A 227,985-nucleotide genomic window follows, 5' to 3' on the forward strand; every position below is an offset into this window, starting at 1 on the left:
CGCCGGATCGTGGGCTGGAAAGCATCGTCATCGATGCAGACCGACTTCGTGCTCGATGCGCTCGAACAGGCGCTGTATGCCAGGAAGCCGGTCGGCCCGGATCGTTTGATCCACCACAGCGACCGGGGCGTGCAGTACGTCTCGATCCGCTACACCGAGCGGCTCGCCGAGGCCGGCCTGGAGCCCTCGGCTACACCGAGCGGCTCGCCGAGGCCGGCCTGGAGCCCTCGGTGGGCAGTGTGGGGGACTCCTACGACAACGCACTGGCCGAGACCATCAACGGCCTGTACAAGGCCGAGGTGATCCACCGCAAGTCGTCCTGGCGCACGCGCGAGGAGGTCGAGTGGGCCACGCTCACCTGGGTCGATTGGTTCAACAATCGCCGCTTGCTTGAGCCGATCGGCAGCATCCCACCGGCCGAGGCCGAAGCCAACTATTATTCCAAACACAAGCAACCCAACGAGTCCGCCATGTCGGCGTGACTCAAACCAAGGAGTCTCCGGGAAAGCCGGGGCGGTTCACCTCATGCAGTGCTACACCCTGCGCACCGATGCCCTCGACTGGTCCTTGTTCGCCCACCGTTGCGGGACCTTACGCGGCATGGATGCCGCACAAGAGCCTACAAGGACATACTTACGGGGTGTCCTGCGATGGTGGACGGGCAAGGGCCTTGCGGCCAGGCAGCAGATCGACCGCTCCACGATCGATCTATCGACACCAGTCACTTCGAGACACAGGACAGCTGCGCTGCAATGACGCATTCAAGTCGCAGCGTTGTCGGACGATCAAGCCAGGCCAGGCCAACCTCAGCACCCAGGCATCAACCCGCTTCGCGCACCCGCGCGGTCAGGCCCTTGAGAAAGGCACGCAGCAGCTGATCGCCGCAGGGGCGGAAATTCTTGTGACCGGGCTGGCGGAACAGTGCGGAGAGTTCCGGCTTGGAAAGCGGAAAGCCGGCACCGGCGAAGATGGCGTGCATGTCGACATCCTTCAGCTCGAAGGCCACGCGCAGCTTCTTCAGCACCAGGTTGTTGCCGACGCGCGCCTCCAGTGGCCGTGGCGGCTGGCTCTCGTCGCGGCCACGGAAGCGCAGCACCAGCCCGTCCAGGAAGCGCGCCAGCATCGCATCGGTGCAGGGTTCGAAACCGGGCTCGTCTTCCTTCTTCAGCCAGGCCTGTACCTGCGGCTTGTCGAGCGCGAACTGCGGGTCGGCCAGGTGGGTGATCTGCACCACCTTGTCGTCGCTGAGATCGAGCATGTAGCGAATGCTGCGCAGTACATCGTTGTGGATCATGACCATTCCGGTGCCCCGGCCCGCGGCCGGAAAGCGGCCATTCTACGGGGCTTGCATGAAACCGGCCTGACATGGGGCCAGCGCATCCTGCGCGCCGGAGGCGCGGCGGGTGGCGTGAGCGTTGGGGCAATGCGGCCCCGGCTGCCGGGGCGCCGCAGCGCGCTCAGCTGCCGCGATAGGTGGAATAGCCGTACGGGGAAAGCAGCAGTGGCACGTGGTAGTGGCCATCGTCAGCGATGCCGAACGCGATCGGCACCACGTCCAGGAAGGGTGGATCGGCCAGCGCGGCGCCGTTGGCGCGCCAGTAGCCGGCCACCGCGAATTCCAGCCGGTAGTGGCCCGGTGCCAGGGTCAGGGCGGCCAGCGCCGGGCAGCGCCCGTCCGCATCGGTGACCGCTTCCAGGCGCAGCGCCTGGCCGGCGAACAGGCGCAGCGACACGCCGGCTGCGGGACGTCCTCGCGCGGTGTCCAGCACGTGGGTGGATAGCGTGCTCATGCCACCGCCTGGGACGGCTGTGGCCATTGGCCGACGAATTCGGGTTGGTCGTAGGCCAGGTAGCCATCGACGATGGCCTGGCGGTCGTCCAGGAACAACTGGTCGGCCACCGCGCGTGCCAGCCGTGGCAGCGCGACCTTGAGCCCGGACAGGGCCGCGGCCGAGGGGCCGTGATTGATCAGCGCCGAGTAGTTGAAGGCGAACAGCCCGTGCAGCAGGGCGGCATCTTCCGGCGCGCGCGGCAGCAGCTCGAAACCCGGCCCGAGGTAGGGGTGCGCGTCCAGCACCGCATTGGCCTGGCCTGGCGGCGGCTGGTAGCGGTCGGCCCAGCAGGCGATGCGCCCGGACAGCGCGGCCAGTTCCGGGCGCAGCTGCGGGTCGGTGACCAGCCCGGTGGCGATGGCGAGGAAATCGAAGCGGTGTTCGCCCTGCGGCGTGCGCACCACCACCGCGCCATCGCGTTCGGCCACCTCCTGCCACGGTGCACCCGCATGCAGTGCGAAGCCGGCATGCGCGCAGGCGCGCTGGAAGGTGTCGTTGGTGGGAGGTTGGTTGTGCGCGAAGAAGCTGGCCATCATGCGGTACTTGTCCGCATCCGGCAGGGCGAGAAAGCGCGGGATGATGCCGGCCTGTTCCATATGCCGGAACGGGTTGATGCGCGGCAGTTCGCTCCGCCGGACGAACACCTCCGCGCAGGCCACGCCCTGTTCCAGCGCGAAGCAGGCATTGTCGAACGCCGAGGCGCCGCCGCCCAGGATCCCCACGCGCCGGCCGGCCAGCGCGGCGTAGTCGATGGGGCCGGAGGTATGCGCGTAGCGGTGCGCGGGCAGGGCGCGGGCGATCCACTCGGGGACTACCCACTGGCCGCCACCCTGGATGCCGGTGGCCAGGATCAGCTTGCGCGTCAGCAGCGGCGCGCCCATCGCCAGATGCAGGCGGTGGATGCCCGGCGCCACGTTGGGCTCCACCCGCACCAACCGGGTCGCATTGCGCACCGGCAGCCGCAACACCGCGCGGTACCAGCGCAGATAGTCCATCCAGGCGCCGCGCGGGATCTTGTCCAGCGCGTCCCAGCCGGCGCTGCCGTGCTGCGCCTCCCACCACGCGCGGAAGGTGAGCGACGCGATGCCCAGATCGATCGAGGTGATCTGCTTGGGCGTGCGCAGCGTCTGCATGCGCGCATAGGTCACCCACGGGCCTTCCTGCCCGGCCGGGTTTTCGTCGATGACCAGCAGGTTGTGCACGCGCTCGCGTTGCAGCGCGAACGCCGCGCCCAGGCCGCTCTGCCCGGCGCCGACGATGATGGCGTCATAGACATGCCCGGCCGGATGCACGCGCGGGGCCACCCAGGTCTCGCCGCCGTGGGCCAGGCGTTGCAGGTCGCGGGCGATCTCGCGTTCGAGGTGGGCCAGGCTCATGGCAATGCCTCCAGACGAAGCTGCACGATGCTGCCGATCTCGGCGAGGGCGGTGGCGATTTCCTCGCGGCGCGTCGCCTCCAGGCGGCGTTCCAGCGCGGCGAGGATGCCGGCCTTGTCGTGCAACCGCACGCAGATCACGAACGGAAAGCCGAAGCGATGACGATACGCCTGATTGAGCGCGTGGAAGCGCCTGAACTCGGCTTCGCTCAGCCGATCCAGGCCTGCCGAGGCCTGCTCTGCAGCCGAGGTGGCGGTGAGCGTGCGATCGATCGCCGCCTTGCCGGCCAGTTCCGGATGCGCACGGATCAGCGCGACCTGATCTTCCGGCGAGGCCTCGTAGACGACCTGCATCAAGCCGACATGCACATCGTCGAACGGCCGCCGCCGCACCGCGCGCTCGACCACCCAAGGCGAATGCTCGAACAGGTCGCGGTAGCGCGCCACGAAGGCGGCATCGTCCAGAACGCGGTCGTCGACCACGCTCATGCGTGCGTGCCCTGCAGCGAGACGTGCGCGGCCACCACCTTCCAGCCATCGGCAAAACGCACCCAGCTCTGACTTTGCCGCCCGCGCGCACTGCTGCCCTCGCGAACGAATTCTGCATGCGTGGTGGCGAAATCCTGGCCGAAGCCATGCACCTGCACCTGCGTCAGCCGGCGCTGCGGCGAGCCACCGCGGCCGATGCGAAACGCGCGGATCGCGTCGATGCCGTACAGCACCTCGCCCACGCCGTAGCGCACGGTGCTGGGCGCTGCATGAAACAGCGCATCCATCGCGGCGATGTCATCGCGCATCAAGGCGTCCTCGTAGGCGTGGAAGGCCGCGCTCACCTGCGCGATGACCTCGGGCAGATCGATCTGCGCTGCATCGATGCTCATGCCGGATGCACCTGCAGCCAATGGCGGGCGATATCGATCCGGCGCGCCACCCAGGCGTCGCCGCTGGCCAGCACGTGATCGACGAAACGGGCCAATGCCGCCGCGCGCGCCGGTTTGCCGGCGATGCGCCCGTGCAGGCCGATGGAGAGCATGCGCCCGCCCTCGCTACGCAACTGCTCGAAGCCATCGCGCAGGTAACGGAAGAACGGCTCGCCATCGGCGAAGCCGTTGTAGGCGACGAATTTCATGTCGTTGGCATCCAGCGTATAAGGCACGACCAATTGCGCACGGCCGTGGCGGGTGTCGTAATACGGCAGGTCGTCGGCATAGCTGTCGGCGTCGTAGACGAAGCCACCTTCCTCGGCGATCAGTCGCGCGGTGTTCGGGCTGGTGCGGCCCTGGTACCAGCCCAGCGGCCGGCTGCCGGTGACGCGGGTGTGCACGGCGATGGCCTCGGCGATGTGCGCGCGCTCGATGTGTTCGGACACCTGTTGATAGTCGATCCAGCGCAGCCCATGGCTGGCGATTTCCCAGTCGGCCGCCTGCATCGCCGCCACCGCGTCCGGGTTGCAGGCCAATGCGCTGGCCACCCCGAACACCGTCACCGGCAGCGCGCGTGCGGTGAAAAGCCGATGCAGCCGCCAGAAGCCGGCGCGGCTGCCGTATTCGTACAGGCTTTCCATCGCCATGGCGCGCGCGCCGGGCTGTGCCTGGGCGCCGACCATCTCCGACAGGAAGGCCTCGGAGCCGGCATCGCCGTTGAGCACGCAGTTCTCCGCGCCTTCTTCGTAATTGACCACGAACTGCACCGCGATGCGTGCGCCTCCGGGCCAGTGCGCCGGGGGCGGCGTGGCGCCGTAGCCGACCAGGTCGCGCGCGGCACTCATGCCGCCGGCTCCGCGTGCCAGGCGGCCAGTGCCGCTTCCACCGCCAGGCCTGGCGTGCAGGCGTAGCCTTCTGCCCGCAGCACCGCCTCCAGTGCGGCCAGGGTGATCAGCACCTTGTGCTTCATCGCGTTGTAGCCCATGGCGCCGATGCGCCAGATCCTGCCTTGCAACGGCCCGAACGCGGTGCCGATCTCGATCTCGAAGTCTTCGCGCATGCGTCGCCGCACCGCATCGTTGTCGATGCCCGGCGGAATCACCACACCGGTGACGTTGGTCATGCGGTGCGCGTCGCTGCCGAACACCTCCAGCCCCATCGCGCGCACGCCCGCACTCACCGCGCGGCCGGCAGCGGCGTGGCGGGCGAAGCGCGCATGCAGGCCTTCCTGCAATGCAACGCGTGCGCATTCGCGCGCGCCGTACAGCATGGTGGTGGCTTCGGTGTGGTGATTGAGGCGCTTGTCCGACCAGTAATCCATGATCATGGCCAGGTCGAAATAGTTGGACGCGATGCGCGGGCCACGGCCATCGGCGATGTCGGCGCGCACGATGCCGCGCTCGACATGCCGCCGCGCGAAGATCGCCTCGGCCGCCTGTTCGGACACGGTGATCGGCGCCGAGCCGGACGGCCCGCCCAGGCATTTCTGCAGGCCGCCGGTGACCACGTCCACGTCCCAGCGGTCGCTGGCGATCTCCATCCCGCCGATGGTCGCGGTGGCATCGACATAACTCAGCGCACCGGCTGCGCGACACAGCGCGCCCAGGCCATCGAGTGGCTGCGCCATGGTGGTGGAAGTATCGCCGTGCACGGTGGCCACCAACGCGGGCGCAACGCGTTCGATCGCCTCGCCGATCGCCTCCAGCGGCACCACCTCGCCCCACGGTGCTTCCACGCGGTGCACCTGCGCGCCCAGGCGTTGCAGGATCTCGGTAAGCAGCAGCCCGAAGCGGCCGAAGTCGATCACCAGCACGCGATCGCCCGGCTTCACCAGCGACACCAGCGCCGCCTCGATGCCGGCGCGTGCGGTGCCGTCGACCAGGAACGTCCAGCGGTTGTCGGTGCCGAACAGCGGCCGGTATAGCGCCATCACCTCGTTCATGTAGCCGGTCATTTCCGGATCGAACTGCCCCAGCAGGTCGGCCGCCATCGCGCGCAACACGCGCGGATGCGCGTTGACCGGGCCCGGTCCCATCAGCAGCCGCTGTGGCGGATCGAGTTCGGCGAAGGTGTGCAGGTGGCGCAGGTCAGGCGACAAGGAAATCTCCCAGCTGTTCGATGAAGTGGCGCATGACCGCCAGTGCGACCTCGGCATCGGCCGGGTCGACGTGTTCGTCCGGATGGTGGCTGATGCCGCCGGCGCAGCGCACGAACAGCATCGCGGTGGGACACAGCGCGGCCATCGTCATCGCATCGTGGCCGGCGCCGGAGACCAGGCGCCGCGGGCGGATGCCATGCGCCGCCACGGCCTGTTCCAGCCGGTCGATCAGTGCCGGTGCGCAGGGGCTGGCGGCGAGGGTCTGCAGCGGCTCGATGGCGACGGCGACGCCGCGTGCGGCGCCGATGCCGGCCAGCGCATGTGCGATGTCGCGCACTGCGGCATCGCGGGTGGCGTCATCGCCGGCGCGGACATCCAGCGTGCAGTCCACGCGGCCGGGCACCACGTTGATCGCACCGGGAGCAACCTGCAGTCTGCCGACGGTGGCCACCAGATCGTTGCTGCCATCGCGCGCGATGCGTTCGATCGCCAGCAGTGCGTCGGCCGCGGCGCTCAAGGCATCGCGACGCAGTGCCATCGTGGTGGTACCGGCATGCCCGGCGCGGCCTTCAAACCGCAGCGCAAAACGCCGCTGTGCGGCGATCGCAGTGACAATACCCACCGGCAGGTCTTCGGCTTCGAGCACAGGGCCTTGTTCGATATGCGTTTCCAGATACGCCAGCACGCTGCCAGGTGCGCGCGCGGCGTGGTGGATCTGCGCGATGTCCAGATCCCATTGTGCCAACGCGCTGGCGACATCGATGCCGGCCGCGTCGCTCAGCGCCAGCGCGCCCGGATCGAGCGTGCCGGCCACCGCGCGGCTGCAGAACATGGAGGCCGGGAAGCGCGAGCCTTCCTCGTCGCCGAACGCAACGACCTCGATGGCGAAGGGCAGCCGGCGCGCCTGCGCCTGCAGCGCAGCGACGCACTCGATCCCGAGCAGGATGCCGAGCGGGCCGTCGTAGCGCCCGGCGTCGCGTACGCTGTCCAGATGGCTGCCGACCAGCAGCGCCGGTGCGTCTGGCCGCACCGCCTCGTAGCGGCCGATCAGATTGGCTGCGGCATCCAGCCGGACCTGCATGCCGGCCTGGCGCATCCACTCGCCCACCTGCGCGACTGCGGCGCGGTAGGCGGGGCTGAGCCAGGCGCGGAACAGCCCGGTCGGCGTGTCGCTGTACGGGGCGACGCCGAGTTGATCGCAACGCGCCACGGCACGCGCGCCGCCGGTACAGGCGTGGTCGGCGGCAGGCAATGAGAACGGCGCGGCAGCAAGCATCGACGGGACCGGTGAGGCCATCGAGACGCCGGAGACGGCCCAATGGCAGGCGAACGGGGAACGGTTCGACTATAGGGAGCCGGTCCTGTCGCCATCAAAGAGTTTTTTCGCGCGCTCGCGCTGCAAAAAATGCAACACGGGATTGGTGGTTTCTGGATCGGGGTTCGCGGCGGATTGCCGGCCAGCGGTGTGCCTGCGTGATCCGGCGATGGCACCAGGCGGACGTGCTGCGGTCCGGCGAATATCAAGTGCCGTCACGTCCGATCAGCGACAGCCCGACACGCGTCAGGGCTGCTCAAGCACCTGCCGCAAGGCCTGGACACACTCGTCGACGAAGCGACGCACCTTGGACGAGCCGCGGCGTCCTTGCACGTGCACCACATGCACCGGTTCGGGCGCGATCTCGAACGCGTCCAGCACGCAGGCGAGCCGACCGCTGCGCAGGTGATCGCGCACCTGGTAGGACGGCACCTGGATCAGCCCCCAGCCCTGCAGTGCGGCGTGGATGGCGGCGCCGGAAGCGTTCACGCTGAGCCGAGCGGCCACGTCCACCAGCTGCTCGCGCCCGTCCACCCGGAACGGCCAGCGTGGTGCGCGTTCGGCCGATGAGATCGCCACGGCCGTATGGTGGATCAGGGCATCCGGATGCGAGGGCATGCCATGCGTGCGCAGATAGCCGGGCGTGGCGCAGACCATCCGGCGGACGGTGCCGACCGGGATGGCGGTCAGCGACGAATCGGGCAGCGCGCCGATGCGCACGGCGACATCGATGCCTTCGTCCAGCAGCGCCATCACCCGATCGAGCAGGATGGCGCGCACCTGCACCTGCGGATAGCGCTCCAGGAAGCGGGTGACCACCGGCATCACATGCAGGGTGCCGAACATCTGCGGTGCGGTCACCGTCAGCAAGCCGCTGGGTAGCGCGTGCAGGCCGGCGGCACGGTTCTCGGCATCCTCCAGCTCGGCCAACAGACGCCGGCAATCGCTGGCGTACTGCTGGCCGGCATCGGTCAGTCGCATGGTGCGGGTGCTGCGCACCACCAGCAGCACGCCGAGGCGGTGCTCCATCTGCGCGATGGTGCGCGTGACCGTCGCGGTGGAAATGCCGAGGTGACGCGCCACGCCGGCAAAGCTGGGGTGGTCGGCAATCGCCGCAAATAGCGTCATTTCCTGGATGCGATCCACCGCTGCCTCGCCTTCGCCAACCATCCTCGACAAGGCGCAAAGCCTAGCAGCCCGCCGTGACCGGACTGCAGACGCGAGCGCACCGCATATCGGTCAGCGAACGCGACCACCGGGCGCAGCATTGCGTGCCGCGCAATGCTGCATTGAGCCGCACGGTGGTTCCCGCGTCCGGATGCCACGTCTAGCATGGCCGGCAATCCACCGGATCCGCCTGGATCGGCATCGACATGCACACCGCGACACAGACGAGCTACACGCCGTTCGGCGCGCCGCCGATACACGACCGCCGCAGTTTCCTGCGCGTGTGCTGGATCGCCACCGCCTCTGCGTTGGGCGCGTGCGTGCTGCCTGCCGCCGATGCCTCCGACGCCCATTCCCCACGCTTCGAAGGAGCCCGCATGTCACACGACCCCGCGTACCAGATCAGTTATCGCACCCAACAGGTTGGCGATGTCCAGGTGTTCTATCGCGAAGCCGGCCGCAAGGACGCGCCGGTGCTGTTGCTGTTGCATGGCTTTCCCAGTGCCAGCCACATGTTCCGCGACCTGATGCCGTTGCTGGCACGCCGATACCGGCTGATCGCCCCGGATCTGCCCGGCTTCGGCAATACCCAGGCACCGCCGCGCGGGCAGTTCGCCTACACCTTCGACAACCTGTACAAGGTGATCGAAGGCTTCACCGAGGCGCTGGGCCTGAGCCGCTACGCGCTCTATGTGTTCGATTACGGCGCGCCGGTGGGCCTGCGCCTTGCGGCCGCAAACCCGCACAAGGTCACCGCCATCATCAGCCAGAACGGCAATGCCTATCTGGAGGGATTCAGCGACCAATGGGATGCCTGGCAGGCGTACTGGCGTGAACCGAGCGCCGCCAATCGCGAGGCCTGTCGCGCGTCGTTATCGCCGCAGACCATCCGCGACTGGCAGTACGGCACCGGTGCCGACCCGAGCAGGCTCTCGCCCGATGGCTATACCCTGGATATCGCCTACATGGCGCGCCCGGATGCCGAGGAAATTCAGCTGGACCTGATTCTCGACTACCGCAGCAACCCGCAGGCCTATCCCGCATTCCAGGCCTACTTTCGCGCGCACCAGCCGCCCTTGCTGGCGGTCTGGGGCAGGCACGATCCGGCGTTCGTTCCGGCCGGCGCGCAGGCGTATCGCAAGGATCTGCCGCATGCCGAGGTGCATCTGCTCGATACCGGACACTTCGCGCTGGAAACGCACGCAACCGAGATCGCGCAGATCATCGGCGAGTTCCTGCCGCGCGCGCTGAAGGGTGCGGGCTGAGGCCTCGGCATCAGGGCGATGTTCGGGAGCGGCGACGCACCTGCGCTCCTGTGGCGACTGCCCGGCGGCCATGCGACGCTGCGCCCGGCCAGCCATCGCGGCCGGACGTATGCATGCGTCATGCAAACAGGCTGCGCACCACATCGGCATTGGTCTGACCGTCGGGATTGCCGACGGTGCTGTCGGAAGCAAGATTCCAGCAACTCAGGTGCGCCACGGCGTTGACCAGCGGGTGCGAGAGATGCAGCTGGGTGACGGTGCCGTACAGCGGGAAATCGTCCACGCTCTGCAGATCCAGTTCGATCTGCGTTGCGTCAGGCAATTGTTTCCACCATGCATGCACCGAGTCGTTGTAGACCCACAGGACCTCGACCGACGGCTGCGCAGGCACGTTGAACCATGCGTTCTGCAACACTGCCAGGGTCTGCCTTACCAGCAGGGAGCCGCCTGCCCTCTTGGCAGCCAGCAGGCCCTGCTGCAGTGACGTGAATGCCGTCGTTTCGAACACCTGGTTATGGCGGAACATGCGATTGGCACCTTCGTCCGGCTGCGTGTCGGAGTAGACCGGATAGCTTCGGGTTTTCTCGCAGAACGGTTGCAGCCCGAACAGCGGCGGCAGCGCATCGGCCACCACGATCTCGCCCGATTCCGGATCCACGTTCACGCCTTGATCGGAATTGACGAACACCAGCAGACGCGCAAAGCCACGCGCGAGCAGCGGCGTGATTCCCAGATTCTCCAGGTTGCCACCGTCGGCGAAGCGGTACGTCTGCGTGTCGCGCGGCTGGCGGTCGTTCACCGGCCAGTACGGATAGCGTGGCACCAGTCCGTTGACCTCGGGGAATCGTTCTTCGAAGTCTTCGGCCGGTGCCATGCTGCTGCAGCCGGCGATATCGTTGAGGCTGAAGGCACGCGTTGGCACGCTGGCGATAACCCGGTCGGGACCATCGTCGCTCAGGTACTCGCTGCCCATCGCAAACGATTCGATCAACCCGCCGCCGACCGCTCCCAGCTGCCCTGGCCGGTTCACGAAGCTGGCGCGTACGCCGAGGACATTGCTGGCCTCGAACGGCACCAGTTCGGCGGTCGGGCTATCGTTGAGGAAGAGCGAGGTATTGAAGATCGGCAACGGGCGCCCGGGACGCACGGTGTAGGCCTTGCTGATGGGCAAGTTCGCGCCTTGCGCGGATGCGCTGTCCGCCGCAGGCGAGACGGTGCCGGTGAAGCAATGCGGATCGACCCCCGTGGCGTCCGGATTCCACAGGCCGAAATCCTGCAGCACCAGCTTGCCGATCACCGCTTGCCACATGTCCGAGGGCGCGTAGCGCTGGGTCGAGCGATACTCGGCAAGTTCGTCGAGGATCGGCAAGGTGCCCAAGCGGTATGGCACCTGGCCCAGATTGTTCGGCGCCATCTGCGCCAGTACGTCCAGGGTGAGTTGCGCCGGATCCAGCATCACCGGGCCGAGCAATTCGTCGTCGCTGATCGATTCCGGCAGGTAACTGAACACCACGTTGGCCCATGTGCCACCGGAGACCGAGGAGATCGCGCTGACCTTGTCGAGCAATCCCAGATGGCGTAATCCGCGCAGCTGCCCCATTGCGCACGACAGCGCGCGGCTGCCACCGCCGGACAGACAGATGCCGACGCCTTTGGACGATACGGCGGTGGGCGGAGTGTTCAGTACTTCGATTGCCACGCTGAGTGTCGCCACTGTGTCCTTCCCGTGCGAGATGCCGTATCACGGCGCAGCGATGAGCGTAGCGTTCCCGATACGATCGCCATGCGATGCCGTGCACAGATCGCGGCACGCTGCGCGCGATCGGCAGGGGGCATGCTGTGGCGGGAGCGTCATCGGGTGATCGTGCGCATTGTTGCGTCCGCTGGTGTCCATCAGGGCAGCATTGCGCAGGTAGGTGACAGCAGGTCGGATGACAGACGGACGCACTCGCTGTCTGCGTGTGGCTATGCAACCAGGTTCAGGCTTCACCACCCTGCTGCCGCGCCATCCGAGCGCGGGTCGCTCGCGGCGCTGATGGTGCCATCGGCGCCGCGCACCAAGGCACCGGCGTGGCCCATCACCGAGGTGAACGCCGGCAGCAGTTCCACCACATGTCCAGCCGCGCGCAGTGCCTGCACCAGTGCCGGATCGAAGCGGTCTTCCAGCTTCAGTGATGTGCTGTCCTGCCCCCAGGTGCGGCCCAGCAGCCAGCGCGGTGCGGTGACGGCCTGTTGCAGCGGCATGCCGTAGCGGGCGTAGCGCGAGAAGATCGCGGCCTGGGTCTGCGGCTGGCCTTCGCCGCCCATGGTGCCGTAGGCCATGACGCGGCCGTCGTCGAACACGGCCATTGCGGGATTGAGGGTGTGGAAGGGTTTGCGACCGGGTGCCAGCGCATTCCAGCCGTCGTCGGCGAGCCGGAAGCTGCAGCCGCGGTTCTGCCAGGTAATGCCGGTGCGTGGCAGCACCAGGCCGGAGCCGAATTCGAAATAGGTGGACTGGATGCAGCTGACCGCGCGCCCGGCGGCGTCGATGGCGCCGAACCAGACGGTGTCGCCGGCCTGCGAAGGATGCGGCCAGGACATGGCGCGGGCCATGTCGATGCGTGCGGCCAAGCCATCCAGCGCCTGCGCATCGTCCAGCAACGCCTGGGCATCCAGCGTCATCCACGCCGGGTCGCCGACATGCGCGTCGCGGATCAGGAAGGCCTGTTTGGTGGCTTCGACCAGGCCATGCAGATGCGCAAAACTGTCGGCATCGTCCGCATGCAGCCGCTCGAACAGCGCAAGGATCAGCAGCGATGCCAGGCCCTGGGTCGGCGGCGCATGGTTGTAGACACGCGCGCCGTGCAGGGCCACCGACAAGGGGACGCTGGCCTCGGCACGATGTTGTGCCAGGTCGTGCGCCCGCAGCGGGCTGCCCAGCGCGTGCAGGTCGGCGGCGATGTCGGCGGCGAGTGCGCCACGATAGAAGCTGTCCAGTCCATCCTCGGCGAGGCGGTGCAAGGTGGTGGCCAATTGCCGCTGCGTCAACAGCTCGCCTTCGCGCAGCGGCGCGCCATGCGGTTCGAAGATCTCGGCATAGGCACCTGGCTGTGCGCGCAGTTCGGCTCCCTTGTCTGCCGCGATCTGCGCACCGCCCAGCGTGACCGGCACGCCGGCGTGTGCATGCACGATGGCATCGCGCAACACGCGTGGCAGCGGCAGGCTGCCGCCGGCGTGCTGCAGGGCCAGCGCCCATCCGGAGACCGTGCCGGCCACGGTGTTGGCCGCGCCGGGGCCGCGCCAGGGGATGCTGGTGTGGCCGCGGTAGAACGCGCGCGTGGCGGCCTGCGCGGCGCGGCCGCAGGCGTCGATGGCATGCACGCGGCCGTCGGGTTCATGGATCAGCCAGAAGCCGTCGCCGCCGATGCCGGTCATGTGCGGATACACCACCGCCAGGCAGGCGGCGGTGGCAACGGCGGCTTCCACCGCAGTGCCGCCATCGCACAGGACATCGCGGCCGGCCTGCGCGGCCAGATGGTGGGGGGCCACGACCATGCCACGGCGGGCACGCAAGGTCTGCAGCATCAGGGCATCTCCGCTGGCGGGCTGAAGGCGAGCACACCATCGCGTTCGAGCCGCGCGGCCAGTGCGAACAGGCGATCTTCGCGGCCGGGCGCGGCAATCAACTGCACGCCCAGGGGCAGCCGGCCCGGACGCGGCAGCGGTGCGGCCAGCACCGGGCAGCCGGCCAGGCCGAGCGGCTGGGTGAAGATGCCCAGGTTGGCGCGGGCGGAGACCGGCAGGCCATCGATCTGGATGGTGTCCTGATCGATACGCGGCGCCACGCACGGCGTGGTGGGCGCGATCAGCACGTCCACCTCGTCCCATAGCGCCTGCATTGCGCTGGCGAACCAGCACGCGAACGCCTGTGCATCGGCCACCGCGCTCGCCGGCAGTTGCAGCCCCGCCAGCAGGCGATCGCGCGTGGCCGGGTCGAACTGCTCGGCATGGCTGCTCAACGCGGCGCGATGACGATAGCCGCCTTCGGCCGCGGTCAGCACGAAGGCGGCCGCGCGCGCGCGTTCGGCCTCGGGCAGCTCGACCACCACACTGCTATTGCATGCCTGCATCAGCGCACCCAGGCCGGCCTCCAGCTCGGGGTCGAGATTGCGCTGGAACCAGCCGCCGAGCCGGGCGATGCGCAGGCTGGCCACGTTGCAGGTGGCAAGCGGCTGCCCGCACACGACCTCGTGCACGCGGCGCAGATCGGCCACCGAGGTGGCGAATGGACCGACCACATCCAGCGCCTCGACGAATGGGAACACGCCCTGCAGCGGCACCGTGCCATGGGTCGGGCGCAGGCCGTACACGCCGCATAGCGCAGCAGGAACGCGGATCGAGCCGTTGGTGTCCGAGCCGAGCGCGAACGGCACCAGCCCCGCCGCCACCGCCGCCGCCGAACCGCCGGACGAGCCGCCGGCCAGATGCTGATGGTCGTGCGGGTTGGCGGTGGTGCCGTAGTGGGCGTTGACGGTGGCGAAACCGTAGGCGAATTCGTCCATGTTGGCGGTGCCGATCAGCACCGCACCGGCATCGCTCAGGCGCTGCACCACCGCCGCATCGCGGTTGGCCGGTGCGGCCTGCGCACGCAGCATCGCGCCGGCCGTGGTGACCTGGCCGGCAACATCGAACAGGTCCTTGACCACGAACGGCACGCCTGCCAGTGCGCCGCCATCGCTGCCACCGCTCAGCGCCGCCTGCACCCGCGCGGCATCGGCGGCGGCGCGTGCCGGCAGCAGGCGGGTGATTGCACACAGGCGGTCGTTGGCCTGGTGGATGCGCGTCAGGGTCTGGGTGGCCAGGCGCGCGGCTTGCGCGGGCTGGCTGCGCGTGGTGGCAACGATGGCCGCGATCTGGCCCCGCGGGCCGGCCGTGTCATGGGTGGCGGCGCGTGGCGGGGTGAAGCTGGCCAACACGTGCGCATGGCCGCGCAGGATATCGGTATTGCGATCGATGCCGGCTTGCCACTGCGCTGGGAGTTGCATGGGTCACCTTGGGGTTGGGAATTGGGAATCGGTAAATCGGGTTTCTTGGTTGATTGCAGTCAATGAGTTTGTTGGTGGTGCGTGGGAACGCGGTGCAATTGACTGCAATACAGCGCATGAGCTGAGTAATCTGGTTACTGCAGTCGAGAACTGGATGAGGCTCGCGCTGCGGATGGAAGGATTCGATGGAAGTGCGGAAATGCGGGTTGCAGCTGCATTGTTGGGGTGCCTTTGCGATCAAAGCATGCGGGGGCGGCATGAGGCGTCATTTCGTCTCAGTCCCGGAAGCTGCCCCTCTCCTGCGGGAGAGGGTTTTGGGTGAGGGTGCCCGGCCGGTCGACGATTCGTCAGGCGCGCGCTGGATCGCGATCTACCTACGCAACGCGTGACACGTCGTGATCAACTCCTCCATCTGTTCCGCGTGCCGCTTCGTCCCGTGGCAGCGGAGGTAACGGTCTGCCCACGGCCGGCGGCTGCGGTGCGGTGAGGCGCTCCACCAGCAACTGCTCGAACGCGTCCACATCCACCGCATGCACCACCGTCTGCGCCTGTTCGCCCAGCCCGGGCTGGTAGCCCGGCGCCCACGACAGGATGTCGCCATAGCCTGCGTCGAAGGCGGTGTTGGTGTCGATGTACAGCGTCTCGGTGCGTGTGGCCAATTCCGGGCGCAGCCACAGTGCCGTGGCCAGCTCATCCCACATCGGGAAGCCCGGCTCGCGCCGGCGCAGCGCATGCCCGATCGCCGTGTCGGCGGCACTCATGCGCGCGAGCAGGTGCGGGGTGAGTTCGGTGGCGGTGGAAGGGTCTACCGGCACCATGGTGATCTTGCGCCACGGGGCATGCATGACGATGCGGGCGGCTTCCGGATCCCAGCGGATATTGAATTCGCGGCGGGGCGAATTGACGAATTCACGCGCGAATTGCTGTGCGCTCACGCTGTTGCGTTGCTGCCGCGGATTGAGGCTGCCGCCCATGTAGACCAGTTCGCGTGCCAGCGTGGCGAAGGCCGGGTCCAGCGATTGTGCCAGCGCCAGATTGGTCAGCGGGCCGGTGGCAATGATGCTCACCTCGCCCGGATACTGGCGCACCATGCGCAGCATGAACAACGCGGCCGGCTCGTCGCGGGGGCGCACCACGCTGGGGTTGCCGAACGGCAGGTCGGGGACCACGTCGTGTGCGTGATAGCGCGGTGCGCTCTGCACGGTGTCGCCATCCACCCAGTGCCGGGTCCACGCACCCTTCCAGACCAGTTTGCCGTACAGCGCTTCCCAACGTTCGGTGGCGGCCTCGCTGTTGAGCAGCGGGTGCACCGGGCCGGGCAGCACCGGAATATGCGGGTGTCCGGTGAGTTCCAGCAGGCGGCAGGTGTGCGCCAGCGCCTCGTCGCGCCAGATGTTGCCGCTGACCGCGCTGATGCCGAGCACCTCCACTTCGGGCGATTGCAACAGCAGCACATGCGCGGGGGTGAAACCATCGATATCGTCTTCGAGGATGACGCGGCGTCTGGGTGTGGCGGAAGAAGGTGCGGTCATTGCGCTTGGGTCGTGGAGGTGGATGTCTTGCAGTGGAGATGCAGCGGATGTTGCGTGGGCAGGCGCGTCCCTGCGTGTGACGAAACGTTACCGGTGCAGCCTGTTCGCGCTCAGGCGCGCTCATGCGTCGCAGGCGCTAACTGCGCTGCGCCAGCAACGCGCGTTCGTACTGCGCCAGGTCGATTTCCAGCTGCCATTGCAGCCGCGCCTTCGCGCTGGCCTGACGAAAGCCGCGGCAGCCGGCATCGTCGGTTTCGTGTTGGAGCGCATCGCGGCAGGCCGGCACGGCGGCGCCGTCGGCAGCCCACAGATCGGCGCCCGGCAGGAAGCTGTAACGCAAGCCGTTGCGCGCCAGCCGCTTGAGTGTCGGGTAATCGATGCCCTGCTCCTGCACGGCGCGTTGGTATTCGTGGGTGATGTCGGCGCGCGACACGCCGGCATCGTCGGTGGACAGCACCACCGGTACGCCGGCGCGCAGGTACATCGCCAGCGGGTGCTGCGCGCCCTTGATGCCAAGAATCACATCGTTGCTGGTCAGGTTGATCTCCACCGCGATCTGCTGCCGGCGCATGCGCTGCAACAGTTCGCCCGCATCGTCTTCGTAAGGCAGGTCCACGCCGTGGCCGATGCGGCGTGCGCCGGCATCCACGGCCTGGCGGATGTGCGAGCGCAACTGCGCCGGCGGCACCAGGCCCAGCGTCAGCTCGCCCGCATGCAGGGACAGCGGCACGTTCGGGTAGCGCGTGGCGAAGAAGCCGAACATGGCCATATGCCGCGTGTAGTCGGCCAACGCCACCGGGTTGTCTTCCGGCGCGACGATGTTCACCGCGACCGCACGGCTGCCACCGGCGGCCACCAGCGCGTGGGCAAGCGCCATCTGCCCGAACACCATCGGTTGTGGCAGCACGCGCAACACATACGGCACGTAGCGGTATTCCACCCCGCAGCCCGGATGCGCATCGGTGCGGTCGCAGCGCAGCACGCGGCGCACCTGCGCGTCGGTATCGGCAAGCGCGGCCTGTGCAGCCTGCACCAGCGGCGGCAGTGCGTCCTGCAGTGCAGCCAGGTTGGCGCTGTCGTCGCCGCCGTACCAGGGCAGTGCCTGCATGCGCTGCGCGGCCTGCTCCATCTGCGGCGGGTTGGCGATGATCTCCACGTATGCCACACGGTCGCGCGCGGCCTGCTCGAGCACGGCCGCCACGGTGTCGGCCACGCGGGTGCGCACCACCGCCTCGAACTTGCCGAAGCTGCCGAAGAACTGACCATGCCCGGTGGGGTGTGCGGCGCTCGGCACGAAGCTGCGCATCGACATCGCATCCACCACCCGCCCATACAGCGCCGCATCGCGTGCGGCCAGGTCGCGGGCCGGCACCTGGTCCTTGCCGCATGGCGGCGCGCGCAGGCTCAGGTCGTCCAGCTGCACGCAGGCTTCGTCCTCGCTGGCCCAGCGCAGGTAGTCCTCGGCATACACCGAGCCGGACAGATGGTTGTGCAGGTCGCCGCCCTTGGGCATGCCCTGCAACCAGGCACGCAGTTGCGCCGGTTGCGCAGCGGCCTCGCGAAACAGTTGTGTGATCTGCTGCTCGCGTTGCTGCGCCGAGGCGGGCTGCGTACGTGCATGGCCAACGACGGGCAGCAGCGCGCACACACTCAGGATCAGGCAGCGATGGAGGATCGACATGCGGGACGAACTCGGGAAGGACCACGGGGTGCCCGGTCGCCGCACGCGGGTGAGCGTGCGGCAACGGGGCTGATGGGATGCGCCGCATGCAGCCAAGCTGGCGCCGCGGGCTGCTGCCACTTCAACGCGATGGCCTGCGCAATGCAAGCGGCAAGACCTGCGCTGACCGTCGCAGACTGCGCCGGCGGCCCTGCGCCGGCCCCGCCACGGGAGCGGTGCTACCCGGCCGGCGTGCGTGCGCATGACCGACGGCGCAGCGCGAACGCTGTCTCGCAGGTGGCGAACATGCGCGGCAAGATCGCCGGCCGTCGCGCGCAGGCAGGCGCGCATCGGCTCATTCCAGCGCATGACGCAGCACGAACAGGCCGGCGATCGCCCAGGTTGCCGGGTGCACGCCGCGCCAGCGACCGCTGCCCAGCCTGAGCGCGGCATAGGCGATGAAGCCGAACGCCAGGCCGGTGGCGATGGAATAGGTGAGCGGCATCGCCAGCATGCACAGGGCCGCCGGCAGCGCGTCGCCGACATCGTCCCACCGGATCTGCGTGCATTCGCGCAGCATCATCGACGCCAGATAGATCAGTGCCGGTGCGGTGGCATAGGCAGGCACCATTGCCGCCAGCGGCGAGAACAGCAAGGCCAGCAGGAACAACGCGGCGACCACCAGCGCGGTGAGGCCGGTCCGCCCACCCGCCTGCACGCCGGCGGCACTTTCCACATAGGCGGTGGTGCTGGAGGTGCCGAGCAGCGAACCGGCCAGGATGGCTGTGCTGTCGGCCAGCAGGGCGCGGTCGAACTGCCGATGTTGCGCGGCGGTGCGCAGCAGGCCGGCGCGCTGCGCCACGCCCATCAGGGTGCCGGTGGCATCGAACATTTCCACCAGCACGAAGATGAGCACCACATGCAGGACCGCGGTCAGCGCGCCGCGCTCGCCGTGTGCCTGCAGTGCGCTGCCGACATCCAGTTGCAGCAGGGTGGGCGCCAGGCTGGGCGGCGGCGAGAGTATCCCCTGGTACTGCACCAGCCCCAGCGCCAGGGCGGCGGCGGTGATCGCCAGGATGCCCAGCAGCATCGCCCCGCGCACGCGGCGCGCGTCCAGCACGCCGATCAGCAGCAGCCCGGCCAGCGCCAGCAGTGGTTCGGGCCGGTGCAGATCGCCCAGGGTCAGCAAGGTCTGCGGATGGGCGACCACCAGCCCGGCCTTCTGCAGGCCGATCAACGCCAGGAACAAGCCGATACCGGCCGCGATCGCGCTGCGCAACGCGGGCGGGATGCCGTCCACCAACCAGCGACGTGCGCCGGTGAGGGTCAACAGCAGGAACACGCAGCCGGATACGAAGACCAGCCCGAGCGCCTGTTGCCAGCGATAGCCCAGCGTGCCGACCACGCTGAAGGCGAAGAACGCATTCAAGCCCATGCCCGGCGCCATGCCGATGGGGTAGTTGGCCAGCACGCCCATCAGCAGCGAGCCCAGCGCAGCGGCCAGGCAGGTCGCCACGAACACCGCGCCGTGGTCCATGCCGGTGGTGGCCAGGATGTCGGGATTGACGAAGACGATATAGGCCATCGTCAGGAAGGTGGTGGCGCCGGCCAGCACTTCGGTGCGGACGCTGCTGCCATTGGCGGCCAGTGCGAATTGGGGCCAGCGCATCAGCGTGCGCGCCCGCGAGGGGATCGGGTGAACACAGTGCAGGCAGGCATCGGCGCAGTCTCTTCAACGCAGAATCAAGTGCGCACAGCGCACGCGACGCTCATCTTGCACGGCACGCCCCGATTTTCCACCACCGCGTGCTGCCGCCGCGCGTGATCGCGGCCTGGCGGCACCCGGTCTCCAGCCCGGCCGTGCCGAGATCATGGTGGCGCATGGCCACCCTGCACGCCGCTTGCCCACTCACAGGTCCAGCACCAGGCGCGGCGAGCGGCTGCGCGAGCAGCACAGGGTGATCTGCGCATTGGCGGCGTGTTCGGCGGCGCTGAGTACGCTGTCACGGTGATCGGGCAGGCCGGCGATCACGCCGGTCAGGCAGGCTCCGCACATGCCCTGCTCGCAGGACAGCGGAACGTCGATGCCGGCATCCAGCAAGGCGCCGGCGATGCTGCACCCGGCCGGCACCTGCACCACACGGCCGCTGGCGGCCAGCTCCACCTCGAAGGCACGGTCGGCAGCGTCGGGCAGTTCCGGCGCGGTGGCGGCGAAGTGCTCGCGGTGCACCTGCGATTCCGCCCAGCCCTGCGCCCTGGCGACGGCGGTGAAGTGGTCCATGAACGCAGCCGGCCCGCACAGGTAGAGCTGGTCGCGCGCGCGCGCCTGGACGAGTGCGTCGGGCAGGTGCACGCGCGGGCTCTGGCCGCCTTCGCTCAAGTGCATGTGCACCTGGCCGTGCGAAAAGCCCTGTTGCAACCGCTGCCCGAACGCCACGTCGGCATGCCGGCGCGCGTAGTAGTGCAGGACGAAGGATTCACCACGCGCTTCCAGCGCCTCGGCCATCGACAGCAAGGGGGTGATGCCGATCCCGGCGGCCAGCAGCACATGCCGTTCGCCAGCACGCAGCGGGAACAGATTGCGCGGGCTGGAGATGCGCAGGCGATCGCCGGGCGACAGCTGCTCGCACAGATGCCGCGAGCCGCCGCGCGAGGCATCGGCCAGCTTGACGCACAGCAGGTAGTGGTCGCGCGCATGCGGGGCGCTGGCGATCGAATACTGGCGGATCAATCCGTCCGGCAGATGCAGGTCCACGTGCGCGCCGGCCTCGAACGCAGGCAGCTCGGCATCGATCGGCTCCAGGCGGATCGCACGCTGGCGGTGGCCTTGCTCGGCCACGGCGGCAACGCGCACTTCATGCAGGCCCATGGCGCGCTCCTTGGAGGTCAACGCAGGAAGAAGTCGCTGTAGCCCTGGCTGCGCAGGCCACGGCGGTAGGCGATCGAACTGCGGTCGGCGGGGATATGCACCTCCAGCAGCGGGTCCAGCGGCAGGTATTCGGGCCGCTGTGCTTCGACCATGGCGCGGTCTTCCTCGAACACGCGCAGGTTGAAGGCATGCACGTCCTCCACCGGCAGATGGGTGTCGAAATTGCGTGCGATCGGCACCAGCAGGCGCGTCTTGTGCTTGGACACGGGGCTTGCGGCATTCATGATCACCAACCGCTTGCCCGGCACCGGGAAATGGATGGTGAGCGTGGCGGTGAACGGCAGATGCACTTCGAAGTGCCGCAGCCACTGGAACTCCGGGTCCACGTCCGGCAGCGGCATGTCTACCGAATAGTTGGCCACGCTGCTGAGGTAATCGGCGTCGAAACCGGTGGGTGTCTCGGTGGTGGTATAGGCCGGCACCTCGCGCTTGTCGGGCTGGGCGAATGTCGCGGTGTGCACGAAGGCGAAATGCGCCACGTCGATGAAGCCTTCCAATTGCCGTGCGGCGCTGCCGGCGATGTCGAAGGCCGGGCACACGATCTGCTGGAAACCTTCTTCGTCCCAGCCGGGCATCGGCGGAATCTGCACCTCGGCCTCACTCACCCCGGCCGGCTTGGCCAGGCACACCCAGATCAGGCCGTAGCGCTCGGCCACCGCATAGGTGTGCAGGCGCATCCTGGCCGGAATGTTCTGATCTGGACTGGCCGGGATGTGATTGCAGCGCCCGCCCGAACCGAAGCGCAGCCCGTGGTAGGCGCACACCACGCCGCCGCCATCGGCCGTGCCCATGCTCAGCGGCACACCGCGGTGCGGGCAGACATCGCGCGCGGCCACCAGCTCATCGCCCAGTCGGTACAGCACCAGCGGCTCGTCCAGCAGGGTGGCCTTGAATGGCGCCTGCCCGACTTCGCTGCTCAGCGCCACGGCGTGCCAGTGCTGGGCCAGGCGCTGCCAATCGGCGGCTTCGAAGGTGCAGTGCAGGGGGAGGGCGGGGACAGCGACATCCATGGGGCGGTCTCTGGCGTGAGGCGGGAGCGCCCCCGGTCGCGGGGGCCTGGATTGACTCTAGGAAGCCGGGGGTGTGTGATCAAACATCGTTTTTCCGTCCAGCCATTGCAAAAAACGCAACGCCAACCGAGTCCTGCCCCATGCTGACCTTCTCCCGCTTCACCCGATACTTCATCGAAGTGGCTCGCTGCGGCAGCATCCGCAAGGCTTCCGAGGTGCTGCACGTGTCGGCCTCGGCGATCGACCGCCAGATCCTCAAGGCCGAAGAGGAGCTGGGGGCGCAGTTGTTCGAACGCCTGCCCGGCCGGCTGCGGCTCACTGCCGCCGGCGAGCTGCTGCTGGTGGACGTGCGCGGCTGGGAGAAGGCCTATGCGCGTACGCTGGAACGCTTCGACGAGCTCAAGGGGCTGCGCCGCGGGCATGTGGAGATCGCCATGATCGACGCGCTCAGCGAAGGCGTGGTGCCGGCGGCGGTGGCATCGCTGGTGCAGGAGTACCCGGGCATCACCTTCAACCTCTCCACCGCGCGCAACCAGCGGGTGATGGAGATGGTGACCTCGGCCGACGTGGATATCGGCCTGTTGCTCGACCCGGTGAGCAGCGTGGACCTGGAGGTGCGCGCGTTCGCCGATATTCCGCTGGGGATCGCAATGCCGATCGGCCACCCGCTGAGCGGCCGCTCCGAGTTGCAGCTGAGCGAAACCCTGGAACACCGGCTGTTGCTGCCGGCTGCGCCGTTGATCGTCGGCGAGCACGCCAAGGTGCTGTACCAGCGCCAGCACATCGACGTGAAGCGGCTCACCCATTGCAACGACGTGCGCACCCTGCGCGGATTGGTGCGTGCCGGCGCCGGGGTCGGTTTGATGTCGTGGCTGGATGCGGCCCCCGATGTGGCCGACGGAAGGCTGGCGTTCGTGCCGTTTCGCCAGCACCTGACCAAGCCGATGACGCTGGCCCTGTGCGTGGCCCCGCAACGCCAGCTCTCGCGCTCGGCGCAGCTGGCGATCCAGGCGCTGGCGGCGAAGATCGATGCGATGACGGTGCCGGTGGTGGGATAGCCCCTCATCCGGCGCTGCGCGCCACGTTCTCCCGCCAGCGGGAGAAGGAAGCGCCAACACTTGCTGCCTTCTGCTTCTGCTTCTGCCTTCTCCCGCTCGCGGGAGAAGGTGCCCGTAGGGCGGATGAGGGCAACGCCCACCCGGTACAATCGCATCTGCTCTTCAGACGACACCCGCACCATGCAGTTGATCGACATCGGCGCCAACCTGACCCACGACTCCTTCGACCGCGATCGCGATGCGGTGTTGCAACGCGCACGCGAGGCGGGAGTGGCGCAGTTGGTGATCACCGGCGCCAGCCGCGAGCATTCCCCGCTGGCCCTGCAGCTGGCCCAGCAGCACCCCGGATTCCTGTACGCCACCGCCGGCGTGCACCCGCATCACGCCGTGGAATTCACCGCCGAATGCGCAGCGGAAATGCGCGCGTTGCATGCCCATCCGCAGGTCGTGGCCGTCGGCGAATGCGGCCTGGATTACTTTCGCGACTTCGCGCCGCGCCCGGCGCAACACAAGGCGTTCGAAGGCCAGTTGCAACTGGCCGCCGACAGCGGCAAGCCGCTGTTCCTGCACCAGCGCGACGCGCATGCGGATTTCCTGGCGATCCTGCGCAGCTTCGACGGCACGCTGGGTGCGGCAGTGGTGCACTGCTTTACCGGTACGCGCGAGGAATTGTTCGATTATCTGGACCGCGATTTCTATATCGGCATCACCGGCTGGCTATGCGACGAACGCCGCGGCGCGCATCTGCGCGAGCTGGTGCGCAACATCCCCGCCAACCGGTTGATGATCGAAACCGACGCGCCCTACCTGCTGCCGCGGACGCTCAAGCCCATGCCCAAGGACCGCCGCAACGAGCCGATGTTTCTATCGCACATCGTGCAGGAGCTGGCGCGCGACCGCGGCGAAGACGTGGCGGTGACCGCCGGCAACAGCACGGCGGCAGCGCGCAGCTTCTTCGGCCTGCCGGTGCCCGCCGCAGCGGATTGAACGAACGGCTGCATGCGGCGCCCGGCATCGCTGGGCGAGCGGCGTGCCGAAAGCGGCCAGCGCCAGGCGATGCGCCAATGGCCTGTGCGATCGCCCCGGCCAGGCATGGGCCGTGTGCTAGGCCGCGAGCAGTTCCCACCCCTGTGCATCGCGCAGATGCAGTCCTGGCTGGGGCGCATCCACGCTCACGCGAACGCCATCGGCCCACGGCAACTGGCGTTGTTGTGGAAACCATCGTCGACGCTGGTCCACCACGATCAACAGACCGTGATCGTCGCCCAGTGCGACAAAGCCCTCGACCGCCGGTGCGAAGGGGCGCAGTCCGAAATGATGGACCACGCTCTCGGTCACGGTCTGCACATGGTGGCTGGGCAGGCCGATCTCGCTCAGGCACAGCAACTCGCTGCCATGAAACGCGCCCTGGCCCGTGGCCGCATCCTGCAGCGCATCGCGCGCGATCAGTTCCAGCACCGCCCCATCGGGGCCGGCGAAATACACCGACTGCGATTGCCAGGCGCCATCCAGTGCGAAACGCTGCCGTCCCTGCGCGTCGCCCAGCACGCTGGCGCGTGCGCCGATCCATTGTGCAGCGGCGTCGAACCGCGACGGTGCCACGTTGAAAGCCAGGTGCACGCTGCCCACCGGCTGCTGTGCCTGGACGCATTCCAGCGTCGTCCAGCCGATGCGCAGCGTGGTGCCGTGGACCGGCAATTGCAGCACGTCGCGGTAGAAACGCAGGCTGAGGTCGGGATCGAGACAGGGCAGGACGAGCTGACGCAGGCGCATGGCGATGGATCGGAAGTGGGGGAGCCCGCATTGAACAACCTCAAGCAAGGTTGAGGTCAAGCGCGCATCGTCGTTGCGCCGCGCCGACGACGCATGCGGCGTCGATGGTGCAGGCGCGCACTGGCGGACATGCGACTGCACGCGCCGGGCCTGCCGGCGCCGATCCCAGGCGGGCCAGGTGCCCGCGGCCGCGGCAGGCTGCGGGCGGCACGGCTGGCCGGCCGCCCACAGCGGCATTGCCGGGACGCGGAGCGGACGCTCAGATCTGCTGCGCCAGCGCCCACAGATGCCGCACCAACGGTGCGTTCTCCAGCGCATCGGGTGCGGCCGCCAGGGCCAGACGCGCCAGCGGCATGCGGCCGGTAATGTCGAGGTAGCGCACGCCGGGGCGCTGCAGTTGCGCGGTGGAGGCGGGAACCACCGACACGCCCAGTTCGGCGGCCACCAGGTTGATGATGGATGACATCTGCGGCGCTTCCTGGGTGATGCGCAAGGTCACGCCCGACTCGCGGCAGGCGGCCAGGATTTCGTCGTACAGGCTGGAGCCGAAACTGCGCGGAAACAGGATGAAGGGCTCGCCGGCCAGCGCTGCCAACGGTGCACTGGTGCGCGCAGCCAGCGGGTGCGCGGCAGGCACGGCGATCTTCATGGGCTCGTCGGCAAAGCGCAGCAGCTGCAGATCCGGTGGCGTGCTCAATCCGTAGCGCACGAACGCCGCATCCAGGCGTCCGTCGGTCAGCCCCACGAGCAGGCTGGCGGTATTGGTTTCTTCCAGCAATAGCTCGACTTGCGGCCATTGCCGGCGAAAATCGCGGATCAACCGCGGCACCACCGGACTGAAGGCGGCCGAAGCGGTGAGCCCCATGCGCAGCCGGCCGGACTCTCCGCGCGCCACACGCCTGGCAGTCTCGGCAGCCCGCTCCACGTCGACCAGCACGCGGCGCACCTCGCCCAGGAAAGCCTCGCCGGCGGCGGTCAGCTCGGCGCCGCTGTGGGTGCGGCGGAACAAGGCGGTGCCCAGCTCGCGTTCCAGCGTCTGGATCTGCTGGCTGAGCGGCGGCTGGCCGATGCCGACCCGCGTGGCCGCGCGGGTGAAGTTGCCTTCTTCGGCGACCGCAAGGAAGTAACGCAGGTGACGCAGCTCCATGGCATCTGTTTTACATATGGCAACCGCCAGTATCATATATTGGACAGGGGGTGCCGCCGGGCGAATACTCGCCGCTCCCGATGTCGTTGCTGCTGCCGTGCCGTCTTCCGATCGTTTTTCCCGCAGCTTGCCGATGGCCGACCCGGGCGCTGTTACCGCCGCCCCGGCCATCGGCCGGATCCGGCTGGCGCTGTTCCTGGCCGGCTTCGCCACCTTCTCGCTGCTCTACAGCGTGCAACCGGTGTTGCCGGAATTCGCCCGGACGTTCGGCGTGGATGCGGCCGTGGCCTCGCTGCCGCTATCGCTGGCGACCGCCGGGTTGGCGATCGCGATCTTCTGTGCCGGAGCGGTGTCGGAAAACCTGGGCCGGCGCGGGCTGATGTTCGCCTCCATCGCGCTGGCCGCCGTACTCAACCTGATCGCCGCATTCCTGCCGCACTGGGGCGCACTGGTGGTCGTCCGCACCCTGTCAGGGATCGCGCTGGGCGGCGTGCCGGCCGTGGCGATGGTGTACCTGGGCGAGGAACTGCCTCCGCACAAGCTGGGCGCGGCCACCGGCCTGTACGTGGCCGGCAATGCGTTCGGCGGCATGAGCGGGCGCATCCTGATGAGCGTATTGACCGATCACAGCGACTGGCGCACCGCCCTGGCCCTGCTGAGCGTACTCGACCTGCTGTGTGCGCTTGCCTTCGTCTGGTTGCTGCCGCCCTCACGCCATTTCGTGCGCCGGCATGGCATCAACCTGCAGTTCCATCTGCGCGCCTGGGCCGGGCAGCTGCGCGATCGCAACCTGCCGTGGCTGTTCGTATTGCCGTTCCTGCTGATGGGCGTGTTCGTCAGCGTCTACAACTACGCTGGCTTTCGCCTGGGCGGGCCGGAGTTCGCGCTCAGCCAGAGCCAGATCGGCATGATCTTCAGCGCTTACGTGTTCGGCATCGTCAGCTCCTCGGTGGCCGGTGGGGCTTCGGATCGCTTCGGCCGCGGGCCGGTGGTCAGTGCCGGTATCGTCTGCTGCGTGCTGGGTGTGGTACTGACGCTGACACATGCGCTGGCGCTGGTGGTGGGCGGCATCGTGTTGCTGACCATCGGATTCTTCATCGCGCATTCGGCCGCCAGCGCCTGGGTGAGCCGGCTTGGTGGCGCGCATCGTAGCCACGCCGCCTCGTTGTACCTGCTGGCGTATTACGCCGGCTCCAGCGTGATCGGTGCGATGGGCGGTTGGTTCTGGCAACACTGCGGCTGGGCCGGCCTGGTAGGGATGAGCCTGAGCCTGCTCGGCATGGCGTTGGCTGCCGCGCACGTCCTGCGCAAACGCGCCGACGACACCCGTCCCTACGGCCGGTTCGCGCCGCATCCGCCGCGCGGGGAGTGAGCCGGCGCGCCGCAGGTGGCAGCGGGTGCCCGTGGCCTCGTGCGGCAGGCAGTGCTGCGTGGCCAGAGCCATCTCGACGGTGCACGTGGCTGCGAAGGCAGCCACGCCGACCGTGACGGAGCCATTGTCGCGTCCGGTGCAGCTGCAGCGGCAGTTCGCCGTTGCAGCTGCATGGCCATGCACGCGGCAGACACCGCGGTTGGCTTGGAATCGAGCGATGTCACCCCAGATCATGCGCTTGCGTTCGTGTCGCGCGCCCGGTGCCGGCTGCATCCGCTGCGGCGGTACTCGCGTATCCGTGTCTGTCGCCTGGTGGTCGGCTGCGGCGTGCAGACCGTGGCGCCAGCGTCGTCTCGCAACGAGCAGGCTGCGGTGGCATGGCGCGTGTTTTCCACGTTATCGGAGTCGCACCATGAGCGTTGTTCCCGCACCAGACGGCGATGCGTTACAGGAATTCATCCAGACCCACCAACGCCTGTTCGTGCTGACCGGTGCCGGCTGCAGCACCGATTCGGGCATTCCCGACTATCGCGATCTGCAAGGGGGCTGGAAGCGCCCGCAACCGGTGACATTCCAGGCCTTCATGGGCGAGCTCGCCACGCGTCAACGCTACTGGGCGCGTAGCCTGGTCGGCTGGCCGCGGTTCGGGCTGGCGCGACCCAACGCGACCCATCACGCGCTGGCCGCGCTGGAAGTGCGCGGCCAGCTGGAACTGCTGCTGACCCAGAACGTGGATCGCCTGCATCAGGCCGCCGGCAGCCAGGCGGTGATCGATCTGCACGGGCGGCTGGATGTGGTGCGTTGCATGGGCTGCGAACGCCGCATGCCGCGCACCGAATTCCAGTGGCTGCTCGAACAGTCCAATCCCGGCTGGGTGGAGCTGGATGCCGCACAGGCGCCCGACGGCGATGCGGATCTGGACGACGTCGCCTTCGAGACGTTTGCGGTGCCGCCGTGCCCGGCGTGCGGTGGCATCCTCAAGCCGGATGTGGTGTTCTTCGGCGAGAACGTGCCGCGCGAGCGGGTGGAGCGCGCATTCGCGCACCTGCAGGCCGCCGACGCGGTGCTGGTGGTGGGCTCCTCGTTGATGGTGTACTCGGGCTTTCGCTTCGTACAGGCGGCCGCGCGGTCGGGCCTGCCGATCGCCGCACTGAATTTCGGTCGCACCCGCGCCGACGAACTGCTCACATTGAAGGTGGAACAGTCGTGCGCGCAGGCGTTGGCCTTCCTGCACGCGCCGGCGGACCCGCTGCGCGCTGCGGCCTCCCATTACGACAGCGCGCGCTCCGCATGACGCAGTGATCCACTGCCGCGGTTGTGCGGCGGCGCGGCACGCAGTGCAATGGGCAACCCCCTGTTGCGCCTGGATGTTGCCTTGAGCCAGTTGTTCACTCCCATCGCGTTCGGTCCGCTCGCGCTCGCCAACCGCATCGTCATCGCACCGATGTGCCAGTACTCGGCACAGGACGGCTGCGCCACCGATTGGCATCGCATCCATCTGGGCACGCTGTCGCAATCGGGCGCCGGCCTGCTGATCCTGGAGGCGGCCGCGGTGCTACCGGAAGGGCGCATCAGCTACGCCGATCTCGGTCTTTACGACGATGCCAGCGAGCGTGCGCTGGCTGACGTGCTGCACTCGGTGCGTCGCTGGTCGCCGATGCCGATCGGCATCCAGCTGGCGCATGCCGGGCGCAAGGCATCCACCGATCTGCCCTGGAACGGGGGCGAGGCGATCGCGCCCACCGATCCGCACGGTTGGCAGACCATGTCCGCTTCGGCGCTGGCGTTCCGCGACGGGCAGCCGTTGCCGCAGGCGCTGGACGAGGCCGGTATCGATGCGGTGGTGGCGGCGTTCGTGGCCTCGGCCACCCGTGCCGAACGCCTGGGCCTGCAGCTGATCGAGCTGCATGCTGCGCATGGCTATCTGATGCATCAGTTTCTCTCGCCGTTGAGTAACCAGCGCACCGATGCCTATGGCGGGTCGCTGGACAATCGCATGCGGCTGACGCTGCGCATCTTCGATGCCGTGCGTGCGGCGGTGTCCGATACGGTGGCGGTGGGCGTGCGCCTGTCGGCCACCGATTGGGTGGAAGGCGGCTGGGATCAGGAGCAGAGCATCGCGCTGTCCAAGGCACTGGATGCGCGTGGCGCGCACTACATCCATGTTTCCAGCGGCGGGTTGGATCCGCGCCAGCAGATCCCGCTGCAGGAGGGTTACCAGATTCCGTTTGCGCAGGCGATCCGTGCGCAGGTCGCCACGCCGGTGATCGGTGTGGGCCTGATCACCGAGCCGGCACATGCCGAGGCGATCCTGCAGGAGGGCCAGGCCGACGCCATCGCGCTGGCGCGCGGCATCCTGTACGACCCGCGCTGGCCGTGGCATGCCGCCGCCGCGTTGGGCGCCACCGTCACCCCGGCACTGCAATACCTGCGCTGCGAGCCGCGCCACGCACGCGGCGTGTTCGCCAGCTGACGCACGCACGCCATACCGGAGAGGACACGCATGCCGATAGGATTTCTCGGACTGGGCACGATGGGCCTGCCGATGGCGCATAACCTGCTGCGCGGCGGCTTCGAGCTGAGCGTCTGGAACCGTTCGCCCGAACGCGCGCAGCCGCTGCGCGAGGCCGGTGCCACGGTGGTGATGCAGGCACGGGATGTGGCACACGGTCCGTTGCTGTTTTCCATGCTCGCCGACGACGACGCGGTGCGTCAGATCGTGCTGGAAGGCGGCGTGCTGGATGCGCTGCCGGCCGGCAGCGTGCACGTCAACATGGCCACCATCTCGGTGGCGCTGGCGCGCGAGCTGACCGCATTGCATGCCGAACGCGGTATCGCCTACGTGGCGGCACCGGTGCTGGGTCGCGTCGATGTCGCGCAGGCGGGCAATCTCAATATCCTGGCCGCCGGCGACGCTGCAGCGCTGGCGCGGGTGCGACCGATGTTCGACGTGCTCGGGCAGCGGACCTGGCCGATCGGCAATGCACCCGAGCAGGCCAATGCAGTGAAACTGGCGGCCAATGTCTGTCTGGCCAGCGCCATCGGCGCCATGGCCGAGGCCAGCGCGCTGGCCCGTGGTCACGGCGTGGAGACCACCCAGTTCCTCGACATGCTCACCAGCACCTTGTTCGCCGCGCCGGCATATCAGGGCTATGCCAGGCTGATCGCGCAGCGCCAGTACCTCCCGGCCGGCTTCACCGCCACGCTGGGCCGCAAGGATGTGGATCTGGCGATCCAGGCCGCCGCGCAGAAACAGGTGCCGATGCCGCTGGGCGAACTGTTGCGCGCCGAACTGGATGCAGCGATCGCGCATGGCGACGGCAGCGCCGATTGGGCGGTCCTGGCCGAAGTGGCGGCGCGTCGCGCGGGCCAGGCATAGTGTCGGCAGCAGCGACGGCCTGACGTGCTTGCGATACGACGCCTCGCTTCGCGGTCCCTGCAACCGGTGATCGACACCGGGTACCAGCCGTACGCGCCGCGGTCGATGGCGGACGATGGTGCCTCGCCATGAGGCGGCTGCGCTGGACGAGCGAACGCCGCCGCGTCATGCGTCGTCCTTGCCCGGCAAGAACCGGTTTTTCTCCGTGGGGGTTGCTTGAGGCAATCTGCGCAAGCGGCTAAGGTGCCTGCTCGATTCGGCCTGGTTGCGGTGTGCGCGATGCGCAACGCGCTCCAGCCATCACAGCGCCTTCAGGGAGAATGCGATGCAACACCCGCACAACCGGCCCGGTTTTTCCGCGCGACGATCGCGCGCGCCGGCCCACGCCGGTAGCGCATCATGAGCCTGCCGCCGCCTGTGGTCGATCAGGGCCAGGTCGGCCCGGAGCATCCCGAGCATCCGGACCATTTCCTGTTCGCGCAGATCCGCGAGGCGGTGAGCGTGCTCGATGCGGAATTGAACAAGCCTGCCGACGACGCCAGTGAACGCATGGCTGCGCGCCTGCTGCCGCTGGCCAAGCAACATGGCTTCGATCAGGTCGATCATGTGGTGCTCAGCCGGCATGTGGGCGAGGTCGGCGAGAACGTATTCCTGGTGCGCGGAGAGCTGTCCGACCCGGCGCATCTGCGTGCGCACATCACGACCCAGGAAGCGATGGAAACGTCGGTGGAGGCATCGCTCCTGCAGTTGAACGAAATCAACCGCCGCCTGATGCTGCGTCTGCCGCCGCGCTAGGCGCATCGCGCGCGCGTGTCGCGGTCGATCGTGCCGTCGCCAGGCATGGGGCGTTGGCGACGCGAGCATCCGGGGCGCTCCGATGTGCAAGACGCGTGGCCGATCCGATCGTCTGCGGAACCGCACTGGCTGCACGCCGACAGTTACGCACGCAAGCACTGCGCTGGCAGGCGTGCGCATTGGCTATGATCGCTCCATGCGCTCCGACTACATCCTTACGCTGTCCTGCCCCGACCGCACCGGCATCGTCTATCGCGTCACCGGCCTGCTGTTCGATCTGGCCTGCAATATCCTCGATGCCCAGCAGTTCGGCGACGAGGAGAGCGGGCGGTTCTTCCTGCGTGTGCATTTCGACAAGCCCCCGGGGACCGAGATCGCCAGCCTCGAGCAACGCTTCTCGATCCTGGCGCACGAATTCCAGATGGCGTGGCAATTGCACGACGCCCGGCGCCGCGCGCGGTTGCTGGTGCTGGTGAGCAAGCAGGGGCATTGCCTCAACGATCTGCTGTTCCGCATGCATAGCCGGCAGTTGCCGGTGGATATCGCCGCAGTGGTGTCCAACCACGCCGATTTCGCACCGCTGGCCGCGTCCTACGGGGTCGACTTCCATCATCTGCCGGTCAGCGCCGACACGCGCGAGGCGCAGGAAAGCCAGCTGCTGGCCCTGGTCGAAGACCTGCAGATCGATCTGGTGGTCCTGGCGCGCTACATGCAGATTCTCTCCCCGGCGCTATGCCGCGCGCTGGCCGGGCGGGCGATCAACATTCACCACAGCTTCCTGCCCAGTTTCAAGGGTGCGCAGCCGTATCACCAGGCCCACGCACGCGGGGTCAAGATCATCGGCGCCACCGCCCATTACGTCACCGAAGATCTGGACGAAGGCCCGATCATCGAACAGGACATCGCCCGCGTCGACCACGCCATGACCCCACGCGACCTGGTGCGCGTGGGCAGCGACACCGAATCGCTGGTGCTGGCCCGCGCGGTGCGTCGCCACGTCGAGCATCGCATCGTGCTCAACGGACATCGCACCGTGGTGTTTCGCTGAAGCGGCCTGGCCGCGCGGTGTCCCAGGCGTAGATCGTCGCCTCGCATGGACGCTGGCCAGCGCATGCGCACCGGCCAGCGTCGTGTCGCACATCAGGGCGCATCACTTCGCCGCGTTGGCGTTCATCACCGCGTTGCGGTTTGCATCCAGGTACTGTGCCGGGTCGCGCATGCCGGTGGTATGGCACTGGCCGGTGGTATGACCGCGATTGATGCCACCGGGCAGCTGCGCATTGGATTGCTCCACGGTGCCGTCCTCGGGATCGTTCAACACCAGGTCCGAGGCCGCGTTGCAGTAATCGTTGGTGTACCAGTTGGTCTTGGCGAACGAGGTGGTGTAGTAGTTGACCTTGGCGCGCGCGTCGGCCGGAATGCCGGCCAGCCATGCCTTGGCACCGTCGTAGGTAAGGTCGGTATTGCTGCCGCAGCCTACACCGAACCACGAGCCCACGGTGGCGAGAATGCCGGACAGGTTGGTGCCCTGGTAGGGCGTACCGACCGACTGCATCACGCGCCCGCCGCTGGCGTTATCCAGGCCGCTCCAGTAGTAGGTATACAGATGCAGCGCGGCCATGCCGCCCTGGCTATGCGCCACCGTGGCGAACGAGGACCATTGATTGGCGAACTGCGCCAGCCGTTGTGCGAACTGGTCGTTGCTGCGGTTCTGTTTGGCATCCAGGAACGACGCGGCATTGGTGAATTGCGCCTGGGGCCAGACCCCGTTCGAACAATATCCGTGCACCAGCACCAGCTTGGAGCCAGTAGCCTGCGGTTGCACCCGTGCCGATGTCAGCGTGGCGGGACGCGGGCCCATGCGCATGCTTTCGTCGATGGCGCCGGTGGTGCGCGCGATGCTGGCACGGCGCAGCGCCGGTACCTGCAAGGGCAGCGTGCCGGCCTGCACCAGCGGGATGTAGTGATCTGGATCTTCGATGCGCAGGCCGCGCAGCGTGAAGGGCGCACGTGCGCCGGCACGCGCGATCCAGCGTTCGTCCAGGCTCAGTGGCAGCTGCCCCTGCTGTGGGGTCAGCATGCCGCCGATCCACGCCACCGGCACGTCCTTGCCTTTGGCGTCGGTGCCCCAGACCTGGCCGAACACGCGATAGTGCGACGGCGCGTTGCCCCGTGCGGCCACTGGCAGCGCCACCGTGAGCCGCGTGCCATCGGCGGCGCGCGCGCTGAGCGCATTGCCGAGCAGGCGCAAGCTGGTGTCCAGCACCGGCAGCACGTGCTCGCTGGTCCGCACGAACGCTTGCCCGGCCTGATCACGCCCATGCACGATCACCTGCGCGATCCAGGTGCCTGCCTGCGTCGGCTGAAAGTTGCCGCCGTAGATGCCGTCGCCGGCGGCGCCGTCGGCGTGCGCGCCGTCGTCTGCCATCGGCAGCATGCGCACCGCACCCTGCGGATCGATCACGCGCAGGCTGGCGGTATCGATCTGCCCAGCCTGCGCCGCCAGCAAGGTGGCGCCGCGCGCATCGTTACCGCTGAGCATGGCATTGAGCGTGAGCGAACGGCCGACCAGTTGCTGGCGATCGCGCGGATACGAGGCGAGCTGGGTGCGCGGGTCGCCTTCCATCAACACATAACCGCGCTGCGCGGTCGGCGATGCCGACTGCAGGGTCAGCGACCAGTTGCCGTTCTGCGCTGCCTCCACCGCATAGCGCATGCCGCCGATGCCGCTGTCCGCGCTGCCCAACAACGTGCGCTGCGCCTGCAGCTGCGGTGCGGCAGCGGCGCGTGCACCGGCAGTGCGCGGCGCGGCGACAGCCGCATCCCAGGCCTGATCGCCGGTCAGCACCATGAAACGCAGGTGGCCATTCTCCACCGGCAGGCTGCCTTGCCAACGCGCGGCCTGACCTGCCGGCGTCAATTCCACCGGCAGCAGGGCGCTCTTGGACAGAATCGCCGCTTCGGCCGGATCGGGCGCGCGCATCTGCGCGAACTCCTCCGGCGGCCCGGCCAGTTGCTTGGGTTGCAATTCGGCCGCAGCGAGCGGCGCAGAAAGCAGCGAGAGGGAACACAGGAACGACAACAGCGACGGCTTCGGCATGGCGAGATCTCTCCGTGAGCGTTGCAGAAGCAATGCCGTCGCGCATGGCAACGACATCGGATGCAGCGCCCCCTTCGCTGCTATTCGATTTTGGTTATACCGCGCTCTTGTGACAGGTCTGCTGTGCGCTGCAACACCTCATCCGCAGCAGACGATCATCGAAAAATGCAGAGTGTGATCAGGGTCGCGGACAAGTCCGTTCTCAGTACGTCGGGATGCGTGGCCGCATCGCTTCCTGTGTCGGAGCCTCAGGCTCGCAGCCGATGGGTAGTACGGAGAGACAGGTGGCAGCGCTTTGTCGGTGGTCGCCAGAGAGTGGGCGGCGTGCGCCCGATGGGAGCACTGGTCATCGCTGGCCGAGTTTGGCCGTGGCACCGGCCGGCGCGCGGGCCAGTTCGATGAAGGCGCGCAGGTAATCGATCGCGATCTCCGCTTCGCGTGCGCCCAGGTAGATGTGTTTGGAAATACCGCGCGCACCCAGCCGAACAGGCACCACTTCCATCCTCGAGGCGTATTCCTCCACCAACCAGCGTGGCATGGCCGCCACGCCGCGGCCACTGGCCACCATCTGCATCATGATGTCGGTGGTTTCGATCGCCTTGTGGCGACGCGGCGTGACGCCGGCCGGCAACAGGAATTGGCTGTAGATGTCCAGGCGCTCGAGGTCCACGGGGTAGCTGATGAGTACCTCGTGGGTCAGCTGCTGCGGTTTGACGTGGGCCGCCGACGCCAGCGCATGGCCCTTGGCCACGACCAGCACCTGCTCGTAGTCGAACACCGGCTCGAACTTGAGCCCTGGCTTGAACAGCGGGTCGGGCGTGACCAGCAGATCGATCTCGTAGCCGAACAGCGCACCGATGCCGCCGAACTGGAATTTCTGTTTCACGTCCACGTCCACATCCGGCCACATGGCCAGATACGGCGCCACCAGTTTGAGCAGCCACTGGTAGCAGGGATGGCATTCCATGCCGATGCGCAGCGCGCCGCGCTCGCCCTGCGCAAACTGTCCCAGGCGCTCTTCGGCCAGATCCAGCTGCGGCAGCACCCGGTTCGCCACCGCCAGCAGATACTGGCCTGCCTGGGTCAGACGCAGGCTACGCCCCTCGCGCAACCAGATGTCGGTGCCCAGCTGCTGCTCCAGCTTTTTCATGCTGTGGCTCAGTGCCGATTGGGTCAGATTCAGCACGCCTGCGGCAGCGGTCAACGAGCCTTGCTGCTCGACCTGCTGAACGATGCTGAGATGGATGCGTTCTAGCATTCAGATGATCCGAATTCATGGATTGTTGAAATAACACCATTTTACTTCATTGAATGCGATCCCTAGCATCAGGTCACGTCGTTCGGTCATTGCCGTGGCAATGGCCGAATCCGCAGGCAACCGACCGATCCGGCCGGGCTGCTTGCGCTCTACGCGACGTCCCCCACTGCTCAGGTCACCCTGCATGACTGTCAACGTGCCACACCCACTCCGCATCGTCGCGGTCTCTGGCGGGATGCAACGCCCTTCCAGGACCGTTGCCCTGGCAGAGCACCTGCTGGATCTGATTGCCGATCGGGTGCCGTGCGAGCGGCACCTGGTCGAACTCGGGGCGTTGGCGCCGCAGTTCGCTGGCGCCCTGCGGCGCTCACAACTGCCCGTGATGCTGGAGCTCGAGCTTGCCCGGGTGGAGCAGGCCGACGTGCTGGTTGTGGCGACACCGGTCTACCGCGGTTCCTTCACCGGCTTGTTCAAACACTTCTTCGACTTCATCCATCAGGACGCCCTGATCGACACGCCCGTGCTGTTGGCCGCAACCGGCGGCAGCGAACGCCATGCATTGGTGATCGACCACCAGCTCCGCCCGCTCTTCAGCTTCTTCCAGGCACGCACGTTGCCGCTGGGCGTCTACGCAACCGACCGTGATTTCGTGGACTACCGCGTGCGGAACGAGGCGCTGGCCGAGCGGGCCAGGCTGGCGGTGCAGCGGGCATTGCCGCTGATCGAACTGACGCGGCATGCAGGGCCCATCACCGCGCAGGACGTGGCCGCGGCCTGAGCGCCAGCGCCGATCCTAAGGTCCGGCATTCCGCCCGCAGCATCCGCAACGCAGAGAGTGCGGGCGCTTTCTCCTAGAAATCAAGGCGTCACATCGCAATGACTCAAGCACTGAACTTCACCATCAAGCGCCTGTGGTTCGATGAGAACTACCACCCCTCGGCCACGACGCGTAACACGACGAACTTCGCCAATCTGGCCAGGGGGCAGCGTCGTCAGGAGAATCTGCGTAACACGCTGGCGATGATCAACAACCGCTTCAACGATTTGGCCCATTGGGACAATCCCACGCGCGACCGCTATGCGCTCGAGCTGGAGATCATCTCCGCCGAGATGAACATCGGTCAGAGCCAACCGGACGATGCCTTTCCGTTGATCGAGATATTGAAACCCAGCATCGTCGACCGGGACACCGGTGCGCGCATCGATGGCATCGCAGGGAACAACTTTTCGTCCTATGTGCGCGATTACGACTTCAGCGTGCTGCTGCCGGCGCACAACCAGGATGCCTCCGGGGTCAATATCCCGAACAATTTCGGCAACCTGCACGGCAAGCTGTTCAAGCACTTCGTGCGCTCGGACGCGTACACCGCACACTTCGAGAAGCTGCCGGTCATCTGTATCAGCGTCTCCACCAGCAGGACCTACCGACGCACCGGCAATCGGCACCCCATCCTGGGTATCGAATACAGGCAGGATGCGTTCTCGTTGACGGATCAGTACTTCGAAAAAATGGGCCTGCAGGTGCGCTATTTCATGCCACCCAACAGTGTTGCCCCGCTGGCGTTCTACTTTTTCGGCGACCTGCTCGGCGACTACACCAGCCTGGAGCTGATCGGCACCATCAGCACGATGGAAACCTTCCAGAAGATTTACCGGCCGGAGATCTACAACGCCAATTCCGCTGCGGGTGCGATCTATCAGCCGAGCCTGAAACATCAGGATTATTCCTCCACCCAGATCGTCTACGACCGGGAAGAGCGCAGCCAGCTGGCCGTCACACAAGGCAGATACACCGAAGAGCATTTCATCCGGCCCTACGGGCACCTTCTCGAGCAATGGGCGTCCAGCCACGCTCCCTGATCAACCAGAACGCAAGGCATCATCCGTCATGACAAAGCTGCTCCCCACCTCGACCGCAGGTAGCCTGCCCAAGCCGTCCTGGCTCGCACAACCCGAAACGCTGTGGTCGCCCTGGAAACTGCAGGGCGACGCACTGATCGAAGGTAAGCAGGACGCGTTGCGGCTGTCGCTGCAGGAACAGCAGCACGCCGGCATCGATATCGTCAGCGACGGCGAGCAGACCCGCCAGCATTTCGTCACCACCTTCATCGAACACCTCAGCGGCGTCGATTTCGAGAAGCGCGAGACGGTCAGGATTCGCGACCGCTACGACGCCAGCGTGCCGACCGTGGTTGGCGCGGTGAGCCGCCCGAGGCCCGTGTTTGTGGACGATGCCAGATTTCTGCGTCAGCAAACCGGTCAGCCCATCAAGTGGGCGCTACCGGGCCCGATGACGATGATCGACACCCTCTTTGATGCGCACTACAAAAGCCGCGAAAAGCTGGCATGGGAATTTGCCAAGCTCCTGAACCAGGAAGCCAGGGAGCTCGAAGCGGCCGGCGTGGATATCATCCAGTTCGACGAACCCGCCTTCAATGTCTTCTTCGACGAGGTCAACGACTGGGGTGTTGCCACGCTCGAACGCGCGGTCGAAGGACTCAGGTGCGAGACAGCCGTTCACATCTGTTATGGCTACGGAATCAAGGCCAATACCGACTGGAAGCAGACCTTGGGATCGGAGTGGCGCCAGTACGAAGCGTCGTTTCCCAAGCTGCAGGCATCATCGCTGGATATCATTTCGCTGGAATGCCACAACTCGCACGTGCCGATCGATCTGATCGAACTGGTACGCGGCAAGAAGGTGATGGTCGGTGCCATCGATGTGGCAAGCACCACGATCGAAACCCCGCAGGAAGTCGCCGACACGCTGCGCAAAGCGCTGCGGTTCGTCGATGCCGACAAGCTCTATCCTTCCACCAACTGCGGCATGGCACCGCTCGCCCGGCACGTCGCACGCGGCAAGCTCAGCGCGCTCAGTGCGGGCGCGGCGATCGTGCGCGCAGAGCTGTCGGCCTAGGTCGTTGTGGCGTTATAAAGAAAGCCCCCGCAAGCGGGGGCTGCGCTGTTCTCCATCACCTTGCGCTGATCAGTAATTGACCTGCAGCTGCACCCGCAATAGGTCGCCTTCCACCACCGGATACGGCGCGGTGCTGACGTCGGTGCGCTTCATCTTCGAATAGGCGAACACCAGTTCCAGCGCATCCATTGGCTGCCACTCCACGCCGGCCTCCACTTCGTCCAGCCGCATGCGCGGGGCATTGGTGTCGAACTTGGAGCCGCCGCGGTAGGTCTGCCACTTGAGGTAGGGCAGCAGGGTGCCGTAGTTGAAGTCGTACTTGTACATGGTCTGCACGTAACCGCCGCTCAGCGACCGGGTGCGGATACGGCGCTGCGCCACATCCAGCTCCGGCCCGCGGCCCACCGTCCACTCGGCCTGCACCCCGAACGGTTGCGGGTAGTAGATGATGTGGGCGGCCACGCGTTGGTCGGTGTAGCCATCGGGTTCGGTGATGGCCGGGGTGAAGCTGCGGCCGCCGATGTTGACCGCCGCCGCGCTCGGCACGAAACGGCCGGCGTAGGCGTCGGCGCCCACTTCCAGGTACTGCCCGTTGGCGAGCTTGAACGGGTAGGTGGCATGCACCACCGCATGCATGCTGTCGTTGCGCTCGGCGCGGTTGGCGCCCTGGCCGTTGTAGACGCCCGCGCCGAGCACGCCGTAGTCGCCAGAGCCCTTGAGGCCGGACTTGACCAGGTCCTGGAAGCGGCCCTTGGCCACGGTGGGGCTGTAGTAGAACACCGCGCCGAGATCGCGTTCGTCGCGCAGGCCGGAGTTGAGCGCATCGGCGCGGTCCAGGGTGAGCCGGTTCTGGCTGGACTGCAGGTTCTCCCAGCCGTAGGGCATCTTCGACTGGCCCACGCGAACGCGGTACTCGCGCTTCTTGTCGAAGAAGATATCGGCGTAGGCATCGCGCAACTGGGCGAAGTTGGACGTGGTGGAACCGCCAGGCGTGCTGGCGAAATCCGGCTGGAAGTACAGCGACACGTGGTCGTTGATATCGCCGCTCAGCACCAGGCGCGCGCGGCGGATGCCCATGCTCTGGTCGTTGCCGAGGAAGCGGTCGCCGGGTGCACGCAGGTCCTGTGCATCGCCGCCGATGCCGTGGTTGTATCGGATCTGGGTGTAGCCGCGCAGGCTCAGCTTGTCGTACCACTTCTTGCCGGCATCGCCGGCCTTGGCCGGTGCCGGTGCCGGTGCCGGCGTGGCTTGGGCGATGGCGGTGTCGGCGGGCGCGCTGGCCCCCGGCGCCGCCGGCAATGGCTGGGCCGGTGCCGCCGGCATGGCCGATGCCGGCAATTTGCCGTTTTCGTCCACCTGCACGAAGGTGCCCAGCTTGTCGCGGCCCGGTGCCGGTTCGGCAAAGATCTGCTTGGTCTTGCGATCCACGTACAGCTCCAGCTCGGCAGCCAGGGTGCTGGTGCTGGCCGTGGCACTCAGGGCGCACAGGAGGGTGGCAAGGTTGCGCTTTTTCATCAACTCGGCTCGTACAAAGAAAATCGGGTCGGTGGAGGACGTCGGACCGGTGCGCCCGATGGGCAGCAGACACGGCAACCAACCCTCCGCCAGGATGCCCGGTCGTCCCTGACGGCGCGGCAGTGGCGGTAGTTATATTTAGGTTTGATGTCAGTTTGGTGACATAGACGGCGCGTCCCCTGAAACGCTTGTGTCAGTAGCGTGTCCGGGCAATGTCAGTTCTGCGACCGGCGGGAGGCAGGCCCGGCTGCGCATCCCGCAGCGTCGATATGGCGCCCGCCGCAGCGGCTGGCGGGCGATGCCTGCGCTGGTTGCGCGGCCCTGGCGGTCGCACCGCGGGTCAGCGGCCGGGCGCCTCGCAGCGGGCCGCGGCGCGTCTGGACGTGATGCTCCAGCGAAGGCAGGCCGCGAGTCCACGCGGCGTGGGCGTTGGCCAACCGCCGCAGGCAGGCCAACGCGATCACCGGCCACGGGCCATCGTGCGCCGTGGCCATGTTGCGTTGGGGCAGGCGGCCGGTGTGGTCGGTCGCACCGGCCGCCTGGGCCGCTCAGCGCGCTGCCAGGGCAGCAGCCACCGTGTCGCGCAGTGGCGTGGTGGGGCGCCCGATCAGGCGGCTCAGGGTGCGGCTGTCATCGAACAGGCTGCCGCCACGCGAGGACGCGGAGCACTGGGCCAATACCTGCGCGAACCCGGCAGGCAGCCCCGCCTGCACCAGCGCTGCGGCGTAGTCGGCCTCGGGCAGATCGTGATACGCGACCGGGGTGCCCGCCTGCCGTGATACCTCGGCGGCATACTCGGCCATGGTGAACGCCGTATCACCGGCCAGTTCGTAGATCTGTCCGGCCTGCGGCGCGTCCGAAGCCAGCACCGCTGCCGCCGCCGCAGCGTAGTCGGTGCGGGCGGCGGTGCTGAGGCGGCCCTGCCCGGCGCTGCCGATCACCGCTCCGTGCGCCACCTCGGCAGCGATCGCGCCGGTATAGTTTTCGGTGTACCAGCCATTGCGCAGCAGCGCATGCGGCACGCCGCTCTCGCGCAGCAGGGCTTCGGTGGCGACATGCTCTTCGGCCAGCGACAGGGTGCTGGTGTCGGCGTGCAGGATGCTGGTGTAGGCGAGCAGTTCGACTCCGGCGCGCTTGGCAGCGTCGATCACGTTGCGATGCTGCGGCACGCGTGCGCCCACTGCATTGGACGACACCAGCAGGATCCGCTCGACGCCAGCAAAGGCCTGGTCCAGGCTCGCAGGATCGGCATAGTCCGCGCGACGCACCGTGATGTCGCGTTTTGCGAACTCAGCCAGTGACGCCGTATCGCGGGCCGTTGCTACGATGCGATTGGCAGGCACACGTGCGAGCAACGCTTCGACGACCAGGGCACCCAGCTGCCCGCCGGCGCCGGTGACGAGAATCAGGGGAGGGACCGATGTCATATGAGGCTCCAGTAGGTATCGAAAAGAGGTTTGGTCTAATATAAAGACCGAATGGCTCGCCAGCATCGTGTCAGCGCCGCCGGTCCTCCGCAAGGAGGCAGTTTTCCTCCCCCTGGTTACCGTGGAGATCCCTGTGAATGCGATTGCCCTGTACCCGCCGCCACCGTCCCTGGAAGGCCCCTTCGATGCGACCAAGTGCCCCGTGCGCGACGTACTCGATCAGATCGGCGACAAGTGGACCCTGTTGATCCTGATGACGCTGATTCCCGGACCGTTCCGTTTCAGCGCCATCCAACGCGCCGTGCCCGACATCTCCAAGCGCATGTTGACCCAGACGCTGCGCAATCTGGAGCGCAACGGCATGATCACCCGCAAGGTCTACGCCACCAAGCCGCCGAGCGTGGAGTACGCATTGTCCAAGCTCGGCGTTGCCTTGCTCGGCCCGGTCTCGCAACTGCTCAACTGGGCCGGCGAACACCATGCCGACATCCGCTCCGCACGCGAACGGTTCGACCGCGCCCAGCAACCGGTGACCGCGCTGGATGCCGAAGACGCCCTGGCCTGACGGCTGAGCCTGGCCGGCGCGCGTAGCGCCGCGGCCAGGCACCGCGCTTCAACCGGGCGTGCCGAGCGCCTGCCCGGTTCAAATCTCACGCCCACCAAGCCGGACCCGCGTCAGCTTCACAGCACGGTGCCATGCTCCGGCCGATGTGTTGGGTTGGCACAGACTCGCAACCCGATGTGCGACGACGGCTCGCCACCCAGCGGTCGCGTTATCGCAGATTCGGATGACGCCAGTGAATCCAGCACCAACCCAGCCCCGAAGCGAACAAGGAACAGGCCAGCGCGCCCTGAACCCAGCGTTCGCCGACGCCATGCGCGCCCAACGCCCCTACTGCGAATCCAAGCAGCGATAGAGCGGCGACCTTGCGCTGCTCGATCAGCCACCTGGCCTGTCTGGCACGCTTGAGGCGTCGCGCTTCCTGTGCAGCAGGATCCTGCTGCATGACCGCGCGGGCAACCGCGTCCGCATTGAAATCATCCATCGTCTAACGATCTCTCGAAGAAGTATGGCACCACACGCATTCGGTGGTTGGATCAGCGTTGCCCCGCAGGCGCAGGTCTGTACCGCATCACGCATCGAAGCATAGATCTTTAACCCGCGTGTTCGCATTGCACTCATGCGATGGAAAGCTCGTACGCCTCTCGCAACAACAGCTGCACGGCTTTCAGGTCCTCCCTGGTGCGCAACTTCGTGACCACGGTGACCTGCCTGCCTTCGGCTACGGTCTTGATGATGAGCGGATGCGTGACGATGCGATCGAGATGGATCGCCAGTCGCAAGGCGTCGGACATGACCACGACATCGGCAAACACGCGCCGGCTGCGCAACAGGATGTACCGCTGCCGGGAGACGAACTCGATCGGGCCGAGCGAGTTGGCAATGGATTCCAATGCCTTGTAAAGGTCGACGAGCGTGGTCGGCCTGTTGCGCAAGGCATTGTCCGGCTCGTCCGTGACACAGGCGTGGCGCTGGTTCTTGCGCGTGAACTGTCGTTGGCAGGTTTGGCATACCCACGCGGTGGTCACGGCACGCGTACTCCGGTTTGGGCCGCGCCGAGGCCTGGCGCGGCGTCCGTCATCAGGCCTGGGGGGTGCGTCCCATCAAGCGGCCGACACCGCCGCCAACGACTGCGCAGATCGCACCGACCAGCACAGCGAAGACGGCGGTGGCCATCCAGAGCAAGGCAGTGAGTTCGCCGTCGGAGAGCCGGCCTGGCCCGACGGCCCATGCAACCGCCCATCCAGCCGTCCCGTCGACCAGACCCATCGCCGCGCCGAGCAACGGCGCAGTTCTGAATGCGAACATCCGCGCTGCTGCGCTGCCGAATGCCGCATACAGGACGACCGAGCCGATCGCCGCGTAGGAATAGGAAAAGCCAAGCGCCCGCGAGGCGACGGCGGCAACCGCGTCGAACGCCACCACGGATACGGATGCAAGCAGGAACAATCGCGCAACTCTCATGTCCGGTCCCCGTCAGGCACGAGACGGAACCGCGTTCATGCCCGCAAGCCTTGCGGGTGGGCAGAGCAGGAACGCATGTCAGTTTCCCGCCTTGGCACGATGATAGGCCACCAGCGCATTGGCATGCCCATGCCCGAGCTTGTGTTCGCTCTTGAGGATGGCGACCTGTTCCATATGCTTGCGATCCGGAAGCTGGTCGAGGATATCGAACCAATGTGCCACCGGCTTTCCATAGGTCTTCTCGATCGATGGAAAATAGGAGGCGGGACCTGTGACCTTTGCATCGTTTGCCATGAAAACTCCGTGCTGGAGGTGGATCCTTGGCCGAATCGGGCAATGCGACGATCTGCACGTGCCTGTTGATGCCATGCATGATCGCACAGGCAAAAGCGCGATGGATCTGGTCGCCCCTGCGGTCTGCCTCAGCCTCCCCCATGCCGGCGGCTAGAAAGTGGTGACGAGTGATCACGCCAATATCGATCGATCACGCTTGAGCTTGGCGGCTTATCCGGCTGGGCACGGCATTGCCGGGGATGCAGGGCAGCGCTGTCATCTGGCTGCAGACTTGCGTGACTTTATAGGCAGGACCGTACGCTGAGGTAAAGCCACCAAGTTCGCTTGCAGTATGGATAACGTCGGCCAGTAAAGCCCCGGCCGACACACTGTGGTGTCGGCGTGCCAGGTGCAACGACCTACAGGCCTTTCTTGTTTTTCACCATGAGCGCCCGCAGTGCAGGCGTACATATTGAGCACAGGGCTCACGCGTTCACATTGAGTCGAGGAATCTTCGAAAACTCCTCCGCGATGAAGTCCATGAACACTATCGCCCTTCTTGCCACCAGGCGGTTGGCTGCATACAGGATATGCATGGGCACCGCGGGTGCGGAAAAATCGTTCAAGACGATCTGCAGATGGCCGGCGTTGAGCCCCTGTTCGAATAACCATTCTGGCCCCTGGCCGACGCCCAGGCCTGCGCTCACCGACTCGCGCGCAGCTTCCGGCGAATTGACCCGAATCCTGCCGGAAACCGGAACGTCCACCTCCTTGAAGCGCCAGGTCGCACCCGATGCCAGCAGCGTATACAACACGCAATCGTGATGGCGTAGATCCTCGGGAACAATGGGAACCCCGCGTTCGGCCAGATAAGCACGGCTCGCCACGCAAACACGCTTGAACGATCCGATGCGTCGCGCGCGGAGCGAGCTGTTTTCCAGATGACCGATGCGGATGGCAAGTTCCGCGCCTTCGTCGAGCAGATTGACGAAACGGTCGTTGATCTGCAGATCCAACTCCACGCCTGGGAACCGCCGCAAAAACTCCGGCACCAGTGGCATCACATACTGATGCGACAACGCCGTGGGGCAGGCCACCCGCAACAACCCAGAGGGCTGCACGTCGTCGCGTAGCGACATTTCAGATTCGCCCACCGCATCCAGGATGCGACGCACTTCGGCGTAATAGCGCTCGCCCTCCGGCGTCAGCACCAGCTTGCGGGTGGAGCGGTTGAGCAGCCGGGTCTGCAGGTGCTCTTCCAGCGCCGCCACGTGGCGACTGACGTTGGGCTGGCCCAGCCCCAGATCGCGCCCCGCGGCAGAAAAGCTGCCTGTCTCCACAGCACGGGCAAAGCAGTTCATCAGCAGAAAACGATCCACATCGCCCCCGATCCATGCGCAATAAGCATGAAAGTTATGTACTTGCGGGATCTTATCGCAGATCAGGCATGAGGCAATGATGCGCCTACCGAAGGCCCGCCACTGTGGTCGGCCCCTCACCCAGGAACATTTCATGTCCCGTCTAGCAGGCAAACGCACCCTCATTACCGGCGGCACCAGCGGCATCGGGCTGGAAACCGCCAAGCAGTTTCTCGCCGAAGGCGCCCGCGTCATCGTCACCGGCGTGAATCCGGACTCCATCGCAAAGGCCAAGGACATCCTTGGGTCCGAAGTGCCAGTACTGCGTGCCGATTCGGCCAGCGTGGCCGCCCAGCGCGAACTGGCACAGGCGGTCGCCGCGCACTACGGCCAGCTCGACGTGGCCTTCCTCAACGCCGGCGTCTCGGTCTGGCTTCCGATCGAGGACTGGTCCGAGCAGGCCTTCGACGCCTCCTTCGCCGTCAACGTCAAAGGACCGTACTTCCTGTTGCAGTCGTTGTTACCGGTGTTGGCCAACCCGGCGTCGGTGGTGCTCAATACCTCGGTCAACGCCCATGCCGGCGTAGCCCGTTCGTCGGTATACGGTGCCACCAAGGCAGCCTTGTTGAACATGGCCAAGACCTTGTCGAGCGAGTTGCTCGGTCGCGGCATCCGCATCAACGCGGTCAGCCCGGGCCCGGTCGAAACCCCGCTGTACGACAAGCTCGGCATTCCCGACGCGTACCGCGCGCAGGTCAACCAGGATATCGCCGCGACCATTCCGATGGGCCGTTTCGGCACCCCGGAAGAAGTGGCCAAGGCCGTGCTGTACCTGGCCTCGGACGAGTCCCGCTGGACGGTGGGCTCGGAACTGGTGGTCGACGGCGGCCGCCTGCTCAACGGCTGACCATGGCCGCCGTGCTTGCGGCACCGGCAGTGCAGGCGCGCAGCGCCGCCACTGCCGGCAATGCCAGCGTTGACCCTCTGCCTGCGCAACCGGCCGGTGCGCAGGCGCAGGCCGGGCGAGGCGCACCGCGCGCCGGCACGCACGCAAGATCCGGCTTCCGTCCTGTTGCATGCACAGCAACCTGCGCTCGCTGCGTAGCCCTGCGCGTCCTTCTGCCATCGATGACGTGTGGATCCATCGCCATACACACGGCCGCCCCGCATCACCCCCTCACATTGCGATCGAGATGACCCATGTCTACCTACCTGACCCTGATCAGCCACCCGCTGTGCCCGTTCGTACAACGCGCAGCAATTGTCCTGCGGGAAAAAGCCGTCCCATTCGATAGGATCCAAGTCGATCTCGCAGCCAAGCCCCACTGGTTCCTGGCCCTTTCTCCAACTGGGAAAGTGCCCTTACTCGTGGTCGCCGAGCCAGACGGCACGGAGACGACGATCTTCGAAAGCATGGTGATCTGTGAGTACTTAGAGGAAACGCAACCAGGCGTGCCGATGTACTCGACCAATGCGCTAGTGCGTGCACGTCAACGCGGCTGGACCGAATTTGCCGGCCAGACCCTGTCCGACACCTGGCAATTCCTCCACGCCACCGATCGACAGATGGCCAATGCACGGCAGACAGCGGTCAGGGCGAATTTCGAACGTCTCGAGTCAGAGCTCGGGGTCGGACCCTACTTCGATGGCAACACCTTCGGCATGGTGGACGCCGTGTTCGCGCCAGTGTTTCGATACTTCGATGTCCTCTCCCCAACCTTGTCACCGCCGATTTTCGACGGCCTTCCTCGCGTTTCTGTCTGGCGGGGGGCCCTGTCTGCTCGTCCCAGCGTCATCGAGGCCGTAGGTGACAACTACGCGGCACTGCTGGAGATCCATCTTCGCAAGCAGCTTTCCATACACATGATATGACCCGCGACATAGAGTGCTTCAACAGACTGATACGCGCAGGGTTCCGTAGACACTCAAGACCCTCGTTGCGCGTAGCGCCGTTCGAACTCTACAGGCGATAAGTCGCCAGTTGAACCATGACGGCGTTGTGGGTTGTAGAACATTTCGATGTAGTCAAACACCTCGGCGCGTGCGGCGTCCTTGGTCGGGTAGATGCGCCGCCTGATCCGCTCGCGTTTGAGCAGACCGAAGAAGCTCTCCACGGGCGCGTTGTCGTGGCAGTTGCCAGGCCGACTCATGCTGCACACCAAGCCATGGGACGCCAGGAAACTGTGCCAGTCATCGCTGGTGTAGACCGACTTTTGGTCCGAGTGAACCAGGCAACCAGCGCTGGGTTTGCGCCGCCACACCGCCGACAGCAGCGCTTGGACGACCAACTCGGTATCGGCTCGATCGCGCATCGCCCAGCCGACGACCTGCCTGGAAAACAGATCGATCACCACAGCCAGGTACATCCAGCCTTCCTGCGTACGGATGAAGGTGAAGTCGCTCGCCCAGGCCGTGTCCGGCTCGGTCACGTCGAACTGCCGATCCAGCAGGTTGGCTGCTGCCTTGCACGGCGTTCCGCCATGGAAGTGCGGTTTGCGACCATAACCCACCTGGGCACGCAGCCCATCGGCGCGCATCAATCGATGCACCCGATGGCGACTGCAACGCTCACCCAGATCGCGTAGATCCTTGGCGATCTTGCGATGCCCATACACACTGCCGCTAGCCAACCAGTGGTGCTTGATCAGCCCCAGCAGGCGTTCGTCTTCCTTGGCGCGCTCACTGTCGGGCGACTTCAGCCACGCGTAGTATCCAGCCCGGTTCACCCGCAACACCCGGCACATCGCGCACACCCTGAATTCTTCGCGGTGGGCTTGCATGAAGGCGTACTTTGCCTTTACCCCTTGGCAAAGTACGCGGCGGCCTTTTTTAGGATGTCGCGCTCCTCCGTCACCCGGCGCAACTCGCTCTTCAGCCGCCGAACCTCGGCGCTCTGGTCCACCTCGGCACGCTGCACCACGCCGGGCTTGCCGAACTTGCGCAGCCACGCGTACAGGCTGTGCGTGGTGATCCCCAGCCGCTGTGCAACCTCTGCCACCTTGAACCCACGATCGGTCACTTGCCGGACCGCTTCGATCTTGAACTCATCCGTATACCGCTTGCTGCTCATGGACACCTCCTAATCAGCCATTTTCTATGACCTTGAGATGTCTAGGAAACACTGGGCGTATCAAACGCAGCTCGGATCGCCTGCCATGTAGTAGTTGCCGTTGTAGAAATTTGGCATTGCAGTGCTCGCGCATCCTGAAATGACCAATGCCGAAAGTGCAATAAGGACGTGCTTCATAAATTCCCCTGTACTGCTTCAGATTCCCTGTCAGGTTGCGAAGGTCTTCCCTTGCCGCCTAACGCCTGAATTAAGCCGCGCCGCGAAGCGGCGTCGGCTTGAATGAATAGTTAGAGGGTGCCTAGTAACCCAAGGCCTGCCGCATCTTTGCTCGACTCTCGGCGATCTCGCCGGAGAGCTTGGCATGTGATGGCTCATCAATCGGAAGCGCAAGTGGAACCTTGAAGGTGAGACGGTTAGTAGCTGCACTGGAGTTGGAGGTTGACCCCCAGCCCCCAGCGAGAGGATGGTTGCGACGTTGAGCTTGGCTTGAGCGCTTGTCCCGGCGTTCTCAGCCACAGTCACCGCAACATCAAAGTCCACCAAGAAGACGTGGTGTAGGTCATCAACGGATGCAAAATAGGAGTTCCCGCTGGTTGAGGGATTCTGGGTGGCAGGGTTGACGATGCCGCCCAAAGTGCGCACATCGGTTTGGGCATCTCTGACACCAGCGGCAATCTGCACGAGGGTTTCTCTCACAAATTCCTTTAGATCCATATAGCCCTCTAACTACTATTAGGCCGCTTATCGGGTGTGGCAATCTCTAGAGCACCAGAAGCAGCCATCGACTTTGCTGTAGTAGCTTCTGGCCACTGCTACAGCATCTTTGCAGTTAGAGAAAACACCGAGATAAGTCTTGTTTGACGGGAGAAACGCACAAGTGTCTTTGTGCACCTCGTGCTCACCCGTTAGCTGAGGATTGTTGTTCACGTAGTAAGAACTCATTTCGACCTCCCCGTGGATTGAGTTGTACTGCGGCCTAACGCCTGAATTAAGCCGCGCCGCGAAGCGGCGTCGGCTTGAATGAATTGTTAGACCTATGAAATCGAATCAACTGATTCACCGGTCACCATCCATTTACCATCAGAACGCCGAAGAGAGAACGTTGATACTCCGGAACCAAGCATGAAGTTTGAATCGTAGAAAACGCTAACTTTGGCATGCCAAGGGGATGTTCTGCGCCAGTAGTGAATGTCTATCAATTGAGCTTTGCGGCCGTCTGGCGTTTTAAACAGCATGCCCTCTGACTTCTCGCATGAGCTCGCTACAAAAACCTGAGGATGGCGGAATCTGATACCCGACATAAGTTCGTCTTGTAGGTCTACACCATCAGACGCTAAGCAGAAACACGGCTGGTCTTTCGCAATATGGTCAACGACTACCAAGACTGCGTCAGGAGGGAGCTCACCTCTGCATGAGGTGAGAGCTGTTGCTAGGAGAGCTACGCAAACTATCCTCATAGGTCTAACGCCTGAATTAAGCCGCGCCGCGAAGCGGCGTCGGCTTGAATGAATTGTTAGACGATCATAGCGAGTAGCTGACTTTTGTGTCAGCAATGATGACTTTACCGTTGACCTGCAAGTGCTTGATAAGTGTTTCCAGCTGCGGCTCCGTGATGGAACTCTTTGCGTTCTTGACAGTTGCACGGATGGTGCTTTTGAGTGTCTCAACTTTCCTCGGTCGAGACGCGCCGCGCTTTTTAAGATCTGCGAGAACAACTGCATAGTTGTCGATCTTTGGTGGAACGGGAGCAGCTTTAGCCGGAGCAACAGGCGAAGGCTGTGCTTTGCCATTTCCATTTGGACAGACGAACTTACCGTTCTGATTCAGAACAACGCGAATTTTCTCTTTAAGCGACATGCTGCCAAAGAGCGCGTTGACTGCTTTGCAGCAGGCAACGCAGTTGTCATCGCTGTTGCTCCCGGCGCGGGAGGAAGGAACAAGATGCTCGACACTAGCGTCTGCTTTTGGAAGGGGCATGTTGCAAAAGAAGCAAATGCCTCCCTGGGCAAACATTAATCTGTCAAGCGGCTTGGTGGTCATCTGATCGTCTAACTACTATTGGACCGCCGAAATGCGGTGTTGCGGCCAGTATCTTCGATCACAAGCGTTTTGTGAATGGGGAAACCCCTAGCCGCAATCACGGGATCGCACGATAATAAGCGGCCGCGACCATGTGGATGCTTTTAGCATTATCCAGCAAGGACGCAGGCGTATGAAATACACCCCCAAGCACGAGGGCGTAACAGCGCGTCCACCGGTCCGGTTGCTCGATCAGGTGCGCGACCGCCTGCGGGTACGGCATTACAGCCTACGCACCGAGCAGGCCTACCTGAGCTGGATCCGGCGTTTCATCCTGGCCAGCGACAAGCGCCATCCAGCGCAGATGGGGCAGGCGGAAGTCGAGGCGTTTCTCACCCGGCTGGCGACCGAGGGGCAGGTATCGGCGGGCACGCAGAACCAGGCCCTGGCGGCGCTGTTGTTCCTCTACCGCGAGGTCCTGCGCATCGAGCTGCCGTGGATGGAAACCTGGTACGTGCCAAGCGGCCCAGGCGCATCCCGGTGGTGCTCGCGCGCGAGGAAGTTGCACGCCTGCTGGCGGTGATGGAGGGTAGGTGTTGGCTGATGGCCAGCCTGCTGTATGGCAGCGGGATGCGGTTGCTGGAGTGCCTGCGGCTGCGCATCAAAGACGTGGACGCGGCGCGCGGCGAAATCGTGGTGCACGATGGCAAAGGCGGCAAGGATCGCCGGGTGCCGCTACCGCTCAGCCTTCGAGATACGCTCCTCCGTCAACGCGAACGGGCGCTGGTGATGCACGCTGCCGATCTGGCGGCCGGGACCGGGCGGGTGTTCCTGCCGCATGCCCTGGCACGCAAGTATCCCAACGCGGATGCCGAGCCGGGGTGGCAATACCTGTTTCCGTCTGCGCGCCAGTCGCGGGATGCGCGCAGTGGCCGGGTCGGCCGCCATCACGTGTCCGAGGAAGTCCTGCAGCGTGCGGTGCAGGTGGCGCGGCGCCGTGCAGGCATCACCAAGCCGGCCACCTGCCACACCTTGCGGCATTCGTTCGCCACACATCTGCTGGAGGCCGGCCACGATATCCGCACCGTGCAGGAACTGTTGGGCCACAAGGATGTGGCCACCACTCAGATCTATACGCATGTACTGGGCCGCGGTGCGTCTGCGGTGCGTAGCCCGCTGGATGGGCTCGGCCTCACCGACAGCGACGGGTGAGGCGGCCATGCCGGCAGTGGTGCGTGCGGTCTTGGGTCGCAGGTGCTGCTCCATTGCCGATGCGTTGCATGCAGACAGCGATATCAGCCGAGGCCAGTGCAATCGACACAATCCCTCAGCCGTCCAGCAACGCCTTGTCCCGCACCGCGCCCTTGTCTGCGCTCGTCGCCAGCAACGCGTAAGCCTTCAACGCGGTGGTGACCTTGCGCGGGCGCACCTCGACTGGCTTCCAGCCCGTCGCATCCTGTGCGGTGCGGCGTGCGGCCAGTTCTTCATCGGTGATCAGCAGATCGATCGAGCGGTTGGGGATATCGATCAGGATCCTGTCGCCGTCGCGCACCAGTCCGATCGCGCCGCCCGCTGCCGCTTCCGGCGATGCATGGCCGATCGACAGTCCCGAGGTGCCGCCGGAGAAGCGGCCGTCGGTGAGCAGGGCGCATTGCTTGCCCAAGCCCTTGGATTTCAGGTAGCTGGTGGGGTAGAGCATTTCCTGCATGCCGGGGCCGCCCTTGGGGCCTTCGTAGCGGATCACCACCACGTCGCCGGCCTTCACCTCATCGGCGAGAATGCCCTTCACCGCCGCGTCCTGGCTTTCGTAGACGCGTGCAGTGCCTTCGAAGACGTGGATGGATTCGTCCACGCCGGCGGTCTTCACCACGCAGCCGTCGCGGGCGATGTTTCCGTACAGCACGGCCAGGCCGCCTTCCTGCGAGAACGCATGCGCCACATCGCGAATGCAGCCCGCGCTGCGGTCGGTGTCCAGGCTGTCCCAGCGCGTGTCCTGACTGAAGGCGATCTGGGTGGGAATTCCGGCCGGGCCGGCCTTGTAGAACGTGTGTACCTTTTCATCGTCGCTCTGGGTGACATCCCATTGCGCGATGGCATCGGCCAGCGTGCGTGTGTGCACGGTGGCGGCAGTGGTGTGCAACAGGCCGCCACGTGCCAGTTCGCCGAGGATGGCCATGATGCCGCCGGCGCGATGCACGTCCTCGATATGGTACTTCTGCGTATTGGGCGCCACCTTGCACAGCTGCGGCACGCGCTTGGACAGGCGGTCGATGTCGCGCATGCCGAACGGCACCTCGGCTTCCTGCGCGGCGGCGAGCAGATGCAGGATGGTGTTGGTCGAGCCTCCCATCGCGATGTCCAGCGTCATCGCGTTCTCGAACGCCTCGAAGGTGGCGATGCCACGCGGCAGGGCGGTAGGGTCTTCGCCGCCATACCAGCGGTGGCAGAGTTCCACCGCCACCCGGCCGGCGCGCAGGAACAGCTGCTCGCGATCGGCGTGCGTGGCCACCACCGTCCCGTTGCCCGGCAGCGACAGGCCCAGCGCTTCGGTCAGGCAGTTCATCGAGTTGGCGGTGAACATGCCCGAGCAGGAGCCGCAGGTGGGGCAGGCGCTGCGCTCGAATTCGGCGACCTTCTCGTCGGAGGCACTGGCGTCGGCGGCGATCACCATGGCGTCGATCAGATCGAGCTTGTGCTCGGCCAGCCTGGTCTTGCCGGCTTCCATCGGGCCGCCGGAGACGAACACGGTAGGAATATTGAGCCGCAGCGCGGCCATCAACATGCCAGGAGTGATCTTGTCGCAATTGGAAATGCACACCAGCGCATCGGCGCAGTGCGCGTTGACCATGTACTCGACCGAGTCGGCGATGATCTCGCGGCTGGGCAGCGAATACAGCATGCCGTCGTGGCCCATCGCGATGCCGTCGTCCACGGCGATGGTGTCGAATTCCTTGGCCACTCCGCCGACACGCTCGATCTCGCGCGCGACCAGTTGCCCGAGATCCTTCAGGTGCACATGCCCGGGCACGAACTGGGTGAACGAATTGGCGATGGCGACGATGGGCTTGTGGAAATCGCCGTCCTTCATGCCGGTGGCACGCCAGAGCGCGCGCGCGCCAGCCATGTTGCGGCCGTGGGTGGACGTTTTGGAGCGGTATTCGGGCATGGCGGATTCAACGGCGAAAGCGAGCGGCGGCTGGCAATTAGACCGTGTCGTGACTGTTGCTGCTGCAACCGTCGCCGCGCGGTCCGGCGATGGATCACGGTAGCACGCAGCCGCGGACGGTCGATGGCGCCGCAGCAGGGGATCCCGCCGGCGGCAGGTCGCCGGGTTCGGCCACTCGCGGGGCGAGATGGCGCCCACCGCCGGTCGTACATCGGCTGCGGTGCGGTGCGCGGCGCCGTTACACTAGGCCGATGTCTTCCGAACTCTCCTGCCGGCCGGGCTGTGCGGCCTGCTGCATCGCGCCGTCGATCAGTTCGCCGATTCCCGGCATGCCCAACGGCAAGCCGGCAGGGATGCCGTGCGTACAGTTGGACGATCGGCTGGGGTGCCGGTTGTTCGGGCTGCCGGAACGTCCGTCGGTGTGCGGCGGCCTGCGGCCCTGTGCCGACATGTGCGGCAGCTCGCGCGCGCAGGCGCTGGCGATGTTGACCGCGCTGGAACTGGCCACCTGCCCCTGACGCAAACGATGCCGGGGGACGACGCGCCGATCAGCCGGCGACAGGCATGCCCAGGTACTGATCCTTGAGCCGCACGTAGTGTTGCGCCGAGTAATGCAGGCTTTCGATTTCCTTGTCGCTGAGTGTGCGTGCCAGGCGCGCCGGATTGCCCAGCCACAACTCCGCCTCGCCGACCACCTTGCCCGGGCCAACCACCGCTCCGGCACCGACGAAGCCATAACGCCTGACGGTGGCGCCGTCCAGCACGCAGGCGCCCATGCCGATCAGGCACAGATCCTCGATGGTGCAGGCATGCAGGATGGTCCCGTGGCCAACGGTGACGTCGGCGCCGATCACCGTCGGGTAGCCGGCCTTGTTGAACGGACTGTGGTGGCTGACATGGATGATGGTGCCGTCCTGCACGTTGGTGCGGTCACCGATCTGCACGTGATTGACGTCGCCACGGATCACCGTGCCCGGCCACACCGAGACATCGTCGCCCAGAGTGACCTTGCCGATGATGGTGCAGGCCGGGTCGATATAGACGCGCGCGCCCAGCTGCGGGGTGTGGTCCAGGAACGAGCGAATCGCGGTCACGGCAATCTCCAACGGGTCGGCGTGCCGCGTCGGTGCAGGCACGCGCGCATGATACCTGCGCGGTCGGCAGGCACGTCCGGACGACGATCGCCGCACCGCCGGGCGGACGTCGCTCAGCGAATGCAGCAGCGACCGACGGTACCGCCGGGCCGCCCTGAACGCCTGCGACAGCGCGGCCAGGGGACGACAGCAGGTCCCGTTGGCGTCGTGCCTGGATCGGCCGTCGTCGGCGACGTATCGATCCGCATCCTGCGAGCGGTCGAGTCGGTGCGACGGGGCCGCGCGCGGACCCACGGTCGTGGCGAACCAAGCTGCGGCAGTGGCCGTCTGCGGCGCAGCCTGAACATCGGCGCGGCCGCACGTCGATGGGCGAAGCAGCGCCAGGTAGCACGGCGCTGGCGATGCTGCCGCGCAAGTGTTCCGCCTGGAATCGATAGGCGCGATGGACGCCTGGGGGGCTCTCCGAAAGACGTTCTCTCGGAGCGAAGTCGGGCGATGGTGCGTCCGATAAACGCACGGCACTGGTCGGATCCAGCTTGAAGCGCCATCGCATTCGGCCTAGCGTGCCTGCCGTCGTTCGTGCGCATACCTGCGCTTGTCGCAGCACGTTCGCGCCGAGACGAGAGGGCGCAGACGCATCCGCAGGCGCACCTTTCACAACACGTCATACGCACAGGAACGTTCGATGTCGCATAGCACTTCCGCACCCGGGCACTTCGCACTGGAACAGATGACGCCATTCCAGTGGCGGGCGGTCGCGGTGTGTGTGGTGCTGACCATGCTCGACGGCTTCGATGTGATGGCGATGGCCTTCACCGCACCGCATGTCTCGGCGGAATGGCAGCTGTCGGGCAAGCTGCTGGGAGCACTGTTCAGTGCCGGCCTGGTCGGCATGGCGGCGGGCTCGCTGCTGCTGGCGCCGGTGGCCGATCGAATCGGGCGTCGCGCGCTGACGCTGGGCTGCCTGGCGATCCTGACCGTGGGCATGGGCGCTTCCGCGCTGGCGACCGGCGCCTGGCAGCTGGCGGCCCTGCGCGCCTTCACCGGGATCGGCATCGGCGGCATGCTGGCCAGCGTCGCGGTCACCGCCGCCGAGTATTCCAGTGCGCGCTGGCGGACCACCGCCACCGTGTTGCAGACCACCGGCTACCCGGTCGGCGCAACGCTGGGCGGGCTGATCGCGGGGCTGCTGCTGCAGCATTGGTCGTGGCAATCGGTGTTCGTGCTCGGCGCGGCCGGGTCGCTGCTGTGCGTGCCGCTGGTGCTGGCCTGGTTGCCCGAATCGCTGGAGTTCCTGATCGTGCGCCGGCAGCCGGATGCTCTTGCACGCTTCAATGCCGTGCTGGGGCGCATGGGCATGTCGCCGCAGCGGGAATTGCCGCTGCCGCCCCCGCAGCCCTCCGGGCAGGCGCACGGCTATACGGCGCTGTTCACGTCAGGGCTGTGGCGGCGATCGCTGTTGATCGCGGCGGCCTTCTTCCTGCTGATGTTCACGTTCTACTTCGTGATGAGCTGGACACCGAAACTGCTGGTGACCGCAGGGCTGTCGGCGGCGCAGGGCGTCACCGGTGGCGTGCTGCTGAATCTGGGCGGTATCGCCGGCGGCAGCTTGCTCAGCTGGCTGGCGTTGCGCGCGCGCCTGTCGCGGCTGACGGTCGGGGCGCTGCTGCTGTCGGTGCTGGCGCTGCTTGTCTTCGGCGCGTACAGCACGGTGTTGAGCTGGGCGTTCGCCGCCGCACTGCTCACTGGCGCGGGCATGACCGCGGCGATGGGCGGCTTGTATGCGGTCGCCCCGGTCGTCTTCGGTGCGGCGGTGCGCTCCACCGGCCTGGGCTGGGCGATCGGGGTGGGGCGCTTGGGCGCGATCCTCTCGCCGCTGTGTGCCGGAGTCCTGCTGGACATCGGGTGGTCGCCCGCCACGCTGTACCTGGCCTGCGCGTCGCCGTTGCTGCTGGCGGCAGCGGCGGTGCTGGCGATGCGGTTGCCGGAGCGCTGAACGGCTCAGTCCGCAGGCAGCGCCACGCGTTCGCAGGCGTGGCCGCTGCTCAAAGAAATCACGGCGCTTGCCGATAACCCGGAAGACCGCCATGCCTGTGGCGGGCTCTTCCTTGGACATCGTGCAGACCCGCGCCGGCATGCTCAGAACCATCGACTCCGACCAACTCCGGCCCGGCATGTATGTCTACAAGCTGCTGGGTGCGTGGGTGCACCATCCGTTCTGGAAAACGTCCTTCCTGGTCGATTCCGAGGACGTGGAAAAGATTCATGGCAGCCGGATCGAGCAACTGGTGATCGACACCGCGCGTGGCCTGGATGTGGACACCGGGTCCGCCGTGGCCGACGGCCTGGCGAGCGATATGCCGGCGGCCGCACCGCAGCCGCTGCCGGCGGAGTCCGCGTCCACCCGCACCGCGCGCACCAACAGCGTGACGGCGCAGGTCGGCATCGAGGCCGAAGTGGTGCGCGCGCGGCGCATTTTCGAGGACGGACGCGACACCGTGGAGGCGATGTTTCGCGACGTGCGGCTTGGGCGCACCGTGGACACCGAGGCGGCAATGCCATTGGTGGAGGCCATCAACGATTCGGTGTTGCGCCATCCGCAGGCCTTGATCAGCGTGGCCCGGCTCAAGACCGCCGACGACTACACCTATCTGCATTCGATGGCAGTGGCCGGGCTGATGAGCGGCCTGGCCCGCCAGCTCGGCCTGCCGGATGCGCAGGTGGTGGAGGCGGCCATGGGCGGCCTGTTGCACGACATGGGCAAGGCGGTGACGCCGCTGGACATCCTCAACAAGCCAGGCCGGCTCACCAACGAAGAAATGGAGGTCATGCGGCAGCACCCGTTGGATGGCCACCGCCTGCTGGTGGCCGGCGGCGTGCAGAACGCGGTGGTACTGGAGATCGCGCTGCATCACCACGAGAAGATGGACGGCAGCGGGTATCCGAATCGCCTGGTCGGCGAAGAGATCTCGCTGATGTCGCGAATGGGCGCGGTATGCGATGTCTACGATGCCATCAGCTCCGATCGTCCCTACAAGCGCGGCTGGGATCCGGCCGAATCGCTCAAGCAGATGGCGTCCTGGAAAGGGCACTTCGATCCGGCCATCTTCCAGGCCTTCGTGCGGCGGCTCGGCATCTATCCGGTCGGCTCGCTGGTGCGTCTGGAATCGCAGAAGTTGGCCGTGGTGATCGAGCAGACGCCCGATGCGTTGCTCAAACCGAAAGTGCGCGCGTTCTATTCCGCCAAGTTGCGCAGTCACGTGCTGCTGCAGGACATCGACCTGTCGCGCGCTGATTGCCAGGACCGTATCGCGCAGATGGAAAGCCCCGCCGACTGGGGCTTCCGTGACCTCGAGAAACTCTGGTTGCCCTGAGCCTTCGGCCTGCGGGCTTATCCGATTGGCGTCGCTTCTTGCCGGCGCCGCCCGACTCCCGCGACCCAGAGCATCGAGACCCCGGACCGGCCTGGCCGCGCTGCGTGCGATGCGCCGCTGTGGCCGCTGCGCCGCGCCTGGTCGGTGCAGGGCGCCCGGGATGGTCGCCGGCGCGTCACCCATCCGCTCGGCGTACACGGGGCCCGTCCGGTTCAACGAGTGGCGAGCGCGACCATGCTGCGCTGCAGCTTGGCAATGTAGTTATGATAAATAACTATTCCGCGACGTAATCAGTTGCCGACCGGACCCGATGTCCAAGCCGTTTCTGGATCACTGCCGCCTCCCGCCTGCCATCTCCCAGGTGCAGCGACCGGGCGCGCGTGCTGGCGACGCTGATGCGCGCGCAGCCGGGAACGCAAGCAGCCAGCGCCTGGCAGCGGCAGGCTCATCCACCTCGAAAGACCGGTGCGCGTCTACAATCGGCTGCACGCCGGGGATCGGCGTTGCGAACGGTACGCGTCGCGCGCACCTGCCCGCCCGCTGCCCTTGTCGCGAGAACCGCCATGCCCGCTACCGTCTCCGCCGCACCATTGCCCGATGCCATCACCGAGGTGGATCAGGCGCGCCTGCTGCGGCTGCTGGGTTACCGCATCACCCGCACCGAACTGCTGGTACGGCGGATGTTCCAGGAGTGCGTGGCGGCCTTCGACCTGAAACCGGTGGATTTCTCGCTGTTGATGCTGGTCGATGGCAATCCCGGCATCAATCAACGCCAGATCGGCGATGTGCTGCACGTCTCGCCGCCGAACCTGGCGATCGTGGTCGCGCGCCTGGTCAAACGCCGGCTGCTGCGGCAGGTCCGCGGCCGTCAGGATCGGCGCATGCAGCACCTGTCACTGACTGCGGCCGGTGTCGCCCTGCTGACCGATGCCGAGGCGCAAGTGCTGCGCATGGAGCGGCAGCTCAGCGCCATGCTCGGCTCCAGCGAGGCGCCATTGCTGCGCGCACTCGACCGCCTGGACCGCCTGGAGCGTTCGCACCCGGCATAAGCCGCGCCCATCGCAGCTACGCCCGCCATTGCCTCAGGGTACCCATGTCCGCGCCGCACGCAGCGCGGGCATGCGCGTGCCTGAGCGAGGTTGCACGTTCGCGCGCGGTCGCCGTGGTCGGCGGCCGGCCTGATCGCCGCCGCTGCAGCGGCGGCGGCGATGTCATCAACTGCACTACATCCCTGTGGTCCCGCGTCGGCGCAGCCGGCTTCCTTGGAGAATGGTAATGAGTTTGCAGAACAAGACGATCGTGGTGACCGGTGTGGCATCGGGGATCGGTGCCGAAGTCGCGCGACTGGCGCGGTTCCACGGCGCCACCGTGATCGGTGTCGATCGCACGCCGGTGCAGATGACGCTGCACGGCTTCCACCAGGCCGACCTCGGCGATCCGGCCTCCATCGATGCCCTGGTGCAGGCCTTGCCCGAACGTATCGATGCCTTGGCCAACGTGGCCGGCGTGCCGGGAACCGCGCCGCTGGAAGTGGTGGCACGCGTCAACTATCTGGGCCTGCGCCACCTTAGCCATGCGCTGCTGCCGCGCATCGCAGCCGGCGGCTCCATCATCAACGTGGCCTCGATTCTCGGTGCCGAATGGCCGCAGCGGCTGGAGCTGCACAAGCAACTGGCCGCAGCCGACAGTTTCGAGGCGGGTAACGCATGGCTGGCCGCGCATCCGGTCGCACACGACACCTGCTACCAGTACTTCAAGGAAGCGCTGATCGTCTGGACCTTGTTGCAATCGCGGCCGTGGTTCGCCGAGCGCGGCGTGCGCGTCAACAATGTCTCGCCGGGTCCGGTGTTCACGCCGATCCTTGGCGATTTCGCCGCCATGCTCGGCGAGGAACGCGTCAAGGCAGATGCCAAGCGCATGACGCGCCCGGCGTACGCCGACGAAGTGGCCGAAGCGATCGTGTTCCTGGCGTCCGATGCGGCGCGCTGGATCAATGGCATCACGCTGCCGGTCGATGGCGGCCTGGCATCCACCACCCTGTAACTCCCCTCACCGTTTCAGCAGGAGGCTAGACCATGAATGCTCTTCCCAGCGCAGCGGCATCGGCGAACGACACTCCGGCGTGGCATGGCCGCATCTTCAATGGCGAATGGGTACCCGGCAGCGCTGGCGTGCTGTCCATCCACGAACCCGCCACCGGCGCGTTGTTGCATGAGGTCGGCAAGGCCGATCTGAGCGATGTCGCCGCCGCGGTGGCGCAGGCCAAGCAGGCGCAGCGCGCCTGGGCCGCCAGCGCCCCGCGCGAGCGTGCGGCGATCTTCCATCGGGCCGCGCAACTGTTGCAGGCGCGACGTGCGGAGGCGACCTTGCTGATCGCACGCGAGACCGGCGGCATCCTGCCCAAGGCCGAGCGTGAGGTGGACGAGTCGGTGGTATTCCTCCAGCAGGCCGCCGGCATGCCATTGCAGGCCACCGGCCAGATGCTGCCCACCGTCGCCGGCCAGCTCAGCCTTGCGCGGCACCTGCCGCTGGGTGTGATCGCGGTGATCTCGCCGTTCAATTTCCCGCTGATCCTGTCGCTGCGCTCGGTCGCACCCGCGTTGGCCATGGGCAATGCGGTGGTGCTCAAACCGGACCCGCGCACGCCTTATACCGGCGGAGTGCTCATCGCGCAGGTGCTGGAAGAAGCCGGCCTGCCTGCGGGGCTGCTGCACGTGCTGCACGGCGATGCGCAGATCGGACAGGCGCTGGTGGAATCGCCCGATGTCCCGATGATCGCCTTCACCGGCTCCACCGGTGCCGGCCGCCGCATCGGCGAGCTGGCCGGCCGTCATCTGAAGAAGGTGGCGCTGGAACTGGGTGGCAACAACGCGGTGATCGTGCTGGAAGACGCCGATCTGGATCGGGCAGCGTCGGCGATCGCGTTCGGCTCGTACATGCACCAGGGGCAGATCTGCATGGCGACCGGTCGGGTCCTGGTACATCGCGCCGTGGCCGATGCGCTGACCCAGCGGCTGGCGGACAAGGCGCGCCACCTGCCGGTCGGCGATCCGGTCAGTGGCACCGTGGCGCTGGGTCCCATCATCGACCAACGCCAGCTGCAGCATGTGATCGACATCGTGAGCGACAGTGTCGCCGCCGGCGCGGTGGTCGAAGCCGGCGCCACCAACGAGGGGCTGTTCTACGCACCTACCGTGCTGTCGAACGTGCGCCCAGGCATGCGGGTGTTCGATGAAGAGATCTTCGGGCCGGTGATCAATATCTGCGTCTTCGACACCGACGACGAGGCGGTCGAGCTGGCCAACCGTGGTGAGTACGGGCTGGCCGCCGGCATCATGTCGGCTTCGGTCTCGCGTGCCATGGCGCTTGGCGAACGCCTGCATACCGGGCTGCTGCACATCAACGACCAGACCGTGGCCGATGAAGTGGTCAATCCGTTCGGGGGGACCGGTGCGTCCGGCAACGGCACCAGCGTCTGTGGTCCTGCCGACTGGGAGCAATACACGCACTGGCAGTGGCTGACGATCAAGAGCGAAGTGCCGCAATACCCGTTCTGAGCGCAGCGCCGGGATCGGCCCGCCCGGTCCCGGCGTGTCGGGGCAGTCCTGTGACCACGGGCGCGTCATGCCGGCGCCTGCGTCTGACCAGGGATAGCGCCTATCAGTTGCCGGCGCGAAAGCGTGTCGGCGAGCAGCCGGCGTGCCGCGCGAAGTAACGGCTGAAATACGCGGCGTCGAAAAATCCAAGCGTGGCGGCGATCTGCTGCACGCTCATGCTGGTGTAGCGCAGGCTGCGGCGCGCTTCCAACATCACCCGGCGTTGCAGCAGCTCCAATGCGCCGGCGCCGGTCAGTCGTTTGCACAGCGCATTGAGATGGCCCGGCGTCACGCCCAGCTGGTCGGCGTATCTGGACATGGGCCAATGCGCACGGTAGTGCTGGTCGATCAGCGCCTGATAGCCGCGCAGATGGCGCAGTGCCGGGTTACCCTGCTGGCCTGCCGCATGGGCTGCGTGCGCCTGTTCGAGCACGTTGCGGGCAGTCCAGATCAACAGCTGCGCTGCGGCGGCCTGCAGCGCAGCCTCATAGCCGATGCGTCGCTGTGCATGATCGCTGGCGATACCGGCGAACACGGCATCGAGCAATACTCGTGAGTGCTGCACGGGCAGCACCGCTGGCACCGTCATGGCACGGTCCAGCAACGGCGTGGCGGCAAGCGCCTGGCGCACCAACGGCACGCACAGTGTGATGACATGCCCGCGTACCTGCGGGCCGAATGCGAAACCGTGCACGCATAGCGGAGGCAGCCACACCAGTGTGGCGCCACGTAGCCGTTGGCTGTGCGCGTCCAGCTGCAAGGTTGCCGGGCCGCGTTGCAGGTACAGCAACTGTGCGAGCGCGGCGTGGCGATGCGGGACGATGCGCCAGTCGTGCAGCCGGCTGCGCGCGGCGATCGACTCCCAATGCAACAGTTCCAGCGTCTCGGAGCGGTGCTCGCCGTACAGCCCGTAGGCTGGAACGGTGGCGGTAACGTGCGGCGCGCGGGTCGGCATCGTCGAAAAGTCCAAGATCTGCCTGCAATCATCCCTTCAAACCGGGCGCTTGGCTACCGACACTGCAGACCTGGTCAGCCAAGCAGGAGTCGCGCATGCGGACGCAGGTTGCAATCATCGGTGCCGGGCCGTCCGGCCTGTTGCTGGGCGAGCTGTTGCTGCGCAGCGGGATCGACACGGTGCTCGTCGAACGCCAGACGCCCGAACACGTGCTGGGGCGCATCCGGGCCGGCGTGCTGGAGCAGGGCAGTGTGGATCTGTTGCAGCGCGCCGGCGTCGGCGAACGCGTGCAGCGCGAAGGGTTGTTGCATCACGGTTTCGAGCTATCGATCGATGGTGGGCGCGAACGCATCGACCTGCTGCGCGGTTGCGGACGCGGGGTGACCGTCTATGGGCAGACCGAGGTCACCGCCGATCTGATGCACGCACGCACGCGCAGTGCCGCGCCGACCTACTACGGCGCAGGCCAGGTGAGCCTGCATGCGCTGGACAGCGCCTCGCCGGTGGTGGAGTTCGAGCATGAGGGCAGCCGAAGGCGGATCGACTGCGACTACGTGGTTGGTTGCGACGGTTTCCACGGCATCAGCCGTGCCAGCATTCCGCCGGACCGCTTGCGTGTGTTCGAACGCGTCTATCCGTTCGGCTGGCTGGGAGTGCTCGCCGACACGCCACCGGTGCACGACGAATTGATCTATGCACGTCATCACCGTGGATTCGCACTGTGTTCGATGCGCTCGTCCACCCGCACGCGCTACTACGTGCAGGTGCCGGCCACCGCGCACGTGGAGGCGTGGAGCGACCAGGCCTTCTGGGACGAGTTGCGGGCGCGGCTGCCGACGGCACTGGCCGCACAACTGGTCACCGGTCCGTCGATCGAAAAGAGCATCGCCCCGCTGCGCAGTTTCGTCGTCGAGCCGATGCAGTATGGGCGGTTGTTCCTGGCCGGCGATGCGGCGCATATCGTGCCACCGACCGGCGCCAAGGGCCTGAACCTGGCGTTGGCCGATGTCGGCCTGCTTGCGCAGCTGTTCGCGCGCTGGAAGGCATCGGGCGATGCCAATGCGCTGCAGCGGTACTCGGCACTGGCCTTGCAGCGGATATGGAAGGCCGAGCGCTTCTCGTGGTGGATGACCACCTTGCTGCACCGCTTCGATGGCGAAGATGCCTTTACCGCGCGCGTCCGTCAGGCCGAGCTGGACTATCTGCTCGGCAGCGAGGCCGGACGCGCGACCATCGCAGAAAACTATGCAGGACTGCCGCTGACCGACCTCTCGCAGGCCTGAGGTCTGGCGCACTAAGGTAAGCATTCGCTTACCTGGAATTCCAGAAGTGGCCAGGTGCGCTTGGGCGTGGCTAGCGTTCCACCGGCTGCGCTCGCTAGGGTGAGGCTGACGCACCACCGTGGCTTTGCTCGACGAGGCGTCATTCCCCACCAACGCAGCTTGCGCGACTTCCCCCGAGCGCAATGCGTATCTCACTCAGGAGCGTCCCATGAAAAAGATCGTTTCCCGTGCCCTGTTGCTGCTCATGCTGAGCGTTCCGCTGGCAGCGTTCGCGCAGACCGCAGTCACCGCAAATCCCAATCACGAAAAGATGCTGTACGGCTCCACCTGGCAGGAAACCGTCAACAAGCGGCTGGTCTACGACTTCTGGCGCATCGTGTTCGAAGCCGGTCAGGTGCAGGAAGCGCCCAAGTACATGGACAAGAACTACATCCAGCACAATCCGAACGTCGCCAATGGGCGCGATGCCTTCATCGCGTTCCTCACTGCATTCGTGCCACCGAGCCCGGTGCAGCGTCGCGTGCAGCTTCCGCTGGTCGCCATCACCGCCGACCGCGATCTGGTCACGCTGGTGTCGGTGCGGACGCTTCCGGATCCGCGTCATCCGGGCCAGACATACACCACCACCTGGTTCGACATGTTCCGCATCGAGAAGGGGCTGATCAAAGAGCATTGGGATCCGGACACCATCGCCGGCCGTGCCAGCAGCGGCGGGTAATGACGCTGGGATCGGCCGCGCTGCCCGCTCAGCGCGGGCAGCACGGCGTTCGCATCGCGTCGCCGGGCTTGGTGTGATTGCGCCTCTGCCAGTTGGAAACGGTCGGCAACTTCCATGTCGCCGTAGATGGGGTTGCCGCCAGGGGCGCATGTGGTCACGGGGCGTCAGGCGTGTCGTTCGGCCCGCGTGTTGGATCTGGCCGATCGACGCGCCGCAACTGCAGCGACGACGGTTTCGGTCATGTCCTCTCTTCAATTAGATTGGAAATTTTCCGGTTACCAAGTGCGGATTTGAGGGGCTAGCGGGCGTTCGAACGTCCCAGCTAGGCTCGCGGCGGCGCGCTGCTGCGGGCTGCAATGCGTCATCCCCCGAAACGACGCCGCGCTGCGCTGCCAAAGGCCGGAAGCGCGCTGCTCGTCACCCCCCAGGAGTAAGCCATGAAACAACTGTTCCGTCGTGTCGCACTGTTGTGCCTGCTGATGGCACCCGTGGCCGCGTTCGCGCAGACCGCGGTGACCGAAAACACCAATCACGCGAAGATGCTCAGCGGTTCGAATTGGGTCGAGATCCAGAATAAACGCATCGTCTACGACTTCTGGCGCAAGGTGTTTGAAGCGGGCCATGTCGAGTTGACGCCGCTGTACATGCACAGGGACTACATCCAGCACAATCCCACCATTCCCAATGGACGCGACGCCTTTATCAGCTTCCTGCGTGGGTTCAGGCCTAACCCGACGCCGATCAAGTCACGGGTGGATGGACCGCTGGTTGCGATCACGGCAGATGGCGACCTGGTGACCCTGGTCTGGGTAATGACGCTGCCGAATCCGAACAAGCCCGGCGAGACCTATACGACGACCTGGTTCGACATGTTCAGAGTGGTGGACGGTCGGATCAAGGAGCACTGGGATCCGGCAACGATCAACCCCGTGCCTGCCGGTTAAGAGCCTTGGTCCATCGCGCGGCCGCCATGCCGCGACGATGGGCCTTCCTCTCAGCCGATCCGGAACCCCATCGTCGCTTCCACCGCCTGCTGCCAACCGGCATACAGTTGCTCGCGCTTGTCCTCGGCCATGGCAGGCTCGAAGCGGCGATCCACCGCCCACTGCGCGGCGATCTCCTCGCGGCTGGTCCAGAAGCCGGTCGCCAGACCGGCCAGGTACGCCGCGCCCAGTGCCGTGGTTTCGGCCACTTCCGGCCGCAGCACCGGCACGTCGAGGATGTCGCTCTGAAACTGCGCCATGAAGTCGTTGGCGATCGCGCCGCCGTCGGCGCGCAGCTCCTTCAGTTCGATGCCCGAATCGCTCTGCATCGCGGTCAGCACATCGCGGGTCTGATACGCCATCGACTCCACTGCCGCACGCACGAAGTGCTCCTTGCTGGTGCCGCGGGTCAGCCCGAACACTGCACCGCGAATATCGCTGCGCCAGTACGGCGCGCCCAGGCCGACGAAGGCCGGCACCAGATACACGCCATCGTTGTCGCCGGCACGTTCGGCGTATGCCTGCGAGTCGCTGGCCTTGCCGAGCATGCGCAGGCCGTCGCGCAGCCACTGCACCACCGAACCGGCGACGAAGATCGCGCCCTCCAGTGCGTATTCCACCTTGCCATCGATGCCCCAGGCGATGGTGGTCAGCAGGCCGGCCTTGGACGCCACGGCCTTGTCGCCAGTGTTCATCAGCATGAAACAGCCGGTGCCATAGGTATTCTTGGCCATGCCCGGCTCGAAGCAGGCCTGGCCGAACAGCGCTGCCTGCTGGTCGCCGGCGATGCCGGCGATGGGCACCTGCTCGCCATAGAAGTACTGAGTCTGGGTCGTGCCATAGACCTCGCTGGAAGAGCGCACCTGCGGCAACATCTGCGCCGGCACATCCAGCATCTCCAGCAGCTGCGCATCCCACTCCAGGGTGTGGATGTTGAACATCATGGTGCGCGATGCATTGGTGTAGTCGGTCACATGCACCTTGCCGCCGGTGAGGTTCCAGATCAGCCAACTGTCGATGGTGCCGAACGCCAGCTCGCCGTTGCGCGCACGCTCACGCGCACCCTCCACATGGTCCAGGATCCATTTGACCTTGGTGCCGGAGAAATACGCATCGATCAGCAAACCGGTCTTGTCGCGCACCATCTGCTCGTGCCCGGCCTCCTTGAGCTGGGTGCAGATGTCCTTGGTCTGCCGCGACTGCCACACGATGGCGTTGTAGATCGGCTGGCCGGTGGCCTTGTCCCACACCACCGCGGTCTCGCGCTGGTTGGTGATGCCGATGCCGGCGATCGCGCGCGCATCGATCTGTGCGTTATTGAGCAGCTCGGTGATGGTGGTGTAGACGCTGGTCATGATCTCGCGCGGGTTGTGTTCCACCCAGCCCGGTTGCGGGAAGATCTGCGCGAACTCGCGCTGCGCCACGCCGGCCACCTTGCCGTGACGGTCGAACAGCATTGCGCGTGAGCTGGTGGTGCCTTGATCGATCGCAAGGACGTACTGCTTTTCCATCGTAGATTCCTCGAACGACGCCGGCGCGGGCGCGCGGCGGGAGTGGTCGGTGCAACCGGGGGCATTGCACGAATGGCGCGTCATCGGCGGTGATTCGTGCAGGCGTCATGCGTGCCGCAAGGCACTGCGATCAGCGTGGATCCAGCGGCTGGGTTCCGCCCTGCAGGTGCCGCACGCGTGCCGGCAGGAACGGCAGGATCAGCCATTGATAGGCCAGCGCACCGATCGGACCGCCGATCAGCGGCCCCACGATCGGCACCCACCAGTAATTGTCCTTGGCTGGCAACGCGGCTTCGCCCCACCCTGCGAGGTAGGCAAACAGGCGCGGCCCGAAGTCGCGCGCCGGATTCATCGCCCAGGCTTCCAGGTAGCCCATCGACGCACCCAGCGTGGCCACCAGCAGGCCGATCATCAACGCGCCGGAATTGGCGCTGGGCGCCGCTTCGTTGAAGCGTTCGGTGATGGCGAAGATGCCGAAGATCAGGAAGGCGGTGATGATGATCTGGTCCACCAGCGCGTGCATCGGCGTGACCGCCAGGCCGGGAGCGGTGAAGAACACGCCGGCCGCACCGCCGGCCTCGCGGGTCAGATGCTGTACCTGGTTGTAGTGATCGATCACCGGCCCGTAGAGCTGGTAGACGATGGCCGCGCCGAGGAACGCACCGATCACCTGGGCGAGCCAGTACGGCAGCACCTTCTTCCAGGGAAAGTCCCGGAACAGCGCCAGCGCCAATGTCACTGCCGGATTGGCATGCGTGCCCGAGACCGAGCCGGTCACGTAGATGGCCAGGGTGACCGCCAGGCCCCAGGCGATGCACACGCCCCAATACGCATTCTGGTAGGCACTGGGATCGTAGAGGATGTACATCGCGGCCACCGAATCGCCGAGCGCGATGATGATGAACATCGCGACCGCTTCGGAGATCAGCTCGCCCACGAATTGGCGGCTCATGCGGGCAGTCTCGCGCAGGCCGCAGCTGGGCGAGCGGGATCGGGCAGGGCGCAGGCTGCTGCGCCGGTGGAGTAGGTGCTGCTCATCGGGGATGCCCTCCAGGTGACTCGGAATGTTGCCGGCTGTGCGCCAGGATACGTTGCCGGACGACCCGTCCTCGCCGGCACTGCGGTGGATTCAGGCAGGAACGCGGTCTGTGTGCCGGTCCGCCTCTGTCTGCAGATAGTCGTCGAGTCGCTGGCGTCCGGCCGTGTCGATACGCAGGCCGAGTTTGCTGCGACGCCACAGGATATCCTCGGCGCTGTGCGCCCACTCGTGCCGGCACAGGTAGTCCACCTCGGCCTGATACAGGTCCGCGCCGAAGTGCGTCCCCAGACCGGCCATGTCCGTCGCATCGCCCAGCAATTGCTCGCTGCAGGTGCCGTAGTTGCGCACCAGGCGCTGTGCGGTGGCGGCGGGCAACCAGGGGCGCGCGTTGTGCACGCGCTCGAGCAGGCTGGCGATGTCGCGCTGTTCGCCGCCGGGCAGCGCATCGCCGCGCGCCGTCCAGGCCGGCTTGCGTGCTCCCAACGCCTGGGTCAACCGGTCCACTGCCTCTTCGGCGAGCTTGCGGTAGGTGGTGAGCTTGCCGCCGAACACATTGAGTAGCGGTGCCCCGTCGCTTACCAGCTCCAGCTGGTAATCGCGGGTGACCTCGGCGGCGTTGTCTTCGGCATCGTCCAGCAACGGGCGTACGCCGCTGTAGTTCCACACCACGTCCTGCGGGCCGATCTGTTGCTGGAAGTACAGGTTGGCCGCATCGCACAGGTACTGCACCTCGGCCGTGTCGATCTTCGGCGCGGCGGGGTCGGCCTCGAAGTCCACGTCGGTGGTGCCGATCAAGGTGAAGTCGTGTTCGTAGGGAATGGCGAACACGATGCGGCGATCCGGCTGCTGGAAGATGTAGGCATGATCGTGGTCGAACAACTTGGGCACCACGATGTGGCTGCCCTTGACCAGGCGCAGCGCATGCTGATGCGGCACTGCCGCGACCTTGTCCAGGAACGATACCGCCCACGGCCCTGCCGCGTTGGCCAGCGCGCGCGCCTGCACCGTGCGGCGGCGGCCATGCCGATCTTCCAGCTCCGCATACCAGAACCCGGCATCACGCCAGGCCCCCACGCAGCGGGTGCGGGTATGGATCTGCGCGCCGCGCCTGGCCGCATCCATCGCGTTGAGCACCACCAGCCGCGCATCCTGCACCCAGGCATCGGAGTAGACGAAGCCGGTCCGCAGCGATTCCTGCAACGGCGCGCCCACCGGATGGGTGCGCAGCGACAGCCTGCGCGAACGCGGCAGGCTGCGCTTGCTGCCACCCAGATGGTCGTATAGGAACAGCCCGGCGCGGATCATCCAGGCCGGGCGCAGATGCGGCTGATGCGGCAACAGGAAACGCAGCGGCCAGATGATGTGCGGCGCCAGCCGCAGCAGCACCTCACGCTCGGCCAACGCCTTGCCCACCAGGGCGAATTCGTACTGCTCCAGATAGCGCAGGCCGCCGTGGATGAGTTTGGTGCTGGCGCTGCTGGTGTGCGCGGCCAGATCGTCCTGCTCGCACAGGCACACCGACAGGCCGCGACCGGCCGCATCGCGGGCGATGCCGACCCCGTTGATGCCACCGCCTACCACCAGAAGATCGTACGTCTCGCCCATCGGTGTCTCCGTCCGGATGCGCCTGCGGCGAACCCAAGTTGTCATGTTCGAACATATTCGAACATTCCGCCTTGCCGGAACGTGAAGACAGCTAGATTGCGTGAAACCTCAGTGGTCCTGGAGGATTGCCGCCTGAGCCGGGACAGGCATACCGAGTTGGCAGCCCCTGCTGCAGTCTAAAAAGAACAGAATCGAACATCGCGCGGGATCAGCGGGTATCGGTGCCGGTCACATGCACGCGGGTGCCCGCCTCGGCCAGGACAGGAGCCAGCTCCTGCGGCAGCGGCCGGTCGGTGAACCAGTCGTGCACCTGCGCCAGCGCGCCCAGCCGCACCATGGCATTGCGCCCGAGCTTGCTGTGGTCGGCGGCCAGCACCACCTGGCGGGAATGCTCGATGATGGCCTGGGCCACGCGGACTTCCTGGTAATCGAAGTCCAGCAGGGTGCCGTCCCGATCGATGCCGGAAATGCCGATCACCCCGAAGTCCACCTTGAACTGCCGGATCAGCTCCACCGTGGCTTCCCCGGTCACGCCCTGGTCGCGACCGCGCACCACGCCGCCGGCCACGATCACCTCGAAGCTGGGGTTGGCGCTCAGCATCACCGCGACATTGAGATTGTTGGTGATCACGCGCAGGCCGCGGTGCTGCAGCAGTGCGCGCGCCACTTCCTCGTTGGTGGTACCGAGGTTGATGAATAGCGAGGCATCGTCGGGAATGAACCGGGCAACCTGCGCGGCGATGTGGCGCTTTTCTTGCGCCTGCAGCGCCTTGCGGGCGGTGTAGGCCAGATTCTCCACGCTCGATGGCATGCTGACGCCGCCGTGGTAGCGGCGCAGCACCCCGGCATCGCACAGCAGCGTCAGATCGCGGCGGATGGTCTGCGGCGTCACCTCGAAGCGCGTCGCCAGCCCTTCCACATCCGCGAACCCCTGCTGCCGGACCAGTGCCACCAATTGCTCCTGGCGCGGGTTCAGTGCCGGCGCCGGGACAGTCCTGTAGTGAGTCGACTCCATGCGCAGATGATCGCGCATGCGTGTGAGGATGCAAACACGTCGTGGGGCGCATCGGCGCAGCGTTCCGGTCGGGCAACTGCGCCGATCGGCCCGCCGCCGGGGACGGCATCACGCGGTCGGGCCTGCGCAGGCCTGCGGCCCGGCGCCGCGTGGCTCAGCCCAGCTCGCCGCGATAGCCGGTGTCGATGGTGATGCTGCCGCCCACCGCACGCGACACGCAGGCGCATAGCTTGCGGTTTTCGCGGCGTTGCGCGTCGCTGAAGAAGACGTCGCGGTGATCGATGTCCGCTGCGCTGTCGAGTATCTCCACCGCGCACAATCCGCATTCGCCACGCCGACACTCGGCGATCAGTTCCACGCCGGCATCGGTCAGCGCATCGAGCATCGACTCGTTCTCCGCCACCGGTACCTCCAGGCCGAGCGCGGGCAACTTGACCACGAACGCCTGTGCGGGCACGCGCCCGCTGTTGCCGAAGGTTTCGAAATGCAGCCGCGCGCGCGGCCGCCCGGCCGCGTGCCAATGCTGGCGGACCGCTTCGAGCATGCCTAGCGGGCCGCAGACGTAGACCTCGGCATTGGGCGACAGGCGCGCCAGCGCGCCGGCCAGATCGGGCGCGCCGTCGTTGTCGTCGCAGTGCAGTGTCAGGCGTTCGCCGAGCAAGCCGTCCAGCTCGTCCACGTAGGCCATCGCGTGGCGCGATCGGCCCACGTACAGCAGCCGGAACGCCGGATGGCGCGCTGCCAGCCGCTGCGCCATGCCGACGATCGGGGTGATCCCGATACCGCCGGCGATCAACAGGATTTCTTCCCCGCGTTCGTCCAGCGCGAAGTTGTTGCTGGGTGGCGACATCTCCACCACATCGCCCGGCTGCAGCGTCCACATATGCCGCGAGCCGCCGCGGCTGTCGGGCATCTGCCGCACCGCGATGCGGTAGTGGCCGTCCGCGCGCGGCTCGCCCACCAGCGAGTACGAACGCACATCGGCACGCCCATGCAGCTGCACGCGGAAGTCCAGATGGCTGCCGACCTCGAAACTGCGTGCGGCCGGTCCCGGATCGAACACGATCTCGCGGACGCCTTCGCAGGCGTCGGCAATGCGGACCACGCGCGCGCGGTGCCATTGGGTGTCTTTACGCATGATGAGCTCCAGGCGGAAGGGCGTGCCGGGCACTGCCGACATCGGGAATGGGGGCAGGACCGATCAACGCGCCGCCACGCAGCTGGCCGATCGCCGCAGGGGTCTGCAGCACATGACGTAGATTGCGATGCGCCAGGCGCGCGTGTTCGCGCATCAGCGCTTCGGCGCGACCGCCCTGGCGCTGCTGGATGGCCGCGATCACTTCGCGATGCTGATCCTGTGCCAGGGGCAGCAGCAGGCGTGCATCGGCATCGCTGGTCTGCGCCATCACCAGACCGCTGGGAGAGGCGAACGGCAGCTGCACGCTGCGGTTCACCGCGCGGTCGAGTACGTCGCTGTCGGCCATCGCCAGCAACAGCGCATGGAACTGCGCATTGATCTGCACGTAGGCAGCGAGATCGATCGCATCGGGCGACGGGCCGACGATGCGGTCGAGCTGGGCCAGCAGGCGCTGCGCCTGCGCCAGCTCCGCAGCGCCGATGCCGCGCTCGGCCGCCATGCGCGCGGCCAGTCCTTCGAGCGTGCCGCGCAGTTCGATGGCGTCATGCACATCGCGGTCGCTGAAGGCCTGCACGGCATAACCGCCGCCCGGCAGTGCGCTGACCAGGCCTTCGTCGCACAGACGTTGCAGGGCCGCGCGTACCGGAGTGCGCGACACGCCAAGGCGCTGCACCACCGACAGTTCGGACAGGCGGGTACCGGCGGCCAGGCTGCCGTCCAGGATCGATTCGCGCAGCGACAACAGCGTGCGCGTGGTTTGTGCGGCGCTGTGACGGAACGGGGTGGTCGGTGACATGCCGGGGCTTCTGCGCTGCGCGCTCAGCCCACCATGCGCAGCGACAGATCGCCGGCGCGCTGCTCCTGCGCGATCAGGCGATCGATCACCCGCCGCGCCCACATGCCGCCGGCATCCACATTGAGGTTGTAGAAGGTGTGGTCCGGGTGCGCATCGATGGCCCGTTGCTGCGCTTCCAGCACCGCTTCGTCTTCGCCGAACACGCCGGTGACGCCTGCGCGCGTGAGCGTGGTCAGCGATTGATCGTGCAGCGCGTAGTTGCGCATGAACGCCCAGAAGTAATGACAGGTGGTGTCCGTCTCGGGGGTGATGGTGTTGAGGACGTAGCCATTGACGCCCTGGCTGCGATCGCCTTCCGGCGCGCCGGTGCCGGCGATCGCCACGCCCACGTCGATGGCGATGGTGCCGGGCGCTTCGAAACGGATGATCTGCCAGCGATCCACCTTGCCGCGGTAGTCCAGATGGCGCGCGATCTGGCTGGCCCAGAACGGTGGCGCGTCGATGTTGCGCATCCAGCGCGACACCACCACCGAGCGCTCGCCATGCGCCACGTCGAATGGCGCCTCGGCGATTTCGTCCTGGCCGATGCTGGAGCCATGCACGAAGGTCTCGTGGGTCAGGTCCATCAGATTGTCCAGCACCAGCCGGTAGTCGCACTTGGCGTAGATGGTGCGGCCATCGCCGGCCCAGGCCGGATCGTGCGCCCAATGCAGATCCGGGATCAGCGCGGGATCGGCCTTGACCGGGTCGCCCGGCCAGATCCAGACATAGCGGTGCTTCTCGGCCACCGGAAAATTGCGCACGCACGCCGACGGGTTGATGGTCTCCTGCGAGGGCATGTGCACGCAGCGGCCTTGCGTGTTGTAGACCAGGCCGTGATATCCGCACACCACGTCGTCGCCGCGCAGCTTGCCCATCGACAGCGGTACCAGGCGGTGCCAACAGGCATCTTCGAGCGCCACGACCGCACCGGCGGTGGTGCGGTAGAGCACCACATCCAGGTTGCACACCTTGCGCGGCGCCAGTGCGTGCTTGATCTCGTGGTCCCAGGCGACGGCGTACCACGCGTTGAGGGGAAACAGCGGCTTGGACTGGGACATGACCGTGACTCCTGGGGTTTTTGTATACAACCTGGGGTACGAATCGGCGCCGGTGCGCCGGCTGGCAACCAGTTGACGCGCATGCCAGCGCTGGCGTCTGCTTGCAGGCGAAGTTATGTATACACCGGACACAATGTCGTGGCACCACTGTATCCGCGAAATTGTGCGTTTATCGAATACAAAAGCCGATAATCGGATTGACCGGGCCATCTGGCTGGCTCTACCGTGACGGCTCGTTCGCAACCCAGGCGTGCTGCCATGGCCGAAGTCGTTTCCCTGAGAGAGGCGGTGTCCCACCTGATCGTCGATGGCGACTGCGTGGCGATGGAGGGCTTTACCCATCTGATCCCGCATGCCGCCGGGCACGAGGTGATCCGCCAGCAAAAGCGTGACCTGCGTCTGGTGCGCATGACGCCAGACCTGATCTACGACCAGTTGATCGGCGCCGGCTGCGTGGCGGCGCTGCGGTTCTCGTGGGGCGGCAACCCCGGCGTGGGCTCGCTGCACCGGCTGCGCGACGCGGTCGAACATGGATGGCCGCGGCCATTGCAGATCCGCGAACACAGCCATGCCGACATGGCCAACGCCTACGTCGCCGGCGCCTCGGGCCTGCCGTTCGCGGTGTTGCGCGGCTATGTCGGTTCGGACCTGCCGCATGTCAACGACAGCATCCGCTTCCTGCAGTGTCCTTATACCGGCGAGACCCTGGCCACGACGCCGGCAGTCACTCCCGACGTCACCGTGATCCACGCCCAACAGGCCGACCGCCGCGGCAATGTGCTGCTGTGGGGCATCCTGGGCGTGCAGAAGGAAGCCGCGCTGGCTGCGCGCAAGGTGATCGTGACGGTGGAAGACATCGTGGACACGCTCGACGCGCCCCCCAACGCCTGCATCCTGCCGCGCTGGGTGGTCGATGCGGTATGCCATGTGCCAGGCGGCGCGGCGCCTTCGTATGCGCACGGTTACTACGCACGCGACAACCGCTTCTACCTGGGCTGGGATGCGATCGCCCGCGACCGTGCACGCTTCCAGGCCTGGATCCAGGCGCACGTCCTCGACACCGAGGACTTCAGCGCGTTCCAGCGCGTGTACGCGCAATCGCAGCAGCAGGTGGCCGCATGAGCGAATACAGCACCAACGAAATGATGACCGTGGCCGCCGCGCGCAGGTTGCCCGACGGCGCGGTCTGTTTCGTCGGCATCGGCCTGCCGTCCACGGCGGCCAACCTGGCGCGGCTGACGCATGCACCGGACGTCACCCTGATCTACGAATCCGGCCCCATCGGTGCACGCCCTGATGTGCTGCCGTTGTCGATCGGCGATGGCGAACTGGCCGAGACGGCCGACACCGTGGTCTCCACGCCGGAGATCTTCCGCTATTGGCTGCAGGGCGGGCGCGTGGATGTCGGCTTCCTGGGTGCGGCGCAGATCGACCGCCACGCCAACCTCAACACCACGGTAATCGGCGATTACGCTGCGCCGAAGACACGCTTGCCCGGTGCCGGCGGCGCGCCTGAGATCGCGGCTAGCGCCAAACAGGTGTTCATCATCATGCGTCAGTCCAGGCGCAGTTTCGTACCGGTGCTGGACTTCATCACCACCGTGGGGCATCTGGACGGCGGCGATGCGCGCAAGCGTGCCGGCCTGCCCGGTGCCGGCCCCACCGTGGTGGTCACCGACCTGTGCGTGATGGAGCCGGATCCGGTGAGCCGCGAACTCACCGTCACTTCGCTGCATCCCGGCATCAGCCGCGAACAGGTCAGCGCGGCGACCGGCTGGCCGATCCGGTTTGCCGCCGACCTGGCCCAGACGACGCCGCCCAGTACGGCCGAACTGCAGGCGCTGCGTGCCTTGCAAGCGCGTACCGATGCCGCGCATGGAACCCAGGCGGCCGGAGCGGAGGCATGAGCGAGGTCTATCTGATCGATGGCATCCGTACCCCGATCGGCCGGTACGGCGGCGCCCTGTCCGGCGTGCGTGCCGACGACCTGGGCGCGGTGCCGCTTGCCGCGTTGCTGGCGCGTCATCCAGCACTGGACCCTGCCGCGATCGATGATGTCTACATGGGCTGCGCCAACCAGGCCGGCGAGGACAATCGCAATGTCGCGCGAATGAGTCTGCTGCTGGCGGGCCTGCCTACGTCGGTGCCGGGCAGCACCCTCAACCGCCTGTGCGGTTCCGGGCTGGATGCCGTCGGCACGGTGGCGCGCGGCATTCGCGCCGGCGAACTGGAACTGGCGGTCGCCGGCGGCGTGGAATCGATGTCGCGGGCGCCCTGGGTGATGGGCAAGGCCGACAGCGCCTTTGCCCGTACCCAGCAACTGGAAGACACCACGATGGGCTGGCGCTTCGTCAATCCGCGTCTGCAGGCGACCTACGGCACCGAGCTGATGGGCGAGACCGCGGAAAACGTCGCCGCCCGCCATGCCATCACCCGTGAGGACCAGGATGCCTTCGCGCTGCGCAGCCAGCAGCGCGCGGCCGCCGCGCGGGCCGCAGGTTTCTTCGATGGCGAGATCACCGCGGTCTCGGTGGCCGGACGCAAGGGCGGCGAACCGACCACGGTGGAGCACGACGAACAGCCGCGCCCCGGCACCACCGCCGAGACCCTGGCCAAGCTCAAGCCGGTGTTCCGCCAGCCAGGCACGGTTACTGCGGGCAATGCGTCGGGCATCAACGACGGCGCCGCCGCGCTGCTGCTGGCGTCCGCGCAGGCGGTGCGGGCGCACGGGCTGACGCCGCGCGCGCGGGTGCTTGGTTTCGCCTGCGCGGGCGTGGAGCCGGCCTATATGGGCATCGGCCCGGTGCCTGCCACGCAACGCCTGCTGGCACGCCTGAACCTGCGCATCGCGCAGTTCGACGCGATCGAACTCAACGAAGCCTTCGCCGCCCAGGCGCTGGCCTGCACGCGCCAGCTCGGCCTGGCCGACGACGCTGCGCAGGTCAACCCCAACGGCGGCGCGATCGCGCTGGGCCATCCGCTCGGCATGAGCGGCGCGCGGCTGGCGCTGACCCTGGTGCGGCAGCTGGAAGCCGGCAACGGGCGGCTCGGGCTGGCCAGCATGTGCATCGGCGTGGGGCAGGGCGTGGCCCTTGCGATCGAACGCCTCTGAGCCGGCGCCATGCCCTCTGTCCCGCAACCAGCGCCACCCAATATCGTTTGAACGTGCCGCACTGCGGCCAGGGAGATCCCACATGCGCGATGCCACCACCGACGAGCCGGGCGCCGATCCATTGCTGGGCTATCGCCGTCCACGTCCCGGCACTCAGCCGGCCTGTCTGCACCTGCCCTACGCATCCACGCGTTTGCGCGGTCCCACCTGCGCGCCGATCCAGATCCCCGCCACGCTGTCGGAAGTCACCGGGCCGCGGATGGATCGCCTGACCCTGGGGCCGCATGCCGCCGACCTGACTGCCGGCTTCGATGGCGAACCGCTGGGCGAGCGCATCGTGGTGTCCGGCCGCGTGCTTGACGAAAACGGCAAGCCGGTGCGCAACAGCGTGGTGGAAGTGTGGCAGTGCAATGCCGCCGGCCGTTATCAGCATTCCGGCGACCGCCACGATGCGCCGCTGGATCCCAACTTCCGCGGCACCGGGCAGGTGCTGACCGACGCGCAGGGCCGCTACGCCTTCAAGACCATCAAGCCGGGCGCCTATCCGTGGCGCAATCACTACAACGCATGGCGGCCGGCGCACATCCATTTCTCGCTGCACGGCGACGGGATCGGGCAGCGCCTGGTCACGCAGATGTATTTCCCGGGCGACCCGTTGCTGGCGCACGACCCCATCTACAACTGCGTGGACGATGTGCTGGCGCGCGAACGCATGGTGTCCAGTTTCGACTGGGAGAACGCCATCAGCGAATACGCCCTGGCGTATCGCTTCGACATCGTGCTGCGCGGCCGCAAACAAACGGTCTGGGAGTGAACCGATGAGCCTGTACGCAACGCCTTCGCAAACCGTCGGCCCGTATTTCCGCCTTGGCCTGGAGCCGCTCTACCGCGATCGACTGGCATCGCCGCAGGTCGCGGGCACGCAGGTGCAGATCAGCGGCTGCGTCCGCGACGGTGCCGGTAACCCGGTGGCCGATGCGGTGCTGGAACTGTGGCAGGCCGATGCGGCCGGCATCTACGCGCACCCTGCCGACCCCCGCTGGCAGGCGCATGCGCCCGAATTCGACGGGTGGGGCCGGGTCGCCACGGATGCCGAGGGGCGGTTCGCCTTCGCGACCATCAAGCCGGGTGCGGTGGCCGGGCCCGGCGACGCACTGCAGGCCGCACATCTGACCGTGCTGGTGTTCATGCGCGGCCTGCTGCGCAGCGCGTCCACCCGCCTGTACTTCGCCGACGACCCGCAGCTGGATCGCGACCCCATCCTGGCACTGGTGCCTGCAACGCGCCGCGCCACCTTGCTGGCGCAACCCCGTGGAGGGGGCGCCTACCGCTGGGACATCCACATGCAGGGCGAGACCGAGACCGTGTTCTTCGACTACTGATGCGGCGCGATGTTGCCAGTCGCAGGCGTGGCCCTGGCCGCTCCCCGCCTGTTCGAATCACGCAGCGGTGTCCGGTCCGGCGATGCCGTGTGGCAGGTTGCGCTGCCGTCCGGCGCGATGGCGCCGCAGTTTCCCCCTGCGCGCGTGGCCATGGCATGCAGTGGATGGACGTTGCGCGCAACGGCCATGCACACGTGTCGCGTGCCGGTTGGCACCTACGCGCTGCGATGCCATGCTGCCGCCACGCCAAGAGAGCCACCGCATGAGTTCCACCTTTTCGCTGTTGGACCCCTTGTTTGGCGACCCTGCATGCGACGCGCTGTTCGACGATGCGGCGCGGGTGCAGGCGATGTTGCAGTTCGAAGCGGCGCTGGCCCAGGCGCAGGCGCACTGCGGCGTCATTCCCGCGGCCGCCGCGCAGGCCATCGCCCGGGCCTGCGATGTGCGCCATTACGACCTGGCCGCATTGGCGCAGGCCACCGCGCTGGCTGGCAACCCCGCCATCGGGCTGGTCAAGGCGCTCACCGCGCGGGTGAGCCAACACGATGCCGACGCCGCGCGCTGGGTGCACTGGGGTGCCACCAGCCAGGACCTCATCGACACCGGCATGGTGCTGCAGTTGCGCGCTGCGCTCGATCTGCTGCTGCCGCAACTGCAGCGCCTGTGCGGCATCCTGGCCGATCTGTCCGAACGCGAGCGCGACACCGGCCTGCCCGGGCGCACCCTGCTGCAACATGCGGTGCCGGTGACCTTCGGACTCAAGGCGGCCGGCTGGCTGGATGCGCTGCAGCGCGCGCAGCGCCGCCTGCACGCCCTGCGCGAGGATGCGCTGGCGCTGCAGTTCGGTGGCGCTGCCGGCACCCTGGCCTCGCTGCAGACGCGCGGACTGGAGGTGGCGCAGGCGCTGGCCGACACCCTGGCCTTGCCGTTGCCGGCCGTGCCCTGGCATACCGCCCGCGACCGCATCGTCGAGATCGGCTGCGTATTCGGGCTGCTGGCCGGCACCCTGGGCAAGATCGCCGGCGACGTGGTGTTGCTGATGCAGTCGGAGGTGGGCGAGGCGTTCGAACCCGCCGCGGCCGGCAAGGGCGGCTCGTCGGCGATGCCGCACAAGCGCAATCCGGTCTCCAGCGTCGCGGCGATCGCCGCGGCCACGCGCGTGCCCGGCCTGGTCGCCACCTTGTTCAGCGCGATGACGCAGCCGCACGAGCGCGCCGCCGGTCAGTGGCATGCCGAATGGGACACCCTGCCGCAGATCGTGCGGCTCACTGCCGGCAGCCTGGCGCAGATGCAGGCCTGCCTGGCCGGGCTGGAACTGGACCGCGCACGCATGCGGGCGCATCTGGACAGCCACGGCGGCGTGCTCTACGCCGAGGCGGCGGTGTTCGCCCTGGCGCCGCAGCTCGGCAAGGCGCAGGCACATGCGCTGGTCGAGCAGGCCGTGCTGCGCGCGCAGCAACAGCAACGGCATCTGCGCGAAGTGTTGGGCGAGGATCCGCAGGTCGGCGCGATACTCACGCCGGCACAACTGCAGGCGGTGTTCGATAGCCGGAGCTGGCGTGGCATGTCGTCGGTCTGGATCGACCGCGTGCTGGCCGGTTCTCCTTCCCGCTGACGGTGCTCCGATGGCCTATCTCCCGTTGCCCACGCATCGCCTGCACTACCGCCTGGACGGCACCGAGGGGCGGCCCTGGCTGACCTTCTGCAACTCGCTCGGCACCGATCTGCACATGTGGGATGTGCAGATCGAAGCCTTCGCCCCGCATTACCGCATCCTGCGTTACGACCGGCGCGGTCACGGCTATTCGGAAACGCCGCCCGGTCCCTACAGCATCGCCGAACTGGCCCAGGACGTGCTGGCGCTGTGGGACGCACTGCAGATCGAACGCAGCGATTTCTGCGGGCTGTCGATCGGCGGACTCACCGGGCAGTGGCTGGGCCTGCACGCACCGCAACGGCTGCGCCGCCTGGTGGTGTGCGCCACCGCGCAGAAGATCGGCAGTTCGGCCACCTGGGAGGCGCGTATCGAGCAGGTGCGCAGCGAAGGCCTGCCAAGCCTGATCGATGCCACCTTGCAGCGCTGGTTCACCCCAGCGTTTGCGCACAGCCATGCGCAGCGCCTGGACATGGTGGCTGCCGCGTTCGTGTCCACCTCGCCGGCCGGCTACATGGCCTGCTGCCAGGCCGTGGCCGAGGCGGACTTCCGCGGCGCGCTCGATGGCCTGGCCTTGCCGCTGCTGGCCGTGGCCGGCGACGACGACCCGGTCTGTCCGCCGCCGAACCTGCGCGACATCGCCTACGCCGCCCCCGACGGCCACTACGCTCAGGTGCCCGGCCGGCACATCTGCAATCTTGAATCGCCCGCCGCCTTCAACGACGCGGTACTGGGTTTCCTGTTAAACGACTGACTCCCCCCGCCAAGGACATCCGATGCACGAAGACGAGCGTTACCAGGCCGGCATGCGCGAACGCCGGCGCGTGCTGGGCGATGCGCATGTCGATCGCGCGCAGGCCGCACGCAGCCCGCTGACCGACGAGTTCCAGGCCCTGATCACCCGCTATGCCTGGGGCACCATCTGGACCCGCGATGGCTTGCCCGCGCATACCCGTTCGTTGATCACCTTGTCGATGATGGTCGCCCTGGGCCACGACGAGGAATTCAAGCTGCACGTCCGTGCGGCACGCAACAACGGCGTGACCGCCGAGCAGATCAAGGAAGTGTTGCTGCAGGCGGCCATCTATTGCGGCGTGCCGGCTGCCAACCACGCCTTTGCGCTGGCCGTGCCGATCCTGCAGGAACAGGCTGCGGAAGGCTGAGTCCTTCGCTTCTTGGAACGTGCCGACGCTGCGGTTCGGGGCGGCCTAGCTCAGCAAGGTGCCCAGTCGCTGCGCGGCCTGTTTCAGCGGCTCCAGCAATTGCATCTGCATGGTCTGCAGGCTCACGCGCCCCGCCTGGGCGCCGATGTTCAGCGCGGCGATCACCTCGCCGCGCAGGTTGCGCACCGGCACCGCGATCGAGCGCAGCCCGATCTCCAGTTCCTGGTCGGTCAGGCACATGCCCTCGCGGCGCGTGCGTGCCAGCACCTCCAGCAGCGCCGATGCCTGGGTCAGCGTGCGTTCGGTGCGCGGGCGCAGCGTGGTGCGTTCCAGATAGGCTCGCAGGGTGTCGGCGGGCAGCGCAGCCAGCAGCACCCGGCCCATCGAGGTGCAATACGCCGGCAGCCGGGTGCCCGGGCGTAGCCCGATGGACATGATGCGCACCGTCTCCGCACGCGCCACGTACAGCAGGTCGTCGCCGTCCAGCACACCTAGCGAGCAGGATTCCAGCACCTGATCGCGCAGGCCGTCCAACACCGGCTGCGCCGCGGCGGTCATCGACGACGAGGCGACGTACGCACCGCCCAGCCCCAGCACGCGCGGCAGCAACACATAGCCGCGGCCCTGCTCGCCCACGTAGCCCAGCCTGGTCAGCGTGTGCAGCACGCGCCGCACCGCGGCGCGCGAGATCCCGGTTTCCAGGCTGATCTGCGACATCGTCACCTCGCGCGCATGCTGGGCGAACACGCTCAGCACCACCAACCCACGCCCCAGCGAGGTCATGAAATCGGGGTCGCCCTGCGCGGCGGCAATCTGCTGCATCAGCTCGTGCGGCAGACCGCGTTCGCTGCCGGCCGCAGCCGTGGAGGCGGAGGGTGTGCGGCGGCGGGCAGGAGTGTCGGGCATCGGATCGCAGCTTGGGCAGGTGCTGCCATGGTAAGCGCTCGCACCGTCGTGCGCGCCGATCGCGGTGGGCGTGCGCGGCATCTAAACGCTTCACCCGGCTTGCCGCATAATCGTCGCTGGCTCGTTCCGGATGGTCCTCCTAGTCCATGAAAACCCCCAAGGGTCTGCAGCCGCTGATCGACGACGGCGTGATCGACGAGGTATTGCGGCCGCTGAAGAGCGGCAAGGAAGCCTCCGTCTACGTGGTCGGTGCCGGCGAAGACATCCTGTGCGCCAAGGTCTACAAGGACATGGCGCAGCGCAGCTTCCAGGCGCGCGTGCAGTACCAGGAGGGGCGCAAGGTGCGCGGCAGCCGCCAGGCACGGGCGATGGGCAAGGCCACCAAGTTCGGCCGACGCGAGGCCGAAACGGCATGGAAGAACACCGAGGCCGATGCGCTCTACCAACTGGTGGATGCCGGCGTGCACGTGCCCAGGCCGCGCGGCTATTTCCATGGCGTGCTGCTGATGGACCTGGTCACCGACGACGCGGGGCATAGCGCACCGCGCCTGGGCGAAGTGGAACTGGAACCGGAACAGGCGCTTGCCTTCCATGCCAGCCTGATCGGCGACGTGGTCAAGATGCTGTCGCTGGGGTTGGTGCACGGCGACCTGTCCGAATACAACGTGCTGGTGTCGCCCCAGGGGCCGGTGGTGATCGACTTTCCGCAGGTGGTCAGCGCCGCCGGCAATAATGCCGCACGCCAGATGTTGCTGCGCGACGTGCACAACCTGCGCGATTGCCTGGGACGTTTCGCACCGGAGCTGCTTCAGACCCATTACGGCGAAGAGATGTGGGCGCTCTACGAAAAGGGCGAGCTACGCCCCGATAGCGTGCTCACCGGGCGTTTCCGGTTCGATACCCGGCGTGCGGATGTGCGCGCCGTGCGCGCTTCCATCGAGGACGCACGCCAGGAAAATCTGATCCGCCAGCAGGGTCGGCAAGCCGCTGCCGAAGACGATTGATCGGCGCAGTGCAGACATCTGCAAGTGCCTGCCGCGCCGGCGTGCATTCTCAGAAATTGAAGCGGAATGTCGTCATCAGCACATGGTTTTCGCGATCCACCGCGCGGGTGTTGACGAACTGGTTCAGATAGCCCACATCGACATTGGAAATGGCATTGAATTTCCAGTTGATGCCGACGAACAGACGGTTCTGGTCGAGACCGCGTCGCGCTCCCCAGCTGGTCTGGTCGAGATTGACGAACACCTCGTCGAAGACCACCCAGGACAACTGCGGCGCCAGGCTGCTGGGGCGGGTGGCGCGAATCATCTGCCGCACCCGATATCCCTCGTCGCTGAAGTCCTCGCGGTGACGTTGTTCCAGGCGGGTTCGGCTGGTGATACTGATGTTGGCGACCGGGTCGAACTGATACTGGAACTGCCCCCACCAGCGATTCTCGCGATTGGAGGGTTGCCCGGCCGGATGGCTGATGATGGTGTCGTAACCCATCCAGACGCTGGCCTTGGGATTGAGTCGATAAAACACTGCCGGGCGCAGGATCAATTGATCGAACTGCTCGCCTTCTTCGCGCCAGCGGGGATGGATATCCATGCTCCAGTAGAGATTCTCGACCGGCAGCTTGCCCTGAGCGTAGATACTCAACCAATACCGCCCATCTTCTTCGGTGCTGGCATGGGCAGGGTAGATGCTTGCCAGCGTCAGGAGCGCAGCGGGGCAGGCGATGCGGAGCGTGGCGGCCAATAACGTGCTAACTGCGTTCATTTAATAAAATGTGTCGTCGTTGGCAAATCATAGCAATATCCTTTGCCCGCCCAACGACCGTCCGGCGGATCTATTCCGCCCTTATTCGCCACTCTCTTCGTGAATCGCGACATTCCATCGTGCCGGTTTCTCCAAACCGACGACCGGCCCATGCAATGCACACACCACACGGGTCGGCGATGGACGATCTCCATGTCGTGGTGGTGCCGCTCCTGACAGCGCTGCGACCTCGTTCTGCACCACACGTGTCCAGCGGGACGCTACGCCACCTGGCTGCGCCGCGCACGCTCCAGGTGTACCAGCAGCAGCGAGATCGCTGCCGGCGTCATGCCGGGAATGCGCTGGGCCTGGCCGATGTTTTGCGGGCGCACGCGTTCGAGCTTCTGTTGCACCTCGATCGATAGTCCGCGCACGCCGGCATAGTCGAAACCCTCGGGTATCGGCGTGTTTTCCTGGCGCTGCTGACGTGCGATGTCGTCGCGCTGACGGTCCAGGTAGCCGGCGTACTTGACGCCGATTTCGACCTGTTCTGCCACCTGGCTATCGTCCACGCCTGGCCCTAGGGTCGGCACGCGCATCAGGCTGGCGTAGTTCAATTCCGGGCGCTTGATCAGATCCAGCACATTGGTTTCGCGGCTCAGCGACACGCCCAGGGTCTGCGTCACCTCGCGCCCCAGCGCATTGCCGGGTGTGGCCCACAGTGCAGACAGGCGTGCGCTTTCGCGCTGCACGGCCTCCTGCTTGGCCGCAAAGCGCGCCCAGCGCGCGTCGTCGACCAGGCCCATGCTGCGGCCGACACCGGTCAAACGCGCATCGGCATTGTCTTCGCGCAGCTGCAGCCGGTACTCGGCGCGGCTGGTGAACATGCGATACGGCTCGGTGGTGCCGTGGGTGATCAGATCGTCCACCAGCACGCCCAGGTAGGCCTCATCGCGGCGCGGCGACCACGCGGGCAATCCCTGTACGTGCCGGGCGGCATTGAGGCCGGCCAGCAGGCCTTGCGCGGCAGCTTCTTCATAGCCGGTGGTGCCGTTGATCTGGCCGGCGAAGAACAGCCCGCCCACGGCCTTGGTTTCCAGCGAGGCCTTGAGCCCGCGCGGGTCGAAGAAGTCGTATTCGATGGCATAGCCGGGGCGGGTGATGTGCGCCCGGGCAAAGCCGTTGATCGAGCGCACCAGCGCCAGCTGTACATCGAACGGTAGCGAGGTGGAGATGCCGTTGGGATAGATCTCGGTCACCTCCAGCCCTTCGGGTTCGACGAAGATCTGGTGGCTGGTCTTCTCGGCGAAACGCACCACCTTGTCTTCGATCGACGGGCAGTAGCGCGGGCCAATGCCTTCGATCTGCCCTGAATACAGCGGCGAGCGATGCAGCGCATTGCGGATGATGTCGTGGGTCTGTTCGGTGGTGTGGGTGATCCAGCAGCTGACCTGACGCGGATGGTCGCCGACCTGCCCCATGAACGACATCACCGGCAGCGGGTCGTCGCCGGGTTGCTCGACCATCACGCCGTAGTCCAGCGAGCGTCCATCGATACGCGGCGGGGTACCGGTCTTGAGGCGGTCGATGGCGAACGGGCGCTCGCGCAGGCGGGCGGCCAGGGTGGTGGCCGGCGGATCTCCCATGCGCCCTGCCGCATACTGCGTTTCGCCGACATGGATCTTGCCGGCCAGAAAGGTGCCGGCGGTCAGCACCACCGAGGGTGCTTCGAAACGCAGCCCGGTCTGGGTGATCACCCCGCGCACGCTATCGCCTTCGGCGGCACCGTTGTGGATGATCAGATCGTCCACCGCCGCCTGGAACACGGTCAGGTTGGGCTGCGCTTCGACGATGCGGCGGATCGCATTGCGGTAGAGGTTGCGGTCGGCCTGGCAGCGGGTGGCGCGCACCGCCGGCCCCTTGGAGGCATTGAGCGTGCGCCACTGGATGCCGGCCAGATCGGCGGCATGCGCCATGGCCCCGCCCAGCGCGTCGATCTCCTTGACCAGGTGGCCCTTGCCAATCCCGCCGATGGCCGGATTGCAGCTCATCGCGCCCACTGTCTCGATGTTGTGGGTCAGCAGCAGGGTGCGGGCACCGGCACGCGCGGATGCCAGCGCAGCCTCGGTGCCGGCGTGGCCGCCGCCGATCACGATGACGTCGAAGCGGTAGAAGGAGTCGGACATGGGCGTGTATCGATGACGGAAAAAGAAAAACGGCCGGAGAAGTATCGGCTGAAGGACCGACGCGGTCACTAATGCGCTAAAAGTGTGGTGTAAATCACATTTCGCAATAGTGGCGCTCAAGTTGGCATGTTTCGTGCGGATATCCCTACTGCACCCGGCGCGGCATTGCGACATGGGCGCAAAGGCTGGAATTGGAACAGGGGCCAGCCGCGCGTGCGTCGGGGTAGCGTAAGGGTCGGTAGTCGGGGGACTGCCGACCCTTAATTTTTTGCCTGACGCCGACCTGTTGCCGGCCATCGACCACACTGGCACCCGGACAAAACGCATAAAGCCCCGGCATGCCGGGGCTTTATGCGTTGAAGGCGCCGATATCCGACAGGGCCGGAACAGGGGGGATCCAGATTTCCCTGTCGGACATCGACATAAGTCGGTCCATGCGGCGAGCCGGGTCACAACATGACGTGGCAGGTCACACAGAGCACCTAGCTTGCGTCCAAGTACCAACTGAACGCAAGCCCCACACGTCTCATTTGTGGGACGTGTCTCAGTCAGCGGGTTACGGAATTTGCTGGCGTGGCGTCTGCCGCTGGATTTCCCGGATCACCCTTGGCGGCGCACCGATCCGCGGCGGCGGTCGCGACGGTGGCGCACCGGTCGGCGGCCGGCTGCCGCCTGACGGCTGCGATGGCCGAGGCCGATCCGGGCGTGGGCCACTGAAGCCGCCTTGCGGGCGCGGCGGTCGGTATTGCGGCCGCCGATCGTAGGGCCGGTAGTAATAGCCGCCACCGCGATAGATCGGATGGATCGGATAGTTATACAGGCCGAAGCCACCTGCCCCATAGGGCCCGTAGGGCGGACCGTAGTAGAACGGCGAGTACCCCGGCGGATAGCGGTACTGCACTGCAGGGGCGCCGCGGTAGTAGCCGCCCGACCCGCCTCCGGTGTAGTCATAGGTTGCACAGCCGCTCAGGGCAATCAGCCCGGCAGCGAAGATCAGACGGAATTTCATCGATGGTGCCCTCCTGCAACCATGGTGTCACTTTCGAACCGGTGCTTTGAATCGGTCCTTAACTCCGCAGCAACGGCGCGGTTCTTCATGGATCCAGCATGCGGCGGCATGCTGCGTGCGAGCCGTGAAGGACGGGACGATACGTTAATCTTGCTGCATGATCGAAACGGTCCCCCTGGCCCACCGCGACGTGCTGCACGCCGCGGCGCGCATCGCCCCGCACTGCGCACCGACACCGGTGCTGACCTCGCACAGCCTGGACACCTTGAGCGGCGCACGCCTGTTCTTCAAGGCCGAACACCTGCAACGCAGTGGCGCCTTCAAGTTCCGCGGCGCCTGCAATGCCGTCTGGGCGCTGCCCCAGCAGCAGGCTGCGCGAGGCGTGGTCACGCACTCGTCCGGCAATCACGGCGCCGCGCTGGCCCTGGCCGCGCGCACGCGCGAGATCGGCTGCCATGTGGTAGTGCCCGAGGGAGCGGTGGCCGCCAAGCTGGCCAATATCTCCCGCCACGGCGCCACCCTGTGGCGCTGCGCGCCAACCATCGCGGCGCGCGAGCAGTTATGTGCGCAGGTACAGGCCAGCAGTGGCGCCACGCTGGTCCATCCGTATACCGATCCGGCCGTGATCGCCGGGCAGGGCACCGCCACGCTGGAGCTGCTGCACCAGAGCGGCGGGCTGGACGTGCTGGTGGTGCCGGTCGGCGGCGGTGGGCTCGCGGCCGGGGCGGCGCTGGCTTTGCGCGCGGCGCCGGACTGCGCACTGGTGCTGGCCGAGCCGAGCGGCGCGGCCGATACCGCCCGCTCACTGGCCGCGGGGCGGCGCCTGATCGATTTCGTTCCCGAGACCGTGTGCGATGGCCTGCGTGGAACGCTCGGGGAACCGAATTTCGCGCTGCTGCAGGATGCCGGCGCGCAGGCGATCACGGTGGACGATGCGGCCGTGGTGCAGGCGATGCGGCTGCTCTGGCAGATCCTCAAGCAGGTGGTGGAGCCGTCTTCGGCGATCGCGCTGGCCGCGGTACTGGCCGAGCCGGACCGGTTCGCCGGGCGCAGGGTGGGGCTGGTCCTGTCCGGCGGCAATGTCGACCTGGATGCGCTGCCGTGGGTGCTCGCATGAGCAGGCGCGCGCGCGGTCTGGGGCTGTGGGGATGGTGCTGGCGGCTGTGCATGCTGGCGCTGATCTGGCTGGTGGGGGTGGCTGGCTGGATCGTCTGGGTTGGCGATCGCGATCAGGCCGCGCCGGCCGATGTGATCATCGTGCTGGGCGCGGCCGCCTACGATGCGCGTCCATCGCCGGTGTTCGAAGAGCGGATCCGGCACGCGCTGGATCTGTACACACAAGGCTATGCGTCGCACCTGTTGTTCACCGGTGGCTTCGGCAACGGCGCACGCTTTGCCGAATCGCAGGTGGCGCGGCGCTATGCGCTTCGGCATGGCGTGCCGTCGGACGCGATCGTGATCGAAACCCGCTCGCGCACCACCCGGCAGAATCTGGAGCAGGCGCGTGCGCTGATGGAGCGTCACGGCATGCATCGGGCAATCATCGTCAGCGACCCGCTGCACATGGCGCGGGCATTGCGACTGAGCCGTGAGCTGGGCGTGGACGCGCTGGCGTCGTCCACACCAAGTACGCGCTTTCGCAGTTTCCACACCAGCTGGCGTTTTCTGCTGCAGGAGGTCTACTACTTCCACCGCGATCTGCTGTCGCGCGGCGCCTAGCCAGTCGCGCCGCGCCGGTCCTGCCGGCAGTGCGCGCGACCTCCGCCACACCGCGCGCGTTTTATTATGATGCGGTTTTCCCAGCGGCAGGTTCGAGCATGAGCGAGAGCAACCGACAACACGCTATCGGCCTGGTTCAGGCCTATTACGAAGCCTTCAATCGCGGCGATTGGGACGGCATGTTGGCGTTCCTGACCGAGGATGTCGCGCACGACCTCAATCAGGGAACGCGCGAGATCGGTCGCGTGGATTTTGCCGCGTTCCTGCAGCGCATGAACGACAGCTACCGTGAGCAGCTGCACGACATCGTGGTGACCGCCAACGAGGACGGCACGCGCCTGGGCGCCGAATACGTGGTGCATGGCGTCTACCACACCACCGACGAAGGCCTGCCCGATGCGCATGGGCAGACCTATGTGCTGCCGGGCGGCGCCTTCTTCGAGGTGCGCGAAGGCAGGATCGCCCGCGTGACCAACTACTACAACCTGCAGGAGTGGATCGCGCAGGTGTCGCGCTGAGCGCATCGATCGGCACGGAGCGGTGCTGCGTAGGAGCGCGCTTGCGCGCGATGAGGCGCTGCCGGCATGACCGGTCGCGCCCGGGTGCGCTCCTCGGATGGTGCGACGCTACAGCCGCACGATACCGATCACCACCAGCACGAACAGGCTCCACTTGAGCACCTGATAGAGCGGGTTGTTGCGCTCCTTCAGCGCCTTGGCCTTCAGTCGCGCGGCGTAGAAATAGCGGAACACGCGGTTGATGCCGCCGGTCTTGTCGCCTTCCTGATTGGGCGAGGCGCCCGCCGAGAGCAGGCTGCGGCCGACCAAACGGTTCACCGCCGCCGCCCAGCGCCAGCGCATCGGGCGCTCGATATCGCAGAACAGGATGATGCGGTCCTGATCGGTGTCGTTGCGCGCGTAGTGGATGTAGGTCTCGTCGAACATGGTCCACTCGCCATCGCGCCAGCTGTGGCGCTGTCCGTCCACGTCGATGAAGCAACGGTCGTCGTTGGGCGTGGCCAGCCCCAGGTGCAGCCGCATGGATCCTGCGAACGGGTCGCGGTGCGGGCGCAGCTCGCTGCCCGGCGGCAGCTCGGCGAACATGGCCGCCTTCACTGCGGGGATCGACTTGAGCAGGGCGGTGGTCTGCGGGCACAGCTCGGCCGCCGAGGGATGCGCGGTGCCGTACCATTTCAGGTAGAAGCGTTTCCAGCCGCGGCGGAAGAACGAATTGAAGCCGATGTCGGTATAGCCGTCGGCGGCGCGGATCTTCTGCATCTGCTGCAGGGCCACCGCTTCGTCGCGGATCACGGACCAGTTCGCGCGCAGCGGCGCCAGTTCCGGAAATTCCCGGCCCGGGTCGATGAACGGCGTCGTCGGCACACGCGAGCACAGGTACATCAGCGTGTTGATCGGCGCCATGAAGGTGGAATGGTCCAGCAGCTGCCGACTGAGCCGGTGCCGCACGCGACCGCGGTAATGGATGTACAGCGCCGATGCGATGAACAGCGCGATCAGAAACCACTTCAACATGGGAGAGGCCGAATGGGGGCGGGGCCGTCGCAGGGGGAGCGGCGGGTTCGACGCAGGGGAGGCGTCGTCAACTTGTGAATTCTACCGGGTGATACGGTCTTGCCCACGCATCAGCCCCCGATGCCGGCGCAATGCAGTGTGTCACTGACGCGCTACGCCGCCTGGAGCGGCGCTCACTCGCCGCGGCGGCGGATCGGGATGGAAGCGACCGGGACACTGGCGATGTCCTGGCCGCGCTCGCGGATGGGGGCACCGGCGGCCGGAGCCCAGGCCTGCGCGTAGATCACTTCCCAGGAGCTGGGCAGTGTCCCGTCCGCTCGTCGCAGCGGCTCGTAGGCAGCGCTGGCGGCGGCGAAGCGACCACGTCCGGTGAGGGTGGTGCGGCGCTCGTTGAGCGCATTGGTCGCGCCCATCGCGCGCAGCTCGCGCATCAGCGCGGGCAGGTCCTGATAGGTCAGCGTGAACAGGTCGCGGTCCAGCACCGGATCGCGGAAGCCGGACATCATCAAGGCATCGCCGAACTGGGCGATCGGCGGGAAGCGGCTGACGTGCGGAGCGGTGTCGGCCTGGGCAAAGGCCTCGCGCAGTTCGATCAGGGTCTCCGGGCCGAAGGTGGAGCACAGCAACAGCCCACCCGGGCGCAGCGCACGGCGGAAGCCGGCGAACACCGCCGGCAGGTCGTCCACCCACTGCAGGCACAGGTTGCTGAAGATGACATCCACGCTGCCATCGGCCACCGGCAGCGCACGCGCGTCGGCGCAGACCTGGGCGAACGGTTTCCACCAGCCGGCCGCCTTGCGTGCCTGGCGCAGCATCGGCATGGCCTGATCGAGCGCGATCACCTGCGCCTTTGGCCAGCGCTTCTTGATGCTGCTGCTGGCATGGCCGGGGCCGGCGCCGACGTCCAGCACCACCTTCGGGACATGATCGCCCAGGTAATCCAGCGATTCGAGCAGGCGGGTTTCCACTTCGCGCTGCAGCGCGGCGGCGGCGGCGTAGCTGCTGGCGGCGCGCGCGAAGGCGCGACGGACGTGGCGGGGATCGAAAGTACTGTTCATTGCGCCGCTATTGTCGCCTGTGGCCGGTGCGGAGGGAATCGATGCGCCATGGCGGCCTTCCGAAGCGCGACCTGGTGCGTTGCATGCGTGCGGCGCGCAGGATACGCGGAGTGCGCCGGGCCCACGGATCGCTCCATCCACCGCCACCGATGCTTCCGGCGATCCGGCGCGCTAGAACGTGCCGGGGTAGCTGCCGCCATCGATCAGCAGGTTCTGCCCGGTGATGTAGCCGGCCTGGGCGCTGCACAGGAACGCGCAGGCGGCACCGAATTCGTCCGGCTCGCCGAAGCGCCTGGCCGGAATGCCGGCACGCTTGCGCTCGGCGACCACCTCAGCGCTATCGCCTTGTTGCTGTGCGATCGCGGTGAAGTTGCTGCGCAGCCGGTCGGTAAGGAATTGGCCCGGCAGCAGATTGTTGAGGGTGACGTTGTCGGCCACCGTACTGCGGGCCAGACCCGCCACGAAACCGGTCAGGCCGGCGCGTGCGCCATTGGACAGCCCGAGCATGTCGATGGGCGCCTTCACCGCGCTGGAGGTGATGTTGACGATGCGGCCGAAGCGGCGCGTGCGCATGGCATCGACGGTGGCGCGGATCAGTTCGATCGGCGCCAGCATGTTGGTGTCGAGCGCACGCAGCCAATGCTCGCGCTCCCATTGACGGAAGTCGCCCGGCGGCGGGCCGCCGGCGTTGTTGATCAGGATGTCGACCTGCGGGCAGGCGTCGAGCGCGGTGCTGCGTCCTTCCGCAGTGGCGATGTCGGCGACCACGCTGCGCACCTCGCCCGCGCCGGGGAGCGCGCGCACTGCAGTGGCGGCCTGTTCCAGCGCATCGCGGCCACGCGCCACGATCACCACGTTGACGCCTTCGCTGGCCAGCGCGCGTGCGCAGCCCAGGCCCAGGCCCTTGCTGGCGGCGCAGACCAGCGCCCAGCGCCCGGCGATTCCCAAGTCCATGCAATGCGTCCTCGATCAGCGAAACTGCATGATCGGCGATTTGCTCAGGGGATGGACGCAACGAAGCGTTGCAGCGCCTCGGCCACCTGGTCGGCATGGCCCAGGAACGGTGCGTGACCGCCACCGGCCACGGTCAACATCTGCGCCTGCGGTGTGCGCGCGGCGGCGGCCTGCATGCCTGCCGCTGGCACCAGCCGGTCGCGCTGGCCGCCGATCCACAGGCTGGGGCGCGTCAGTTGCGGCAACGCGCGGCGCAGGTCGGCACGTTCCAGCAGCCGGAGCCCTTGCTGCAAGGCGTCGGCAGCCGGCTCGCCGCGTGCGGTGAGCGCGTCGCGCAGGCTGCGCAACTCGGCACGTGCATGCGCCGAGCCCAGTGTGTCCAACGCCAGGAATCGGTCCAGGGTGCCGCGATAGTCGCGCGCCAGATCCTGGCCGAACTGCACGAAGACGTCGCGATCGACTGCCTCCGGCCAGTCGGAGCCGCGCACGAAGCGCGGCGTGGCGGCGATCATTGCCAGCGCACGCACCTGCGGCAGGGTGGCGGCCGCATGCAGCGCGACCAGGCCGCCCAGCGACCAGCCCAGCCATACCGCCGGCGGCGTGGCGGCGGCGATGGCGGCAACCACATCGGGCAGCGCCAGCGGCGTGCTGTCCTGGCGGCTGAAGCCGTGCCCGGGCAGATCCACCAGATGCAGCTGGAAGTGCGGCGACAGCCGCTCCACCAGTGGTGCGAACACCCCGCCGTGCAGCGCCCAGCCGTGCAGGAGGACCAGTGCCGGCCCATGGCCGATGACGTCGATATGCATGCGTGCATTGTCGCCGATCGGCGCGCGTCGAATGCTGCCCGGCATGAGCTGCCCAGGTCAGCGCCTGTCGATGGCGCGCAGCGCCCGGATCTTCGGTGCGAGCACTGCCCATTGCGCGCGCGCATGCCCACGCCAGCACCAGCGGTCGGGCCACCGCCAGCGCCGTGCACGCCGTGCGGCGATGGTGGCGGCCAGCCAGTCGGAGTCGAAACCGTCCCACACACCGGCGACGCAGCGTAGATTGCCGATCAACACCGGATGCACCTCATGCAGCAACATCGCACGCAACTGCGGCAGCGTGAAGGGCGAAGCCGCCAACGCCTGCGCGATGCGGGCGTGCTCGTTCTCGCAGGCGGTGTCCAGGTAGAGCAGGGACAGTGCGTCCCAGACGCGGCGCTGTGCCGGCGTGGCAGTGGTTGGGTCGAGCGCGCGCGCGGTCACGGCGGTGGACGCGTCGCTACCGGACGCGCCGCTGCGCAATGCCTGCGCGTGGCGGTGACCGCGTGGAAACGGCGATATGGCCGCCGGCGGCGTGAGGCGGCCGCACCGGCCGGGCGTGGCGGTGCGGTGTCGCTCACCTCAAGCCGAGGCGCGCAGCGGTTGCCGGCCGACCGTATCGCGCGCCTGCGCGATCGCCTCGATCAGCGCCTGCACCTGCTGCGGCGTGTGCAGCGCCGACAAGGTCACGCGCAGGCGTGCCTTGCCCTCGGGCACGGTGGGCGGGCGGATGGCACCGACCATGAAGCCGGCCTGTTCGAGCGCGGCCGACATCGCCATCACCGTGGACTCTTCGCCGCACAGCAAGGGTTGGATCGGTGTCTCCGAGGCCATCAGTTCGAAACCATGCCTGCGCGCACCGTCGCGGAATGCGCCGATCAGTTCGACCAGGCGTGCGCGGCGCCAGTCGTCGCGGCGTGCCAGGCGCACCGCGGCCAGCGTGGCGGCCACCTGCGCCGGCGGCAGCGCAGTGGTGTAGATATAGGGGCGTGCGGTCTCGGCCAGGTGGCGCACCAGTGCTTCGTCGCCGACCACCGCCGCGCCGTAGCCGCCCAGCGCCTTGCCCAGGGTCACCAGCTGCAGTGGGACTTCGGCCATGCCCAGTCCGGCATCGGCCACGCAGCCGCGCCCCTGCGGCCCCAGCACGCCGACACCGTGCGCATCGTCGACATAGAACAGCGCCTGCTGCATGCGCGCCACCAGGCTCAACGCACGCAACGGCGCCACGTCGCCATCCATGCTGAAGACGCCGTCGCTGGCCAGCATCGCCGCGCCCTCGGGCGCGCCCTTGAGCTGGCGCATCGCGCCTTCCACGTCCAGGTGCGGATAGCGCCGCAGCCGGCAGCCGGCCAGGCGCGTGGCATCGAGCAGGCTGGCGTGGTTGAGCCGGTCCTGCACGCAGACGTCGTCCTCTTCGCTGAGCAGCGCCTGCTGTACCGCCAGGTTGGCGATGAAGCCGCTGCCGAACAGCAGCGCCGAGGGATAGCCCAGCCACTCGGCGATCTCGCGTTCCAGCATCTCGTGCGCGGTGTGGTGCCCGCAGATCAGGTGCGAGGCGGTCGCGCCGACGCCATCGCGCGCGGCGGCATCCTGTAGCGCGGCGACCACTTCGAACTGCTGGGACAGCCCCAGATAATCGTTGGAGCAGAAGCCGGTCAGCCAGCGGCCATCGATTTCCAGCCGCACGCCATCGCGACGACCGACCTGCCGCCGTACCCGGACCCGTTCCTGGGCCACGCGCAACTTGCGCAGTGACGAAATCCGTTCGTACAGATCGGGGCGCGTCATGGGACATTCGGTAAGGGAAAGGGCCGCTAGCGTAGCGTGCCGCGCCTGCCTCGCACAGCCGAGACCGACGACCGGTACAGGCGATGCCGACGCGCGCGCATCCATGGCTGGTTGCGCGCGCTGCCGTCGCCTGCCGGTCGCGCAATGCGCCGCGCGGGTCGCGGAGGTTCCGCAGCTGGCGCGGCTATCGCGGCGCAGGTCGGCGGCAAGCGCGCATGCCGGCCGGTGGTCTGCGACCCCGGAGTGCAGGACTGCCGCCGATCGCGCGACCGATCGGGTGTGGACGGTGCGAGAGTGACGACGGCAAGCGCTTTGCGCCTGACCGCTGCCCGCCGACCGGCAGGATTCGCATGCCGCACTCGCGCAGCGCGATGGCATGGCTTCCGACTCGCGACCGACGCGACCCGGCAGGCGCCGGCATCTTCCGCGGCGCCACAGGCCGCTGGCTCATCGGAGCCATGCCGGCACCGCCTGCCGTCAGGCGCTGGCGATGCTCATGCCGCGCGTTCGCAGGCCGTGCCGCAGGTGATGTCCGCATGCACGGTGCCGGGGTGATCGTGGTCGGCCGCATCGACGCTGACCTGCATCGCACGCAGGCCCAGGCGCTGGAACAGGGCCTGGTCGCGTTCGGTGTCCGGGTTGCCGGTGGTGAGCAGTTTTTCGCCGTAGAAGATCGAATTGGCGCCGGCCATGAAGCACAGCGCCTGCAACTCGTCGCTCATCGCCTCGCGGCCGGCAGACAGACGCACCATCGATCCGGGCATGACGATGCGGGCTACGGCGATCATGCGTACGAACTCGAACGGATCCAGCTGCTGGACGCCGTGCAGCGGCGTGCCGGGCACCTGCACCAGCTGGTTGATCGGCACCGAATCCGGATGCGCAGGCAGGTTGGCCAGGGCCAGCAGCAGGCCGATGCGGTGCTCGCGGGTTTCACCCATGCCGACGATGCCGCCGCAACAGGTCTTCAGGCCTGCATCGCGCACATGCTCCAGGGTATCCAGGCGATCCTGGTACTGGCGGGTATGGATGATGGAGTCGTAGTAATCCGGCGCGGTGTCCAGATTATGGTTGTAATAGTCCAGGCCGGCGTCCTTGAGCGCACGCGCCTGGCCGGCATCCAGCATGCCCAGCGTGGCGCAGGTTTCCAGCCCCAGCGCCTTGACCTCGCGGATCATCGCGGCCACCTTGGGGATATCGCGCTCCTTGGGCGAGCGCCATGCCGCACCCATGCAAAAACGCGAGGCGCCGGCGGCCTTGGCCTGGCGTGCCTTGGCGACGACGGCGTCGGTCTCCATCAGCTTCTGCGCGCTGACGCCGGTGTCGTAGCGCTGCGCCTGCGGGCAATACGCGCAGTCTTCCGGGCAGCCACCGGTCTTGACCGACAACAAGGTGGAGACCTGCACCTGCGACGGATCGAAATGTGCGCGGTGCACGTTGGCCGCGTGATGCAGCAACTCCGGGAACGGCAGGTCGAACAGCGCCTGCAGTTCTTTGCGATCCCAGTCATGGCGTACGACAACAGGCATAGGAGTTTCCTGACAGTCAGCGGCTTGAAAGCCAGGCAGTCTGGTGAGCATGGGCGAGGCTGTCAACTTCGATGTCGTGGGTTCGGTTTACAGCTGGCCGCAGCGGGTGCTGCGGCTGCTGCTGCCCAGCCTGTGCCTGGTCTGTGCCGAAGCGGGCATGGCCGATTGCGATCTGTGTCCCTCCTGTCGCGCGGCCCTGCCGGAGCATGGCCACGCTTGCCTGTGCTGCGCCACGCCGCTGTTCGCCTTCGACAGCATGGCGCTATGCGGACAGTGCCTGCAGCAACTGCCGCCGCTGCAACGGGTGCATGCGTGCTTCACCTATCGCTGGCCGGTGGATGGCCTGCTGCGGCGATTCAAGTTCCACCAGGATCTGGCCGCCGGGCGCCTGCTGAGCGAGCTGATGGCCAGGCGCTGCGCGCAGTTGCCGCGGCCGCAGGCGCTGGTGCCGGTGAGCCTGCATCGGCAGCGCCTGCGCCAGCGTGGCTACGACCAGGCGCTGGAACTGGCCCGGCCGCTCGGCCGCGCGTTGCAGCTGCCGTGCCTGCCGTTGCTGCGGCGCGTGCGCGCCACCGCGCCGCAGTCGGAACTGGACGCCGCCGAGCGCCAGCGCAACCTGCGCCAGGCCTTCGTCGCACACGGTGCGCTGCCGGCGCACGTGGCGCTGGTGGACGATGTGATGACCACCGGCGCCACCCTGCATGCCGCAGCGCAGGCCCTGCGCCGCGCCGGCGTGCAGCGGGTGGATGCGTGGGTGTGCGCGCGGGTGCCGTAACCCGGTGCACGCATGAGCGTCAACGTCGCTTGGCGGCAAGACGCTGCCCGGATCGGCACGCAATGAAACCGAATCCCCAATTCCGAATCCCGGCTCCTAACGCACCGCCACCGCGATGCCGACGAAGATCGCCAGGCCCACCCAGTTGTTGTGCACGAAGGCACGGAAGCAGGGGCCACGCTCGCGATGGCGGACGATGCGAAATTCGTACAGCACCAACAGCGCCGCCACGCCCAGGCCCGCCCAGTACGCGGTGCCCAGACCGGCGCGCAGGCCGACCGCCGACAACATCGCCAACATCAGCGTGTAGAGCGCGGCCTGGATGTGCAGATCGTGCTTGCCGAACAGGATCGCAGTGGACTTGCTGCCCATGCGGATGTCGTCGTCGCGATCGACCATGGCGTACCAGGTGTCGTAGGCGGTGGACCACAGGATATTGACCGCGTACAGCAACCAGCCCAGCAGGGGCACGCTGCCCTGGACGGCGGCGAACGCCATCGGGATGCCCCAGCCGAATGCCACGCCCAGATACACCTGGGCCAGATGGGTGTGGCGCTTCAGATACGGATAGCTCGCGGCCAGGAACGCGCCGGGCACGCTCAACGCCACGGTCAGCCAGTTGAGGCTGAGCACCAGCGAAAACGCCACCAGCATCAACACCACGAACACCCACAGCGCCTCGCGCCCGGAGACCGCGCCGGTGGCCAGCGGCCGCGATTTGGTGCGCTCCACATGCGGGTCCAGCCAGCGGTCGGCATAGTCGTTGATCACGCAGCCGGCCGAGCGCGTCAGCCACACCCCCGCGGTGAACACGAACAGCGTCCACAGCGGCGGTACCCCATCGGCGGCCAGCCACAGGCCCCACCAGGTAGGCCAGAGCAGCAACAGGCTGCCGATCGGGCGATCGCCACGGACCAGCTTCCAGTATTGGCCCAGCCGTTCGGACCACCTCAGCGCCGGCGCAGCGGGTGCCGGTTCCACACCATGTTCGTTCATGCCGCAAAGGGTAGCAGCGCGGCTTGGCCGCGGTCATTCGGGCCGTGACGGAGCGCGCGACATGGGTCGCCCGCGCTCGCGCTCAGCGGGTCCTGCCGTCGGGCGGCAGGACCCGCGTCTCCTGGGCGGCAAGGCGATGCCGGCCGCGCGGCGGCGCTTCGAGGACATCCCCTTCGGTAGCGGCGATGACTACAGTCCGGCGCAGCGCTGGAGAGGCCCTGCGCATGCGGGTCGTCGCAGGGGCATCGGTTCTGGCATACTGTGCGGCCAGGCGCTCGTAGCTCAGCCGGATAGAGTAGTGGCTTCCGAAGCCATTGGTCGGGGGTTCGAATCCCTCCGGGCGCACCAGTTTCGACAACGATCGGCCCGCTGCCATTGCAGCGGGCCGATGCGTTTTGCGTGGTTCTCGATATCTCGCGGTGTGGCTGCTGCGGCGCTGCCATGCGGCTGGGCAATCACGGCGGCTCGGCAGTGCACGCGGTAACGCGCCTGCCCGCTCCGGATCAGAGGTTGTCCGGGGCCGGGGCGGTGGCTTTGGCGTGCTGCTTGCCGCGCGCGTGTTCGATGGCGGTGCGCAGCTTGCGGGCGGCGCCGGTGACCGCCGAGGCGGTGGTTTCGGCGCTGTTGGTGGCGGCGATCGGCGGCAGGCCGGCGACGTGCGCTTCGATACTGCAGGTTCGATCCGCCGCACCGCCGCGCTGACCGTTCTCATCGCGTAGATGCACTTCGACGCGGGTGATGTCGTTGGCGAAATGCGCCAGCTGGGCCGAGCAGGTCTTCTCGACGTGCTGCACGACAGAGGGATCATGCGGCACGTGGTTGTCGGTCTGGATCTGAATCTGCATAGAGGTCTCCTTCGCGGTCATCCGCTGCGTCTGCCGCAGCGGTGTTCCGATTCTGCGACAGCCCGGTGTTGCCGGGAGGTGACAGGGGCCAGGCATTCACCTGCAGGTCGGCAATGCGCGGCCTGCGCGGCCGCTGTCAGGAGACGATGCACACCCCGGCACGTAGGGGCCACAGGTGGCGGGCGGCTATCGCAGGCCGGCTGAATCGCCCCAGCCCTGTGGGGAGGGGCGTGGCCTGGGGTCCAGGGACAGTGGCTTAAGATTGCGCGATTGCGGCTGCCCGCGCTGTTCGATGCCTGCCTGTGTCTGAAATTCGATCTGTCTTGCGTGCGCGTTCTGGCGTCTGGTTGCGGGCATTGCTGTGCTGCAGCCTGTGGCTGGTATGGGTGGCCGGAGCGGTGGCCCAGGACGACGACGCTCTGTTGAAGACCGCGCAGACGCAGCTCGACGATGCGCAAACGGTGTTGGACCAAGTGCAGGTCGGGATGGAGAAGGCCGATGCCGATCAGCTGAGCGCATTGGTCGATCAGGTCACCACCGCGCAGCGGCAAGCGCAGGATCTGGCACGTCAGCTGGATCCGCCGCTCAAGCAGCTCAGCATGCGGCTCGACGGTCTGGGTGCGGAGCAGAAGACCGATCCGCTCGATCTGCGCAACCAGCGCAAGGGTCTGGCGAAGGAAAAGAACCAGCTGGACGCCGAACTCAAGCGTGCCAACCTGCTGGCATCGGAAGCCGGCGAACTCGCCGACCGCCTCGAGCGCAAGCGCGCGCAACTGTTCAGTGTACAGCTGTCCACGCGGGTGGGTTCGCCGTTGTCGCCTGCGCTGTGGAGCCGTATCGCGCAGCAATGGCCGGACGACCGTGGCCGCCTGCAGGGGCTCAACGACGACGCGGCACAGATGCTGCGCGCGGCCGTCGCCGCCAGGGGCGTCGGTGTGCTGCTGACCTGCGCGCTGGTGGCGCTGTTGCTGGCGTTTCCGCTGCGCATCTTCCTGCGCCATCTGGGCCGCCGTTACGCCGCCTCGCGCGCACCGGGAGGGCGCCTGCGGCGTTCCGGGCTGGCATTGTGGTTCCTGCTGGTGGGCACGCTCAGTCTGGGCATGGCGGCCCTGGTGCTGGCCGAAGGCGTGCGCGCGATCGCGCAGGTGCCGGCGGACCTGGACGAGTTGCTGGATGCCTTCGTGTTCATCAGTTTCTTCGCGGCCTTCGTCGGTTCGCTCAGTGCCAGCCTGCTGATGAAGCACCAACCGAGCTGGCGCCTGTTCCCGCTGGACGACGCCACCGTCGACCGGTTGCGCGTGCATTGCCTGGCTACGGCGGTGGTGAGCTGGGTGAGCGGCATGGCGATGAAGCTCAACGAGGTGGCGCGCACCAGCGAGGCGGCCACCACCGCCACCGATGCGGTGGCGGCGTTGCTGTATGCCGGCCTGATCCTGTCTGCGCTGGCGGGCTTGAGCCTGTCGCTGCACGCGCGCGCAGCCAGCGCGGGGGTGGCCGAGCCCGGCAGTGGCGAGCCGCCGCCGGTGGTCTCGCGCGGTGGTGGGGTGATCGTGTTGATCCGCCTGCTGGGCCACCTGGCGGTGATCGTCGCGCTGCTGGCGGCGTTGTTCGGCTATCTCAACCTGGCGTTGTTCGTTGCCCGTCAGATCATCTGGATCACGTTGATCTGCAGCCTGCTCGGCCTGTTGCTGGTATTTGCCGACGATCTGCTGACCTGGGTGTTCAAGCCCGATGGCCGTTTCAGCCGGGCACTGTCGCATGCGCTCAGCATCGGTAGCGGCCGCCTGGTGCAGCTGGGCCTGTTGCTGTCGGCGGCGGTGCGCGTGGTGCTGGTGCTGCTGGCCATCGCGGTACTGCTGACGCCGTACGGCGCCAACGTCAGCGTGGTCACCGGATGGGTGGAGAACATCACCCATGGCCTGGCCATCGGCGGTGAGCTGGTGATCACGCCCGGCGACGTGGCGCGGGCGCTGTGCGTGTTTCTGCTCGGCATGGGCCTGGTGCATGTGGTGCAGCAGTGGCTGCTCAATACCTATCTGCCGAGGACCGAACTGGATGCCGGCGCGCGCAATTCGATCAGCACGGTGGCGCGCTATCTGGGCTGGTTGGTGGTGACGGTCTGGGGCCTGACCGCGCTGGGGCTGGATCTGAAGCGGCTGGCGCTGGTGCTGAGTGCGCTGTCGGTGGGTATCGGCTTCGGCCTGCAGGCGATCACGCAGAACTTCGTGTCCGGCCTGATCCTGCTGGCCGAACGGCCGGTCAAGATCGGCGACTGGGTCCGCATCGGCGACCAGGAAGGCGACGTGCGCAAGATCAGCGTGCGTGCCACCGAGATCCAGGTCGGCGATCGCTCGACCCTGATCGTGCCCAACTCGGAGTTGATCACCAAGAGCGTGCGCAACATGACGCTGTCCAATCCGATGGGACGGGTGCAGCTGCAGTTCTCGGTGCCGCTGGAAGCCGATGTGGCCAAGGTGCGCGACATGTTGCTGGCGTTGTTCGCCGAGCATGCCAAGGTGTTGGCCGAGCCGGCGCCGTCGGTGTTCATCGACTCACTGGCCGGCGGGCACGTCAATTTCAATTCGTTCGCTTACGTCAGCAGCCCACGCGATTCCTATGGCGTGCGTAGCGAGCTGTTCTTTGCGCTCTTGCAGCGAATGGAGCAGGCCGGCGTGGCCTTGCAGTCGCCGCAGGAGATCCGCTTCAGCCGTGCCGGCGTGGCCGCAGCGCGCGATGGCGACGGCAGCACGCCGGCAACGCCGGTATAGCGGAGCGGCCAGGCGATCGCGAGCGATGGCGCGCCGTCTCCGATGCGTCATCGCTCGCCGGGCCACCGCAGCGGTCCATGTACGCGGGCCTGTGGTGCAGGCCGTTGGACACGCTGGCGTCAGGTCTGGAGATAGGCCTGGAATGCGTTGGCGAGGTGGTCGAACACGGCGCGCACGCGCGGAACGCTGCGCAGATCTTCGTGGGTCACGATCCAGGTTTCCAGGGCGGGCAGTGCGAGCGCGGGCAGCACCTGCATCAGGTCCGGGTCTGCACGCGCGACCGGGCATTGCGCCACGACGATGCCCAGGCCCGCACGCGCCAATGCCAGTTGCGCGGGGTGGCTGTCGGTACGCGTACTCAAGCGTGCGCGGCTCAGATCCGGGTGCAGTGCAGTGGCGAGCGCCAGGTCGGCGCGGCATCGGTCCGGGCCGATCAGGGCATGCTGCAGCAAGGCCTGCGCCGAGGTCGGGGTGCCGTGGCGCGCGAGGTAGTCGCGATGAGCGAACAGGCCCAGCGCGATCGCGCCGACCTTGCGTGCCACCAGGGCGCTCTGCGTGGGTGGATGCATGCGCACCGCGATATCGACCTCCTGTTCCAGCAGATCGGCCGCGCCGTTGCTGAGCGAGATTTCCGCGACGATGCGTGGGTGCGCTGCACGCAGGCTGGCCAGCATGGCGGGCAGCACTTCGATTCCGACGAACTCGGAAACGCCGATGCGCACGCTGCCGGCGATTTCGCCTGGCGGACTGTAGGCCAGACGCACGAACTGCGCCGATGCGCGCGCCATGCTGCGCGCCGAATCGGCCAGTGCGCGCGCCTGATCGGTGGGTGTCAGACCAGTGATCGAACGAGTGAACAGCGTGGTGCCCAGCATCCGTTCCAGCGCGGCAAGCCGGGTGCGTACCGTGGGTTGGGTCACGCCCAGCAACCGAGCGGCCGCCGACAGGCTGCCCTCTTCCAGCACGGCCAGAAAGATCCGCTGATCTTCCCAGGCGATGTCCTCGCTCATAAAAATTGATCCAGCCGCTGGTGGAATTTCGATACTTCCATCCTAGCCGCTGCAACGGCACGCTGGCTGCCGCCCTGGCGCGGGGCAACGCTTGGAGGTGTCGCAGGACGCCGCATGCAGGGCCGGTCGATCAGGCAAGGATGGCAGAGGATACGGTTACCGCATGGCCGCTTGCAGGCGGCACCCTGGTTGCCGCTGGAGACAGCACTGCCCGATGTCCTTTCACTCACTACAAGGAGCAAACGCATGCCTTACACCACTTCGCTGGATCGCTACCGCCTGCTTGGCCGTTCGGGCCTGCGGGTGTCGCCGCTGGCGCTGGGCACCATGACCTTCGGACAGGACTGGGGCTGGGGGGCGGATGCAAGCGAGGCCAAGCGCATCTTCGACGCCTATGTGGAGCGTGGCGGCAACTTCCTGGACACCTCGGTGAACTACACCAACGGCGCCTCCGAGCGCATCGTCGGCGAGCTCATCAAGGACAAACGCGAGCGCATCGTGCTGGCGACCAAGTACACCATGGCGCGCGATGCCGGCAACATCAATTCTGGCGGCAATCATCGCCTCAACCTCATGCGCTCGGTGGAGACCAGCCTGCGCCAGCTGGCGACCGACCGCATCGACCTGTTCTATCTGCATGCATGGGACTTCACCACCTCGCCCGAGGAAGTGATGCGGGCGCTGGACGATCTGGTACGTGCGGGCAAGCTGCTATACCTGGGCATCTGCAATACGCCAGCCTGGCGGGTGGCGCAGCTGCAGACGCTGGCCGACCTGCGTGGCTGGTCGCCGTTGGTGGCGTTGCAGATCGAGTACAGCCTGGTCGAGCGCAGCGTCGAACACGAGCTGATCCCGATGGCGCGTGAACTGGGCCTGGGCGTGCTGCCGTGGTCGCCGCTCGGTGGCGGCATCCTCACCGGCAAGTACAGCCGCGACGATCTGTCCGACGAGAACGGGGCGGAGGTGGCGGACAGCCGCAAGGGCGTGATCGCCTCGACCGGGCACCTCAACGCACGTGCGCTCGACATCGCCGACGTGGTGGGTGCGGTCGCCGAGGAACTGGGCGCTTCGCGCTCGCAGGTGGCCCTGGCCTGGACCTTGCGCAACCCGGCAGTGGTGGCGCCACTGATGGGCGCGCGCACGCTCAAGCAGGCCGAAGACAACTTCGGCGCGCTGTCGCTGACGCTCAGCGATGCGCAGCTGGAACGCCTGCAGCAGGCCAGCGCGGTGGCGCCGATCTTTCCGGAGCGCTTCATCGGCCGGCCGATGGCGCAGCAGCTCATCTACGGAACCTCGACCCTGGAACCGCGCCGCTGAGCGCAGGAGAAGCGCATGCACGTCTCCCGTTACGCACTGCTGTTCGTCGCCGCGGCGCTCATGGCGCAGGTCGTGGCGGCAGCACCCGCCGGCAGGGCCGCCAATGGCAACTGCGCGGCGGAAGCGACCCCGACCGAACGCAACCGCTGCATCGTCGATACCGCATTCGCGCAATGGGCCGGCGGTGGTGGTGGCTTCTTCGATCGTGTGCTCGCGCCGGAGGTGGTGTGGACCATCGAAGGCTCCGGGCCGCATGCAGGCACGCTGCGTGGCCGCGAGACATTGATGGCGCGCGCGGTGCAGCCGCTGGCCAGCCGCATGTCGACACCGCTGCGCCCGCTGCAGTGGCAGGTCTGGGCCGATGGCACGCATGTGATCGTGCAATGGGAAGGTGTCGGCCGCGTGCGCGACGGAAGCGAATACCGCAACCGCTACGCATGGATCATGCGTATGCATGAGGGCAAGGCGGTGCAGGTCAACGCGTTCCTGGATCTGCCGCGCTATGGCGAGGTGCTGCAGGACGATGCCGTGCGGGCGGGCAGTGGAGCGGGCGCATGAGCGATGCGCGCATGACGCTGGCGGTGGCCGTGGCATTGGGCGCAGGAGCGGCGGTGTTCCACACCGATGCAGTCTCGATGGAGCCGCCACCGCGCGTGGGCGACGACGCGACCGATGCGCGCGACCCACAGCGGTGGCACGCGCATCCTTACTTGGGGGCGTGGGTCACGGCCGACGGTCGCGCGTGGCGGGAGTTGTTGCCGACCGGGTATTACGCCCAGGCCGGGGACCGTCGCGATCTCAGCCAGGGCCGCTACGTGGTGGACCACGACCGTATCCGTTTCCTGGACGAGCGCGGCTCCAGCGTCGAAGGAATCTTCGTCGGTGCGGACGAACTGCACCACGCTGGACGGATCTTCCATCGGCAACGCAAGACCGCGTCCGCGATGTAGCGGCATGCGGCACGCAGCATGCGCGGCGCGCCCGGCATGCCGAACCAGCAGCGGGTTCCCAGTCACCGGCCCCCACCGGTGCTGGCCCACTGCATCCATCCGCAAGCTCCCGCGTGGCATGGGTCGCGCGCGATGCGGTTGCGGCCAGAAACATTCCAAGGGAGAGAGCGATGAAGACCGTACTGATTTCCGGAGCCGGCTCGGGCATGGGCCTGCTCACCGCGCAGACCCTGATCGCCCGCGGCGATATCGTCTATGCCGGGGTGCGCGACCCGGATGGACGCAGCAAGGCGCGCAGGGACGCACTGGAGCGGCATGCGCAGGCGCATGGCACGCGCGTCCACGTGGTGGACATGGACATCCATCACCAGGACTCGTGCCAGCAGGCAGTGGACCGGGTCGTGGCCGAGCAGGGCCGGCTGGACGTGGTGATCCACAATGCGGCACACCTGTACATCGGCATGGCCGAAGGTTTCACCGCCGAGCAGCTGGGCGAGAGCTTCAACACCAATGCGGTGGGCGCTCACCGGCTCAATCGCGCCGCCCTGCCGCAGATGCGTACGCAGGGCGATGGGTTGCTGCTGTACGTGGGTAGCACGATCACGCGCATCGTGGCGCCTTTCATGATGCCTTACGTGGCCGGCAAATACGCGTTGGATGCGGTGGCCGAAGCCACCGCCTACGAGGTGCGTCCGCTGGGAATCGATTCGGTCATCGTCATGCCCGGCACCTTCATGGATGGCACTTCGCATTTCCAGACGGCGGTGCACCCGGCCGATGCCCAGGCCGTGCAGGGCTATGCGCAGGTGCAGGCGGAATTCGACAACTACGAGCCGGGGTTGCGTCGGCTGTATCGCGATGGGCAACAGGCGCCGGTGCAGGCGGTGGCCGACGAGATCGCGCGCGTCATCGCGTTGCCGAAGGGGCGCAGGCCGCTGCGGACCACGGTGGATTTCGCGGACTATGGCGCCGAGGCCATCAATGCCGTCGTCGAAGCGCAGACCGCACGCGTGTTCGGCATCATGGGCATGCAGCGCTTGCGCGATGTCGCTGGCGGCAGCGGTTGATTGAACGGCGCGCGGCAGCCACAAAGGTGGCTACGCGCGGTGCCGATGTCGCTGGCGCGCGGCCTTGGGCACCGCTGCAACACGCATGCCGTCATGCATGGGCTGCATGCCTGCGGCAGTAGCGCGTGCCATGGGCTGCCAATGCATGCAGGCGAACGCGCAGGCATGGTGGGACGCCTTGCATCAGGAACGGTCGGCGACCCGGGCCTGCTTGACCAGGGCCAGGTCGTCCACGCTGACATCTTCGGTGTAGTCCAGCCACGCGCGAATTTCCAGATCGTCCACCGCGTGCTCCAGACCCACCGGCATGCGGATGCGCCCGGAGGCGTCGGGCACGACCCACTGCTGCGCCAGCACCACCTTGCGGTCGGACGACACCGCTTCCACCCAGAATGCGCGGGTGGGCCGGCGCTTGGCGGATACCTCCAGCATGTAGCGGCCGGCCTCGGTCCTGCGTGCGGCCTGGGTGAGCATGATCGGCTGGCGCACGCGCGGACGCGGGCCTTGCGCTGGCGCGTCCAACGGCGCATCGATCGCAATGCCGCGAGTCAGGTCGGGGTCGCGGTACAGCTTCATGCGCTGGTCGCGATCCACCACCAGCGCGCACCAGTCGCCATCGGCCGAACCGTCTTCGAACGCAGTGCAGCGGTCCACATAGGCCAACGTGCCCGTCCCGTGCGTGCGGTCGAACTGACGCGAGGTGTTCTCCAGGTAGACCGTCTTGAGCTTGCTGTCGTCGTCGTATTCGAGCAGCACCGGTGGGCGCACCTGTTGCACGCCCACGACCACCTCGCCGTTGCCGTTGACGCGCAGCAGCCGCGTGCCCTGTCCGGTCCATAAGGTGCGTGCGTAGGCCAGATAGCGCGGGTAGTCCTTGCCGTCGTCGCGGGTGGCCGCTGCGCTGGCGCTGGGTGGTGCATCGCTGGCCAGCAGCGAACGGCCGAAGCCCAGCGTACGCATGCCCGGCTCCAGCAACTGCAGCAGTGTGGCGCCGGAGTCGAGCGTGCTGCCGGCGCGCGCGACCACTTGCTGCGGGGCGATGTCCTTGCCGAGGAACAGCAGCAGATTCTCGCGCTTGTGCCGGGCGAGCACGTCGCTCAGGTCGTTGGGCATCGCCAGATGATCCGACGCGATGACGATGATGGTGTTCCTGCCATAGCGGCTGTTGCGGATGCGCGCGACCAGCTCGCCGATCAGACGGTCGCTGCACTTGATCGCATGCAGCAGGGCGATGTCACCCAGCGGGCCATCGTAGTGCTGGCCCTTGCAGGCCAGCGGCAGGTGGCCTGCCGGATGATGGGTATCCATGGTGAGCGTGGTCAGCATGAACGGCTGGCCGGCACGCGACAGCGTCTGGAAGCTGTCCCAGGCATCGTCGAGCAGTACGTCGTCGTGCACGCCCCAGGCAGAAAAATGCCTGGAATCCACGCCCTTGTCGTAGAAATGATGCACGTCGTGCACCACGTCGTAACCATGGCTGGACAAGAAGCTGCCCTTGCCAGCGAAGCTGGCATCGGCACCGCCGACATAATGATTGCGGTAGCCCTGATCCTTGAGATAGTCGCCCAGGCAACGCGCCTCCGGCAGGAACAGGCCCATGCGGTCCATGCTGTTCTCGTCGCCCGGTGCGGTGGTCAGCGGCACGCCGCACATCGAGGCCACCATGCCGGCGATGGTCCATCCGCTGCCCTCGGCGGATGCGAGGTTGCGTACGTCCACCGCTTCGGTGGCGAGCGCGCGCAGGTTGGGCATCAGGCCCGGGAACACCGATTCGTCGAAGTAGGTGCGCTCCAGGCTCTCGCCGTAGATCCAGACGATGTTCTTGCGCTTTTGCAGCGGTTGTTGCGGCAGCTGGTACTCCGGCACCACGGTGGCGTAATCGACCGGGCGCCACTGGTAGTACAGGCGCTTGCCATCGCGGTACAGCGGGCTCACGGCGATGCTGACCAGCAGCATCGCCACGAAGCCTGCAAAAACCGCACCGCCGCCACGTGGGTGCCGGAAGCGGCGTACCCGGACCAGCAGCAGCGGGCTGAGCGAGAGCAGCAACATGCCGACGAACACGGCGATATAGCCGGAGAAATCGCTGACACCGGCACCCTCCATGTCCGCGCGCAAGTGGTACAGCGTGGCGGCGTTGATGCCATCGCCGCTGAGGCGGTCGATCAACCCCCAGGCGCTCAACGCCAGTAGCAGCAGCGACAGCAGGCCGGCCTTCAGCCACGCCAGCCGCGGCGAGGCGACCAATAGCCACAGCAACAGCAACAACGAACCCAGCAACATCCAATGCATGCGCAGCATCCGAGAGGGAATGATGCGAGCGCGTACCGGACGCATTGCTCGCCATGTCCCGCGCGCCACATATACATGACACCCGGATGACCGACTATGCCGCGACGAAGCTGACTGAAATGTTTGTTGGCCGGCACCGTGCCAGTGCGGTGCGCCCTTTGCGACGGACGCGGCGATTCAACGGATGGCCGTCAGGAAGGGTTCTGCGCTTGCGTTCGGCGACCCCGGGCGGCCACGGCGGCGTACGCTATGTAGCGCCGGGGGAAGCGCGGGCGCCAGTTTCAACGGGCAATGCACGACCTAGCGATGCCCGCGCTCCTCGCGCGCCCTGACGCGGCGGTCGAACAACAACGCGCTGACCACGATGCCGAGCCCCAGCACCACACCGAGCAGGAACAGCACCATCGCGATGGCCGGATAACCCCAGAGCTTGAAGCCGGTGTCGATGCGCATCATCTGCGCCGAGGCCATGATCAATGCCGCGGTCACGATGCCGGCCGCCACGCGATTGGCGATCTTCTGCAGGCTCTCCATCAGATGCGATTCTTCCAGCCCGGTGACGCGCATCTGCAGGCGATTTTCCGCCGCCAGCGACAGGATCTCCGACAGCCGGCGCGGTCCCTCACGCACCAGGTGCTGCAGCTCCATCGCCTCGCTGGCGAGGTTGGCCGCAGACATGGATTTCTTCAGGCGTGCGCGCATCACATGTTGCAGGTGGCGCTCGACGATGCGTCGCGTGTCCAGCTGCGGCGACAGGGTGCGGCACACGCCTTCCAGATTCAGCAGGGTCTTGCCGAGCAGGCTCAGTTCCGGCGGCGTGCGCAGGCCAGTGGAGGTGGCGATGCGCACCAGATCCAGCACCACCCGGCCTTCTGAAGTGGTGTCGTGCGCAGCGTAGCGCGCGATCATCTGCCCGGTTTCGCGCTGATAGCGCTCTTCGTCGTAATCTTCCAGCCGCGTGCTGAGTGCGATGGTCTCTTCGGCGACCTCTTCGCCGCGGCCATCGACGGCGGCGAACAACAGTTTGAGCAGGCGCTCGCGCAGACGCGGCGGAACGTGCGCGACCATGCCCAGGTCGAAGATGGCCAGGCGTCCATCGGCCAGTACGCGCAGGTTGCCCGGATGCGGGTCGGCATGGATCTCGCCATGCACGAACATCTGGTCCAGATAGCCCTTGACCAGTTCGGCCGCCAGCGCGTCCATCGGCTGTTCGGTACGGCGCAGGCCGGAAATCTTGTCCACGCGCACGCCTTCGGCCAGCTGCATGGTCAGCACCCGGCGGCTGCTCAGGTCCCAGATCGGTTGCGGCACCCACAAGCGTGCGAACGGCTTGAGGTGCTTTCCGAAACGCACCAGGGTCTCGGCTTCGTCCTCGTAGTTGAGTTCGGCACGCAGGGTCTTGCCGAATTCGCCCAGCCAGTCGGCAAAGCGCACCCGGCGACCGATGCCGGTCAGCCGATCGGCCGCGGTGGCGAAGCTCTTGAGCACCTCCAGGTCCGATCGCACCTGCGCGGCGACCTCGGGCTTTTGCACCTTGATCGCCACCGGGGTGCCGTCGCGCAATGCGGCGCGGTGCACCTGCGCCAGCGAGGCGCAGCCCAGCGGCGTGGGATCGAAGTGCGAGAACGCCTTGTTCACCGACACCCCGAGCTCTTCTTCGATGATCTGGCGAATGCGTTCCACCGGCACTGCACTGGTGTTCTCCTGCATGCGCTCCAGCGCCGTGGCGAACTCCGGCGGCACGATATCCGGGCGGGTGGACAGCATCTGCCCGAGTTTGACGAAGGTGGGGCCGAGCTGCTCCAGGTCGGAGACGAACTGGTCCGGAGTGCCTTCGGCAGGCACCTCGTAGTCGTTGATGGCGGCCGGGTCCAGGTTCATGCCGGCGAACACGCCGGACCCGCGATACCGCAGCAGCAGGCGCAGGATCTGCGTGCGCCTGCTCATTCCGCCCACCACGGCGTGGTCGGCCGGGCTTGCGACCGGGGCCGGGCTGCGGTGCGGATCGTGGTGACTCAAGGCCTTCTCCGGGGCGTCGTGCGGGCGATCAGTGTGGCCAGCGCGGGGTCGCGGCATGGTGAATCCAGCCGCATGCGACCCACCGCCACGCCAGGGCGGCGCGCTCGGGGGGAGCCGCCGGACGACGCGCCACCTTGCCGGTATCGCTCAGACAACGGCGCGCAACGGCCGGGCAATGCCATGCCATCACCCCATGCGGGCGCCGGATCGGCGAGAATCCGCACCCACCCACGAAGGACCTTGCGCATGGCCGGTGCCAGCCTGTTCACCCTGCTCGACGACATCGCCACGCTGCTGGACGACGTTTCCATCCTGACCAAGGTCGCGGCCAAGAAGACCGCCGGCGTGCTGGGTGACGACCTGGCGCTCAATGCCCAGCAGGTGACCGGGGTCACCGCCGACCGCGAGTTGCCGGTGGTGTGGGCCGTGGCCAAGGGCTCGCTGGTCAACAAGGTGATCCTGGTGCCGGCAGCGCTGGCGATCAGCGCACTGGAGGCCTGGTTGCGCGGACGCGGCTACAACATCCCGCTGGTGATGCCCTTGATGATGATCGGCGGCGCCTACCTGTGCTTCGAAGGCGTGGAGAAGCTGGCGCATAAATTCCTGCACAGCGAGGACGAAGAGGCGCAGCGGCATGCCGAGCGCACCCGTGCGCTGGCCGACGAGAGCGTGGACGTGGTGGCGCTGGAAAAGGACAAGGTCAAGGGCGCCATCCGCACCGACTTCATCCTGTCTGCGGAGATCATCGTGCTGTCGCTGGGCGTGGTGGCGGAGGTGTCGTTCGGTCAGCAGGTGGCCGTGCTGGTGGCGATCGCGCTGGCGATGACCATCGGCGTCTACGGCCTGGTGGCGGCGATCGTGAAGCTGGACGACCTGGGCCTGTATCTGACCCGGAAGGGCGCGTCGCTGGCCACGCTCGGTCGCGGCATCCTGGTGGCCGCGCCGTGGTTGATGAAGTTCCTGTCGGTGGCCGGCACGCTGGCGATGTTCCTGGTCGGTGGTGGCATCCTGGTCCACAACATCCCGGCGCTGCATCACATCGTGGTGGATCTGGCCAACTCGGCCGGTGGCATGGGCTGGCTGGTCGAGGCGCTGGGCAACATGCTGGTGGGCGTGGTGGCCGGCGCGGTGGTGCTGGCGGTGGTCACCGGGTTCCAGAAGCTGCGCGGCAACAAGACCGCGCACTGAGGCCGATGCGGGGCGTCGGCGTTGCCGATGCCTGCGGGCTGGCTGCGTCGCGTGGGACCGCCCGGCGTTGCTTGCCAAGGCGCGCGCTTCTTCGGGGCGGCATGCCGGGATCCGGCTCGCGGATCCGCTGCCCCGGCCATGTGCCTCGGCGTCCGATGTGGCCGGCACACGCTGCCAGCCGGCGAGTGGGTGCACCTGGTCGGCCCGTTGCAATACCTGCGGCCGGAGCCGGCCATTGGATGCCGAGCGGCGCTAATCGGCGCTGATCACCCGGTTCTTGCCGGCGGCCTTGGCGTCGTACATGGCGCGGTCGGCGCGGCGGATCAGTTCGTCCTGGGTTTCGTCCGGGTGGCGCAGGGCTACGCCGGCGCTGAAACTGATGAATACACGCACGTCATCGTGCAGCAGCGAGCGCTGGGCCAGGGCCCGCTGCAGGCGGATGACCGCCGCGCTGGCCTCGAAGATGGTCGAGTCCGGCATCAGCAGCACGAATTCCTCGCCGCCGAAACGCGCGATGGCATCGGTGGTGCGCAAGACGGCCTTGGCCACGTCCACGGTGTGGCGCAGCGCGGCGTCGCCGCCGGCGTGGCCGTGCGCCTCGTTGAGGCGGCGGAAATCGTCCAGGTCCAGCATTGCCGCACAGAGCGGCTGGCCGCTGCGCTGGGTGCGCGCGGCCTCGCGCTGGAACAGTTCCTCGAAGCCCCGCCGGTTGAGTGCGCCGGTCAGCTGATCTTCGCGGACCAGCCCGGCGACTGCGGTCAGTTCCTGCTCCAGCGAGGCGATGCGTTGTTCGGCTTCTTCGACCTGGCGGCGCGCCGAGAGCAGTTCGTCGCGGGCGGCCAGGGCCTGCGCCTGGACCCCGGCGGTGTCCTGCAGCACGTCCTGCAGTAGTCGGTTGAGGTCGGGAATGCTGCGAGCGTCGCCGATCGCCTGCGAATAGCCGGCAACGCGATCGTGATATTCGCCGGTACTGGTCGCCATGCCGTCCAGCCGGTCCACGAACGACACCATCATCTCGCGCATGGCGGTCTTGGAGTCGGCGATGCCTTGCTTGAGCAGGCCCTGCTTGTAGATGACCTCGCGCAGGGTGCCGCGCGCCTGCTCGATCGAGCCGACATCCAGCGGGCCTGCGATCAACTGCCGCACCACCGAGATCTGCCCCTGCAGCCAGCTGCGGTCGTCGAGCAGTTCGCCGACATTCTCCAGCAACAGGTCGAACAGGCCCAGCAACAGGTTCTGTTGCTCGCTGGCATCCTCGGCACGCAAGCCGATCTGATGGCTGAGTTCGCGCAGCCGCTGTTCCAGCGTGACCAGCTCATGACCGGGGCGCCAGTGGCGCAGTGCCGAGGCCAGCGTCTGGGCTTCCTCGGCCAGCTCCGGGCTGCGTTGCAGCAGGGTGGCCAGGGCATTGCCCAGGGCGTGACGCAGCAGATCGCGTAGCTGTTCGGCCTCGGTGCGGCCATCGGCCAGCGAGTCGCCGGTATCGATGGTGCGGATGTATTTGTCGATCAGCTGGCGCAGCGTGCGGCCATAGCCGAGCCAGTCGCCGGCCGCGTACGCCGCGCTCAGGCGCACGCCCATGTCGCCGAGCTCGCCATGCAGGCTGGCAATGCCGTCGGCGAACGCCTGCAACAGCGCTTCCGGATGCGCAGCATGGGAGAACAGCCGCATCAGCAGTGCGGTGGCGGCGGCCGGATCGTGCGCGCCGGACTTGGCCTTGGCCGGCACCAACTGATGCGCGGCCAGACCGTGCCCGCCGCGCTCGCCGCCACGCACCGTGGGCAAGGCCGCGGCCGGACGTGCGGAGTCGGTGCCGCCCCATGGCAGCAGGCGGCGCAGCCCGCCACGCGGGCGGCTGGGTTGTTCAGGCTGTTCTGCCATGCGCCGGCTCTCGAAAGTCCTCTTGCTGACGCAGGTTATCGGCCCGCCCGCGTCCGCCTTGAGCGAGCCGGAGCAGGCGCGCCGGCCGGGTGGGACGGCGTGACTGCAGGCATTCCGCCAACCATCCACGTCGCTGCATGAACTGGTCATGCAATGAGCGGGCGTGTCGCGTCACTCGCCCATATTCGGTGCATCGCGCTCCCGATGCACCGTTACGGGGATCGAGTCGCAAGGCGATGTCCGCTTATGCCTTTGGACATACGCAGCCGTGTGCAACGGAATGAGCGTTGTCGCAGAAAAGTCAGCACATGTTCACGCATATTTTATTTGGACGGGGTGTAGATTCGTCGGCAGGGACAACGTGGAGTATGCGCGTCGTCCTCGCTCCTCATTCGCAGCAGGTCGTCTGGCCGCGTCGGCAGACGATGGTTTTCGCTTCGCCGTTTTCCGTCTCCACCCACTTTACGACGGACGTTTAGATGGTTGCCACGATGCCGCTTCACGCCACTGCCGCGCGCCTAGAGCGCAGCGCATTGATCCCCTCGCTTCTGAAGAAGAGCGGGCGTCCACGCGATGCACGCGGGCGTTTCATCCGCCACCACGAGCGCTTGCCGGTGTCGCCGAGCGATACGCGTGGCGCCTTGTTCGTGGTGTCGGAGATGGCCGACTTCATCAAGGCCGGCGGGCTGGGCGACGTGGCGGCGGCGCTGCCGCGTGCATTGCGGCATCGTTACGACGTGCGCATCCTCATCCCCGGCTACCGCGCCGTGCTCGAGCGCGCCGGCAAGGTGGAGATCGTGGGCCGCGTGCTGGCGCATGCCGCGCTGCCGGCCTGCGACATCGGCCGCATCGTGCAATCGGACGGGTTGCCCATCTACATCCTGCTGTCCAAGGAACTGTTCGAACGCGATGGCTCGCCCTATGTGAGCACCAGCGGTTCGGAGTTCGAAGACAACGCCATCCGCTTCGCCACCCTGTCGCATGCGGCCGCGCAGATCGCCGCCGGCCATGCCGGCCTGGGCTGGAAGCCGCGCCTGCTGCATCTGAACGACTGGCCGTGTGCGCTGGCGGCCGGTTACGTGCGCTGGTCCGGCGGAACCACTCCGTGCCTGTTGACCATCCATAACCTGGCCTATCAGGGACTGGTGCCGTATTCGATGGCGGCCGCGCTGGGCATTCCTGCCGAGCGCGTGGCCGAGCTGGAGTTCTACGGACAGATGTCGTTCCTGCGCGGCGGCATCGTCAACGCCGATCACGTCAATACGGTCAGCGTCAGCTATGCCAAGCAGATCACCGGTCCGGCGCAGGGCTGCGGGCTGGACCGCTTGCTGGCCGGTCGCGCCGCCAAGGGTGCGTTGACCGGTATCGTCAACGGGATCGATGCCAGTTGGGACCCGCGCACCGACGAATATCTGGATACGCATTTCAGCGTGAATCAGTGGCAGGGCCGTCAGGCCAATGCCGCACAGGTGCGCAAGGCGCTGGGGCTGCGCGATAGCACCGGCCCGCTGTTCGCGGTGGTGTCGCGGCTGGTACACCAGAAGGGCCTTGATCTGATCTGCGAGGTCGCGCCGCAGATCGTGGCCGCCGGTGGCCAGATCGCGGTGATCGGCGGTGGCGAGCCGGAGATCGAGCAGCAGGTGGCCGAGCTGACCCGCCGTTACCCCGGCCAGGTCGGTGCGTTCATCGGTTTCGAGGAAGGCCTGGCACGGCGCATGTTCGCCGGTGCCGACTTCCTGTTGATGCCCTCGCGCTTCGAACCCTGCGGCCTGAGCCAGATGTACGCCCAGCGTTTCGGCTGCCTGCCGATCGCCCACGCCACCGGCGGACTGATCGACACCGTGGACGATGGCGTCACCGGTTTCCTGTTCCAGCATGCCAGCGTGGAAGCGCTGCGCCGCTGCCTGGAGCGAGCGTTCCGCACCTTCCGCCTGCCCAGCCTGCTGTCGGCGATGCGCCGTGCGGCGATGCTGCGTCCCAGCGGCTGGGACGTGGCCGGCAGGAAGTATCTTTCCCTCTACGAACACACCGCCGCCCACGCGCCCGCGCTTGCGACGATGTCATGAGCGAACGGTTGGACGGGCAGGGCCAGCAGACGGAAACTGACGCGGTGACCACGGAAGGCATGTCCGATGTTGCACAGACGCTGCAGGCGCTGGCCGAGGGGCTGCCTGCAGATGCATTCGCGGTGCTGGGCCCGCACCCGCAAGCCAACGGGAAACGCCGGGTGCGTGTGTTGGCGCCGGGGGCCGAGGCGATGGGCCTGATCGATCCGCGCGGCAAACTGCTGGCACGCATGCCGGCCAGCGGGATCGAAGGCCTGTTCGACGGCGAGCTGGCGGGCGATGGCCCGTATCGGCTGCGCATCGTATGGCCGGACGCGGTGCAGGAGATCGAAGACCCGTACGCCTTCGGCCCGGTCCTGGACGAGTCGGTGCTGCTGCAGATCGCCGCTGGCGACGGACAGGCGCTACGCGACGCGCTCGGCGCCCAGCACGTGCACTGTGGCGATGTGCCGGGCGTGCGCTTTGCGGTGTGGGCGCCGCACGCGCAGCGCGTGGCCGTGGTTGGCGACTTCAACGGCTGGGAGCCGCGGCGGCACCCGATGCGCCAGCGCAGCGGCGGCTTTTGGGAGCTGTTCCTGCCGCGCGTGGAAGCCGGCGCGCGCTACAAATATGCCATCACCGCGGCCGACGGCCGCGTGTTGCTCAAGGCCGACCCGGTGGCGCGCCAGAGCGAGCTGCCGCCGGCCACCGCCTCGGTGGTAGCCGGTAGCGGGGCGTTCGCCTGGACCGATGCCGACTGGATGCGCCGGCGCAGCGCGCAGACGCTGCCGGCGCCGATGTCCATCTACGAGGTGCACGCTGCCTCGTGGCGGCGGGACGGGCACGACCAGCCGCTGGACTGGCCCGGTCTGGCCAGGGAACTGATTCCCTATGTGCAGCAGCTGGGTTTCACCCATATCGAGCTGCTGCCGATCACCGAGTATCCGTTCGGCGGCTCCTGGGGCTACCAGCCGCTGGGCCTGTACGCGCCCACCGCGCGCCATGGCGACCCGGAGGGCCTTGCCGCGTTCGTCGATGCCTGCCACCGCGCCGGCATCGGGGTGATCCTGGATTGGGTCAGTGCGCACTTTCCCGCCGATGCGCACGGCCTGGCGCAATTCGACGGCGCCGCCGTGTACGAGCATGCCGACCCGCGCGAAGGCATGCATCGCGACTGGAACACGCTGATCTACAACTACGGTCGCCCGGAGGTGACGGCGTTTCTGCTGGGCAGCGCGCTGGAATGGATCGATCGCTACCACCTCGATGGCCTGCGCGTGGACGCGGTCGCTTCGATGCTGTATCGCGACTATGGCCGTGCCGAAGGCGAGTGGGTGCCCAACGCGCATGGTGGGCGCGAGAACCTGGAGGCGGTGGCGTTCCTGCGCCAGCTCAATGCCGAGATCGCTGCGCGCTTTCCCGGGGTGCTGACCATCGCCGAGGAATCCACGGCCTGGCCCGGCGTGACCGCAGCGCTGGCCGATGGCGGGTTGGGCTTCACCCACAAGTGGAACATGGGCTGGATGCACGACACGCTGAGCTATATGCAGCGCGATCCGGCCGAGCGCGCGCAGCACCACAGCCAGCTCACCTTCGGCCTGGTGTATGCGTTCTCCGAGCGCTTCGTGCTGCCGCTGTCGCACGACGAGGTGGTGCACGGCACCGGCGGTCTGCTCGGGCAGATGCCGGGCGACGACTGGCGGCGCTTCGCCAACCTGCGCGCCTACCTGGCGTTGATGTGGGCCCACCCGGGCGACAAACTGCTGTTCATGGGCGCCGAATTCGGCCAGTGGGCCGATTGGAACCACGACCGCTCGCTGGACTGGCACCTGCTCGATGGCGCGCCGCACCGCGGCGTGCAACGGCTGGTGAGCGATCTCAATGCCGTCCTGCGGCGCGAACCGGCCTTGTATCGCGGCAGCCACCGTGCCGCCGGCTTCGACTGGAGCGTGGCCGACGATGCGCATAACAGCGTGCTGGCGTTCGTCCGCCATGACCCCGACGGCGGCGGCGCACCGCTGCTGGCGGTGAGCAACCTCACCCCGCAACCGCTGCACGACTACGGCGTGGGCGTGCCGCGTGCCGGCAGTTGGCGCGAAATCCTCAACACCGACAGCGCCCATTACGGCGGCAGCAACCTCGGCAACGGCGGCCGCCTGGCGACCGAGCCCTTGGGCATGCATGGGCATGCGCAACGGTTGCGCCTGACCTTGCCGCCGCTGGCCACGATCTATCTGCAAGCGGAGACATGACGATGAGCGAGCACGACGCGACCACCCCGGCCTGGGGCGCATGGCCAGCGGGTGAAGGGCAAGTGCGCTTCGCGCTCTGGGCACCGGACGCCAGCCGCGTGGAGGTGGTCTTCGCCGACGGCACGCGCGCTGCGCTGCAGGCGGGGGCGGACGGCTTCTTCCGTGCGGTGCTCGCCTGCGCGGCCGGCACGCGTTATCGCTACAGCATCGACGGCGGCGAACCGGTGCCGGACCCGGCCTCGCGCTGGCAGCCGGATGGCGTCCATGGCGCCAGCGCCGTGCAGCCGACCGATGGCTACCGCTGGAACCACCCGCAGTGGCAGGGCCGGCCCTGGGACGAGGCGGTGATCTACGAACTGCACGTGGGCACGTGCGGCGGCTATGCCGGGGTAACGGCGCAGCTGCCACAGCTGGCGGCGATGGGCATCACCGCGATCGAGCTGATGCCGCTGAGCGCCTTCCCGGGTGCGCACAACTGGGGCTACGACGGCGTGCTGCCGTATGCGCCGGCCGACGCATACGGCACGCCGGACGAGCTGAAGGCGCTGATCGACGCCGCGCATGGCCATGGCCTGATGGTGCTGCTGGACGTGGTCTACAACCACTTCGGCCCGGACGGAAATTACCTGGGCAACTACGCCGGCGCCTTCTTCAACGAAGACAAGCCCACGCCGTGGGGCGCGGCGATCGACTTCCGCAAGCCGCCGGTGCAGCGCTACTTTCTCGACAATGCATTGATGTGGCTGCACGAATACCGCTTCGACGGGCTGCGCCTGGATGCGGTGCACGCGATTTCACCGAATACGTTCCTGGACACCCTGCGCGAGACCATCGAAACCAGTCTGCCGGCCGGCCGCCACGTGCACCTGGTCCTGGAGAACGAGGCCAACCAGGCCTCGCAGCTGCAACGCGGCTATACCGCGCAGTGGGACGACGACTTCCACAATGCCCTGCATGTACTGCTCACCGGCGAAACTGAAGGCTATTACGCCGCGTTTGCCGACAAGCCGACCGCGCATCTGGCGCGCGTGCTCGGCGAAGGCTTCGCCTACCAGGGCGAGCCGGATCCGCGCGGGCATGTGCGTGGCGAGCCCAGCGGAGCATTGCCGCCGCACAAGTTCGTGGTGTTCGCGCAGAACCATGACCAGGTCGGCAACCGCGCGCGCGGCGAACGGTTGCGCGTGCTGGTCTCGCCACAACGCCTGCGCGCGGCGCTGGCGCTGACCGCATTGACGCCGATGATTCCGCTGTTCTTCATGGGCGAGCCGTGGGGTGCCACCCAGCCGTTCCTGTTCTTCACCGATTTCGGCCCGCCGTTGGACGAGGCGGTACGCGAAGGCCGTCGCCGCGAGTTCGCGCATTTCGCTGCGTTTGCAGATGCAGCGCAGCGTGCCACCATTCCCGATCCGAACAGCCATGCGACCTTCGCCGCATCGCGTTCGCCGATCGACGATGCAGCGCAGGGCGAGGGCGCGCAGTGGGCGGCCTGGTTCACGGCGTTGCTGGCCGCGCGGCGGCAATGGTTGGTGCCGGGCCTGGCCCAGGCGCGTGCGCTGCGTGCCAGTGTCCTGGCAGATGGCGCGGTGGCCGCCACCTGGGAGCTGCCCGGCGGGTTGTGGCATATCGCCTTCAATGTCGGTACCGCCGCCGTGCCGCTGCCGCCGCTGCGTGGGCAGCTCGCCTACGCCGAGAACGTGGATGCCGCCACGCAACAGTTGCCGGTGGATGGCTTCATCGCCTGGCACGAGGCACAGGCATGAGCACGCAGTCCCTGCGCACCCTGGCCGCCGCGGCCGGGGTGATGGTCGATTGGGTGGATGCCAGCGACCAGCCGCGGCAGGTCTGCGAGCCGTCGCTGCAGGCAGTGCTGGCCGCGCTGGAACTGCCTGCCGCCACCGCCGCACAGCGTGAAGACAGTCTGCGTCGCTGCCAGGCCCAGGCTGCCGAGCCGGCCGCCTTGCTCACCGTACAGGTCGGCGAGCCACTGGTGCTGCGCGTCGCCGCCAATGCCAGCGGCCGTTGGATAGACGACGACAGCGGCACTGGCGAAGCGGCGCAGGCCGACGCGCAGGGGCGCCTGCGCGCGCCGCAACGCTACGGCTACTGGACATTGGAGATCGGCGCAACGACGCAGCGGGTGGCGGTGGCGCCGCCGCGGTGCTTCAGCGTGGCCGACGCCTGCGGGCAGACCTCGCCGCGCGCCTGGGGCATGGCGCTGCAGGTGTATTCGGCCTGCAGTCCCGACGATGCCGGCATCGGCGATGCCGCCGGCACCGTCGAATGGCTGCGGCATGCGGCCCTGGCCGGTGCCGACGCGCTGGCGCTGAGCCCGGTGCATGCCGCGCGCCCGATCACCGGCGGCTACAGCCCCTACTCGCCCAGCGACCGGCGCTTCTTCGACCCGCTGCATGCCGCACCGGTGCGCGTGCTCGGCGAGACGGCGCTGGAGGCGCTGGCTGCCGTGCCCGGCCTGCGCGAGCACTTCGCCAGCCTGCATGCGCATGCCTTGATCGACTGGCCGGCCGCGGCACAGGCCAAGTGGCGATTGCTGCGTGAGCTGTACGCGCGGGTGTCGCCGGATCATCCGGATCTGCTGGCGTTTCGCGCTGCCGGTGGCGCGGAGCTGGACGGCTTCGCCCGCTTTGCGGCCCGCGATTTCGGCGACAACGACCCACAGCTGCATGTGTTCACGCAGTGGCTGGCGGCGCGCAGCTGGTCCGATGCGCAACGCGAAGCGCACGAGCGCGGCATGCGGATCGGCCTGATCGCCGACCTGGCAGTGGGCTTCGACCCCAACGGCGCCGAGGCGGCGGCGGCTGGCGACAGCGTGCTGCGCGGCCTGGTCCTGGGCGCGCCACCGGATGCCTTCAATGCCGATGGCCAGCACTGGGGCATTGGCGCATATTCGCCCACCGCCCTGCGTCGCAATGGATACGCGGCCTACATCGCGCTGCTGCGCGCGGTACTGCGCGACCGTGGCGGCATCCGCATCGATCACATCCTGGGCCTGCTGCGGCTATGGGTGGTGCCCGATGGCGCCGGCTCCAACGAAGGCGCGTATCTGTCCTACCCGCTGCACGACCTGCTCAACCTGCTGGCACTGGAATCCTGGCGCCACCGCGCCATCGTCATCGGCGAGGACCTGGGCGTGGTGCCGCCGGGCATCCGCGAAGAACTGTCGCAGCGCGGGGTGATGGGGATCGATGTGCTGATGTTCACCCGCGACCGGCAGGGTGCCTTCGTCACGCCGGCGCTGTGGCGAGCGGACGCGGTGGCCACCACCACCACCCACGACCTGCCCACCCTCACCGGGTGGCGCCAGGGCCGCGATATCCAGTGGCGGCGTCAGCTGGGCTTGATCGGGCCCGATCAGGCTTCCGACGATGCGCGGACGCGGTCGCAGGATCTGGCGCGCCTGGATGTCGCAGTGGAGCACGCCGGCCTGCAGGCCGAAGACCCGCTGCTGGGCGCGCTGCGGTTCACCGCCAGCGGGGTGTCTCCGCTGATGCTGGTGCCGGTGGAAGATGCGCTGGCGTTGCAGGAACAACCCAATCTGCCGGGTACCGTCGAGGTCCATCCCAACTGGCGCCGACGTCTGCCCGATCCCTTGCCGCATGCGCGCCTGACCACGGCGCTGCACGGCGTTGCCGAGGCGCGTCGCGTCGCGGCTGTTTCGGACTCCCAGTCATGATCGAGCTTCGCGCCACCGCCCGCCTGCAGCTGCATGCCGGCTTCACCCTGCACGATGCGCGCGCGCAGGTGCCGTACTACGCCAGCCTGGGCATCAGCCATCTGTATCTGTCGCCGATCGGCACCGCGGTGCCCGGCTCCACGCATGGCTACGACAACATCGACCCCACGGTGGTCAACCCCGAGCTCGGCGGCGAAGATGCGCTGATCGCGCTGTCGAAGGCCGCGCGCGAACACGGCATGGGGTTGATCGCCGACATCGTGCCCAACCACATGGCCACCCATCCGCAGAACGCATGGTGGTGGGATGTACTGCGCAACGGCCGCAGCGCCAGGCATGCGGACTGGTTCGACATCGATTGGCGTGCCCCGGGGCGCGACGGCAAGCTGTGGCTGGCAGTGCTGGATCGCCCGTATGCGACGGCGCTGGCCGAAGGCCTGATCACGTTGGTGATCGAAGACGATGGCGGCGCCGCATTGGCGCACTACGACCAGCGGTACCCGATCCGTCCGCAGACCCTGGACATTCCCGACAAGGCCGCACGCGCGCAGTGGCTGCGCGACTACAACGACGGCGCCAGGCGCGGCGATGGTCGGTTGCACAAACTGATCGAACGCCAGCCGTATCGCTTGAACTGGTGGCGTGTCGGCAACGACATGCTCAACTACCGGCGTTTCTTCGACATCACCTCGCTGGTGGCGCTGCGCGTGGAGCTGCCGGCGGTGTTCGATGCGGTGCACGCGCTGCCGCTGCGGCTGGTGGCCGAAGGCCATCTGGACGGCCTGCGCATCGACCACGTGGATGGACTCACCGACCCCACCGGCTATGTGCGAAAACTGCGCAGCCGGCTGGATGCGGCCGGCCGCACGCGCGGCCTCAAGCCCGGCACGCTGGGCCTGTACCTTGAAAAGATCCTCGCACCGGGCGAGCACCTGCCGGCCGACTGGCCGTGCGATGGCACCACCGGCTACGACTTCATGGACCAGGTGGGCGGCGTGTTGCACGACGCGGCCGGCTTCAAGCCGCTGGCGCGTGCCTGGCAGAAGATGAGCGGGCGCAGTGGCGACTTCGCGCAGGAAGAACGCGCCGCACGCGACGAGATGCTGCGCGGTGCGTTGCAGACAGAGTTCAATCGCGCGGTGGGCGCGTTGTCGGCGCTGGCGCGACTGGATCCGCCAACCCGCGAGTTCAGCCCGCAGATGCTCGCGCGCGGCCTGTGCGTGCTGCTGCGCTGGTTCCCGGTGTACCGCACCTATGCCGGCAGCAAGGGGCTGACCGGCAGCGACGCCGAGCGGCTGCGCGCTACCGCCGCGCACGCACGCGAAGGCATGCCCGAAGCGATCGTGGCGGCGGTGAACGCCATCGAGCGCTGGCTGCTGGACGACGCTGGCGCCGACCGCGCCCAGATCGCCTTGCGTCGCATCCTGCGCCGACGTGTCGAGCAGCTGTCCGCGCCGCTCAACGCCAAGGCGGTGGAGGACACCGCGTTCTATCGGCACGGCGTGCTGCTGTCGCGCAACGAGGTGGGCAGCCATCCCACCCATTTCGCCAACGAGGCGGCCGAATTCCACGCGCAGAATCTCGAACGCGCCAGGCACTATCCGCGCGCGTTGCTGGCCACCGCCACGCACGACCACAAGCGTGGCGAAGACCTGCGCATGCGTCTGGCCGTGCTGTCCGAGCAGCCACGCTGGTGGATCGAGCAAAGTGCCCAGTTCGACACCCTGGCCGAAGCGCTGGACGCGCCGGCGCTGGCCGGTGGCGACCAGCAGATGCTGTGGCAGACGCTGGTGGCGGCGTGGCCGATCGGCCTGGGCGCCGATCAGGCCGAGCCGTTGGCCGGCTACGCCGAGCGCGTGGCGCAATGGCTGCTCAAGGCGGTGCGCGAAGCCAAACTGCATACCAGCTGGACCGATGGCTCGGCCGCGTACGAACACGCGGTGCAGGCCACCGTGGAACAGGTGCTGTGCAGCCGCGCAGGCTTGCCGCTACGGCGCGCGGTGCTGCGCGCCAGCAACCATATCGCTGCGGCTGGCGCGCGCAATTCGCTGGTGCAGACCACCTTGCGCCTGACCGTGCCGGGCGTGCCCGATCTGTACCAGGGTACCGAAGGCTGGGATCTGTCGTTGGTGGATCCGGACAACCGTCGCCCGGTGGACTATGCGCAACGCCAGCAGTGGCTGGACCAGACGCGCGACTGGAACGCGTCGCTGCGCACCTGGCGCGATGGCGCTGTCAAGGCCCGCCTCATCGCCGTGCTGCTGCAGCTGCGCCGCGACCATCCGGCGCTGTTCGCCAAGGGCGACTATCAACCGCTACAGGTCGCCGCCAGCGGTGGTGCGCAGGTACTGGCATTCCGTCGTCACCACCGCGGCCAGTCGCTGGTGGTGGCGGTCACGCGGCTGGGCGCCGGCAGCCAGGGCGAAGGCGATCTGCCGCTGCTGCTGCCACTGGCGATCTGGGGCCAGGCCGCACTGGCCTTGCCGGAGGCGTCCTATCGCCATGTGCTCGACGGCAGCACGCTGCAGCCGCAGCACGGCCGCGTGCCGTTGTCGACGCTGTTTGCACGCGCACCGGTGGCAGTGTTGCTGACCGCTTGACCCCGAAGATCCTCGAGAGAAACGCACGCAATGAATGAGATGCAACGCCAGGCACGGCTTCGCCAGTTGGCACAGGAAATCTGGGAGGCCGAAGGCCGTCCCGACGGACATGCGGACCGCCATTGGGCGATGGCCGAGCGGCTGGTGGACGCCGAGGAGCGGGCTGCCGAGCAGGCCACCGAGCAGGTGGTCACGCCGATCACTGCACGCCAGTAACGTGGCTTCTGCCACCTTTCAGCCCAGTCTGCCGGGTGATCCGGCGTGCCCCCGAACGGCGTACGCCCGCGTCGTCCCACAGCGCGAATCGCGTGCCTGATGTCACCGTACCGAGGAGTTACCGATGGCCACCCGCAAGTTCACCCAGCGCTCGCGTATCCGCGAAGGCCGTCCCAACCCGCTCGGTGCGACCTGGGACGGCCTGGGCGTCAATTTCGCACTGTACTCGCGCAATGCCACACGCGTGGAGCTGTGCCTGTTCGACGAGCGTGGCCGCGAACAGGAACGCATCGCGCTGCCCGAGTACACCGACGAAGTCTGGCACGGCTATCTGCCCGACGCGCGCCCCGGGCAGCTCTATGGCTATCGCGTGCACGGTCCCTACGCGCCGTATGCAGGGCATCGCTTCAATCCCAACAAGCTGCTGCTGGATCCGTACGCCAAGCAGATCGTCGGCGAGCTGAAATGGGCGCCGCATCTGTTCGGCTACACCATCGGCCACCGCGACAAGGACCTGAGCTTCGACCGGCGCGACAGCGCCGCGTTCATGCCCAAATCGGCGGTGATCGATCCGGCCTTCACCTGGGGCCAGGATCGCCCGCCGCAGACGCCGTGGAACCGCACGGTGATCTACGAAGCCCACGTGCGTGGGCTGAGCATGCTGCATCCGGCGGTGCCGCCGGAAAATCGCGGCACCTTCTCGGCATTGAAGACCGATGAACTGATCGACCACATCAGCTCGTTGGGCGTCACTGCGGTGGAACTGCTGCCCGTGCACGCCTTCGTCGACGATCAATATCTGCTGGAAAAAGGCCTGCGCAATTATTGGGGCTACAACACGCTGGGGTTCTTCGCTCCGCAGGCGCGTTACATGTCCACGCGCACGGTGGCCGAATTCAAGCAGATGGTGGCGCGCCTGCACCATGCCGGGCTGGAAGTGCTGCTGGACGTGGTCTACAACCACACCGCCGAGGGCAACGAGCTCGGCCCCACGCTGTCGTTCAAGGGCATCGACAACGCCAGCTACTATCGTCTGGCCGACGATCGACGTTTCTACATCAACGACACCGGTACCGGAAACACCTTCGACCTGACCAATGTCGGCGCGCTGCGCATGGTGATGGATTCGCTGCGCTACTGGGTGCAGGAAATGCACGTGGACGGTTTCCGTTTCGATCTGGCCAGCATCCTGGGCCGCGAACGGTATGGCTTCGATCCGTCGGGCAGCTTCCTGGACGCAGTGCGCCAGGATCCGGTGCTGAGCCAGACCAAGCTCATCGCCGAGCCGTGGGACATCGGCCCGGGCGGCTATCAGGTCGGCAACTTCCCACCCGGCTGGATGGAATGGAACGACAAGTTCCGCGACAACGTGCGCGCGTTCTGGCGCGGCGATGCCGGACAGCTCGCCGAGCTGGCCACCCGACTCACCGGTTCTGCGGATCTGTTCAACCGTAGCGGCCGGCGTCCCACTGCCTCGGTCAACTTCGTCACTGCGCATGACGGCTTCACCCTGCGCGATCTGGTGAGTTACGAAAGCAAGCACAACATGGCCAACGGCGAGGATGGCCGCGACGGCAGCGACCACAACATTTCGGCCAACTACGGGGTGGAGGGAGACACCAACGATCCGGCCATCAAACAGCTGCGCCGTCAGCAGATGCGCAATCTGCTGGCCACGCTGCTGCTGTCGCAGGGCACCCCGATGCTGCTGGCCGGCGATGAGTTCGGCCATAGCCAGAACGGCAACAACAATGCGTACTGCCAGGACAATGCGCTGACCTGGATCGACTGGACGGCGGCCACCAAGGCCGCCGCCGCCGACCAGGCCGCGTTCGTGCGGCGGCTGATCCGTGTACGGCAGCGCTACCCGCTGCTGCACCGCGCGCGATTCTTCGACGGCAAGTTCGACGACGCCTTGGGCCTGAAGGACCTCACCTGGCTGGCGCCCAGCGGCGTGGAGATGGACGAGGCCGCCTGGCACGACCCGGAGGCTCGCGCGCTGATGCTGCGCCTGGATGGCCGCTCGCCCACCACCGGCCTGCGCGAGATCGCCGCCAACGTCACCTTGCTGATGCTGATCAATGCCGCGTCCACCAGTGTTTCCTTCACTCTGCCGGCGATGCACGACGAACACTGGCGCGTGCTGGTCGATACCGCACGCCATGGCGGGCGCGTGGTTGCCGGCGGCAGTGAATGGAAGGCGCCCGCGCATTCGCTGACGCTGCTGGCGGTGGAGCGCGACCGCATCGCCAGCAGTGCGCGCATCGTCTCCGAAGGGGCGCGCTGATGGCGAGGATGGCCTGATGGACGTATTACTGGCAGGTGCGACCGGATTGGTCGGCAAGCATGTGCTGCAGCAACTGTTGGCCGATGCACGCTGCACCGGCGTGGTGGCGATCACGCGCCGGCCGCTGCCGCAGATGCATCCCAAGTTGCGCAACCAGGTGGTCGACTTCGAACGGCTGCCACAGTGGACCGCACCGCGCATGGAAGCGGCCATCTGCGCCCTGGGCAGCACCATGAAGCAGGCCGGCTCGCGCGAAGCGTTCTATCGTATCGACCACGATTACCCGATGGCGATCGCGCATGCGGCCTGCGCGCAGGGCACCTCGGTGTTCGTTCTCAATTCCGCAGCAGGCGCCAACGCGCAATCGCGCATCTTCTACAACCGCGTCAAAGGCGAGCTGGAGCGCGATCTGCGCGCCGTCGGCTTCCCCTCGCTGACCTTCGTGCGGCCCGGCCTGATCGGCGGCGAACGCGAAGAGCGCCGCACCGGCGAACACATCGGCAGCCTCGTGCTGGGCGCACTGGGGCCGTTGCTGCCGCGGCGCTTTCGCATCAACCCGGCAGAGCGTGTTGCTGCGGCAATGGTATCCGCCGCGCTCGCGCCGGCGCGTGGCGAGCATAGCGTTGAGGCTGCAGAGCTGGCGGGCTAATGATCGCAGGAGCGCGCCCGAGCGCGATAGGGCGTTACTGCTAGAGGTTCGCCGCACGCAGGCACGCTCCTGTGGGTGGGTATGGACTGCGGCACTTTCGCTGGTACCGCTCCCCCTAAACGCCCAGCGATTGCCCGCCATCCACCGCCAGCACTTGCCCGGTGATCCAGCGCGCCCGCGATGAAGCGAGAAACAGCGCGGCGTCGGCCACGTGCTGCACCTGCCCGAAGCCACCGAACGGGATGCTGTCGCGGATGCGTGCATATAACTCTGGTTCCTCACGACTGCGCCTGTCCCACAGGCCGTCGGGGAACTCTATCGATCCGGGCGAGAGTGCATTGACGCGGATACGTTCGCGCGCCAACTCTGCGGCCAGGGTGGTGGTGTAGTAATTCAGCGCGGCCTTGGCGGTGGAATAGGCGATCGCGCGTGGTGTCGGGCGTTGCGCGTTGATCGAGCTGATGTTGATGATCACCGCGTCGCTGCTCTGGCGCAGATACGGCAAGGCAGCCCGGTTGCAGCGCACCGCTGCCATCAGGTCCACATCCAACCCCGCCTGCCAGCTTGCATCGTCGTTGCCGTGTCCAAAACCGGAGGCATTGTTGATCACCACATCCAGGCCACCCAATGCCTGCGCGGCGGCCTGCACGTAGCGTTCGATCTGTGCGGCATCGGCCAGGTCGCAGGGCAGGGTATGCACCGGCGCACCTTGCGCAGCCAGCGCGTGGGCCGCCTGCGCCAGACCGTCGGGGCTGCGTGCGCAGATCGACACCTGCGCGCCATCGCGCACGAAGGCTTCGGCGATCGCCAGGCCAATGCCGCGGCTGCCGCCGGCAATCAGGACGCGTCGCGGAGGAGATGCGGAGTCGGACATGACGGAGACCGGAGAGTAGAAACCCGCATTATCGGACAGCGGGCGCTGCATGACGCACTGCTATCGGACCTAGTGGGGTAGGCAAGTGCGTGGCGCCGCAGCAGGAAGTTCCACGCTGCAGCAGCGCCGGCACGAGCGGCAGGTGCAGCCTCAGGTGGCGTCTTCAGGCGCGAAACACGAACGCCCAGGCTAGTGGCAGGCCAGGCCGGAGCGACAACGGAAGCCTGCGACGCAGCCGATGGCGAAGCGTCTTCCAAGCCCGGCAGCAGGCCTCACCGGGTGGGCGTCCGCAGCAGCTCCCTGAGCCGGCACGCATGCCTGCTTCGGCACCGGTTGCCGGATAGCGAGGACGTCCAGAGTGCGCTGCGCAGCGGCGCCCGTACTGGATGCCTGCGTCTGCGATCTGGCCCATCGGTTGCGGTGGCGGCTGCTGTCATCTGGCCGTCATAGGCGCCAAGCGCTGCTTGCCCCGTAAGCCTCATCGCCGCTGGCGATCAGCTCATGCCTTTCTGATTGCTCCTCGCTAACCAATTGTTTACACATCGGCTGCGCGCTGCGGGCACAACGTGCGGGTCATTCAGTGGGAGTTGCACATGGAAACCCATATCACCGTCATCGGTGCCGGCTTCTGCGGCACCGCGCTGGTCCGTGCGCTGGCGCAGACGGCCGATGCGCAGGTGCGCATCACGTTGGTGGGCGTGGCCGACACCTTCGGCAGCGGCATTGCCTACGGCGCGGCGCGGCCGGAGCATCTGCTCAACGTGCGCGCCAAGGACCTTGGCATCGACGCCCAGGCGCCGGGTGCGTTCGCCGATACCTTGCATCTGGGCGAGAGCGGGCGATTGGAATTCCTGCCGCGCCTCGCCTATGGCGACTACCTGCGCAGCGAACTCGATGCAGCGGTGAGTGGTGCGCAGGCATCGATCGTGCGCCTGTCGCAGGAAGCGGTGGCGGTGGAGCGTGTGCGCAAGGGATTTCGCGTGTTTCTCGCCAACGGCGATGCCTTCCACAGCGATCGCGTGGTGCTGGCGGTCGGCGGGTTGCAACCGCAGGCGCTGGCGGGTATCGGCCCGCGTTTGAGCGTGCATCCCCGCTACATCGGCTGGCCATGGCAGGGCGATGCGTTGGCACGGCTGTCGCCGGATGACGACGTGTTGATCGTCGGTGCGGGTCTGACCATGGTGGATGTGGCGCTGAGCCTGCATGCGCGCGGACATCGGGGCCGCATGCTGGCGATCTCCCGGCGCGGGCTGGCGCCGCAGGCGCATCTGCGCCAGCCTGGCGCATCGTTGGAGCTGCCGCCGCATCTGCAGCGTGCGCTCAAGGATGCCGATCTGCGCGGACTGTTGCGCGGCGTACGCCAGCTCAGCGCGGTAGTGGACGACTGGAGGCGCGTGGTGGATGCGTTACGCCCGCATCTGCAGCCGCTGTGGCAGCGTCTGGAGCTGTCGCAACGCGCGCGGTTCCTGCGCCACCTGCGCCCGTACTGGGAAGTCGTGCGGCATCGCGTTGCGCCGGGTGCGGCCGAACAGCTGGCGCACTTGCAGGTCACCGGCCAGCTGGAGGTTGTTGCAGCGCGCTTGCTGCGGGCGCGCTGGGTGCCCGATGGCGTGGAAGCGGTGATCCGCGCACGCGGCGCAGCCGATGCGCAGACCTTGCGGTTCGATGCGGTGATTCGTGCCACCGGCCTGGATACCGATATCGATCGCACCAGCGATCCGTTGATCGCCGGTATGCGCGAAGCCGGCCTGTTGCGCGCCGATCCATTGGGATTGGGTGTGGATACCGATGCGCATCTGCGTGTGCGCGACGGCACCGGGCAGATCGTGCCAGGGCTGTATTGCGTGGGACCGCTGCTGCGTGGACGCTACTGGGAAATCACCGCCGTGCCCGAATTGCGCGTGGCCACGCGCTCGCTGGCCGAACGGCTGTTGCTGGGCGCAACGCCGGCCTTACAGCCGGAACCCGAGCACGTCCCGCGCGAAGTCAACGGGCGCTCGTAAGGCGGGGATGTGTTTCGCCCTCGTCGTTGGTGTGCGTACCCGCACGTGTCCGCCGACCTGGTGTGACGTCACTTCCTCAGTGACGCTGCGCATCGACATGCACGCTGGCCGTATCGACCAAGTGCAGAGCGGCTCTGCGCATGCAGGCATGGTCAAAACTGTGCACCCGTGCACGCGCCTTGTCGAACAGCGCAAACATGCGGCGTGATGCGTAGTGCAGCGCGTGGCATTGGGAAGGGTTGGGTCATGGTGTTTGCGCTGGGCATCTCTGATGTCCAGCGCGCTTGATTCCCTCGTCTGCCTGGAGTCTGCCATGCCCCGTCTTGCGCCCGCTCTCCTTGCCGCTGCGCTATGTGCCAGCGCCCTGCCTGCGATGGCCAGCGAATCGCTCAAGTCGCGTGCCGATGTCATTGCCGCACTGGAGGCCGGCTACGATGTCAGCCTGACCACCGATCTCAGCCGCTGCACGCCCGAACAGGGCACCCCGGAAAGCCGGACGCGAGGCGGCCGTCATATCGAGGCCTACCGCATCACCGAGGACGGCACGGCCGCGTTCTCCGGCTCGCACTTCACCGTAGCCAACGACGGCAAGCCGATCCAGCAGTTCATGCGCTACCAGCTGCGCCCGGACGGCAGCGTGCGCTTTACCACCTACATGTACGATCTGCCGGCACTGCAGCAACGCGGGCCGATGCTGGCGTATCAATGCACGATCAATCAGGGCATTCGTTTTCATGCCGATTGATTGCGGTCAACGCGCTACGCGCTACCTGCGTTGGAAGCTCGAAGTTGTGCATCGAAGTTGCACGTGTCGAAGTTGTACGTTCGGACTTGCGATGTTGTAGCGAGACGTGGCATGGCGACGCTCGTGGGGTAATGACAAGGTGCGCAAGCAATCCAGGCTCCGCACATACCCTCATCCGCCCCTGCGGGGCACCTTCTCCCGGCGGGAGAAGGGATGTCTTTTCACTGTGCGGGGGAGTGCGCGCAGCCGGAGCCCCTCTCCTGCGGGAGAGGGGTTGGGGTGAGGGTACGGGGCGAAGCCACACGTGCTCTACCGCTATTGCTATTGCCGCTGCACCGCCACCGCCTCATTGCCTCCAGTCTGCCAGCCACCACCCAATGCCCTGAACGTCGCCACCGCACTGCGCGCAGCCTCGGTGCGCGCCTGCACCTGCGCGTCGGAGGCGCGCAGCAGGCTGTCGTCGGCGTTGAGCACTTCGATCAGGCTGATGGTGCCTTTTTCGTAGGCCAGTGCCGAGGCGTCGCGCGCCTTGCCCAGCGCCTCGACACCCTGCGTCAGCACATGGGCCTGTTGCTCGCGTTTGACCAGCGCGGTGAAGGCGTTTTCCACATCTTCGGTAGCGCGCAAGACGGCCAGGCGGTAGGCGGCCAACTGCTCGGCTTCCTGGCCCTTGGCCTGGGCGATCTGCGCGTTGATGCGGCCGAAGTCGAACAGCCGCCAACGCAGCCCCAGCGCCGCGGACGCCTGGGCGGCATCACCGGAGAACAGGTGGGCGCCGGAGATCGCCGTGGCGCTGCCGAGCAGGCCGCTCAATGAGAACTTGGGGTAGTACTCGGACATCGCGACGCCGATGCGCGCATTGGCAGCAGCCAGGCGGCGCTCGGCGACGATCAGGTCGGGCCGGCGGCGCAGCAGGTCGGCCGGCGAGCCGCTATCGGCGATCTGCGGCGCCGCCGGGATGGGTTTGCTGGCCGCCAGCTCTTTGCGGTGAGTGCCGGGCGCCACGCCCAGCATCACATCCAGCGCGTTCATGGCCGCCACCAGCCCGGCCTCTAGCCCGGGCACCGTGGCCTGCGCCTGGGCCAGTGCACCCCGGGCCTGCTGCAGTTGCAGTTCGGCCGCCAAGCCCTTGCCGTGCAGCAGCGTCACCATCGACACCAGACCTTGCTGGGTGGCGATCTGGCGTTGGGCCACGTCCAGCCGGGCCTGCAGGCCGCGGATGCTGATGTAGATGTCGGCGGTCTGCGCGGCGACCGCCAGGCGCGTGGCTGCTGCGCTGGCGTCGGTGGCCTGGTAGTCGGCCAGTGCGGCCTGGCGCCCACGCCGCAGCCCGCCGAACAGGTCCAGCTCCCAGCTGGCGCCCAGGTTGGCGTCGTAGAGGCTGGCGTAGCGATCGAAGTTGGGGGTGCTGTCGAGCACCTGCCCCAGCGGGGTCTCCAGCGACTGGTAGGCACGCGTCGCGCTGCCGGTGATGTTGCCGGAAGGCAGCAGCGCGGCGGTGGCGGCGGTCAGCCCGGCGCGGGCCTGGGTCACCCGCGCGGTGGCCTGCGCCAGGTCCAGGTTCTGCGCCAGTGCGGCGGTGACGTAGCGGCTCAGGTCCGGGTCGCCAAAACCGCTCCACCAGGTTGCTAGATCTGAATGGCCGCTCGCGGGGCGCGCGGCGACCTCGGCCTGGCCAACGAAGCGGTCGGGGAGCGGGGCGTCCGGACGGGTGTAGTCGGGACCGACCGCGCAGCCCGTCGCGAGGCTGACGGCAACGAACACTGCAAGGAGGCGGAGTGACGGCATGACGGGACCGGAGCGCTGAAAGATTGGTGACTATAGTATGGAATGGTCACTTTTGTAAGTCGACGGTGACGGCGCTAAGCTGTCGGCATGAGCAAAGCATCCAGTTACCCGGTATCGGGCCGTGGGCCGGCCGATCACGACGTGCGCGACCAGATCGTGGCCGCGGCCACCGAGCATTTCAGTCGCTACGGCTACGAGAAGACCGCCGTGTCCGATCTGGCCAAGGCGATCGGCTTTTCCAAGGCCTATATCTACAAGTTCTTCGAATCCAAGCAGGCCATCGGCGAGATGATCTGCACCCACTGCCTGCGCGAGATCGAGCAGGAGGTGCAGGCCGCCGTGGCAGAGGCGGAGCTGCCGGCAGAGAAGCTGCGGCGCATGTTCAAGGTGGTGATCGAGGCCAGCCTTCGGCTGTTCTCGCGTGAGCGCAAGCTGTACGAAATTGCCACCTCTGCGGCCGTGGAGCGCTGGCAGTCGGTGGTCGCCTATGAGGCGCGCCTGCAGAAACTGCTGCAGGACATCCTGCAGCAGGGGCGTGCCAGCGGCGACTTCGAACGTAAGACGCCGCTGGACGAAGCCAGTGCTGCCATCTATCTGGTCATGCGCCCGTACATCAATCCATTGCTGCTGCAGCACAGCCTGGAACATGCCGACGAAGTGCCTGCGCTGTTGTCCGGGGTCGTGCTACGGAGCCTCTCGCCGTAAGAAAGTCGCTGGTGACTATTGACGTAATTAGTCACAAGTCCCAGGATGCGAGCCTTCACCAGATCGCTCCGGGATTCCCATGCTTCGGCACCGCCTTGTTGTCAGCTCCGTTCTGAGTGTCCTGCCGCTGGTATTGAGTGCCTGCGGCGGAACGGCACAGCCTGATCCACGTACTGCCACCCCGCTGGTGCGGGTGGCCACGGTCGGCGATGCCGTCGCGGCGGCGCGCAGTTTTTCCGGCACCGTCGCGGCGCGGGTCCAGAGCGACCTGGGCTTCCGGGTGGCAGGCAAGGTGTCCGAGCGGCTGGTCGATGCCGGCCAGAGCGTCAAGCGTGGCCAGCCGCTGATGCGCATCGACCCGGTGGATCTGCAACTGGCTGCACGTGCGCAGCAGGACGCGGTGGCCGCCGCGCGCGCGCGCGCGCAGCAGGCCGCCGACGATGAAGCCCGGTACCGCGATCTGCGCGGGACCGGGGCCATCTCGGCCTCGGCCTACGATCAGATCAAGGCGGCCGCCGATGCGGCCAAGGCACAGTTGAGCGCTGCGCAGGCCCAGGCCGACGTGGCGCGCAACGCCAACCGCTACTCCGACCTGCTGGCCGATGCCGACGGCGTGGTGATGGAGACGCTGGTCGAGCCGGGCCAAGTGGTCGCGGCCGGACAGCCGGTGGTGCGGCTTGCGCACGCCGGTCCGCGCGAGGCGGTCATCCAGTTGCCGGAGACGCTGCGCCCGAAGCTCGGATCGGTGGCCCAGGCCACGCTGTTCGGCAACGCCGCCGTCCGCGTGCCGGCCACCTTGCGCCAGCTGTCCGAGAGCGCGGACCGGCTGACCCGCACCTTCGAGGCACGCTACGTGCTCGACGGCGCGCTCGGGCAGGCGCCGCTCGGCACCACGGTCAGTCTCCGCGTTGCCGACGGCGCCGTATCGGGCCCCCGGGCGGGCGTGCAGGTGCCGCTGGCTGCCTTGTTCGACGCCGGCAAGGGGCCGGGCGTGTGGGTGATTGCCGGCAACCCGGCCAAGGTGAGCTGGCGGCCGGTGACCGTGCTCGGCCTGGAAGACGACCACGCCAATGTCGCCGGCACGCTGGCGCGCGGCGAGCGCATCGTGGCCCTGGGAGCGCATCTGCTGCGCGAGGGTAAGCAGGTGCGCATCGCCGGTGCCGGCAGCACTGCCACGACGGCTGGTACCGCCAAGGCGGCAGGAGCGCAGCCGTGAGCGAGGGCCGCTTCAATCTCTCGGCGCTCGCGGTGCGCGAGCGCTCCATTACGCTGTTTCTGATCTTCCTGATTTCGCTGGCCGGCCTGGTGGCGTTTCTCAAGCTCGGGCGTGCCGAAGACCCGGCCTTCACCATCAAGGTGATGACGATCGTGACCGCCTGGCCGGGTGCCACGCCGCAGGAAATGCAGGACCAGGTTGCCGAAAAGCTCGAAAAGCGCATGCAGGAGCTGCGCTGGTATGACCGCACCGAAACCTATACGCGCCCCGGTCTTGCGTTCACCACGCTGACCTTGATGGACAGCACGCCGCCCGGTGAGGTGCAGGAGCAGTTCTACCAGGCGCGCAAGAAGGCCGGCGATGAAGTGGCCAACCTGCCGGCCGGGGTGATGGGGCCGCTGATCAACGACGAATATGCCGACGTCACCTTTGCGCTGTTCGCGCTGAAGGTCAAGGGCGAGCCGCAGCGCTTGCTGGCACGCGATGCCGAGACCCTGCGCCAGCGCATCCTGCATGTGCCGGGCGTCAAGAAGGTCAACATCATCGGCGAGCAGCCCGAGCGCATCTTCGTGGAGTTCTCGCACGAGCGCCTTGCCACGCTGGGTGTCAGTCCGCAGGACGTGTTTGCCGCACTCAACGCACAGAACGCCCTGAATGCCGCCGGGTCGGTGGAAACGCGTGGCCCGCAGGTGTTCATTCGGCTCGATGGCGCGCTCGACAGCCTGCAGAAGATCCGCGACACCCCACTGGTGGTGCAGGGCCGCACCTTGAAGCTGTCGGACATCGCCACCGTCAAACGCGGCTACGAAGATCCGTCCACCTTCATGATTCGCAGTGGGGGCGAACCGGCGCTGTTGCTGGGCATCATCATGCGCGATGGATGGAACGGGCTGGATCTGGGCAAAGCGTTGGACAGCGAAGTGGGCGCGATCAATGCCGAGTTGCCGCTGGGCATGAGCCTGAGCAAGGTCACCGACCAGGCGGTCAACATCGACGCGTCGGTCGGCGAGTTCATGACCAAGTTCTTCGTCGCGCTGCTGGTGGTGATGCTGGTGTGCTTCGTCAGCATGGGCTGGCGCGTGGGCATCGTGGTGGCGGCCGCGGTGCCGCTGACGCTGGCAGCAGTGTTCGTGGTGATGCTGGCCACCGGCAAGAATTTCGACCGCATCACGCTGGGATCGCTGATCCTGGCGCTGGGTTTGCTGGTGGACGACGCCATCATCGCGATCGAGATGATGGTGGTGAAGATGGAAGAAGGCTATGGCCGCGTTGCCGCATCGGCCTATGCGTGGAGCCATACCGCCGCGCCGATGCTGTCCGGCACCCTGGTGACGGCGGTGGGCTTCATGCCGAACGGGTTTGCCGCTTCCACCGCCGGCGAATACACCAGCAACATGTTCTGGATCGTAGGCATCGCGCTGATCGTGTCGTGGGTGGTGGCGGTGGTGTTCACGCCCTATCTGGGCGTGAAGATGCTGCCCGAGATGAAGAAGGTCGAAGGCGGCCACGCGGCGATGTACGACACGCCGCGCTACAACCGCTTCCGCGATGCGCTGGGCCGCGTGATTGCCCGCAAATGGCTGGTGGCCGGTTCGGTGGTGGGCCTGTTCGTGCTGGCGATCGTCGGCATGGGCATCGTCAAGAAGCAGTTCTTCCCGATCTCCGATCGCCCTGAAGTGCTGGTGGAAGTGCAGCTGCCGTACGGCACCTCGATCACCCAGACCAGTGCGGCGGCCGCCAAGGTGGAAGCCTGGCTGTCCAGGCAGAAGGAAGCAAAGATCGTGACCGCGTACATCGGTCAGGGTGCGCCGCGCTTCTTCCTGGCGATGGGCCCGGAACTGCCGGACCCTTCGTTCGCCAAGATCGTGGTGCGTACCGACGACCAGCACGAGCGCGATGCGCTGAAGCTGCGCTTGCGTGAGGCGATCGCGCAAGGCCTGGCACCGGAAGCGCGCGTACGCGTGACGCAATTGACCTTCGGCCCGTACTCGCGCTTCCCGGTCGCCTACCGGGTGAGCGGTCCCGACCCGCAGGTGCTGCGTGGCATCGCTGCGCAGGTCGAGCAGGTCATGCAGAACAGCCCGATGCTGCGCACCGTCAATACCGACTGGGGCGTGCGCACACCGACGCTGCATTTCAGCCTGGACCAGGACCGCCTGCAGGCGGTGGGGCTGACCTCGGCCGCCGTTGCCCAGCAGTTGCAGTTCCTGCTCAGCGGTGTGCCGATCACGCTGGTGCGTGAAGATATCCGCAGCGTGCAGGTGGTCGCCCGTTCGGCCGGTGACGCACGGCTTGATCCGGCGCGTATCGCCGACTTCACCCTGGCCGGCGGCAATGGCCAACGCGTGCCGTTGTCGCAGGTGGGCAAGGTGGATGTGCGCATGGAAGAGCCGGTCATGCGTCGCCGTGATCGGGTGCCGACGATCACGGTCGGTGGCGATGTCGACGACCAGCTGCAGCCGCCGGATGTCTCGGCGGCGATCACCAAGCAGCTGCAGCCGATCATCGACAAATTGCCTGGCGGGTATCAGATCAAGCAGGCGGGCTCCATCGAGGAATCCGGCAAGGCCACCACCGCGATGCTGCCGCTGTTCCCGATCATGCTGGCGGCCACCTTGCTCATCATCATCCTGCAGGTGCGTTCGATCTCGGCGATGGTGATGGTGTTTCTGACCAGCCCGCTCGGCCTGATCGGCGTGGTGCCGACCCTGATCCTGTTCCAGCAGCCGTTCGGCATCAATGCGCTGGTGGGCTTGATTGCACTGTCGGGCATCCTGATGCGCAACACGCTGATCCTGATCGGGCAGATCCACCACAACCAAGCCGAAGGGCTGGACCCGTTCCATGCGTTGGTGGAAGCCACCGTGCAGCGTGCGCGACCGGTGATCCTGACCGCACTGGCGGCGATCCTGGCCTTCATTCCGCTGACCCACTCGGTGTTCTGGGGAACGCTGGCCTACACGCTGATCGGCGGCACCCTGGCCGGCACCATCCTGACCCTGGTGTTCCTGCCGGCCATGTATTCGATCTGGTTCAAGATCCGGCCCGATGGCGGCAGCGCCCCGGCGGTTGCGCAGCACGTCTGAGCATGAGCGGCAACGGCAGCCACGCCGCCGTTGCCGCCAGCCGTGGCACACGTTCGTTGATTGCTTCTCCCCGAGCGCAGCCGTCCGCTGCGCATCTGATCGTATCCCCTCTCTTTCAAAGGAATCCCAATGCAACAGCAGACTGTTGTGCTGATCACCGGCGTGTCGTCCGGCATTGGCCGGGTTGCCGCAAAGCGCTTTGTGCAGCGCGGCTGCAGCGTGTACGGCACCGTGCGCGACCTCGCCAGCGCCACGCCATTGGCGAATGTGGAGCTGGTGGAAATGGATATCCGCGATGCGGCGTCGGTGCAGCGCGCGGTGGATGGCATCATCGCCCGGGCGGGCCGTATCGATGTGCTGGTCAACAACGCAGGCACCAACCTGGTGGGTGCGGTGGAAGAAACCAGCACCGACGAAGCGGCGACGCTCTTCGATACCAACGTGCTGGGCATCCTGCGCACGGTGCAGGCGGTGGCGCCGCAGATGCGCGCCCGGCGGCAGGGACGCATCGTCAACATCAGCTCGGTGTTGGGATTCCTGCCGGCGCCGTACATGGGGGTGTACGCCGCCTCCAAGCATGCGGTGGAGGGATTGTCGGAAACGCTGGACCACGAGCTGCGCCAGTTCGGCGTGCGTGTCACCCTGGTGGAACCGTCGTACACCAGGACCAGCCTGGGCAGCAATTCGCCGGCGGCACGGTCCCCTATTGCCGAGTACGACCGTGAGCGAGCCGTGGTGGTCGGCGCGGTCACCCGGCAGATCCAGACCGCACCGGAGCCCGCTGGCGTCGCCACGACCGTGGTGGATGCGGCGCTGGGCACATGGCGCATGCGGCGTACGCCTGCCGGCCAGGCATCGTTGTTGAGCAAGCTGCGCCGTTTGATGCCGGCTAAGGCAGTGGATGGCAGCCTGCGCAAGCAGCTCGGGCTGCGTTGAGATGGAGCGGGATACGGCATGGCGCGAAGACGGCCGAGAACACAGCGGCGCTGCCACAATCCAGCTGCCCACAGCGCCATGGGACTGGTCAGCAGCGCCGCCGGCTTCCGGATTCACCGAGGATGCCGCCTTGGCCTCACAATAGGCGGCCAGTTCCCACAACCGATGTCGCCATGCGCAAGACCTATCAGCTCAACCTCGAAGGCAAGAACCGCGATCGTCTGCTGGAAGCCAGCAAGCACGACATCCGCAAGTACATCCGCCGCGAGCGCCGCAAGGACCTGCCGGAAGGGGCCGATTACTGGGATTTCGACATGCGCTTCGGCGTGGACGAGGCCAGCGCGCAGCCGCTGCCGCCGGCAGAGCTGATCCGCTCGATCAATGCGCTCACCGGCGACGGTGGCGACCAGTTCTTCGTAGAAATCCTGCGCAAGCCCGCCAAGCGCACCCCGCGTGCCAATGGCGAGGCGCCGGCCGGCGGCGAGCTGGATTTCGAGCAGGACTGAGCGCAGCAGTTCGAACGACCGCATGACCGTGCCGCCGCCAAGCAGGGTGCGGCGCTTGCCGGTATCCATGGGTACCGCGGCCCTCCGGGCGCCGCCCGCAACTGCCTGGCGCAGGCTCTGCAGGTCTTGCGTGCCAGCGCGTCGGAGGTCCCGGGCCAGGCATCGCGGGTAGCGATATTGCGTCGTGCAGCGCGCGGGGCCGGCGTGCCCGTCCTGCAGCAGCGAGGTCTGGCAGCCGTACGCAGCCTGCCGATCCGAGCAGCGGCTGCGGCGGTGCGATGCTGCGCTTGCCGCGCGCCTCAGCCCGGTTTGGTCGCGGCCTGTGCGGCCGCACGCAACTTGTCCTTCTTGCTGGGCCGCTTGCCCTTGATGCCGCCGTTGTCATCGGCTGCGCGTGTCCACGTGCCTGTGGCGGGTGCGTCGCTGGGCGTGGGTTCGAAACCGGCGATCACCTCGGCGGCAATACGCAGCCCCTGGCGTTTTTCGATCAACCGCCATTGCTGCGCATTGTCGGCGGTGATGAAGCTGATCGCCACGCCGCTGGCGCCGGCACGTGCGGTGCGGCCGATGCGGTGGGTGTAATCCACGGTGGAGCGCGGCAGGTCGTAATTGATCACCGCCGGCAGCTGCGCGATATCGATGCCGCGTGCGGCCAGGTCGGTGGCGATCACCACCTGCACGGTCTGCTGCTTGAACGCGGACAGCGTGCGCTCGCGGCGCCCCTGGCTCAACTCGCCGTGCAGCGGTTGCGCGCTGATGCCGCCCTTCTCCAGTTTTTCGGCGACCTTTTCGGCGCTGTGCCGGCTGGCGACGAACACCAGCAACTGCGGCCAGCGGTGATCGAGCAGCAACTGGCGCAGCAGTTGGGTGCGTTGGCCGGCATCCACGGCGATGGCGCGTTGCGCGATCGCCGGCGCCTGTGCGGGCGTTGCTTCGACGGTGATGCGCAGTGGGTCGCGCAGCCGGCGCTTGGCCAGCATGGCGATGGCGGGCGGAAACGTGGCCGACACCAGCACGCTCTGCCGCTGCGCAGGCAGCAACGCGAGAATGCGATCGAGTTCGGCGCCGAAGCCCAGGTCCAGCAGGCGGTCGGCCTCGTCCAGCACCAGGGTGGTCACTTCGCCCAGGCGCAGCGCGTTGTGCTCGACCAGGTCGAGCAGCCGGCCGGGCGTGGCCACCATGATGTCGGCACCGCCGCGCAGCGCCAAGAGCTGCGGATTGATCGAGCTGCCGCCGGTGGCGGCTACGGTCTTCAGCCGTCGTGGCAGATGCGCGGCCAGCTGGCGCAGCGTGGTCTCCACCTGCGCGGCAAGTTCGCGCGTGGGCACCAGCACCAGCGCGCCCAGCACACGCGGGACCGCGTCTGGCGCGAGCAGGCGTTGCTGCAGCAGCGGCAGCGCGTAGGCCAGGGTCTTGCCCGAGCCGGTCTGCGCCATCGCGATCAGGTCGCGACCGGCCAACATCGGCGGGATCGCCTGCTGCTGGATCGGGGTGGGCATGCGGTGGCCGGCCTGGTGCAGCGCGGTCTCGAAAAACGGCAGTAGCTGCGGCGACAGCGAGAGAGCGGAAAATGACATGCGCCGATTATCCAGGCATTCGAGCTGCAATGGTCGGTGCTGCGTTACGCGAGGTCGCTGTCTTGCGGCGTGTTGATCATCCGCTTCAGAAAAACCCCTTGTCCACACCGTTCAATCGCCTGGTATGGCGACCGAAGCCTGGAGCATTGACGCAATCCGGATGCCTTCAGACCACGCCGGTCGAGCGCGCGATGTCCTGACCGCTTGGGGGACAGGCCGGGAATCCATCCCGGCAGGCGCGGTGGTGGCCTCCATGCCGCCACACGGTCCCGCAAGCGGTCGGGCACCGCACCTGTTACCTGGCAGTGCGCCGATGGAAATCACAACGGAGGCTGCGCCGACCTGACGACCGCCGGCGACGGTCTACCAGCCGCTCTTAGCTGGCCAACGCCAGATCGTCGAGCATCGCGCGCAGGAAGCGCGCGGCTTCGCCGCCGGTGGCGGCACGGTGGTCGAAGGTCAGCGACAGCGGCATCACCTTGTGGGTTTCCACTCCGCCCATCACCGGAGTGAGCTGGTAGCGCGCGCGGCCGGCGGCGACGATGGCCACGCAGGGCGGGACCACCACCGGAGTGGCATAGCGCCCGGCGAACATGCCGAAGTTGGACAGCGAGATGGTGTAGCCGCTGAGTTCGGAGGCAGCGATGCTGCGGCTTTCCACCTGCTGGCGCAGGCGGTTGACGCCTTCTCGAATACCGTGCGCATCGAGCATGTCGGCATTGCGCAACGCCGGGACGAACAGGCCTTCTTCGGTGTCCACCGCAATGCCGACGTCGACCTGGTGATGCAGGGTGCGGCTGAGCGCGTCGCCGTCGAACCAGGCGTTGAGCGCGGGCACCGCCTGGCAGGCGCGCACGATGGCGCGCACCAGGCGCACGGTGACATCGTTGCCGGGCTGCCAGGCGTGCAGGTCGGCATCGTCGTTGAGCGTGGTGGGCACCACCTTGCTATGCGCGTCGGCCATCACGCGTGCCATGTTGCGGCGCACGCCCTTGAGCTGTTCGGGCTGTCCCTTGACGCTGGTGCCGGGCGGCTGGGTGCGCATCGGTTTGCCGCTGGACGAGAGCGGAGAGCGGGCAGTGCTGCCCTCATCCGCCCTGCGGGCCCCTTCTCCCGTACGCGGGAGAAGGGGCGCCGTCGCCGGTCGCTCTCTGCCATCGTCAGCGATCCCAGCAGCTCTCCCACCGCCACCGATCGGACCACCGCTCCCCCCGTCACCCATCGGTCCACCTCTCCCGCTGGCGGGAGAGGTCGGCGCACCCTGCGCGCCGGGTGAGGGCCGCGCGGTGCCCGCGGCTGCTGCCTGCTTCACGTCGGCCAGTGTCACCGTGCCATCCGGGCCGGTGGCGCGCACCTGCGCCAGGTCCACGCGCAGCTTGCGCGCCAGTGCGCGCACCACCGGCATGGCGCGCACGCCGCCGACGGCAATGGCCTGCTCGCTCTGCACGGCGTTGGAGCTCTGCATGGCGCCGACCACGGTGCCGGCATCGTCGCGCTCGCCCGGCGCATCGGCGCCGGCATCCGCATCGGCGATCTCGCCACCATTGTCGGACGCGACCACGCGTTCGGTGGGGCCGGCCGCGCTCTGGCCGGTGCTGGGCGTAGCCGCCTGCACGGCGGCATGGCCATGCCCATGCCCGGTGTCCTGGCCATCGGCGCGCTGCGGCTGCGAGGCATCCAGGGCGAACTGCGCCAGCATCGCGCCGGTCACGATCACATCGCCGGCCGCACCGGCCAGCTTGACCACGGTGCCGGAGAACGGCGAGGGCACCTCCACCACCGCCTTGGCGGTTTCCATCGACACCAGCGGCTCGTCCAGGCGCACGCTGTCGCCTTCCTTGACGAACCATTCGACGATGGTGGCGTCCGGCAGGCCTTCGCCCAGATCCGGCAGGTGAAAATTCTTGCTTTCGCTCATGGCAGATTCTCTTGTGCCGCCGGTAACGGCGGCAGGGTGTTTTCGAGGAGTTCCAGATCGGCGGCCGGTAGCCAGCCCTGCGCGCCATCGGCGCGTTCGGACCACCACCAGCCTCCGTGTTCGTGATGCAGCAGCACGTCCTCGCCTGCCGGGGCATCGAGTTCGCGTGCGTCGTAATCGCGCAACGCTTCGGCTAGACCGTCGCCCAGCGGGCGCAGCCAGGCCAGCGGTGCCCAGCCGGCACGGCCGCCGTCTGTGGTGACCCAGGCGAACGCCGGCCATTCTTCGTCGCGCACACCGACGCTGACCCGTTGACCGGCCTGGAAGCGGACCGGGTTGGCGTAGGCGGCGCGGTGATCGCAGAGCAGACGTGCGCGCATGTCAGCCGGCAGCCACCGCACGCCGGGCTGCGGTGACGATGCGCTCCACGCTGGGCAGGTACTTCATTTCCAGCCGGAACAGCGGGATATGCGTGTCGTAGCCGGTGACACGCTCGACCGGCGCCACCAGGTCGTACATCGACTGCTCGGCCAGCCGGGCGGCGATCTCCGCGCCGAAGCCGGCGGTGCGCGGGGCTTCCTGCACGATCACGCAGCGGCCGGTCTTGGCGACCGATTCGGCGATGGTGTCGAAATCCAGCGGGCGCAGCGTGGCCACGTCGATCACTTCGGCGCTGATGCCGTCGCCGGCGAGCTTGTCGGCCGCTTCCAGCGCTTCCTTGACCTGCGCGCCCCAGGCCACCAGGGTGACATCGGTACCGTCGCGCAGCACGAAGCACACATCCAGCGGCAGCGCTTCGCCATCGTTGGCCACCACTTCCTTGTACTGGCGATAGATGCGCTTGGGCTCCATGTAGATCACCGGATCCGGGTCGCGGATCGCGGCCAGCAACAGGCCATAGGCGCGCTGCGGCGAGGACGGCAGCACCACGCGCAGGCCCGGCACATTGGTGAAGATGGCTTCGTTGGCCTCGCTGTGGTGTTCCGGCGCGCGGATGCCGCCGCCCCACGGCACGCGCAGCACCATCGGGCAATGCAGGCGGCCGCGGGTGCGGTTGCGCAGACGCGCGGCATGGCAGATCAGGTGATCGACCATGGGATACACAAAGCCATCGAACTGCGCTTCGGCCACCGGCTTCATGCCTTGCGCGGCCAGACCCACGCTCAGGCCGGCGATGGTGGTTTCATCCAGCGGGGTGTCCAGCACGCGTTCGCTGCCGAAGCGTTGCTGCAGCCCGGCGGTGGCACGGAACACGCCGCCGTTGACGCCGACATCCTCGCCCAGCACCAGCACCGCGGGGTCGTGTTCCAGCTCCCAGGCCAGCGCCTGGGTGATGGCTTCGATCAGGGTGATGGGCGAACTCATGGCGATCTCTCCGCGCGTGGCAGCGGCGTTGTATGGGGCACTGGCGTGCTGCGAGGTGTCGGCGGGCACATGCTTGAGCTCATCCATGACGCGCCTCCAGGGCCATCGCTTCGGCGCGTTGGGCCAGCAACTCGGCCGGCGGGTCGCCGTAGAGGTAATCGAACATCGCTTCCACCGGCTGCACCGGGGTATTCAGGTACGCATTGACCTCTTCGTCGATGCGGGCGCCGCACTCGGCCTTCCAGGCCTCCTCCTGGGTCTGGTCCCACAGGCCCTGCGCGGTGAGATAACGGCGCAGGCGCAGCAATGGTTCGCGGGTCCAGGCCTGCTTGACCTCGTCTTCGCCACGGTAGCGGCGCGCATCGTCGGCGGTGGTGTGGTCGGTCAGGCGGTAGGTCATGAACTCGATCACCGTGCCGCCGTCGCCGGCCAGGGCGCGCTCGCGCGCCTGCCGCATCGCTTCGAGCACCGCGATGAGATCGTTGCCATCCACCTGCAGGCAGTGCAGGCCGCCTGCCAGGCCCTTCTGGGCCAGCGTCTGCGCGCCGGTCTGCGCCGCGCGCGGCACCGAGATGGCCCAGCCGTTGTTGATCACGCACAGGATCAGCGGCAGCTTGTAGGCGCCGGCCGAGTTGAGCGCGGCATAGAAGTCGGTCTTGGAGCTGCCGCCGTCGCCGCAGCAGGCCACCGCCACCTGCGGCTTGCCCATCAGCTTGAACGACAGCGCGGAGCCGGCCGCGTGCAGGCACTGGGTGGAGATCGGCACGCAGATCGGGAAGTCGATCGCCGCATCGGCATTGCGCGGGTAATCGCTGCCGCGCTCGTCGCCGCCCCAGTACAGCAGCACATCGCGCGGGCGCACGCCGCGTTCGAACATCGTGCCGTATTCACGGTAGCTGGGCGCGAACACATCGCCGCTGCGCATCGACGCGCCGATGCCCACGTGGGTAGCTTCGTGGCCCAGGCTGGCGGCGTAGGTGCCGAGCTTGCCGGTGCGCTGCAGCGCCACCGACTTGCTGTCGAAGGTGCGCACGAACAGCATGCGCTTGAACAGCGCGAGCAGGGTGTGCGGGTTGGCGGCGTCGGCCGGCAGGTCGTCGCGGACGAGATTGCCGTCCGCATCCATGTACTGCAGATAGTCGATCTGGAACTGCGCGGCTACGCTCATTGCGCGACACCTTGGTCAAGAAGTTTCAAATGATATGAGTTGCCATGTTAAGGACGGCGATGCGAAATCCTGTCCTGCACCGCAGCACGATCGATGTTGGGATGCACAAAAAAAGGGCGCGGACCGGGCCGCGCCCTTTGCTGCAGTTGAGACCTGCAACGTGTTGCAGTGCGATCAGCGGCGGCCGGCGCCGCCTCCGATCGGGGTGACGATCAGCGCCGAATCGTTGGCCGGGTTCGCATCCGGCGATACGGATGCGGCGTTGGCCTGGACGCGAATGGCACCTTCTGCCGGGATCGGCTTGGCGGCCACGGTCAACTGGAACGCCGCTTGCGTGCCCGGCGACATCGCGGTCGTGCTGTTGCACACGAAGCGAGCGCTACGCAGCGACTGCAACTGCTTGTCGCAGCGCCAGCCCTGCGGCGGTACCAGCAGCGAGAGAGCGGACACGGTATTGCCTTCGATCACCACGCTGGGGCGCTGTGCCGCGGCGGCACCGACGTTGTCCAGCAGCACCCGGTAGGTGGCGTTGAAGGCGCTGGTTGGCAGGCTGGCCGGGCCATCCAGCCGCACCGCCAGGTCGCTGCGGGGTTGCGCCAGCACGGCCACGCTGGCCGTATCGGTGTTGTTGTCCGGCTGTGGATCCGGGGTCTGCGAGGCCACCGACGCCGCCAATAGCAGGGCGCGGCCCGCCAGTGCGCCACTTGCTTCCACCTGCACCGCAAAACTCTGCATGTTGCCCGGTGCCAGCGAAGCGATGGTGCAGGTGACCACGGTCTGGGGGCCGGTCTGCGGCGATTGGCACGTCCAGCCCGGAGCAGCGGCAACACGCGGAGTGACTGCCGCATCAAACGCCAGCGCCACTGCGGCAAATGCTGCGCTCTCCGGCCCACGATTCTCCACATCCACGGTGTAGTCGATGCGCTCGCCTTCGGTGACTTGCGCACGTGCGGCAGTGACCGCCACGCCCAGGTCCGCGTTGACCTGCTTGCTCATGCGCAGCAACACCACGGTGGGATCATGGTCGGACAAGCGCGTGGGCGTATTGGCATCGTTGCGCGCGGTGCCGGGGAAGTCGGCATTGATGCGGGCGTGGCCCACCGACAGCGAGGCGATCTGCGGTGCGCGCATCAGTGCGTCGTTGGCGAGGATGTGATCCAGCGACTGCACGTTGCCGTCGAACGCGTACGAATAGCTCTGGTCGGGCGTGTTGAACCAGGTCAGGTCGGTGTAGTCCGGGTCGACCAGATCGGCGCCATCGCCGCCCACCACCGTCCGCGCATCCGGCGCCGGTTTGCCGGTGACGGTGCCCATCGCGTCCACATAGCCGTCGTTGAACTCGAAGGCGTTGAAGTCACCCATCACCAATACTTTCTCGTCAGGGTTCAATTGCTGACGTGTCTGCAGCAGGCGCGCCAGGTATTCGGCCTGGGCCTGGCGCTTGGCGCGGATGCGGGTGCCGGCGGCATCGTCGGTGTCGGCGCCGTTGAGCGAGCGCTGATGCACCACGATGGCGGTCAGCGGCAGCGTGCGGCCATCGGCCTGATGCACGTTTGCGCTGAGCACCAGCGGCGGGCGGTCGTTGAGCAGGCTCACGCCGCCGCCCGGCTCGGTCCAGGTCGCGGTCTTGCCTTCCTGCGCGATGGAGAGCACTTCCACGCGCGGCACGCCGCCGGCGACCCAGGCGCTCTTGACCAGGAAGCCTACGTCGATGCCGCCGACGTCATTGCCTTCCTGCAGATACGCCACGTACCCGGGATCCTGCTGACCGGCGGCCACCGCGTCGGCATTGATGCGTGCCGCCAACGCCTGCAACACGCTGAGGTTTTCCACTTCCACCGTACCCAGGATGTCGGGCAGATGCAGATAACGGCGGATCGCCAGCGAAGCCTTGTTGAGGCGCGCCTGGAACGCGGCCGGGGTGAGTACCGGTTCGCCGATCGCCGGGTCGTTCTGGTCGTCGAAGAAGCGCTCCATGTTGTAGGTGGCCACGGCCACGTCGTCGGCCTGCGGCAGCGGTGCCGGGCGCGGTTGGTCGGCACCGTTGCAGCTGATCTGCGGGGTGCGTTCCGGGTACAGCGTGTAGCGGCGGAAGCCGTAGTCCAGCGGGCCGACCACGTTGAACACCAGGCAGCCCGAGGCCAGATCCAGCCGTTCGCCGCCCACGCCGGCACTGCCGACCGCGATGACTTCCGGGTTGGTATTCCAGCGCGGTACCCCGGCAGGCGAACCGGCCGGCAGCGGGTCGGGCAACTGCACGCCCGGCTCGCGGTACGCACGCGGCACGCCGGTAACCACCGCATGGAACACGCCATTGCTGCTCGCGGTGGCATTGGTCTCGTTGACGCTGCCGCCAGTGGGGGCATTGACGGTGAGGCTGGACGCGGCCACGCGCATGCCTTCCAGCGCTTCGAGCTGATCGAAGGCGCCGTTGGGGTTGGGGAAGTCCGGGTGCAGCATCACCGGTGAAGGCAGCGGGTTGCCGGTGGAATCGGCCAGCACGGTGACGCTGCCGCCGATTTCGGTGAGCGGCGGCTGGGTCGGATCGGCGGTGGGCACGTATTCGATCACCGTGCCCTGCACGCGCACCCGGTTACCGATGGCGGCCGCCTCCGGCGGTGCGCTGCCGGTATAGACATAGACGCCTTCGGAGGTGGCCGGATCGGCATCGGCTTCGATATCCGGTGCCTGCAGGAAGAAGCCGGCGCTGCGGCGTGCGGTCACGATGCCCGAGGTGGCAACCACCTGGCCATCCAGCGGCGAGCGTGCGCCCTTGCCCTGGATAGCGTGGATCGGCAGCAGGCTGAAGTCGTCGTTGAGGAGGGTGCCGGTGGCGCGTAGCGTAGCCGGCAACGCGCCGGTGAGGCCGCTGATCTGCAGCGCGAAGGTCTCGTCGGACTCGGGCGTGGTGTCGCCCAGCACCTCCACGGTGATGCTGGCGCTGCGTTCGCCAGCGGCGATGCGCAGGGCGGTGGCGGGCAGGGCGACATAGTCGCTGCCGGCGGTCGCAGTGCCATCGACGGTGGCGACGCTGAAGCTCACCCCGCCCGCACCGGCCGGCTGGCTCAGGCTCAGCGTGAACACGAAACTGCGGCGGCCGCTGTTGCCCTCGGCCTGGCTGACATCGGCCAGCGTGGCGATCGGCTGGCCGCCACCGCTGCACAGGCGCGCGGTACTGGCGGAATTGCGCGGAGCTGGCGCGCCGGTGGAGAAATCGGCCGCGTTGTTGTCGGTGTCGGTGCAACCCTCGTTGCCGCGTAGCACCGCCAGCGTATTGCTGGGGGCCGGCGTCGGCGCGTTGCCTTCGGCGCAGCTGGCAGTGCTGCCGTAGCCAACCAGGTCGGCGTTGCCGGTGGGGCAGGTGCCGCTCAGTGCCGCCGTCGCCGTGCTCAGCGCCACCTTGCCCGCGGTGCCGCTCATGGCCAGGGTGCCGGTGGCGTCGGGCGTGGGCAGCGCCACGCTGCCGCCGCTGCCGTCGGCCTGCTTGATCAGGTAATAGCCACCGGCCGGCACGCTGCCGGACAGCGGGGTGACCTGCCAGCTGCTGCCGGCGGCCGAGGCATACTGCACCGACCAGCCATCTAGGCTGACCGTGCTGGTGCCGATGTTGTGCAGCTCGACGAAATCGCTGCGAAGGGTGGCGCCGCTGTTGCCGCCACCGCCGTAGACCTGGCTGATGACGACCTGGGCCTGGGCGTGGCCGGCGAATGCCAGCCCACACAAGAGTAAGGCTGCACGATGCTGCAACACTGACATGAGATGAGAGTCCCCTGGATCCACGAGACGTAGAGCGCGCCCCTGCACCGGCCACGTCCCTGGCCGGCAGCGCCGTTGAATTCTGCATGAATCTGCAGACCTACGTTGACCATAAGGTGACAGCGGCGCAATCGCTGCGACTGCGCCGACGGCACACGAGGTGCTTCAGCGCTGAAACAAGCGGTCAGCGACTTGGGTCCGGCGTGGCACCCGAAGTAGCGGTTCTGCCAGGCACGGCACCGTCGCGCGCTGCCCCGGCATCCTGCCGACCCCACGGCCGCGAGAAGACCAGACAAGTGGGTGGCCCGGCTCGTAGCCCGTTGCCTGACCGGGCGCGGCCGCCGGGACCGACCGCCGCATCAGTCCGCCATCGATCGGTGGGCGCTCGTGTCCACCGCCCCCGCCGCCCGGAGCGACAGCTGACGTCGGGGATCGCGATCCACGTCCAGAGCCGGTAGTTCGGCCAAGCCCACTGGGCGATCGACACTCCACGCGACCGCCTCCCCAATCCCTAATCCCCGCCCCCCACCGTCGCTGCGCTACCCTGGCCGGCCCGATCCATCTACCCCCGCCATGCCCGTCGACAAGAACCTGCGTGACCTGGAACCCGGCATCCACACCGACCTGCAGGGGCGTCTGACCTATGGCGGCTACCTGCGGCTGGACCAGTTGCTGTCGGCGCAGCAGCCCCTGTCCGAACCGGCGCACCACGACGAGATGCTGTTCATCATCCAGCACCAGACCTCGGAGCTGTGGCTGAAGCTGCTGGCGCACGAGCTGCGAGCGGCCATCGTGCATTTGCAGCGCGACGAGGTCTGGCAATGCCGCAAGGTGCTGGCGCGCAGCAAGCAGGTGTTGCGCCAGCTCACCGAACAGTGGTCGGTGCTGGAGACGCTCACGCCCAGCGAGTACATGGGATTTCGCGACGTGCTCGGGCCCTCGTCGGGATTCCAGTCGCTGCAGTACCGTTACATCGAGTTCCTGCTCGGCAACAAGAACCCGCAGATGCTGCAGGTGTTCGCCTACGACCCGCCCGGCCAGGCGCGTCTGCGCGAGGTGCTGGAAGCGCCCAGCCTGTACGAGGAATTTCTGCGCTATCTGGCGCGCTTCGGGCACGCGATCCCGCCGCAGTATCAGGCGCGCGACTGGACCGCCGCGCATGTCGCCGACGATGCCCTGCGTCCGGTGTTCGAGCGCATCTACGAGAACACCGATCGCTATTGGCGCGAGTACGCGCTGTGCGAGGACCTGGTGGACCTGGAAACCCAGTTCCAGCTCTGGCGGTTCCGCCATATGCGGACGGTGATGCGGGTGATCGGCTTCAAGCGCGGCACCGGCGGTTCCAGCGGCGTGGGATTCCTGCAGCAGGCGCTGGCGCTGACCTTCTTCCCGGAATTGTTCGACGTGCGGACCTCGGTGGGTGCGGAAAATCGTCCATCCCAGGGCAACGCCAGTACGGCAGATAGTTGAGCAACGCAACGAAGCTGGGCTGGACTGGCCAGGCAGGTTGCTTGGTCAGGCAAAACCAGCAACGACAAGAAATCAGGAACGCGAGAAGCAGGCACTGCAAGGAGCGAACACCGCAAGAGCCGCAGCGCATCGGCGCAGCCGTGCGCTCAAGCCCCTCTCCCTGCGGGGCGAGAAGGCACGGCTTGCGCGCCACTGGCGCGCGTGCCTTGGCGTCCGCGTCGCAAACGCGGGCCGGGGCGCGGAGCGGGGGTTGGGGTGAGGGTACGGGCCTTATCCCGGGGACCAGCCACCATGCCAATGCTGGGAGATGGCGATCTGCACCGTCCGGCGACTTCGCACCCTCATCCGCCCTTCGGGCACCTTCTCCCGACGGGAGAAGGGGGGCGGTGCAGAGGTTCTTCCTACCCACCGGCATCAGGTCGCCGACGCCGGCGAATTTGACGCGTACATGACGTCTAAGTGATCCTCGCGCGTTGTCCGGGGATCGCCCGGGTGCCCCGCCATTACTGAATACGCAAGGGACTTCTATGAGCGTTGACGCTGCCGCGCCGACATCCGCTTCCACTCCGCCGCCGCCGGCGCCTCCCGAATTCCCCACCTTGCTGGGCCATCCGCGTCCGCTGTGGATGCTGTTCATGACCGAATTCTGGGAGCGCTTTGCGTTCTACGGCATCCGTTGGGCGCTGGTGCTGTACATCGTGGCGCAGTTCTTCGGCGGCGACGCCACCGGCCAGGCGCCGGCAGGTCGAACCTACGGCGCCTACCTGGCGCTCGTGTATGCGGCGGCGATCTTCGGCGGCTACGTGGCCGACCGTGTCCTCGGCTATCAGCGCTCGATCCTGGTCGGTGCGGCGGTCATGGCCACCGGCCTGTTCCTGATCGCCATTCCCGACCAGACCATGTTCGAGATCGGCCTGGCCACGGTGGTGGTCGGCAATGGCCTGTTCAAACCCAACATCTCCACCATGGTGGGCAAGCTGTACTCGGTGGCCGATCCGCGCCGCGACAGCGGTTTCACCATCTTCTACATGGGCATCAACCTGGGCGCGATGATCTCGCCGGTGCTGACCCAACTGCTGGCCGAGAAGGTGTTCGGCACCCAGGCAATGCCCTCCTACAAGATCGTGTTCATGGCCTCCGGCGTGGGCATGCTGATCAGCCTGGTGTGGTTCTGGATCGGCCGCGCCCAGCTCCGCGGCATCGGCGCGCCGACGCCCGACGCGCAGGGCATCGGCCGCGTGCTGATGGTGCTGGTGGGCTGCCTGCTGGCGATTCCGGGCGTGTACTTCCTGCTCGCCGTCGGTGCGGACGTGTTGCAGATCGTGCTGACGGTGCTGTTCATCGGCCTGTCGGTGATGCTGCTCGTCGAGGGCATCCGCGAAGGCAAGGTGCAGCGCGACAAGGTGATCGCCATGCTGATCATCTTCGCGTTCAACGTGCTGTTCTGGATGTTCTTCGAACAGGCCGGCAGCTCGTTCACCTTCCTGGCCGACAACATCGTCAACCGCGACTTCGGTGGCTGGACCTTCCCGACCGCGTGGTTCCAGTCGGTCAACTCCATCGCCATCATCACGCTGGCGCCGGTCGTCGCCTGGATCTGGGTCAAGTCCGGTCGCTTCAATCCGTCGATCCCGCGCAAGTTCGGCCTGGGCCTGATCTTCAACGGCCTGGCCTTCCTGCTGCTGATGTTCGCGCTGTCCAGCCTGGTCAGCGATGCCGGCAAGATTCCGTTCTGGACCTTGTTCATGGTCTACGTGATCCAGTCGGTGGGCGAGCTGTGCCTGTCGCCGATCGGCCTGTCGATGGTGACCAAGCTGGCACCGGTGCGCCTGGTCGGTTTTGGCATGGGCGGCTGGTTTTTGTCCACCGGCATCGGCAACAACTTGTCGGGTATCTTTGCGGGACATGTCAGCGGAAGCGAAGGCATGAGCGTGTCTTCGGCGCTGGGCGGGTATACCTTCGGTTTTTGGGCGCTGCTGGGCGCCGGCGCGTTGCTGTTCCTGATCGCGCCGCTGATCAACAAACTCATGCACGGTGTGAAGTGAGGAGAAACGCGATGCCGATCAAACCGCTTGTCTGTGGCCTATTGCTGACCGGCCTGCTGAGCGCCTGTGGGCAGCCTGACGACCAGCAGCAGGCACCGCGGCCGCTGGATACCTCGATGCAGAAGCCGCCGAGCGCCGATCCCAGCCAGCCGGTGTCCTCGGGCAACACCCCGACCGCCGCAGACATCGCTGCGGCGGCCGCGCTCAATGCGCAGTACGACCCCTCGCGCGACCCGGCCGCGGATCTGGAAACGGCCAAGGTCGAAGCCAAGCGTGGCGGCAAGCGCATCGTGCTGAACGTCGGCAACGCCGCCTGCGAGCCGTGCAAGGCGCTGGACGAGGTGGTGGGCGGCGATGCCGAACTGCGCAGTTTTCGCGATGCGAACTTCGTGGTGGTCAAGGTCAACCGCGATGCGGCCAACGAAAACGCCGCGTTCCTGTCGCAGTTCGCCCAGCTCAACGATTTCCCCTCGCTGCTGGTCCTGGACAACGATGGCAAGTTGCTGACGACCCAGCCGGGCGCGGAGCTGCGCAAGGGCGAGGGATTCGATCGCAAGAAGCTGTTCGACTTCCTCAAGCAGTGGGCGCCACCGCAGGCCTGAGTGGTCTGGCCCGCATGTAAGGCGCGTGTCAGACCAGAGCGCGCTCCTGTGCGCTGGGCTCGCCTCGCAACGTCGCTGCGCGACAAGTGCGCCCCTCATCCGGCGCGATGCGCCACCTTCTCCCGCACGCGGGAGAAGGGAATGCCGTGGCATGCGAGAGAAGGGAATGCCGTGGCACTGGTTCCCCGGTGCAGTGCTCCCTTCCCCCGCTTGCGGGGGAAGGTGCCCGCAGGGCGGATGGGGGGAGCGGACGGGCGAAGCGCCCGCAGTCAGTCCTTGCCGGCCATGCGCGGCAGCCCGTCCTTGGCCAGCGTGTCGATCAGACGTTCCAGCAACTGCTGTTCCTCGGCACTGAAGACCGACATCAGCCGTTGTTCCATTTCGTTGACCAACGGAGCGACGGTCTCGTAGACCTGGCGCCCGGCCGGCGACAGCGCCAGCATCGAACGGCGGCGGTCGTCGCCGTGGGTCTCGCGGCGAATGAAACCCCGCTCCAGCAGCCGGGCCACCGCCCGGCTGACCGCCACCTTGTCCATCGCCGTGCGGTCGGAGACCTCACTGGCCGACGACCCGGGGTACAGCGCCAGGATGGTGATCACGCGCCACTCGGGAATCGCCATGCCGTAACGATCGCCGTATACCTTGGCGATGTTGCTGCTGATGCGATTGGACAGCACGCTGAGGCGATACGGCAGGAACTGCTCCAGGTTGAGCAGCACGGGGTGTTGCGGCGGCTGGGGGGCGTCGAGATCGCTCATGCTGCGCTGTGTCTTGATTTTGGTTTCATTTGCAACTACAAACCGAGGGTGGCCTGCGCATTCTCGCGGGTCTTCTGCCACTCCGCATAGCCCTGCGGACACCCCAGCGTGGAGAAACGACGATGAGCGCACAACCGAACACCACCGCACACCGCCCGGATCCGGGTATGCAGGTCACCACCTTCGACAATCCGATGGGGATCGACGGGTTCGAATTCGTCGAGTTTGCCGCCCCGGCCGGACAAGGTGCGCAACTGCACGACTACTTCCGCAAGATGGGATTCAGCGCGGTATTGCGCCACCGCAGCCGTGCGATCACCGTCTACCGCCAGGGCGGGGTCAACTTCCTGCTCAACGAGGATCCCGATTCGTTCGCCGCCGACTTCGCCGCCGCGCACGGCCCCTGCGCTTGCGGGTTTGCAATCCGCTTCCGCACCCCGGCCGAGACCGTGCTGCAGGCCGTGCTGGGCAACGGCGGCGAAGCGGTGCAGAACAAGCCCGACACGCGTGCGGTGCCGGCGCCGGTGGTCAAGGGCATCGGCGACTGCATGCTGTACCTGGTGGACCGTTACGGCGAGGCAGGCAGCATCTACGACGCCGACTTCGAACCCATCGAAGGCGCCGATCAGCACCCGGCCGGTTTCGGGCTGACCTTCATCGACCATCTGACCCACAATCTGTACTTCGGCAACATGCAGCGCTGGTCGGACTACTACGAGCGCCTGTTCAACTTCCGCGAGATCCGCTACTTCGACATCAAGGGCGCCAAGACCGGGCTGGTGTCCAAGGCGATGACCGCGCCGGATGGCATCGTGCGCATCCCGCTCAACGAATCCTCCGACCCCAAGAGCCAGATCAACGAATACCTGGACGCCTACCAGGGCGAGGGCATCCAGCACATCGCCTGCTTCACCGACGACATCTATACCAGCGTGGAAAAGATGCGCGCCGCCGGCGTGAGTTTCCTGGACACGCCGGACACCTATTTCGATGTGGTGGATCTGCGCATCCCCGCGCACGGTGAAGACGTCGAACGGCTGCGCCGCAACAAGATCCTGATCGACGCCGACCCGGACACCAAGCAACGCAAGCTGCTGCAGATCTTCACCACCAACTGCATCGGCCCGATCTTCTTCGAGATCATCCAGCGCAAGGGCAATGAAGGCTTCGGCGAAGGAAATTTCCAGGCGCTGTTCGAAAGCATCGAGCGCGACCAGATCAAGCGCGGGGTGCTTTGAGGGCGGGGATTGGTGATTCGTCATTCGGGATTCGCTGAAGGCGATACGTCCAGTCGCCACATCGTCGGGAACCGGTTGTCCGACAAGACAACCAAGAAAGACTCACGCAGTTGAAGCCCCTCTCCCGACGGGAGAGGGGTTGGGGTGAGGGTACGGTGGAGCGATGAGAATCAAGCCGCCATTACCCACGGTTGCACTCGCCCACGCACGCGCATTGCGTCGCGACATGACCGACGCAGAGCGCGCACTATGGCGCCGTCTGCGTGGGAATCAGCTCCAAGGCTTCAAGTTTCGAAGGCAGCATCCGATTCCGCTGTACATCGCAGATTTTTGTTGCATTGAAGCCAGGTTGATTGTCGAGTTGGACGGATCGCAGCATCATGCCGTCGGCGACCAGGCAAGAACGCAATGGCTGCAATCGAAGGGTTGGGCGGTGCTGCGCTTTTGGAACAACGATGTACTGTTTTCACTCGATGCGGTGGTCGAGGCGATCTGTCATGTCATTGCGCCGCCGTACCCTTACCCCGACCCCTCTCCGACGTGAGAGGGGCTTGATCCACCCCAAGCCCAGCCTTCTGCGGTCGAGGAGGAGGGTCAACATCCGGACGCGCCACCATGCACAACCCGCAGCACTACATGACCGGCTTCGGCAATGAATTCGCAACCGAAGCTGTGGCCGGTGCCCTACCGGTCGGACAGAACTCGCCGCAGCGCGTGGCGCATGGCCTGTACGCCGAACAACTGTCCGGCACCGCCTTCACCGCACCGCGCGGCGCAAACCGGCGCAGCTGGCTGTACCGCATTCGTCCGGCCGCCGTGCATGGCAGCTTTTCGCTGATCGAGCAGTCGCACGTGCACAACGATTTCGGCAACGGCCCGGTGCCGCCGGACCAGATGCGCTGGAGTCCATTGCCGCTGCCAACCACGCCCACCGACTTCGTCGATGGCCTGTACACCATGGCCGGCAATGGAAGCCCGGAAGCGATGAGCGGCGTGGCAGTGCACCTGTATGCGGCCAACGCGTCCATGCGCGATCGCTTTTTCTACGACGCCGATGGCGAGCTGCTGCTGGTGCCGCAACTCGGCCGGCTGCGCGTGTGCACCGAACTCGGCGTGCTCGAACTGGAACCGCAGCAGATCGGGGTGATTCCGCGCGGCGTGCGGTTCCGGGTGGAGCTGCTCGATGGGCAGGCGCGTGGCTATGTCTGCGAGAACTTCGGCGGCCTGCTGCGTCTGCCGGATCTGGGGCCGATCGGCGCCAACGGCCTGGCCAATCCGCGTGATTTCCAAACCCCATGCGCGGCGTTCGAACAGCGCGAGGGCGCATTCGAACTGGTCGCCAAATTCCAGGGTCACCTGTGGCGCGCGGACATCGATCACTCGCCGCTGGACGTGGTGGCCTGGCACGGCAACTACGCGCCGTATCGCTACGATCTGCGCCGCTTCAATACCATCGGCTCGATCAGCTTCGATCACCCGGATCCGAGCATCTTCACCGTGCTGACCTCGCCCAGCGACACCCACGGCACTGCCAACATGGACTTTGCGATCTTCCCACCGCGCTGGCTGGTGGCGCAGCACACCTTCCGTCCGCCGTGGTTCCACCGCAATGTCGCCAGCGAATTCATGGGTCTGGTGCACGGCGTCTACGATGCCAAGGCCGAGGGCTTCGCGCCTGGCGGGGCATCGCTGCATAACTGCATGAGCGGGCATGGCCCGGATGCGGCCACCTTCGACAAGGCTTCGCAGGCGGATCTGTCGCGCCCGGACGTCATCGCCGACACCATGGCCTTCATGTTCGAGACGCGTGCGGTGCTGCGCCCCACTCGGCAGGCGCTGCAGGCCGCCCACCGGCAGGGCGATTACCAGCGCTGCTGGAATGGCCTGCGCGCCGGCTTCGAGGCGCCCACGACCGACGCGGCAGGCTAGCGGCGGCGATCGAACCCGCTGCGCGGCCGGCCGTGGCGTACAGCGGTGTCCGTAGGCGGCAGTCCATGCCGTCACGATGATTGTGTGGCCAAGCCCGCTTCCCGCCCAGCACTGCATGCAGCAGGCTGGACGGCGTGGTGGTCCCGGCCGTTGCCGATCGCACGCGATGGACGATGGACCACGCGTGTCTGGCCGCATCAGGCCGCCTGCAGCGCCTCGGGAAGCAGCTCGCCGATCCGGATACGCACGCGCTCGGCAGACGCCAGGGTGAGCGCGACCGATGAAGCGACGATGACATCGGCGGCGGCGTGCCGGCCGTGCATGGGCCTGCGCAAGGCAGGGATGCAGGTCCTGCACATCGCTGCGATGCAGCCTGTGTAGGCTGCGCAGAGACATCGGGAGCGAACGCATGATCTTCAGAACGCTGGGCTTGATGGGCATGCTGGCGGCCGTGGCCGGCTGCCATCGCACGGACGACGCGCCCGCGGCGTCGGTGTCGCCCGCACCGGTCGCGTCCGTTGGCGACCAGCCGACCGGAGCGGTGCCTCCGGCGACCGCCCCGGCAGGGACGTTTCCACCGCATCTGCGGCAGGCAGAGACCGCGCTCGCACGGATGGACGGCTACGGCGACCTGCGCCTGGGCATGGATGCAAGCCAGGCTCGCGCGGCCTGGGGCGGCGATCTGCGTGGCGATGCGGCCCCCGACGGTGGTTGCTACCTGCTACGCCCGCAATGGGCCGACGACGCGCGGCGCTTCGGTTTCATGTTCGAACAAGATCGCCTGGTCCGCTATCAGACCAACGAACCGAAGGAACTCGCGCCGGGCGGCGGCCGGGTCGGCATGACGCTGCCGCAGTTGCGCAGCCTGTACCCGGATGGGCTGGAGGCGCAGCCGCACAAGTACGTGCCCGGCGCGCAGACCCTGCGGCATGCCGATACGGCAGCGCGGTCGGCGCTGGTGTTCGAGACCGACGCCGACGGCAAGGTGCTCAGTTGGCGGGTCGGCCTGCCACCGCAGGTGGACTATGTGGAGGGTTGCGGATGAGCGATGTGGCGTGCCCGCGGACCAGTGCGTCGCCACGCCAGCCACGTACGCAGCGCTGGCAACGCCTCACCGGCAACGCCTCACCGGCAACGCCTCACGCCAGCCAGGCGGTACGCGGCACGTGACCTACCGGGTCCAACGCCCGCTCGCAGCGCAATGCCGCGCGGCATTCAGCGCGGATCGGAGGATGGCCGCTCGTGCTGCTTGGCGCTCTCTACATTCTCGCCGACGTCCCCTTGCGTCGTCGGCGTTGGCAAGCCTTCGTTCTCCATCTCGCCGTGGTTGGGGACTTCCGGTCGGTCTTCCATCATCAGCGACAGCGCGGCCTTGGCCATCAGGTGGGCGCTGATCGGCGCGGTGATGAACAGGAACACGGTGATCAGCAGCTCGCGCGGCTGCGGGTCCACGCCCAGGAACAGGTGATATCCCACCGACGCCAGCAGCACGCAGCCCACCCCCAGCGTGCTGGCCTTGGTCGGCGCATGCAGGCGTTTGAAGAAATCCGACAGTTTCACCAGCCCGAACGCACCGATCAGGATGAAGAAGGTGCCCACCAGCAGCAGCGCACCGAGCAGGTATTCGGTCAGCGCGATCATTCGACGATGTCCCGCCGCAACACGTACTTGCTCAACACCACGGTGCTACCGAAGCCGAGCATCGCAATCACCAGCGCGGCTTCGAAATAGATCGGCGAATCCAGATACATGCCCAGCAGCATCAGCTCGGCAATGGCGGTGATCGACAGGGTGTCCAGCGCCAGGATGCGGTCTGGCACCGACGGGCCGCGCAGCAGGCGCCAGAGCGCCATCAGCATGGCCAGGCCTACCGCGTGCATGCACACGACGATGGTCGATTCGATGAACGTGTGACCGGTCATGGAAAGATCTCCATCAGGGGCTTCTCGTAGCGATGCTTGATCTCGGCGATCAAGGCATCGGGATCGTCCAGATGCAGCACATGCACCAGCAGGTATTTGCGGTCGTCCGACAAGGCCGCCGAGACGGTGCCGGGGGTGAGCGTGATCATGCTGGTCAGCGCGGCGATGCCGTGGATGTTGGCGATCTCCAGCGGTACCCAGATGAAACCCGGATGGATACGCGATTCGGGTCCCAGGACCTGCATGGCCACCTTGATGTTGGAGCGCACGATATCGCCGGCGGCCACCAGCAGCATGCGCGGCACCGAGCGCAACGAGCCGATGCGCGCGAATTCGCGGTCCAGCCGTGCAGCGAAAATAGGCACCACCACGCCGAGCAATGCGCCCAATACCCACTGCTGCGGGCCGAAGCTGTCGCTGAGCAGCAGCCAGAACACGAACACCGTCACGCTCAACGGTGCCGACGGAAAGATCCGGCGTCGCCATGACACACGGATGTTCATGGCGCCCTCCTTAGCGGCGCGCTGGCACGCACCTGATCCACATAGGCGCCGGGGTCGCGCAACTGCGCGCCGGCGGCATCGGTGTAGCGCATCAACGGGTCGGCCGCCACCGTCATCGCAACCAGCGCAGTGAGCAGTAACAACGTGGCGGCGGTCTCCACCGGGCGCATGCGGCCACGGCGCTGCGGTTGCAGTTCGGGCGTGTCTTCGGCCGCGACGGGCACCCGCCAGAACAGGCGCACGCCGGCACGGGTCAAGCCGATCACCACCAGCAGGCTGCCTCCCAGAATGGCGCCCCAGACCGGCCCGACCAGACCCTCGGGGACGTGCTGCAGCAACGCGGCCTTGGCCAGGAAGCCGGACAAGGGCGGCAGCCCTGCCACCGCGATCGCGGCGATCAGGAACATCGTGCCGGGAATCGCACGTCCGGGCAGGGGAGCGATGACTTCCTTGCGATCGCTGGCGCTGCCACGGCGTCGCCGGATCAAGTCCGACACCATGAACAGCGCGGCCGCCACGAAGCTGCTGTGCGGCAGGTAGTACAGGCCCGCGCCGAGCGCGCGCGCATCGTCCAGCGAGAAGGCGATGAACAACGTCGCCGCCGAAAACACCACCAGATACGACACCATCACCCGCAGGCGCGATGCCGCCATCACGCCGAAGGCGGCCATCAGCAGGGTCGCGATGCCCAGCCATAGCAGCGCATGCCGGCCAAATCCGTGCAACGCGCCAGCGCCGGCGCCGAACCACAGGCTGGAGATGCGCAAGGTCGCATACAGCCCCACCTTGGTCATGATCGCGAACAATGCCGCCACCGCCGCCGGAGCGCGCGAATAGGTTTCCGGCAGCCACAGATACAACGGCAGCAGTGCCGCCTTGCTGCAGAACACCACCAGCAACACTCCCAGCGTCGCCTTGGCCAGCGGCAGGTCCTGCGCCGGCAGCTCGGCGATGCGTTGCGACAGCTGCGCCATGTTGAGCGTGCCGAAGACGCCGAACAGCAGCCCCAGCGCGATCAGGAACAGCGTCGAGGCGCAGACGTTGAACACCACGTAATGCAGCCCCACGCGCATCTGCAGTCCGCGTCCGCCGCTGAGCAGCAGCCCGTACGAGGCGATCAGCATCACTTCGAAGAACACGAACAGGTTGAAGATATCGCCGGTCAGGAAGGCACCGTTCAAGCCCATCAGCTGGAACTGGAACAGCGCATGGAAATGCGGCGCGCGTCGGTCCCACCCGGCACAGGCATGCAGCAGGCACGCGGCCCCCAGCAGCAGCGTGGTCAGCAGCATCCACGCCGACAGGCGGTCGCCCATCAGCACGATGCCCAGCCGCGCCGGCCAGTTGCCCAGCAGATAGACCAGCACCTGGCCATCGGCCGCGCGCGCGAACAACGCGATCACCGCGATCGCCAGCAGCACCAGGCTGGTCCACGCCACGCTGCGCTGTACGCGCGGCCCATAGCGGCGGTGCTCGACGAACAGCGAGGCGCAGGCGCCCAGCATCGGGATCAGGATCGGCAGGATCAGCAGATGATTCATCGCTGCGCCTCGCGCGTATCCACCCCGGTGGTCGCATCTTCATGCGCGTCCACATGATCGCTACCGTTGTCGCTGCGGCTGCGGATCGCCAGCACCAGGCTGACGGCGGTCATCGCGAATGCAATCACGATCGCGGTCAACACCAGCGCCTGCGGCAGCGGGTCGGTGTAATGCTGCAGGTCCACCGGTACCCCATCGCGCAGCACCGGCGCCTGGCCGCTGCGCAACCGCCCGCCCGCGAAGATCAGCAGGTTGGTCGCATACGACAGGAAGGTCATCCCCAGGATCACGTCGAAGCTGCGCGCACGCAGCAGCAGATAGATCGCCAATGCGGTGAGGACGCCGATCGCGCTTGCCACTGCCAGTTCCATCAATGCTGCTCCGCGGTACGTGTCGAACGCCGGGCAGGATCGATCTCGCCGCGCTGCGAGGTGCGCGTGCGCGACGGTTTGATCGTGCCCATCATCGACAGCATCAACATCGCCGCGCCGAATACCACCAGATACACGCCGATATCGAAGCCCAGCGCGCTGGCAAGTTCCAGCTCGCCCAGCAACGGCAACCCAACCGTGGCATGCCCGCTGCTCAGGAACGGCAGGCCGAACGCCAGCGCTCCCGCGCCGCTGAGCAGCGCACACAGCAGGCCGACACCGATCAGCCGGATATAGTCGAAGCCAAAGCGCGACTCCACCGACGCCGCGCCCTGGATCACGTACTGCATCAGCAACGGCACCGCCAGCACCAGGCCGGCAATGAAGCCGCCCCCCGGGGCGTTGTGGCCGCGCAGGAACAGGAACAACGAGACCGTCAGGGTCAGCGGGAACATGATCTGCGCCAGATCGGCCGGCACCGGCAGCCGGATCGCCGGACCTGGCATGCTGCGCTCCGGCGCCATGCGCGAGCGCCGCAGCAGCGCATGCACCACCAGCCCGGCGATGGCGAACACGGTGATCTCGCCGAAGGTGTCGAACCCGCGGAAATCCACCAGGATGACATTGACCACATTGCGCCCGTACGCCTCCGGCAGCGCGCGCTGCAGCATCTCGCCGGCCACGGTGGGGCTGGGTTGGGTCATCAGCGTGTACGACAGCGCGGCCAGGCCGGCGCCGGCGATCACCGCAAGGGCGACATCGCGCAGCTTGTGCAGCCGCGCCTTCTCGGGCAGCGAGCGCTCGGGCAGGTAGTTCATCGCCAGCAACATCAGCACCAGGGTCATCATCTCCACCAGCAGCTGGGTCAGCGCCAGATCCGGCGCCGACAGGAACACGAAGGTCAGGCTGACCGCCAGCCCGGTGCCGCCCAGGACCAGCACCGCCAGCAGGCGTTGCCGGTACAGGAACAGGCTGCCCAGCGCGCACGCGATCATCAGCAGCCACACCATCCAGCCCAGCAGCGGCATCGGCGCCGGCGCGGGCCAGACCGGCAGCGCGCCACCCTGCAGGAACGGCATCGACGCCACGACTACGGCACTGAGCACCAGCAGCATCAGCATGCGCTGCAAGCTACCGTTGGTGACCGCATCGGTCATGCGCGTGGTGGAGGCGAACAGCGTGCGCAGATTCCAGTGGAACAGCGCCTTGCCGGGCGACCGGTTCTCGATCGCGTGCAGGTCCAGCGTACGGCGCAAGGTCATGTACAGCAGCGTGCCGCCGACGATGCCGGCGATGCTCATCGCCAGCGGCCAGTTGACGCCGTGCCACAGCGCCAGGCTGTAGTCGGGCAGCGCCTGGCCCAGGATGGCGGCGGCCCCGGCGCGCAGCACCGGCGCCACCGTCCACGCCGGTATCACGCCTACCGCCACGCAGATCAGCACCAGCACTTCCACCGGAATCTTCATCCAGCGCGGCGGCTCGTGCGGCGTGGTGTCCAGATCGCGCGGGCCGTCGCCGAAGAAGGTGTCGTGCACGAACCGCAGGCTATAGGCCACGCCCAGCAGACCGGCCAGCAGCGCGGCGATGCTGGCCAGCACACGCATCGACTGCGGCGCGTCGGTTTCCAGCGCCACCGCGAAGAACATTTCCTTGGACAGGAATCCGTTGAGCAACGGAATCCCGGCCATCGCCAGTGAGGCGGTGATCGCCAGCGCACTGGTGAACGGCATCAGACGGCGCAGGTTGCCCAGCTTGCGCATATCGCGCGTGCCGGTTTCGTGGTCGATGATGCCCGCGGCCATGAACAGCGATGCCTTGAACACCGCGTGGTTGAGCAGATGGAACACGCCCGCCACCACCGCCATCGGCGTGGACAGCCCGAACAGCATCGTGATCAGGCCCAGGTGCGAGATGGTCGAGTAGGCCAGCACGCCCTTGAGATCGTGCTGGAAGATCGCGTACCACGCGCCCAGCAGCAGCGTGATCGCGCCGATGCCGGTCACCGTGTAGAAGAACAGGTCGGTCCCGGCCAGTGCCGGGTGCAGGCGCGCCAGCAGGAACACGCCGGCCTTCACCATCGTGGCCGAGTGCAGGTAGGCCGACACCGGCGTCGGCGCGGCCATCGCATGCGGCAACCAGAAGTGAAACGGAAACTGCGCGCTCTTGGTGAAGATACCCAGCAGCACCAGGCCCAGCGCATACGGATACAAGGCGCTGGCACGGAGCGTATCGCCAGCGGCCAGCACCGCATCCAGCTGAAAGCTGCCCACGATACGGCCGATCATCAGCACGCCACCCAGTAACGCGAGCCCGCCGCCGGCAGTCAGCACGAAGGCCATGCGCGCGCCGTCGCGCGCATCCCTGCGATGCGACCAGAAGCCGATCAGCAGGAACGAGCTGATGCTGGTGAGTTCCCAGAACACCATCAACAGCAGCAGATTGCCGGACAACACCATGCCGAGCATCGCGCCCATGAACAGCAGCAGATAGGCGAAGAAGCGCAAGGCGCTGTCGCGCGCGCTCAGGTAGTAGTGCGCATACATCACCACCAATGCGCCGATGCCAAGCACCAGCAGCGCAAACATCCATGCAAGCCCGTCCATCCGCAACGAGAACCACAGGCCGATCTGCGGCAGCCACGCATGTTCGCTGGCGACGATCTCGCCACGCAGCACCGCAGGCGTCAGCCAGGCCAGCACCAGCAACCCGGCCACCGGTGCGGCCGCCGCCACCCATGCGGTGATCGCGCGTGACGTGCGCCAGAGAAGCGCAACGGCCGCCGCCATCAGGAAGGGCAGGCCGAGCAGGATTTCCAACGGAAAAGGCATGCAGGGAACACGAGATTCGCGAGCAGGCCGTCGAGTTTAACAAAGCGTTGATTGACGCTGGCGTCAACGCGGCGCGGCGCAGAGCAGTCGAGCGGTGGCTGCGGCGTGCTGCGCGCCAGCGCGGTGGACTCGGTATGCTGTTCTCACCGCCGCCACCTTCGCTGCCCCTGTGACCGCTGCCGATCCTGCTCCGTCCGCCGCCGTATCCGCGCCCCGCGCCCTGGTGTTCGGCGGTAGCGGCCAGATCGGCGAACGCCTGCTGACCCGGCTGCTGAGTCGCGGCTGGCAGGTCACGGCGTGGTCACGTCAACCGCGCGCGACGCGGACGGGGCTGATCTGGAGACAAGGCGACCTGGCGATGCCTGCGGCAGCAGGTGAGACGTTCGAGGCCATCTTCAGCTGCGGGCCACTGGATCATTTTTCACGCTGGTACGCCGAAAACCCGGTGGTCGCCGCGCGCATCGTCGCCTTCGGCTCCACCAGCGTCGAGGTCAAGGAACATTCCAGCGATCCGGCCGAGCGCGACGTGGCCCAGCGCCTGGCCATTGCCGAGCAAGCGCTGTTCTCCGCGGCGCAGGCGCGCGGCTGCGCCGCCACCGTGCTGCGCCCAACACTGGTCTACGGTGCCGGGCGCGACAAGACGCTGACCCAGATCGCCGGGCTTGCCCAGCGCACCGGCGCCTTCCTGCTGCCCGCCAACGCCACCGGCCTGCGCCAGCCGGTGCATGTGGACGACCTGGCCAATGCCGCACTGGCCGTACTCGGGCAGGTGGCCACGCAGCAACGCAGCTATGCCGTGGGTGGTGGCGAAGTACTGGCCTACACGCAGATGGTGGAGCGGGTACTCGCCGCACTGCCACGACCGGCGCGCCTGTATCAGGTGCCGCCGAGCCTGTTCGGCCTTGCGCTGACCGCTGCCCATCGAATGGGACGCCTGCGCGGCATGAACGCGGCGGCGCTGCAGCGCATGCGCGATGACCTGGTATTCGATCTGGAACCGGCGCGCCGCGATTTCGGTTATGCGCCACGCGCGTTCCGGCCGCTGCCGGAAGAGCTTGGCATCGGCGACTGAGCGTGGCCGACAGAACGTAGCGAGCAGTCGCTCCACGGGCGTGGAAGGCGCGCGCAGAACCGGAGGCAGCGCGCAGTAGCGACGATTCCAGGCGCCGGCTGGAATCAGCTGGCGGTGAGTGCAGCCGTTCTATCGATTGTCCAAGCGGCCGGCAGACTGCCACTGCCTCAGTAACGCCAGCCCAGTTGGCGATAGAGCTTGGCCAGTACCCAGATCGGCCCGATCAGCAGATAGGTCAGGTCGGTGAGAAAGCTCGGTTTGCGCCCTTCGATCTTGTGCCCCACGAACTGTGCGATCCACGCCAGCACGAAGACCGCCAGGCCTGTGGCGAACAGGCCGTCGAGCCCGATCCTGCTCTCGACCAGCCGGCACAGGCAGCCGAAGAAGAAGAAGATCCCCAACATGCCCAGACCCAGCGGGCGCGACAGCCGGTTGTAGTAGGACCATGCCGCGAACATCGTCAGCGCTGCCCAGACCCCGCTGGTGAACCAGGTACCGCCGACCGGAATGCACCACAGCAGGGCCACCACCGACCACAGGATGGCCGGCACCGCCAGCACATGGATCTGCTGGTTGGTGGCATTGCGGTGGTCGTCGGAATAGCTGGCGAAATAACGGTCGATCGGTCGCGCGGTCGTAGTGCGTTCGGTCATGTTCCCTCCCAGGAATGACCCAAGCATACGCGTGCGCACCGCTGCAGTGGTGCGCACGCATCAGCGCTGCCCTGCCGTGCCGTCGGTGGGCGGCACGGCACCGATGCGGTCAGTTGACCGACACCGCGCTCCAGGCGGCCGCCACGGCGCGGTACTGCGTGGAGCTGCTGCCATACAGGTCGGTGGCCGCACTCAGCGTGGCCCGGCGCGCGGCTGCATAGTTGGTGGACGAGGTCATGTAGACCGTGAGCGCGCGGTACCAGATGCGGCTGGCGGCGGCACGGCCGATCGCGGTCAACGCGGTATTGCCATTGCAGACCAGCCCGGCCGGTGTCAGGTTGTAGCTGGTGCCCGCACCGAAACCGCTCGGCACTACTGCACCTTCGGCCAGCAGATAGTAGAAATGGTTCGCCACGCCGGAGCTGTAATGCACATCGATCGAGCCCAGGTTGCTGCGATAGCAGTCCGGCGAATCGCCATCCAGGCTGGGCTTGAACATGTAGCGTAGCGCCAGCGTCCCGCTGCTGTTGCCGGCGATGAGTTTTTCACCGATCAGATAGTTGCCCGGCTGCGCGCTGTTGTTGGCGGAAAACTCCACCATCGCGCCCATGATGTCGGAGGTGGCCTCGTTCAAGCCGCCCGATTCGCCCGCATACACCAGCCGCGCCGAGCGACTGGTCACGCCGTGGGTCATCTCGTGGCCGGCAACGTCCACCGAGACCAGTGGCGTGAACGTGCTGCCGTCGCCATCACCGAAGGTCATGCAGAAACAGCTGTCGGACCAGAAGGCGTTGTTGTAGCGGTTGCCGTAGTGCACGCGGCTGCGCGCACCGCGCCCATCGTTGGCGATGCCGCTACGCGCGTGGATGTTCTTGAAGTAATCCCAGGTCAGCGAGACGCCGTAGTGCGCATCCACCGCCACCGTGGCGGCGTCGCTGTTGGCACCGTTGCCCCAGGCGTTGTCGGCATCGGTCAGCAGCGTGCCGTTGCCGGAGGTGCCGTTGCGCATGGTATAGGTCGCACCGCCACCGCGACCGAGATCGGTCAGCTCGAATCCACTGCTGCACCGCGTGCTGGCCAGCGGTACGCTGCCCGCGTACAGGGCGCGCCCGCTACCGGCTGCGGCGGTGCCGCCCGCGCACGCGGTATGCACCGTATCCCAGGACTCGAGAATGCGCCGATCCACCGCATCGACGATGTAATGCATTTCGGTCGGCGTCTGGTCCGGCTTGATGCCGCTGTAGACCACATCGTAGACCAGGCGTGGCGCTCCCTGGCGCGCATAGATCGCCAGGCTGGCACGCGGTGCTGCGTCCTGCGCCACGTCGAATTGCGCAGAGGCCACGCGTAACGCAGTGGCGGCATCGATCCCGGGTACGAGGCTGGGGCGCAACGACGTATCCAGGGTCTGGCTCAGCTGCCGCATCACCCCGCGGCGCGAATGCACCACCACATCGCCGCCGATCACCGGCAGGCCCTGGTAGGTACGATCGAAACGCACATGCTCGCTGCCATCGGCATCGACGATGCTGTCGCGCGCGATGAAGACATCGGCAGGTGCACGATTGGCCAGGGCCGAGGCGGTGTTGCCCAGCAAGCCCTGCGCACGCGAGACCGCCGCGTTGGCAGACAGATCCGCCGCAGTGGCGGCAGCAGAAAACGACAGCGCGCAGCAGATGGCCGCGCCCAACAGATGGAATTGCATGACGACTCTCTCCCAGAACGTGCAATGCAAGAAGCCGGCGGGATACCACACCAGCGCCGGTCGCGATCGGCAGCAGCTGCCGGCAGACAAGCTGGCACACTCCAGAACGGGGAAGTAGTAAAAGTTACAGCCGTCTTACGATCTGTGCGCACGGCCACCTTGTGCTGCGGAAGCCCATCGCAGAGCGGGCAGGTTTGCGCGCCACGGCGGCGGGCAAATACATCGTTATCTGTACCGCTAGCAGCTGCACACCCGGCGCGGCGCCTACCCGCAGCGATTGGTCCGGGGCAGCCTGCCGTGCGCGCAACATCAGGGAGTGGTAAAAAAAAACCGGCCAGAGGACTGACCGGCTTTCATCATCACTTTGCTGCGGCGTCAGCGGCCGCCGATGGCGACCTTCTGCTGTTGGTCCTGCATTTGTTGCTGTTGCGTCTGACCGGCGAGCAGTCATGACAGCGTCAGCGTCATGCGACGCCGTATCTCTTTACATCGGGCGCCACCCCATCAATCGACCGAAATACCAGCCAGCCGTTGCAGTGCTTCGGCATACTTCGCACGCGTGCGATCGATCACTTGCGCTGGCAGGCTGGGGCCTGGCGCGGTCTTGCCCCAGTCCAGGGTCTCCAGATAGTCGCGCACGAATTGCTTGTCGTAGCTCGGCGGGCTGGTGCCCAGTTCGTATTGATCGGCCGGCCAGTAGCGCGACGAATCCGGCGTCAGCATCTCGTCCATGATGTAGAGACGACCATCGGCGTCGGTGCCGAATTCGAACTTGGTGTCAGCCAGCAGGATGCCGCGTTCGGCGGCGAAGTCCGCCGCGAAACGGTAGATGCGCAAGGTGGCATCGCGCACGCGCTCGGCCAGCTCGGCGCCGACGGTCCTGACCATCGCATCGAAGTCGATGTTCTCGTCATGGTCGCCGACGGCGGCCTTGGTGGACGGGGTAAAGATCGGTTCGGGCAGTTTCTCGGCCTGGCGCAGGCCGTCGGGCAGTTCGATACCGCTGATCTTGCCGGTACGCTGGTAATCCTTCCAGCCGCTGCCGATCAGATAGCCGCGGGCGATCGCTTCCACCGGCACCGGCTTGAGCTTGCGCGTCACCACCGCACGTCTGGCGTACAGCGCCGGGTCCACGCCGTCGGGCAGCACCTGCTCCACGCCAATGTCGACCAGATGATTGGGCATCAGGTGTTCGGTCTTGTGGAACCAGAAGTTGGAGACCTGGCAGAGCATTTCGCCCTTGCCGGGAATCGGATCCGGCAGCACCACGTCGAACGCCGACAGGCGGTCGGTGGCCACCATCAACAGGTAGTCGCCCGGCGGAGCATCCGCGGGCAGACGGTCGCGCGGGATATCGAAGACATCGCGGACCTTGCCACGGTGACGCAACGGCAGGCCGGGCAGATCGGATTGCAACAGCGTGGTCGACACAGGCACTCCTAAGGACGTCGCAATGACGCTGTCCCCGGGACCCGGCGGGCCCGCGGGTGGGCAGCGGGCCGCGTAGTGTACGGCGCTTCGTGGCGGTCCGCTGGTTTTATCTGGCTGCCGTGCAGGCACGCCGTGGACGCCGCGTCAGCCAGCCCGAACAGGCGTTCGGGTAAGATCGCCTGCCCGCCTTCCCCGCCCCCGATCGCCCATGTCCTGGTACGGAAAACTGCTCGGCGCATTGGCCGGCGCCCTGCTGTTTCGTGGCGCGCCCTTCGTGGGGCTGATGATCGGCCTGGCGATCGGGCACGCGGTGGACGCCGGCTGGTTCAAGCGCCGGGCGGAGAACCCGTACGAGGCGCTGGGGCTGGAGCCGGACGCCACCACTGCCGAGGTCGATCTGGCCTATCGCCGGCTGATGTCGCGCTACCACCCCGACAAGGTGGCCAATGCCGAGCCGGAGGCGCGCCGCCAGGCGGAGCGGAAGGCCAGCCAGATCAACGCTGCCTACGACCGCATCCAGCGGATGCGCAAGCGCTGAGCGCACGATGCCCGGCAGTCGCGCGGGCGCGCCATGGCCGCGTCGTCGGGCCTGACATGGCAGCCAGGCCCGGGGCATGCCTCAGAAGCGGTAGCCGACGGTCAGACGAACCGCATTGGTCGAAAAATCGGTATCGGTACGGCGCAGATCGGTGCCGGCCGGATTGACCCGCAGGAACGGATTGGTCGCCGGCGCAGTGCCCGGCCCGACGCGCACGCGGGTGTCGTCGTCCTGCAGGCGGGTGTACAGATACTCCACGCCCACCGAGACATGGTCGCTCAAGCGCCGCTGCAGGCCGATGCCGGCCTGATAGCCATCGGCACTGTCGCCACCGCGGCCGGTGAAGCTGTTGGCGGTATTGCTGCTGGTGAAGCCGTGGTCGAACTCGCCGCGCGCCACGCCGGCGGTGACGTACGCCAGGTAATCGCCCTGCGCGCCGAACGCGTAGCCGAGACGGCCGCGCAATGCCGCGGTACGGTTGAGCTGGCGAGTGAAGGTGTACAGCGCCGGGGTGGTGCTGAAGGCGCTGACGCTGTCGCGGATATCGTTTCGGGTGTATTCGGCCACCACGCCGTAGACCCAGTTGCCGGCCTGCCAGTCGTAGCCCAGCCGCGCGCCGTACTCGGCACCGCCCTTGTCCTTGCTGCAGCCGTTGGCCGGGGTGCGTCCGGCCGCGGCGCCGCCGCAGAACCCGGGCGAAAACGCATCGGCACCGGTGGCGGTGCTGACCTGGTCGCCGTCGCGGCCGTTCAGATCGGTGTCGAAGCCGAAGCGGCCCCCAGAGACACCGGCCGGGTCGGCACCGCCGACATTGGCGCCTATGGAGAAGCCGGACCAGTCGGCCGGGCCGGATTGCGCCCAGGCCGTGGGGGCCAGGGCCAGCAGAACGAGGGCTGTGGAAGCGAGCGGGGTGGTTTTCATGTGGTCTCCTCGGATCGGGCGCGGCGCGCCGGTCTTGGAGCATACGCAGTCGAGTCCGCCACGGATGCATGCCTTTCCTCACACGGCAGCGGTTGCGACAATGGTCCATTCCGTCTTCCTACGAGCTGCCCATGCAATCGACGGCGATCGCCCCGTCCATCCTGTCCGCCGATTTCGCCCGCCTGGGCGAGGAAGTGAACAACGTCCTGAAGGCCGGCGCCGACTGGGTGCACTTCGATGTGATGGACAACCACTACGTGCCCAATCTCACCATCGGCCCGATGGTCTGCCAGGCGCTGCGCAAGCATGGCATCGTCGCGCCGATCGACGTGCACCTGATGGTCGAGCCGGTGGACCGCATCGTGCCGGATTTCGCGCAGGCAGGCGCCACCACCATCAGCTTCCATCCCGAAGCCAGCCGCCACGTGCATCGCACCATCCAGCTGATCAAGTCGCATGGCTGCCAGGCTGGCCTGGTGCTCAATCCGGCCACCCCGGTGGATATCCTGGATTGGGTGCTGCCGGAGCTGGACCTGGTGCTGGTGATGTCGGTCAATCCCGGTTTCGGCGGCCAGGCCTTCATTCCTTCCGCCCTGGACAAACTGCGCGCCATCCGCAGCCGGATCGACGCCACTGGCAAGCCGATCCGGCTGGAGATCGATGGCGGGGTCAAGGCCGACAACATCGGCGAGATCGCTGCGGCCGGGGCGGACACCTTCGTTGCCGGCTCGGCCATCTTCAATGCACCCGACTATGCTCAGGTGATCGCGCAAATGCGCGCGGCAGTGGAGGCGGTGCGGTGAGCCCGGCCACCCCGCGCATCCGCACCGCCACGCCAGACGATGTGCCGCTGCTGCATGAGCTGATCACGGCGCTTGCGGTCTACGAGCGCGAGCCGGAGGCGGTGAAGGCCGGCCCCGACGATCTGCGCGCCAGCCTGTTCGGCGACGCCGCCACCGCGCACGCGCTGATCTGCGAACAGGATGGCCAGGCGCTGGGATTTGCGGTGTATTTCTTCAATTACTCCACCTGGCTGGGCCGCAACGGCCTGTATCTGGAAGACCTTTTCGTGCGGCCGGAAGCGCGCGGCAAGGGCGCGGGCCTGGCGCTGTTGCGGCACCTGGCACAGCTGGCCGTGCAGCGCGGCTGCGGGCGTTTCGAATGGTTGGTGCTGGACTGGAACCAGCCGGCGATCGATTTCTACCAGGCGGTGGGCGCCCGCCCGATGGATGGCTGGACCGTCTACCGGCTCGACGGCGAGCGTCTGGCCGCCTTTGCCGCCAGCGGTTGAGTGGGGCTGGCGCACGCGAATCGACGCCGCGTGCAGGAAAGAAGGCCGCCCCGATTGGAGCGGCCTTCGGAAGATTGGAGGCTGATCCTGCCTCCGCCCGTCGTCCCTGCTATGGCCTTCCATGTTCCGGATGGACGATGACACCGGCATGACAGCCGCAGCAGCCTGCGTATTCACGATTCCCGCATTGCTGCGCTGCTAGCCTGCGTGGACCTTCATCTCCAGTATCGGCAGTGCGCATGGTCCCGTCCCACTGGCGATTGATCCTCAACGGCAAATCCACCGACAACGAGGAGCTGCGGCAGGCGGTGGGCAGCCTGCGCAAACGTGGCATCCGGCTGGAGGTGCGGGTGACCTGGGAAGAGGGCGATGCCGAGCGCTATGTCGCCGAAGCGGTGCGCGACGGCGTGCAGACCGTGGTGGCCGCTGGCGGGGACGGCACCTTGAGCGAAGTGGCGGCCGCGCTTGCGCACCACGACGGCGATGCGGCCATACTGCCTTCGCTGGGCCTGGTGCCGCTGGGCACTGCCAACGACTTCGCCACCGCCGCCGCATTGCCGATCGAACCCTTCGAGGCGCTCAGCCTGATCGCCAACCGCCCGGCGCAGGCAATCGACCTGCTGCGGCTGGATACCGCGCACGGGCCGCACTGGTGTGCAAACGTCGCCAGCGGCGGCTTCGGCACCCAGGTCACCGTGGAAACCGACGAGGGACTGAAGAAGATGCTCGGCGGGCTGGCCTACCTGATCACCGGCATGTCGCGGCTGGGACGGATCGAGCCGATCGGCGCCCGTTTCAGCGGGCCGGACTTCGCATGGCAGGGCGAGTTCATCGCACTTGGCCTGGGCAACGGGCGCCAGGCCGGCGGCGGTCAGGCACTGTGCCCGGATGCGCTGATCGACGATGGCCTGCTCGACGTCACCATCGTGCCTGCGCTCAACGGCGAGGTGGCGGCCACGCTCGGCACCCTGGTTACCAGCGGCAAGCAGGCCGCGCTGGAACGCGTGGCCGTGCGCGCCCGGGTGCCGTGGCTGGAGATCGTCTCCCACCAACCACTGACCTTGAATCTGGACGGCGAACCGGAGACGTCGCTGCAGTTCCGCATCGACTGCGTCCCGGCGCGGTTGCGCATGCACTTGCCCGCCGAGTGCCCGCTGCTCAGGGGATGATGGTGTAAGTCGGGAATTGAAAAACCTGGCACGCCGCTCGGTGAGCCGGGTAATGCTGCCGTTCCCGGCCGCACCCACTCCGCACTCTCGAGCGCTTTTCGCCTTCACCCGCTGCCCTCGGCCAAACAGTTGCGCTACAGTAGCCGTGTGTCCCGCCTGACGACCCCACGCTCCTTCTCTTCCGCTCGCCGCTGGTGGCGATGGTGGCCTGTTGCCGTCGTCCGCCCCGTCACAGAGTCCCGGAAGGAAAGTCGTCTTGATCACTGCAGAGCAGTTCCAGCGCCAGGCCGCTGAAGGCCATACCCGCATCCCCGTCATCCGCGAAGTCCTGTCCGACCTGGACACGCCGCTGTCGGTCTATCTGAAGCTCGCAGACGGCGCCTACACCTATCTGTTCGAATCGGTCGAAGGCGGTGAGCGCTTCGGGCGTTACTCCATCATCGGTTTGCCGGCACGGCGCGTGTACAGCTTCCGGGGCCACACGCTGGAGGTCAGCGAACACGGCGAAGTCATCGACAGCCGACAGGTCGCCGATCCGCTGGCCGAAGTCGACGCACTGCGTGCCGAGCATTCGGTGCCGCAGCTCGACGGGTTGCCTGGCTTCACCGGTGGGCTGGTCGGCTGGTTCGGTTTCGAATGCATCCAGTACATCGAACCGCGCCTGGGTATCGGCGACAAACCCGACGAGCTGGGCACCCCGGACATCCTGCTGATGCTCTCCGAAGAGCTGGCGGTGTTCGATAACCTCAAGGGGCGGCTGTACCTGATCGTGCACGCCGACCCGCGCCAGCCGCAGGCCTTCGTACGCGCCAATCGGCGCCTGGACGAACTGGCGCACCGCCTGCGGCAGGGTGGCGCCGGCTATCCGCAGGCGCAGATTTCCGAGGCGATCGACGAAGCCGATTTCCGATCCTCGTTCACCCGCGAGCAATACCACGCGGTGGTGCGCAAGGCGCAGGAATACGTGCGTGCCGGCGACATCTTCCAGGTCGTGCCCTCGCAACGCCTGCGCGTGCCGTTCCGCGCACGCCCGGTGGACGTGTACCGGGCATTGCGCGCATTGAATCCTTCGCCGTACATGTATTTCCTCGATGTCGGCGGCACCCAGGTGGTCGGTTCCTCGCCGGAGATCCTTGCGCGGCTGCGCGATGGCGTGGTCACCGTGCGCCCGATCGCCGGCACCCGCCCGCGCGGGGCCACACCGGAGCTGGACAAGGCGCTGGAAGCCGAGCTGCTGGCCGACCCGAAGGAGCGTGCCGAGCACGTGATGCTGATCGATCTGGGCCGCAACGATGTGGGACGCGTGGCCGAGCCGGGCACGGTCAAGGTGGGCGAGCAGTTCGTGATCGAACGCTATAGCCACGTCATGCACATCGTCAGCGAAGTCACCGGTACGCTCAAGGCCGGGCTGACGTACAGCGATGTGCTGCGCGCGACCTTTCCGGCCGGCACCGTCAGCGGCGCACCGAAAATCCGCGCACTGGAAATCATCCGCGAGCTGGAGCCGGTCAAGCGCAACGTGTATTCCGGCGCAGTGGGCTACATCGGCTGGCATGGCGATGCCGACACCGCCATCGCCATCCGCACAGCAGTGATCCAGGACGGCTACCTGTACGTGCAGGCCGGCGGTGGCGTGGTCTACGACTCCGATCCCGACCTGGAATGGCAGGAAACCATGAACAAGGGCCGCGCGCTGTTTCGCGCCGTGGCCCAGGCGGCCAAGGGGCTGTGATGGACGGGCAGGGCAGCGCTGCGCGCACCGGTTTTCGCAACGACTACAGCGAAGGCGCGCATCCGCGTCTGTTGCAGGCGATGGCGATGGCGAGCGCCGAGCAGAACGCCGGCTATGGCACCGATCGGCACAGCGCGCGCGCGGTTGCGCTGATCCGCAGCGCCATCGCGCAACCGCAGGCAGACGTGCATCTGCTGGTCGGCGGCACGCAGACCAATCTGATCGCCATCAGTGCGTTCCTGCGCCCGCATCAGGCAGTCATCGCAGTGGAGGCCGCCCACATCGCCACCCACGAGACTGGTGCCATCGAAGCCACTGGCCACAAGGTGCTGACCGTACCGGCGCCGTACGACAAGCTGACGCCTGCACTGATCCAGCCGGTGCTGGCCGTGCACAGCAACGAACACATGGTGCAGCCGCGGCTGGTCTACATTTCCAACAGCACCGAAAGCGGCACCATCTATACGCGTGCCGAACTCCAGGCGCTCTCGCAGTTCTGCCGCGCACACGACCTGCTGCTGTATCTGGACGGCGCACGCCTGGGCGCGGCATTGACCGCCGACGGCAACGACCTGGACCTGCCCAGCATCGCCGCCTTGACCGACGCGTTCTATATCGGCGGCACCAAGAACGGCGCACTGCTCGGCGAAGCGCTGGTCATCGTCGATCCCGCGCTGCAGGTGGATCTGCGCTACCTGATCAAGCAGCGCGGCGCGCTGTTGGCCAAGGGCATGGTGCTGGGCGCGCAGTTCGCAGCCTTGTTCGAAGACGGCTTGTTCTTCGAACTGGCTGCGCACGCCAACGCCATGGCGCAGCGCCTGCGTGCCGGCCTGCTGGCCGCGGGCGTGGAATTCACCAGCGACTCGCCGACCAATCAGCAGTTCATTGCCGTCAGTGCGCAACAGGCTGCACAGCTGGCGCAACGCTACGACTTCGAGCGCTGGGAAGTCCGCGCCGATGGCAGCCAGGTGATTCGCTTCGTCACCTCGTGGGCAACTAAGGCAGACGCGGTCGATCGCTTGTGTGCGGATGTGGCGGCGCTGCAGTGCCGCGTGTCGTGAGCATGCGCATCATTCACCACGGAGAAGGCAGATGAAGCAACTGATGCGTTGGATGCTCGTGGCACTCACGGCATTGCCGATGTTTGCGGTTGCGCAGGTCAACAGCCTGCCATCGCTGCCGCATTTGTTGGTGAAGGGGCAGGCCAATCGTACGGTCATGCCCGACCGATTTTCGCTGACGATCGCTCTGCGCGCGGTCGATGCGCAGCCAGACGTCGCGCGCAAGCGCGTGCAGGTATCGGCAGAACACATCCTCTCGGCGATGAAGTTGCATCACGTGCGCAAAGACAGCATCGATGCTTCGTCGCTGCAGATCCAGCCCAGCTACAGCTATCTGCAGGATGGCCATCGCAAGTTCGACGGCAGCGAAGTCAAACGCAGCATCGCCGGTACCTTCGCGTCGCTCGAGGATGCGCGCCAGTTCCTGGCCGAACTGAAGACGAGCAGCGAAGTCGAACTGTCGGGTATAACGACGTCCTACAGCAAGGAAGGCGAAGTGCGCGCGCAACTCAAGCGCGAAGCAGCCACGCAGACGCGCGTGTCTGCCGAGGAGTTGGCCAAGGCCTACGGCGTGCGTGTCCAGGGGCTTTACACGATCTCCGATGTCGCGCCGAACTTCGCCTATGGCGTGCAGGCGGGGCACTGGCCGGTGCCGCGCACGCTCTCCCCGGGCTCCCCGCCTCCTCCGGCAGCGGCTGCACTCGGTGCAGCCCGGGTCGATGCGCTGGAGGCCGGCAGCGTCCTTCTTTCCGAAAACATCTATGCGGTCTTCCTGATCGCGCAATGAGTCCCTTGCCATGCTGCTGATGCTCGATAACTACGACAGCTTCACCTACAACCTCGTGCAGTACCTGCAGGCGCTGGGCGCGGAGGTCATGGTGGTGCGCAACGATGCGATGAGCGTCGATGAGATCGCCGCGCTCAGGCCCGAGCGCATCGTGATCTCGCCCGGCCCGTGCACGCCCAACGAGGCGGGTGTCTCGCTGCAGCTGATCGAGCGCTTGGGCCAGACCACGCCGATCCTGGGGGTGTGTCTGGGCCACCAGAGCATCGGGCAGGTGTATGGCGGCGACGTGATCCGCGCCGGCAATATCATGCACGGCAAGACCTCGCCGATCCGCCATGAGGGCAAGGGGGTGTTCGCCGGCCTGCCGGACAGTTACCAGGCCACCCGCTATCACTCGCTGGTGGTGGACAAGACCACGCTGCCGGCCACGCTGGAAGTCACCGCCTGGACCGAAAACCCGGATGGCTCCATCGAAGAGATCATGGGTCTGCGCCACCGTCAGTTCCCGGTGGAAGGCGTGCAGTTCCATCCCGAGTCCATCCTCACCCAGCACGGCCACGTCCTGCTGAAGAACTTCCTGGAGCGCTGATGCGTCGCCTGCTGCCGGCATGCATCGCAGCGATGGGGCTGCTGTTGGCCGCACAGGCCACGGCGCAGCCGCCGTCGACCGCCTGTGCTGCGCAGGCGCTCGCACAGGCCGCGAAACCGCTGGTTTCCCATGTCGGCAGCGCGGGCGCGCGCATGCGGATGGACGCCGCCGATAGGACCGACGGCCTGCCGATGGGGCAGCAAATCCTCGACGACGCCGAGCTCCGAATCAATCAGGCCAGGTGACCGCAATGCCGCTCTCTCCCCAAGCCAGCCCGCTGCCGGCCACCGAATCCCTCCAGGGCTTCCACTTCTACGAACCCGCCCACGGACACGGCCTGCCGCACGATCCGTTCAATGCCATCGTCGGGCCGCGTCCGATCGGCTGGATCGGCACACGCAATGCCGAGGGCATCGCCAACCTGGCGCCTTACAGTTTCTTCAACGCCTTCAACTATGTGCCGCCGATCGTCGGTTTCGCCAGCACCGGCTGGAAGGACAGCGTGCGCAACATCGAGGCCACCGGGCAGTTCACCTGGAATCTGGCGACGCGCCCGTTGGCCGAGGCGATGAATGCCAGCGCGGCGATCGTGCCTGCGGAGGTGGACGAGTTCGTGCTGGCCGGTGTGCAAGCGGCGCCGTCGCGGTTGATCGATGCGCCGCGAGTGGCCGCCAGCCCGGTCAGTTTCGAGTGCCGGCTGAGCCAGTTGCTACGCCTGCAGCGCGCCGATGGGCAGCAGGTCGATACCTGGCTGGTGCTGGGCGAGGTTGTGGCCGTGCACCTGGCCCACGCCGCGCTACAGGACGGCATCTACGATCCTGCGCGTGTGCAGACCATCCTGCGCGCGGGCGGCCCCGCCGACTACTTCGAAGTACAGGAACAGGCGCGTTTCCGCATGCAACGCCCGGGCTGAGCGCCAGCGTCGTCACCCAATGCCGAACGTGCGGCCATCGGCGCACGTCATTCCCTCTCCCGCACTCCTCCGGTTTTATCCATGCCCATCACGCCGCAAGAAGCCCTGCAACGCACCATCGAACATCGCGAGATCTTCCACGACGAAATGGTCGCGCTGATGCGGCAGATCATGCGTGGCGAGGTCTCGGACACGATGGTCGCCGCCATCCTCACCGGGCTGCGGGTCAAGAAGGAGACCGTCGGCGAAATCGCTGGCGCGGCTACCGTGATGCGCGAGTTCTCGCGCCGCGTGGAGGTGAGCGATCGCCGGCACATGGTCGATATCGTCGGCACCGGCGGCGATGGCTCGCACACCTTCAACATCTCCACCTGCGCGATGTTCGTCGCGGCGGCCGCCGGCGCCAAGGTAGCCAAGCACGGCAATCGCAGCGTCTCGTCCAAGTCCGGCAGCGCCGATGCGCTGGAGGCGCTGGGCGCGGTGATCGACCTGCAACCCGAGCAGGTCGCCGCGTCGCTTGCGCAGACCGGTATCGGCTTCATGTATGCGCCAGTGCATCACCCGGCCATGAAGGTGGTGGCGCCGGTGCGCCGCGAAATGGGCGTACGCACCATCTTCAACATCCTCGGCCCGCTGACCAACCCGGCCGGCTCGCCGAACATCCTGATGGGCGTGTTCCATCCGGATCTGGTCGGCATCCAGGCACGCGTGCTGCAGGAGCTGGGCGCCGAGCGCGCGCTGGTGGTGTGGGGGCGCGATGGCATGGACGAACTATCGCTCGGTGCCGGCACCCTGGTCGGCGAGCTGCGCGATGGCCAGGTGTGCGAGTACGAAGTGCATCCGGAGGATTTCGGCATCGCCATGTCGGCCAGCCGCAATCTCAAGGTGGCCGACGCCGCGCAGTCGCGCACGATGCTGCTGCAGGTACTGGACAACGTCCCCGGCCCGGCGCTGGACATCGTCGCGCTCAACGCGGGTGCGGCGCTGTACGTGGCCGGTGTGGCCGACAGCATCGCCGACGGTGTCCTGCGTGCGCGGGCGGCACTGGCAGACGGCTCGGCCCGCGCCAGGCTGGATGCCTATGTCGCCTTCACCCGCCAGGTCGCCGCGCAGGCGTGATCGCATACCGCCGCAATGTCCCGGCAATCGAGGCGGCGGCATTCTTGTCTCCCGCCGGTGCGCTGCGCGCGTTGGCGCGTCGTCCCAGCGCGGTGTGGCCGACTTGACCGATAATGCCAGCCCGCCAGGACCCGATACGATGAGCGACATCCTCAACACCATCCTTGCCCGCAAGGCCGAAGAAGTCGCCGAGCGCAATACGCGCGTGCCGCTGGCCGAACTGGTCGCGCGGTGTGCCGACCTGCCACCCACGCGCGGCTTTGCCGCCGCCATGCAGGCCAGCATCGCGGCCGGCGATGCGGCGGTGATCGCCGAAGTGAAGAAGGCCAGCCCGTCCAAGGGCGTGATCCGGCCGGATTTTCATCCCGCCGATATCGCGGTCAGCTACGAGTTCGGCGGCGCCAGCTGCCTGTCGGTGCTGACCGATGTGGACTTCTTCCAGGGCGCCGATGCCTATCTGCGGCAGGCGCGCGATGCCTGCACGCTGCCGGTGCTGCGCAAGGATTTCACCGTGGATCCCTATCAGATCTACGAGGCGCGCGCGCTCGGCGCCGATTGCATCCTGCTGATCGTCTCGGCACTGGAAGACGCGCAGCTGGCCGAGCTGTCCGGGCTGGCCATGCAACTGGAGCTGGATGTGCTGGTGGAAGTGCACGATATCGACGAGCTCGAGCGCGCGGTGCAGGTGCCGGTGCCGTTGATCGGCATCAACAACCGCAACCTGCGCACCTTCGAAGTCTCGCTGCAGACCACGCTGGACATGCGCGCGGCGGTGCCGCGCGACCGCATCCTGGTCACCGAGAGCGGCATCGTCACCCCCGACGATGTGCAATTGATGCGCCGCAACGGTGTGAACGCGTTTCTGGTCGGCGAGACCTTCATGCGCGCACCCGAACCCGGCGAGTCGTTGCGTCAGCTATTCTTCGCGCATGACTGAGTCGTATCCCGCGCCGCGCGAAGACGCCCCGTTGGTGGTCTTCGATTTCGACCACACCCTGTACGACGGCGACTCCGGCAGCCATCTGTTCGCCTGGCTGATCCGGCGCAACCCTTTGCGTCTGCTGGTCGCGGTGCTGGCCTCACCGATCCTCGGGCCGATGGTGGCGATGCTGCCCACGCGCCGCCGCGGCGTGTCCGGCTATGTCTGGATTGCGACCTTCGGCCTGCACCGCGCGCGCGAGTTCAACCGCTTCATCGACGCCTACGTCCTCAAGCACGAGGCGCAGATCCGCCAGCGCCTGCTGCCGCATGCGTTGAAGGTCTTCACCGACCACCGCGCTGCAGGCGACCGCGTGGTGGTCGCCACCGGCGCTCCCCCGGAGCTGGCGCGCGCCATTCTCGGCTTCGTGGCGCATCAGGACGTACCGGTGATCGGCAGCCTGGTCGGCCCACGCCTGGGCGCGGTCACCGCGCGACGCCACTGCCATAACGAAGAGAAGATGCGCATGTTGCGCGAACGCGGCTATGCCGACATCGCCGTGGCGTACTCGGACAGCACCGCCGACCTGCCCTTGCTGAAGGCTGCGCGTGCGCCGGTGGTGGTCAATCCCAAGGCCAACCGGGAAAACCTGTTCCGCCAGGTGCTGCCTGCGGGCACGCCGATCCTCAACTGGGGATGCCGCGACCGCGGCGGCAAGGCGCTCTAGTCCCAGCCGCTACCAGCGCACGATTGCGCAGCAGCGAGGCGACCCGGGCAAGCGACAGTGCGGGCGCAAGCGCCTGCGGCGACGGGGCGCGGCGGTTGGCGCAACCTCAAAGCAACGAACGAGACGTCGCTCGCAGCGTCCGCCGTGGCTTCGCACGCCAGGCCATCCGGGCCAGCAAGCCGAGGCAGGACGACCTCGTGGGTCCGGCGGCAGGCGATCGTTTCGCCGAAGGCAGGCAACTGTCGCCCACGACGCCGGCCCCTCCTGGACGACGCGCGCAGAGGCGGGTGGGACATTCCCAGGCGCAGCCGCGATTGCGTAAACGGCCGATGCGCAAGCCGCATCGGCCGTCGAGTCCAGGCCGTTAGCGCGTGCCGTAGAGCACGACCGTCTTGCCGCGTGCGTGCAACAGGCCATCGGCCTGCAACTTCTTCAGCACACGGCCGGCCATTTCGCGCGAGCATCCCACCAGCCGGGCCAGCTCCTGCCGAGAGACGCGCAGCTGGGTGCCCTGCGGGTGGCTCATCGCTTCAGGCTCCTTGGACAGGTCGTGCAGGGTGCGCACGATGCGGTCGGTCACGTCCAGGAAGGCCAGGCGGCTGGCTTTCCTGGTGGTGTCGAGCAGGCGTTTTGAAAGCTGAACGCCCAGCGCGTACAGGATCCGCGGCGCATCCGGCGACAAGCTGGTCTGGAACAGCTGCTGCAGTCGCTCGTAGCTGATCTCGGCCAGCTCGCACTGGGTGCGGGTCCGCAGGATCACTTCGCGGGTGTCCGATTCGATGAACAACCCCATTTCGCCAACGAACTCACCGCTGCCGAAATAGCCCAGCACCAACTCACGGTCGTCATCTTCCTCGGCGATGATGCTCACCGAGCCGCTGATCACATAGTAGAGGGTGCCGGCCGGGTCTCCGGGCCGGAACACATCGGTCCGGGTCGGATAGCGCCTGCGGTGGCTATGCGCCAGGAAACGCTCGATCGTGCCTGCGTCCAGCGCCAGCGAGGGGGTAGCGTTACGTACCGTCGTAGTCACAACCGTCGTATTTCCTGGGCTCATGGGAGTTCCGCGTCTGATTCCTGAAGCTTAACGGCATGAGTCATGCAAGGTAAACCATTCTCAATGACGGCATTTCGTTGCTGGGATCTTTGGCTCATAATTGACTCCTTTCCCGCCTTCCAAAAGGACAGACCGACGTGGTCAAGCCGTTGCCTCGCCTGAGGCTGCAGGGGTTCAACAACCTCACCAAGGCGTTGAGCTTCAACATCTACGACGTCTGTTACGCGCGTACCGAAGAGGAGCGTCAACGCTACATCGAGTACATCGATGAGCAGTACGACGCCGATCGTCTGACCCAGATCCTGACCGATGTGGCCGAGATCATCGGTGCCAATATCCTAAATATCGCACGCCAAGACTACGATCCGCAGGGCGCGTCGGTCACCATCCTGATTTCCGAGGAACCGGTGATCGACAAGAAGCAGGCCGGCAAGGAGTTGATCTCCGACGCTGTGGTTGCTCATATGGATAAGAGCCATATCACCGTTCACACATATCCGGAGACGCACCCGCAGGAAGGCATCGCCACCTTCCGTGCCGACATCGACGTCGCTACCTGCGGGGTGATCTCGCCGCTGAAGGCGCTGAATTACCTGATCGAAAGCCTGGAATCGGACATCGTGATCATGGACTACCGTGTCCGTGGCTTCACCCGCGATGTGAAGGGCAAGAAGCACTATATCGATCACAAGATCAACTCGATCCAGCAGTTCCTGGCCAAGAACGTGAAGTCGCGCTACGAGATGTTCGACGTGAACGTCTACCAGGAAAACATCTTCCACACCAAGATGCACTTGAAGGACTTCGATCTGGACCAATATCTGTTCGAAGAGCGCGCCAAGAACCTCTCGTTCAAGGAGCGCATGAAGATCGAGACGCTGCTCAAGCGCGAGATCGAAGAGCTGTTCCACGGGCGTAACCTGAGCGAGTAAGCGCAGGCAGCCCTGAAAGCACGCCTGCTTGCGGGTGTGCCCGAGAATCGAGGCGGGACGGCCCGCCACGCGAAGACCTCGCGTTCCACAGCCGACGGCGGCCCAGTGTGCAGACACTGGGCCGCTTTTTTTTTGCGTTTTTTTGTAGAGGAGTGACGTGATGCCCTGGATCTATCTCGTGTTGGCCGGCCTGTTCGAAATCGGCTTCGCCCTGGGTCTGAAGTACAGCGATGGGTTTACCCGGCTGTGGCCCACGGTCGGGACGATCGGTCTGGCCGGGGTTAGCCTGTGGTTTCTCACCCAGGCACTGAAGACCATTCCGGTCGGCACTGGCTATGCGATCTGGACCGGGATCGGCGCGGTAGGCGTGGCCCTTGCCGGGATCGTGCTGTTCGGCGACAGCGTCTCGTGGTCGCGCCTGGCCTGCATCGGCCTGATCGTGGCTGGTGTGATGGGGTTGAAGCTGGTGTCGTAGTCAGCCCCGCTGCGCGGTGCTGACCCCCAAGGTTTGCTGCGCAAACCTTGGGCCCCGACTCCGAGGCCGCCTATCCCCACGCCTTCGGCGCGCCCCCTTAACAAAGGGGGCTCTGCTCCAGCTGGGTGTTGCGAGGGGTGGGCCTGGCTTGCTGGGCATCGCCAGTTGCGAGCCCCGATCCAATCCCGAATCCCGAATCCCGAATCCCACCGGCTACAGCCGGTACGCGACGGTTTTCATCAGTCTGGAGGCCAGGGCCATGGCGCTGGGGATCGGCTGCGGGAGGATCCGGGCGCCGGCCTGCTCGGCATGGTCGGCGTGGCGGGCCTCGTCGATCTTCATCACGCGCAGGATCGCGCGGCTGCGCTGATCGACGTCTGGCAGGGTTTCCAGATGTTCGTCCAGGTGCGCCTCGACCTGGCGCTCGGTCTCGACCACGAAGCCCAGGCTCCAGTCGTCGCCACGTAGCCCGGCCAGTGCGCCTAGCGCGTAGCTGCCGGCGTACCAGAGCGGGTTGAACAGGCTGGGGCGGCTGTCCAGCTCGTGCAGGCGGTCGGCACACCAGGACAGGTGGTCGGTCTCCTCCTGTGCTGCTTCGAGCAGGTGCTGCTGGGTATGCGCATCGCGGGCGACTGCGGCCTGGCCGAAGTACAGGCCCTGCGCGCAGACCTCGCCGACGTGATTGATGCGCATCAATCCCGCCGCATGCCGGCGCTGGTCTGCGGTCAGGACGGCGTCGGGAGTGTCGGTGGAGGGATTCGGCCGCTGCGCGGGCGGATTGCCGAATACCGTGTCCAGCGCGCGCTGGGTTTCGACGAGCAGCCGGTCGAGCGGGCTATGCAGCCGCAATGGAGAGGTCTGGATCATGCCGCGATTCTGGCCCGCGTCCGCGCGGCTGCCAACCGCATGCGCCGCAGACGCGCGCCGACTTGCGCAGGCGCGGGGCGCCGCGTACAATCCCGCCTCTTCTGTTTCGCCTTCACAACGCGTGGCAAAGTTCCAGCGGCCCTTGCCGCTGCAATCCGCCCGACCACTCAAGAGTTTTCTCATGACTACGTTCACCGCCAAGTCCGAGACCGTCCAGCGCGACTGGTATCTCGTCGACGCCGCCGGCAAGACGCTCGGCCGTCTGTCCACCGAACTGGCCCGCCGCCTGCGCGGCAAGCACAAGCCGGTTTATACCCCTCACGTCGATACCGGCGATTACCTGGTGGTGATCAACGCCGAGAAGATCGTCGTGACCGGTAACAAGCTGAAAGACAAGAAGTATCACCGCTTCACCGGCTACATCGGCAACCTCAAGACCGAGAGCCTGGAGCAGGCGCTGGAGCGCCACCCGGAGCGCGTGATCGAAATCGCCGTCAAGGGCATGCTGCCGAAGGGTCCCCTGGGCCGCACCATGTACCGCAAGCTCAAGGTCTATTCGGGTGCCGAGCATCCGCACGCCGCCCAGCAGCCGCAAGTTCTGGATATCTAATCATGGCTATCACGCAAAACTACGGCACTGGCCGCCGCAAGTCCTCCACCGCTCGCGTGTTCCTGCGCAAGGGCACTGGCAAGATCACCGTCAACGACCGTCCGCTGGACGAGTTCTTCGGCCGTGAGACTGCGCGCATGATCGTGCGCCAGCCGCTGGAGCTGACCAAGAACACCGAAAGCTTCGACATCCTGGTCACCGCTTCGGGCGGCGGCACCACCGGTCAGGCCGGTGCGATCCGCCTGGGCATCGCCCGTGCGCTGGTCGAGTACGACGAAACCCTGAAGTCCGAGCTGCGCAAGGCGGGCTTCATGACCCGCGACGCCCGCGAAGTCGAGCGTAAGAAGGTCGGTCTGCACAAGGCACGTCGCGCGACCCAGTTCTCCAAGCGCTGATCCATCGCGTTTGCTGCGCCCCGGTTCGCCGGGGCGCCTGCTTCAAAAGCCCGGCCATGCCGGGCTTTTGTCGTTTTGGGGCCTGCGCAGTGGGCGCCTGCAGTCGATGGCCTGCTGTGTCGAGGTAGATTTTTCCTTGCCCAGGCCTGGTGACTTTCGCAAACGTTGGCTGGTCATCTCGTGTATGCCGGCCGCTGGGCCTGCGCGCGGCGGCATGGGGTGATGCCGCCGTGGCCGGCTCTGTGCCTGACTGTTGGGTGCCTGTCTGACCCGGTATCCATTTTCGACCAGGGTGGGGGTGTCGCCTTCGGTGATCGCTGTTCGGCCTTGGGGCGGGAATGCCTGCTGCACGAATGCTGGCAAGAAGTAATCGGGCAACAAAAAAGGCCCGACCGTCAGATCGAACCTTTCGTGTTTGGCTGCCCCGGATGGATTCGAACCACCGAATGCCTGAGTCAGAGTCAGGTGCCTTACCGCTTGGCGACGGGGCAATAAAACTGTGTTGTCCCAGAGTATCGCATGCCTGTTCGGGCCTGGATACCGTGGTGGCTATGGGTGGACTCGAACCACCGACCCCAGCATTATGAGTGCTGTGCTCTAACCGGCTGAGCTACATAGCCTAGGGAGCCGGCAATTCTCACGATGTGTGTCGGCGTTGTCAAGCATTTCGTTTTCAGCTTGTGAGCCGGGCGTGGCCGTGGCAGAGTCGCTGGCAGTAGATTTTCAGGAGTCCGCATCGTGATCGATCCGGACGGTTTCCGGCCAAACGTCGGCATCGTGCTGATGCGTCAGGACGGTCAGGTGTTCTGGGCACGTCGTGTGCGCAGGGACGGCTGGCAGTTCCCGCAAGGTGGCATGAACACCGACGAGACGCCTGTCGAAGCCATGTACCGCGAGTTACGCGAAGAAACCGGGTTGTTGCCCGAGCATGTGGAATTGCTCGGCGCCACCCCCGGATGGCTGCGCTATCGTCTGCCGAGCCGTGCGGTGCGGCGGAACGAACGGCAGGTCTGCATCGGCCAGAAGCAGGTCTGGTTCCTGCTGCAGTTCACCGGCGACGAATCCCATCTCAAGCTCGACCATACCGACACGCCCGAGTTCGACCACTGGCGCTGGGTGGATTTCTGGTATCCGGTCGAACACGTGGTGATGTTCAAGCGCGGCGTGTATGCGCGCGCGCTGCGGCATCTGGCGCCATTGGCGCAGAACATCGCAGGCCACGCAGCGGTCGGAATGATGCCCGAACGCGCGCTGGAAGCCTGGCTGCCGGGCAGCAGCGCGGCCGGGCACGACCGTCCACGTAAGCGCCCGCGCAAGCGGGGCGGGCCGCGGCCGGCGCTGATTAATAATGATTAACGTTTGGAATTGACACCTATTCTCGTTTGCGGTGCAATCACTGCTGATCCCCTCCGGATCGCCAGCACCCGACCAATACCGTGTACGTCTGCATCTGCAATGGGGTCACCGACCACCAGATCCGCGAAGCGGCCGAAAATGGCTGCACCAGCCTGGCCGAGCTGACCATGCGCACCGGCTGTGGATCCAACTGCGGCTCCTGTCTGGACATGGCGTCCGATCTGCTGAACCAGGCGCACGCCAGCCGTGCGTTACCGCTGCCGCTGCTGGCAAGCGCGGCCTGACTGAGCAGGTCCTGGCTCGCGCCGCATGCCAGTCGCCGCCTGGTTCGGCCTGCAGGCACCAGGGCGCCTCTGTCCCACTGAGTGATGCACCCTCGGCGATAGCGTCGATGCCAGGCGAGTGCCCGTACAACGTCGCTGCACACGCGCGGCGCAGCGCGCCCGGCGGTGCGATTCCCAAGTGCGGTGACGCTGGTCTGCCCGCTCGAGCGTAGCGGGCCATGTCGCCGCGCGCGTCCCGCAACTGATCACGATTCGCGTTCCTTCATGCTGCGCGCCGACGCGATAGAGTGCGGCCGGCGCATTCCCGGAGACATCGCATGAAGGGCGATACCAAAGTCATCGAGTACCTCAACAAGGTGCTCTACAACGAACTCACCGCGATCAATCAGTACTTTCTGCACGCCAAGATGCTGAAGAACTGGGGCCTGAAGGAACTGGCCGAGCATGAGTACAAGGAATCCATCGACGAGATGAAGCACGCGGACAAGCTGTCCGATCGCATTCTTTTTCTCGAGGGGCTGCCGAACTTTCAGGCGCTGGGCAAGCTGCGCATCGGCGAAAACCCGACCGAAATGTTCCGCTGCGATCTGGCGCTGGAGCGTGAGGCCGTGACGGTGCTGCGCGAAGCAGTGGCCTATGCGGAGACCGTCAACGACTACGTCAGTCGCCAGTTGCTGGTGGACATCCTGGAATCGGAAGAAGAGCACATCGACTGGCTGGAAACCCAGCTGGATCTGGTGGCGCGCATCGGCGAGCCGAATTACCTGCTGACCAAGCTGGACGACTGAACGCCGGATCGGCCGGGGTGGTCGTCCGCGCTGGACTGCGGATCTGCAGTGGTGCGCGCGTACGACGCCGGAGATGACTCCGGTGGCCACTGCCGACGGCCTTGACGGCCGCGGCAGACGGGCATTCGATGCGGGTGGTGGGCGTGCGGCAGCTGCCGCTGTCCTGCTGAGGGCTGCCCGATTACCGGCCCGTCCCGCCGGCGGCGGCCTGCAGGCGGGCGACCTGGCCCAGCAGGGCCAGCCGCGCGCGCGCGTATTCGGCGATGACCAACGCCACCATCACCGAAGGGCGTTCGATGGTGCCGGTGCGGGCGGCCAGTTCGATGCGGCGCGCCGCGTTGGACAAGGCCTGCGCGCCGACGTTGGCGCTGGAGGATTTGAAGCTATGGGCCAGATCGCGCAACTGCATGCTGTCGCGGTTGGCTGCGGCCGCTTCCAGCTGCTCGATGATGCCGGGAGCATCGTCCAGGAACAGCTGCAGAATGGTGACGGTGTCCGCGCCGGCGACCTCGTAGAGTTCGTCAATGACGCTGCTGTCCAGGATCGGCAACGCGCGCGCCTGGGCGGCGGCACTGGTGCTTTCCGGATCGGGCGCTGCGGTTCCGCTGGTTGGCCCGGTCAACAGCGGTTGACGCGGCAGCCAGCGCTGCAGGCAGGCATCGAGCTGTTCGCGGGCGACTGGCTTGGAAAGGTAATCGTCCATGCCGGCGGCCAGGCAGCGTTCGCGGTCGCCGGCCATGGCATTGGCGGTCATCGCCACGATCGGGATCGGACGACCGCCGCTTTCGGCTTCCATGGCGCGCCAGCGACGGGTAGCGGCATAGCCGTCCAGCACCGGCATCTGGCAATCCATGAACACCATGTCGTAGCGGGTCGATTCCATGCTGCCCAGCGCGGCTTCGCCATCGGTGGCGGTGTCGGCCTCGAAGCCAAGCACCGCCAGCAGCTTCTGTGCGACCAGCAGATTCACCGGGTTGTCCTCGACCAGCAGGATGCGCACCTCGCGCGCGCCGGCCATCGGTGGCGGCAGCGGTTCGGGAATCATCGCCAGGGTCGGTGCAGCAGCGTGCACGGGCTTGGGATCCGGTGGCAGCACCACCGATCGCAGGAGCTCGTCCGGGCTATGACGCGGGACCAGGCTGGCGTGGTCCCGCAGGTCGGCCGGCACCGGTTCGTCGCCATAGAGCCAGATCAACCTGGGGCCGCCCAGATCTTCGGGCCGGGCCAGCGCGCGATGCACGGCACGCGCGCTGTAGCGCAGCGTGTCGTGGTCGGCAATGACGCAACGAAAGCCTTCGGTGTCGTTGTGGCGGCGCACCCGCTCGAGTGCTTCCTGCGTGGTCTCCATCAGCACATGCGACACGCCCCAGCCGTCTAGCAGGCGTTTGAGCCGCTGCTGCAGCCGCGCATCGGAGCTGATCACCATCACCCGTGCCGCATCGACACCGCTGGTCTGTTGCAGGTCGCCGATCACCTTGAGCAGCGGGATCTCGAACCAGAACGTGGCGCCGCGACCGGGCTCGGACTCCACGCCGATGCGCCCGCCCATCAGGTCGATGATGCGTTTGCAGATCGCCAGCCCCAGGCCGGTGCCGCCGTACAGACGGGTGGTGGAAGCATCGGCCTGAGCGAAGGAGCGGAACAGGCGGGCCTGCTGGTCCGGCGCGATGCCGATGCCGGTATCGCGGACCTGGAAGCGCAGCAGGTGCTGGGCGCGGGTTTCGCCCAGGCGGCGCAGCTGGATATCGATGCTGCCGCGTTCGGTGAACTTGATCGCATTGCCGATCAGATTGCTCAGCACCTGACGCAGGCGGATCGGGTCGCCGCGCACCAGCAGGCGCACCGAGGGCTCGATATCCAGGCCCAGGCGCAGCTGGCGGCTCTCGGCAGTACGTTGAAGTAGCTGCACCACCCCGTCGAGCAACTCGCGCAGGTTGAAGGTGGTGATCTCCAGTTCGAGCTTGTTGGCTTCGAGCTTGGAGTAGTCGAGGATGTCGTCGACGATGCGCAGCAGCTGCAGCGAGCTGCCGGTGGCCGTCTGCAGCATGTCGCGCTGGTCCACGCTGAGCTGGCCGCGCGAGATCAACTCCAGCATCGGAATGATGCCGTTGAGCGGGGTGCGGATCTCGTGGCTCATGGTGGCCAGGAATTCGCCCTTGGCCAGCGCGGCGGCTTCGGCTGCCTGCTTGGCGCGCAGCAACTGCTGTTCGAGTTCGCCGTGGCGCTGCAGTTCCTGCTGCAGGCGCTCGCGGGCGAGTTCGGCCTCGTCCACGCGTTGGGACAGCGCACGCTGTGCACGCGCGCCACGGTGGGCGGCAAGGGCTGCGCAGATCGCCAACACCACGGTGGCGGCAGCCGCAGCGGCGGTGAGGGCACGCCACGGCCCCGGTAGCCCGGCCCACTGCAGGCCTGACCCGGCCGCCGTGACGATGGCGGTGGCGATGGCCAGGCCGTTCCAGGCGCGACGGCCTCCTGCCGGCGCCCTCACTCAGAGCACCGCGTTGGTGAAGTCGAAATCCAATTCCTTGCCGACGGTCTGCACCAGATTGCCCTGGATGAAATCCACCCCGCTCATCCACATCGCTGCGGCCGCCTGCGGGTCTTCGATGCGTTGGCCGATGATCAACAGGCCGCGCTGGTGGGCGATATCGATGACGCTGCGCAACTGGTCGCGCACCGCGGTGTTGCCATGCGCATCGGCGAAGCGGTTGGCCATGCGCACGAAGCTCAGCGGCAGCTGGGCCAGCAGTGCGTTGGCTTCGTCGCCGGGCTCGAACTGGCTGAGGCAGAACTGCACGCCGGCTGGCATCAATTTGGCGCAGAACTGCTGCACGGTGACCGCGTGGATCAGGGCGTCGTCCAGGCGCAGATCCACGATCAGCGTTTGCCCGGCCACGCCGCGTTCGGCCAGTGCCTTGAGCAGCCAGTCGGCGAACGCCTCGCGCGCCAGCGTACGGGGCGACTGCGAAACGAACAGACGCAGCGGCGGGCTGGCGTGCTGGTACAGATGCAGCAAACCGAGTGCGTGGTCCATGACCTGCTGATCGAGGTCGGCGATGCGTCCGGCCGCTTCGGCGGCGGGAATCACCTGGCCGGCCGACAGCAGGGTGCCATCGGCCTGACGCAGCCGCAGCAGCACCTGGTATTGCGCGGTATCGCCGCCGGCCACGGCCACGATGGGTTGGTAGGCCAGTTCCAGCTGGCCTTCGACCAGGCGCAGCTGCTCCTGCTGCTCGGCCTGGCTGGGCGCCAGATAGGTCTGCACCCCGTCGCTGCGCAGGCGTGCCTGCAGCGCGGTACGCTCCACTGCTTCCAGTGCGCTGCCGGCGTCGTCGAAGCCCAGGCTCAGCGGCGCGGCGCCGATGGCGCAGCGCACGTGCACCGCCTCGTCTTCGCGCACCGGGAAGGCGTTGGCGGAGAGCCGTTCGCGAACCTCCAGCGCGCGCTGTTCCAGGCTGGTCTCGTCCATCTCCACGGCCAGCAGCAGGAAGCTGTTGTCGTTCAGGCGCGCCAGCGGATAGGGCTGGGCGGCGCTGGCCAGGCGATGCCCGGCCTGGGTCATCAAACGTTCGTACGCGGCATAGCCATACCGTTCGCGCAGGCCGAGCGCGCTGGCGATCTCGATGAAGAACAGCCCGCCGGCCTGCTTGCGCGCCAATGCATCGGCGAGCAATTCCATCACATGGCCGCGCGTGGGCAGGCCGGTTTCCGGGTTGCTGCGTGCGTTGCCGTGGTCACCCGTCTGTTGCAGCGCCTGCTGGCGCGCGCGGCGGATGCGGTTGGACACGGCCGCGATGAGGTGGCGCGGGCGGATCGGCTTGGTGAGAAAGTCGTCGGCACCGCTGTCGAGCACTTCGAACTGGCGCTCCGGGTCGGGATCGCCGGTCAGGAACACGATCGGCAGCAATTGCTGGCCGGGTTGCTGACGGATCAGCGAGGTCAGCCGGATGCCGTCCAGTTCGGGCATGTGCAGATCCATCAGGATCAGATCCGGGTGGTAGTCCTGGATCGCCTGCGGCACGCTGGCAGCGGTCATTTCCACCTGCGCGTGCATGCCGGCGCCGTGCAGCACGCTCTGTGCGAACAGCGCCTGCGAGCGGTCGTCCTCGACGATCAATACGCGGTAGGGCGCGTCGGCGGCGGCAGGGTCGTCGCCTTGCCGCGTGGCTGTCGAGGCGGCCGCAGACGACGCTGCGGGTGGCGCGGCGCGCACATTGGCAGCCATTGCCTGCGCCGGTGCCTGCGGACCCGGGCCCGCGGCAGCGGCGGGCACGGGCGCAGGAATGATAGCCGCGCTCACCGGTGCAAGGCTTTCGGCCACGGCGTCGCCAGCCCAGCGGCGCCAGTGGTCGGCCGGCGGGGTCTCGGCGCGCAGCGGGCGCTGCCGGGTGGCGGTGTCGTCACGGGTGGTGAATGGAACCGGATCTCGGGCGGCCATCGATACTCCCTACAGTCGCGATGATTATGCGATGAACTTCACGATAGCGGGGAGCGGCGTGCAGTCGGCGTGGTGGCTGCGCGCAGCGGCGCCGCCAGCCGGCGCATGCCCCGCCACAGCAACCGCCAGACCCACCATACCGCCAGCGCCACCAGCAGGCTGGACCCCACTGCCAAGCCCAGCGCCAGCCATGGATGCGCCAGGGCCACGGCCAGGGCGGTGGCAGCGAGGGTGTCTTCGGCCAGCGATGCGATCCAGTTGCTGGCCGGCTCCGGCGAGGTGTTGAGCAGCGCGCGGGTGCCGGCCTTGAGGGTGTGGCTGGTCAGTGCCACGCCGGCCCCCGCCGCCAGCGCGCCGGTACTCAGGTCGCCATCCGGCGACAGCGTGGCGGCGGCCAGGAACGCGCCGGCCGGGACGCGTGCCAGGGTTTGCAACAGATCCCAGCCCGAGTCCACACCAGGGATCTTGTCGGCGACGAATTCGGCCACCGCCAGTGCGCCGGAGGTGCCCAGCACCCACCACGACTGCGCCGGATGCAGGGCCGGGGGCAGCTCGATCCAGCCGAGCAGGCCGGCCAGGCCCACGCCGAATACCGTCAGGTAGACGCGGATGCCGGCCAGCCAGGCCAGCAGGATGCCGATCACGAACAGATGGGCCTCGCTCATGGCGTTGCTTCCTGCGGACAATACGGAACTATCGGATAACGGCCGACGCAACGCCAGCGTGGCGGCCGTCCGCGCTCTGGCACACTACGCCGCCGCCCTCAGCGCCGGCCCGTCCGGCCCAGATGCCCATGAGACCAGCCGCCCGCGTCCAGATCGTCCACCGTCAGGCGGGTGGTGGCCATGCCGGCGGACGCTGGCGATGGGTGGCGATCGCCCTGCTCTGGCTGGCGTCGTTGGGCGGTGTGTGGTGGATGGCCACGCGTACCGCCGCGCCACGCCTGGTGCAGGCCGAGGCCGCCCTGCAGCAGGCCCAGCGCAGCCAGGCCCAGCAACGGCGGCAGATCGAGCAGTTGCAGCAGCGCCAGGTCAACCTGGCGATGTCGGACAAGATCAGTCGCGCGGCCAATACCGAAGTGCAGGCCTCGCTGGCCGAGCGCGACGAACAGATCGCCGCGCTGCGCGCCGATGTGGCTTTCTACGAGCGCTTGGTGGGCGCCACCGCGCAGCGCAAGGGGCTCAATGCGCATTCGGTGCAGTTCACCGCCGAGGCCGGCGGCACCTGGAACTACAGCGTGGTGCTGACCCAGAACCTCAACCGTGGTGCGATCAGTCAGGGCCAGCTGCGCTTCGCGGTGGAGGGCGTGCGCGCCGGCAAGCTGGTGACGGTGAGCTGGAACGAGCTGCATCAGCAGCCCGCTGCCGCCGGGCAGCCGTATTCGTTCCGCTATTTCCAGCAACTGGACGGCAGCGTGATCCTGCCGAAGGATTTCACTCCGCAACGTGTCAAAATCTCCCTGAGCGGCGAGGGGGCGCCGGTCAATCAGACATTCGATTGGAAAGTCGCCGCCAGCGGCGCCGGGGAGTAGCTCATGTTCGGAAACAAGTCCAGCCGTGGTGCGCAGACCGTGGTCGATACCTTGATCGGGCCGCAGGTGGTCATCCGCGGCGACCTGACGTTCAGCGGCGGCCTGTACGTGGAAGGTCGCATCCTGGGCAAGGTGATTGCCGAGGACGGCGCCAGCGCCACCCTGACGGTGGCCGAGCAGGGCAGCATCGAGGGCGAAGTGCGTGCGCCGGTGGTGATCATCAACGGCCAGCTGACCGGCGATGTGCATGCAGCCGAGCGGGTCGAACTGGCCGCCAATGCGCGCGTGCAGGGCAATGTGCACTATCAGGTGGTGGAAATGAGCGCCGGCGCGCAGCTCACCGGGCGTCTGATCCATGCCGCCGCCGCAGGCGCCACCGCGGCGCTGCCGGCACCGGAAGGCCATCGCGCCGAGCCGGCCAAGGCCGCGCAGCCCGAAACTGCCGACGCCTGAGCCGCGCTGCGGCTGAAGCGCGACCGCGTGGCCGACACATCCGGCTTGAAGTGGCGCCGTCCGGCCCCCATGCTGACGGCATGAGTACGCTCGTTTCGCTTCCCACTGCCGCTCCGGCGCCGGACTACCAGTCCATCGACCGGCCGTTGAACTTTTCCGGTGCCGCCGCCGCCAAGGTACGCGAGCTGATCCAGGAGGAAGGCAACGCCGCCCTGGCCTTGCGCGTGTACATCCAGGGAGGCGGGTGTTCGGGGTTCCAGTATGGGTTCGAGTTCGACGAGAACCGCGCCGACGACGATCTGGCCGTGGCCACCGACGGGGTGACGTTGCTGGTCGACCCGCTCAGCCTGCAGTACCTGATGGGCGCCGAGGTGGACTACACCGAGAGCCTGACCGGTGCGCAGTTCGTGATCCGCAACCCCAATGCCAAGACCACCTGCGGCTGCGGGAGCAGCTTCAGCGTGTAAGGCATGACGCGTGCTGGCGTGGACGTATGTAGCAAGCGTCCACGGTGGTGAGTGATCCAGCGGCTGAGTCCACTCGGGAGAACTACTGGCTGCTGTGTGCTTGCGGCGGCTGGCTGGGTGCCGCTGCACAAGCGCACTGTGGCAGGGCCGCGCTGCCAGCAACCGCCTGCGCTGCGCTGATGGACGCTTTCGTTGGCTGGGTACGCGCCGCAGTAACAGCGCGCAGTAGGGCCGCAATGTCCGCGACCGCTTGCATTGTACTGATCGCTCGCAGCCATCGCCTCAGCGTCTGAACGTGCAACCTGGATTCTGCGACGACCGTGCGCGGCACGGTTGCGGGTGTCGCCGATTATCGGCAGGCTTGCGCCGATGTCAGAATCCACTCTTCCGTTGTCCGGTTTTGCCTTCACCCACGCGCCGCTGGATCGCGGCGATGCGCTGCGTGACGACCCGGCTGCCCTGGCGCAGCTGTGGGCGCAGGGCCATGTGCTGTTGATCGATGCCAAGGGCACCGCCCTGGCCGATGCGCAGGGGCAGCCGCTGTTGATGCAGGGCGCCGCGCTTGCCGACAGCCCGGAGGCGGCGATCTTCCTGGGGCTGCGCGATGGTCAGGGCTGGTTCTGCCTGTCGGCCGACCCACTCGATCTGAAGGCGCCGCAACGGGTGGACCTGCGCCAGGCGGCAGCGCAATGGCCGGCAGACATCGCCACTGCGGTGTCGTTCGCGCGGGCGATGCTGCATTGGCAGGCACGTACGCGTTACTGCGGCGTCTGCGGCGGTGCGATCGTGTTCCGCCGCGCCGGCTTCATCGCGCATTGCACGCAGTGCCAGACCGAACACTACCCGCGCGTGGATCCGGCCATCATCGTGGCGGTCAGCGACGGGCAGCGGCTGCTGCTGGGCCGCCAGGCCAGTTGGGCGCCGCGACGCTATTCGGTGATCGCCGGCTTCGTCGAACCGGGCGAATCGCTGGAGCAGACCGTGGCGCGCGAAGTGCATGAGGAAACCCGCGTGCGGATCCAGCACTGCCGCTATCTGGGCGCGCAGCCGTGGCCGTTTCCGGGAGCGTTGATGCTGGGCTTCACGGCGCAGGCGGCGGCCAGCGAGGTACCGCAGGTGACCGGCGAGCTGGAGGATGCGCGTTGGGTGGGCCATGACGAGATCGGCGCCGCGCTGGAAGGCCGCGGCGGTGAAGACGGCATCGGGTTGCCGCCGGCCATTTCGATCGCGCGGGCGCTGATCGAGCATTGGTATCGCAGCCATGGTTGAGAGCCGGCGTCCTGGCGGCGACCGCGGCTGGGCCGTGGCAGGTGCGCCTGCCGCCTCGGCGCACCCGACGTTCGTGCGGCCGTTGCAGTGGGGTTGGGTCCGCTCGGCTAGACTCCGCTGAGGAGGAACCCCATGTTCACGACCCTGGTTGCTGTCGTCGTCGCCCTTGCGTTGGGTCATCTGGTGCCGGCGCAGGTCGCCCGTCTACGGCGTTTCGAATGGTTCGCGCGCTGGCTGCGCCGGCTGGACAGCCATGCCGCCGGACGCGGCGCGTGGCAGGGCCGCTACGGCGTGCTGCTGGCCCTGCTGCCGGTGCTGTTCGTGGTCGTGCTGCTGCAATGGGCGCTGGACGATGTGTGGCATGGCTTCCTGTCGCTGCTGTTCGGCGTGGCGGTGCTGGCCTGGACCTGGGGGCCGCGCGATCTGGATCGCGATGTCGAGGCGGTGATCGACGCCGACGAGCCCGGTACGCGACGCGAGGCGATTTCGCATCTGCAGGCGGCCGGTGGCAGCGTGCACGAGGACGCGCCCTCGCTGGTGGAGGCTGTGGTGGTCAACGGTCTGCGCCGCTGGTTCGCGGTGCTGTGGTGGTTCCTGTTGCTGGGGCCGTTCGGCGCGGTGCTGTACCGCCTGACCGCCCTGGCGGTGGAAAGCCCGCTGTCGGTGCTGCTGCCGCCACGCAATCTGGCGGGTGCGCGTTGGTTGCTGGCGGTGCTGGAATGGCCGGTGGCGCAGCTGATCACGGTGTCGATGGCGCTGGTGGGGAATTTCGACACGGTGTTCCGCGCCTGGCGCGAAGCGCATGGCAACCGATGGGCGCTGGAGCCGTATTTCCTGGGCGCGGTGGCGCGTGCCAGCGTCAGTGCCGAGCTGCGCGATGAAGCCCACGACTACACCGATTCGGGCCTGGTGCCGGTCTGGCGCCGGCTGCCGGAAGTGCGCGATGCGATGAGCCTGGTATGGCGCGTGCTGCTGCTGTGGATGGTAGTGCTGGCGTTGTTGGTGATTGCGGGGTGGGTGCGGTAGGACTTGCAGCGGTCCACGACGTGGAGTCAGCGTCGCCAGATGTCAGGCGACCCGCAGTTGAGCCTAGAAGTGGCCTTGCAGCCGCTCACTCGAACCCCAGCCGATGCAGGCCCCGCCGAGTTGCGTGTAGCCCCTAGCCCGGCGCCAGCAACGTGAACGGAAACCACGGCAGGTTCCGTGCGATCCAGTAGGTGGGCAATGCCCATAGCCAGAACTTCGGTTCGGACAGGACGCTCACGACGGGGGCGAACCAGCGCGCGCGCCAGCCGGCTTTCCAGGCGATCAGGCCGGGCAGGGTGAACAGGCCGAGGACCGCTGCCGGGTTCATGGCGAAGGCACCGGGCAGGTCGAAATGCACCAGCGCATAAAGCGCGCGGGTCATGCCGCAGCCGGGACAGTAGCAGCCGGTGACGGCGCGGAAGACGCAGGGCGGGAACGGGCTGTTGCTCGCGTTCGGATCGAAGCGATACAGCAACGACACGCCGAAGGCGGCCACGCCGGTGGCCGCCCCCAGTCCAAGCCAATGGCGTGGACGCAGCTGCATCACTGCATGTGTTGCAACTGCTGCATGTATTCCATGTAGCTCTGCATGCCGCCGGTGGCGACCATGCCGATGTTGATCAGCAGGCCGATCACGGCCAGCACGCTGGTCACGATGCACCAGGTCTTGGCGGTGTTGGAGGCACGGCGTGCGCCGTCGATGTCGCCCTGGTTGAGCAGGCCGTTGACCTTGCTGGAGAACACGATCGCCACGATGCCGGTGATCAGGGCCGGGCAGCACAGGCAGAAGCCGAGCACGGTGGAGACGATCGCCCAGATCAGGTGGTTCGGCACCGGGCCGGGCGCTGCGCTGGACGAGGGATGGATCGGCGGTGGGATGGCACTCATGGTGAAGCTCCTTGGGTGGTAAACAACAGCGAACTGATGGGTGAGTGGGGTGTGTTGCCGGATGCCTGGCGCAGCGCTGGTGCGTGCGGTGTGCGCTGACGCTGGCCGGATGGGCCTGATGCGAAGGCGGGCGTGTGCGTACGCGGCAATCGGAGGCCCGGCAGCTGCGGACGCGAATGCTGCGGCGCCGTGCTGGGCGCCTGTCTGCGTCGACCTGGCGCGCCGCGATCGCGCATCCACGCGCCTGCCGTGGCCGGCACGATGGCCAGCCGCTGGCATGCACGGCACCCGCCGATCACGGCAGATGCCTCAGGCGCGATGATGTTGAGTACAACGACATTCCCCTCGATGCGGCCGGCCGCGTCCGCTTGGCGAACGCGGCGGTAAAGCGTGCAGTGGCGCACAGGCTACTCGCGGTGCGCGATGGACGCAAAGCCCGCATCTGGCGGCTCAGGGGTGGTCCTGGCGCAATCCGCGCACCTGCTGTTCGAGCAGCGCGGCGCTGGCCTGTTCGCCAGCGATGGCGGGGCCGGCGACCACTCCGATCTGCGCGCGCATCCGACGCGGCACGCGCATGCGGCCCAGGCGGGTGTCGCGGCGACTCCACATGCTGGACCACATGCCGCGCAACGCCATGGGAACCACGGGCACCGGGCGCCGCTGCAGGATCTTCTCCACACCAGACTTGAACGCAGCGATCTCGCCATCCTTGGTCAAGGCGCCCTCGGGGAAGATGCAGACCAGCTCGCCGTCGGCCAGCGCTGCGTCGATACGGTCGAAGGCCTGCTGCATCAGTGCGGGGTCTTCGCGTGCGCCGGCGATCGGGATGGCCTTGGCGGTACGGAAGATCCAGCGCATCACCGGGATGCGGAAGATCTTGTAGTACATGACAAAGCGCACCGGGCGCGGAATCACCGCCGACAGGATCAGCGCATCCATGTAGCTGACGTGGTTGCACACCAGCAGGGCGGCGCCCTCGTCGGGCACGTGCGCATCGATGTCGTGCGCGCGCAGCCGGTACAGCACGCTCACCAGCACCCAGCTGAGGAAGCGCATCAGGAACTCGGGCACCAGGGTGAAGATCCACAGCGCCACCAGCGTGTTGGCGATCGCCAGCGCCAGGAACACCTGCGGAATGCTCAGGCCAGGCAGCGGAATCCGCACGCCGAACAGCACCACTTGCGGCAACTGCAGCGCGATGCCGATCACCGCCGCGGCGACGATGAACAACGAGTTCTGAATGTTGAGCCCGGCAATGACGCGTGACAGCTCGGCCTTGGGCGTGCGGCTCTGGATCAGCGCGAACAACGGCACCACGAACAGACCGGTGAACAGGCCGATGCCGAGCAGATCCACGATCAGCCGCACGCTGCCGGCCTGCTGCACGAACTGGCCGATCGACAGATCGCTCACCGGCGCAGCGCCGGGACGGGCGAAGTACAAGTCCAGCAGAAAGGCGCTGATGCCGAATGCGCCCAGTGGCACCAGGCCGATTTCCACGGTACGCCCGGACAGCCGTTCGCACAGCAGCGAACCCACGCCGGTGCCGATCGAAAACAGCGCCAGCGCGAACACGTACAGGTCTTGCTGGCCGCCCAGATTGAGCTGGGCATAGGTGGGTAGCTGCGCGGTCAGCACGGTGCCGACGAACCAGAACCACGACACGCCCAGCACCGCGTTGCGGACCGCCGGCGTGCGCCGGGTCAGGCGCATGATGGCACGCGATTCGGGAATGGGGTTCCAGTTGATGGTCAGCTCCGGTGCGCCGGCGTCGACGCGCGGGACCAGCCGCGCCACCAGGTTGCCGGTGACGGCGATGACGATCACCGCAGTGGCGGCCGCCTCCGGACCATGGCTGCCGGCGATCTGGAAGATCAGCCCGCCGAAGATCATGCCGCACAGGATCGAGATCGAGGTGCCCATCTCGACCAGGCCGTTGCCGCCGGTGAGTTCTTCCGGCTTCAGCACCGACGGCAGGATCGAATATTTCACCGGCCCGAACAGGGTGGACTGCAGGCCGGTGCAGAACAGCGCCACCAGCAGGATCACCATGTTTTCGGTGATGAAGCCCACCGCAGCCAGCGACATGATCGCGATTTCCATCGTGGTGGTGATCACGATGAGCTTCTGCTTCTCCAGCTTCTCGGCGATCTGCCCGGCCAATGCGGAAAACAGGAAGTACGGCAGGATGAACAGAGCCGGCGCCAGATTCGTGTAGAGCGTGCGCTGGGCCGCGTCGATGCCCAGGTAGAACAGCAGGCCGATGATGGCCTGCCGATACACGTTGTCGTTGAACGCGCCCAGCGCCTGGACGGCGAAGAACGGCAAGAAGCGGCGCTGCCTGAGCAGGGCGAACTGACTGTGACCGGACATGCAGTTTCCTTTGCGAACGCGCGCAGCCTAGCAGGCTTCCACGGCGTGCTGGTGGATGGGCGATGCGCCCGCTGCGCTGGCCTTGCCGAGGCTGTGCGTGGTTACCCGGCCGCCGCGCAGATCCATACGACTGCGTAGCGGCCTGGCAGCGCTGGACGTCGGGGCGCGGGGCCCTCGCGCCACCGTGTGCCTGCCCGGCGCGGACGCGCTAGGCGGGGGCGGCTCCACCCAGCAAGGCCACGAAGGCGCGCGCGGCCGGCGTGGGGTCCGGTCGCCACACTGCGTAGGTCTGGAAAACGAAGCGTTCCTTGAGCGCCACCGTCACCACGGTACGCATCCTGCCGGCCATGGTCTGCGGCACGATCGCCACGGCCAGCCCGGCGGCGACCAGCTCACGCATCAGGTCGGCGTGGGTCACTTCGTACTGCTGGCGCTGCCGCAAGCCGGCCTGGTCGAAGGCGCCATCGACGATGCCGCGCACGCCGGCGCCGGCCACCAGCCCGGCCATCGGCTCGTCGTCCAGCTCGGCCAGCGCCACCCGCTTGCGCGTGGCGAAGCGGTGGGCGGCAGGCACGATCAAGGCCAGCGATTCTTCGTGCAGCAGCAGGCGTTGTGCGGGCAGCGCGACCTGCGGGCCGACCCCGACCAGGGCCACGTCCAGGCGACCTTCGCTCAGGTCGTGCAGCAAGGCCTCGCTCATGGCGGTACGCAGGTGCACGTCCACGCGCGCGTGTGCGGTGCGGAACTGGCGCAGCAGTGCCGGTACCCGCACCGTAGTCAGCGAGGAGATCTGCCCCAGCGTGAGCCGCCCGCGCACCGTGCCCAAGGCCTGCGCCATTTCGTCATGCAGGCGCTCGGCCGCGCGCAGGGTCTGGCGGGCGTTATGCAGGAACACCTCGCCGGCCGCCGTGGGGCGCACCTGACGCGGGCCGCGCTCGAACAGGCGCGCGCCCAGCGCTTCCTCGATCTTGGCCACCTGGTGGCTGAGTGCCGATTGCACCGTGTTGCAGCGACGGGCGGCAGCAGTGAAGCCGCCTTCTTCGGCCACGGCCACGGCAAATTCCAGCTGTCGCAGGGTGAACATGCGATCTCAAAAAAAGATGGGCACAGTGAAAACAATACATTGGAAAGATGCCGACGCGTTGCCCACACTGCGCCCACTCCTTCTCCAGGCCAACGCCATGACCGCCGAGTCCACTGCCCACCCACCGCTGCCGCGTCGCCTGGTGTTGCTGATGGCCGCCGCCACCGGGCTGGCGGTGGCCAGCAACTATTACGCGCAGCCGCTGCTGGAAACGCTGGCGCAGGCGTTCGCCATCCAGGTGCGCAGCGCCGGCGCGGTGGTGACTGCCGCGCAGCTGGCGTACGCGGCCGGTCTGCTGTTGCTGGTACCGCTGGGCGACCGGCTGGAGCGGCGTGGGCTGATCGTGGGGCTGTTCGTGCTCAGTGCGGCCGGGCTGCTGGTCAGTGCCGCGTCGCACAGCTTTGGCATGTTGCTGGTGGGTACGATCGTGACCGGCGCCAGCTCGGTGGCCGCGCAGATCCTGGTGCCGTTCGCCGCCACCCTGGCCGCACCGCACGAGCGCGGGCGGGCGATCGGCACGGTGATGAGCGGCTTGCTGCTGGGCATTTTGCTGGCACGTACGGCGGCTGGCCTGCTGGCCGGAGTTGGCGGCTGGCAGACGGTGTACTGGATCGCCTCGAGCCTGCTGCTGCTGACTGCCGCACTGCTGTGGCGCGGGCTGCCGCGGCATCCCGGCAATGCGCGATTGTCCTACCCGCGGTTGGTGGGCTCGGTGCTGACGCTGCTGCGCGACGATGCGGTGCTGCGTGCGCGTTCGGTGCTGGGCGGGCTGATCTTTGCCGGCTTCAGCATGTTCTGGACCACGCTGGCGTTCCTGCTGTCCGGGCCGGCGTACGGCTACGGTACGGCGGTGATCGGGTTGTTCGGCCTGATCGGTGCGGCCGGCGCGCTGGCGGCCAATCGCTCCGGCCACTGGTCCGACCGCGGCCATGGCGACCGTGTCAGTTGGGGCGGACTGCTGATGCTGCTCGCGTCATGGGGGCTGCTGGCGTTCGCTCCGCAATCGATGGCGCTGCTGATCGTGGGCGTGCTGCTGCTGGATATCGCGGTACAGGGCGTGCACATCGCCAATCAGAGCGTGATCTACCAACGCAATCCGCAGGCGCGCAACCGCATCACCTCGGCCTATATCACCTGTTACTTCATCGGCGGCGCGGTGGGCTCGACCCTGAGTACGGCGGCCTATGCACAGGCCGGCTGGACGGGCGTGGTGATCGGTGGCGCGGTGCTGGCGCTGGCGGCGTTGGGGTGGGTGGCGCTCAGTGTGTCGCGGGGCGCCTGGAAGTAAGAGCGATTAACAGAACTACTGCGCAGCCGCCAGACGGGCGCGGCCGGTGCTCGGAATCGGCATGTACCACACGTACACTCCGGTTCCTCCGCGCCGTCCACACCCACCTGACGACCGCTCGCTACGTTCTGTCAGCCGCTTTAAGCCTGTCCTTGGGAGCGGCGTTGTCGGCCGGTGCCTCGGTGACGGCCAGCGCCGCGTCACGCAGAGTGGGCAGCAGGCGCAGGGTCAGCGCCAGCTGGTCGCGCACCAGGCGTTGCTTGGGCGGCAGCTGGAGCGCGTGCTGTTCGAGCGCTTCGGCCATGGCCAGTTCGTCGCTCTCGTCGTGCTGCGGCAAGGGCTGGCGTTGGCCCAGTGCGGTGGCGAGGTCGCCGAGCGCGCGCTGCAGGTAGTCGCCGGCCCGGGCGATGCTGGCATCGTGTTCGCCGTCGAGCGCGGCGCGGTGCGCACCCAGCGCGGAGAGGTAGCCGAGCAAGGTGTTGGACAGCGCCAGGAAACGGAAGCCCGCGTCCAGGTTGCGCCGGTAACGGCCCGGCTCGCGCAGCATGTTGGACAGCGCCACCGACAGCGCGGCGTCGGCATTGTGCATGTCGCGGCGCGCGATGCGGTACGGCAGATCGTCGCGCATGCCGCTGGCATATTGCTCCAGCACCTGGCCCAGGTAACGCGCGCAGCTGGCCAGTACCGTGGCCATCACCTGGTTGAGGCGGCGGCCCTGCCAGTCGGGCAGGATCAGGAACGAGGCCGCTGCGGCGATGGCGCAGCCGATCACGGTGTCGATCAGGCGCGGCCAGATCAGCACGAAGCCATCGCCGAGCAGGTTGAAGCAGAACAGCGCCATCACCGTGATGCCGGCGGTGGCCAGCATGTAGCGATCGGTGCGCGCGATGAAGAACACCAGGGTGGCCACCAGGGCGAGCAGCAGCTGCACTTGCGTGCTGGGAAACAGCTGCATCAGCGCCCAGGTGGCGACCAGGCCGATCAGGGTACCGGCAATGCGTTGCACCAGCCGCCGCCGGGTGGCGCCGTAGTTGGGGCGGCACACGAATGCGGTGGTGAGCAGGATCCAGTAGCCGTTGTCGGCATGGATGGACAGCATCACCGCGTAACCCACCACCAGCGCGATGGCCATGCGCAGGCCATGCCGGAACAGCACCGAGCCGGGGGTGAGTTGCTGGCCCAGGCGCGCGGCCATTTCGCGCAAGGTGTGCGGGGACGAGTCGCGCAGCCGGGTATCGAGGTTGTCGCTGGTGGAATCGGACTGCGCCGCTTCGGACAGGCGCCGTTCGATGCTCTGCAGATTGGTGACCAGCAGCTCCAGTGCGCCCAGCAGGCGGGTCAGCGCGGGATCGGCACGCGCATGCAGGTAGTCCAACGACTGACGCAGGTCGTCGGTGGCCAGGCGGCTGTTGTCGCCGTAGTCGAACGGCTGGCGCAGGCGGATCGCCTCGCCCAGCGCGGCGCAGGCCTTGCCCTGTAGCGCGAGCAGGCGCTGGCAGCGGTACAGCACATCGCTATGGAAGAACGCATCGGTCAGCGCTTCGTACGGGTAATGCGAGGAGCTGGCGCGCTCGTGGAATTCCTGCGCCATGTAGTACAGCCGGAAATACAGCCCCGATTGCACGCCCGGCCGTCCCGAGCGGCCGAAGCGGCTGATGATGGCGGTCTTGGCCGCGTTGAGCGCGGCCACCACGCGGGCGTTCTGTTCGGCCAGCGCCAGCCGGCGCGCATGCAGGTCGCTCTGGCGCACCGGCTCGAACAGGTCGGCCTTGCGCCGCAGATACAGGCCCAGCTCGAAGAACAGCCGCGACAGCCGCTCGCGCACCGGGCGATTGGCGAACAGGATGGTCCACAGGATCGACAGCACCCCGTACCAGCCGGCGCCGATCATCAGCAACGCCGCACCCTGCCAGGCGATGCGCGGATCGTGGCCGCCATGTTGGTCCATGCCGATCATGGCGTAGATCGACAAGGCCACCGTGGCCTGTGCGATCGAGGCATAGCGCTCGCCCAGCGCGCCCAGCAGCGTAAGCGAGAACGTCGCCACGGCCAGGCCGATCACGAACGGCAGCGGGTAGGGGAACAGCACGGTGACCGACGCGGCGGCGGCCGCGAAGCAGAGCAACGACAGCAGTACCGATTTGGTGCGGCCCAGCCAGTTGTCGTCGGTCTCGGCAATGGCGCTGGCGATGATGCCCAGGAACAGCGCCGGCACCGCGGTCAGCTGCTGCCGGTGCCAGCACACGCCCAGCGCCACCGCCAGCGCGATGAACACACGCAGGCCGTAGCTGGCCTTTTCATGGGCCCACAGGCGGCTGAGGCGGGTTTCGAAGGACGTGGCGGCCACGGTCTCGGCAAGGGCAGGCGTGACCGGCATTATTGCCGCAGCCGCACTCTGCCGGTGTGGACAGGGGCTAGTCCTTTGTCAGTAGCCGGCATGGGTGCGGACTGTAGCGGCGTACGCGATTGCGCCGCAGCCTCGCTGCATGGCCGCTTACCGCGCTTGGCGACTTTGCAACCTGTTGAACACAGCCTGCTCGGTGACCATCAGCGAGCCGTTGCTCTGTTCGGCCGACAAGCAGCGGATGTCCGTGCTTGCCCCCATCCGCCCTTCGGGCACCTTCCCCCGCCAGCGGGGGAAGGACACTGCTTAGCCCTGCACGTCACGTTCGCGCGCGATCGCACGCCAGCCGATGTCGCTGCGGTGGAAGGCGTTGGGCCAGTGGATCGGCTGCAGGCCGGCATAGGCGCTGCGCTGGGCGTCCTGCACGCTGTCGCCGAGCGCGGCCACGCACAGCACGCGGCCGCCGGCGCTGAGCACCTGGCCGTCGGCATTCAAGGTGGTGCCGGCGTGGAAGACCTTGGCGCTGGCCGGCACGGCATCCAGGCCGGTGATGACCTCGCCGGTCACCGGTGCTTCCGGATACGGCCTGGCCGCGATCACCACACCCAGCGACGGGCGCCGATCCCACTGCGCCTGCACGCGGTCGAGTGTGCCGTCGATGGCCGCTTCAACCAGCTCCACCAGGTCCGACTGCAGGCGCAGCATCACCGGCTGGGTTTCCGGGTCGCCGAAGCGCACGTTGAATTCGATCACCTTGGGCGCGCCCTGTGCGTCGATCATCAGCCCGGCATACAGAAATCCGGTGAACGGCACGCCGTCGGCGATCATGCCCTGCACGGTGGGCTCGACCACTTCGCGCATCACCCGCGCATGCACCTCCGGCGTCACCACCGGGGCCGGTGAGTAGGCGCCCATGCCGCCGGTATTGGGGCCGGTGTCGCCATCGCCCACGCGCTTGTGGTCCTGGCTGGTGGCCATCGGCAGGGCGTGCTTTCCATCGACCATGGAGATGAAGCTGGCTTCTTCGCCATCGAGGAACTCTTCGATCACCACGCGTGCGCCGGCATCGCCGAATGCATTGCCCGAGAGCATGTCGCGTACCGCGTCTTCGGCCTCGGCCAAGGTCATCGCCACGATCACGCCCTTGCCGGCGGCCAGGCCGTCGGCCTTGACCACGATCGGTGCGCCCTTCTCGCGCACATACGCCAGCGCCGCATCCACCTCGGTGTGCACGGCGTAATACGCGGTGGGAATGCCGTGGCGGGCGAGGAAGTCCTTGGCGAAGGCCTTGCTGCCTTCCAGCTGCGCCGCCTTGGCGGTGGGCCCGAAGATGCGCAGGCCGGCGGCGTGGAAGCGGTCGACCACACCGAGCACCAGCGGCACTTCCGGGCCGACCACGGTGAGCGCGACGGCCTCGCGCTGCGCCAGTGCCAGCAGGCCATCCAGATCGTCGACCTTGATCGCGACATTGCGGCATTTGGCTTCGCTGGCGGTGCCGGCATTGCCCGGCGCCACCAGCACTTCGCCAACGCGTGCGGATTGGGCGATCTTCCAGGCCAGCGCGTGTTCGCGGCCGCCGGAGCCGATGACGAGGATTTTCATGTGAGTACGGGGATTTGGGAGTCGGGGTTAGGGATTGGTCAACGCAGGATCACGGATCGGAGCGAGCGAGAGGCGGTGCCACCAATCCCCACTCCCGAATCCCCAATCCCGGTCCGTCAGTGCCGGAAATGGCGCACGCCGGTGAACACCATCGCGATGCCGTGTTCGTCGGCGGCGGCGATCACCTCGCCATCGCGCATCGAGCCGCCGGGCTGGATCACCGCCTGGATGCCGGCCGCGGCCGCGGCGTCGATGCCGTCGCGGAACGGGAAGAACGCATCGGAAGCCATCACCGAGCCGGCCACCGTGAGCTTGGCTTCTTCGGCCTTGAGCGCGGCGATCTTGGCGCTGACCACGCGGCTCATCTGCCCAGCGCCCACGCCGATGGTGCGGCTGTCCTTGGCGTAGACGATCGCGTTGGACTTGACGTACTTGGCCACGCGCCAGGCGAACAGCAGATCGGCCAGTTCGGCCTCGCTGGGTGCGCGCTGGGTCACCACGCTCAATTCGCCCAGCGACATGCCGCGATTGTCGGCCGACTGCATCAGCAGGCCCGAGCCGATCCGCTTGGTGTCGTAGTTGTTCAAGCCGTTGCCGTGCGGGATCTTGAGCACGCGCACATTGGCCTTCTTGCTGGCGTAGTCGAGCGCGCCGGCCTCGTAGTCGGGCGCGATCAGCACTTCGACGAACTGGCGATCCAGGATCGCCTTGGCGGTGGCCGCATCCAGTGGCGTATTGAAGGCCAGGATGCCACCGAAGGCGCTGGTGGGATCGGTGGCATAGGCCAGTTCGTAGGCATCGCCGCAGGCCACACCCACCGCCACGCCACAGGGGTTGGCATGCTTGACGATCACGCAGGCCGGAGCGTCGAACTGACGCACGCATTCCCACGCCGCATCGGCATCGGCCAGGTTGTTGTAGCTCAGTTCCTTGCCCTGCAACTGCTGGAAGGTGGCCAGCGTGCCCGGCACCGGATACAGGTCGCGGTAGAACGCGCCGGCCTGATGCGGGTTCTCGCCGTAGCGCAGGTCCATCACCTTGACGAAGTTGGAGTTGATCTGCGCCGGGAAGGGGCTGCGCGTGGGCACGGCTTCGGCGCTGTCGGCCACCGCCGAGAGGTAGTTGCTGATGGCCGCGTCGTACTGCGCCACGCGGTTGAATGCGGCCACCGACAGCGCGAAGCGCTTGGCGGCCGAGAGCTGGCCGTCGTTGGCCTCCAGCTCGGCCAGCAGCTCGGGGTATTGCGCCGGGTCGGTGGCCACCGCCACACGGGCGAAATTCTTGGCCGCGCTGCGCAGCATCGCCGGGCCGCCGATGTCGATGTTCTCCACCGCCTCGGCCAGGGTGCAGTCGGCCTTGACCGTGACCGACTCGAACGGATACAGGTTCAGCACCAGCAGGTCGATCGGCACGATGCCGTGTTCGGCCATCACCGCTTCATCGGTGCCGGCGCGGCCGAGCAGGCCGCCGTGCACCAGCGGATGCAGGGTCTTGACGCGGCCGTCCATCATTTCCGGGAAACCGGTGAGATCGGCCACGTCCTGGACCGGCAGGCCGGCCTCGCGGATCGCCTTGGCGGTGCCGCCGGTGGACAGCAGCGCGACCTTGCGCGCCACCAGCGCGCGGGCCAGGTCGAGCAGGCCGGTCTTGTCGGAAACGGAGAGCAGGGCCCGGCGCACGGGCAGCAAATCAGTGGCCATCGGTGGGGGATGTCGAAGCGGAGCAGCCGATATTGTAGGCTGCGCCAGCGCTCGAATGGACTCAACATTCCCGTATGGCCTCGATCTATGCTCTGAAGGGACGCTTCCAGGCGCTGCTGCGGCCCATGGTGGGCGCGCTCTACCGCGGCGGCATCACGGCCAACCAGGTGACGCTGACCGCGGCGGCGGTGTCGTTGCTGGTCGCGGCGGTGGTCTATCACGCCGGCGCCGGCTGGCCCTGGCTGTATCTGCTGCTGCCGGTGTGGATGCTGCTGCGCATGGGCCTCAATGCCATCGACGGCATGCTCGCGCGCGAGTTCGGCCAGCAATCGCAACTGGGTGCCTACCTCAACGAATTGTGCGACGTGGTGGCCGATGCGGCGCTGTACTTGAGCCTGCTCGGCGTGCCCGGCGTGGGCGCGCATTGGTTGTGGATCTTTGCGCTGCTGGCCGCACTGACCGAATACGCCGGCGTGCTCGGGCTGATGGTCGGCGCCAGCCGCCGTTACGACGGGCCGATGGGCAAGAGCGACCGCGCGTTCGTCATCGGCGTGGTGGGACTGGGCCTGGCATGCGGCCTGCTGGGGGCCGGTGCCGTCACCTGGATCGCGTTGGCGCTGAGCGTGGCCTGCCTGGCCACCGTGTGGCGGCGGGTGCGTGCGGGACTGGCAGAGGCATCGGCACGCTGAGCGCGCTGCGTGCACCGAGCTGTTTCCGGCTGGCCGATGCCGGTTCGGCCGTTGCCAAGACAACTTCTTTTTCAGGATGATTCCATGCGTGATGTCGTAGAGCGTGAGTTCGCCAGTTTCGATGGCGCGCAGTTGTTTTATCGGCATTGGCCGACGCAGGGGGCCGTGGCGTCTGCCAGGGCGGTGGTGCTGCTGCACCGCGGGCATGAGCACTCCGGGCGGGTGATGCATCTGGCCGAAGAGCTGGACCTGCCCGACGCGCAATTCTTCGCCTGGGACGCACGCGGCAATGGCCGCTCGCCGGGCGCGCGCGGCGATGCGCCCGGCTTCGAGGCGCTGGTGCGCGACCTGGACAGCTTCATCGCGCACCTGGGCAGCGTGCACGGCATCGCGGTGCAGGACATCGTGGTGATCGCGCAAAGCGTGGGCGCGGTGATCGCGGCCACCTGGGTGCACGACTACGCGCCGCCCCTGCGCGCGCTGGTGCTGGCCTCACCGGCGTTCAAGGTCAAGCTGTACGTGCCGTTCGCACGCGCAGGGCTGAAGCTGATGCATGCGCTGCGCGGCAACTTCTTCGTCAACAGCTACGTCAAACCGCAGTGGCTCACCCACGATGCGCAGCGCGTGCAGAGCTACCGCAGCGATCCGCTGATCACCCGGCCGATCTCGGTGCGCGTGCTGCTGGGTCTGTATGCGGCCGCCGCGCGCGTGGTGGACGATGCGCAGGCGATCACCGTGCCGACCCAGTTGCTGGTGTCCGGCGCGGATTTCGTGGTGCATCGCGGCCCGCAGGACCGCTTCTACGAGAACCTGCGTTCGCCGATCAAGCAGCGCCACTGGCTGCCGGGCTTCTTCCACGACACCCTGGGCGAACGCGACCGCGCACTGGCGCTCGCGCCGATCCGCGCCTTCGTGCAGGCGCGCTTTGCGCAGCCGCCGGTACGTGCCGACTTGCGCGATGCGCATCGCGCCGGGCCCAGTTTCGACGAGGCCGAGCGGCTGGCCTGGCCGCCGCAACGCAATAGCCTGCAGGACCTGCGCTGGCGCTGTGTACGCGCCGGGCTACGCCTGGGCGGCAGCCTTTCCGAAGGTATCGCGCTCGGCCTGCAGACCGGCTTCGATTCCGGCAGCACGCTGGATTACATCTATCGCAACCAGGCGCGTGGACGCGGGCCGCTGGGTCGCATGATCGACCGCAATTATCTCGACGCGATCGGCTGGCGCGGTATCCGCATCCGCGGCGTGCATCTGGGCGAGTTGCTGCGCGATGCCGCCAGCCGTCTGCGCCAGGCCGGCCAGCCGGTGCGCGTGCTGGATGTCGCCGCCGGCCATGGCCGTTACGTGCTGGAAGCGCTGGGCAGCGGCGCGCAGCGTGCCGATGCCATCGTGCTGCGCGACTTCAGCCCACTCAACGTGACACAGGGCAGTGCACTGATCCAGACGCTGGGTGCAGGCGAGATCGCGCGCTTCGAGCAAGGCGATGCGTTCGATCCCGCGGCGTTGGCCGCGGTGCAGCCGGCGCCGACCCTGGCGGTGGTGTCGGGGCTGTACGAGCTGTTTGCCGACAACGACCAGGTGGCGCGCTCGCTCGCCGGCCTGGCCGCCGCAGTGCAGCCTGGCGGCTATCTGCTCTATACCGGCCAGCCATGGCACCCACAGCTGGAATTCATCGCCCGCGCGCTCACCAGCCATCGCGATGGCGTGGCCTGGGTGATGCGTCGGCGTAGCCAGCAGGAAATGGACGGCCTGGTCGAGGCGGTGGGCTTTCGCAAGGTGGCCCAGCGTATCGATGCGTTCGGCATCTTCACCGTGTCGCTGGCGCAGCGGATCCAGGCATGACGCCAGGCGCGCGTCCTACCGGCCGTGCCGCGCTGTGGCTGGCGTTGCTGGGCCCGTTCTTCTTCCTCAGCTACGGCCTGGCCAATCTGCTGGCCGGGCGCGCGGTGGACGTGCCCTCGGTGGTGTTCGACTGGGAGCATGGCATGCCGTTCTGGCCGTGGACCATCGTGCCGTACTGGTCGATCGACCTGTTCTACGCCGCCTCGTTCTTCGTCTGCCGTACCCGGCGCGAACTGGACACGCATGCGCTGCGCCTGCTCGGCGCGCAATTGATCTGCGTGGCCTGTTTCCTGCTGTGGCCATTGCGCTACAGCTTCGTGCGGCCGGACACCGACGGCGTGTTCGGCTGGCTGTTCGCGGTGCTGTTGGGCTTCGACAAGCCGTTCAACCAGGCACCGTCGTTGCACATCGTGCTGCTGGTGGTGCTGTGGGTGCGCTATGCGCAGCATCTGCGCGGCATCTGGCGCTGGCTGCTGCACGGCTGGTTCGCACTGATCGGGGTGTCGGTACTGACGACCTATCAGCATCACTTCGTGGATATCCCCACCGGGCTGGCGGTGGGCTGGCTATGCGTGTGGCGATGGCCGGAGCGCATCGCCGCACCGTTCGCGCAGGCGCAGCTGGCCCGCGATGCACGCCGTTGGCAGCTCGCGGCGGCGTACCTGGCCGGCGCCCTCGCCAGCGCCGCGCTCGCGGCCTGGAGCGGCGGTGCCGGGCTATGGGCGCTATGGCCGAGCCTGTCGCTGGGGCTGGTCGCAGTGAACTATGCGGCACTTGGCCCGCTCGGCTTCCAGAAGCGCAGCGACGGGCAGCTGAGTCTTGCCGCGCGCTGGTTGTATGCGCCGTATCTGTTGGCCGCATGGTGCAACTCACGCCTGTGGACGCGCCGCGACCCGCTGCCACGCCTGGTCTGCGACGACGTATGGCTGGGCCGCATTCCATTGCCTGCACAGCGCGCCGCATTCGCAGCGGTAGTGGATCTCAGCGCCGAGCTGTCGCTGCACGCCGCGCGTGCGCACGACCAGGTGATTGCGATGCTGGACCTGGTGGCACCGCCACCTGCCAGTCTGCGCACCGCCGCAGCCGCCATCGCGGCGGCGCGCATGCGCGGACCGGTGCTGGTGTGTTGCGCGCTGGGCTATTCGCGTAGCGCGGCCAGCATCGCGACCTGGCTGGTTCGCAGCGGACGCGCCGCCGACGTGGACGGCGCCATCGCCCAGCTGCGCGCGGTACGTGGTGCGATCGTGCTCGGACACGCGCACCGCGCGGCCATCGCGGCGGCCTGCAGCGGCCATGACAGCGACCAGGACGTGCCCGACCGGAGATCGCCATGACCACCTCCCTGATGACCCTGGCAACCATGCGCGCGGTACTGCGCCAGGGCGGCATGCTGGACCGGTTCTCGTTGTTGCTGCTGGCCGCGGCCATTGCCTTGCTCGGCGTCGCCGAAGCGCCGCCGTTGATCCAGTTGAGTTATGGGCTCAGCGTGCTGGCCGGGATGCTGCAGCGCTACTGGGCGTTTCGGGTAGGACTGGATGCCGACCTGCTGGACGGCGTGATCGCGCAGCTGGCGCATCGTGGCGGCAGCGAAGACACCGCCGCGCAACAGCTGGATGCGGCGTTGCATGCGGTTGGCCTGATGGCGACGCCACCTTCGCCACGCGACTGGTCTGCCCGTTGGAACGGCATGCGCCGCCTGCTGCGGTGGCAACTGCTGAGCGTGGCGGTGCAGACCCTGGCACTGGTTGCAGCGCTGGCGTTGCGGGTGTGGCGATGACCGACAGGCCTGACACCGTTCCCCCCGCGCCAATGGCGGCGACGCCGGCGCAGCTGGCGCTATGGCAACGCCTGCAGCATGACCGCTTCGGCGACGATGCGCAGGCGCTGCCGGCCTTCGTCCAGCGCGTGGCCAGCCAGGTGCGTTGCAGCACCGCGCAGGCGCAACGGCTGGTGGAGGAATACCGGCGGTTCTGCTTTCTTGCCTGCACCGACTCGCACGATGTCACGCCCAGCCCGCCCGTCGATCAGGTCTGGCATACCCACCTGACCGACACCCGCGAGTACTGGCAGCGGTTCTGCCCCCAGGTGCTGCAGACCAGCTTGCACCATCGGCCCGGGCGTGGGGGCGCGGATGACGCTGCGCGCTTCCAGACGCAGTACTGCCGCACGCTGGAACGCTACCGCACCCACTTCGGCGAGCCGCCAGCGTCGTGCTGGCCGCCAGCGCCGCCGCAGCCCGCTGTCAGCATGCAGCGCTCTGACGACACCTCCGAGGCCATGTTGCGCGCATTGCGCGGCCTGCCGCCCCAGGACATGTCGCGGCAGCTGCCTCGCGCGTTGATCGGCTGGACGCTGCTGGCGGCGGTGATGGCATGGCTGGGGGCGGCATCCAGTGCCGGGGTGGTGTCGCCGCTGCAATGGCGAGGTGTTCAGTTCCTGTGCGTGTTCATTGCGCTGATCGGTGTGGCCTGGTCGATGGCGGCCTGGTTGCGCCGGGTGCTGCGGCGCGGCCGCGCGGCCGGGACACTGGAGGCCGCCGAGCTGGCCTATCTGAGCGGAGGTGCCGACCGCGTGGCCGACCTGTGGTGCACCGAACTGCTGGTGCGTGATGCGGTGTCTCTGCAGCGCGACGAGAGGGAGCCGGCATACCGCTGGGTGGCGTGTCAGCCGCAGGCCACGGTGACGCCCGCACTCGAGCCGGCGCTGCAGATCCTGCGCACGACCGAGGATCCGCTGCTGGCGTTGCGCGCATTGCGTGCGCAGGCCGCACCGCTGAAGCAAGGCCTGATCGACAAGGGGCTATGGCTCACAGGGGGCGCGGCAGCCGGGCTGCGCCTGATCAGCACCGTGCCGGTAGCCCTGGTGTGGCTGCTGGGCGCCTGCAAGCTCGTGATCGGGGTGCAAGGCAACCACCCGGTGGGCTACCTGTTGGGCCTGATTGTGCTGACCAGCGCGCTCGTCCTCGGCTTTGCGCTGGTACCGGTGCGGCGCACCCTGGCTGGCGATGCCTGCCTGCAGACATGCCGGCAGGCGCTGCGGCGCGACGCTGCACGCAACGGTGGCGATCCCGCCGAAGCGGTTGCGCTGTATGGCACCGTCGCGCTGGTAGGCACCGCATGGGCGGACTATCACAGCCTGCGTGCCCCGCACGGCCATGACGGCGGCAGCGGTAGCACGTGTGGTGGAGGCGGCGACGGTGGTGATGGTGGCAGCAGCGATGGCGGTGGTGGCTGTGGCGGCTGCGGCGGGGGAGGTGACTGATGCAACGCGTGCAACGGCAACGGCAGCGACGGCTGCGCTGGGCACAGGCCTTGCGCAGTCGCGGTGCCACGCCCAACGGGGTGTCGTGGGTGGGCATCGGGTTCGCGGCGTTGGCTGCACTGATGTTCTATGTGGGCCTGAGCGCCCCCGCACGCGAAGGCGCCGGGCCTTTGCTGCTGGCCGTGCTCGGCTTGCAGGGGCGGTTATGGTGCAATCGCATGGATGGCGTGCTGGCGCGTCAGGCACGCATGGTGTCGCGTGCGGGCGAGGTCTACAACGACGCGCCCGATCGCCTGTCCGACGTGCTTGTCTGCGTGGGCCTGGGCTATGGCTTGCAGGCCGGCCTGCCGTGGGCCGCGCAACTGGGCTGGGCGGCGGCGCTGTGCTGCGTGGCCACCGCGTATGTGCGCATGCTGGGCCTGGCCTGCGGCACGCCGGAACCGCGGCAGGGGCCGATGAGCCGCGTGCAGCGCATGCAGTGGCTGTCGCTGGCAGCCTTGCTGGCCTTGCCGCTGCAGTGGACGGGCCAGCCGCGTCTTGCGGCCTGGTTGCTGAGCGGCGCTTTGGCGGTGTTGATCGCCGGTGCGTTGCTGACGGTGGTGTTACGGCTGCGCACGATCGTGCGCACATTGGAGCAGACATGATTGCCCGATTGGTCGCCCGCGCTTGCAGCGGCGCCATCCGCACGCTCACCGGTGCACGCGCGTTGTGGCGTGGTTGCGCGCCATCCAACGAGCGCCGCGTGTATTACGGTAACCACGCCAGCCACGGCGATTTCGTGCTGATCTGGTCGTCATTGCCGGCCAGCCTGCGGCATGAAGTGCGCCCGGTGGCTGCGGCCGATTACTGGCAACGCACTGCGCTGCGGCGTTATCTGATCCATGCGGTGTTCAATGGCGTGCTGATTGAGCGCGATGCGGCGCGGCGCACCCGCGACCCGATCGAATGTTTGTGCGATGCAGTGGACGCCGGTGATTCGCTGATCCTGTTTCCCGAGGGCACGCGCAATCCCGACGAAGGCGTGCTGCCGTTCAAGAGCGGGCTGTATCACCTGGCGCGGCAGCGCCCGGAACTGGAGTTCGTGCCGGTGTGGATCGACAACCTCAAGCGGGTGATGCCCAAGGGCAAGTGGCTGCCGCTGCCGCTGTTGTGCACCACCACCTTCGGTGCACCGTTGCGGCTGGATGCCGACGAAGACAAGGACGCATTTCTGGCGCGTGCGCGTGAGGCGCTGCTGGCGTTGTCACCGGACCAGCTGGAGGCGCGCGCATGAGCCTGTATCTGTACAGCGGGCAGTTGCAGCAGTCGTCCATGCATCAGCAGACGCTGTGGTTGTTCAGCGGGATCGCCTTGGTGCTGGTGATCGCCACGCTGATCTCCGAAACCCTGCGCTGGCGCGCGCGCGCAAGGCCCAGCGCGGTACTGGACAATCTGGTGGCACGCATTCGCGCCTGGTGGGTGATGGCGGCGGTGGTCGGCATCGCGTTCGTGTTCGGCCGCGCCGGCGTCATCGTGCTGTTCGCGCTGGTGTCGTTGTTCGCGCTGCGCGAGTTCATCACCCTCACGCCCACCCGGCGTGGCGACTATTACGCGCTGCTGGCGGCGTTCTACATCGTGCTGCCCTGGCAGTACGGGTTGGTGTGGACCGGCTGGTACGGCATGTACACGCTGCTGATTCCGGTCTATGCATTCCTGGTGCTGCCGATCCTGGCCACCATCGGCGGCGATACCACGCGCTACCTGGAGCGCACCGCCAAGGTGCAGTGGGGCCTGATGATCTGCGTGTTCTGCATCTCGCACGTGCCGGCCTTGTTGAACCTGCAGATTCCCGGCTATGCCGGGCGCAACCTGCTGCTGATCGCGTTCCTGGTGATCGTGGTGCAGTCCTCGGACGTATTGCAGTACATCTGGGGCAAGCTCGCCGGCCGCCACCTGATCGCGCCGAAGCTCTCGCCCTCCAAAACGGTGGAAGGCTTCATCGGCGGCGTGCTGTCGGCCAGCCTGCTCGGGATGGCACTGTGGTGGATCACTCCGTTCGCACCCTGGCATGCGTTCGGGCTGGCGCTGGTGGCCAACCTGATGGGCTTCTTCGGCGGGTTGGTGATGTCGGCGATCAAGCGCGATCGCGGCATCAAGGACTGGGGCCACATGATCGAAGGCCACGGTGGCGTGCTCGACCGCCTGGACTCGGTGTGCTTTGCCGCGCCGGTGTTCTTCCACCTGATCCGTTACGGCTGGGCGTGAGGTGGAGTGGGAAGCGGGAAGCGGGAAGCGGGAAGCGGGACCCGGGACCCGGGACCCGGGTCCTCGGGGCGATCGCGAGCTTCAAGCAGACGTGCGCAGCGGGTGCTTCGCACACTGCGGTTCTGAAACAGCGGAGCGGTATTGTGCGGCTGCCGAAACACTTGAATTAGACCTAGCAGCACGCATGCTCTTGCGGGTCCCGGGTCCCGGGTCCCGGGTCCCGGGTCCCGGGTCCCGAATCCTGAGCCTCAACTCAACCCGTATTCTTTCAGCTTCTTGCGCAAGGTCGCCCGGTGGATCCCCAGCATCGCCGCTGCACGGCTCTGATTGCCTTCGCAGTGGTTGAGCACTTCGACGAACAACGGGATCTCCATTTCGCGCAGCACGATCTCGTAGACATCGTCCGCATCGCTGCCGTCCAGGTCGCGCAGATAACGGCGCACGGACTGCGCCACGTGTTCGCGCAGGGGCGACTTCGGGACGCCACGACTGCTGTCAGGACGGGAGGAGGCTGCGTTCAACGAAAGTTCCCAGTGTCACGAAGCCGGGACGCGTGGCCGGCGAGGGGGAGTGAGTCTAGCGCGTGACCTCATCGCTCGCCACGCCCGTGTGGCGAGCCGTGCAGGTCCGGTCCGGCTAGCGGAAGTCGAAACTGAAGGCGGCCGTGCTCGCGGCGGGCTCGCGGACCGCGAACGCCACCTGCACCGCCTGACCCGGGGCAAGCGTGTCCTGTCCAGGCGGCACCTGGCCCAGGTAGTCCTGCGGTGCCAGTACGCGGGTACCGATCACCCGGCCATCGGCATCGGACAGCGACAGCTGCAGCCATGGCCAGGCCTGTGCCCAACGGGCGTCGTTGCGAAAGCTGGCCTGGATCTGCAACACGCCGGGCATGCCGTGCAGCGGGCGCACATCGCGGTTGAGCAAGGTCAGCGCCGCCGGCTCGCGCCAGGCCGGCAGGCTGCAGCGCATCACTGCGCAGGCCGCGCTCGCCAGCGGGCGCCAGCGCGCATCGCCGGCCAGGCGGGCACGGTCGGCGATGACGATCTGTAGCCCCAGTGCGGCTGCCAATCCGAGCAGCATGGCCCACTGCCGTCCGCTGGCACGCAGCCGCGGACGACCAAGCCCACGCCGTGCGAACGTCGGAGCCGCGGGGGCGGGCAGGGGCAGCGGCGCGGCAACGGGAGCCCGGGTGTAGGCCGTCTGGCTGCCCGGCAGCACCGCGTCGGAGGCGGCTAAGCCGTCCGCAAGGCTGGCGTCCGCGGCCGTGTGGATGGCGCGGACGCTCATGGGCGCTGGCGGCGTGATGCCGTGCAGGCTGGCAGAGGGCGACGTCTCGGCCGACGGCGACGCTGCAGCGGCGTGCACGTCCGCAAGCGCAACCGGGGGCGAGACGGCGACCGAAACGACCCCCGGCATGCCGACCGGGTCGGTGCTGTCGGCTTCCGGCGCGGGCACGTGTTGCCGATCGTCGAACCGGGCCTCCAGGTGGGCGGTGCCGGGCGTCGGCACCAGCGGCAGTACAGGGGGCGGGACCGGCTCGTGCGCGGGTGCTGGCGGCAGTTCGGATGGCGGCACCGGCAAGGTCTGCTCCGGCGGCTCGGCAGGCGGAACCACCGGCGTCGGGACCAGCGTTGGGGCGGCGGGCGAGGCACGCAGGAACGTGGCCAGGGGGCGGCGCGGTGGCGGAGTCTCGGACATCGGCAGGCGTGCAGCGGGAAGGCCTCTATTCAACCACGTGCGCGCCAGCGGGCGAACGCAGGGCCTGCATCCTCTATGCAGCCCAGGCTACAGCGGCATCGCCTCCGACTCCCGAATCCCGAACCTCAGCGCCTGCGTCGCGTCTTCCCGTCTGCCAGCAGCAGATCCAACAGCCCGCTGCGCTGCCGCGGCGTCAGCGTGTCGAAGCGGACCAGCAGCATGCGCTGCTGGTCGTCCAGGCGGCGATAGTGGGCCGGATCCTCGGCAATGGCCGACACCGGTGGGCCGAACACGCGATCGCCGCGGCCGGTGGCCAGGTATTCGAAGGCCATGCCGCTGCGCTTGGCCAGCCCGATCAGGTTCTCCACCGAGGGCGCGGTGCCTTCGGCCATCTCCCATTGCGCGACCGCGCTACGGGTGACACCGAGTTCGCCGGCCAGGGCTTCCTGGGTCAGCTTGGTGAAGCTGCGGGCTTCGCGTACCCGTTCGTACAGCTTGCTCACACGGCACCGGGACAGGAAACGGACAGGGCCGGGAGATATAGCCCTAGTAGCACTCGGCGATAGTTCGTATGTCTTTCATATCGCGCTATGTTTGCGATACTGTCTTCGCGTCGATGACGATGCGATCACGCCGAACTCAAGGAGGATGTTCATGGTCGAGCCTGCCGCCCCGGAACCGCGCCACCCGGCCCCACAGTGGCCGCCGCCAACGGCGCCATGGCCTGCCGATTCGCCGCTGGACCCCGCGGTCGCGCGCTTCGCCGGCGCCGCGCGTTACCAGGTCTGGCGGCGAGGCCAAGCCTGGACCGCAGTCGCCGACGGCGTGCATTGGTGGGCCGTGCTGGCGCCGCGCGCATGGGCAATGCATCACCGGCACTGGCCGCTGCTGTGGGCTGCCCTGCCGCCTGTTACAGGGGCCGCGGGCGTTGCACTGGCCGGCGCCCAGGCATGGACGCCCGCTGCCTGGCTGCTGTTGCTGGTGGTCGAGTGTGCGTTGCGGTTTCACGCTGGCCGGCACGCCGGGCGCTGGCGCAGCGCGGCATTGCAGCGCGACGGCTGGCAGCCGGTGACCCTGCTGCGCGCGATCAGCGTGACCGACGCGGTGACCACGGCACAGATCCGCACCGGCCGTCCGCCGCATTGACCGGCCGGCGGCTCAGCGGCGACGCACGCCCTCGATCCGCATCCAGTCTTCTTCGCGCTCGCACTGCAATTGCTCGAACCAGGGCGCGTAGCGCTGCAGCAATTCGTCTTCCTGCCCATGCAGGATGCCTGACAGCGCGATCCGGCCACCCGGCGCAACGCGGGCGGCCAAGGTCTCGGCCAGCGCGTCCAGCGCCGATGCCAGGATGTTGGCCACCACCACCGGGTAGGTCTGCGCCGGCTCGTCCTGGGGCAGGTACACCGCCAACTGCGCCTGCACCGCATTACGCTCGGCATTGTCGGCACTGGCCAGCAGCGCCTGCGGATCGTTGTCGACGCCGACCGCCGTGGCCGCGCCCAGTTTCAAAGCGGCCACGGCGAGAATGCCCGAGCCGCAGCCGAAATCGAGCACGCTGCGCCCCTGCAGTTGGCCGTCGGTCGCCAGGCGGTCCAGCCAGCGCAGGCACAGCGCGGTGGTCGGGTGGGTACCGGAGCCGAACGCCAGGCCCGGATCCAGCCGCACCACCGCGGCATCGGCGGCGGCGGCGGCGGCGGCAGGCAGTGCGTGGTTCCAGGGCACGATGAAGGTACGCGCGCCGAATTGCATCGGTTGGAACTGATCCATCCAGGCGCGTTCCCAATCGCTGTCCTCGACCATGCGGAAGGCGACCTGGCTCCAGTCCAGCCCGGGGTCGAAGGCTTCCAGTGCGGCCAGCAGCACCAGCGCATCGCTGTCGCCATCGAACAGCGCGGTCAGCACCAGGGTGTTCCACAGCGGCGTTTCGCCCACGCCCGGCTCGAGGATGGCGCGCTCGTTGCTGGTGTCGGCATCGGCGTCGAGCAGGGTCACCGCCAGCGCGCCGACATCGTCCAGCGCATTCTGGAAACGGGGCTGGGTGGCATCGGAGCAGGGCAGGGTCAGTTCAAGAAACGGCATCGTGGCGGTCGGTGAATTCGAAGCGTGCATCCTACCAAGCCGGCGTCGCGCAGCCGTCGCTTCGCGCTGCGCACCACGGCCTCGCGTCGCGTGCCGGTTGCCGCTCGAGGGCCATGACGGGACGGTCGTGGATGGCCACTGCGATCTGTCCGGCATGCGACGCGCGTTGCGCTGATCGATTGGCGGATGCGTGTCCGCGGTGGCGCGCAAGGTTCTGTGCAGCGGCGACGCAGACAAATGCGGCGTGCAGCAGTGTCCACCCCATCGGATCCATGCCACGTTGCCTGCAGCGAATCACGTGACTCGCACGAGCTGCATGCCGCGCAGCAACGGCAGCTGGGGAAGGCCATGCAGATGATCCCGATCCGAACACCGATCGCCACGCGCGGTCTGCGCGGCGCAGCGCACACGGACGATGGCGCTTCTCGCACGCGGTTCTCGATCGCGCCCACGTAGCGCGGCCATGTTCGTCGAACATCTGCGCCAATGGTCGCGCCCGTTTGCCCGCGGCCTCACGGACAGCCGGGTGCTAGACTCCGCGCCATCGCTGCAGGCGTTCCCGCAGCAGAGGTGCCGCTGGTCATGCCGTTCGTTCGCGCCCGCCATCTTTGGCTATTGCCCGCTGCCGTCGCGCTCGCGCTGGCTGCGTGGTGGCACGTGCGTGCGCAACCGGCGGCCGCGGTCGCTACGGTCGCCGGCACCGTGGCCGACGCAGCGCAGCCGGCAGCCGGGCGGGCAGGGAATGCCCGCGCCCGTGCGGAACGTGGAATCGCCTCGCAATTGCCGTATCGCGATGCGGTGGACGCGCAACCGGATCTGTATCGTTATGCGCAGCAATTGCAGCAGCAGCTGCGCGCCGGCGATGCGCAGGCCGGATGGCGCTTGAGTCGTGTCTACGATTACTGCGCGCCCTACGCGGCCAGCCCGGCCGGTTATGCCGCCGACAGCGAATGGATCGCCGCGCAGGCCACGCCGGGTGTGGCCGCCATGCACGCAGCGCGCGAGCGGGTGGCGCAGCGGTGTGCGGGTTTCGCTCCGCACGACGGGCTCAGCCCACGCCTGGTGGCGCAGCAGCGTCTGCGCGCCGCGCGCGCCGGCAGCCTGGCAGCGGAGGCCGGCTTGCTGGCGCTGGGCGAGCCGCTGCAGGCCAGCGCGGCGTACAAGCGCGCGCTGGTGCAGCGCGTGCTGGCCTCGCGCGATCCGGAGGCCTATCTGGCACTGGCTCCGGCGATGGGCGCGCGCGCCAGCGGCGACGACAGTCTGGAAGGCTATGTGGCCGGCGACCAGTTCGCCGAACTGGCCTGGCAGGTGGCTGCGTGCCGGCTGGGCCTGGATTGCAGTGCCGAGAGCACGCTGGTCACCAGTTATTGCGCCAATGCGGGCATCTGCTCGCGCGCAGGCGCGCAGGATTTCGTGTCGTTCGTATTCGATGCCGCGATACCGCGGCAGGGAGCAGACAGGGTGGATGAGATGGTCGATGCATTGGTATCCGAGCCGGGAGCGCAGTCATGAATTACCGTCGATGGGCGCACGGCGCCAAGTTCTGGTTGTGGGTGGTCTTGTTCGTGGCGTATTCGGCCGCGGCGGTGGGCATCGTGATGATCGATACCGCCGATCACCGTTACCAGCCGTTGTCGGTCAGGTCGACGACCGTGGATGCCGACGAACAGCAGCGCCGGCATGGCGCCAGCCAGGTGGCGGCGGTGTACCGCGCCGGCAGCGCGATGCCGTTCTCGACCCTGCCGGCCGGCTCCACCTTCCAGGTGGTCTGGCCGGACGGCTCTACCGAAACCATGACCGTGGTCGATCCGTCCTCGTCCAGCGGCATCGTGCCGGTGCCGGGCAGCCAGCAGGCGCCTGCGTCGCGGCCTTGAACGATGCAGTGCCTCGCGCGGCGATAGGCGCGCCGCCGCTGCGCATCCGGTAGCGCAGGCGGCAACGGCGGATAGGTGCGGCTGCAGCTCCGCCGTTCTCACGTGTGCAGACGACCAAGGGCTGCAGATCCTCGAACTCCTACGCATGGAGCGGCTGGCTTGCAGGGCCGATGGCGCGACACAGTGCCGGCGCGCTGCACCCGGAGCGATGAAAAGCCCGGTTTTCCGGGCTTTCATCGCTGCCGTGGCGGCTGCGATCAGGTCAACGCAATCGACTTGTTCTTGCGCTCGGCCAGGCGCTTTTCCAGGTAGTGGATGTTCTGCCCACCGGCCTGGAAGCCCTTGTCGCGCATGATGCGCTGCTGCAGCGGGATGTTGGTCTTGATGCCGTCCACCACCATCTCGCTCAGCGCCACGCGCATGCGTGCGATCGCGGTCTCGCGGTCCGGGCCGTGCACGATCAGCTTGCCGATCATCGAGTCGTAGTTCGGCGGTACCTTGTAGCCGGCGTAGATATGCGTATCCACGCGCACGCCCGGGCCACCCGGCGGATGGAAGGCGGTGATCAGGCCCGGGTTGGGCATGAAGGTTTCCGGGTCCTCGGCATTGATGCGGCACTCGATCGCGTGACCGCGCAATACGATGTCGCTCTGCTTGATGCTGAGCTTGTGGCCAGCGGCGATACGCAGCTGTTCGCACACCAGATCGATACCGGTGATGCGCTCGGTGACCGGGTGTTCCACCTGGATGCGGGTGTTCATTTCGATGAAGTAGAACCGCCCGTTCTCGAACAGGAACTCGAAGGTGCCCGCGCCGCGGTAGCCGATGCGGATGCAGGCATCCACGCAGACCTTGCCGATCTCGTTGCGCAGTTCTTCGGTGATGCCCGGTGCCGGCGCTTCTTCCACCACCTTCTGGTGACGGCGCTGCATCGAGCAATCGCGTTCGCCCAGGTGGATCGCACCGCCCTGGCCGTCGGCCAGCACCTGGATCTCCACGTGACGCGGATTCTCCAGGAACTTCTCCATGTAGACCTGATCGTTGCTGAAGGCGGCCTTGGCTTCGGACTTGGTGGTCTCGATCGCGGCCTTGAGCGCGGCTTCCGAGTGCACCACGCGCATGCCGCGCCCGCCGCCGCCGCCGGCGGCCTTGATGATCACCGGGTAACCGATCTCGCGCGCGATCTTGGTGTTGGCGACGATGTCATCGCCCAACGGGCCGCCCGAGCCCGGCACGCACGGCACGCCGGCGGCCTTCATCGCACGGATCGCTTCGACCTTGTCGCCCATCAGGCGAATGGTGTCGGCCTTGGGGCCGATGAAGATGAAACCCGATTCTTCCACCCGCTCGGCGAAGTCGGCGTTCTCCGACAAAAAGCCGTAGCCAGGATGGATGGCCTGGGCATCGGTGACCTCGGCCGCGGCGATCAGCGCCGGGATATTGAGATAGCTGTCGCTGGACGCAGCAGGGCCGATGCACACCGACTCGTCGGCCATGGCCACGTGCTTGAGGTTGCGGTCGACCGTGGAATGCACCGCGACCGTGCGGATGCCGAGCGTGTGGCACGCGCGCAGGATGCGCAGCGCGATTTCGCCGCGGTTGGCGATGACGACTTTATCGAGCATGGGATGGGATTCCGAACACAAGGGGTGTTCGGGACCCGGGACCCGGGACCCGGGACCCGAAAAAGCAACCGGCTGCAGTTTTCACCGCTGCCCTTGCTCTTCCGGGTCCCGGGTCCCGAGTCCCGGGTCCCGGCAAATCAACCAATCACAAACAAGGGCTGATCGAATTCCACCGGCTGGCCGGTCTCGCCGAGGATGGCCACGATGGTGCCGGAGATGTCGGCTTCGATCGGGTTGAACATCTTCATCGCCTCGATGATCGCCAGCGTTTCGCCGGCCTTGACCTGCTGACCGACGCTGACGAAGGCCGGCTTGTCCGGCGCCGGGGAGGTGTAGAAGGTGCCGACCATCGGCGCGCGCAGCACGTGGCCTTCCGGCAGCGCTGCGCCCTGCTTGGCACCCCCGGTGGAGGCTTCGGTGGGCGACTGCATCGGCATGCTGGCCGCCGCCGGTGCCGCTGCGGCAGGCGCGGGGGCATAGTGCTGCACCGGGGCACCCATCACCTGGGCGCCCTTGGGCACGCGTGCCAGGCGCACGCTCTCCTCGCCTTCCTTGATCTCGATTTCGGCGAGATTGGATTCTTCGAGCAGGTCGATCAGTTTCTTGATTTTGCGGAGATCCATGAGGGCCTCTTGAGTGAATCGGTGGACGGTGCCGGCGGAACCGGCGCAATGGAAGTCAGGCCGCTGGCGGGTGGGCCGGCGAGGTTGGGGTGAAGGTCATGCGTCGCGCTCCAGGCGCGCGATCACCGCTTCCAGCGCCAGCCGATAGCTGTCGGCGCCGAAACCGCAGATCACGCCATCGGCCTTGTCGCTGAAATAGCTGTGATGGCGGAACGGCTCGCGCGCATGCGGGTTGGACAGGTGGATCTCCACGAACGGCAGGCCCACCCCCAGCAGCGCGTCGCGCAGCGCCACCGAGGTGTGAGTGAAGGCGGCCGGGTTGATCAGGACATAGGCGGTGCCGTCCTCGCGGGCGGCATGCAGGCGTTCCACCAGCACATGTTCGGCGTTGGACTGCAGGCAGGTCAGGCTGTGTCCGGCCGCCTGCGCGCGATCCACCAGGGCCGCGTCGATCTGTGCCAGCGTGGTGCGCCCATACACCTCCGGCTCGCGAGTGCCGAGCAGATTGAGGTTGGGTCCGTGCAACAGCAGCAGGTGGGCCATGGGATCCGGCGGAGTGGACAGGCCGGAAGTCTGCGCGATGCTGGCGATGCTGTCCAGATAGCAGAAGTTACGCTTGTTTTAAACGATCGTTTGAATCTGGCGGCAATTGCCGATGGCGGTGGACACTGCGGGTATCGGCGACATGTCCTGGGCGGGAGGCCCGGCATGCGCGCCGCGGCAATCCGCATCGCTGGCTGGCCGCCATGCCGCTCGAACTCGCCGATCGTGCGCCCCCGAGTGCACGACAGGTGCCGATCCCGGCACTGGTAAGGCGAAGTGCAGGGGCCCGGCCAAGCATCATCCCTGGCTGCACATCACTGTGCCGTGTCGGCGGCAGCAGGTTCGGCTTCTCCGCTGGCGAGCGTAAGGCGACCGATGGGATCGCGCGCCCGGCCTGCCGCGGCGACTGTGCCCACCCACGCTGCACGCTGCATGGACTTGCAGCGTGCAGCGTGCAGCGCGAACGCCCGGTGCCGCACCGAGGTGCGCCGCCGACGGTGGGCGCTACCGGCCTTCGGCCGCGGCGGCGTCGCTTCCGATCTTTCGCCACAGGAAGGTGTACATCAGCGCGGCGCTGTGAGCGGCTGCGGCGTTATCGCCGGGGTTGGCGTGGCCACCCTCGGTGCTTTCGTAAAAGACGACATCCTTGCCAGCATCCAGCATCCTGGCGGCCATCTTGCGTGCATGCCCGGGGTGGACGCGATCGTCGCGGGTGGAGGTCAGGAAGATCGTGGGCGGATAGGTCTTGTTCGGATCGAACAGGTGATACGGAGAAAAGGTCTGGATGAACGACCAGTCCGCAGTGTCCGGATTGCCGTATTCGTCCATCCATGAGGCACCGGCCAGCAGATGGTTATAGCGCCGCATGTCCAGCAGCGGCGCTTCGATCACCACCGCGCCGAACAGCTGCGGATACTGGGTCAGCATGTTGCCGGCCATCAATCCGCCGTTGCTGCCGCCGCGCACGGCCAGGTGTCTGGCCGACGTGACCTTGCGCGCGATCAGATCCTGCGCAATGGCGGCCATGTCTTCGTAAGCCTTGTGCCGGTTCTGCTTGAGTGCGGCCTGATGCCACCGCGGGCCGTACTCGCCGCCGCCACGCATGTTGGACAGTGCGAAGACCCCGCCCTTCTCCAGCCAAGCCCGTCCCATGACGCCGGAGTAGTACGGCAGCATCGGGATCTCGAAACCGCCGTAGCCATAGAGTTGGGTCGGTGCGCTGCCATCGAATGCCAGCGCCTTCGGGCGGACCAGGAAATACGGGACGCGGGTGCCGTCCTTGCTGGTGACGAAGTGTTGCTCGATGACAAACCGGCTGGCGTCGAAGAATGCCGGCAGTGCTTTCAGGCGCTGCGGTTGCTTGCCGATCTGCGCCAGCGACAGTGTGGGCGGAGTGAGGTTGTCGGCGACGGTGAGCCACACTGCATCGCTGTCGAGGTCGTCCAGCGCCTTGATCTCTGCAGCGCCGAAGCTGGGTGCACCGACGAACGCGCTGCGCTTCCAACCCTGCGCACCGGGCGTCAGCACGCTCAACCGCGTTCTGACGTCATCGAGGATGTTGAGCACCAGGTGCGAGCGGGTCCAGACTGCACTGCTGAGCGAGGCGGTGTCGGTGGGCTGGAAGACCACCTCGAAGGCGCGCTTGCCCGCCATGAAGTCGTCGAACCGGGTGGCCAGCAGTGTGCCGGCTGCATAGGTCTTGCCGTCGACACTCCATGGCTCGCGCAACTCCAGCGTGAGCCATTGGCGATGCAACTGCTTGCTCGCCGAGTCCGGCACCTCGATCTGAACCAGGCGTCCGCTGCGCTCGCGCAGATACCAGCGCTTGTTACGGATGCCCAACTCGCGAATCACAATATCCCGCTCGAACCCCGGGGTGTCGTCATGGAAGGCCTTCACGCGCATATCCTGCGGGCTGCCCTCGTAGACGGTCGTGGCGGTGTCCAGGGCGGTGCCGCGCTTCCACTGTTTGACCACGCGCGCGTAGCCCGAATCGGTGGTGGTGCCAGCACCGAAGTCGGTACTGACATAGACGGTGTCCTGATCGATCCAGGACAGCTCGCCCTTGGCTTCGGGCCGGACGAAGCCATCCTGCACCCACTGCTTGTCGACCAGGTCGAACTCGCGCGTGACGTCGGCATCGGCACCGCCGCGCGACAGGGTGATCAGGCAGCGGCGATAGGCCGGGCGCAGACAGTCGATGTCTTCGTGCTGCCATGCCCAATCCTTGCCCTCGCTCTGGTTGAGGGCATCCAGATCCAGCACGGTTTCCCATTTCGGCGAAGGCTTGCGGTATTCGGCTGGTGTGGTCCGTCGCCATATGCCGCGTTTGTGCTGTTTGTCCTGCCAGAAGTTGTAGTAGCTGTCACCGATCTTCTGTACGTCAGGAATTTTCGCATCCGAGTCCATGACTTCACGGATGCGCGTTTCCAGCTGTTTGAAATCGGCGGTATCGGCCAGTTGTTTCTCGGTGCGTGCATCTTGTTGCTTCACCCAGTCGAGTGCTTTCGTGCCGGTGATGTCTTCCAGCCACAGATACTGGTCTGCAGGCGGCGTTGTGGCTGCGGCAGTCGTAATGCCGGGCATCGCAGCTGCTGCACAGGCGCCTGCGACGCCGAAAAGAAACAACGCTGCACCGAAAAGGGTGCGAGTGGACGTGGGGACCATTATGTTGCCATCGGCCAAGGGGGGCGACAGCATAAAGTCGAAGATCGCGTGATGGTCGCGCAGTGAATATTGTTGAGAAATGCGCTTTTGAGAAACGCGCTTCGCACTGCGGGCCTTTATACAGAAGTTCAAGAGCGGCTAACAGAACGTAGCGAGCGGTCGTCAGGTGGGTGTGGACGGCGCGGAGGAACCGGAGTGTACGTCTGGTACATGAGGATTCCGAGCACCGGCCGCGCCCGCCTGACGGCGGCGCAGTAGTTTTGTTAGCCGCTCTGAATATTCGGATGCAGCCGAGTGAATGAATTGAGGGCCGGCTGGCGCCGGATGATGGTCGTCGACATGCGGCGGCGCGCAGGCTTCCGACGACAACGGCATCCACGTTGCGCGGATCGTCTCGACGGCACAACTCAAGGTCGGCGCTGCGGCGCAACAGCGCCGCCGGGCTCAGCGCGCCGCGCGCAGCAGCGCATCCTCGGTGATCGCGCCGGTCAGCACGGTCGGCAGGATCGCCGGCGGGGCGCCGGGGCCATAGACCACGTACAGCGGCACGCCTACCGCCTGGTGCTGGTCCAGGAAGGTGCTGATGGCCGGATCCACATTGGTCCAATCGCCCTTCATGTACACCGCATCCACCCGGCGCAGGGCGTCGCGGAATTCGGCGCTGCTCAGCACGTTCTTCTCGTTGGCCTTGCAGGTCACGCACCAGTCGGCGGTCATGTTGACGAACACCACGCGGTTGTCGGCACGCAGGCGGTCC

At 67.2% G+C, this 227,985-nt stretch carries 199 protein-coding genes, 3 tRNA genes, 2 other RNA genes and 4 pseudogenes (1 of these 208 only partly in view); 107 read left to right on the forward strand and 101 right to left on the reverse strand.

Annotation, left to right across the window (positions count from 1 at the left end; genetic code table 11):
• Positions 1–482: pseudogene (locus tag LL964_RS03435) on the forward strand (DDE-type integrase/transposase/recombinase); the annotation flags it as partial.
• 338 nt (positions 483–820) lie between these two features.
• Here the strand turns inward: LL964_RS03435 and LL964_RS03440 are convergent.
• The 9 genes from LL964_RS03440 to LL964_RS03480 form a co-directional block, all read right to left on the reverse strand.
• Positions 821–1,294 (reverse strand): YehS family protein, encoded by a 474-nt coding sequence (locus tag LL964_RS03440; RefSeq protein ID WP_104586493.1) that lies wholly within the window; start codon positions 1,292–1,294, stop codon positions 821–823.
• Between the two features lie 163 nt (positions 1,295–1,457).
• Positions 1,458–1,817, reverse strand: coding sequence for a hydroxyisourate hydrolase (gene uraH / locus LL964_RS03445; RefSeq protein ID WP_104586374.1), 360 nt, complete (start codon positions 1,815–1,817; stop codon positions 1,458–1,460).
• A complete protein-coding gene (hpyO, locus tag LL964_RS03450) occupies positions 1,787–3,208 on the reverse strand; it encodes an FAD-dependent urate hydroxylase HpyO (protein ID WP_104586372.1) in 1,422 nt (473 codons plus the stop codon). The genes uraH and hpyO overlap by 31 nt, the downstream gene beginning before the upstream one ends.
• Positions 3,205–3,696 (reverse strand): 2-oxo-4-hydroxy-4-carboxy-5-ureidoimidazoline decarboxylase, encoded by a 492-nt coding sequence (uraD, locus tag LL964_RS03455; RefSeq protein WP_104586370.1) that lies wholly within the window; start codon positions 3,694–3,696, stop codon positions 3,205–3,207. Before uraD ends, hpyO begins: the two co-directional genes overlap by 4 nt.
• The gene (gene hpxZ / locus LL964_RS03460) at positions 3,693–4,088 is read right to left on the reverse strand and encodes an oxalurate catabolism protein HpxZ (RefSeq protein ID WP_104586368.1); all 396 of its coding nucleotides are present in this window, start codon (positions 4,086–4,088) and stop codon (positions 3,693–3,695) included. The genes uraD and hpxZ overlap by 4 nt, the downstream gene beginning before the upstream one ends.
• Complete coding sequence (gene puuE / locus LL964_RS03465; RefSeq protein ID WP_104586366.1) at positions 4,085–4,975, reverse strand: allantoinase PuuE; 891 nt, start codon at positions 4,973–4,975, stop codon at positions 4,085–4,087. The genes hpxZ and puuE overlap by 4 nt, the downstream gene beginning before the upstream one ends.
• Positions 4,972–6,228, reverse strand: a complete 1,257-nt coding sequence (locus tag LL964_RS03470; protein ID WP_104586364.1) for a pyridoxal-phosphate-dependent aminotransferase family protein — start codon at positions 6,226–6,228, stop codon at positions 4,972–4,974. The genes puuE and LL964_RS03470 overlap by 4 nt, the downstream gene beginning before the upstream one ends.
• Complete coding sequence (locus tag LL964_RS03475) at positions 6,218–7,438, reverse strand: allantoate amidohydrolase (protein ID WP_230429873.1); 1,221 nt, start codon at positions 7,436–7,438, stop codon at positions 6,218–6,220. Before LL964_RS03475 ends, LL964_RS03470 begins: the two co-directional genes overlap by 11 nt.
• Before the next feature lie 351 nt (positions 7,439–7,789).
• Positions 7,790–8,713 (reverse strand): LysR substrate-binding domain-containing protein, encoded by a 924-nt coding sequence (locus LL964_RS03480; protein WP_104586360.1) that lies wholly within the window; start codon positions 8,711–8,713, stop codon positions 7,790–7,792.
• A 203-nt stretch (positions 8,714–8,916) separates the two neighbouring features.
• Here LL964_RS03480 and LL964_RS03485 point away from each other — a divergent pair, with 203 nt between their 5' ends.
• Entirely contained in the window at positions 8,917–9,975 is a 1,059-nt protein-coding gene (locus LL964_RS03485; RefSeq protein WP_167395233.1) for an alpha/beta fold hydrolase, read from the forward strand.
• A gap of 118 nt (positions 9,976–10,093) precedes the next feature.
• Here LL964_RS03485 and LL964_RS03490 read toward each other — a convergent pair whose 3' ends face one another.
• From LL964_RS03490 to LL964_RS03525, 8 genes are all read right to left on the reverse strand, one after another.
• A complete protein-coding gene (locus LL964_RS03490; RefSeq protein ID WP_104586358.1) occupies positions 10,094–11,674 on the reverse strand; it encodes a hypothetical protein in 1,581 nt (526 codons plus the stop codon).
• 287 nt (positions 11,675–11,961) lie between these two features.
• Complete coding sequence (locus tag LL964_RS03495) at positions 11,962–13,542, reverse strand: gamma-glutamyltransferase family protein (protein ID WP_104586356.1); 1,581 nt, start codon at positions 13,540–13,542, stop codon at positions 11,962–11,964.
• Positions 13,542–15,002, reverse strand: a complete 1,461-nt coding sequence (locus LL964_RS03500) for an AtzE family amidohydrolase (RefSeq protein ID WP_104586354.1) — start codon at positions 15,000–15,002, stop codon at positions 13,542–13,544. Before LL964_RS03500 ends, LL964_RS03495 begins: the two co-directional genes overlap by 1 nt.
• Positions 15,003–15,376: 374 nt before the next feature.
• Positions 15,377–16,534, reverse strand: coding sequence for a nucleoside hydrolase (locus tag LL964_RS03505; RefSeq protein ID WP_104586352.1), 1,158 nt, complete (start codon positions 16,532–16,534; stop codon positions 15,377–15,379).
• Between the two features lie 136 nt (positions 16,535–16,670).
• A complete protein-coding gene (locus LL964_RS03510) occupies positions 16,671–18,215 on the reverse strand; it encodes an adenosine deaminase family protein (RefSeq protein WP_167395232.1) in 1,545 nt (514 codons plus the stop codon).
• A 334-nt stretch (positions 18,216–18,549) separates the two neighbouring features.
• Positions 18,550–19,863 (reverse strand): NCS2 family permease, encoded by a 1,314-nt coding sequence (locus LL964_RS03515; RefSeq protein WP_104586344.1) that lies wholly within the window; start codon positions 19,861–19,863, stop codon positions 18,550–18,552.
• A 240-nt stretch (positions 19,864–20,103) separates the two neighbouring features.
• Entirely contained in the window at positions 20,104–21,063 is a 960-nt protein-coding gene (locus tag LL964_RS03520; RefSeq protein ID WP_167395231.1) for a PDR/VanB family oxidoreductase, read from the reverse strand.
• 17 nt (positions 21,064–21,080) lie between these two features.
• Positions 21,081–22,133, reverse strand: coding sequence for an aromatic ring-hydroxylating dioxygenase subunit alpha (locus tag LL964_RS03525; protein ID WP_104586340.1), 1,053 nt, complete (start codon positions 22,131–22,133; stop codon positions 21,081–21,083).
• A gap of 140 nt (positions 22,134–22,273) precedes the next feature.
• Between LL964_RS03525 and LL964_RS03530 the strand changes: the two genes are divergently transcribed.
• Both LL964_RS03530 and LL964_RS03535 read left to right on the forward strand, forming a co-directional pair.
• Positions 22,274–23,191: a LysR family transcriptional regulator gene (locus LL964_RS03530; protein ID WP_104586338.1), complete on the forward strand. Its 918-nt coding sequence runs from the start codon at positions 22,274–22,276 to the stop codon at positions 23,189–23,191.
• A gap of 180 nt (positions 23,192–23,371) precedes the next feature.
• Positions 23,372–24,178, forward strand: a complete 807-nt coding sequence (locus tag LL964_RS03535; protein WP_104586336.1) for a TatD family hydrolase — start codon at positions 23,372–23,374, stop codon at positions 24,176–24,178.
• 117 nt (positions 24,179–24,295) lie between these two features.
• On the opposite strand, the gene LL964_RS03540 is transcribed toward LL964_RS03535, so the two are convergent.
• Entirely contained in the window at positions 24,296–24,964 is a 669-nt protein-coding gene (locus tag LL964_RS03540) for a VOC family protein (protein ID WP_104586334.1), read from the reverse strand.
• Positions 24,965–25,223: 259 nt separating this feature from the next.
• Positions 25,224–26,111 (reverse strand): LysR family transcriptional regulator, encoded by an 888-nt coding sequence (locus tag LL964_RS03545; protein WP_104586332.1) that lies wholly within the window; start codon positions 26,109–26,111, stop codon positions 25,224–25,226.
• A 97-nt stretch (positions 26,112–26,208) separates the two neighbouring features.
• Between LL964_RS03545 and LL964_RS03550 the strand changes: the two genes are divergently transcribed.
• The 6 genes from LL964_RS03550 to purU all read left to right on the forward strand — a co-directional run bounded on the left by LL964_RS03550 (position 26,209) and on the right by purU (position 32,705).
• The gene (locus tag LL964_RS03550; RefSeq protein ID WP_425478140.1) at positions 26,209–27,483 is read left to right on the forward strand and encodes an MFS transporter; all 1,275 of its coding nucleotides are present in this window, start codon (positions 26,209–26,211) and stop codon (positions 27,481–27,483) included.
• Between the two features lie 412 nt (positions 27,484–27,895).
• A complete protein-coding gene (locus tag LL964_RS03555; protein WP_104586330.1) occupies positions 27,896–28,777 on the forward strand; it encodes an NAD-dependent protein deacetylase in 882 nt (293 codons plus the stop codon).
• Positions 28,778–28,825: 48 nt separating this feature from the next.
• On the forward strand, positions 28,826–29,956 hold the full coding sequence (locus tag LL964_RS03560; protein WP_425478139.1) for an NADH:flavin oxidoreductase/NADH oxidase: 1,131 nt from the start codon (positions 28,826–28,828) through the stop codon (positions 29,954–29,956).
• 30 nt (positions 29,957–29,986) lie between these two features.
• Positions 29,987–30,862, forward strand: coding sequence for an NAD(P)-dependent oxidoreductase (locus tag LL964_RS03565; protein ID WP_104586329.1), 876 nt, complete (start codon positions 29,987–29,989; stop codon positions 30,860–30,862).
• Between the two features lie 399 nt (positions 30,863–31,261).
• The gene (locus tag LL964_RS03570) at positions 31,262–31,657 is read left to right on the forward strand and encodes an XVIPCD domain-containing protein (protein ID WP_104586327.1); all 396 of its coding nucleotides are present in this window, start codon (positions 31,262–31,264) and stop codon (positions 31,655–31,657) included.
• A 196-nt stretch (positions 31,658–31,853) separates the two neighbouring features.
• A complete protein-coding gene (gene purU, locus LL964_RS03575) occupies positions 31,854–32,705 on the forward strand; it encodes a formyltetrahydrofolate deformylase (protein WP_104586325.1) in 852 nt (283 codons plus the stop codon).
• 102 nt (positions 32,706–32,807) lie between these two features.
• On the opposite strand, the gene LL964_RS03580 is transcribed toward purU, so the two are convergent.
• Positions 32,808–34,757: a choice-of-anchor X domain-containing protein gene (locus tag LL964_RS03580; RefSeq protein WP_146092328.1), complete on the reverse strand. Its 1,950-nt coding sequence runs from the start codon at positions 34,755–34,757 to the stop codon at positions 32,808–32,810.
• Between the two features lie 346 nt (positions 34,758–35,103).
• Positions 35,104–36,015 carry a LysR family transcriptional regulator gene (locus tag LL964_RS03585; protein WP_104586323.1) on the reverse strand — a complete coding sequence of 304 codons (912 nt, stop codon included), beginning with the start codon at positions 36,013–36,015 and terminating at the stop codon, positions 35,104–35,106.
• 184 nt (positions 36,016–36,199) lie between these two features.
• Between LL964_RS03585 and msuE the strand changes: the two genes are divergently transcribed.
• The 3 genes from msuE (at position 36,200) to LL964_RS03600 (ending at position 38,932) form a co-directional block, all read left to right on the forward strand.
• Entirely contained in the window at positions 36,200–36,793 is a 594-nt protein-coding gene (gene msuE / locus LL964_RS03590; protein ID WP_167395237.1) for an FMN reductase, read from the forward strand.
• Positions 36,794–36,891: 98 nt separating this feature from the next.
• On the forward strand, positions 36,892–37,875 hold the full coding sequence (locus tag LL964_RS03595) for a DUF1852 domain-containing protein (protein ID WP_104586321.1): 984 nt from the start codon (positions 36,892–36,894) through the stop codon (positions 37,873–37,875).
• A 28-nt stretch (positions 37,876–37,903) separates the two neighbouring features.
• Positions 37,904–38,932, forward strand: a complete 1,029-nt coding sequence (locus LL964_RS03600; RefSeq protein ID WP_104586319.1) for a methionine synthase — start codon at positions 37,904–37,906, stop codon at positions 38,930–38,932.
• A 69-nt stretch (positions 38,933–39,001) separates the two neighbouring features.
• On the opposite strand, the gene LL964_RS03605 is transcribed toward LL964_RS03600, so the two are convergent.
• Both LL964_RS03605 and LL964_RS03610 read right to left on the reverse strand, forming a co-directional pair.
• Positions 39,002–40,447 (reverse strand): OprO/OprP family phosphate-selective porin, encoded by a 1,446-nt coding sequence (locus LL964_RS03605; RefSeq protein WP_104586317.1) that lies wholly within the window; start codon positions 40,445–40,447, stop codon positions 39,002–39,004.
• A 548-nt stretch (positions 40,448–40,995) separates the two neighbouring features.
• On the reverse strand, positions 40,996–41,874 hold the full coding sequence (locus LL964_RS03610) for an SDR family oxidoreductase (protein ID WP_104586315.1): 879 nt from the start codon (positions 41,872–41,874) through the stop codon (positions 40,996–40,998).
• 133 nt (positions 41,875–42,007) lie between these two features.
• Between LL964_RS03610 and LL964_RS03615 the strand changes: the two genes are divergently transcribed.
• Positions 42,008–42,439 (forward strand): winged helix-turn-helix transcriptional regulator, encoded by a 432-nt coding sequence (locus LL964_RS03615; RefSeq protein ID WP_104586313.1) that lies wholly within the window; start codon positions 42,008–42,010, stop codon positions 42,437–42,439.
• A gap of 614 nt (positions 42,440–43,053) precedes the next feature.
• Here LL964_RS03615 and LL964_RS03620 read toward each other — a convergent pair.
• The 4 genes from LL964_RS03620 to LL964_RS03635 form a co-directional block, all read right to left on the reverse strand.
• On the reverse strand, positions 43,054–43,464 hold the full coding sequence (locus LL964_RS03620; RefSeq protein WP_146092327.1) for a DUF5655 domain-containing protein: 411 nt from the start codon (positions 43,462–43,464) through the stop codon (positions 43,054–43,056).
• Between the two features lie 52 nt (positions 43,465–43,516).
• Positions 43,517–43,885: a hypothetical protein gene (locus tag LL964_RS03625; RefSeq protein WP_146092326.1), complete on the reverse strand. Its 369-nt coding sequence runs from the start codon at positions 43,883–43,885 to the stop codon at positions 43,517–43,519.
• A gap of 93 nt (positions 43,886–43,978) precedes the next feature.
• Positions 43,979–44,194 carry a DUF4287 domain-containing protein gene (locus LL964_RS03630; protein WP_104586305.1) on the reverse strand — a complete coding sequence of 72 codons (216 nt, stop codon included), beginning with the start codon at positions 44,192–44,194 and terminating at the stop codon, positions 43,979–43,981.
• 464 nt (positions 44,195–44,658) lie between these two features.
• Positions 44,659–45,552 carry a LysR family transcriptional regulator gene (locus tag LL964_RS03635; RefSeq protein WP_104586295.1) on the reverse strand — a complete coding sequence of 298 codons (894 nt, stop codon included), beginning with the start codon at positions 45,550–45,552 and terminating at the stop codon, positions 44,659–44,661.
• A gap of 133 nt (positions 45,553–45,685) precedes the next feature.
• On the opposite strand from LL964_RS03635, the gene LL964_RS03640 reads away from it, so the two are divergent.
• Together LL964_RS03640 and LL964_RS03645 are read left to right on the forward strand one after the other, a co-directional pair.
• Positions 45,686–46,438 (forward strand): SDR family oxidoreductase, encoded by a 753-nt coding sequence (locus LL964_RS03640; RefSeq protein ID WP_104586294.1) that lies wholly within the window; start codon positions 45,686–45,688, stop codon positions 46,436–46,438.
• A 293-nt stretch (positions 46,439–46,731) separates the two neighbouring features.
• Positions 46,732–47,403 carry a glutathione S-transferase family protein gene (locus LL964_RS03645; protein ID WP_104586292.1) on the forward strand — a complete coding sequence of 224 codons (672 nt, stop codon included), beginning with the start codon at positions 46,732–46,734 and terminating at the stop codon, positions 47,401–47,403.
• A gap of 53 nt (positions 47,404–47,456) precedes the next feature.
• Here LL964_RS03645 and LL964_RS03650 read toward each other — a convergent pair.
• Both LL964_RS03650 and LL964_RS03655 read right to left on the reverse strand, forming a co-directional pair.
• Positions 47,457–48,601, reverse strand: a protein-coding gene (locus LL964_RS03650) for an IS3 family transposase (protein ID WP_228329375.1) whose coding sequence is annotated in 2 segments (ribosomal slippage) — positions 47,457–48,364 and positions 48,364–48,601 — 1,146 coding nt in all. Because the reading frame shifts where the segments join, the coding sequence is not laid out codon by codon here.
• A gap of 1,521 nt (positions 48,602–50,122) precedes the next feature.
• Positions 50,123–50,641: an HNH endonuclease gene (locus LL964_RS03655; RefSeq protein ID WP_104586287.1), complete on the reverse strand. Its 519-nt coding sequence runs from the start codon at positions 50,639–50,641 to the stop codon at positions 50,123–50,125.
• Positions 50,642–50,813: 172 nt separating this feature from the next.
• Between LL964_RS03655 and LL964_RS03660 the strand changes: the two are divergent.
• Positions 50,814–51,832, forward strand: a pseudogene (locus LL964_RS03660) (integron integrase).
• 115 nt (positions 51,833–51,947) lie between these two features.
• On the opposite strand, the gene ilvD reads toward LL964_RS03660, so the two are convergent.
• Positions 51,948–53,786 (reverse strand): dihydroxy-acid dehydratase, encoded by a 1,839-nt coding sequence (gene ilvD / locus LL964_RS03665; RefSeq protein ID WP_104586286.1) that lies wholly within the window; start codon positions 53,784–53,786, stop codon positions 51,948–51,950.
• Between the two features lie 251 nt (positions 53,787–54,037).
• Between ilvD and LL964_RS03670 the strand changes: the two genes are divergently transcribed.
• Positions 54,038–54,304: a YkgJ family cysteine cluster protein gene (locus tag LL964_RS03670; RefSeq protein WP_104586284.1), complete on the forward strand. Its 267-nt coding sequence runs from the start codon at positions 54,038–54,040 to the stop codon at positions 54,302–54,304.
• Between the two features lie 30 nt (positions 54,305–54,334).
• Here LL964_RS03670 and LL964_RS03675 read toward each other — a convergent pair whose 3' ends face one another.
• Complete coding sequence (locus LL964_RS03675; RefSeq protein WP_104586487.1) at positions 54,335–54,880, reverse strand: gamma carbonic anhydrase family protein; 546 nt, start codon at positions 54,878–54,880, stop codon at positions 54,335–54,337.
• 685 nt (positions 54,881–55,565) lie between these two features.
• On the opposite strand from LL964_RS03675, the gene LL964_RS03680 reads away from it, so the two are divergent.
• The 5 genes from LL964_RS03680 (at position 55,566) to LL964_RS03700 (ending at position 61,811) form a co-directional block, all read left to right on the forward strand.
• Positions 55,566–56,876, forward strand: coding sequence for an MFS transporter (locus tag LL964_RS03680; protein WP_104586282.1), 1,311 nt, complete (start codon positions 55,566–55,568; stop codon positions 56,874–56,876).
• Between the two features lie 139 nt (positions 56,877–57,015).
• Positions 57,016–58,254, forward strand: a complete 1,239-nt coding sequence (locus LL964_RS03685; protein WP_104586486.1) for an HD-GYP domain-containing protein — start codon at positions 57,016–57,018, stop codon at positions 58,252–58,254.
• Between the two features lie 563 nt (positions 58,255–58,817).
• Positions 58,818–59,303, forward strand: coding sequence for a MarR family winged helix-turn-helix transcriptional regulator (locus LL964_RS03690; RefSeq protein ID WP_104586281.1), 486 nt, complete (start codon positions 58,818–58,820; stop codon positions 59,301–59,303).
• A gap of 226 nt (positions 59,304–59,529) precedes the next feature.
• A complete protein-coding gene (locus LL964_RS03695) occupies positions 59,530–60,297 on the forward strand; it encodes a coniferyl-alcohol dehydrogenase (protein WP_104586279.1) in 768 nt (255 codons plus the stop codon).
• Positions 60,298–60,329: 32 nt separating this feature from the next.
• Positions 60,330–61,811, forward strand: a complete 1,482-nt coding sequence (locus tag LL964_RS03700; protein ID WP_104586278.1) for a benzaldehyde dehydrogenase — start codon at positions 60,330–60,332, stop codon at positions 61,809–61,811.
• Positions 61,812–61,914: 103 nt separating this feature from the next.
• Here LL964_RS03700 and LL964_RS03705 read toward each other — a convergent pair whose 3' ends face one another.
• A complete protein-coding gene (locus LL964_RS03705; RefSeq protein ID WP_104586276.1) occupies positions 61,915–62,805 on the reverse strand; it encodes a helix-turn-helix domain-containing protein in 891 nt (296 codons plus the stop codon).
• Between the two features lie 95 nt (positions 62,806–62,900).
• Here LL964_RS03705 and pobA point away from each other — a divergent pair, with 95 nt between their 5' ends.
• The 3 genes from pobA (at position 62,901) to LL964_RS03720 (ending at position 65,750) form a co-directional block, all read left to right on the forward strand.
• Positions 62,901–64,088, forward strand: coding sequence for a 4-hydroxybenzoate 3-monooxygenase (gene pobA / locus LL964_RS03710; RefSeq protein ID WP_104586275.1), 1,188 nt, complete (start codon positions 62,901–62,903; stop codon positions 64,086–64,088).
• 208 nt (positions 64,089–64,296) lie between these two features.
• Entirely contained in the window at positions 64,297–64,806 is a 510-nt protein-coding gene (locus LL964_RS03715; RefSeq protein WP_104586273.1) for a nuclear transport factor 2 family protein, read from the forward strand.
• Positions 64,807–65,243: 437 nt separating this feature from the next.
• Positions 65,244–65,750: a nuclear transport factor 2 family protein gene (locus LL964_RS03720; RefSeq protein WP_104586272.1), complete on the forward strand. Its 507-nt coding sequence runs from the start codon at positions 65,244–65,246 to the stop codon at positions 65,748–65,750.
• A 50-nt stretch (positions 65,751–65,800) separates the two neighbouring features.
• Here LL964_RS03720 and glpK read toward each other — a convergent pair whose 3' ends face one another.
• The 7 genes from glpK to LL964_RS03755 form a co-directional block, all read right to left on the reverse strand.
• Positions 65,801–67,300, reverse strand: coding sequence for a glycerol kinase GlpK (glpK, locus tag LL964_RS03725; protein ID WP_104586271.1), 1,500 nt, complete (start codon positions 67,298–67,300; stop codon positions 65,801–65,803).
• 130 nt (positions 67,301–67,430) lie between these two features.
• The gene (locus LL964_RS03730; protein WP_104586269.1) at positions 67,431–68,252 is read right to left on the reverse strand and encodes an MIP/aquaporin family protein; all 822 of its coding nucleotides are present in this window, start codon (positions 68,250–68,252) and stop codon (positions 67,431–67,433) included.
• Between the two features lie 177 nt (positions 68,253–68,429).
• Positions 68,430–69,944 (reverse strand): glycerol-3-phosphate dehydrogenase, encoded by a 1,515-nt coding sequence (gene glpD, locus LL964_RS03735; protein WP_104586268.1) that lies wholly within the window; start codon positions 69,942–69,944, stop codon positions 68,430–68,432.
• A 208-nt stretch (positions 69,945–70,152) separates the two neighbouring features.
• Positions 70,153–70,977 carry a DeoR/GlpR family DNA-binding transcription regulator gene (locus LL964_RS03740; RefSeq protein ID WP_104586267.1) on the reverse strand — a complete coding sequence of 275 codons (825 nt, stop codon included), beginning with the start codon at positions 70,975–70,977 and terminating at the stop codon, positions 70,153–70,155.
• 136 nt (positions 70,978–71,113) lie between these two features.
• The gene (locus LL964_RS03745) at positions 71,114–72,097 is read right to left on the reverse strand and encodes a PDR/VanB family oxidoreductase (RefSeq protein WP_104586485.1); all 984 of its coding nucleotides are present in this window, start codon (positions 72,095–72,097) and stop codon (positions 71,114–71,116) included.
• Entirely contained in the window at positions 72,090–72,893 is an 804-nt protein-coding gene (locus LL964_RS03750) for a GntR family transcriptional regulator (RefSeq protein WP_104586265.1), read from the reverse strand. Before LL964_RS03750 ends, LL964_RS03745 begins: the two co-directional genes overlap by 8 nt.
• A gap of 23 nt (positions 72,894–72,916) precedes the next feature.
• Complete coding sequence (locus tag LL964_RS03755; RefSeq protein WP_104586263.1) at positions 72,917–73,993, reverse strand: aromatic ring-hydroxylating dioxygenase subunit alpha; 1,077 nt, start codon at positions 73,991–73,993, stop codon at positions 72,917–72,919.
• A gap of 258 nt (positions 73,994–74,251) precedes the next feature.
• On the opposite strand from LL964_RS03755, the gene LL964_RS03760 reads away from it, so the two are divergent.
• The 8 genes from LL964_RS03760 (at position 74,252) to pcaC (ending at position 81,304) form a co-directional block, all read left to right on the forward strand.
• Positions 74,252–75,115: a CoA transferase subunit A gene (locus LL964_RS03760; protein ID WP_104586261.1), complete on the forward strand. Its 864-nt coding sequence runs from the start codon at positions 74,252–74,254 to the stop codon at positions 75,113–75,115.
• Positions 75,112–75,900 (forward strand): CoA-transferase subunit beta, encoded by a 789-nt coding sequence (locus LL964_RS03765; protein WP_104586259.1) that lies wholly within the window; start codon positions 75,112–75,114, stop codon positions 75,898–75,900. Before LL964_RS03760 ends, LL964_RS03765 begins: the two co-directional genes overlap by 4 nt.
• Positions 75,897–77,105, forward strand: coding sequence for a 3-oxoadipyl-CoA thiolase (gene pcaF / locus LL964_RS03770; protein ID WP_104586257.1), 1,209 nt, complete (start codon positions 75,897–75,899; stop codon positions 77,103–77,105). Before LL964_RS03765 ends, pcaF begins: the two co-directional genes overlap by 4 nt.
• Before the next feature lie 82 nt (positions 77,106–77,187).
• Complete coding sequence (pcaH, locus tag LL964_RS03775) at positions 77,188–77,919, forward strand: protocatechuate 3,4-dioxygenase subunit beta (RefSeq protein ID WP_104586255.1); 732 nt, start codon at positions 77,188–77,190, stop codon at positions 77,917–77,919.
• Positions 77,920–77,923: 4 nt separating this feature from the next.
• The gene (gene pcaG / locus LL964_RS03780) at positions 77,924–78,487 is read left to right on the forward strand and encodes a protocatechuate 3,4-dioxygenase subunit alpha (RefSeq protein WP_104586253.1); all 564 of its coding nucleotides are present in this window, start codon (positions 77,924–77,926) and stop codon (positions 78,485–78,487) included.
• Between the two features lie 262 nt (positions 78,488–78,749).
• Positions 78,750–80,102 carry a 3-carboxy-cis,cis-muconate cycloisomerase gene (locus LL964_RS03785; protein ID WP_104586484.1) on the forward strand — a complete coding sequence of 451 codons (1,353 nt, stop codon included), beginning with the start codon at positions 78,750–78,752 and terminating at the stop codon, positions 80,100–80,102.
• Between the two features lie 10 nt (positions 80,103–80,112).
• A complete protein-coding gene (gene pcaD, locus LL964_RS03790; protein ID WP_104586251.1) occupies positions 80,113–80,895 on the forward strand; it encodes a 3-oxoadipate enol-lactonase in 783 nt (260 codons plus the stop codon).
• A 22-nt stretch (positions 80,896–80,917) separates the two neighbouring features.
• Entirely contained in the window at positions 80,918–81,304 is a 387-nt protein-coding gene (gene pcaC, locus LL964_RS03795) for a 4-carboxymuconolactone decarboxylase (protein ID WP_104586249.1), read from the forward strand.
• 45 nt (positions 81,305–81,349) lie between these two features.
• Here pcaC and LL964_RS03800 read toward each other — a convergent pair whose 3' ends face one another.
• Positions 81,350–82,210, reverse strand: a complete 861-nt coding sequence (locus tag LL964_RS03800) for an IclR family transcriptional regulator domain-containing protein (protein ID WP_104586483.1) — start codon at positions 82,208–82,210, stop codon at positions 81,350–81,352.
• A 146-nt stretch (positions 82,211–82,356) separates the two neighbouring features.
• Here LL964_RS03800 and LL964_RS03805 point away from each other — a divergent pair, with 146 nt between their 5' ends.
• Positions 82,357–83,214 carry a PA4780 family RIO1-like protein kinase gene (locus LL964_RS03805; RefSeq protein ID WP_104586247.1) on the forward strand — a complete coding sequence of 286 codons (858 nt, stop codon included), beginning with the start codon at positions 82,357–82,359 and terminating at the stop codon, positions 83,212–83,214.
• Positions 83,215–83,263: 49 nt separating this feature from the next.
• On the opposite strand, the gene LL964_RS03810 is transcribed toward LL964_RS03805, so the two are convergent.
• The 3 genes from LL964_RS03810 to LL964_RS03820 all read right to left on the reverse strand — a co-directional run bounded on the left by LL964_RS03810 (position 83,264) and on the right by LL964_RS03820 (position 87,148).
• Positions 83,264–83,974, reverse strand: coding sequence for a DUF2490 domain-containing protein (locus LL964_RS03810; RefSeq protein ID WP_104586245.1), 711 nt, complete (start codon positions 83,972–83,974; stop codon positions 83,264–83,266).
• A gap of 260 nt (positions 83,975–84,234) precedes the next feature.
• Positions 84,235–86,139 carry a tRNA uridine-5-carboxymethylaminomethyl(34) synthesis enzyme MnmG gene (gene mnmG, locus LL964_RS03815; protein ID WP_104586243.1) on the reverse strand — a complete coding sequence of 635 codons (1,905 nt, stop codon included), beginning with the start codon at positions 86,137–86,139 and terminating at the stop codon, positions 84,235–84,237.
• 556 nt (positions 86,140–86,695) lie between these two features.
• A complete protein-coding gene (locus tag LL964_RS03820; protein WP_104586241.1) occupies positions 86,696–87,148 on the reverse strand; it encodes a hypothetical protein in 453 nt (150 codons plus the stop codon).
• 157 nt (positions 87,149–87,305) lie between these two features.
• Between LL964_RS03820 and LL964_RS03825 the strand changes: the two genes are divergently transcribed.
• The 3 genes from LL964_RS03825 (at position 87,306) to LL964_RS03835 (ending at position 89,385) form a co-directional block, all read left to right on the forward strand.
• Entirely contained in the window at positions 87,306–88,265 is a 960-nt protein-coding gene (locus LL964_RS03825) for a pyridoxal-phosphate dependent enzyme (RefSeq protein ID WP_104586231.1), read from the forward strand.
• Positions 88,250–88,867 (forward strand): YdcF family protein, encoded by a 618-nt coding sequence (locus tag LL964_RS03830; RefSeq protein WP_104586229.1) that lies wholly within the window; start codon positions 88,250–88,252, stop codon positions 88,865–88,867. Before LL964_RS03825 ends, LL964_RS03830 begins: the two co-directional genes overlap by 16 nt.
• 98 nt (positions 88,868–88,965) lie before the next feature.
• Positions 88,966–89,385 carry a nuclear transport factor 2 family protein gene (locus LL964_RS03835; protein WP_104586227.1) on the forward strand — a complete coding sequence of 140 codons (420 nt, stop codon included), beginning with the start codon at positions 88,966–88,968 and terminating at the stop codon, positions 89,383–89,385.
• A 108-nt stretch (positions 89,386–89,493) separates the two neighbouring features.
• Here LL964_RS03835 and lpxO read toward each other — a convergent pair whose 3' ends face one another.
• From lpxO to bioB, 7 genes are all read right to left on the reverse strand, one after another.
• A complete protein-coding gene (gene lpxO / locus LL964_RS03840; RefSeq protein WP_104586225.1) occupies positions 89,494–90,399 on the reverse strand; it encodes a lipid A hydroxylase LpxO in 906 nt (301 codons plus the stop codon).
• 173 nt (positions 90,400–90,572) lie between these two features.
• Positions 90,573–91,457 carry a malonyl-ACP O-methyltransferase BioC gene (gene bioC / locus LL964_RS03845; protein WP_104586223.1) on the reverse strand — a complete coding sequence of 295 codons (885 nt, stop codon included), beginning with the start codon at positions 91,455–91,457 and terminating at the stop codon, positions 90,573–90,575.
• A 171-nt stretch (positions 91,458–91,628) separates the two neighbouring features.
• Positions 91,629–92,411, reverse strand: a complete 783-nt coding sequence (locus LL964_RS03850) for an SDR family oxidoreductase (RefSeq protein WP_104586221.1) — start codon at positions 92,409–92,411, stop codon at positions 91,629–91,631.
• 44 nt (positions 92,412–92,455) lie between these two features.
• Positions 92,456–93,217: a pimeloyl-ACP methyl ester esterase BioH gene (gene bioH / locus LL964_RS03855; protein ID WP_104586481.1), complete on the reverse strand. Its 762-nt coding sequence runs from the start codon at positions 93,215–93,217 to the stop codon at positions 92,456–92,458.
• Positions 93,218–93,274: 57 nt separating this feature from the next.
• Complete coding sequence (locus LL964_RS03860) at positions 93,275–93,658, reverse strand: DUF7079 family protein (protein ID WP_104586482.1); 384 nt, start codon at positions 93,656–93,658, stop codon at positions 93,275–93,277.
• A 138-nt stretch (positions 93,659–93,796) separates the two neighbouring features.
• Positions 93,797–95,002, reverse strand: a complete 1,206-nt coding sequence (bioF, locus tag LL964_RS03865; protein WP_104586219.1) for an 8-amino-7-oxononanoate synthase — start codon at positions 95,000–95,002, stop codon at positions 93,797–93,799.
• A gap of 494 nt (positions 95,003–95,496) precedes the next feature.
• The gene (gene bioB, locus LL964_RS03870; RefSeq protein WP_104586217.1) at positions 95,497–96,531 is read right to left on the reverse strand and encodes a biotin synthase BioB; all 1,035 of its coding nucleotides are present in this window, start codon (positions 96,529–96,531) and stop codon (positions 95,497–95,499) included.
• A gap of 49 nt (positions 96,532–96,580) precedes the next feature.
• On the opposite strand from bioB, the gene LL964_RS03875 reads away from it, so the two are divergent.
• Positions 96,581–97,306 (forward strand): ComF family protein, encoded by a 726-nt coding sequence (locus LL964_RS03875; RefSeq protein ID WP_208621395.1) that lies wholly within the window; start codon positions 96,581–96,583, stop codon positions 97,304–97,306.
• 96 nt (positions 97,307–97,402) lie between these two features.
• On the opposite strand, the gene ubiA is transcribed toward LL964_RS03875, so the two are convergent.
• Complete coding sequence (gene ubiA, locus LL964_RS03880) at positions 97,403–98,302, reverse strand: 4-hydroxybenzoate octaprenyltransferase (protein WP_104586213.1); 900 nt, start codon at positions 98,300–98,302, stop codon at positions 97,403–97,405.
• Between the two features lie 271 nt (positions 98,303–98,573).
• On the opposite strand from ubiA, the gene LL964_RS03885 reads away from it, so the two are divergent.
• Positions 98,574–98,650 (forward strand) — tRNA-Arg (locus LL964_RS03885).
• A gap of 155 nt (positions 98,651–98,805) precedes the next feature.
• On the opposite strand, the gene LL964_RS03890 is transcribed toward LL964_RS03885, so the two are convergent.
• On the reverse strand, positions 98,806–99,147 hold the full coding sequence (locus tag LL964_RS03890) for an HPF/RaiA family ribosome-associated protein (protein WP_167395230.1): 342 nt from the start codon (positions 99,145–99,147) through the stop codon (positions 98,806–98,808).
• A gap of 261 nt (positions 99,148–99,408) precedes the next feature.
• Between LL964_RS03890 and LL964_RS03895 the strand changes: the two are divergent.
• Positions 99,409–101,915: pseudogene (locus LL964_RS03895) on the forward strand (DUF3772 domain-containing protein).
• 119 nt (positions 101,916–102,034) lie between these two features.
• Here LL964_RS03895 and LL964_RS03900 read toward each other — a convergent pair.
• Complete coding sequence (locus LL964_RS03900; RefSeq protein ID WP_104586207.1) at positions 102,035–102,925, reverse strand: LysR family transcriptional regulator; 891 nt, start codon at positions 102,923–102,925, stop codon at positions 102,035–102,037.
• Between the two features lie 246 nt (positions 102,926–103,171).
• Between LL964_RS03900 and LL964_RS03905 the strand changes: the two genes are divergently transcribed.
• The 4 genes from LL964_RS03905 (at position 103,172) to LL964_RS03920 (ending at position 106,259) form a co-directional block, all read left to right on the forward strand.
• A complete protein-coding gene (locus LL964_RS03905; protein WP_104586205.1) occupies positions 103,172–104,242 on the forward strand; it encodes an aldo/keto reductase in 1,071 nt (356 codons plus the stop codon).
• 15 nt (positions 104,243–104,257) lie between these two features.
• Entirely contained in the window at positions 104,258–104,800 is a 543-nt protein-coding gene (locus LL964_RS03910; protein ID WP_104586203.1) for a nuclear transport factor 2 family protein, read from the forward strand.
• Entirely contained in the window at positions 104,797–105,192 is a 396-nt protein-coding gene (locus tag LL964_RS03915) for an Atu4866 domain-containing protein (protein WP_104586201.1), read from the forward strand. The genes LL964_RS03910 and LL964_RS03915 overlap by 4 nt, the downstream gene beginning before the upstream one ends.
• Positions 105,193–105,362: 170 nt before the next feature.
• Positions 105,363–106,259, forward strand: a complete 897-nt coding sequence (locus tag LL964_RS03920) for an SDR family oxidoreductase (protein WP_104586199.1) — start codon at positions 105,363–105,365, stop codon at positions 106,257–106,259.
• Between the two features lie 183 nt (positions 106,260–106,442).
• On the opposite strand, the gene LL964_RS03925 is transcribed toward LL964_RS03920, so the two are convergent.
• Both LL964_RS03925 and LL964_RS03930 read right to left on the reverse strand, forming a co-directional pair.
• The gene (locus tag LL964_RS03925; RefSeq protein ID WP_104586480.1) at positions 106,443–108,551 is read right to left on the reverse strand and encodes a phosphoglycerol transferase I; all 2,109 of its coding nucleotides are present in this window, start codon (positions 108,549–108,551) and stop codon (positions 106,443–106,445) included.
• 300 nt (positions 108,552–108,851) lie between these two features.
• Complete coding sequence (locus LL964_RS03930; RefSeq protein WP_104586197.1) at positions 108,852–110,627, reverse strand: ABC1 kinase family protein; 1,776 nt, start codon at positions 110,625–110,627, stop codon at positions 108,852–108,854.
• 189 nt (positions 110,628–110,816) lie between these two features.
• Between LL964_RS03930 and LL964_RS03935 the strand changes: the two genes are divergently transcribed.
• Entirely contained in the window at positions 110,817–111,758 is a 942-nt protein-coding gene (locus LL964_RS03935) for a DUF808 domain-containing protein (RefSeq protein WP_167395229.1), read from the forward strand.
• Between the two features lie 252 nt (positions 111,759–112,010).
• Here LL964_RS03935 and LL964_RS03940 read toward each other — a convergent pair whose 3' ends face one another.
• The gene (locus LL964_RS03940) at positions 112,011–113,639 is read right to left on the reverse strand and encodes a GGDEF domain-containing protein (RefSeq protein WP_104586195.1); all 1,629 of its coding nucleotides are present in this window, start codon (positions 113,637–113,639) and stop codon (positions 112,011–112,013) included.
• Positions 113,640–114,118: 479 nt separating this feature from the next.
• Between LL964_RS03940 and glgA the strand changes: the two genes are divergently transcribed.
• From glgA to LL964_RS03980, 8 genes are all read left to right on the forward strand, one after another.
• Positions 114,119–115,705, forward strand: coding sequence for a glycogen synthase GlgA (gene glgA, locus LL964_RS03945; protein ID WP_146092325.1), 1,587 nt, complete (start codon positions 114,119–114,121; stop codon positions 115,703–115,705).
• Positions 115,702–117,936 carry a 1,4-alpha-glucan branching enzyme gene (locus tag LL964_RS03950; RefSeq protein WP_104586193.1) on the forward strand — a complete coding sequence of 745 codons (2,235 nt, stop codon included), beginning with the start codon at positions 115,702–115,704 and terminating at the stop codon, positions 117,934–117,936. The genes glgA and LL964_RS03950 overlap by 4 nt, the downstream gene beginning before the upstream one ends.
• Positions 117,937–117,938: 2 nt before the next feature.
• A complete protein-coding gene (gene treZ / locus LL964_RS03955) occupies positions 117,939–119,696 on the forward strand; it encodes a malto-oligosyltrehalose trehalohydrolase (protein ID WP_104586191.1) in 1,758 nt (585 codons plus the stop codon).
• A complete protein-coding gene (locus LL964_RS03960; protein ID WP_104586189.1) occupies positions 119,693–121,627 on the forward strand; it encodes a 4-alpha-glucanotransferase in 1,935 nt (644 codons plus the stop codon). Before treZ ends, LL964_RS03960 begins: the two co-directional genes overlap by 4 nt.
• Positions 121,624–124,227 (forward strand): malto-oligosyltrehalose synthase, encoded by a 2,604-nt coding sequence (gene treY / locus LL964_RS03965; protein WP_104586187.1) that lies wholly within the window; start codon positions 121,624–121,626, stop codon positions 124,225–124,227. Before LL964_RS03960 ends, treY begins: the two co-directional genes overlap by 4 nt.
• A gap of 30 nt (positions 124,228–124,257) precedes the next feature.
• Complete coding sequence (locus tag LL964_RS03970) at positions 124,258–124,443, forward strand: DUF2934 domain-containing protein (protein WP_104586185.1); 186 nt, start codon at positions 124,258–124,260, stop codon at positions 124,441–124,443.
• 124 nt (positions 124,444–124,567) lie between these two features.
• Positions 124,568–126,730 (forward strand): glycogen debranching protein GlgX, encoded by a 2,163-nt coding sequence (gene glgX, locus LL964_RS03975; RefSeq protein ID WP_104586184.1) that lies wholly within the window; start codon positions 124,568–124,570, stop codon positions 126,728–126,730.
• Between the two features lie 16 nt (positions 126,731–126,746).
• Positions 126,747–127,379 (forward strand): NAD(P)H-binding protein, encoded by a 633-nt coding sequence (locus tag LL964_RS03980; RefSeq protein ID WP_104586182.1) that lies wholly within the window; start codon positions 126,747–126,749, stop codon positions 127,377–127,379.
• 115 nt (positions 127,380–127,494) lie between these two features.
• Here LL964_RS03980 and LL964_RS03985 read toward each other — a convergent pair whose 3' ends face one another.
• Entirely contained in the window at positions 127,495–128,253 is a 759-nt protein-coding gene (locus tag LL964_RS03985; RefSeq protein ID WP_104586478.1) for an SDR family NAD(P)-dependent oxidoreductase, read from the reverse strand.
• A 593-nt stretch (positions 128,254–128,846) separates the two neighbouring features.
• On the opposite strand from LL964_RS03985, the gene LL964_RS03990 reads away from it, so the two are divergent.
• Positions 128,847–130,256, forward strand: a complete 1,410-nt coding sequence (locus tag LL964_RS03990; RefSeq protein WP_167395228.1) for an FAD/NAD(P)-binding protein — start codon at positions 128,847–128,849, stop codon at positions 130,254–130,256.
• A gap of 76 nt (positions 130,257–130,332) precedes the next feature.
• Here the strand turns inward: LL964_RS03990 and LL964_RS20060 are convergent, their stop codons facing one another.
• Positions 130,333–130,455 carry a hypothetical protein gene (locus LL964_RS20060; RefSeq protein WP_255626111.1) on the reverse strand — a complete coding sequence of 41 codons (123 nt, stop codon included), beginning with the start codon at positions 130,453–130,455 and terminating at the stop codon, positions 130,333–130,335.
• 114 nt (positions 130,456–130,569) lie between these two features.
• Here LL964_RS20060 and LL964_RS03995 point away from each other — a divergent pair, with 114 nt between their 5' ends.
• Positions 130,570–131,001: a VirK family protein gene (locus LL964_RS03995; RefSeq protein ID WP_104586173.1), complete on the forward strand. Its 432-nt coding sequence runs from the start codon at positions 130,570–130,572 to the stop codon at positions 130,999–131,001.
• Between the two features lie 321 nt (positions 131,002–131,322).
• Here LL964_RS03995 and LL964_RS04000 read toward each other — a convergent pair whose 3' ends face one another.
• A complete protein-coding gene (locus LL964_RS04000; protein WP_104586171.1) occupies positions 131,323–132,789 on the reverse strand; it encodes an efflux transporter outer membrane subunit in 1,467 nt (488 codons plus the stop codon).
• An 87-nt stretch (positions 132,790–132,876) separates the two neighbouring features.
• Between LL964_RS04000 and LL964_RS04005 the strand changes: the two genes are divergently transcribed.
• The 5 genes from LL964_RS04005 (at position 132,877) to LL964_RS04025 (ending at position 139,238) form a co-directional block, all read left to right on the forward strand.
• Positions 132,877–133,494, forward strand: a complete 618-nt coding sequence (locus LL964_RS04005) for a TetR/AcrR family transcriptional regulator (protein ID WP_104586169.1) — start codon at positions 132,877–132,879, stop codon at positions 133,492–133,494.
• Between the two features lie 79 nt (positions 133,495–133,573).
• Complete coding sequence (locus tag LL964_RS04010; RefSeq protein ID WP_104586167.1) at positions 133,574–134,710, forward strand: efflux RND transporter periplasmic adaptor subunit; 1,137 nt, start codon at positions 133,574–133,576, stop codon at positions 134,708–134,710.
• Positions 134,707–137,796, forward strand: a complete 3,090-nt coding sequence (locus LL964_RS04015; protein WP_104586165.1) for an efflux RND transporter permease subunit — start codon at positions 134,707–134,709, stop codon at positions 137,794–137,796. The genes LL964_RS04010 and LL964_RS04015 overlap by 4 nt, the downstream gene beginning before the upstream one ends.
• Before the next feature lie 129 nt (positions 137,797–137,925).
• A complete protein-coding gene (locus LL964_RS04020) occupies positions 137,926–138,732 on the forward strand; it encodes an oxidoreductase (protein WP_104586163.1) in 807 nt (268 codons plus the stop codon).
• Between the two features lie 173 nt (positions 138,733–138,905).
• The gene (locus tag LL964_RS04025; RefSeq protein ID WP_104586161.1) at positions 138,906–139,238 is read left to right on the forward strand and encodes a DUF6172 family protein; all 333 of its coding nucleotides are present in this window, start codon (positions 138,906–138,908) and stop codon (positions 139,236–139,238) included.
• Between the two features lie 299 nt (positions 139,239–139,537).
• On the opposite strand, the gene LL964_RS04030 is transcribed toward LL964_RS04025, so the two are convergent.
• From LL964_RS04030 to LL964_RS04055, 6 genes are all read right to left on the reverse strand, one after another.
• Positions 139,538–140,815: a DEAD/DEAH box helicase gene (locus LL964_RS04030; protein ID WP_104586159.1), complete on the reverse strand. Its 1,278-nt coding sequence runs from the start codon at positions 140,813–140,815 to the stop codon at positions 139,538–139,540.
• A gap of 376 nt (positions 140,816–141,191) precedes the next feature.
• The gene (locus tag LL964_RS04035; RefSeq protein WP_104586155.1) at positions 141,192–142,733 is read right to left on the reverse strand and encodes a dihydrolipoamide acetyltransferase family protein; all 1,542 of its coding nucleotides are present in this window, start codon (positions 142,731–142,733) and stop codon (positions 141,192–141,194) included.
• Positions 142,730–143,113 carry an SH3 domain-containing protein gene (locus LL964_RS04040; RefSeq protein ID WP_104586153.1) on the reverse strand — a complete coding sequence of 128 codons (384 nt, stop codon included), beginning with the start codon at positions 143,111–143,113 and terminating at the stop codon, positions 142,730–142,732. Before LL964_RS04040 ends, LL964_RS04035 begins: the two co-directional genes overlap by 4 nt.
• Before the next feature lies 1 nt (position 143,114).
• A complete protein-coding gene (locus tag LL964_RS04045; protein ID WP_167395227.1) occupies positions 143,115–144,185 on the reverse strand; it encodes an alpha-ketoacid dehydrogenase subunit beta in 1,071 nt (356 codons plus the stop codon).
• The gene (gene pdhA / locus LL964_RS04050) at positions 144,178–145,266 is read right to left on the reverse strand and encodes a pyruvate dehydrogenase (acetyl-transferring) E1 component subunit alpha (RefSeq protein ID WP_104586151.1); all 1,089 of its coding nucleotides are present in this window, start codon (positions 145,264–145,266) and stop codon (positions 144,178–144,180) included. Before pdhA ends, LL964_RS04045 begins: the two co-directional genes overlap by 8 nt.
• A gap of 174 nt (positions 145,267–145,440) precedes the next feature.
• Positions 145,441–149,022, reverse strand: a complete 3,582-nt coding sequence (locus tag LL964_RS04055; RefSeq protein WP_104586149.1) for a lamin tail domain-containing protein — start codon at positions 149,020–149,022, stop codon at positions 145,441–145,443.
• A gap of 573 nt (positions 149,023–149,595) precedes the next feature.
• Here LL964_RS04055 and LL964_RS04060 point away from each other — a divergent pair.
• From LL964_RS04060 to LL964_RS04070, 3 genes are all read left to right on the forward strand, one after another.
• Positions 149,596–150,492, forward strand: coding sequence for a tryptophan 2,3-dioxygenase (locus LL964_RS04060; RefSeq protein ID WP_104586147.1), 897 nt, complete (start codon positions 149,596–149,598; stop codon positions 150,490–150,492).
• Between the two features lie 527 nt (positions 150,493–151,019).
• The gene (locus tag LL964_RS04065) at positions 151,020–152,537 is read left to right on the forward strand and encodes a peptide MFS transporter (protein ID WP_104586145.1); all 1,518 of its coding nucleotides are present in this window, start codon (positions 151,020–151,022) and stop codon (positions 152,535–152,537) included.
• Between the two features lie 11 nt (positions 152,538–152,548).
• The gene (locus LL964_RS04070; RefSeq protein WP_104586143.1) at positions 152,549–153,139 is read left to right on the forward strand and encodes a thioredoxin family protein; all 591 of its coding nucleotides are present in this window, start codon (positions 152,549–152,551) and stop codon (positions 153,137–153,139) included.
• 269 nt (positions 153,140–153,408) lie between these two features.
• On the opposite strand, the gene LL964_RS04075 is transcribed toward LL964_RS04070, so the two are convergent.
• Entirely contained in the window at positions 153,409–153,897 is a 489-nt protein-coding gene (locus LL964_RS04075) for a MarR family winged helix-turn-helix transcriptional regulator (RefSeq protein ID WP_104586141.1), read from the reverse strand.
• A 122-nt stretch (positions 153,898–154,019) separates the two neighbouring features.
• On the opposite strand from LL964_RS04075, the gene hppD reads away from it, so the two are divergent.
• The 3 genes from hppD to hmgA all read left to right on the forward strand — a co-directional run bounded on the left by hppD (position 154,020) and on the right by hmgA (position 157,064).
• Positions 154,020–155,135 (forward strand): 4-hydroxyphenylpyruvate dioxygenase, encoded by a 1,116-nt coding sequence (gene hppD, locus LL964_RS04080; protein WP_208621394.1) that lies wholly within the window; start codon positions 154,020–154,022, stop codon positions 155,133–155,135.
• Positions 155,136–155,298: 163 nt separating this feature from the next.
• Positions 155,299–155,679: an endonuclease domain-containing protein gene (locus LL964_RS04085; protein WP_104586137.1), complete on the forward strand. Its 381-nt coding sequence runs from the start codon at positions 155,299–155,301 to the stop codon at positions 155,677–155,679.
• A 71-nt stretch (positions 155,680–155,750) separates the two neighbouring features.
• Positions 155,751–157,064 carry a homogentisate 1,2-dioxygenase gene (hmgA, locus tag LL964_RS04090; protein WP_104586135.1) on the forward strand — a complete coding sequence of 438 codons (1,314 nt, stop codon included), beginning with the start codon at positions 155,751–155,753 and terminating at the stop codon, positions 157,062–157,064.
• Between the two features lie 197 nt (positions 157,065–157,261).
• On the opposite strand, the gene LL964_RS20065 is transcribed toward hmgA, so the two are convergent.
• Positions 157,262–157,387, reverse strand: coding sequence for a hypothetical protein (locus LL964_RS20065; protein WP_255626112.1), 126 nt, complete (start codon positions 157,385–157,387; stop codon positions 157,262–157,264).
• Positions 157,388–157,497: 110 nt separating this feature from the next.
• On the opposite strand from LL964_RS20065, the gene LL964_RS04095 reads away from it, so the two are divergent.
• Positions 157,498–158,109, forward strand: coding sequence for a lectin (locus LL964_RS04095; RefSeq protein ID WP_425478144.1), 612 nt, complete (start codon positions 157,498–157,500; stop codon positions 158,107–158,109).
• A 170-nt stretch (positions 158,110–158,279) separates the two neighbouring features.
• Here LL964_RS04095 and LL964_RS04100 read toward each other — a convergent pair whose 3' ends face one another.
• The 6 genes from LL964_RS04100 to LL964_RS04125 are packed head-to-tail and all read right to left on the reverse strand — an operon-like array spanning position 158,280 to position 164,229.
• A complete protein-coding gene (locus LL964_RS04100; RefSeq protein WP_104586131.1) occupies positions 158,280–158,705 on the reverse strand; it encodes a Na+/H+ antiporter subunit G in 426 nt (141 codons plus the stop codon).
• Complete coding sequence (locus LL964_RS04105; protein WP_104586129.1) at positions 158,702–158,986, reverse strand: K+/H+ antiporter subunit F; 285 nt, start codon at positions 158,984–158,986, stop codon at positions 158,702–158,704. The genes LL964_RS04100 and LL964_RS04105 overlap by 4 nt, the downstream gene beginning before the upstream one ends.
• Positions 158,983–159,489, reverse strand: coding sequence for a Na+/H+ antiporter subunit E (locus LL964_RS04110; protein ID WP_104586127.1), 507 nt, complete (start codon positions 159,487–159,489; stop codon positions 158,983–158,985). Before LL964_RS04110 ends, LL964_RS04105 begins: the two co-directional genes overlap by 4 nt.
• Positions 159,486–161,030, reverse strand: coding sequence for a monovalent cation/H+ antiporter subunit D (locus tag LL964_RS04115; RefSeq protein WP_104586126.1), 1,545 nt, complete (start codon positions 161,028–161,030; stop codon positions 159,486–159,488). Before LL964_RS04115 ends, LL964_RS04110 begins: the two co-directional genes overlap by 4 nt.
• Positions 161,027–161,401: a Na+/H+ antiporter subunit C gene (locus LL964_RS04120; protein ID WP_104586124.1), complete on the reverse strand. Its 375-nt coding sequence runs from the start codon at positions 161,399–161,401 to the stop codon at positions 161,027–161,029. The genes LL964_RS04115 and LL964_RS04120 overlap by 4 nt, the downstream gene beginning before the upstream one ends.
• The gene (locus tag LL964_RS04125; protein ID WP_104586123.1) at positions 161,401–164,229 is read right to left on the reverse strand and encodes a monovalent cation/H+ antiporter subunit A; all 2,829 of its coding nucleotides are present in this window, start codon (positions 164,227–164,229) and stop codon (positions 161,401–161,403) included. The genes LL964_RS04120 and LL964_RS04125 overlap by 1 nt, the downstream gene beginning before the upstream one ends.
• A 169-nt stretch (positions 164,230–164,398) precedes the next feature.
• Here LL964_RS04125 and LL964_RS04130 point away from each other — a divergent pair, with 169 nt between their 5' ends.
• Positions 164,399–165,301, forward strand: a complete 903-nt coding sequence (locus tag LL964_RS04130) for an NAD-dependent epimerase/dehydratase family protein (RefSeq protein ID WP_104586122.1) — start codon at positions 164,399–164,401, stop codon at positions 165,299–165,301.
• Positions 165,302–165,468: 167 nt separating this feature from the next.
• On the opposite strand, the gene LL964_RS04135 is transcribed toward LL964_RS04130, so the two are convergent.
• From LL964_RS04135 to LL964_RS04145, 3 genes are all read right to left on the reverse strand, one after another.
• The gene (locus LL964_RS04135) at positions 165,469–165,954 is read right to left on the reverse strand and encodes an Mpo1 family 2-hydroxy fatty acid dioxygenase (RefSeq protein ID WP_104586120.1); all 486 of its coding nucleotides are present in this window, start codon (positions 165,952–165,954) and stop codon (positions 165,469–165,471) included.
• A gap of 109 nt (positions 165,955–166,063) precedes the next feature.
• Complete coding sequence (locus LL964_RS04140) at positions 166,064–167,659, reverse strand: M4 family metallopeptidase (protein ID WP_104586119.1); 1,596 nt, start codon at positions 167,657–167,659, stop codon at positions 166,064–166,066.
• A 504-nt stretch (positions 167,660–168,163) separates the two neighbouring features.
• Positions 168,164–169,090 (reverse strand): phosphoribosylaminoimidazolesuccinocarboxamide synthase, encoded by a 927-nt coding sequence (locus tag LL964_RS04145; RefSeq protein WP_167395226.1) that lies wholly within the window; start codon positions 169,088–169,090, stop codon positions 168,164–168,166.
• A 208-nt stretch (positions 169,091–169,298) separates the two neighbouring features.
• Between LL964_RS04145 and LL964_RS04150 the strand changes: the two genes are divergently transcribed.
• Positions 169,299–169,628, forward strand: coding sequence for a J domain-containing protein (locus tag LL964_RS04150; RefSeq protein WP_104586116.1), 330 nt, complete (start codon positions 169,299–169,301; stop codon positions 169,626–169,628).
• Between the two features lie 81 nt (positions 169,629–169,709).
• Here LL964_RS04150 and LL964_RS04155 read toward each other — a convergent pair whose 3' ends face one another.
• Entirely contained in the window at positions 169,710–170,549 is an 840-nt protein-coding gene (locus tag LL964_RS04155) for an outer membrane protein (protein ID WP_104586114.1), read from the reverse strand.
• A gap of 131 nt (positions 170,550–170,680) precedes the next feature.
• Between LL964_RS04155 and rpe the strand changes: the two genes are divergently transcribed.
• The 12 genes from rpe to LL964_RS04215 all read left to right on the forward strand — a co-directional run bounded on the left by rpe (position 170,681) and on the right by LL964_RS04215 (position 180,856).
• On the forward strand, positions 170,681–171,352 hold the full coding sequence (gene rpe, locus LL964_RS04160) for a ribulose-phosphate 3-epimerase (RefSeq protein ID WP_104586113.1): 672 nt from the start codon (positions 170,681–170,683) through the stop codon (positions 171,350–171,352).
• Positions 171,349–171,840: a GNAT family N-acetyltransferase gene (locus LL964_RS04165; RefSeq protein ID WP_104586111.1), complete on the forward strand. Its 492-nt coding sequence runs from the start codon at positions 171,349–171,351 to the stop codon at positions 171,838–171,840. Before rpe ends, LL964_RS04165 begins: the two co-directional genes overlap by 4 nt.
• Positions 171,841–172,079: 239 nt before the next feature.
• The gene (gene yegS / locus LL964_RS04170; RefSeq protein ID WP_104586110.1) at positions 172,080–173,009 is read left to right on the forward strand and encodes a lipid kinase YegS; all 930 of its coding nucleotides are present in this window, start codon (positions 172,080–172,082) and stop codon (positions 173,007–173,009) included.
• Between the two features lie 256 nt (positions 173,010–173,265).
• The gene (trpE, locus tag LL964_RS04175) at positions 173,266–174,741 is read left to right on the forward strand and encodes an anthranilate synthase component I (RefSeq protein ID WP_104586108.1); all 1,476 of its coding nucleotides are present in this window, start codon (positions 173,266–173,268) and stop codon (positions 174,739–174,741) included.
• On the forward strand, positions 174,741–175,802 hold the full coding sequence (locus LL964_RS04180) for a threonine aldolase family protein (RefSeq protein WP_104586107.1): 1,062 nt from the start codon (positions 174,741–174,743) through the stop codon (positions 175,800–175,802). Before trpE ends, LL964_RS04180 begins: the two co-directional genes overlap by 1 nt.
• Positions 175,803–175,833: 31 nt before the next feature.
• Positions 175,834–176,589 carry an SIMPL domain-containing protein gene (locus LL964_RS04185; RefSeq protein ID WP_104586105.1) on the forward strand — a complete coding sequence of 252 codons (756 nt, stop codon included), beginning with the start codon at positions 175,834–175,836 and terminating at the stop codon, positions 176,587–176,589.
• Between the two features lie 10 nt (positions 176,590–176,599).
• Positions 176,600–177,178 carry an anthranilate synthase component II gene (locus tag LL964_RS04190; RefSeq protein WP_104586104.1) on the forward strand — a complete coding sequence of 193 codons (579 nt, stop codon included), beginning with the start codon at positions 176,600–176,602 and terminating at the stop codon, positions 177,176–177,178.
• On the forward strand, positions 177,178–177,423 hold the full coding sequence (locus LL964_RS04195; RefSeq protein ID WP_104586103.1) for a hypothetical protein: 246 nt from the start codon (positions 177,178–177,180) through the stop codon (positions 177,421–177,423). The genes LL964_RS04190 and LL964_RS04195 overlap by 1 nt, the downstream gene beginning before the upstream one ends.
• A 5-nt stretch (positions 177,424–177,428) precedes the next feature.
• The gene (locus tag LL964_RS04200; protein WP_104586102.1) at positions 177,429–178,091 is read left to right on the forward strand and encodes a flavin reductase family protein; all 663 of its coding nucleotides are present in this window, start codon (positions 177,429–177,431) and stop codon (positions 178,089–178,091) included.
• Positions 178,092–178,172: 81 nt separating this feature from the next.
• The gene (trpD, locus tag LL964_RS04205; protein ID WP_104586100.1) at positions 178,173–179,210 is read left to right on the forward strand and encodes an anthranilate phosphoribosyltransferase; all 1,038 of its coding nucleotides are present in this window, start codon (positions 178,173–178,175) and stop codon (positions 179,208–179,210) included.
• A 139-nt stretch (positions 179,211–179,349) separates the two neighbouring features.
• Entirely contained in the window at positions 179,350–180,147 is a 798-nt protein-coding gene (gene trpC, locus LL964_RS04210) for an indole-3-glycerol phosphate synthase TrpC (RefSeq protein ID WP_104586098.1), read from the forward strand.
• Complete coding sequence (locus LL964_RS04215; RefSeq protein ID WP_104586096.1) at positions 180,140–180,856, forward strand: haloacid dehalogenase-like hydrolase; 717 nt, start codon at positions 180,140–180,142, stop codon at positions 180,854–180,856. Before trpC ends, LL964_RS04215 begins: the two co-directional genes overlap by 8 nt.
• A 364-nt stretch (positions 180,857–181,220) precedes the next feature.
• On the opposite strand, the gene crp is transcribed toward LL964_RS04215, so the two are convergent.
• Positions 181,221–181,913: a cAMP-activated global transcriptional regulator CRP gene (gene crp / locus LL964_RS04220; protein ID WP_029218612.1), complete on the reverse strand. Its 693-nt coding sequence runs from the start codon at positions 181,911–181,913 to the stop codon at positions 181,221–181,223.
• A 137-nt stretch (positions 181,914–182,050) separates the two neighbouring features.
• On the opposite strand from crp, the gene speD reads away from it, so the two are divergent.
• Positions 182,051–182,845 (forward strand): adenosylmethionine decarboxylase, encoded by a 795-nt coding sequence (gene speD / locus LL964_RS04225; RefSeq protein WP_007967854.1) that lies wholly within the window; start codon positions 182,051–182,053, stop codon positions 182,843–182,845.
• Positions 182,846–183,005: 160 nt separating this feature from the next.
• Positions 183,006–183,320, forward strand: a complete 315-nt coding sequence (locus tag LL964_RS04230; RefSeq protein WP_104586094.1) for a DMT family transporter — start codon at positions 183,006–183,008, stop codon at positions 183,318–183,320.
• 213 nt (positions 183,321–183,533) lie between these two features.
• Here LL964_RS04230 and coq7 read toward each other — a convergent pair whose 3' ends face one another.
• The gene (gene coq7 / locus LL964_RS04235; protein ID WP_104586092.1) at positions 183,534–184,187 is read right to left on the reverse strand and encodes a 2-polyprenyl-3-methyl-6-methoxy-1,4-benzoquinone monooxygenase; all 654 of its coding nucleotides are present in this window, start codon (positions 184,185–184,187) and stop codon (positions 183,534–183,536) included.
• 181 nt (positions 184,188–184,368) lie between these two features.
• On the opposite strand from coq7, the gene rplM reads away from it, so the two are divergent.
• A complete protein-coding gene (gene rplM / locus LL964_RS04240; protein ID WP_016902424.1) occupies positions 184,369–184,797 on the forward strand; it encodes a 50S ribosomal protein L13 in 429 nt (142 codons plus the stop codon).
• A 2-nt stretch (positions 184,798–184,799) separates the two neighbouring features.
• Positions 184,800–185,192 (forward strand): 30S ribosomal protein S9, encoded by a 393-nt coding sequence (rpsI, locus tag LL964_RS04245; RefSeq protein WP_005990700.1) that lies wholly within the window; start codon positions 184,800–184,802, stop codon positions 185,190–185,192.
• Positions 185,193–185,608: 416 nt separating this feature from the next.
• On the opposite strand, the gene LL964_RS04250 is transcribed toward rpsI, so the two are convergent.
• Both LL964_RS04250 and LL964_RS04255 read right to left on the reverse strand, forming a co-directional pair.
• Positions 185,609–185,683, reverse strand: a tRNA-Gln gene (locus LL964_RS04250).
• A gap of 52 nt (positions 185,684–185,735) precedes the next feature.
• Positions 185,736–185,812: transfer RNA gene (locus LL964_RS04255), tRNA-Met, on the reverse strand.
• Positions 185,813–185,930: 118 nt separating this feature from the next.
• Here LL964_RS04255 and LL964_RS04260 point away from each other — a divergent pair.
• The 3 genes from LL964_RS04260 to bfr all read left to right on the forward strand — a co-directional run bounded on the left by LL964_RS04260 (position 185,931) and on the right by bfr (position 187,620).
• Complete coding sequence (locus LL964_RS04260; protein ID WP_104586090.1) at positions 185,931–186,548, forward strand: RNA pyrophosphohydrolase; 618 nt, start codon at positions 185,931–185,933, stop codon at positions 186,546–186,548.
• 80 nt (positions 186,549–186,628) lie between these two features.
• Positions 186,629–186,832, forward strand: a complete 204-nt coding sequence (locus tag LL964_RS04265; protein WP_104586088.1) for a (2Fe-2S)-binding protein — start codon at positions 186,629–186,631, stop codon at positions 186,830–186,832.
• A 317-nt stretch (positions 186,833–187,149) separates the two neighbouring features.
• Positions 187,150–187,620, forward strand: coding sequence for a bacterioferritin (gene bfr, locus LL964_RS04270; RefSeq protein ID WP_104586086.1), 471 nt, complete (start codon positions 187,150–187,152; stop codon positions 187,618–187,620).
• 181 nt (positions 187,621–187,801) lie between these two features.
• On the opposite strand, the gene LL964_RS04275 is transcribed toward bfr, so the two are convergent.
• From LL964_RS04275 to LL964_RS04285, 3 genes are read right to left on the reverse strand one after another with little or no spacing between them, the layout of a single operon-like run.
• Positions 187,802–190,069: an ATP-binding protein gene (locus tag LL964_RS04275; protein ID WP_146092333.1), complete on the reverse strand. Its 2,268-nt coding sequence runs from the start codon at positions 190,067–190,069 to the stop codon at positions 187,802–187,804.
• Between the two features lie 39 nt (positions 190,070–190,108).
• Positions 190,109–192,058, reverse strand: a complete 1,950-nt coding sequence (locus tag LL964_RS04280; RefSeq protein ID WP_167395225.1) for an EAL domain-containing protein — start codon at positions 192,056–192,058, stop codon at positions 190,109–190,111.
• 38 nt (positions 192,059–192,096) lie between these two features.
• Complete coding sequence (locus LL964_RS04285; RefSeq protein WP_104586080.1) at positions 192,097–192,723, reverse strand: DUF4126 domain-containing protein; 627 nt, start codon at positions 192,721–192,723, stop codon at positions 192,097–192,099.
• A 128-nt stretch (positions 192,724–192,851) separates the two neighbouring features.
• Between LL964_RS04285 and LL964_RS04290 the strand changes: the two genes are divergently transcribed.
• The 5 genes from LL964_RS04290 to LL964_RS04310 all read left to right on the forward strand — a co-directional run bounded on the left by LL964_RS04290 (position 192,852) and on the right by LL964_RS04310 (position 196,804).
• Positions 192,852–193,589: a DUF6776 family protein gene (locus LL964_RS04290; RefSeq protein ID WP_104586077.1), complete on the forward strand. Its 738-nt coding sequence runs from the start codon at positions 192,852–192,854 to the stop codon at positions 193,587–193,589.
• Positions 193,590–193,592: 3 nt separating this feature from the next.
• A complete protein-coding gene (locus LL964_RS04295) occupies positions 193,593–194,042 on the forward strand; it encodes a bactofilin family protein (RefSeq protein WP_104586074.1) in 450 nt (149 codons plus the stop codon).
• A gap of 80 nt (positions 194,043–194,122) precedes the next feature.
• Positions 194,123–194,509: an iron-sulfur cluster insertion protein ErpA gene (gene erpA / locus LL964_RS04300; RefSeq protein WP_104586070.1), complete on the forward strand. Its 387-nt coding sequence runs from the start codon at positions 194,123–194,125 to the stop codon at positions 194,507–194,509.
• Between the two features lie 369 nt (positions 194,510–194,878).
• Positions 194,879–195,778, forward strand: a complete 900-nt coding sequence (gene nudC / locus LL964_RS04305; protein WP_104586066.1) for an NAD(+) diphosphatase — start codon at positions 194,879–194,881, stop codon at positions 195,776–195,778.
• Between the two features lie 132 nt (positions 195,779–195,910).
• Positions 195,911–196,804 (forward strand): cobalamin biosynthesis protein, encoded by an 894-nt coding sequence (locus tag LL964_RS04310; protein ID WP_104586063.1) that lies wholly within the window; start codon positions 195,911–195,913, stop codon positions 196,802–196,804.
• Between the two features lie 133 nt (positions 196,805–196,937).
• Here the strand turns inward: LL964_RS04310 and LL964_RS04315 are convergent, their stop codons facing one another.
• From LL964_RS04315 to LL964_RS04330, 4 genes are all read right to left on the reverse strand, one after another.
• The gene (locus LL964_RS04315) at positions 196,938–197,348 is read right to left on the reverse strand and encodes a DUF2752 domain-containing protein (protein WP_104586059.1); all 411 of its coding nucleotides are present in this window, start codon (positions 197,346–197,348) and stop codon (positions 196,938–196,940) included.
• Positions 197,348–197,692 (reverse strand): CD225/dispanin family protein, encoded by a 345-nt coding sequence (locus LL964_RS04320; protein ID WP_104541665.1) that lies wholly within the window; start codon positions 197,690–197,692, stop codon positions 197,348–197,350. The genes LL964_RS04315 and LL964_RS04320 overlap by 1 nt, the downstream gene beginning before the upstream one ends.
• Before the next feature lie 450 nt (positions 197,693–198,142).
• The gene (locus LL964_RS04325) at positions 198,143–200,065 is read right to left on the reverse strand and encodes an MFS transporter (RefSeq protein WP_104586052.1); all 1,923 of its coding nucleotides are present in this window, start codon (positions 200,063–200,065) and stop codon (positions 198,143–198,145) included.
• Positions 200,066–200,273: 208 nt separating this feature from the next.
• The gene (locus tag LL964_RS04330; protein WP_104586049.1) at positions 200,274–201,149 is read right to left on the reverse strand and encodes a LysR family transcriptional regulator; all 876 of its coding nucleotides are present in this window, start codon (positions 201,147–201,149) and stop codon (positions 200,274–200,276) included.
• A gap of 97 nt (positions 201,150–201,246) precedes the next feature.
• On the opposite strand from LL964_RS04330, the gene LL964_RS04335 reads away from it, so the two are divergent.
• Both LL964_RS04335 and LL964_RS04340 read left to right on the forward strand, forming a co-directional pair.
• Entirely contained in the window at positions 201,247–202,437 is a 1,191-nt protein-coding gene (locus tag LL964_RS04335) for an MFS transporter (RefSeq protein ID WP_104586047.1), read from the forward strand.
• Between the two features lie 61 nt (positions 202,438–202,498).
• Positions 202,499–202,574, forward strand: a non-coding RNA gene (locus tag LL964_RS04340) — sX9 sRNA.
• A gap of 26 nt (positions 202,575–202,600) precedes the next feature.
• Here the strand turns inward: LL964_RS04340 and yccS are convergent.
• The 3 genes and pseudogenes from yccS to purH form a co-directional block, all read right to left on the reverse strand.
• Positions 202,601–204,784: pseudogene (gene yccS, locus LL964_RS04345) on the reverse strand (YccS family putative transporter); the annotation flags it as partial.
• Positions 204,785–205,087: 303 nt separating this feature from the next.
• Positions 205,088–206,383 (reverse strand): phosphoribosylamine--glycine ligase, encoded by a 1,296-nt coding sequence (purD, locus tag LL964_RS04350; RefSeq protein ID WP_104586044.1) that lies wholly within the window; start codon positions 206,381–206,383, stop codon positions 205,088–205,090.
• 116 nt (positions 206,384–206,499) lie between these two features.
• Positions 206,500–208,083 carry a bifunctional phosphoribosylaminoimidazolecarboxamide formyltransferase/IMP cyclohydrolase gene (gene purH / locus LL964_RS04355; RefSeq protein WP_104586042.1) on the reverse strand — a complete coding sequence of 528 codons (1,584 nt, stop codon included), beginning with the start codon at positions 208,081–208,083 and terminating at the stop codon, positions 206,500–206,502.
• A 74-nt stretch (positions 208,084–208,157) separates the two neighbouring features.
• Between purH and LL964_RS04360 the strand changes: the two genes are divergently transcribed.
• The 8 genes from LL964_RS04360 to LL964_RS04395 all read left to right on the forward strand — a co-directional run bounded on the left by LL964_RS04360 (position 208,158) and on the right by LL964_RS04395 (position 216,116).
• Positions 208,158–208,772, forward strand: coding sequence for a CDP-alcohol phosphatidyltransferase family protein (locus LL964_RS04360; RefSeq protein ID WP_104586039.1), 615 nt, complete (start codon positions 208,158–208,160; stop codon positions 208,770–208,772).
• 84 nt (positions 208,773–208,856) lie between these two features.
• On the forward strand, positions 208,857–210,611 hold the full coding sequence (locus tag LL964_RS04365; protein WP_104586037.1) for a bifunctional alpha/beta hydrolase/class I SAM-dependent methyltransferase: 1,755 nt from the start codon (positions 208,857–208,859) through the stop codon (positions 210,609–210,611).
• Positions 210,608–211,945, forward strand: a complete 1,338-nt coding sequence (locus LL964_RS04370; RefSeq protein ID WP_104586035.1) for a phosphatase PAP2/dual specificity phosphatase family protein — start codon at positions 210,608–210,610, stop codon at positions 211,943–211,945. The genes LL964_RS04365 and LL964_RS04370 overlap by 4 nt, the downstream gene beginning before the upstream one ends.
• On the forward strand, positions 211,942–212,388 hold the full coding sequence (locus tag LL964_RS04375; protein WP_104586033.1) for a hypothetical protein: 447 nt from the start codon (positions 211,942–211,944) through the stop codon (positions 212,386–212,388). Before LL964_RS04370 ends, LL964_RS04375 begins: the two co-directional genes overlap by 4 nt.
• Entirely contained in the window at positions 212,385–213,872 is a 1,488-nt protein-coding gene (locus LL964_RS04380; RefSeq protein WP_104586031.1) for a TIGR04222 domain-containing membrane protein, read from the forward strand. Before LL964_RS04375 ends, LL964_RS04380 begins: the two co-directional genes overlap by 4 nt.
• On the forward strand, positions 213,872–214,516 hold the full coding sequence (locus LL964_RS04385; RefSeq protein ID WP_104586029.1) for a CDP-alcohol phosphatidyltransferase family protein: 645 nt from the start codon (positions 213,872–213,874) through the stop codon (positions 214,514–214,516). The genes LL964_RS04380 and LL964_RS04385 overlap by 1 nt, the downstream gene beginning before the upstream one ends.
• Positions 214,513–215,145, forward strand: a complete 633-nt coding sequence (locus tag LL964_RS04390; RefSeq protein WP_104586027.1) for a lysophospholipid acyltransferase family protein — start codon at positions 214,513–214,515, stop codon at positions 215,143–215,145. The genes LL964_RS04385 and LL964_RS04390 overlap by 4 nt, the downstream gene beginning before the upstream one ends.
• Positions 215,142–216,116, forward strand: coding sequence for a phosphatidate cytidylyltransferase (locus tag LL964_RS04395; protein ID WP_167395224.1), 975 nt, complete (start codon positions 215,142–215,144; stop codon positions 216,114–216,116). The genes LL964_RS04390 and LL964_RS04395 overlap by 4 nt, the downstream gene beginning before the upstream one ends.
• 248 nt (positions 216,117–216,364) lie before the next feature.
• On the opposite strand, the gene fis is transcribed toward LL964_RS04395, so the two are convergent.
• The 3 genes from fis to LL964_RS04410 form a co-directional block, all read right to left on the reverse strand.
• Entirely contained in the window at positions 216,365–216,637 is a 273-nt protein-coding gene (fis, locus tag LL964_RS04400; RefSeq protein ID WP_104586025.1) for a DNA-binding transcriptional regulator Fis, read from the reverse strand.
• Positions 216,638–216,752: 115 nt separating this feature from the next.
• Complete coding sequence (locus LL964_RS04405; protein ID WP_104586023.1) at positions 216,753–217,814, reverse strand: DUF3426 domain-containing protein; 1,062 nt, start codon at positions 217,812–217,814, stop codon at positions 216,753–216,755.
• Between the two features lie 125 nt (positions 217,815–217,939).
• A complete protein-coding gene (locus LL964_RS04410) occupies positions 217,940–218,317 on the reverse strand; it encodes a helix-turn-helix domain-containing protein (RefSeq protein WP_104586021.1) in 378 nt (125 codons plus the stop codon).
• 145 nt (positions 218,318–218,462) lie between these two features.
• On the opposite strand from LL964_RS04410, the gene LL964_RS04415 reads away from it, so the two are divergent.
• On the forward strand, positions 218,463–218,960 hold the full coding sequence (locus tag LL964_RS04415) for a hypothetical protein (protein WP_104586019.1): 498 nt from the start codon (positions 218,463–218,465) through the stop codon (positions 218,958–218,960).
• Positions 218,961–218,972: 12 nt separating this feature from the next.
• Here LL964_RS04415 and prmA read toward each other — a convergent pair whose 3' ends face one another.
• Complete coding sequence (prmA, locus tag LL964_RS04420; protein WP_104586017.1) at positions 218,973–219,896, reverse strand: 50S ribosomal protein L11 methyltransferase; 924 nt, start codon at positions 219,894–219,896, stop codon at positions 218,973–218,975.
• 582 nt (positions 219,897–220,478) lie between these two features.
• Here prmA and LL964_RS04425 point away from each other — a divergent pair.
• The gene (locus LL964_RS04425; protein WP_104586474.1) at positions 220,479–221,408 is read left to right on the forward strand and encodes a hypothetical protein; all 930 of its coding nucleotides are present in this window, start codon (positions 220,479–220,481) and stop codon (positions 221,406–221,408) included.
• On the forward strand, positions 221,405–221,770 hold the full coding sequence (locus LL964_RS04430) for a hypothetical protein (RefSeq protein WP_104586015.1): 366 nt from the start codon (positions 221,405–221,407) through the stop codon (positions 221,768–221,770). Before LL964_RS04425 ends, LL964_RS04430 begins: the two co-directional genes overlap by 4 nt.
• Before the next feature lie 257 nt (positions 221,771–222,027).
• On the opposite strand, the gene accC is transcribed toward LL964_RS04430, so the two are convergent.
• From accC to LL964_RS04460, 6 genes are all read right to left on the reverse strand, one after another.
• Positions 222,028–223,395: an acetyl-CoA carboxylase biotin carboxylase subunit gene (gene accC, locus LL964_RS04435; protein WP_104586013.1), complete on the reverse strand. Its 1,368-nt coding sequence runs from the start codon at positions 223,393–223,395 to the stop codon at positions 222,028–222,030.
• Between the two features lie 137 nt (positions 223,396–223,532).
• The gene (gene accB / locus LL964_RS04440; RefSeq protein WP_104586011.1) at positions 223,533–224,018 is read right to left on the reverse strand and encodes an acetyl-CoA carboxylase biotin carboxyl carrier protein; all 486 of its coding nucleotides are present in this window, start codon (positions 224,016–224,018) and stop codon (positions 223,533–223,535) included.
• 96 nt (positions 224,019–224,114) lie between these two features.
• Positions 224,115–224,561 carry a type II 3-dehydroquinate dehydratase gene (gene aroQ, locus LL964_RS04445; protein ID WP_104586005.1) on the reverse strand — a complete coding sequence of 149 codons (447 nt, stop codon included), beginning with the start codon at positions 224,559–224,561 and terminating at the stop codon, positions 224,115–224,117.
• Positions 224,562–225,065: 504 nt separating this feature from the next.
• Positions 225,066–227,228 carry a prolyl oligopeptidase family serine peptidase gene (locus LL964_RS04450; protein WP_425478137.1) on the reverse strand — a complete coding sequence of 721 codons (2,163 nt, stop codon included), beginning with the start codon at positions 227,226–227,228 and terminating at the stop codon, positions 225,066–225,068.
• 136 nt (positions 227,229–227,364) lie between these two features.
• Positions 227,365–227,440, reverse strand: a non-coding RNA gene (locus tag LL964_RS04455) — sX9 sRNA.
• A gap of 232 nt (positions 227,441–227,672) precedes the next feature.
• Positions 227,673–227,985: the 3' end of a protein-disulfide reductase DsbD family protein gene (locus tag LL964_RS04460; RefSeq protein WP_104586002.1), read on the reverse strand. 2,009 nt of this gene lie beyond the right edge of the window; only the last 313 of its 2,322 coding nucleotides appear in the window; its start codon lies off the right edge, out of view; its stop codon occupies positions 227,673–227,675.

This window comes from Xanthomonas melonis (assembly GCF_020783655.1).
GTDB lineage: Bacteria > Pseudomonadota > Gammaproteobacteria > Xanthomonadales > Xanthomonadaceae > Xanthomonas > Xanthomonas melonis.

What these genes read in the sequence shown, in the direction of transcription:
- LL964_RS04035 (WP_104586155.1), bottom strand. Translation starts at nt 142,733, where the DNA reads ATGAGCGAAAGCAAGAATTTTCACCTGCCGGATCTGGGCGAAGGCCTG.
- LL964_RS03900 (WP_104586207.1), bottom strand. Translation starts at nt 102,925, where the DNA reads ATGAGCGAGGACATCGCCTGGGAAGATCAGCGGATCTTTCTGGCCGTG.
- LL964_RS03925 (WP_104586480.1), bottom strand. Translation starts at nt 108,551, where the DNA reads ATGCATTGGATGTTGCTGGGTTCGTTGTTGCTGTTGCTGTGGCTATTG.
- LL964_RS04295 (WP_104586074.1), top strand. Translation starts at nt 193,593, where the DNA reads ATGTTCGGAAACAAGTCCAGCCGTGGTGCGCAGACCGTGGTCGATACC.
- LL964_RS04190 (WP_104586104.1), top strand. Translation starts at nt 176,600, where the DNA reads ATGCTGCTGATGCTCGATAACTACGACAGCTTCACCTACAACCTCGTG.
- pcaD (WP_104586251.1), top strand. Translation starts at nt 80,113, where the DNA reads ATGGCCTATCTCCCGTTGCCCACGCATCGCCTGCACTACCGCCTGGAC.
- LL964_RS03645 (WP_104586292.1), top strand. Translation starts at nt 46,732, where the DNA reads ATGTCTACCTACCTGACCCTGATCAGCCACCCGCTGTGCCCGTTCGTA.
- LL964_RS04060 (WP_104586147.1), top strand. Translation starts at nt 149,596, where the DNA reads ATGCCCGTCGACAAGAACCTGCGTGACCTGGAACCCGGCATCCACACC.
- rplM (WP_016902424.1), top strand. Translation starts at nt 184,369, where the DNA reads ATGACTACGTTCACCGCCAAGTCCGAGACCGTCCAGCGCGACTGGTAT.
- LL964_RS04425 (WP_104586474.1), top strand. Translation starts at nt 220,479, where the DNA reads ATGCCGTTCGTTCGCGCCCGCCATCTTTGGCTATTGCCCGCTGCCGTC.
- hmgA (WP_104586135.1), top strand. Translation starts at nt 155,751, where the DNA reads ATGCACAACCCGCAGCACTACATGACCGGCTTCGGCAATGAATTCGCA.
- LL964_RS04045 (WP_167395227.1), bottom strand. Translation starts at nt 144,185, where the DNA reads ATGGATGAGCTCAAGCATGTGCCCGCCGACACCTCGCAGCACGCCAGT.
- LL964_RS04095 (WP_425478144.1), top strand. Translation starts at nt 157,498, where the DNA reads ATGGGCATGCTGGCGGCCGTGGCCGGCTGCCATCGCACGGACGACGCG.
- LL964_RS03705 (WP_104586276.1), bottom strand. Translation starts at nt 62,805, where the DNA reads ATGCCGACCCGCGCGCCGCACGTTACCGCCACCGTTCCAGCCTACGGG.
- LL964_RS04395 (WP_167395224.1), top strand. Translation starts at nt 215,142, where the DNA reads ATGAGCCTGTATCTGTACAGCGGGCAGTTGCAGCAGTCGTCCATGCAT.
- LL964_RS03750 (WP_104586265.1), bottom strand. Translation starts at nt 72,893, where the DNA reads ATGTCACCGACCACCCCGTTCCGTCACAGCGCCGCACAAACCACGCGC.
- LL964_RS03760 (WP_104586261.1), top strand. Translation starts at nt 74,252, where the DNA reads ATGGCCGAAGTCGTTTCCCTGAGAGAGGCGGTGTCCCACCTGATCGTC.
- LL964_RS20065 (WP_255626112.1), bottom strand. Translation starts at nt 157,387, where the DNA reads ATGCACGGCCGGCACGCCGCCGCCGATGTCATCGTCGCTTCATCGGTC.
- LL964_RS04000 (WP_104586171.1), bottom strand. Translation starts at nt 132,789, where the DNA reads ATGCCGTCACTCCGCCTCCTTGCAGTGTTCGTTGCCGTCAGCCTCGCG.
- LL964_RS03440 (WP_104586493.1), bottom strand. Translation starts at nt 1,294, where the DNA reads ATGATCCACAACGATGTACTGCGCAGCATTCGCTACATGCTCGATCTC.
- LL964_RS04010 (WP_104586167.1), top strand. Translation starts at nt 133,574, where the DNA reads ATGCTTCGGCACCGCCTTGTTGTCAGCTCCGTTCTGAGTGTCCTGCCG.
- ubiA (WP_104586213.1), bottom strand. Translation starts at nt 98,302, where the DNA reads ATGAACGAACATGGTGTGGAACCGGCACCCGCTGCGCCGGCGCTGAGG.
- LL964_RS04290 (WP_104586077.1), top strand. Translation starts at nt 192,852, where the DNA reads ATGAGACCAGCCGCCCGCGTCCAGATCGTCCACCGTCAGGCGGGTGGT.
- LL964_RS20060 (WP_255626111.1), bottom strand. Translation starts at nt 130,455, where the DNA reads ATGTTTGCGCTGTTCGACAAGGCGCGTGCACGGGTGCACAGTTTTGAC.
- LL964_RS04140 (WP_104586119.1), bottom strand. Translation starts at nt 167,659, where the DNA reads ATGCAATTCCATCTGTTGGGCGCGGCCATCTGCTGCGCGCTGTCGTTT.
- LL964_RS04370 (WP_104586035.1), top strand. Translation starts at nt 210,608, where the DNA reads ATGACGCCAGGCGCGCGTCCTACCGGCCGTGCCGCGCTGTGGCTGGCG.
- LL964_RS03680 (WP_104586282.1), top strand. Translation starts at nt 55,566, where the DNA reads ATGTCGCATAGCACTTCCGCACCCGGGCACTTCGCACTGGAACAGATG.
- bioF (WP_104586219.1), bottom strand. Translation starts at nt 95,002, where the DNA reads ATGACGCGCCCCGATCTGTACGAACGGATTTCGTCACTGCGCAAGTTG.
- LL964_RS04325 (WP_104586052.1), bottom strand. Translation starts at nt 200,065, where the DNA reads ATGTCCGGTCACAGTCAGTTCGCCCTGCTCAGGCAGCGCCGCTTCTTG.
- trpD (WP_104586100.1), top strand. Translation starts at nt 178,173, where the DNA reads ATGCCCATCACGCCGCAAGAAGCCCTGCAACGCACCATCGAACATCGC.
- bfr (WP_104586086.1), top strand. Translation starts at nt 187,150, where the DNA reads ATGAAGGGCGATACCAAAGTCATCGAGTACCTCAACAAGGTGCTCTAC.
- LL964_RS04065 (WP_104586145.1), top strand. Translation starts at nt 151,020, where the DNA reads ATGAGCGTTGACGCTGCCGCGCCGACATCCGCTTCCACTCCGCCGCCG.
- puuE (WP_104586366.1), bottom strand. Translation starts at nt 4,975, where the DNA reads ATGAGTGCCGCGCGCGACCTGGTCGGCTACGGCGCCACGCCGCCCCCG.
- glpK (WP_104586271.1), bottom strand. Translation starts at nt 67,300, where the DNA reads ATGGAAAAGCAGTACGTCCTTGCGATCGATCAAGGCACCACCAGCTCA.
- LL964_RS03805 (WP_104586247.1), top strand. Translation starts at nt 82,357, where the DNA reads ATGAAAACCCCCAAGGGTCTGCAGCCGCTGATCGACGACGGCGTGATC.
- LL964_RS03695 (WP_104586279.1), top strand. Translation starts at nt 59,530, where the DNA reads ATGAGTTTGCAGAACAAGACGATCGTGGTGACCGGTGTGGCATCGGGG.
- LL964_RS04285 (WP_104586080.1), bottom strand. Translation starts at nt 192,723, where the DNA reads ATGAGCGAGGCCCATCTGTTCGTGATCGGCATCCTGCTGGCCTGGCTG.
- bioC (WP_104586223.1), bottom strand. Translation starts at nt 91,457, where the DNA reads ATGAACAGTACTTTCGATCCCCGCCACGTCCGTCGCGCCTTCGCGCGC.
- LL964_RS04100 (WP_104586131.1), bottom strand. Translation starts at nt 158,705, where the DNA reads ATGATCGCGCTGACCGAATACCTGCTCGGTGCGCTGCTGCTGGTGGGC.
- LL964_RS03700 (WP_104586278.1), top strand. Translation starts at nt 60,330, where the DNA reads ATGAATGCTCTTCCCAGCGCAGCGGCATCGGCGAACGACACTCCGGCG.
- LL964_RS03505 (WP_104586352.1), bottom strand. Translation starts at nt 16,534, where the DNA reads ATGACCGCACCTTCTTCCGCCACACCCAGACGCCGCGTCATCCTCGAA.
- msuE (WP_167395237.1), top strand. Translation starts at nt 36,200, where the DNA reads ATGACTGTCAACGTGCCACACCCACTCCGCATCGTCGCGGTCTCTGGC.
- LL964_RS04085 (WP_104586137.1), top strand. Translation starts at nt 155,299, where the DNA reads ATGAGAATCAAGCCGCCATTACCCACGGTTGCACTCGCCCACGCACGC.
- LL964_RS03670 (WP_104586284.1), top strand. Translation starts at nt 54,038, where the DNA reads ATGTCTTCCGAACTCTCCTGCCGGCCGGGCTGTGCGGCCTGCTGCATC.
- LL964_RS04215 (WP_104586096.1), top strand. Translation starts at nt 180,140, where the DNA reads ATGACTGAGTCGTATCCCGCGCCGCGCGAAGACGCCCCGTTGGTGGTC.
- rpe (WP_104586113.1), top strand. Translation starts at nt 170,681, where the DNA reads ATGCAATCGACGGCGATCGCCCCGTCCATCCTGTCCGCCGATTTCGCC.
- coq7 (WP_104586092.1), bottom strand. Translation starts at nt 184,187, where the DNA reads ATGATCCAGACCTCTCCATTGCGGCTGCATAGCCCGCTCGACCGGCTG.
- LL964_RS04450 (WP_425478137.1), bottom strand. Translation starts at nt 227,228, where the DNA reads ATGGTCCCCACGTCCACTCGCACCCTTTTCGGTGCAGCGTTGTTTCTT.
- LL964_RS03740 (WP_104586267.1), bottom strand. Translation starts at nt 70,977, where the DNA reads ATGCGCGATCATCTGCGCATGGAGTCGACTCACTACAGGACTGTCCCG.
- LL964_RS03535 (WP_104586336.1), top strand. Translation starts at nt 23,372, where the DNA reads ATGCAGTTGATCGACATCGGCGCCAACCTGACCCACGACTCCTTCGAC.
- LL964_RS03500 (WP_104586354.1), bottom strand. Translation starts at nt 15,002, where the DNA reads ATGCAACTCCCAGCGCAGTGGCAAGCCGGCATCGATCGCAATACCGAT.
- LL964_RS04330 (WP_104586049.1), bottom strand. Translation starts at nt 201,149, where the DNA reads ATGTTCACCCTGCGACAGCTGGAATTTGCCGTGGCCGTGGCCGAAGAA.
- pobA (WP_104586275.1), top strand. Translation starts at nt 62,901, where the DNA reads ATGCGGACGCAGGTTGCAATCATCGGTGCCGGGCCGTCCGGCCTGTTG.
- LL964_RS03545 (WP_104586332.1), bottom strand. Translation starts at nt 26,111, where the DNA reads ATGGAGCTGCGTCACCTGCGTTACTTCCTTGCGGTCGCCGAAGAAGGC.
- uraD (WP_104586370.1), bottom strand. Translation starts at nt 3,696, where the DNA reads ATGAGCGTGGTCGACGACCGCGTTCTGGACGATGCCGCCTTCGTGGCG.
- hpyO (WP_104586372.1), bottom strand. Translation starts at nt 3,208, where the DNA reads ATGAGCCTGGCCCACCTCGAACGCGAGATCGCCCGCGACCTGCAACGC.
- LL964_RS03515 (WP_104586344.1), bottom strand. Translation starts at nt 19,863, where the DNA reads ATGCGCTGGCCCCAATTCGCACTGGCCGCCAATGGCAGCAGCGTCCGC.
- LL964_RS03640 (WP_104586294.1), top strand. Translation starts at nt 45,686, where the DNA reads ATGTCCCGTCTAGCAGGCAAACGCACCCTCATTACCGGCGGCACCAGC.
- aroQ (WP_104586005.1), bottom strand. Translation starts at nt 224,561, where the DNA reads ATGGCCCACCTGCTGCTGTTGCACGGACCCAACCTCAATCTGCTCGGC.
- LL964_RS03890 (WP_167395230.1), bottom strand. Translation starts at nt 99,147, where the DNA reads ATGCAGATTCAGATCCAGACCGACAACCACGTGCCGCATGATCCCTCT.
- accB (WP_104586011.1), bottom strand. Translation starts at nt 224,018, where the DNA reads ATGGATCTCCGCAAAATCAAGAAACTGATCGACCTGCTCGAAGAATCC.
- LL964_RS03850 (WP_104586221.1), bottom strand. Translation starts at nt 92,411, where the DNA reads ATGGACTTGGGAATCGCCGGGCGCTGGGCGCTGGTCTGCGCCGCCAGC.
- LL964_RS03600 (WP_104586319.1), top strand. Translation starts at nt 37,904, where the DNA reads ATGACAAAGCTGCTCCCCACCTCGACCGCAGGTAGCCTGCCCAAGCCG.
- bioH (WP_104586481.1), bottom strand. Translation starts at nt 93,217, where the DNA reads ATGCATATCGACGTCATCGGCCATGGGCCGGCACTGGTCCTCCTGCAC.
- LL964_RS03565 (WP_104586329.1), top strand. Translation starts at nt 29,987, where the DNA reads ATGCCGATAGGATTTCTCGGACTGGGCACGATGGGCCTGCCGATGGCG.
- LL964_RS03935 (WP_167395229.1), top strand. Translation starts at nt 110,817, where the DNA reads ATGGCCGGTGCCAGCCTGTTCACCCTGCTCGACGACATCGCCACGCTG.
- lpxO (WP_104586225.1), bottom strand. Translation starts at nt 90,399, where the DNA reads ATGTTGAAGTGGTTTCTGATCGCGCTGTTCATCGCATCGGCGCTGTAC.
- LL964_RS03605 (WP_104586317.1), bottom strand. Translation starts at nt 40,447, where the DNA reads ATGAAAAAGCGCAACCTTGCCACCCTCCTGTGCGCCCTGAGTGCCACG.
- LL964_RS03585 (WP_104586323.1), bottom strand. Translation starts at nt 36,015, where the DNA reads ATGCTAGAACGCATCCATCTCAGCATCGTTCAGCAGGTCGAGCAGCAA.
- LL964_RS03940 (WP_104586195.1), bottom strand. Translation starts at nt 113,639, where the DNA reads ATGGCAGAACAGCCTGAACAACCCAGCCGCCCGCGTGGCGGGCTGCGC.
- rpsI (WP_005990700.1), top strand. Translation starts at nt 184,800, where the DNA reads ATGGCTATCACGCAAAACTACGGCACTGGCCGCCGCAAGTCCTCCACC.
- glgA (WP_146092325.1), top strand. Translation starts at nt 114,119, where the DNA reads ATGGTTGCCACGATGCCGCTTCACGCCACTGCCGCGCGCCTAGAGCGC.
- LL964_RS03875 (WP_208621395.1), top strand. Translation starts at nt 96,581, where the DNA reads ATGGGCGAGGCTGTCAACTTCGATGTCGTGGGTTCGGTTTACAGCTGG.
- uraH (WP_104586374.1), bottom strand. Translation starts at nt 1,817, where the DNA reads ATGGCCACAGCCGTCCCAGGCGGTGGCATGAGCACGCTATCCACCCAC.
- LL964_RS03970 (WP_104586185.1), top strand. Translation starts at nt 124,258, where the DNA reads ATGAATGAGATGCAACGCCAGGCACGGCTTCGCCAGTTGGCACAGGAA.
- LL964_RS04180 (WP_104586107.1), top strand. Translation starts at nt 174,741, where the DNA reads ATGGACGGGCAGGGCAGCGCTGCGCGCACCGGTTTTCGCAACGACTAC.
- pcaH (WP_104586255.1), top strand. Translation starts at nt 77,188, where the DNA reads ATGCGCGATGCCACCACCGACGAGCCGGGCGCCGATCCATTGCTGGGC.
- LL964_RS03920 (WP_104586199.1), top strand. Translation starts at nt 105,363, where the DNA reads ATGAAGACCGTACTGATTTCCGGAGCCGGCTCGGGCATGGGCCTGCTC.
- LL964_RS03520 (WP_167395231.1), bottom strand. Translation starts at nt 21,063, where the DNA reads ATGGGCCTGCATGAAGTGCGCGTTGCCGCCGTGGCCGAGCAAGGCCAC.
- LL964_RS03990 (WP_167395228.1), top strand. Translation starts at nt 128,847, where the DNA reads ATGGAAACCCATATCACCGTCATCGGTGCCGGCTTCTGCGGCACCGCG.
- LL964_RS03610 (WP_104586315.1), bottom strand. Translation starts at nt 41,874, where the DNA reads ATGACATCGGTCCCTCCCCTGATTCTCGTCACCGGCGCCGGCGGGCAG.
- treZ (WP_104586191.1), top strand. Translation starts at nt 117,939, where the DNA reads ATGAGCGAGCACGACGCGACCACCCCGGCCTGGGGCGCATGGCCAGCG.
- LL964_RS04375 (WP_104586033.1), top strand. Translation starts at nt 211,942, where the DNA reads ATGACCACCTCCCTGATGACCCTGGCAACCATGCGCGCGGTACTGCGC.
- LL964_RS04105 (WP_104586129.1), bottom strand. Translation starts at nt 158,986, where the DNA reads ATGACCGGTCACACGTTCATCGAATCGACCATCGTCGTGTGCATGCAC.
- hppD (WP_208621394.1), top strand. Translation starts at nt 154,020, where the DNA reads ATGAGCGCACAACCGAACACCACCGCACACCGCCCGGATCCGGGTATG.
- LL964_RS03910 (WP_104586203.1), top strand. Translation starts at nt 104,258, where the DNA reads ATGCACGTCTCCCGTTACGCACTGCTGTTCGTCGCCGCGGCGCTCATG.
- LL964_RS03510 (WP_167395232.1), bottom strand. Translation starts at nt 18,215, where the DNA reads ATGTCGATCCTCCATCGCTGCCTGATCCTGAGTGTGTGCGCGCTGCTG.
- purU (WP_104586325.1), top strand. Translation starts at nt 31,854, where the DNA reads ATGCGCTCCGACTACATCCTTACGCTGTCCTGCCCCGACCGCACCGGC.
- LL964_RS04110 (WP_104586127.1), bottom strand. Translation starts at nt 159,489, where the DNA reads ATGAACATCCGTGTGTCATGGCGACGCCGGATCTTTCCGTCGGCACCG.
- LL964_RS03690 (WP_104586281.1), top strand. Translation starts at nt 58,818, where the DNA reads ATGCCCGCTACCGTCTCCGCCGCACCATTGCCCGATGCCATCACCGAG.
- LL964_RS03960 (WP_104586189.1), top strand. Translation starts at nt 119,693, where the DNA reads ATGAGCACGCAGTCCCTGCGCACCCTGGCCGCCGCGGCCGGGGTGATG.
- LL964_RS03720 (WP_104586272.1), top strand. Translation starts at nt 65,244, where the DNA reads ATGAAACAACTGTTCCGTCGTGTCGCACTGTTGTGCCTGCTGATGGCA.
- LL964_RS03580 (WP_146092328.1), bottom strand. Translation starts at nt 34,757, where the DNA reads ATGCCGAAGCCGTCGCTGTTGTCGTTCCTGTGTTCCCTCTCGCTGCTT.
- LL964_RS04025 (WP_104586161.1), top strand. Translation starts at nt 138,906, where the DNA reads ATGCGCAAGACCTATCAGCTCAACCTCGAAGGCAAGAACCGCGATCGT.
- LL964_RS03560 (WP_425478139.1), top strand. Translation starts at nt 28,826, where the DNA reads ATGGGCAACCCCCTGTTGCGCCTGGATGTTGCCTTGAGCCAGTTGTTC.
- LL964_RS04380 (WP_104586031.1), top strand. Translation starts at nt 212,385, where the DNA reads ATGACCGACAGGCCTGACACCGTTCCCCCCGCGCCAATGGCGGCGACG.
- LL964_RS03525 (WP_104586340.1), bottom strand. Translation starts at nt 22,133, where the DNA reads ATGGATGTCGCTGTCCCCGCCCTCCCCCTGCACTGCACCTTCGAAGCC.
- LL964_RS03630 (WP_104586305.1), bottom strand. Translation starts at nt 44,194, where the DNA reads ATGGCAAACGATGCAAAGGTCACAGGTCCCGCCTCCTATTTTCCATCG.
- LL964_RS04405 (WP_104586023.1), bottom strand. Translation starts at nt 217,814, where the DNA reads ATGTCCGAGACTCCGCCACCGCGCCGCCCCCTGGCCACGTTCCTGCGT.
- LL964_RS03480 (WP_104586360.1), bottom strand. Translation starts at nt 8,713, where the DNA reads ATGGTTGGCGAAGGCGAGGCAGCGGTGGATCGCATCCAGGAAATGACG.
- trpC (WP_104586098.1), top strand. Translation starts at nt 179,350, where the DNA reads ATGAGCGACATCCTCAACACCATCCTTGCCCGCAAGGCCGAAGAAGTC.
- nudC (WP_104586066.1), top strand. Translation starts at nt 194,879, where the DNA reads ATGTCAGAATCCACTCTTCCGTTGTCCGGTTTTGCCTTCACCCACGCG.
- LL964_RS04150 (WP_104586116.1), top strand. Translation starts at nt 169,299, where the DNA reads ATGTCCTGGTACGGAAAACTGCTCGGCGCATTGGCCGGCGCCCTGCTG.
- LL964_RS03820 (WP_104586241.1), bottom strand. Translation starts at nt 87,148, where the DNA reads ATGAAATTCCGTCTGATCTTCGCTGCCGGGCTGATTGCCCTGAGCGGC.
- LL964_RS04360 (WP_104586039.1), top strand. Translation starts at nt 208,158, where the DNA reads ATGGCCTCGATCTATGCTCTGAAGGGACGCTTCCAGGCGCTGCTGCGG.
- LL964_RS04040 (WP_104586153.1), bottom strand. Translation starts at nt 143,113, where the DNA reads ATGCGCGCACGTCTGCTCTGCGATCACCGCGCCGCCTACGCCAACCCG.
- pdhA (WP_104586151.1), bottom strand. Translation starts at nt 145,266, where the DNA reads ATGAGCGTAGCCGCGCAGTTCCAGATCGACTATCTGCAGTACATGGAT.
- LL964_RS04385 (WP_104586029.1), top strand. Translation starts at nt 213,872, where the DNA reads ATGCAACGCGTGCAACGGCAACGGCAGCGACGGCTGCGCTGGGCACAG.
- LL964_RS04115 (WP_104586126.1), bottom strand. Translation starts at nt 161,030, where the DNA reads ATGAATCATCTGCTGATCCTGCCGATCCTGATCCCGATGCTGGGCGCC.
- LL964_RS04230 (WP_104586094.1), top strand. Translation starts at nt 183,006, where the DNA reads ATGCCCTGGATCTATCTCGTGTTGGCCGGCCTGTTCGAAATCGGCTTC.
- LL964_RS03810 (WP_104586245.1), bottom strand. Translation starts at nt 83,974, where the DNA reads ATGAACGCAGTTAGCACGTTATTGGCCGCCACGCTCCGCATCGCCTGC.
- LL964_RS03915 (WP_104586201.1), top strand. Translation starts at nt 104,797, where the DNA reads ATGAGCGATGCGCGCATGACGCTGGCGGTGGCCGTGGCATTGGGCGCA.
- LL964_RS03980 (WP_104586182.1), top strand. Translation starts at nt 126,747, where the DNA reads ATGGACGTATTACTGGCAGGTGCGACCGGATTGGTCGGCAAGCATGTG.
- LL964_RS04390 (WP_104586027.1), top strand. Translation starts at nt 214,513, where the DNA reads ATGATTGCCCGATTGGTCGCCCGCGCTTGCAGCGGCGCCATCCGCACG.
- yegS (WP_104586110.1), top strand. Translation starts at nt 172,080, where the DNA reads ATGGTCCCGTCCCACTGGCGATTGATCCTCAACGGCAAATCCACCGAC.
- bioB (WP_104586217.1), bottom strand. Translation starts at nt 96,531, where the DNA reads ATGCCTGTTGTCGTACGCCATGACTGGGATCGCAAAGAACTGCAGGCG.
- LL964_RS04075 (WP_104586141.1), bottom strand. Translation starts at nt 153,897, where the DNA reads ATGAGCGATCTCGACGCCCCCCAGCCGCCGCAACACCCCGTGCTGCTC.
- pcaC (WP_104586249.1), top strand. Translation starts at nt 80,918, where the DNA reads ATGCACGAAGACGAGCGTTACCAGGCCGGCATGCGCGAACGCCGGCGC.
- glpD (WP_104586268.1), bottom strand. Translation starts at nt 69,944, where the DNA reads ATGGGCGAGACGTACGATCTTCTGGTGGTAGGCGGTGGCATCAACGGG.
- ilvD (WP_104586286.1), bottom strand. Translation starts at nt 53,786, where the DNA reads ATGCCCGAATACCGCTCCAAAACGTCCACCCACGGCCGCAACATGGCT.
- LL964_RS03785 (WP_104586484.1), top strand. Translation starts at nt 78,750, where the DNA reads ATGAGTTCCACCTTTTCGCTGTTGGACCCCTTGTTTGGCGACCCTGCA.
- LL964_RS04020 (WP_104586163.1), top strand. Translation starts at nt 137,926, where the DNA reads ATGCAACAGCAGACTGTTGTGCTGATCACCGGCGTGTCGTCCGGCATT.
- LL964_RS03715 (WP_104586273.1), top strand. Translation starts at nt 64,297, where the DNA reads ATGAAAAAGATCGTTTCCCGTGCCCTGTTGCTGCTCATGCTGAGCGTT.
- LL964_RS03755 (WP_104586263.1), bottom strand. Translation starts at nt 73,993, where the DNA reads ATGTCCCAGTCCAAGCCGCTGTTTCCCCTCAACGCGTGGTACGCCGTC.
- pcaF (WP_104586257.1), top strand. Translation starts at nt 75,897, where the DNA reads ATGAGCGAGGTCTATCTGATCGATGGCATCCGTACCCCGATCGGCCGG.
- LL964_RS03595 (WP_104586321.1), top strand. Translation starts at nt 36,892, where the DNA reads ATGACTCAAGCACTGAACTTCACCATCAAGCGCCTGTGGTTCGATGAG.
- LL964_RS03745 (WP_104586485.1), bottom strand. Translation starts at nt 72,097, where the DNA reads ATGCGTAAAGACACCCAATGGCACCGCGCGCGCGTGGTCCGCATTGCC.
- LL964_RS04430 (WP_104586015.1), top strand. Translation starts at nt 221,405, where the DNA reads ATGAATTACCGTCGATGGGCGCACGGCGCCAAGTTCTGGTTGTGGGTG.
- LL964_RS03495 (WP_104586356.1), bottom strand. Translation starts at nt 13,542, where the DNA reads ATGCTGCAGACCTTGCGTGCCCGCCGTGGCATGGTCGTGGCCCCCCAC.
- LL964_RS04415 (WP_104586019.1), top strand. Translation starts at nt 218,463, where the DNA reads ATGTTCATGGTCGAGCCTGCCGCCCCGGAACCGCGCCACCCGGCCCCA.
- LL964_RS03800 (WP_104586483.1), bottom strand. Translation starts at nt 82,210, where the DNA reads ATGCCCGACACTCCTGCCCGCCGCCGCACACCCTCCGCCTCCACGGCT.
- LL964_RS03555 (WP_104586330.1), top strand. Translation starts at nt 27,896, where the DNA reads ATGAGCGTTGTTCCCGCACCAGACGGCGATGCGTTACAGGAATTCATC.
- LL964_RS03530 (WP_104586338.1), top strand. Translation starts at nt 22,274, where the DNA reads ATGCTGACCTTCTCCCGCTTCACCCGATACTTCATCGAAGTGGCTCGC.
- LL964_RS04280 (WP_167395225.1), bottom strand. Translation starts at nt 192,058, where the DNA reads ATGGCCGCCCGAGATCCGGTTCCATTCACCACCCGTGACGACACCGCC.
- pcaG (WP_104586253.1), top strand. Translation starts at nt 77,924, where the DNA reads ATGAGCCTGTACGCAACGCCTTCGCAAACCGTCGGCCCGTATTTCCGC.
- LL964_RS03730 (WP_104586269.1), bottom strand. Translation starts at nt 68,252, where the DNA reads ATGAGCCGCCAATTCGTGGGCGAGCTGATCTCCGAAGCGGTCGCGATG.
- LL964_RS03905 (WP_104586205.1), top strand. Translation starts at nt 103,172, where the DNA reads ATGCCTTACACCACTTCGCTGGATCGCTACCGCCTGCTTGGCCGTTCG.
- LL964_RS03950 (WP_104586193.1), top strand. Translation starts at nt 115,702, where the DNA reads ATGAGCGAACGGTTGGACGGGCAGGGCCAGCAGACGGAAACTGACGCG.
- LL964_RS04320 (WP_104541665.1), bottom strand. Translation starts at nt 197,692, where the DNA reads ATGAGTGCCATCCCACCGCCGATCCATCCCTCGTCCAGCGCAGCGCCC.
- LL964_RS04315 (WP_104586059.1), bottom strand. Translation starts at nt 197,348, where the DNA reads ATGCAGCTGCGTCCACGCCATTGGCTTGGACTGGGGGCGGCCACCGGC.
- LL964_RS04200 (WP_104586102.1), top strand. Translation starts at nt 177,429, where the DNA reads ATGCCGCTCTCTCCCCAAGCCAGCCCGCTGCCGGCCACCGAATCCCTC.
- purD (WP_104586044.1), bottom strand. Translation starts at nt 206,383, where the DNA reads ATGAAAATCCTCGTCATCGGCTCCGGCGGCCGCGAACACGCGCTGGCC.
- LL964_RS04005 (WP_104586169.1), top strand. Translation starts at nt 132,877, where the DNA reads ATGAGCAAAGCATCCAGTTACCCGGTATCGGGCCGTGGGCCGGCCGAT.
- LL964_RS04135 (WP_104586120.1), bottom strand. Translation starts at nt 165,954, where the DNA reads ATGACCGAACGCACTACGACCGCGCGACCGATCGACCGTTATTTCGCC.
- LL964_RS04055 (WP_104586149.1), bottom strand. Translation starts at nt 149,022, where the DNA reads ATGTCAGTGTTGCAGCATCGTGCAGCCTTACTCTTGTGTGGGCTGGCA.
- hpxZ (WP_104586368.1), bottom strand. Translation starts at nt 4,088, where the DNA reads ATGAGCATCGATGCAGCGCAGATCGATCTGCCCGAGGTCATCGCGCAG.
- LL964_RS04335 (WP_104586047.1), top strand. Translation starts at nt 201,247, where the DNA reads ATGACCGCCGAGTCCACTGCCCACCCACCGCTGCCGCGTCGCCTGGTG.
- LL964_RS03835 (WP_104586227.1), top strand. Translation starts at nt 88,966, where the DNA reads ATGAGCGAGAGCAACCGACAACACGCTATCGGCCTGGTTCAGGCCTAT.
- LL964_RS04310 (WP_104586063.1), top strand. Translation starts at nt 195,911, where the DNA reads ATGTTCACGACCCTGGTTGCTGTCGTCGTCGCCCTTGCGTTGGGTCAT.
- LL964_RS04070 (WP_104586143.1), top strand. Translation starts at nt 152,549, where the DNA reads ATGCCGATCAAACCGCTTGTCTGTGGCCTATTGCTGACCGGCCTGCTG.
- purH (WP_104586042.1), bottom strand. Translation starts at nt 208,083, where the DNA reads ATGGCCACTGATTTGCTGCCCGTGCGCCGGGCCCTGCTCTCCGTTTCC.
- glgX (WP_104586184.1), top strand. Translation starts at nt 124,568, where the DNA reads ATGGCCACCCGCAAGTTCACCCAGCGCTCGCGTATCCGCGAAGGCCGT.
- LL964_RS04030 (WP_104586159.1), bottom strand. Translation starts at nt 140,815, where the DNA reads ATGTCATTTTCCGCTCTCTCGCTGTCGCCGCAGCTACTGCCGTTTTTC.
- LL964_RS03485 (WP_167395233.1), top strand. Translation starts at nt 8,917, where the DNA reads ATGCACACCGCGACACAGACGAGCTACACGCCGTTCGGCGCGCCGCCG.
- LL964_RS03985 (WP_104586478.1), bottom strand. Translation starts at nt 128,253, where the DNA reads ATGTCCGACTCCGCATCTCCTCCGCGACGCGTCCTGATTGCCGGCGGC.
- LL964_RS03655 (WP_104586287.1), bottom strand. Translation starts at nt 50,641, where the DNA reads ATGACCACCAAGCCGCTTGACAGATTAATGTTTGCCCAGGGAGGCATT.
- LL964_RS03825 (WP_104586231.1), top strand. Translation starts at nt 87,306, where the DNA reads ATGATCGAAACGGTCCCCCTGGCCCACCGCGACGTGCTGCACGCCGCG.
- LL964_RS04185 (WP_104586105.1), top strand. Translation starts at nt 175,834, where the DNA reads ATGAAGCAACTGATGCGTTGGATGCTCGTGGCACTCACGGCATTGCCG.
- accC (WP_104586013.1), bottom strand. Translation starts at nt 223,395, where the DNA reads ATGCTCGATAAAGTCGTCATCGCCAACCGCGGCGAAATCGCGCTGCGC.
- LL964_RS03995 (WP_104586173.1), top strand. Translation starts at nt 130,570, where the DNA reads ATGCCCCGTCTTGCGCCCGCTCTCCTTGCCGCTGCGCTATGTGCCAGC.
- LL964_RS03540 (WP_104586334.1), bottom strand. Translation starts at nt 24,964, where the DNA reads ATGCGCCTGCGTCAGCTCGTCCTGCCCTGTCTCGATCCCGACCTCAGC.
- mnmG (WP_104586243.1), bottom strand. Translation starts at nt 86,139, where the DNA reads ATGTCCGACTCCTTCTACCGCTTCGACGTCATCGTGATCGGCGGCGGC.
- LL964_RS03930 (WP_104586197.1), bottom strand. Translation starts at nt 110,627, where the DNA reads ATGCCGCGACCCCGCGCTGGCCACACTGATCGCCCGCACGACGCCCCG.
- prmA (WP_104586017.1), bottom strand. Translation starts at nt 219,896, where the DNA reads ATGCCGTTTCTTGAACTGACCCTGCCCTGCTCCGATGCCACCCAGCCC.
- erpA (WP_104586070.1), top strand. Translation starts at nt 194,123, where the DNA reads ATGAGTACGCTCGTTTCGCTTCCCACTGCCGCTCCGGCGCCGGACTAC.
- LL964_RS04365 (WP_104586037.1), top strand. Translation starts at nt 208,857, where the DNA reads ATGCGTGATGTCGTAGAGCGTGAGTTCGCCAGTTTCGATGGCGCGCAG.
- LL964_RS03685 (WP_104586486.1), top strand. Translation starts at nt 57,016, where the DNA reads ATGCTCAGAACCATCGACTCCGACCAACTCCGGCCCGGCATGTATGTC.
- LL964_RS04195 (WP_104586103.1), top strand. Translation starts at nt 177,178, where the DNA reads ATGCGTCGCCTGCTGCCGGCATGCATCGCAGCGATGGGGCTGCTGTTG.
- LL964_RS04125 (WP_104586123.1), bottom strand. Translation starts at nt 164,229, where the DNA reads ATGCCTTTTCCGTTGGAAATCCTGCTCGGCCTGCCCTTCCTGATGGCG.
- LL964_RS04155 (WP_104586114.1), bottom strand. Translation starts at nt 170,549, where the DNA reads ATGAAAACCACCCCGCTCGCTTCCACAGCCCTCGTTCTGCTGGCCCTG.
- crp (WP_029218612.1), bottom strand. Translation starts at nt 181,913, where the DNA reads ATGAGCCCAGGAAATACGACGGTTGTGACTACGACGGTACGTAACGCT.
- treY (WP_104586187.1), top strand. Translation starts at nt 121,624, where the DNA reads ATGATCGAGCTTCGCGCCACCGCCCGCCTGCAGCTGCATGCCGGCTTC.
- LL964_RS04120 (WP_104586124.1), bottom strand. Translation starts at nt 161,401, where the DNA reads ATGGAACTGGCAGTGGCAAGCGCGATCGGCGTCCTCACCGCATTGGCG.
- LL964_RS03765 (WP_104586259.1), top strand. Translation starts at nt 75,112, where the DNA reads ATGAGCGAATACAGCACCAACGAAATGATGACCGTGGCCGCCGCGCGC.
- LL964_RS03570 (WP_104586327.1), top strand. Translation starts at nt 31,262, where the DNA reads ATGAGCCTGCCGCCGCCTGTGGTCGATCAGGGCCAGGTCGGCCCGGAG.